The sequence below is a fragment of the Anaerococcus sp. Marseille-P9784 genome (assembly GCF_902500265.1).
GTDB lineage: Bacteria > Bacillota > Clostridia > Tissierellales > Peptoniphilaceae > Anaerococcus.
This window is the reverse complement of record NZ_CABVOZ010000001.1, coordinates 230,687-461,372: the sequence shown is the minus strand read 5'-3', so window position 1 is coordinate 461,372 and position 230,686 is coordinate 230,687. Positions and strand designations below refer to the sequence as shown.

General features: G+C 32.7%; 214 protein-coding genes, 21 tRNA genes, 3 rRNA genes and 2 other annotated features (2 of these 240 cut by a window edge). Of the genes, 192 read left to right on the top strand and 46 right to left on the bottom strand.

From position 1 onward, the window contains the following. The 7 genes from GAN53_RS02200 to GAN53_RS02170 form a co-directional block, all read left to right on the top strand. Nucleotides 1–936 carry the 3' portion of a Na+/H+ antiporter NhaC family protein gene (locus GAN53_RS02200; RefSeq protein WP_151409376.1) on the top strand. 435 nt of this gene lie to the left of the window's left edge, so only the last 936 of its 1,371 coding nucleotides appear in the window; its start codon lies off the left edge, out of view; the stop codon is at nucleotides 934–936. A gap of 19 nt (nucleotides 937–955) precedes the next feature. Next, nucleotides 956–2,017: a YedE family putative selenium transporter gene (gene yedE, locus GAN53_RS02195; RefSeq protein WP_151409375.1), complete on the top strand. Its 1,062-nt coding sequence runs from the start codon at nucleotides 956–958 to the stop codon at nucleotides 2,015–2,017. Next, nucleotides 2,014–2,220 (top strand): sulfurtransferase TusA family protein, encoded by a 207-nt coding sequence (locus GAN53_RS02190; RefSeq protein ID WP_151409374.1) that lies wholly within the window; start codon nucleotides 2,014–2,016, stop codon nucleotides 2,218–2,220. The genes yedE and GAN53_RS02190 overlap by 4 nt, the downstream gene beginning before the upstream one ends. A 104-nt stretch (nucleotides 2,221–2,324) precedes the next feature. Then, nucleotides 2,325–2,400: transfer RNA gene (locus GAN53_RS02185), tRNA-Gln, on the top strand. Nucleotides 2,401–2,487: 87 nt separating this feature from the next. After that, nucleotides 2,488–2,563 (top strand) — tRNA-Gln (locus tag GAN53_RS02180). 209 nt (nucleotides 2,564–2,772) lie between these two features. Continuing rightward, on the top strand, nucleotides 2,773–4,698 hold the full coding sequence (locus GAN53_RS02175; protein ID WP_151409373.1) for an acyl-CoA dehydrogenase family protein: 1,926 nt from the start codon (nucleotides 2,773–2,775) through the stop codon (nucleotides 4,696–4,698). A gap of 5 nt (nucleotides 4,699–4,703) precedes the next feature. Next, nucleotides 4,704–5,957 (top strand): FprA family A-type flavoprotein, encoded by a 1,254-nt coding sequence (locus GAN53_RS02170; protein ID WP_151409372.1) that lies wholly within the window; start codon nucleotides 4,704–4,706, stop codon nucleotides 5,955–5,957. Nucleotides 5,958–6,074: 117 nt separating this feature from the next. Here GAN53_RS02170 and GAN53_RS02165 read toward each other — a convergent pair whose 3' ends face one another. The 3 genes from GAN53_RS02165 to GAN53_RS02155 form a co-directional block, all read right to left on the bottom strand. Beyond that, nucleotides 6,075–7,673 carry a Na/Pi cotransporter family protein gene (locus tag GAN53_RS02165; protein WP_151409371.1) on the bottom strand — a complete coding sequence of 533 codons (1,599 nt, stop codon included), beginning with the start codon at nucleotides 7,671–7,673 and terminating at the stop codon, nucleotides 6,075–6,077. 223 nt (nucleotides 7,674–7,896) lie between these two features. After that, complete coding sequence (locus GAN53_RS02160; RefSeq protein WP_151409370.1) at nucleotides 7,897–8,613, bottom strand: hypothetical protein; 717 nt, start codon at nucleotides 8,611–8,613, stop codon at nucleotides 7,897–7,899. A 61-nt stretch (nucleotides 8,614–8,674) separates the two neighbouring features. Beyond that, complete coding sequence (locus tag GAN53_RS02155; RefSeq protein WP_151409369.1) at nucleotides 8,675–9,247, bottom strand: PepSY domain-containing protein; 573 nt, start codon at nucleotides 9,245–9,247, stop codon at nucleotides 8,675–8,677. 224 nt (nucleotides 9,248–9,471) lie between these two features. Between GAN53_RS02155 and GAN53_RS02150 the strand changes: the two genes are divergently transcribed. The 11 genes from GAN53_RS02150 (at nucleotide 9,472) to GAN53_RS02105 (ending at nucleotide 18,023) form a co-directional block, all read left to right on the top strand. Further along, a complete protein-coding gene (locus tag GAN53_RS02150; RefSeq protein WP_151409368.1) occupies nucleotides 9,472–10,143 on the top strand; it encodes a response regulator transcription factor in 672 nt (223 codons plus the stop codon). Next, a complete protein-coding gene (locus GAN53_RS02145; protein ID WP_151409367.1) occupies nucleotides 10,133–11,245 on the top strand; it encodes a sensor histidine kinase in 1,113 nt (370 codons plus the stop codon). Before GAN53_RS02150 ends, GAN53_RS02145 begins: the two co-directional genes overlap by 11 nt. Nucleotides 11,246–11,292: 47 nt before the next feature. Then, nucleotides 11,293–11,439 (top strand): CD1871A family CXXC motif-containing protein, encoded by a 147-nt coding sequence (locus GAN53_RS09700; RefSeq protein WP_192574071.1) that lies wholly within the window; start codon nucleotides 11,293–11,295, stop codon nucleotides 11,437–11,439. Continuing rightward, nucleotides 11,432–12,355 carry a 4Fe-4S binding protein gene (locus GAN53_RS02140; RefSeq protein ID WP_099320193.1) on the top strand — a complete coding sequence of 308 codons (924 nt, stop codon included), beginning with the start codon at nucleotides 11,432–11,434 and terminating at the stop codon, nucleotides 12,353–12,355. The genes GAN53_RS09700 and GAN53_RS02140 overlap by 8 nt, the downstream gene beginning before the upstream one ends. Beyond that, entirely contained in the window at nucleotides 12,279–12,974 is a 696-nt protein-coding gene (locus tag GAN53_RS02135; RefSeq protein ID WP_151409366.1) for a TlpA family protein disulfide reductase, read from the top strand. The genes GAN53_RS02140 and GAN53_RS02135 overlap by 77 nt, the downstream gene beginning before the upstream one ends. 65 nt (nucleotides 12,975–13,039) lie before the next feature. Beyond that, nucleotides 13,040–13,486 carry a MaoC/PaaZ C-terminal domain-containing protein gene (locus GAN53_RS02130; RefSeq protein ID WP_151409365.1) on the top strand — a complete coding sequence of 149 codons (447 nt, stop codon included), beginning with the start codon at nucleotides 13,040–13,042 and terminating at the stop codon, nucleotides 13,484–13,486. A gap of 148 nt (nucleotides 13,487–13,634) precedes the next feature. Then, nucleotides 13,635–14,867: a dicarboxylate/amino acid:cation symporter gene (locus GAN53_RS02125; protein ID WP_151409364.1), complete on the top strand. Its 1,233-nt coding sequence runs from the start codon at nucleotides 13,635–13,637 to the stop codon at nucleotides 14,865–14,867. Nucleotides 14,868–14,945: 78 nt separating this feature from the next. Next, the gene (gene sdaAB / locus GAN53_RS02120; RefSeq protein WP_151409363.1) at nucleotides 14,946–15,608 is read left to right on the top strand and encodes an L-serine ammonia-lyase, iron-sulfur-dependent subunit beta; all 663 of its coding nucleotides are present in this window, start codon (nucleotides 14,946–14,948) and stop codon (nucleotides 15,606–15,608) included. 7 nt (nucleotides 15,609–15,615) lie between these two features. Then, nucleotides 15,616–16,494 carry an L-serine ammonia-lyase, iron-sulfur-dependent, subunit alpha gene (sdaAA, locus tag GAN53_RS02115; protein WP_151409362.1) on the top strand — a complete coding sequence of 293 codons (879 nt, stop codon included), beginning with the start codon at nucleotides 15,616–15,618 and terminating at the stop codon, nucleotides 16,492–16,494. Nucleotides 16,495–16,572: 78 nt separating this feature from the next. Continuing rightward, complete coding sequence (locus GAN53_RS02110; RefSeq protein WP_151409095.1) at nucleotides 16,573–17,166, top strand: helix-turn-helix domain-containing protein; 594 nt, start codon at nucleotides 16,573–16,575, stop codon at nucleotides 17,164–17,166. Continuing rightward, the gene (locus tag GAN53_RS02105; RefSeq protein WP_151409096.1) at nucleotides 17,109–18,023 is read left to right on the top strand and encodes an IS3 family transposase; all 915 of its coding nucleotides are present in this window, start codon (nucleotides 17,109–17,111) and stop codon (nucleotides 18,021–18,023) included. Before GAN53_RS02110 ends, GAN53_RS02105 begins: the two co-directional genes overlap by 58 nt. Nucleotides 18,024–18,148: 125 nt before the next feature. Here the strand turns inward: GAN53_RS02105 and GAN53_RS02100 are convergent, their stop codons facing one another. The 12 genes from GAN53_RS02100 to GAN53_RS02045 all read right to left on the bottom strand — a co-directional run bounded on the left by GAN53_RS02100 (nucleotide 18,149) and on the right by GAN53_RS02045 (nucleotide 32,126). After that, entirely contained in the window at nucleotides 18,149–18,760 is a 612-nt protein-coding gene (locus GAN53_RS02100) for a GNAT family N-acetyltransferase (protein ID WP_151409361.1), read from the bottom strand. 77 nt (nucleotides 18,761–18,837) lie between these two features. After that, nucleotides 18,838–19,827 (bottom strand): sugar kinase, encoded by a 990-nt coding sequence (locus tag GAN53_RS02095; RefSeq protein WP_151409360.1) that lies wholly within the window; start codon nucleotides 19,825–19,827, stop codon nucleotides 18,838–18,840. Further along, complete coding sequence (locus GAN53_RS02090; protein ID WP_151409359.1) at nucleotides 19,828–20,454, bottom strand: bifunctional 2-keto-4-hydroxyglutarate aldolase/2-keto-3-deoxy-6-phosphogluconate aldolase; 627 nt, start codon at nucleotides 20,452–20,454, stop codon at nucleotides 19,828–19,830. It lies immediately after the preceding gene. 9 nt (nucleotides 20,455–20,463) lie between these two features. Next, nucleotides 20,464–21,870, bottom strand: a complete 1,407-nt coding sequence (gene uxaC, locus GAN53_RS02085; protein WP_151409358.1) for a glucuronate isomerase — start codon at nucleotides 21,868–21,870, stop codon at nucleotides 20,464–20,466. 12 nt (nucleotides 21,871–21,882) lie between these two features. Continuing rightward, on the bottom strand, nucleotides 21,883–23,184 hold the full coding sequence (locus tag GAN53_RS02080; protein ID WP_151409357.1) for a TRAP transporter large permease: 1,302 nt from the start codon (nucleotides 23,182–23,184) through the stop codon (nucleotides 21,883–21,885). A gap of 2 nt (nucleotides 23,185–23,186) precedes the next feature. Then, nucleotides 23,187–23,831, bottom strand: coding sequence for a TRAP transporter small permease (locus GAN53_RS02075; RefSeq protein WP_151409356.1), 645 nt, complete (start codon nucleotides 23,829–23,831; stop codon nucleotides 23,187–23,189). Then, nucleotides 23,828–24,868: a TRAP transporter substrate-binding protein gene (locus tag GAN53_RS02070; RefSeq protein WP_151409355.1), complete on the bottom strand. Its 1,041-nt coding sequence runs from the start codon at nucleotides 24,866–24,868 to the stop codon at nucleotides 23,828–23,830. The genes GAN53_RS02075 and GAN53_RS02070 overlap by 4 nt, the downstream gene beginning before the upstream one ends. A 56-nt stretch (nucleotides 24,869–24,924) precedes the next feature. Then, nucleotides 24,925–26,019 carry a mannonate dehydratase gene (locus tag GAN53_RS02065; protein ID WP_151409354.1) on the bottom strand — a complete coding sequence of 365 codons (1,095 nt, stop codon included), beginning with the start codon at nucleotides 26,017–26,019 and terminating at the stop codon, nucleotides 24,925–24,927. Nucleotides 26,020–26,046: 27 nt separating this feature from the next. Continuing rightward, a complete protein-coding gene (locus GAN53_RS02060; protein ID WP_151409353.1) occupies nucleotides 26,047–27,627 on the bottom strand; it encodes a mannitol dehydrogenase family protein in 1,581 nt (526 codons plus the stop codon). Nucleotides 27,628–27,674: 47 nt separating this feature from the next. Continuing rightward, a complete protein-coding gene (gene uidA, locus GAN53_RS02055; protein ID WP_151409352.1) occupies nucleotides 27,675–29,528 on the bottom strand; it encodes a beta-glucuronidase in 1,854 nt (617 codons plus the stop codon). Nucleotides 29,529–29,552: 24 nt separating this feature from the next. Further along, nucleotides 29,553–30,950: an MFS transporter gene (locus GAN53_RS02050; protein WP_151409351.1), complete on the bottom strand. Its 1,398-nt coding sequence runs from the start codon at nucleotides 30,948–30,950 to the stop codon at nucleotides 29,553–29,555. A gap of 171 nt (nucleotides 30,951–31,121) precedes the next feature. Next, entirely contained in the window at nucleotides 31,122–32,126 is a 1,005-nt protein-coding gene (locus GAN53_RS02045; protein ID WP_151409350.1) for a LacI family DNA-binding transcriptional regulator, read from the bottom strand. Between the two features lie 163 nt (nucleotides 32,127–32,289). Between GAN53_RS02045 and GAN53_RS02040 the strand changes: the two genes are divergently transcribed. The 3 genes from GAN53_RS02040 to GAN53_RS02030 all read left to right on the top strand — a co-directional run bounded on the left by GAN53_RS02040 (nucleotide 32,290) and on the right by GAN53_RS02030 (nucleotide 36,588). Continuing rightward, entirely contained in the window at nucleotides 32,290–33,630 is a 1,341-nt protein-coding gene (locus GAN53_RS02040) for an MATE family efflux transporter (RefSeq protein ID WP_151409349.1), read from the top strand. A 173-nt stretch (nucleotides 33,631–33,803) separates the two neighbouring features. Next, complete coding sequence (locus tag GAN53_RS02035; protein WP_151409348.1) at nucleotides 33,804–35,216, top strand: aspartate ammonia-lyase; 1,413 nt, start codon at nucleotides 33,804–33,806, stop codon at nucleotides 35,214–35,216. A gap of 10 nt (nucleotides 35,217–35,226) precedes the next feature. After that, the gene (locus GAN53_RS02030; RefSeq protein WP_151409347.1) at nucleotides 35,227–36,588 is read left to right on the top strand and encodes a class II fumarate hydratase; all 1,362 of its coding nucleotides are present in this window, start codon (nucleotides 35,227–35,229) and stop codon (nucleotides 36,586–36,588) included. Nucleotides 36,589–36,628: 40 nt separating this feature from the next. Here the strand turns inward: GAN53_RS02030 and GAN53_RS02025 are convergent, their stop codons facing one another. After that, nucleotides 36,629–37,282 (bottom strand): HAD family hydrolase, encoded by a 654-nt coding sequence (locus GAN53_RS02025; RefSeq protein ID WP_151409346.1) that lies wholly within the window; start codon nucleotides 37,280–37,282, stop codon nucleotides 36,629–36,631. Nucleotides 37,283–37,414: 132 nt separating this feature from the next. Here GAN53_RS02025 and GAN53_RS02020 point away from each other — a divergent pair, with 132 nt between their 5' ends. Next, entirely contained in the window at nucleotides 37,415–37,954 is a 540-nt protein-coding gene (locus GAN53_RS02020; protein WP_151409345.1) for a chromate transporter, read from the top strand. Beyond that, on the top strand, nucleotides 37,947–38,507 hold the full coding sequence (locus GAN53_RS02015; protein WP_151409643.1) for a chromate transporter: 561 nt from the start codon (nucleotides 37,947–37,949) through the stop codon (nucleotides 38,505–38,507). The genes GAN53_RS02020 and GAN53_RS02015 overlap by 8 nt, the downstream gene beginning before the upstream one ends. Nucleotides 38,508–38,546: 39 nt before the next feature. On the opposite strand, the gene GAN53_RS02010 is transcribed toward GAN53_RS02015, so the two are convergent. After that, complete coding sequence (locus GAN53_RS02010) at nucleotides 38,547–41,216, bottom strand: cation-translocating P-type ATPase (protein ID WP_151409344.1); 2,670 nt, start codon at nucleotides 41,214–41,216, stop codon at nucleotides 38,547–38,549. 359 nt (nucleotides 41,217–41,575) lie between these two features. On the opposite strand from GAN53_RS02010, the gene GAN53_RS02005 reads away from it, so the two are divergent. From GAN53_RS02005 to GAN53_RS01980, 6 genes are all read left to right on the top strand, one after another. Continuing rightward, nucleotides 41,576–42,727: a double-cubane-cluster-containing anaerobic reductase gene (locus GAN53_RS02005; protein ID WP_151409343.1), complete on the top strand. Its 1,152-nt coding sequence runs from the start codon at nucleotides 41,576–41,578 to the stop codon at nucleotides 42,725–42,727. A 9-nt stretch (nucleotides 42,728–42,736) separates the two neighbouring features. Further along, nucleotides 42,737–43,750, top strand: coding sequence for a selenide, water dikinase SelD (gene selD / locus GAN53_RS02000; RefSeq protein WP_151409342.1), 1,014 nt, complete (start codon nucleotides 42,737–42,739; stop codon nucleotides 43,748–43,750). 21 nt (nucleotides 43,751–43,771) lie between these two features. Beyond that, nucleotides 43,772–44,380, top strand: a complete 609-nt coding sequence (yedF, locus tag GAN53_RS01995; RefSeq protein ID WP_099320209.1) for a sulfurtransferase-like selenium metabolism protein YedF — start codon at nucleotides 43,772–43,774, stop codon at nucleotides 44,378–44,380. Further along, on the top strand, nucleotides 44,361–44,636 hold the full coding sequence (locus GAN53_RS01990) for a DUF3343 domain-containing protein (protein WP_151409341.1): 276 nt from the start codon (nucleotides 44,361–44,363) through the stop codon (nucleotides 44,634–44,636). Before yedF ends, GAN53_RS01990 begins: the two co-directional genes overlap by 20 nt. After that, nucleotides 44,626–45,759 carry an aminotransferase class V-fold PLP-dependent enzyme gene (locus tag GAN53_RS01985; protein ID WP_151409340.1) on the top strand — a complete coding sequence of 378 codons (1,134 nt, stop codon included), beginning with the start codon at nucleotides 44,626–44,628 and terminating at the stop codon, nucleotides 45,757–45,759. The genes GAN53_RS01990 and GAN53_RS01985 overlap by 11 nt, the downstream gene beginning before the upstream one ends. A 309-nt stretch (nucleotides 45,760–46,068) precedes the next feature. Beyond that, a complete protein-coding gene (locus tag GAN53_RS01980) occupies nucleotides 46,069–59,895 on the top strand; it encodes a SpaA isopeptide-forming pilin-related protein (protein ID WP_151409339.1) in 13,827 nt (4,608 codons plus the stop codon). Between the two features lie 361 nt (nucleotides 59,896–60,256). Here the strand turns inward: GAN53_RS01980 and GAN53_RS01975 are convergent, their stop codons facing one another. Together GAN53_RS01975 and GAN53_RS01970 are read right to left on the bottom strand one after the other, a co-directional pair. After that, nucleotides 60,257–61,009: a putative ABC transporter permease gene (locus GAN53_RS01975; RefSeq protein WP_151409338.1), complete on the bottom strand. Its 753-nt coding sequence runs from the start codon at nucleotides 61,007–61,009 to the stop codon at nucleotides 60,257–60,259. 91 nt (nucleotides 61,010–61,100) lie between these two features. Further along, nucleotides 61,101–61,664 (bottom strand): DUF4367 domain-containing protein, encoded by a 564-nt coding sequence (locus tag GAN53_RS01970; RefSeq protein ID WP_192574070.1) that lies wholly within the window; start codon nucleotides 61,662–61,664, stop codon nucleotides 61,101–61,103. Between the two features lie 256 nt (nucleotides 61,665–61,920). Here GAN53_RS01970 and GAN53_RS01965 point away from each other — a divergent pair, with 256 nt between their 5' ends. The 7 genes from GAN53_RS01965 (at nucleotide 61,921) to GAN53_RS01935 (ending at nucleotide 69,638) form a co-directional block, all read left to right on the top strand. After that, nucleotides 61,921–64,866 carry an FIVAR domain-containing protein gene (locus GAN53_RS01965; protein ID WP_151409336.1) on the top strand — a complete coding sequence of 982 codons (2,946 nt, stop codon included), beginning with the start codon at nucleotides 61,921–61,923 and terminating at the stop codon, nucleotides 64,864–64,866. A 16-nt stretch (nucleotides 64,867–64,882) separates the two neighbouring features. Continuing rightward, on the top strand, nucleotides 64,883–65,311 hold the full coding sequence (locus GAN53_RS01960; RefSeq protein ID WP_151409335.1) for a hypothetical protein: 429 nt from the start codon (nucleotides 64,883–64,885) through the stop codon (nucleotides 65,309–65,311). A gap of 132 nt (nucleotides 65,312–65,443) precedes the next feature. Next, nucleotides 65,444–65,950, top strand: coding sequence for a hypothetical protein (locus tag GAN53_RS01955; RefSeq protein WP_151409334.1), 507 nt, complete (start codon nucleotides 65,444–65,446; stop codon nucleotides 65,948–65,950). A gap of 43 nt (nucleotides 65,951–65,993) precedes the next feature. Further along, entirely contained in the window at nucleotides 65,994–67,052 is a 1,059-nt protein-coding gene (locus GAN53_RS01950) for a hypothetical protein (protein ID WP_151409333.1), read from the top strand. A 45-nt stretch (nucleotides 67,053–67,097) separates the two neighbouring features. Continuing rightward, nucleotides 67,098–67,646, top strand: a complete 549-nt coding sequence (locus GAN53_RS01945; RefSeq protein ID WP_151409332.1) for a hypothetical protein — start codon at nucleotides 67,098–67,100, stop codon at nucleotides 67,644–67,646. A gap of 9 nt (nucleotides 67,647–67,655) precedes the next feature. Beyond that, nucleotides 67,656–68,417, top strand: coding sequence for a hypothetical protein (locus GAN53_RS01940; protein WP_151409331.1), 762 nt, complete (start codon nucleotides 67,656–67,658; stop codon nucleotides 68,415–68,417). Nucleotides 68,418–68,525: 108 nt separating this feature from the next. Further along, nucleotides 68,526–69,638, top strand: coding sequence for a transglutaminase domain-containing protein (locus GAN53_RS01935; RefSeq protein WP_151409330.1), 1,113 nt, complete (start codon nucleotides 68,526–68,528; stop codon nucleotides 69,636–69,638). A 39-nt stretch (nucleotides 69,639–69,677) separates the two neighbouring features. Here GAN53_RS01935 and GAN53_RS01930 read toward each other — a convergent pair whose 3' ends face one another. The 4 genes from GAN53_RS01930 to GAN53_RS01915 all read right to left on the bottom strand — a co-directional run bounded on the left by GAN53_RS01930 (nucleotide 69,678) and on the right by GAN53_RS01915 (nucleotide 71,752). Next, entirely contained in the window at nucleotides 69,678–70,220 is a 543-nt protein-coding gene (locus GAN53_RS01930) for a tRNA (mnm(5)s(2)U34)-methyltransferase (RefSeq protein WP_151409329.1), read from the bottom strand. Then, the gene (locus GAN53_RS01925) at nucleotides 70,220–70,768 is read right to left on the bottom strand and encodes an ImmA/IrrE family metallo-endopeptidase (RefSeq protein ID WP_151409328.1); all 549 of its coding nucleotides are present in this window, start codon (nucleotides 70,766–70,768) and stop codon (nucleotides 70,220–70,222) included. Before GAN53_RS01925 ends, GAN53_RS01930 begins: the two co-directional genes overlap by 1 nt. Continuing rightward, nucleotides 70,769–71,170, bottom strand: a complete 402-nt coding sequence (locus GAN53_RS01920; RefSeq protein WP_151409327.1) for a helix-turn-helix domain-containing protein — start codon at nucleotides 71,168–71,170, stop codon at nucleotides 70,769–70,771. It lies immediately after the preceding gene. 105 nt (nucleotides 71,171–71,275) lie between these two features. After that, nucleotides 71,276–71,752 carry a PTS system mannose/fructose/N-acetylgalactosamine-transporter subunit IIB gene (locus GAN53_RS01915; protein ID WP_151409326.1) on the bottom strand — a complete coding sequence of 159 codons (477 nt, stop codon included), beginning with the start codon at nucleotides 71,750–71,752 and terminating at the stop codon, nucleotides 71,276–71,278. 213 nt (nucleotides 71,753–71,965) lie between these two features. On the opposite strand from GAN53_RS01915, the gene GAN53_RS01910 reads away from it, so the two are divergent. Together GAN53_RS01910 and thrS are read left to right on the top strand one after the other, a co-directional pair. Further along, nucleotides 71,966–74,290, top strand: a complete 2,325-nt coding sequence (locus GAN53_RS01910) for a hypothetical protein (RefSeq protein WP_151409325.1) — start codon at nucleotides 71,966–71,968, stop codon at nucleotides 74,288–74,290. A 331-nt stretch (nucleotides 74,291–74,621) separates the two neighbouring features. Next, nucleotides 74,622–76,544: a threonine--tRNA ligase gene (gene thrS, locus GAN53_RS01905; RefSeq protein WP_151409324.1), complete on the top strand. Its 1,923-nt coding sequence runs from the start codon at nucleotides 74,622–74,624 to the stop codon at nucleotides 76,542–76,544. 161 nt (nucleotides 76,545–76,705) lie between these two features. Here the strand turns inward: thrS and GAN53_RS01900 are convergent, their stop codons facing one another. Next, nucleotides 76,706–77,575 carry an IS3 family transposase gene (locus GAN53_RS01900; RefSeq protein ID WP_263969942.1) on the bottom strand — a complete coding sequence of 290 codons (870 nt, stop codon included), beginning with the start codon at nucleotides 77,573–77,575 and terminating at the stop codon, nucleotides 76,706–76,708. Further along, a complete protein-coding gene (locus GAN53_RS01895; protein WP_151409095.1) occupies nucleotides 77,563–78,156 on the bottom strand; it encodes a helix-turn-helix domain-containing protein in 594 nt (197 codons plus the stop codon). Before GAN53_RS01895 ends, GAN53_RS01900 begins: the two co-directional genes overlap by 13 nt. A gap of 140 nt (nucleotides 78,157–78,296) precedes the next feature. On the opposite strand from GAN53_RS01895, the gene GAN53_RS01890 reads away from it, so the two are divergent. Further along, nucleotides 78,297–79,661 carry an MATE family efflux transporter gene (locus GAN53_RS01890; protein WP_151409323.1) on the top strand — a complete coding sequence of 455 codons (1,365 nt, stop codon included), beginning with the start codon at nucleotides 78,297–78,299 and terminating at the stop codon, nucleotides 79,659–79,661. Nucleotides 79,662–80,115: 454 nt separating this feature from the next. Continuing rightward, on the top strand, nucleotides 80,116–80,757 hold the full coding sequence (locus GAN53_RS01885) for a YitT family protein (RefSeq protein ID WP_151409322.1): 642 nt from the start codon (nucleotides 80,116–80,118) through the stop codon (nucleotides 80,755–80,757). Between the two features lie 114 nt (nucleotides 80,758–80,871). Here GAN53_RS01885 and GAN53_RS01880 read toward each other — a convergent pair whose 3' ends face one another. The 4 genes from GAN53_RS01880 to GAN53_RS01865 all read right to left on the bottom strand — a co-directional run bounded on the left by GAN53_RS01880 (nucleotide 80,872) and on the right by GAN53_RS01865 (nucleotide 84,222). Next, nucleotides 80,872–81,396, bottom strand: coding sequence for an HNH endonuclease family protein (locus tag GAN53_RS01880; protein WP_263969944.1), 525 nt, complete (start codon nucleotides 81,394–81,396; stop codon nucleotides 80,872–80,874). A gap of 335 nt (nucleotides 81,397–81,731) precedes the next feature. Beyond that, nucleotides 81,732–82,601 carry an IS3 family transposase gene (locus GAN53_RS01875; protein ID WP_263969942.1) on the bottom strand — a complete coding sequence of 290 codons (870 nt, stop codon included), beginning with the start codon at nucleotides 82,599–82,601 and terminating at the stop codon, nucleotides 81,732–81,734. Beyond that, nucleotides 82,589–83,182, bottom strand: a complete 594-nt coding sequence (locus tag GAN53_RS01870; RefSeq protein WP_151409095.1) for a helix-turn-helix domain-containing protein — start codon at nucleotides 83,180–83,182, stop codon at nucleotides 82,589–82,591. Before GAN53_RS01870 ends, GAN53_RS01875 begins: the two co-directional genes overlap by 13 nt. A gap of 92 nt (nucleotides 83,183–83,274) precedes the next feature. After that, entirely contained in the window at nucleotides 83,275–84,222 is a 948-nt protein-coding gene (locus GAN53_RS01865; protein ID WP_151409320.1) for a hypothetical protein, read from the bottom strand. Nucleotides 84,223–84,444: 222 nt separating this feature from the next. Between GAN53_RS01865 and GAN53_RS01860 the strand changes: the two genes are divergently transcribed. Further along, complete coding sequence (locus tag GAN53_RS01860) at nucleotides 84,445–86,463, top strand: peptidoglycan amidohydrolase family protein (protein WP_151409319.1); 2,019 nt, start codon at nucleotides 84,445–84,447, stop codon at nucleotides 86,461–86,463. A gap of 121 nt (nucleotides 86,464–86,584) precedes the next feature. Here GAN53_RS01860 and GAN53_RS01855 read toward each other — a convergent pair whose 3' ends face one another. Both GAN53_RS01855 and GAN53_RS01850 read right to left on the bottom strand, forming a co-directional pair. Further along, entirely contained in the window at nucleotides 86,585–87,454 is an 870-nt protein-coding gene (locus GAN53_RS01855) for an IS3 family transposase (RefSeq protein WP_263969942.1), read from the bottom strand. After that, nucleotides 87,442–88,035 (bottom strand): helix-turn-helix domain-containing protein, encoded by a 594-nt coding sequence (locus tag GAN53_RS01850; protein WP_151409095.1) that lies wholly within the window; start codon nucleotides 88,033–88,035, stop codon nucleotides 87,442–87,444. Before GAN53_RS01850 ends, GAN53_RS01855 begins: the two co-directional genes overlap by 13 nt. A gap of 288 nt (nucleotides 88,036–88,323) precedes the next feature. Here GAN53_RS01850 and sppA point away from each other — a divergent pair, with 288 nt between their 5' ends. From sppA to pepT, 32 genes are all read left to right on the top strand, one after another. Continuing rightward, on the top strand, nucleotides 88,324–89,313 hold the full coding sequence (gene sppA, locus GAN53_RS01845; RefSeq protein ID WP_151409318.1) for a signal peptide peptidase SppA: 990 nt from the start codon (nucleotides 88,324–88,326) through the stop codon (nucleotides 89,311–89,313). Next, complete coding sequence (locus GAN53_RS01840; protein ID WP_225791799.1) at nucleotides 89,306–89,797, top strand: RDD family protein; 492 nt, start codon at nucleotides 89,306–89,308, stop codon at nucleotides 89,795–89,797. Before sppA ends, GAN53_RS01840 begins: the two co-directional genes overlap by 8 nt. 162 nt (nucleotides 89,798–89,959) lie before the next feature. Continuing rightward, nucleotides 89,960–92,488: a ribonucleoside-diphosphate reductase subunit alpha gene (locus GAN53_RS01835; RefSeq protein ID WP_151409317.1), complete on the top strand. Its 2,529-nt coding sequence runs from the start codon at nucleotides 89,960–89,962 to the stop codon at nucleotides 92,486–92,488. Nucleotides 92,489–92,621: 133 nt separating this feature from the next. Continuing rightward, nucleotides 92,622–92,948, top strand: coding sequence for a phage holin family protein (locus tag GAN53_RS01830; RefSeq protein WP_151409316.1), 327 nt, complete (start codon nucleotides 92,622–92,624; stop codon nucleotides 92,946–92,948). A gap of 10 nt (nucleotides 92,949–92,958) precedes the next feature. Next, a complete protein-coding gene (locus tag GAN53_RS01825; protein WP_151409315.1) occupies nucleotides 92,959–94,017 on the top strand; it encodes a ribonucleotide-diphosphate reductase subunit beta in 1,059 nt (352 codons plus the stop codon). 117 nt (nucleotides 94,018–94,134) lie between these two features. After that, nucleotides 94,135–94,656, top strand: a complete 522-nt coding sequence (locus GAN53_RS01820) for an FUSC family protein (protein ID WP_151409314.1) — start codon at nucleotides 94,135–94,137, stop codon at nucleotides 94,654–94,656. 31 nt (nucleotides 94,657–94,687) lie between these two features. Next, nucleotides 94,688–95,410, top strand: coding sequence for an ABC transporter ATP-binding protein (locus tag GAN53_RS01815; protein ID WP_151409313.1), 723 nt, complete (start codon nucleotides 94,688–94,690; stop codon nucleotides 95,408–95,410). Then, a complete protein-coding gene (locus GAN53_RS01810) occupies nucleotides 95,403–97,049 on the top strand; it encodes a hypothetical protein (RefSeq protein WP_151409312.1) in 1,647 nt (548 codons plus the stop codon). Before GAN53_RS01815 ends, GAN53_RS01810 begins: the two co-directional genes overlap by 8 nt. A gap of 77 nt (nucleotides 97,050–97,126) precedes the next feature. Continuing rightward, nucleotides 97,127–98,161, top strand: coding sequence for a CAP domain-containing protein (locus GAN53_RS01805; RefSeq protein ID WP_151409311.1), 1,035 nt, complete (start codon nucleotides 97,127–97,129; stop codon nucleotides 98,159–98,161). A 14-nt stretch (nucleotides 98,162–98,175) separates the two neighbouring features. Continuing rightward, nucleotides 98,176–98,853 carry a hypothetical protein gene (locus GAN53_RS01800; protein WP_151409310.1) on the top strand — a complete coding sequence of 226 codons (678 nt, stop codon included), beginning with the start codon at nucleotides 98,176–98,178 and terminating at the stop codon, nucleotides 98,851–98,853. 132 nt (nucleotides 98,854–98,985) lie between these two features. Next, a complete protein-coding gene (locus GAN53_RS01795) occupies nucleotides 98,986–99,525 on the top strand; it encodes an ECF transporter S component (protein WP_151409309.1) in 540 nt (179 codons plus the stop codon). Nucleotides 99,526–99,567: 42 nt separating this feature from the next. Next, nucleotides 99,568–99,987 (top strand): PPC domain-containing DNA-binding protein, encoded by a 420-nt coding sequence (locus GAN53_RS01790; protein ID WP_225791798.1) that lies wholly within the window; start codon nucleotides 99,568–99,570, stop codon nucleotides 99,985–99,987. Between the two features lie 8 nt (nucleotides 99,988–99,995). Continuing rightward, nucleotides 99,996–100,637 carry a CpXC domain-containing protein gene (locus tag GAN53_RS01785; RefSeq protein ID WP_151409307.1) on the top strand — a complete coding sequence of 214 codons (642 nt, stop codon included), beginning with the start codon at nucleotides 99,996–99,998 and terminating at the stop codon, nucleotides 100,635–100,637. A 143-nt stretch (nucleotides 100,638–100,780) separates the two neighbouring features. Then, the gene (locus tag GAN53_RS01780; RefSeq protein ID WP_151409306.1) at nucleotides 100,781–101,980 is read left to right on the top strand and encodes a S41 family peptidase; all 1,200 of its coding nucleotides are present in this window, start codon (nucleotides 100,781–100,783) and stop codon (nucleotides 101,978–101,980) included. Nucleotides 101,981–101,992: 12 nt separating this feature from the next. Beyond that, nucleotides 101,993–103,363, top strand: coding sequence for a magnesium transporter (gene mgtE / locus GAN53_RS01775; RefSeq protein ID WP_151409305.1), 1,371 nt, complete (start codon nucleotides 101,993–101,995; stop codon nucleotides 103,361–103,363). A gap of 21 nt (nucleotides 103,364–103,384) precedes the next feature. Next, nucleotides 103,385–104,749: a magnesium transporter gene (mgtE, locus tag GAN53_RS01770; RefSeq protein WP_151409304.1), complete on the top strand. Its 1,365-nt coding sequence runs from the start codon at nucleotides 103,385–103,387 to the stop codon at nucleotides 104,747–104,749. A 16-nt stretch (nucleotides 104,750–104,765) separates the two neighbouring features. After that, a complete protein-coding gene (locus GAN53_RS01765; RefSeq protein ID WP_151409303.1) occupies nucleotides 104,766–105,464 on the top strand; it encodes an acyl-[acyl-carrier-protein] thioesterase in 699 nt (232 codons plus the stop codon). Next, a complete protein-coding gene (locus GAN53_RS01760; RefSeq protein WP_151409302.1) occupies nucleotides 105,457–106,110 on the top strand; it encodes an HDIG domain-containing metalloprotein in 654 nt (217 codons plus the stop codon). Before GAN53_RS01765 ends, GAN53_RS01760 begins: the two co-directional genes overlap by 8 nt. A 167-nt stretch (nucleotides 106,111–106,277) precedes the next feature. Then, nucleotides 106,278–106,506: a binding site (T-box leader), on the top strand. A 52-nt stretch (nucleotides 106,507–106,558) separates the two neighbouring features. After that, nucleotides 106,559–107,767 (top strand): M20 metallopeptidase family protein, encoded by a 1,209-nt coding sequence (locus GAN53_RS01755; RefSeq protein ID WP_151409301.1) that lies wholly within the window; start codon nucleotides 106,559–106,561, stop codon nucleotides 107,765–107,767. Then, the gene (locus tag GAN53_RS01750; RefSeq protein WP_151409300.1) at nucleotides 107,760–108,788 is read left to right on the top strand and encodes a methionine ABC transporter ATP-binding protein; all 1,029 of its coding nucleotides are present in this window, start codon (nucleotides 107,760–107,762) and stop codon (nucleotides 108,786–108,788) included. The genes GAN53_RS01755 and GAN53_RS01750 overlap by 8 nt, the downstream gene beginning before the upstream one ends. Then, the gene (locus GAN53_RS01745; protein WP_151409299.1) at nucleotides 108,775–109,440 is read left to right on the top strand and encodes a methionine ABC transporter permease; all 666 of its coding nucleotides are present in this window, start codon (nucleotides 108,775–108,777) and stop codon (nucleotides 109,438–109,440) included. The genes GAN53_RS01750 and GAN53_RS01745 overlap by 14 nt, the downstream gene beginning before the upstream one ends. Before the next feature lie 10 nt (nucleotides 109,441–109,450). Next, the gene (locus tag GAN53_RS01740; RefSeq protein ID WP_151409298.1) at nucleotides 109,451–110,305 is read left to right on the top strand and encodes a MetQ/NlpA family ABC transporter substrate-binding protein; all 855 of its coding nucleotides are present in this window, start codon (nucleotides 109,451–109,453) and stop codon (nucleotides 110,303–110,305) included. An 11-nt stretch (nucleotides 110,306–110,316) separates the two neighbouring features. After that, complete coding sequence (locus GAN53_RS01735) at nucleotides 110,317–111,207, top strand: MetQ/NlpA family ABC transporter substrate-binding protein (protein WP_151409297.1); 891 nt, start codon at nucleotides 110,317–110,319, stop codon at nucleotides 111,205–111,207. A gap of 151 nt (nucleotides 111,208–111,358) precedes the next feature. Continuing rightward, a complete protein-coding gene (locus GAN53_RS01730) occupies nucleotides 111,359–111,841 on the top strand; it encodes a glutathione peroxidase (protein WP_151409296.1) in 483 nt (160 codons plus the stop codon). Between the two features lies 1 nt (nucleotide 111,842). After that, nucleotides 111,843–112,328, top strand: a complete 486-nt coding sequence (locus GAN53_RS01725; RefSeq protein ID WP_151409295.1) for a hypothetical protein — start codon at nucleotides 111,843–111,845, stop codon at nucleotides 112,326–112,328. Between the two features lie 262 nt (nucleotides 112,329–112,590). Then, entirely contained in the window at nucleotides 112,591–115,704 is a 3,114-nt protein-coding gene (ileS, locus tag GAN53_RS01720; RefSeq protein ID WP_151409294.1) for an isoleucine--tRNA ligase, read from the top strand. Between the two features lie 48 nt (nucleotides 115,705–115,752). Next, nucleotides 115,753–116,196 carry an 8-oxo-dGTP diphosphatase gene (locus GAN53_RS01715; protein ID WP_151409293.1) on the top strand — a complete coding sequence of 148 codons (444 nt, stop codon included), beginning with the start codon at nucleotides 115,753–115,755 and terminating at the stop codon, nucleotides 116,194–116,196. A gap of 165 nt (nucleotides 116,197–116,361) precedes the next feature. Further along, a complete protein-coding gene (locus GAN53_RS01710; RefSeq protein WP_151409292.1) occupies nucleotides 116,362–117,081 on the top strand; it encodes an ABC transporter ATP-binding protein in 720 nt (239 codons plus the stop codon). Then, nucleotides 117,065–118,090 carry a COG1361 S-layer family protein gene (locus tag GAN53_RS01705; RefSeq protein WP_151409291.1) on the top strand — a complete coding sequence of 342 codons (1,026 nt, stop codon included), beginning with the start codon at nucleotides 117,065–117,067 and terminating at the stop codon, nucleotides 118,088–118,090. Before GAN53_RS01710 ends, GAN53_RS01705 begins: the two co-directional genes overlap by 17 nt. Continuing rightward, nucleotides 118,077–119,447: an ABC transporter permease gene (locus GAN53_RS01700; RefSeq protein WP_151409290.1), complete on the top strand. Its 1,371-nt coding sequence runs from the start codon at nucleotides 118,077–118,079 to the stop codon at nucleotides 119,445–119,447. The genes GAN53_RS01705 and GAN53_RS01700 overlap by 14 nt, the downstream gene beginning before the upstream one ends. Nucleotides 119,448–119,456: 9 nt before the next feature. After that, on the top strand, nucleotides 119,457–120,752 hold the full coding sequence (locus GAN53_RS01695) for a hypothetical protein (RefSeq protein WP_151409289.1): 1,296 nt from the start codon (nucleotides 119,457–119,459) through the stop codon (nucleotides 120,750–120,752). A 66-nt stretch (nucleotides 120,753–120,818) separates the two neighbouring features. After that, nucleotides 120,819–122,054, top strand: a complete 1,236-nt coding sequence (pepT, locus tag GAN53_RS01690; RefSeq protein WP_151409288.1) for a peptidase T — start codon at nucleotides 120,819–120,821, stop codon at nucleotides 122,052–122,054. Between the two features lie 70 nt (nucleotides 122,055–122,124). Here pepT and murJ read toward each other — a convergent pair whose 3' ends face one another. The 4 genes from murJ to GAN53_RS01670 are packed head-to-tail and all read right to left on the bottom strand — an operon-like array spanning nucleotide 122,125 to nucleotide 126,464. After that, nucleotides 122,125–123,639: a murein biosynthesis integral membrane protein MurJ gene (gene murJ / locus GAN53_RS01685; RefSeq protein ID WP_151409287.1), complete on the bottom strand. Its 1,515-nt coding sequence runs from the start codon at nucleotides 123,637–123,639 to the stop codon at nucleotides 122,125–122,127. After that, on the bottom strand, nucleotides 123,636–124,148 hold the full coding sequence (locus GAN53_RS01680; RefSeq protein WP_151409286.1) for a hypothetical protein: 513 nt from the start codon (nucleotides 124,146–124,148) through the stop codon (nucleotides 123,636–123,638). Before GAN53_RS01680 ends, murJ begins: the two co-directional genes overlap by 4 nt. An 8-nt stretch (nucleotides 124,149–124,156) precedes the next feature. After that, complete coding sequence (locus GAN53_RS01675; RefSeq protein ID WP_151409285.1) at nucleotides 124,157–124,891, bottom strand: amino acid ABC transporter ATP-binding protein; 735 nt, start codon at nucleotides 124,889–124,891, stop codon at nucleotides 124,157–124,159. Beyond that, nucleotides 124,878–126,464, bottom strand: a complete 1,587-nt coding sequence (locus GAN53_RS01670) for an ABC transporter substrate-binding protein/permease (RefSeq protein WP_151409284.1) — start codon at nucleotides 126,462–126,464, stop codon at nucleotides 124,878–124,880. Before GAN53_RS01670 ends, GAN53_RS01675 begins: the two co-directional genes overlap by 14 nt. 64 nt (nucleotides 126,465–126,528) lie before the next feature. Then, nucleotides 126,529–126,763 (bottom strand) — a binding site (T-box leader). Between the two features lie 69 nt (nucleotides 126,764–126,832). Here GAN53_RS01670 and GAN53_RS01665 point away from each other — a divergent pair. From GAN53_RS01665 to GAN53_RS01650, 4 genes are all read left to right on the top strand, one after another. Beyond that, nucleotides 126,833–127,330, top strand: a complete 498-nt coding sequence (locus GAN53_RS01665) for a transcription repressor NadR (protein ID WP_151409283.1) — start codon at nucleotides 126,833–126,835, stop codon at nucleotides 127,328–127,330. 68 nt (nucleotides 127,331–127,398) lie between these two features. Then, nucleotides 127,399–128,418 carry a PTS transporter subunit IIC gene (locus GAN53_RS01660; RefSeq protein WP_151409282.1) on the top strand — a complete coding sequence of 340 codons (1,020 nt, stop codon included), beginning with the start codon at nucleotides 127,399–127,401 and terminating at the stop codon, nucleotides 128,416–128,418. 180 nt (nucleotides 128,419–128,598) lie between these two features. Further along, entirely contained in the window at nucleotides 128,599–129,387 is a 789-nt protein-coding gene (locus GAN53_RS01655) for an Mrp/NBP35 family ATP-binding protein (RefSeq protein WP_151409281.1), read from the top strand. A gap of 8 nt (nucleotides 129,388–129,395) precedes the next feature. Further along, nucleotides 129,396–130,355 carry a DUF1002 domain-containing protein gene (locus tag GAN53_RS01650; protein ID WP_151409280.1) on the top strand — a complete coding sequence of 320 codons (960 nt, stop codon included), beginning with the start codon at nucleotides 129,396–129,398 and terminating at the stop codon, nucleotides 130,353–130,355. Between the two features lie 47 nt (nucleotides 130,356–130,402). On the opposite strand, the gene GAN53_RS01645 is transcribed toward GAN53_RS01650, so the two are convergent. Both GAN53_RS01645 and GAN53_RS01640 read right to left on the bottom strand, forming a co-directional pair. Further along, nucleotides 130,403–131,611, bottom strand: a complete 1,209-nt coding sequence (locus tag GAN53_RS01645; RefSeq protein WP_151409279.1) for a C40 family peptidase — start codon at nucleotides 131,609–131,611, stop codon at nucleotides 130,403–130,405. A 61-nt stretch (nucleotides 131,612–131,672) separates the two neighbouring features. Then, the gene (locus GAN53_RS01640; RefSeq protein ID WP_151409278.1) at nucleotides 131,673–132,257 is read right to left on the bottom strand and encodes an HD domain-containing protein; all 585 of its coding nucleotides are present in this window, start codon (nucleotides 132,255–132,257) and stop codon (nucleotides 131,673–131,675) included. 81 nt (nucleotides 132,258–132,338) lie between these two features. On the opposite strand from GAN53_RS01640, the gene glsA reads away from it, so the two are divergent. The 12 genes from glsA to GAN53_RS01580 all read left to right on the top strand — a co-directional run bounded on the left by glsA (nucleotide 132,339) and on the right by GAN53_RS01580 (nucleotide 143,721). Next, the gene (gene glsA, locus GAN53_RS01635) at nucleotides 132,339–133,271 is read left to right on the top strand and encodes a glutaminase A (RefSeq protein WP_151409277.1); all 933 of its coding nucleotides are present in this window, start codon (nucleotides 132,339–132,341) and stop codon (nucleotides 133,269–133,271) included. Between the two features lie 303 nt (nucleotides 133,272–133,574). Then, the gene (locus GAN53_RS01630; protein WP_151409276.1) at nucleotides 133,575–134,504 is read left to right on the top strand and encodes an ABC transporter permease; all 930 of its coding nucleotides are present in this window, start codon (nucleotides 133,575–133,577) and stop codon (nucleotides 134,502–134,504) included. 1 nt (nucleotide 134,505) lies between these two features. Beyond that, a complete protein-coding gene (locus GAN53_RS01625) occupies nucleotides 134,506–135,528 on the top strand; it encodes an ABC transporter permease (RefSeq protein WP_151409275.1) in 1,023 nt (340 codons plus the stop codon). A 12-nt stretch (nucleotides 135,529–135,540) separates the two neighbouring features. Next, on the top strand, nucleotides 135,541–136,539 hold the full coding sequence (locus tag GAN53_RS01620; protein ID WP_151409274.1) for an ABC transporter ATP-binding protein: 999 nt from the start codon (nucleotides 135,541–135,543) through the stop codon (nucleotides 136,537–136,539). Continuing rightward, nucleotides 136,529–137,515 (top strand): ABC transporter ATP-binding protein, encoded by a 987-nt coding sequence (locus GAN53_RS01615; RefSeq protein WP_151409273.1) that lies wholly within the window; start codon nucleotides 136,529–136,531, stop codon nucleotides 137,513–137,515. The genes GAN53_RS01620 and GAN53_RS01615 overlap by 11 nt, the downstream gene beginning before the upstream one ends. Before the next feature lies 1 nt (nucleotide 137,516). Next, on the top strand, nucleotides 137,517–139,181 hold the full coding sequence (locus tag GAN53_RS01610; RefSeq protein WP_151409272.1) for a peptide ABC transporter substrate-binding protein: 1,665 nt from the start codon (nucleotides 137,517–137,519) through the stop codon (nucleotides 139,179–139,181). A 245-nt stretch (nucleotides 139,182–139,426) separates the two neighbouring features. Beyond that, nucleotides 139,427–139,873, top strand: coding sequence for a tRNA (adenosine(37)-N6)-threonylcarbamoyltransferase complex ATPase subunit type 1 TsaE (gene tsaE, locus GAN53_RS01605; RefSeq protein ID WP_151409271.1), 447 nt, complete (start codon nucleotides 139,427–139,429; stop codon nucleotides 139,871–139,873). Then, on the top strand, nucleotides 139,854–140,555 hold the full coding sequence (tsaB, locus tag GAN53_RS01600; RefSeq protein ID WP_151409270.1) for a tRNA (adenosine(37)-N6)-threonylcarbamoyltransferase complex dimerization subunit type 1 TsaB: 702 nt from the start codon (nucleotides 139,854–139,856) through the stop codon (nucleotides 140,553–140,555). Before tsaE ends, tsaB begins: the two co-directional genes overlap by 20 nt. Beyond that, the gene (gene rimI, locus GAN53_RS01595) at nucleotides 140,530–140,970 is read left to right on the top strand and encodes a ribosomal protein S18-alanine N-acetyltransferase (protein WP_151409269.1); all 441 of its coding nucleotides are present in this window, start codon (nucleotides 140,530–140,532) and stop codon (nucleotides 140,968–140,970) included. The genes tsaB and rimI overlap by 26 nt, the downstream gene beginning before the upstream one ends. Next, complete coding sequence (tsaD, locus tag GAN53_RS01590; protein WP_151409268.1) at nucleotides 140,963–141,973, top strand: tRNA (adenosine(37)-N6)-threonylcarbamoyltransferase complex transferase subunit TsaD; 1,011 nt, start codon at nucleotides 140,963–140,965, stop codon at nucleotides 141,971–141,973. The genes rimI and tsaD overlap by 8 nt, the downstream gene beginning before the upstream one ends. 1 nt (nucleotide 141,974) lies before the next feature. Continuing rightward, nucleotides 141,975–142,331, top strand: coding sequence for a hypothetical protein (locus GAN53_RS01585; protein WP_151409267.1), 357 nt, complete (start codon nucleotides 141,975–141,977; stop codon nucleotides 142,329–142,331). Next, entirely contained in the window at nucleotides 142,318–143,721 is a 1,404-nt protein-coding gene (locus tag GAN53_RS01580; protein ID WP_151409266.1) for a S41 family peptidase, read from the top strand. The genes GAN53_RS01585 and GAN53_RS01580 overlap by 14 nt, the downstream gene beginning before the upstream one ends. A 52-nt stretch (nucleotides 143,722–143,773) precedes the next feature. On the opposite strand, the gene GAN53_RS01575 is transcribed toward GAN53_RS01580, so the two are convergent. The 5 genes from GAN53_RS01575 to GAN53_RS01555 form a co-directional block, all read right to left on the bottom strand. Further along, complete coding sequence (locus GAN53_RS01575; RefSeq protein ID WP_151409265.1) at nucleotides 143,774–145,144, bottom strand: hypothetical protein; 1,371 nt, start codon at nucleotides 145,142–145,144, stop codon at nucleotides 143,774–143,776. A 98-nt stretch (nucleotides 145,145–145,242) separates the two neighbouring features. After that, nucleotides 145,243–145,503: a kinase to dihydroxyacetone kinase gene (locus GAN53_RS01570; protein ID WP_099320284.1), complete on the bottom strand. Its 261-nt coding sequence runs from the start codon at nucleotides 145,501–145,503 to the stop codon at nucleotides 145,243–145,245. 8 nt (nucleotides 145,504–145,511) lie between these two features. Further along, complete coding sequence (locus GAN53_RS01565; protein WP_099320285.1) at nucleotides 145,512–146,624, bottom strand: toxic anion resistance protein; 1,113 nt, start codon at nucleotides 146,622–146,624, stop codon at nucleotides 145,512–145,514. A 42-nt stretch (nucleotides 146,625–146,666) separates the two neighbouring features. Then, nucleotides 146,667–147,788, bottom strand: a complete 1,122-nt coding sequence (locus tag GAN53_RS01560) for a 5-bromo-4-chloroindolyl phosphate hydrolysis family protein (protein WP_151409264.1) — start codon at nucleotides 147,786–147,788, stop codon at nucleotides 146,667–146,669. 73 nt (nucleotides 147,789–147,861) lie between these two features. Continuing rightward, nucleotides 147,862–150,714: an insulinase family protein gene (locus GAN53_RS01555; protein WP_151409263.1), complete on the bottom strand. Its 2,853-nt coding sequence runs from the start codon at nucleotides 150,712–150,714 to the stop codon at nucleotides 147,862–147,864. 93 nt (nucleotides 150,715–150,807) lie between these two features. On the opposite strand from GAN53_RS01555, the gene GAN53_RS01550 reads away from it, so the two are divergent. From GAN53_RS01550 to GAN53_RS01180, 76 genes are all read left to right on the top strand, one after another. Then, nucleotides 150,808–151,800 (top strand): Gfo/Idh/MocA family protein, encoded by a 993-nt coding sequence (locus GAN53_RS01550; RefSeq protein WP_151409262.1) that lies wholly within the window; start codon nucleotides 150,808–150,810, stop codon nucleotides 151,798–151,800. Nucleotides 151,801–151,894: 94 nt separating this feature from the next. Then, nucleotides 151,895–152,893, top strand: coding sequence for a PTS sugar transporter subunit IIB (locus tag GAN53_RS01545; RefSeq protein ID WP_151409261.1), 999 nt, complete (start codon nucleotides 151,895–151,897; stop codon nucleotides 152,891–152,893). A gap of 9 nt (nucleotides 152,894–152,902) precedes the next feature. Next, the gene (locus GAN53_RS01540) at nucleotides 152,903–153,718 is read left to right on the top strand and encodes a PTS mannose/fructose/sorbose transporter subunit IIC (protein ID WP_151409260.1); all 816 of its coding nucleotides are present in this window, start codon (nucleotides 152,903–152,905) and stop codon (nucleotides 153,716–153,718) included. An 11-nt stretch (nucleotides 153,719–153,729) separates the two neighbouring features. After that, the gene (locus GAN53_RS01535) at nucleotides 153,730–154,698 is read left to right on the top strand and encodes a PTS system mannose/fructose/sorbose family transporter subunit IID (RefSeq protein WP_151409259.1); all 969 of its coding nucleotides are present in this window, start codon (nucleotides 153,730–153,732) and stop codon (nucleotides 154,696–154,698) included. Nucleotides 154,699–154,701: 3 nt separating this feature from the next. After that, nucleotides 154,702–155,070, top strand: coding sequence for a DUF956 family protein (locus tag GAN53_RS01530; RefSeq protein WP_151409258.1), 369 nt, complete (start codon nucleotides 154,702–154,704; stop codon nucleotides 155,068–155,070). Between the two features lie 139 nt (nucleotides 155,071–155,209). Further along, on the top strand, nucleotides 155,210–157,267 hold the full coding sequence (gene fusA, locus GAN53_RS01525; protein WP_151409257.1) for an elongation factor G: 2,058 nt from the start codon (nucleotides 155,210–155,212) through the stop codon (nucleotides 157,265–157,267). Between the two features lie 19 nt (nucleotides 157,268–157,286). Continuing rightward, complete coding sequence (locus tag GAN53_RS01520) at nucleotides 157,287–159,281, top strand: alpha-amylase family glycosyl hydrolase (protein WP_151409256.1); 1,995 nt, start codon at nucleotides 157,287–157,289, stop codon at nucleotides 159,279–159,281. After that, complete coding sequence (locus tag GAN53_RS01515; protein ID WP_151409255.1) at nucleotides 159,278–159,760, top strand: SGNH/GDSL hydrolase family protein; 483 nt, start codon at nucleotides 159,278–159,280, stop codon at nucleotides 159,758–159,760. Before GAN53_RS01520 ends, GAN53_RS01515 begins: the two co-directional genes overlap by 4 nt. Nucleotides 159,761–159,838: 78 nt before the next feature. After that, entirely contained in the window at nucleotides 159,839–160,672 is an 834-nt protein-coding gene (locus GAN53_RS01510; protein ID WP_151409254.1) for a mechanosensitive ion channel family protein, read from the top strand. 3 nt (nucleotides 160,673–160,675) lie between these two features. Then, nucleotides 160,676–160,903 carry a DUF951 domain-containing protein gene (locus GAN53_RS01505; RefSeq protein ID WP_151409253.1) on the top strand — a complete coding sequence of 76 codons (228 nt, stop codon included), beginning with the start codon at nucleotides 160,676–160,678 and terminating at the stop codon, nucleotides 160,901–160,903. 355 nt (nucleotides 160,904–161,258) lie between these two features. Next, nucleotides 161,259–162,785 (top strand): 16S ribosomal RNA (locus GAN53_RS01500). Nucleotides 162,786–162,876: 91 nt separating this feature from the next. Then, nucleotides 162,877–162,952: transfer RNA gene (locus tag GAN53_RS01495), tRNA-Ala, on the top strand. Nucleotides 162,953–163,033: 81 nt separating this feature from the next. Beyond that, a 23S ribosomal RNA gene (locus GAN53_RS01490) occupies nucleotides 163,034–166,114 on the top strand. Between the two features lie 145 nt (nucleotides 166,115–166,259). Further along, a 5S ribosomal RNA gene (gene rrf / locus GAN53_RS01485) occupies nucleotides 166,260–166,376 on the top strand. Together the 16S, 23S and 5S rRNA genes with 19 tRNA genes alongside form the textbook arrangement of a ribosomal RNA operon. Nucleotides 166,377–166,434: 58 nt before the next feature. Continuing rightward, nucleotides 166,435–166,509: transfer RNA gene (locus GAN53_RS01480), tRNA-Asn, on the top strand. A 19-nt stretch (nucleotides 166,510–166,528) separates the two neighbouring features. After that, nucleotides 166,529–166,617 (top strand) — tRNA-Leu (locus GAN53_RS01475). Nucleotides 166,618–166,635: 18 nt separating this feature from the next. Further along, nucleotides 166,636–166,712 (top strand) — tRNA-Met (locus tag GAN53_RS01470). Nucleotides 166,713–166,775: 63 nt separating this feature from the next. Beyond that, nucleotides 166,776–166,850 (top strand) — tRNA-Glu (locus GAN53_RS01465). A gap of 4 nt (nucleotides 166,851–166,854) precedes the next feature. Further along, nucleotides 166,855–166,930, top strand: a tRNA-Val gene (locus tag GAN53_RS01460). A 54-nt stretch (nucleotides 166,931–166,984) separates the two neighbouring features. Beyond that, nucleotides 166,985–167,061, top strand: a tRNA-Asp gene (locus GAN53_RS01455). A 26-nt stretch (nucleotides 167,062–167,087) separates the two neighbouring features. Beyond that, a tRNA-Thr gene (locus GAN53_RS01450) sits at nucleotides 167,088–167,163 on the top strand. A 14-nt stretch (nucleotides 167,164–167,177) separates the two neighbouring features. Continuing rightward, nucleotides 167,178–167,263 (top strand) — tRNA-Tyr (locus GAN53_RS01445). Between the two features lie 38 nt (nucleotides 167,264–167,301). Next, nucleotides 167,302–167,375: transfer RNA gene (locus GAN53_RS01440), tRNA-Gly, on the top strand. A gap of 8 nt (nucleotides 167,376–167,383) precedes the next feature. Next, nucleotides 167,384–167,460, top strand: a tRNA-Arg gene (locus tag GAN53_RS01435). A 67-nt stretch (nucleotides 167,461–167,527) separates the two neighbouring features. Then, a tRNA-Gln gene (locus GAN53_RS01430) sits at nucleotides 167,528–167,603 on the top strand. A gap of 3 nt (nucleotides 167,604–167,606) precedes the next feature. Beyond that, nucleotides 167,607–167,682, top strand: a tRNA-Lys gene (locus GAN53_RS01425). Nucleotides 167,683–167,772: 90 nt separating this feature from the next. After that, a tRNA-Ser gene (locus GAN53_RS01420) sits at nucleotides 167,773–167,862 on the top strand. A 50-nt stretch (nucleotides 167,863–167,912) separates the two neighbouring features. Beyond that, nucleotides 167,913–168,006, top strand: a tRNA-Ser gene (locus tag GAN53_RS01415). Nucleotides 168,007–168,013: 7 nt separating this feature from the next. Further along, a tRNA-Phe gene (locus GAN53_RS01410) sits at nucleotides 168,014–168,089 on the top strand. 58 nt (nucleotides 168,090–168,147) lie between these two features. Continuing rightward, nucleotides 168,148–168,223 (top strand) — tRNA-Trp (locus GAN53_RS01405). 16 nt (nucleotides 168,224–168,239) lie between these two features. Next, nucleotides 168,240–168,316: transfer RNA gene (locus GAN53_RS01400), tRNA-Ile, on the top strand. 39 nt (nucleotides 168,317–168,355) lie between these two features. Beyond that, a tRNA-Ile gene (locus GAN53_RS01395) sits at nucleotides 168,356–168,432 on the top strand. An 816-nt stretch (nucleotides 168,433–169,248) separates the two neighbouring features. Continuing rightward, the gene (locus GAN53_RS01390) at nucleotides 169,249–170,163 is read left to right on the top strand and encodes a DMT family transporter (RefSeq protein ID WP_151409252.1); all 915 of its coding nucleotides are present in this window, start codon (nucleotides 169,249–169,251) and stop codon (nucleotides 170,161–170,163) included. 63 nt (nucleotides 170,164–170,226) lie between these two features. Continuing rightward, on the top strand, nucleotides 170,227–170,634 hold the full coding sequence (locus tag GAN53_RS01385; RefSeq protein ID WP_151409251.1) for an ATP cone domain-containing protein: 408 nt from the start codon (nucleotides 170,227–170,229) through the stop codon (nucleotides 170,632–170,634). Between the two features lie 17 nt (nucleotides 170,635–170,651). Beyond that, nucleotides 170,652–171,134 (top strand): 23S rRNA (pseudouridine(1915)-N(3))-methyltransferase RlmH, encoded by a 483-nt coding sequence (rlmH, locus tag GAN53_RS01380; RefSeq protein ID WP_151409250.1) that lies wholly within the window; start codon nucleotides 170,652–170,654, stop codon nucleotides 171,132–171,134. A gap of 92 nt (nucleotides 171,135–171,226) precedes the next feature. Further along, the gene (locus tag GAN53_RS01375) at nucleotides 171,227–171,913 is read left to right on the top strand and encodes a response regulator transcription factor (RefSeq protein WP_151409249.1); all 687 of its coding nucleotides are present in this window, start codon (nucleotides 171,227–171,229) and stop codon (nucleotides 171,911–171,913) included. Continuing rightward, the gene (locus tag GAN53_RS01370; protein ID WP_151409248.1) at nucleotides 171,897–172,853 is read left to right on the top strand and encodes a sensor histidine kinase; all 957 of its coding nucleotides are present in this window, start codon (nucleotides 171,897–171,899) and stop codon (nucleotides 172,851–172,853) included. The genes GAN53_RS01375 and GAN53_RS01370 overlap by 17 nt, the downstream gene beginning before the upstream one ends. 97 nt (nucleotides 172,854–172,950) lie before the next feature. Further along, nucleotides 172,951–173,709 carry an ABC transporter ATP-binding protein gene (locus tag GAN53_RS01365; RefSeq protein ID WP_151409247.1) on the top strand — a complete coding sequence of 253 codons (759 nt, stop codon included), beginning with the start codon at nucleotides 172,951–172,953 and terminating at the stop codon, nucleotides 173,707–173,709. Continuing rightward, complete coding sequence (locus GAN53_RS01360) at nucleotides 173,706–175,673, top strand: FtsX-like permease family protein (protein WP_151409246.1); 1,968 nt, start codon at nucleotides 173,706–173,708, stop codon at nucleotides 175,671–175,673. The genes GAN53_RS01365 and GAN53_RS01360 overlap by 4 nt, the downstream gene beginning before the upstream one ends. A 111-nt stretch (nucleotides 175,674–175,784) precedes the next feature. Beyond that, nucleotides 175,785–176,861, top strand: a complete 1,077-nt coding sequence (locus tag GAN53_RS01355) for an NAD(P)-dependent alcohol dehydrogenase (RefSeq protein WP_151409245.1) — start codon at nucleotides 175,785–175,787, stop codon at nucleotides 176,859–176,861. Beyond that, nucleotides 176,862–177,746, top strand: a complete 885-nt coding sequence (locus GAN53_RS01350) for a GTP-binding protein (RefSeq protein WP_151409244.1) — start codon at nucleotides 176,862–176,864, stop codon at nucleotides 177,744–177,746. It begins immediately after the preceding gene. Nucleotides 177,747–178,006: 260 nt separating this feature from the next. Next, the gene (rpsJ, locus tag GAN53_RS01345) at nucleotides 178,007–178,318 is read left to right on the top strand and encodes a 30S ribosomal protein S10 (RefSeq protein ID WP_099321596.1); all 312 of its coding nucleotides are present in this window, start codon (nucleotides 178,007–178,009) and stop codon (nucleotides 178,316–178,318) included. Between the two features lie 56 nt (nucleotides 178,319–178,374). After that, the gene (gene rplC, locus GAN53_RS01340; protein WP_151409243.1) at nucleotides 178,375–179,010 is read left to right on the top strand and encodes a 50S ribosomal protein L3; all 636 of its coding nucleotides are present in this window, start codon (nucleotides 178,375–178,377) and stop codon (nucleotides 179,008–179,010) included. 10 nt (nucleotides 179,011–179,020) lie between these two features. Then, complete coding sequence (gene rplD, locus GAN53_RS01335; protein WP_151409242.1) at nucleotides 179,021–179,644, top strand: 50S ribosomal protein L4; 624 nt, start codon at nucleotides 179,021–179,023, stop codon at nucleotides 179,642–179,644. Continuing rightward, nucleotides 179,644–179,937 (top strand): 50S ribosomal protein L23, encoded by a 294-nt coding sequence (gene rplW, locus GAN53_RS01330; protein WP_099321599.1) that lies wholly within the window; start codon nucleotides 179,644–179,646, stop codon nucleotides 179,935–179,937. The genes rplD and rplW overlap by 1 nt, the downstream gene beginning before the upstream one ends. An 11-nt stretch (nucleotides 179,938–179,948) precedes the next feature. Next, complete coding sequence (gene rplB / locus GAN53_RS01325; protein ID WP_151409241.1) at nucleotides 179,949–180,782, top strand: 50S ribosomal protein L2; 834 nt, start codon at nucleotides 179,949–179,951, stop codon at nucleotides 180,780–180,782. Between the two features lie 9 nt (nucleotides 180,783–180,791). Beyond that, a complete protein-coding gene (gene rpsS, locus GAN53_RS01320) occupies nucleotides 180,792–181,079 on the top strand; it encodes a 30S ribosomal protein S19 (RefSeq protein ID WP_099321601.1) in 288 nt (95 codons plus the stop codon). Between the two features lie 9 nt (nucleotides 181,080–181,088). Continuing rightward, complete coding sequence (gene rplV, locus GAN53_RS01315) at nucleotides 181,089–181,427, top strand: 50S ribosomal protein L22 (RefSeq protein ID WP_151409240.1); 339 nt, start codon at nucleotides 181,089–181,091, stop codon at nucleotides 181,425–181,427. A 9-nt stretch (nucleotides 181,428–181,436) separates the two neighbouring features. Beyond that, nucleotides 181,437–182,183, top strand: coding sequence for a 30S ribosomal protein S3 (gene rpsC / locus GAN53_RS01310; RefSeq protein WP_151409239.1), 747 nt, complete (start codon nucleotides 181,437–181,439; stop codon nucleotides 182,181–182,183). Nucleotides 182,184–182,207: 24 nt separating this feature from the next. Further along, nucleotides 182,208–182,636, top strand: coding sequence for a 50S ribosomal protein L16 (rplP, locus tag GAN53_RS01305; protein WP_151409238.1), 429 nt, complete (start codon nucleotides 182,208–182,210; stop codon nucleotides 182,634–182,636). Nucleotides 182,637–182,638: 2 nt separating this feature from the next. Further along, nucleotides 182,639–182,845: a 50S ribosomal protein L29 gene (gene rpmC, locus GAN53_RS01300; protein ID WP_099321605.1), complete on the top strand. Its 207-nt coding sequence runs from the start codon at nucleotides 182,639–182,641 to the stop codon at nucleotides 182,843–182,845. Between the two features lie 5 nt (nucleotides 182,846–182,850). Then, nucleotides 182,851–183,111: a 30S ribosomal protein S17 gene (gene rpsQ / locus GAN53_RS01295; RefSeq protein ID WP_151409237.1), complete on the top strand. Its 261-nt coding sequence runs from the start codon at nucleotides 182,851–182,853 to the stop codon at nucleotides 183,109–183,111. Between the two features lie 17 nt (nucleotides 183,112–183,128). Then, on the top strand, nucleotides 183,129–183,497 hold the full coding sequence (gene rplN, locus GAN53_RS01290; RefSeq protein WP_099321607.1) for a 50S ribosomal protein L14: 369 nt from the start codon (nucleotides 183,129–183,131) through the stop codon (nucleotides 183,495–183,497). Between the two features lie 9 nt (nucleotides 183,498–183,506). Beyond that, nucleotides 183,507–183,815 carry a 50S ribosomal protein L24 gene (gene rplX / locus GAN53_RS01285; RefSeq protein WP_151409236.1) on the top strand — a complete coding sequence of 103 codons (309 nt, stop codon included), beginning with the start codon at nucleotides 183,507–183,509 and terminating at the stop codon, nucleotides 183,813–183,815. Between the two features lie 15 nt (nucleotides 183,816–183,830). Then, entirely contained in the window at nucleotides 183,831–184,373 is a 543-nt protein-coding gene (rplE, locus tag GAN53_RS01280) for a 50S ribosomal protein L5 (protein ID WP_151409235.1), read from the top strand. A gap of 12 nt (nucleotides 184,374–184,385) precedes the next feature. Continuing rightward, nucleotides 184,386–184,571, top strand: coding sequence for a type Z 30S ribosomal protein S14 (locus GAN53_RS01275; protein WP_099321610.1), 186 nt, complete (start codon nucleotides 184,386–184,388; stop codon nucleotides 184,569–184,571). 18 nt (nucleotides 184,572–184,589) lie between these two features. After that, nucleotides 184,590–184,985 carry a 30S ribosomal protein S8 gene (rpsH, locus tag GAN53_RS01270; protein WP_151409234.1) on the top strand — a complete coding sequence of 132 codons (396 nt, stop codon included), beginning with the start codon at nucleotides 184,590–184,592 and terminating at the stop codon, nucleotides 184,983–184,985. Between the two features lie 10 nt (nucleotides 184,986–184,995). Then, nucleotides 184,996–185,535 carry a 50S ribosomal protein L6 gene (gene rplF / locus GAN53_RS01265; RefSeq protein WP_151409233.1) on the top strand — a complete coding sequence of 180 codons (540 nt, stop codon included), beginning with the start codon at nucleotides 184,996–184,998 and terminating at the stop codon, nucleotides 185,533–185,535. 9 nt (nucleotides 185,536–185,544) lie between these two features. Beyond that, complete coding sequence (rplR, locus tag GAN53_RS01260) at nucleotides 185,545–185,910, top strand: 50S ribosomal protein L18 (protein WP_151409232.1); 366 nt, start codon at nucleotides 185,545–185,547, stop codon at nucleotides 185,908–185,910. 13 nt (nucleotides 185,911–185,923) lie between these two features. Beyond that, complete coding sequence (gene rpsE / locus GAN53_RS01255) at nucleotides 185,924–186,433, top strand: 30S ribosomal protein S5 (RefSeq protein ID WP_151409231.1); 510 nt, start codon at nucleotides 185,924–185,926, stop codon at nucleotides 186,431–186,433. 10 nt (nucleotides 186,434–186,443) lie between these two features. Beyond that, nucleotides 186,444–186,626: a 50S ribosomal protein L30 gene (gene rpmD / locus GAN53_RS01250; protein WP_099321615.1), complete on the top strand. Its 183-nt coding sequence runs from the start codon at nucleotides 186,444–186,446 to the stop codon at nucleotides 186,624–186,626. A 9-nt stretch (nucleotides 186,627–186,635) separates the two neighbouring features. Next, on the top strand, nucleotides 186,636–187,127 hold the full coding sequence (rplO, locus tag GAN53_RS01245; protein ID WP_151409230.1) for a 50S ribosomal protein L15: 492 nt from the start codon (nucleotides 186,636–186,638) through the stop codon (nucleotides 187,125–187,127). A gap of 15 nt (nucleotides 187,128–187,142) precedes the next feature. Further along, a complete protein-coding gene (gene secY / locus GAN53_RS01240) occupies nucleotides 187,143–188,417 on the top strand; it encodes a preprotein translocase subunit SecY (protein WP_151409229.1) in 1,275 nt (424 codons plus the stop codon). Nucleotides 188,418–188,420: 3 nt separating this feature from the next. Continuing rightward, on the top strand, nucleotides 188,421–189,083 hold the full coding sequence (locus GAN53_RS01235; RefSeq protein WP_151409228.1) for an adenylate kinase: 663 nt from the start codon (nucleotides 188,421–188,423) through the stop codon (nucleotides 189,081–189,083). A gap of 123 nt (nucleotides 189,084–189,206) precedes the next feature. Next, entirely contained in the window at nucleotides 189,207–189,425 is a 219-nt protein-coding gene (gene infA / locus GAN53_RS01230) for a translation initiation factor IF-1 (RefSeq protein WP_151409227.1), read from the top strand. A 10-nt stretch (nucleotides 189,426–189,435) separates the two neighbouring features. Beyond that, nucleotides 189,436–189,561 carry a hypothetical protein gene (locus tag GAN53_RS09895; protein WP_263969940.1) on the top strand — a complete coding sequence of 42 codons (126 nt, stop codon included), beginning with the start codon at nucleotides 189,436–189,438 and terminating at the stop codon, nucleotides 189,559–189,561. Between the two features lie 200 nt (nucleotides 189,562–189,761). Beyond that, the gene (gene rpmJ / locus GAN53_RS01225; RefSeq protein WP_099321620.1) at nucleotides 189,762–189,875 is read left to right on the top strand and encodes a 50S ribosomal protein L36; all 114 of its coding nucleotides are present in this window, start codon (nucleotides 189,762–189,764) and stop codon (nucleotides 189,873–189,875) included. Between the two features lie 9 nt (nucleotides 189,876–189,884). Continuing rightward, nucleotides 189,885–190,229: a 30S ribosomal protein S13 gene (rpsM, locus tag GAN53_RS01220; protein ID WP_099321621.1), complete on the top strand. Its 345-nt coding sequence runs from the start codon at nucleotides 189,885–189,887 to the stop codon at nucleotides 190,227–190,229. Between the two features lie 9 nt (nucleotides 190,230–190,238). Next, entirely contained in the window at nucleotides 190,239–190,631 is a 393-nt protein-coding gene (rpsK, locus tag GAN53_RS01215; protein ID WP_099321622.1) for a 30S ribosomal protein S11, read from the top strand. A 12-nt stretch (nucleotides 190,632–190,643) separates the two neighbouring features. Next, the gene (rpsD, locus tag GAN53_RS01210) at nucleotides 190,644–191,237 is read left to right on the top strand and encodes a 30S ribosomal protein S4 (RefSeq protein ID WP_151409226.1); all 594 of its coding nucleotides are present in this window, start codon (nucleotides 190,644–190,646) and stop codon (nucleotides 191,235–191,237) included. A gap of 32 nt (nucleotides 191,238–191,269) precedes the next feature. Then, nucleotides 191,270–192,229, top strand: coding sequence for a DNA-directed RNA polymerase subunit alpha (locus tag GAN53_RS01205; RefSeq protein ID WP_151409225.1), 960 nt, complete (start codon nucleotides 191,270–191,272; stop codon nucleotides 192,227–192,229). 9 nt (nucleotides 192,230–192,238) lie between these two features. Then, entirely contained in the window at nucleotides 192,239–192,580 is a 342-nt protein-coding gene (rplQ, locus tag GAN53_RS01200) for a 50S ribosomal protein L17 (protein WP_151409224.1), read from the top strand. 215 nt (nucleotides 192,581–192,795) lie between these two features. Further along, entirely contained in the window at nucleotides 192,796–193,887 is a 1,092-nt protein-coding gene (locus tag GAN53_RS01195) for a SpoIIE family protein phosphatase (protein WP_151409223.1), read from the top strand. A 2-nt stretch (nucleotides 193,888–193,889) separates the two neighbouring features. Further along, a complete protein-coding gene (gene deoC, locus GAN53_RS01190) occupies nucleotides 193,890–194,522 on the top strand; it encodes a deoxyribose-phosphate aldolase (protein ID WP_151409222.1) in 633 nt (210 codons plus the stop codon). A gap of 6 nt (nucleotides 194,523–194,528) precedes the next feature. Further along, nucleotides 194,529–195,980, top strand: coding sequence for an alpha-amylase (locus GAN53_RS01185; RefSeq protein ID WP_151409221.1), 1,452 nt, complete (start codon nucleotides 194,529–194,531; stop codon nucleotides 195,978–195,980). Further along, nucleotides 195,977–196,576, top strand: coding sequence for a viroplasmin family protein (locus tag GAN53_RS01180; protein ID WP_151409220.1), 600 nt, complete (start codon nucleotides 195,977–195,979; stop codon nucleotides 196,574–196,576). The genes GAN53_RS01185 and GAN53_RS01180 overlap by 4 nt, the downstream gene beginning before the upstream one ends. 123 nt (nucleotides 196,577–196,699) lie before the next feature. On the opposite strand, the gene GAN53_RS01175 is transcribed toward GAN53_RS01180, so the two are convergent. From GAN53_RS01175 to GAN53_RS01165, 3 genes are all read right to left on the bottom strand, one after another. Continuing rightward, nucleotides 196,700–197,005 (bottom strand): hypothetical protein, encoded by a 306-nt coding sequence (locus GAN53_RS01175; protein WP_151409219.1) that lies wholly within the window; start codon nucleotides 197,003–197,005, stop codon nucleotides 196,700–196,702. Between the two features lie 593 nt (nucleotides 197,006–197,598). Beyond that, nucleotides 197,599–198,741 carry a hypothetical protein gene (locus GAN53_RS01170; RefSeq protein WP_151409218.1) on the bottom strand — a complete coding sequence of 381 codons (1,143 nt, stop codon included), beginning with the start codon at nucleotides 198,739–198,741 and terminating at the stop codon, nucleotides 197,599–197,601. A 142-nt stretch (nucleotides 198,742–198,883) separates the two neighbouring features. Continuing rightward, nucleotides 198,884–199,450 carry a DUF3783 domain-containing protein gene (locus tag GAN53_RS01165; RefSeq protein ID WP_151409217.1) on the bottom strand — a complete coding sequence of 189 codons (567 nt, stop codon included), beginning with the start codon at nucleotides 199,448–199,450 and terminating at the stop codon, nucleotides 198,884–198,886. Between the two features lie 103 nt (nucleotides 199,451–199,553). Here GAN53_RS01165 and GAN53_RS01160 point away from each other — a divergent pair, with 103 nt between their 5' ends. Further along, a complete protein-coding gene (locus GAN53_RS01160) occupies nucleotides 199,554–200,075 on the top strand; it encodes a hypothetical protein (RefSeq protein WP_151409216.1) in 522 nt (173 codons plus the stop codon). Nucleotides 200,076–200,176: 101 nt separating this feature from the next. Here the strand turns inward: GAN53_RS01160 and GAN53_RS01155 are convergent, their stop codons facing one another. Then, entirely contained in the window at nucleotides 200,177–201,004 is an 828-nt protein-coding gene (locus tag GAN53_RS01155; RefSeq protein WP_151409215.1) for a Cof-type HAD-IIB family hydrolase, read from the bottom strand. 81 nt (nucleotides 201,005–201,085) lie between these two features. Between GAN53_RS01155 and ald the strand changes: the two genes are divergently transcribed. The 26 genes from ald to GAN53_RS01025 all read left to right on the top strand — a co-directional run. Next, nucleotides 201,086–202,195: an alanine dehydrogenase gene (gene ald / locus GAN53_RS01150; protein WP_151409214.1), complete on the top strand. Its 1,110-nt coding sequence runs from the start codon at nucleotides 201,086–201,088 to the stop codon at nucleotides 202,193–202,195. Nucleotides 202,196–202,244: 49 nt separating this feature from the next. Further along, nucleotides 202,245–202,694, top strand: a complete 450-nt coding sequence (locus GAN53_RS01145) for a hypothetical protein (RefSeq protein WP_151409213.1) — start codon at nucleotides 202,245–202,247, stop codon at nucleotides 202,692–202,694. A 36-nt stretch (nucleotides 202,695–202,730) separates the two neighbouring features. Further along, nucleotides 202,731–203,660, top strand: coding sequence for a TIGR01212 family radical SAM protein (locus tag GAN53_RS01140; protein WP_151409212.1), 930 nt, complete (start codon nucleotides 202,731–202,733; stop codon nucleotides 203,658–203,660). Then, the gene (locus GAN53_RS01135) at nucleotides 203,645–204,259 is read left to right on the top strand and encodes an isochorismatase family protein (protein WP_151409211.1); all 615 of its coding nucleotides are present in this window, start codon (nucleotides 203,645–203,647) and stop codon (nucleotides 204,257–204,259) included. Before GAN53_RS01140 ends, GAN53_RS01135 begins: the two co-directional genes overlap by 16 nt. A 167-nt stretch (nucleotides 204,260–204,426) precedes the next feature. Continuing rightward, complete coding sequence (locus GAN53_RS01130) at nucleotides 204,427–208,689, top strand: 2-hydroxyacyl-CoA dehydratase (protein WP_151409210.1); 4,263 nt, start codon at nucleotides 204,427–204,429, stop codon at nucleotides 208,687–208,689. Between the two features lie 120 nt (nucleotides 208,690–208,809). Next, nucleotides 208,810–210,060: an LCP family protein gene (locus GAN53_RS01125; protein ID WP_151409209.1), complete on the top strand. Its 1,251-nt coding sequence runs from the start codon at nucleotides 208,810–208,812 to the stop codon at nucleotides 210,058–210,060. Next, nucleotides 210,053–211,072 (top strand): type 2 isopentenyl-diphosphate Delta-isomerase, encoded by a 1,020-nt coding sequence (gene fni / locus GAN53_RS01120; protein ID WP_151409208.1) that lies wholly within the window; start codon nucleotides 210,053–210,055, stop codon nucleotides 211,070–211,072. Before GAN53_RS01125 ends, fni begins: the two co-directional genes overlap by 8 nt. A 419-nt stretch (nucleotides 211,073–211,491) precedes the next feature. Then, nucleotides 211,492–212,850, top strand: a complete 1,359-nt coding sequence (locus GAN53_RS01115) for a radical SAM protein (protein ID WP_151409207.1) — start codon at nucleotides 211,492–211,494, stop codon at nucleotides 212,848–212,850. Between the two features lie 198 nt (nucleotides 212,851–213,048). After that, nucleotides 213,049–213,675 carry an NfeD family protein gene (locus tag GAN53_RS01110; RefSeq protein WP_151409206.1) on the top strand — a complete coding sequence of 209 codons (627 nt, stop codon included), beginning with the start codon at nucleotides 213,049–213,051 and terminating at the stop codon, nucleotides 213,673–213,675. Then, on the top strand, nucleotides 213,675–214,625 hold the full coding sequence (floA, locus tag GAN53_RS01105) for a flotillin-like protein FloA (protein ID WP_151409205.1): 951 nt from the start codon (nucleotides 213,675–213,677) through the stop codon (nucleotides 214,623–214,625). The genes GAN53_RS01110 and floA overlap by 1 nt, the downstream gene beginning before the upstream one ends. Further along, nucleotides 214,618–215,145 (top strand): hypothetical protein, encoded by a 528-nt coding sequence (locus GAN53_RS01100; protein ID WP_151409204.1) that lies wholly within the window; start codon nucleotides 214,618–214,620, stop codon nucleotides 215,143–215,145. The genes floA and GAN53_RS01100 overlap by 8 nt, the downstream gene beginning before the upstream one ends. A 78-nt stretch (nucleotides 215,146–215,223) precedes the next feature. Next, nucleotides 215,224–216,186, top strand: coding sequence for a PhoH family protein (locus tag GAN53_RS01095; protein WP_412835126.1), 963 nt, complete (start codon nucleotides 215,224–215,226; stop codon nucleotides 216,184–216,186). Nucleotides 216,187–216,197: 11 nt separating this feature from the next. Beyond that, on the top strand, nucleotides 216,198–216,641 hold the full coding sequence (gene ybeY, locus GAN53_RS01090; protein ID WP_151409202.1) for an rRNA maturation RNase YbeY: 444 nt from the start codon (nucleotides 216,198–216,200) through the stop codon (nucleotides 216,639–216,641). Continuing rightward, nucleotides 216,638–217,483: a diacylglycerol kinase gene (locus GAN53_RS01085; protein ID WP_151409201.1), complete on the top strand. Its 846-nt coding sequence runs from the start codon at nucleotides 216,638–216,640 to the stop codon at nucleotides 217,481–217,483. Before ybeY ends, GAN53_RS01085 begins: the two co-directional genes overlap by 4 nt. Next, entirely contained in the window at nucleotides 217,480–217,878 is a 399-nt protein-coding gene (cdd, locus tag GAN53_RS01080) for a cytidine deaminase (RefSeq protein WP_151409200.1), read from the top strand. Before GAN53_RS01085 ends, cdd begins: the two co-directional genes overlap by 4 nt. Beyond that, nucleotides 217,878–218,759 carry a GTPase Era gene (gene era / locus GAN53_RS01075; protein ID WP_151409199.1) on the top strand — a complete coding sequence of 294 codons (882 nt, stop codon included), beginning with the start codon at nucleotides 217,878–217,880 and terminating at the stop codon, nucleotides 218,757–218,759. Before cdd ends, era begins: the two co-directional genes overlap by 1 nt. Further along, entirely contained in the window at nucleotides 218,746–219,513 is a 768-nt protein-coding gene (gene recO / locus GAN53_RS01070; protein ID WP_151409641.1) for a DNA repair protein RecO, read from the top strand. Before era ends, recO begins: the two co-directional genes overlap by 14 nt. 4 nt (nucleotides 219,514–219,517) lie before the next feature. Beyond that, a complete protein-coding gene (gene glyQ, locus GAN53_RS01065) occupies nucleotides 219,518–220,399 on the top strand; it encodes a glycine--tRNA ligase subunit alpha (protein ID WP_151409640.1) in 882 nt (293 codons plus the stop codon). Further along, a complete protein-coding gene (gene glyS / locus GAN53_RS01060; protein ID WP_151409198.1) occupies nucleotides 220,392–222,455 on the top strand; it encodes a glycine--tRNA ligase subunit beta in 2,064 nt (687 codons plus the stop codon). Before glyQ ends, glyS begins: the two co-directional genes overlap by 8 nt. Nucleotides 222,456–222,465: 10 nt before the next feature. Beyond that, nucleotides 222,466–223,281: a pyruvate, water dikinase regulatory protein gene (locus GAN53_RS01055; RefSeq protein WP_151409197.1), complete on the top strand. Its 816-nt coding sequence runs from the start codon at nucleotides 222,466–222,468 to the stop codon at nucleotides 223,279–223,281. A gap of 14 nt (nucleotides 223,282–223,295) precedes the next feature. After that, complete coding sequence (guaA, locus tag GAN53_RS01050; RefSeq protein WP_151409196.1) at nucleotides 223,296–224,828, top strand: glutamine-hydrolyzing GMP synthase; 1,533 nt, start codon at nucleotides 223,296–223,298, stop codon at nucleotides 224,826–224,828. Nucleotides 224,829–225,351: 523 nt separating this feature from the next. Beyond that, complete coding sequence (locus tag GAN53_RS01045; protein WP_151409195.1) at nucleotides 225,352–226,659, top strand: DUF2254 family protein; 1,308 nt, start codon at nucleotides 225,352–225,354, stop codon at nucleotides 226,657–226,659. A 136-nt stretch (nucleotides 226,660–226,795) separates the two neighbouring features. Then, on the top strand, nucleotides 226,796–227,434 hold the full coding sequence (locus GAN53_RS01040) for a flavodoxin family protein (RefSeq protein WP_318655657.1): 639 nt from the start codon (nucleotides 226,796–226,798) through the stop codon (nucleotides 227,432–227,434). 188 nt (nucleotides 227,435–227,622) lie between these two features. Beyond that, the gene (locus GAN53_RS01035) at nucleotides 227,623–228,933 is read left to right on the top strand and encodes an aspartate kinase (protein WP_151409193.1); all 1,311 of its coding nucleotides are present in this window, start codon (nucleotides 227,623–227,625) and stop codon (nucleotides 228,931–228,933) included. Between the two features lie 2 nt (nucleotides 228,934–228,935). Beyond that, nucleotides 228,936–229,913: an aspartate-semialdehyde dehydrogenase gene (locus GAN53_RS01030; protein ID WP_151409192.1), complete on the top strand. Its 978-nt coding sequence runs from the start codon at nucleotides 228,936–228,938 to the stop codon at nucleotides 229,911–229,913. A 1-nt stretch (nucleotide 229,914) separates the two neighbouring features. After that, nucleotides 229,915–230,686, top strand: partial view of a homoserine dehydrogenase gene (locus GAN53_RS01025; RefSeq protein WP_151409191.1) — the 5' portion only. 410 nt of this gene lie beyond the right edge of the window; 772 of the gene's 1,182 nt are visible here — the first part of the coding sequence; its start codon is at nucleotides 229,915–229,917; the stop codon falls past the right edge of the window.

Below are 230,686 nucleotides of genomic sequence, written 5' to 3'. Positions count from 1 at the left end.
ACAGTTACAATAGGCCTTGCCCAAGGAGCTGGTCTAAATCTTGCTATGAGCCTTGCAGCCTTAGTATCTGGTTCAATGTTTGGAGATAACTTATCCATTATTTCCGATACGACCATAGCTGCAACCAAGACTCAAAATGTAGATATGAAAGATAAATTTAACCTAAACCTAAAAATTGCACTGCCAGCAGCTATCATTACTTTGATTTTATTTATAGCTTTTGGTAGACCTGAAACTGTAGTGCCAATAGAAACTAGCCAAATAGAAATAGTAAAAGTTTTGCCATATCTATTAGTCTTAGTAACAGCTCTTATTGGAATCAACGTATTTGTAGTTTTAACCAGTGGAATAATTTTTGCAAGCGTAATTATGCTTTTCCAAAATTCCTTTGACTTTATAGGCTTATCAAAACTTATCTACGAAGGCTTTACATCAATGACAGAGATTTTTATCTTGTCAATGCTTATTGGTGGACTCTCCTACATGGTTAATAAAGAAGGTGGACTTGATTTTATCAACAAAAAAGTTTTGGGCTTTGTAAAAGGAAGAAAATCTGCGGAAATTGGAATTTGCCTAATAGTATTTTTGATGGATATAGCTGTAGCCAATAACACTGTAGCCATTGTAATAGCAGGACCTATAGCCAAGAAATTGTCAAAAGATTATAAGGTTGACCCTAGAAGATCAGCCTCACTTTTGGATATTTTCTCTTGCGTTGGTCAAGGACTTATCCCTTATGGAATTCAGCTTCTAATAGCAGCAAAAATCACCCAAGGACTCCTTGCACCAGTTGATATAATGCCATTTCTATTTTACCAGTACCTACTAGCAGTTTTTGCAATCTTATCAATATTTGTAGATTTTGCAAAAACTAAAGATAAGTGGAATTTTGAAAAAGACATGCCAGAAAGTGCAATTTTAAAAGAAAATTTATAAAAATTAATCGGAGGATTTTATGGAAATTAATAAAAATCGTAAAACAATAAACCTAATAGCAGGTTTGATAATCGGTGCCATAGCCGCATTTTTGGTAAAAAATGGCAACCCTGGTAACATGGGCTTTTGCCTTGCTTGTTTCTGGAGAGATATAGCAGGAGCAATCGGCCTACACTCAGCAGCAAAAGTTTCATACATTAGACCAGAAATTATAGGCTTTATCTTAGGAGCTTGTATAATGGCTAATATCAAAGGAGAATTCAAATCTAAGGGAGGATCTGCTCCAATTTTAAGATTTACTCTTGGATTTACCTCAATGATAGGTGCCTTGATGTTTTTAGGTTGCCCACTTAGACTAATACTTAGACTTGCAGGTGGAGATGCCAATGCAATTGTCGGCTTATTAGGTTTTATTTGTGGTATAGCAATCGGAGTATACTTCCTTAAAAAAGGATTTTCTCTAGGACGTGCTCATGATCAAAGCAAAATTGCCGGATATTTTATGCCAGCATTTATGGTTTTATTATTAGTATTTTTACTTGTTAAACCAGAATTTATAGTATTTGCAACAGAAGGACCAGGATCTAAACATGCTCCAATTATAATGTCTATAATAGCAGGATTAATCGTTGGATCCTTATTCCAAAGAACAAGACTTTGTACAGCAGGAGCATTTAGAGATATAATTTTAGTAAAAGATAATACCTTATTTATGGGAGCTCTTGGAATTTTTATCGGTGCTTTAGTAATGAACCTAGTATTTGGCCAATTTAAATTTGGCTTTGCTGAACAACCAGTAGCTCACAGCAATCACTTGTGGAATTTCCTAGGAACACTATTGATGGGATTCTCATCAGTATTAATGGGTGGTTGCCCAATTAGACAAACAGTATTATCAGGTCAAGGCGATAACGATGCAGCAATTACAGTAATAGGATTAATCATAGGAGCTGCATTTGCTCACAACTTTGGACTAGCATCAAGCCCAGAAGGTCCAACAGTTAATGGAATGATAGCAGTAGCAATTTGTTTTGTAATAAACTTACTAATAGCAAGTATGTCAAAAAGGAGTAATGCATGAAAGAAGTAGATACAAGAGGATTAAGCTGTCCAGAACCAATAATGTTAACCCAAGAAGCAACCCTAACAGGCGAAAATAATATCGAAGTTTTAGTAGATACAGAAGTAGCCAAAGAAAATGTAATAAGATTTCTAGAAAATGCTGGTTACAAAACTAGTGTAAATGAAGAAAAAGATTATTACAAAGTTCTTGGAAATAAATAATAAATAAGCTAAAAAGGTCTTTGTAAATTTTTGCAAGGACCTTTTTAAATAAAATTATCCAAAAAATAAAATTTGTGTTAATATATAAGGGTAAATAAAATTATTGGGATATAGCCAAGTTGGTAAGGCACCAGATTCTGACTCTGGAGATCGTAGGTTCGAGTCCTACTATCCCAGCCAAATATTCAAATTATAAGGAAATTTGTATACGACAAAGCTTATCAGACCTATAATTTAGCGTTAATATATAAGGGTAAATAAATTTATTGGGATATAGCCAAGTTGGTAAAGCACCAGATTCTGCGTCTTACGATCGTAGGTTTGCGTCCTACTATCCCAGCCATTTTACTAGATCGATTTCGTCGATCTTTTTTTATATTTATTTTTAGTTTTAATAAAAAAACAATGTAAGAAATCAATTGTCTGTATAAATTTATGTATATTAGCAAAATAAGTCAAATTACTTTGAAATAAATTTATTAGATAAAAATATATTTGACAAAACGTTTTCTTAGAAATAGAATTATATTAAGAACACATAAGGAGGTTTTGATGTTATTTAAGACTACAGATGAGCATGAAGCTCTACGTAAAAAAGTTAGAGCATTTGCAGAAGAAAAAGTAAAACCTATTGCTTTTGATCTAGATCAAAAAAATGAGTTCCCAGATGATATTGTAAAAGAAATGGGAGAACTTGGATTTTTGGGCATACCTTATCCTAAAGAATACGGTGGCCAAGGTCTAGATGTTTTAAGCTATGCTATTACAGTAGAAGAATTATCTAGAGTAGATGGTGGTGTTGGTGTAATTTGCTCAGCACATACATCTTTAGGAAGTTACCCAATTTTCGCCTTTGGTACAGAAGACCAAAAACAAAAATATCTTGTTCCACTAGCAAAAGGTGAAAAAATCGGTGCTTTTGGTTTGACAGAAGAAAACGCTGGTTCAGATGCAGGTGGTACAGAAACAACAGCAGAACTTGATGGAGATAGATATATCCTAAATGGTAAAAAAATATTTATCACCAACGCTCCAAAAGCTGATATTTATGTTGTATTCGCAGTTACAACTCCAGGTATAGGAACCCATGGTATTTCTGCATTTATCGTAGAAAAAGGTATGGAAGGATTTACATGCTCTGATCACTATGATAAATTAGGTATTAGATCATCATCTACAGCAGAATTACACTTTGACAATGTAAAAGTTCCAAAAGAAAACTTACTTGGCAAAGAAGGTCAAGGCTTTAAGATAGCTATGGCAACTCTTGACGGTGGTAGAATTGGTATTGCTTCACAAGCATTAGGTATTGGTCAAGGTGCTTACGAATCAGCTCTAGCTTATGCTAAAGAACGTGAACAATTTGGTATGCCAATAGCTCACTTACAAGCAAATACATTCAAACTTGCTGATATGGCAACTCAACTTGATGCTGCAAGACTTATGATTTACAGAGCTGCAGAACTAAAAGAAAATCATGAAAGATATTCTGCAGAAGCAGCTATGGCTAAACAATTTGCTTCAGATCTTGCTATGAAGATTACAACAGAAGCTATCCAACTTTACGGTGGTTCTGGATTTATCAAGGGTGTTGATGTTGAAAGATTCTTTAGAGATGCAAAAATTACCCAAATTTATGAAGGAACTAACGAAATCATGAGAGTTGTTGTCGGTGCAAACACAGTCGGACGTGCACCCAGAGTCCAAGCAGTTGGAAGAAAATCAAAACAAGGTCCAATTGCAGGGATCAGAAAAGGGGAGATCTTTGAAGGAGATCCTAAAGAAGCGGTTAAAAATTTAGTAGCAGCTTTAAAGAAAGATGGATACGACTTTACAGTTGGTATAGATCCATGGACACCAGTTACAGAAGCTGAAAGAATAGTAGTTGCAGGTCGTGGTATTGGTGAAAAGAAAAATATGAAATTAATAGAAGATCTTGCTTACCAAGCAGGAGCAGCTATTTCTTCATCAAGACCAGTAGCAGAAACATTAAAATATGTCCCACTTGATAGATACGTTGGTATGAGTGGTCAAAACTTCAAAAATAACCTATATATAGGCGTTGGAGTTTCAGGCGCTGGCCAACACTTAAAGGGAATCCGTGATGCATCTACAATAGTTGCAATTAACAACAGCAAAAATGCACCAATCTTTAACAACTGTGATTATGGTATAGTTGGGGACTTTGCAGAAGTTTTACCATTACTAATCAAAGAATTAGATAACGGCGAAGCTAAGAAACCTGCTCCACCAATGAAGAAAGTTAAGAGAAGCAAACCTCGTAAGATGGCACCAAAAGAAGATATTTATCTTGACTTAGGTTCAGGTTATGAATATAACCCAGAAATCGGTGATCCAACACAAGGAATCGAACCAGGTACACCATTTGACAAATTGCCAGATAGCTGGGTATCACCAGTATCAGGTGAAGCTAAAGAAGAATTCATCAAATTTGAATTCCCAGAAGATAGAAAGTAGGGATTATGTATACAGTTAGAAAAGTAACAGATGACTTATATTATGTAGGTGGGGATGATAGAAGACTAGCCCTATTTGAAAATATTTTTCCAATACCACAAGGCGTATCATATAACTCCTACCTATTAATGGATGAAAAAACAGTTTTAGTAGATGCAGTAGACTGGTCAATTACTCGTCAATATATAATCAACGTTAGCCGTGTACTTAACGGACGTGACCTAGATTATATGATAGTTAACCACATGGAACCAGACCACTGCTCATCAATCGAATTGATGCTTGAAAGATATCCAAATCTAAAAATCATTTCTTCTGAAAAGGGAGTAATGTTTATGAGACAATTTGGTTATCACGTAGATGATAGATATATAGAAGTAAAAGAAGGCGATACCATGAACTTTGGTAAGCATACACTTGCTTTCGTAGAAGCTCCAATGGTTCACTGGCCAGAAGTTCTAATGACATTTGATGTAACAAACGGAGTATTATTCTCAGCTGACGCTTTCGGTTCATTTATCGCTAACAACGGTAGATTATTTGCCGATGAAGTTGATTGGGATCGTGATTACCTAGATGAAGCTCGTCGTTATTATACAAATATCGTTGGTAAATATGGTACATTCGTACAAAAAGCTCTAGCAAAAGCCGGCGGACTTGATATAAAATACATCTGCCCACTTCATGGACTTGTATGGAGAGATAACTTTGGTTATATCTTAGACAAATATACACATTGGGCAACCTATGAACCAGAAGAAGATGGTGTACTAATTGTATATGCATCTATGTATGGTAACACAGAATTTGCAGCTCAAGCACTTGCATCAAAATTATGTGAAGCAGGAATTACAAATATCAGCCTAAGAGATGTATCAAGCACTCACGTATCTACACTAATAGCAGAAGCTTTCAAATACTCAAACATAGTTCTAGCATCAGTAACCTACAACCTAGGAATTTATCCACCAATGCTTAACTTCCTAGAAGATATGAAAGCACTTAATGTTCAAAACAGAGCAGTTACAATTATAGATAACGGAACATGGGCTCCACAAGCAGCAGAAAAAATGGAAGCTTTCATAGACAACGAAATGAAAGTAATGGATGTTCTTCCAGAAAGTCTAAACATAGTAAGTTCACTAAAAGCAATGAAAGAACCAGAAATGGATGCTATTGTTGAAGGTATCAAGGACTCTATGAAAAAACGTAAAGAAGAAAAGGCAAAAGTAGCTGCACAAAAAAAACAATCTAAATAATAGATAATAAAAATGCCAGTAAGGGAAAAGCCCTCAGCTGGCATTTTTTTGCTTAAAACAAAGTTTATTATATTAATCGATTTAGAAAGATCTATCATTTTCTAAATTATATAAAAATCAAATTGCAAATTTTGCTGCATTTGATATATAAGAAGAAATTCTTTCCATAGCAGTTAAGGTCTTTTCAAAGATCAAACCACTTTCTGGATCGCAAGTTTTATCTCTCATCCTTAACATATGGTTGTTTCTGTAGATATTAACATCTTTTTGGATTTCTTCGTTAGAATCACGCATCTGTTTTACAATACCTACACTATCAATATCGCCAATGATAGCATCAAACATTTTAAGAATAATATTATTTAGGCCATCAAGTTCCTTAACTGCATCATCGGTAAAAATCATTTTTTCCTCAGACTTTAATTTTGCAACATCGGCAATATTTTTGGAGTGATCGCCAATTCTTTCAAGGTCCCTAGATATTCTTAAATATGATGCAAAGTGAGCTGAAATTTCTTCGTTCATAGACAAACCCAAAGAATCTATAATAAAGGCTGAAATTTCCTTATTAAGATAATTTATAACTTGCTCTCTATGAAAAATCTCATCGTATATATCTTCATCAAATTTATACAAAAGAGCCATAGCTTCTTTGTAATTTTGGTTGATAAGCTCAAGCATTCTATTAATTTCTGCCCTAATATCTGTAAATGTTGCTGAAGCATCTTTTACAATATGCTTGTTGATAAATTGAAGACTCATCTCTTCTTGTTCCTTATCAACTCCAGGAATTAACTTGAATGAAAGATCTGCAAGTTTTCTTGAGAAAGGGAAGAGAAGTACGCTTGTAGCAATATTAAATAAGGTGTGAAGATTTGCTATTTGTGCTGCTGGAACATCCCTTGAAAAACTTTTAACAATTTCATCGATAGGTATAAAAAACGCTATTAGTACGAAAACAATTGTTCCAATAATATTAAATAAGACGTGGACAAGAGCGGTTCTTCTTGCGTTTTTTGATGATCCGATAGAGGATAATACTGAAGTTATACAAGTTCCAATGTTAAAACCAAATACAATGTACATGGATGATCTTAAAGGAATAACTCCCTGATTAGCAACAGCCTGCAAGATACCCAAAGATGCAGAAGATGACTGTATAATTGCAGTAATAGTTGTACCGGCCAAAACTCCAAGTATTGGATTTTCAAACTTAGTCATCAAAGTTATAAATCCAGGATATTCTCTTAAAGGCTCCATGGCCTTACTCATAAATTCCATACCCATAAACAAAAATCCAAGACCCATTACAGCTTGACCAACGTATTTGATTTTTTTCTTAGAAGAAAAAGTATTTTGCAAAAATCCTACAAAAGCAATTATAGGTGCAATTTGAGAAACATTCAAGGCAACAAGTTGACCAGTAACGGTAGTACCAATATTTGCCCCCATTATTATTCCAACTGCTTGATAAATAGTCATAAGACCTGCATTAACAAAACCCACTACCATAACTGTAGTAGCAGAAGAGGATTGAATAATAGCAGTTACAAAAGCACCAACAAGAATGGCCTTAAAAAAATTTGAGGTCATTTTTTCAATTACAACACGTAGCCTATCGCCTGCAACAAGCTCAAGACCACCACTCATCATTTCCATACCGTATAAGAACAGGGCAAGACCGCCCAAAAGTTCTATAAAATATTGAACCGACATAAGTCCTCCGAAAAATATTAGGCAAAAAAATATTTAAGAAATTATGATAAAATTTTTCTAATCATAAAATTTTAAAACCTACATCTATTTTACAAGATATAAGAAAAATATTCAAAAGATAATAACAATCAATTATATAAAAATTTCATTAAGAAAAAATTATGGATTTATGAAGAAAAAGTAAAATTTGCAAAAAAAAAAGAGCTCATTACAAGCTCTTTTCTTATGATGTTATTAATACGCTTTTTACTAGACCGTCTTTAACAGTGATTACAAGGCCAAGTCCTGAGTTTTTTACTTCCTTATAAAAATTGTTAAATTCTTCAAGAGTTTTATAGTAAGTAGGATTTGCCATGCCTCCACCTGATAAAAATTCAGTATTTTCATCGATTTTGAAAGTATAGCTATTATTTTCTAATTCTTCCAAATTTTCATAATCTTTAGGATCTACTTGATAATCTATGGAACCTTTAACTGTAAGCTTTCCTTCTTCTGCAAGGATGTCATATACACTTGCTGTTTGAAGTTCAGCTTCTCTTTCGCCATTTTTCTCACTCATCAATGAAGATGAGTAAACGCCGTCTTTTTCTTTTGAGTTTTTGTCTAAAGCTTTACTAGAATCTTTTTTATCGGTTGATTCTTTCTTATCGGCAGTATTTTTATCTTTATTTTCTTTACTATCTGATTTTTTTACTTCAATGGTAGTAGTTTTATCAGCTTCATCATCTGTTTTATTTTCTTTGCTATCTGTATTTTCCATATCGTTATCGTTATCAGCCTTAGATTCTTCTACTATTTCATTAGTATTGTCATCGCTATTTTCTACTTGATCTGTGTTTACTTCTGGGCTTGTTTGTTGGGAATTGTTGGAAGTACAAGCTACAAGTGATAAACTTAATAGAGCAAGAACCATAGCTTTATTTAGTGTTTTTATTTTCATAAATTCCTCCTTCTAATATTTTACCACCTTTAATTATTTAGTAAATTTAATTGGAAATGAATTAGTTTGTTTTTTCGGAAGCGTCAATTTCCATATCGTCAGCATTTTCTATATCAAGTTCATAAACTGCTTTACCATTTTCTATAGAAAGTTCCCATTCCTTGACATAAGCATTTTCTTTGCCTTCTAAGGCCTTGGTAATCACATCATTAGGATCTTTTAATAGAGTAAAATCTAAAACTTCTTTGTTTTCATTTTCTACTTCGCTTTTGGATTCTACAATATCTCCAGTATTTGCATCAATTTTTGCCTCATATTCCTTATTATCCAAAAATCCTTCTATCTCATAATAGTATTTGTCGTTATCCTTATCAAGTGAAAGGCTTGTGATTCCAATATCGCCAACTCCAAACTCTAGGTCAAAAGCTTTTTTGGCATCGTCAATACTAAGACTTACTTCAGGGTATAGGCTATTATTTGCTACTTTTTGGTCTTTGGAATTATCATTTTCCACTTCAATTACTTGTGTCGAATCTGTATTTTCATTTGTACTATTTGGACTTTCACTTACGCTACAGCTTGCCAAAAGAAAACTTGTAGCCAAAATTAGTGAAAATAATTTTTTGTTTTTCATAATATCTCCTTATATTTTTATTTATTTTCAGAGTGATTTTCTAAAGTTATTTAATATGATTATACTATAAATTTATAAAATCACAATTTTCGTTTTTTAATTAAAAAAATAGTAGACAGCTAGTGACTAATAATTATAATTTTAATTTAAAATAAAAGGAAATTATTAAGTTTTATACAAATTTAACAAATCTTGTAATATAATTAAGAAAAAAGGAGGTAAATATGCGTGTTTTAGTTGTTGAAGATGATTTAGATTTGATAGAACTATTAGCCGAAGGTCTTACAATGTATGGATATGCAGTTGACAAGGCTTACGATGGCGAAGAAGCAATTGATATGGCCTATGTGGAAACTTACGATGTCATAGTTTTAGATATTAATTTGCCAAAAAAAGATGGTTTCCAAGTCTTAGATGAGATTAGAAAATTTAACCAAGAAGTAAATATAATAATGCTTACGGCAAGAAGTGATATAGACGATAGGGTAAAGGGCTTAGATTATGGAGCAAATGATTATATGGTAAAGCCTTTTGATCTAAAAGAGCTAGATGCAAGAATGCGTGCGCTTTTAAGACGCAAATCTGTAACTGAAAACACAATCTTAAAAGCTGGTTCTTTAAGCTTTGATACAACTACGAGAGAAGCTTTTGTCGGCGAAACCAAGGTCAACTTAACTGCCAAAGAAACTGCGATTTTGGAATATTTATTTTTAAATCGTCAAAAATATGTTTCTAGTGAAGAGCTAATCGATCATGTTTGGGATTCAAATGCAGATAGCTTTTCAAATTCTGTAAGAGTTCATATGTCATCTCTTAGAAAAAAAATCAAGGAAATTGACGGAGAAAATAAGATAGAAAATGTAATTGGCAAGGGTTATAGAATTTATGAAGGATGAGAAATTTTATAAATCTATAGTTTTTAAACTCATCAGTTCAGTCGTTATTATTTTTATAGCCATGATTACAATCACAAATTACATGATAAATCAAAAGCAAAATCAAATGACTGATGAATTGCTTGATAATTTCAAACAATGGATGCCAAATTACCAAAACTCCATAGTTGTAACCGTAAATAACGCTCATTTGCAATCATCGGCAGATTTTAAAATTTATACATTTATTGTAACGGTAGTTGTAATTTTGATAGGATCTTTAATATTTTCACTAATAATTTCAAAAATTCTTGCTCCACTTAAAGAGCTTCAAAAAAATATAGGAAAAATTGACATCGATAAGCCAGAAACCTTCGCCGAAAAACTTTTGATAGAAGAAGGTTCAAGCGAAATAGTCGATTTGTCAGAATCTTTTAACAATCTTATGGCAAGAATTTATAGGGATTACAAAAGACAAAAAGATTTTTCTGCCAATGTTGCCCACGAGCTAAGAACGCCAGTTGCTGTTATGAAGGCTCAGGTGGATGTATTCTCTAGGAAAAACCAAGATCCAGAAACCAAAGATTTTTTGGAGAGGATGGATAAGAGTTTAGAAAAACTAAAAAATCTCATAGAAGCGGTACTTTTATTTTCCAAAAACCAAGAAATAAATATAAGCGATGTTTCTATAAATTCCCTAATAGAAGAAATAATTTTTGATCTTGAAGATAAAATATCAGCAAAAAATATAAGTCTAAACTTTCACAAAAATAAGGATATTTGCCTAAAAACTGACGATGCACTTTTGCAAAGATTACTTTTTAATATAATAGAAAATTCTATCAAATATAACGTTGAAGGCGGAAAAATTGATATTTTCATAAAAGATTTGGATGATAAATTACAAATAGATGTAATCGACACAGGAATTGGCATAAGTGATGAGCAAAAAGAAAAAATATTTGATCTTTTTTATCAAGTGGATAATTCTCGTCACAAAGAAGGTTTTGGAATTGGGTTATCCTTATGTAAACAAATTGCTGATTCTTTAAAGGCAAAAATAGAAGTTTCTGACAATTTGCCAAAGGGTAGCAAATTTTCTTTGATATTAAAAAAATCTTAACATCAATTTAACAATCGATTTGCTAGAATAATCTACGAGGTAAGGATATGATAAAAAAAGACAAAAGAATAATTAGCAAGCTTTTATTAATTATCTCTATAGCTTTTGTGGTATATGGAGCTTATAGAGGTGAAGTAAAAACAGTTTTTTCTAAAGCAATCAATCTGTGTTTGGAGTGTGTAGGAATTGGATAAAATAAAAAACATTTCAAGACTAAAAATTCAAGCACTGATGGCTTTGGCTCACAACTTACATATACCTAACTTTTTTAAGGGAAGAATTTATCAAGGCTCTGGTAAAAAAATATGTTTACCAGGTTTAAATTGCTATTCTTGTCCAGGAGCTTCAGGCTCTTGTCCAATAGGCTCAATGCAAGCTGTAATGGGAGCAAAGAAATATAGATTTTCATATTATGTTTTTGGCATAATGGCATTTTTTGGCGTCATGGTAGGTAGACTCATCTGCGGGTTTATTTGTCCAATGGGATTTTTTCAAGATCTCCTCCATAAAATCAAAACGAAAAAATTCTCAACAAAGAAATTATGGCCATTAAGATATGTCAAATACCTAATATTGATTTTTCTAGTATTAGCCCTAGGAATTTTCCTTAGAGATAAATACGAAGTTATTCCTCCATACTTCTGTAAATATATTTGTCCTCAAGGAATTTTGGAAGGAGCAATACCACTTAGCCTAAAAAACCCATCCCTAAGACTTGCCTTAGGCAATTTATTTAAGCTAAAGTCAGCTATTTTGATAGTAACAATAATATTATCAATCTTATTTTACAGACCTTTTTGCAAGTGGATTTGCCCACTTGGAGCATTTTATTCTCTCTTTAACAAATACTCTTTCTATCAAATGGAAGTGTCTGAGGATAAATGTATAAATTGTGGCAAATGTGCTAGAGTTTGCAAGATGGATGTAGATATTAGAAAAAATGACCACCATTTAGAATGTATCAGATGTAACGAATGTCTTAAAGCTTGTCCGACAAAAGCCATATCTACCTATTTTATCAAAAGGAGTAATAATGAAAAAGATAAACAAAATACTAGTATTAGCCCTAATGGGACTAACTCTTGCAAGTTGCAACAATCAAGCAAATAAAGATGCAGATGAAAAAGCAAAAGTAGAAACAAAAGAAGAAATGCCAGCAGAAAATGCTGACAAAAAAGAAGAAACACCAGCAGAAGATGCTAAAGAAGAAGACAAAACCATGGAAGAAACTGAAGGCGAAGTTGCACAACCAGAAAGCGCAAAAAGCTTGCCAGAATTTAAGTCAACAGACCAAGATGGCAATCCTTTTGGTCTAGAAGATATTGCAAAAAATGATGCAACAGTAATAAATCTATGGTTTACAGGATGCTCTGCTTGCATAGGCGAAATGGATGAATTAAACAATGTAGCAGATGATCTTAAAAAAGAAGACGGAGTAGACTTTATCTCTATGTGTACAGATGTAAACTACGACGAATCAACCAAAGAAGCTTATCAAAGAATAGTAAAAGAGAAAAAGCCAACTTACAAAGCACTAGCAGTAGAAAATGATGGAGATATGAAAACATACCTAGAAGGAATCTTCGTATATCCAACAACAATAGTAGTAGACAACAAAGGAAATATAATTGGCGATCCAGTAGAAGGAACCCTACTAGAAAAAGATCAAATAGCAAAATTAAAAGAAAATATAAAAATGGCTAAAGAATCTTCACAAAAGAACAAATAATAATTGCGTCCTACAGGACGCTTTTTTATTTGCCAATTTTGGGTAGAAATATTTAGAGGTGCTTTATGTATTTTGAAGATTATGAAGTAGGACAAATTTTTGATAGGGAAATTGAGTCTGCTATTTTGACAGAAGAAGAGATTATAGAAAATGCTAGTAAGTATGATCCAAGGGATATTCATTGTGACAAAAACTTGGCTGAAAAATCAAGATTTAAGGGGATAATTTCTTCTGGAATTTTTTCTATTATGACATTTTGGTCAAAGTGGGTTAAAACTGGCATTGATGCTGACGGAATGATTTGTGGGGTCAGTATTGAAGGGGCAAAGTGGTTAAAAGCTGTTTATCCCAATGTAAGATATGATATAAAAGTAAAAATAGTAGATAAAAAAATTAGAAAAGAAAATATTGATGGCTTTGTGACTTACCAAATGACAGTAGAAAATCCAGAAAAAGACTTAGTTTTAGATTTTCTAGTCACAGGCTTGGTGAAATGTAAAAGAAATTCCTAAGAAAAATCATAAATGATCGATGAATTTTGCTAAATTAATTTTATGAATGAATGTTCTTAAAAAATTTTGGCGAAAAATTTTATTTGTTGTAAATATGAGATATAATATAGGAGCAAAGGTTTACATATAAATTCAATAAGGAGAGCTTATGGGAGCTTTTAAAAAACTTGGACTTGTTCCAAAATTAATTATTGCAATTATTCTTGGTATCTTAATTGGTAGATATCTACCAGTTGGAGTTACTAGATTATTTGTAACATTTTCTAAGATCTTCGGATCATTTTTATCATTCATTATCCCACTAATGATTCTTGCTTTTGTAACTAAAGGTATTGCAGACCTAGGAGAGGGAGCTGGAAAATTATTGGGCATTACAGTACTAATTGCCTATATTTCAACTTTGGTAGCAGGAAGTTTATCTTACATTATGTCTAGTAATATTTTCCCGAAATTTATTACTACAGCACAAGTAGATGCCATTACGGCAGCAGAAGGTAAAACCTTGGATCCTTATTTTAAAGTTCCAATTACACCGTTTTTTGATGTAACAGGTGCATTGATTTTTGCCTTTATGATGGGTATAGCTATTTCATGGTTACGTAAAAACAACAATGGTGAAGTACTTTATAAGGCAGTTTCAGAATTTAATATTATTATTACTAGAGTTCTTGAAGTTGCAATAGTACCAGTTCTTCCATTTTTCATTTTAGGCAATTTCGCAGAAATGAGCTATAGCGGATCAGTTTTCGCAGTATTAAGTATATTCTGGAGAATCTTCCTATGCATAGTAATCCTACACCTATTATATGTAACAGTAATGTTCTTGGTATCTGGATCTTACACAGGAAAAAATCCTTTTGCTATGCTTAAAAATGAAGTTAGAGGTTATATGACAGCTATAGGTACTCAATCTTCAGCTGCTACAATTCCAGTTAACTTACAATGTGCAAGAAATAACGGTGTTAGCCGTGAAATTGCTGATTTCGTAGTTCCATTGGGAGCGACAGTTCATATGCCTGGATCTATGATTACAATTACAGGTTGTACTTTTACAATCCTTTATATGTATAATCTTCCACATTCATTTGGACTAATGTTATCATTAATAGCAACTTTAGGTGTTGCTATGGTAGCTGCTCCTGGAGCACCAGGTGGAGCTGTTATGAGTGCACTTCCATTTTTACCAATAGTTGGAATTGCACCAGAATCAGCAATGGCAAGTTTATTAATTTCACTTTATCTAACCCAAGATTCATTTGGTACAGCTGCCAACGTATCAGGCGATGTTGCCATAGCAGCTGCTGTAGATAAATTCTACAATAAAGTTATCTTAGGTAATAAAGATTGGAAAGCCGAACCAGTGGTAACTAACCCACAATAGTAACTAGAAACCTTTGCAAGAATAAATAAGAGGGGTTTAAAACCCCTTCTATTTTATGAACATAATAAAGGAGATAATATGCCAGTAAATGCATCTATTTTTGATATAATTGGTCCAGTAATGGTTGGACCGTCTAGCTCTCATACCGCAGGAGCTTGTAAAATTGCCAATATTGCTAAAAAAATAGCTGACCCAGGATTTAATGAAGTTGATTTTTACCTTCATGGATCATTTGCCAAAACCTACAAGGGTCATGGAACTAACAGAGCCTTAGTAGGTGGGATACTAGGATTTGGTCCAGAAGATGATAGGATAATAAATTCCTTTGAATATGCCAAAGAAGCAGGAATTTCTTGTAATTTCATACCGACAGATTTAGGAGACGTTCACCCTAATACTGTAAAAATGGTTTTTAAATACCCGGAAGATAAAAAAGATATAGAAATACAAGGCTCATCAATCGGTGGTGGAGCTATTGTAATAAATAAAATTTATGGAAATCCAATTGAATATTATGCCAAAAGACCAACCTTGTTTATGTCTTATGGCGAACAAAAAGGTATAATTGCCTTTGTGTCAAATGTGCTTTACAACAATGGATACAATATTTATGAGATGAAAACCATCAAAGATGGCGATAATGTAATGCTAGTTTGCCAATTAGATGAACCATTAACAGATGAAATTATTGAAACCATAACAAAGGGTAAGAATTTTACCTTTATTAAGTATTTAGGATAGGAAAATTATGTTAACAACACTCGAGTTATTAAAACAAAGATGTGAAAAAGAGAACTTATCACTTTGGGAATTATCTGTAAAAGATGAAATTGAAAGTACCAAAGTTAGCGAAGAAGATATATTTAATAGACTTCAAAGAACCCTAGATGTAATGAAAGAATCATCGCATCAAGCTCTAAAAGTCCCAGTTGTATCAGTAACAGGTATGACAGGTGGCAATGCCAAAAAAATGAACGATTATTTTCTAAGTGGTGATACAGTTCTTGGAGATACAGCTGCTAGAGCCATGGCTATGGCCTTATCAACAAGCGAGGTAAACGCAGCCATGGGTAGAATTGTAGCTGCGCCAACAGCAGGATCTGCTGGAATACTTCCAGCAACTTTGATGACTATGTATCATAAATACGGTTTTGATGATAGAAAATTAATGGAAGCTATGCTAGTTGCCACCCAATTTGGCCAAGTTATCTTTGACAATGCAACATTTGCAGGAGCAGAAGGTGGTTGCCAAGCAGAAACAGGAGCTGCAAGTGCTATGGCAGCAGCTGCAGTTTGTTATCTTAGAGGTTACGACATTCATATCCAAGAAAATGCGGCAGTTTGTGCCTTATTAAACATCTTAGGATTAGTATGCGACCCAATTGGAGGAATGGTAGAATTTCCTTGCAATATTAGAAATGCCAACGGAGTAATGAACGCCCTTGCAAGTGCAGATATGGCAATGGCAGGAGTTAAAGTTTTTGTAACATTTGATGAAGCTGTCGATACCCTAAAAAGAGTTGGAGATAGCCTTCCAGCAGGACTTAGAGAAACAGGCGAGGGTGGAGTTGCAGTTTGCCCATCAGCTTTAAGACTAAGAAAAAAATACATCGACGGAAATGTCTAAGATTAACAAACGCCTTGAGTTATGAACTGACCCCCAAAAGTTAGACCTAAAAACTAACTAACGGAGGTCAGTTTTTTAATGGCAAAATATAGCACAGAATTCAAAATGAAAGTAGTAAAAGAATATTTAGAATCAAACATCTCATATAAATCTTTATCAGACAAATATTGCATACCATCAGAAAGCGTAGTGAAAAGCTGGGTAAATGCATACAAATCACAAGGCTATGAAGGACTAAAAGTAAAAAGAAAAAATACACAATATACTTTGGAATTCAAGTTAAATGTAGTAAACTTGTACTTAACAGGAGAAATGTCCTATCAAAGCCTAGCAAACAATCTTAAAATCAATAATCCATCAATAATCACCCGATGGGTCAATGAATATAGAGAAAAAGGAATTGAAGGACTTAGATCTAAAAAGAGAGGAAGACCTTCAAAAATGCCAAAATCCCCAAAGAGATCAAAAGACACTAAAATAGAATCATCAGCAAACATAACTAATTTAGAAAATGAATCATTAACACAAGCACAACTAAAAGAAAAGATAAAGAAATTAGAAGAAGAAAACTATTGGCTTCAATTAGAAAATGATGCAATAAAAAAAAAGATAGAATTGTCTCAAATGACAGATACAGAAATAAGACAATTGCTGAAACAATCAAAGTCTTAAGAGATAAATACAAACTAAAAGACTTGTTAAAATACTTTAACATTGCCAAATCAACATACATGTATTGGCAAAAACGCTTAAATAAACCAAATAAAGATCTAGAATTAGAAAAGAAAATACTTAAAATAAGAAAAGACAATCCAAACTACGGCTACAGAAGAATAACAGCAATGTTAAAAAGATCAGGACTGATAATAAACAAAAAGAAAGTACAACGATTAGTTCAAAAGTTAAAACTTCAAGTAAAAAGCTATTCAAGAAAAACAAGAAAATACTCATCCTACAAAGGACAGGTAGGAAAAATATCAGACAACAAAATAAAAAGAAACTTTAAAGTGGAAACACCATACACACAAATAACAACAGACACAACAGAATTTAAGTATTTAGAAAAAGATAAAACAGGAACATATCAAATAAAGAAACTCTATCTAAACCCATACCTAGATATGTACAACAGTGAAATACTTAGCTATGAAATATCAAAACACCCAACAATAGAACCAATCTTAAAAGCCTTAGACAAAGCAATAGAGGTAACTAATAAAAATAAAGAAAAAAGAATATTCCACTCTGATCAAGGCTGGGCATACCAAGTAAAGCAATACACATCAAAACTAGAAGAAAATGACATCACTCAATCCATGTCAAGAAAAGGAAATTGCTTAGACAACTCACCAATGGAAAATTTCTTTGGGATATTAAAACAAGAAATATATTACGGAAATAAATTCTATTCATACGAGCACTTAAAACAAACAATTGAAGATTTCATAAAATATTACAACGAAGAAAGAATAAAAGAAAAATTAGGATACTTATCACCAATAGAATACAGAAAGAAGAATGCAGCATAAAAATTTCCTACCCCTAGGGGTAGGATAGGACAAAGAAATACCAGGGCTAGTTTAGTTCTAACTCTGGTATTAGGTCCAACTTTGTGGGGTCACCTTATTATTCAAGGCTTTTGTTTTATAAAAAATTATTTTTCTTGGTAAATTAAAGTTTCTTGATGGGAAAAATTTAGCACTATATCCTTATTTGGATTTACTAATAAAGATAAAACTCCAGGTTCTTTTGTCCCCATACTTGTATCAATTATTACTTTTCTATAAGGCTTAAAGCCAAGATTTTCTTGCATTTTTTTTGATCTTTTATTAAAATCAAAATATCCAGCTGTAAGAAAATCTAAGTTCAATTCATTAAATAAATAATCTATAAGAGCTTTGATGGCCTCGCTCATAAGACCCTTAGACCGATAATCTTTGCTTAAAACAGCTCCCAACTCTCTGCCATAATAATTAGAAAATTCTGTATATTTATCCTCAAATCCATATTTTTTAACAACTAAAGATCCAATCACCTTGTTATTTTCTTTGTAGACTAGGGCAAAAGTTTTATCTGATTTTATTAAAGATTTTAAAATATTCAAAGACTCTTCCTTATTTTCGTGATGTTTCCAACCAGCCATTTCGCCTACTCCATCTACACAAGTGTAAGCAAAAAAATCGTCCAAATCGCAATATTCAAAAGCTCTTAGAATAAGTCTATCACTTTCTATAACTTTGCCATTTATCCTAAAATCAGCGTTCATTCTTTTCTCCTCATACTTTTTGGTGATTGTACTATATAGGTAAGATTGATAAAAGATATTATTCTATGTTTATATGATTATCTTTGTACCAAGGTAGATCCGCCTTTTGCTAGGCTTTCTATCTCCTCTTTGGTCACTATATTTGCATCTCCAGGAATTGTGTGTTTCCATACGCTTGTTGCTGTTGCGAATTCTAGGACTTCTTGAAGAGGTTTTTCATCTAATATCCCACTCATAAGTCCTGTGGTAAAGGAATCGCCACCACCAACCCTGTCTACTATGTCAAATTCGTATTCTTTGCTAGTGTAGAGATTTTTGCCATCGTAGAGTTTGGCTTTTAGGCTGTTATGATTTGCTGACTGGCTTGTTCTAAAGGTAGATGCTGCAATTTTTAAATCATATTTCTCTACCATTCTCTTTAGTAGGTTGATATGTTCGTCTGGGTCTAAATTTTGGTCGATTTCTAATAATATATCTGGGGTAAATCCTATCACAATATCTGCATATGGCAATAGTTTTGACATTACTTGATCTGCTTTTTTCAAGCTCCACATTTTTGCTCTGTAATTTACATCTAATACAATTTCGATATTTTTATTTTTTGCTTTTTTGAGAGCTTCTTCTGTGATTTGGGCAAGGTTATCGCTTATAGCAGGTGTAATTCCTGTTACTAAGAACATATCCTTGCCTATAAAAATCTCATCCCAGTTAAATTCATCGGATTTGGCTGATGAGATAGCAGAATTTTTCCTATCATAGATTACCTTGCTTGCTCTGACAGAAGAACCAGTTTCTAGGAAATATAAGCCTAGTTTTTCTCCGCCATAGACTACATAGTTGGTGTTTACCCCAAATTGACGTATAGAATCTATTGCTGCATGACCTAGGGCATTATCTGGAACTTTTGTGACAAAATATGAGTCATATCCTAGGTTTGCTAGTGCCAGAGCAACATTTGCCTCTGCACCACCGTAGTTTATGTCAAAATTTCTTGCTTGTAAAAATCTTTGGTAATTAGGAGGGGATAGTCTCATTAGAGCTTCCCCAAATGTTACAATTTTTTTCATTTATTTCCTACATTCTGCGATTTTTGCTAGATATTTTTTGGATTGTTCCACTATTTCATCGTGGCTGCCTTTTACAAGATTGGATCCAGCACCTACTGCATATACTCCAGCGTCAAACCAATCTTCGATATTTTCAAGGCTAACTCCACCTGTTGGCATAATATTTGCTTGTGGGAGTGGTCCGTGTATAGCTTTTACATAGCTTGGTCCTGGAAGAGAGCCTGGGAATAGCTTGATTAGATCAACTCCGTATTCTAGGGCTTTTGTCATTTCTGTAAATGTCATGCATCCTGGCATATAAGGTACTTGGTAAAGATTGCACATTTTAGCAACTTCTTCGCTAAATCCTGGAGATACTATAAATTTTGCTCCATTTAATATTGCTAGTCTTGCTGTTGTAGCATCCATCACAGTTCCAGCTCCAAGAGTTGCTGTATCTGGGAGTTGGTCCTTAAGCTCCTTGAATACGTCTAGGGCATTTGGTATTGTAAATGTTACTTCTAGAATATCGATGCCACCATCAATAAGAGCCTTGCAATAACCTAAGGCTTCATCTTTAGAATTTCCCCTAATTACGGGTACGATTCCTAATTCGCGAACTCTGTTTAGTACTTGATATTTTAACAAAATAGCCTCCTATAATTTGATAATATTATTTGCGTTATTAAAGCATATATCTTCTATCATTTGGCCAAGGAATTGTTCATCCCATGGATATTCACCGTCAGCAACAATTTGACCTACAAACCTACATAATAATCTTCTGTAGTATTCATGTCTAGGATATGATAGGAAGGATCTGGAATCTGTAATCATACCGATTGATTTTGCAAAGGCACTGGTTGCTGACATTATCTTCATCTGTTCAAGCATTCCTTCTTTGTGGTCAAGATGCCACCAACTTGGTCCAAGTTGAGCGGTTAGGACGCCTTCAGCATTTCCTCCGTTAAATGAACCTGCTATTGTCGATACTGGGTAGAATTCAGCTTCATTTAGTGGGAAAATAATAGTTCTTGGCAGACCATTTATCTTTTCAATCTCATTTAGGAGATTTGCTAGATTTTCTGCGTAGTATTGGTCGTTTGTAGCATCTCCACCCACATCGTGGCCTAGCTTTTCTTCTAACTTAGTAGAATTATCACGAATAACTCCTATGTGAAGTTCCATAGCCCAGTCAAAGTCCTTATAAATTTTACCTATCCATATCATAAGACTAGTTTTGTAGGCATCTTCTTCTTCGATAGAAAGTATTTTGCCTGTAAGTTTTTTCTTTATAATCTTGTCAATTTCCTCATCACTTGCCTTTTCAAATGGCACGTATTTGAAGGCTTGATCGCTTGCAGCACATCCTTTTTCTTTGAAAAATTCCATTCTCTTATAAAGAGCATCTTTCAAAGTTTTAAAGCACTTGATATCTACCCCAGATACTTCTGAAAGCTTTTTGATGTAGGCACCATAGTCTTCTTTTTCTATGGCAATAGCCTTATCTGGTCTAAAGGCTGGTTTGACTAGAGTCTCAAAAGAATCGTCTTTTTCAAGCAAATCGTGGTAGTTAAGGTCATCAATTGGATCGTTAGTTGTACATACGGCAGCTACATTACTCATTTTGATAAGTCCACGTGGCCTAAAATCATCTGTGGCCAATTTTTCATTGGCAATCTTATAAATTTCCTCAGCTGTATCTTGATCTAGGCAATAGTCTATGCCAAAGTAGTTTTTAAGTTCCAAATGAGTCCAATGGTAGATAGGATTGCCTATTAAGTATGGCATAGTAGCAGCGTAAGCTTTGAATTTATCAAAGTCATCTGCATCTCCAGTTATAAGTTCTTCATCTACACCAACTGCTCTCATAACTCTCCACTTGTAGTGGTCACCGCCAAGCCAAGCCTTTGTAATTGATTCGATTTTTTCGTTTTTATAAATTTCTTCAGCTTCAAGATGGCAGTGCCAGTCAAAAATTGGCATATTTTTGGCGTAATTGTGATATAGAGTCTTGGCGTATTCAGTATTTAATAAAAAATCATCTGTTAAAAATTGTTTCATTATATAGCTCCTTTATAATAGTCCTGCGCTTTGTGGTAGATGTAAGGAAATGGCAGGGATATAGGTTACAAGAATCAAACCAATTAATATGAAAGCATAGAATCTTAGCATATATGGCATAACTTTTTGTAAGTTTGTATCTCCAACTTTAATAGCAACGAAAAGTGTGTTACCAACTGGTGGTGTGATATTACCAATGCATAGGTTGTAAACAATAATGATACCAAATTGTACAGGGCTCATACCAAATGATTCTACTATTGGCAAAAATAATGGTGTAAATATTAGGATAGCTGGTGTAACGTCCATAAAAGTTCCAGAAATTAATAAGATTATATTCATTATTAATAGTAGAACTATTGGTGAACTAGTTACTGATAATAGAGCATTTCCTATCATTTGTGGGATACCTGTAAAGGCCATTACCCAGGAAAGAATATTACTTACACCAATCAAAAATACTACAATAGCGCTCATTTTTGCAGATTCTATTAATATATCAATAATCTTAGTAAAGTTAAGGTTTTTGTAAATCAAACCTAGGATTAGAGCATAAATTACAGATATAGCAGAACCTTCTGTAGCTGTAAATACACCAGCGACGATACCGCCTATTACTACAAAGATAAGTCCAAGGGCTGGAAGAGCACGTAGGGTAGCTAGTCCGAGATTTGACCAAGAGAACTTACCCTCAACTCCAGTATAGCCTTTTTTGTGGGCTATAATAATTGCAGCTATCGTACAACCTAAGGCCCATAAAAATCCTGGTAAATATCCGGCTAGGAATAAGGCTGCTATTGAAGTACCACCTGAAACTAGGGAATATGTGATTAGGGCATTGCTTGGTGGGATTAGTAAACCAGCTGGAGCGCTTGCTCCATTGGCTGCAGCTGATAGGGCCTTGTCATAGCCCATTTCTTCTTCACCTTGTTTTACCATAGAACCAACAGCTGCTGCAGCAGCAGATGCTGATCCAGAAATTGCTCCAAATAGGGCATTGGCTCCAATATTTGTAACTAGTAGGGCACCTGGAAGCTTTCCAAGAATTGCCATTACGAAGTCTACTAACCTTTTTGCTATACCACCCTCATTCATGAGGTTACCAGCTAGGATAAAAAACGGAATAGCTGTAAGGGTAAAGGAGCTCATTCCTACAAAGGTTCTTTGAGCTGCTGTTAGCACTGCAACCTTTAGTGGAACAGTAGCTAGGATTGTTACTATACTTGCAAGCCCAATTGAAAAGGCAATTGGAACACCTAGGATCAAAAGAGCCGCTAAAACTATTAATATTACTGCTAATGCTTGTCCACCCATTTTTACTCTCCTTTATCGTTTTCAATAACCACTTTTTTATCATCTGTTTTGCTATTTGAAATAGAATAATTAGTGGTTTTTTCTGGACTATCTACATTGTCTGTAAGGCTTTCATATTTTGCAACTTCACTTGCCTTGTTTGCCTCACGAGTTGAGGATTCGCTAGCAGACTCGGCTTTGATAAATTCAATTTTCCCATTTATTATCATGCGGATATTGTATATTGAATATATCATATTTATTATTCCGGTAAGAGGAAGTGGAATATAAAATAGGCCTATTGGTAATCCTAGAGAGGATGTCATTTGATTTAGGGCAAGGCGTGTGATTCTGATTCCTCCATAGGTTAAAACTGCAAGAGAGAATAAAAAAATTATTAGTTCAGAAAATATTGCAGCTTTCTTTTGAACATTTGGACTCTTTGTGTCAATAAATACTGGAATATTCATATGACCACGCTCGCCAACTATAAGGCTTGCTCCAAATAGGGTGGACCAGGCAAATAGATAACTAACTAATTCTTCTGACCAAGTTGACGGATTTTTCAAAATGTATCTGGTAAATACTTGCCAAACAACAAAGATAAGCATGACAAATAGAGTTGCAGCTGATAAAAATTTCATTGTCTTATCTAAAACTTTTCTCATTGTTTTGCCTCCTTTTGTGCTGGGAATTCTTTGTTATATTCTTGGATTTTATCATAGTAAGGTTGAAGTTTAGTATTTCTTTGCAAAACTTCTTGGGTTAGTGGGGCAACTTTTTCTACAAACTCACTTTGATCTGGATAGATGAATTTCACTCCTTGTTCTTTAGCTGCCTTTTCTTTGGCGTTTTCAACTGCTGTGACCCATTCTTTTCTTTGCGTTTGGTTTAAGATTTTAAATCCTTCTTCAAATATAGCTCTTTCATCTTCTTGCAAATCATTTAGCCATTCGTAATTTGCAATTACTATATCTGGTACCATTTGGTGCATATCGTATGAATAGTATTTACAAATATCTCCGTGACCATTGTCAGTTAGAGACATTTCGTTATTCTCGGCTCCATCTATAATCCCTGCTTGAAGGGCTGTATAAACCTCGCCAAAACCCATAGGAGAAGCTGATCCGCCTAATAGGCTCATCATTTTTACATTTGTAGGGGATTGTTGGACTCTGATTTTTAGTCCTTTGAGGTCAGCAGCTGATTTTATTGGACGATTTTTTGTATAAAAAGATCTACTACCAGCATCTAACCAAGTTACAGCTTGGAAACCAGCATCCTTAGTTGATGTAAAAATAGGATTGGTAATTTCAGGATCGTCCATTACATGGTGGTAGGACTCTGCTGATGCAAATAGGTATGGCAAGTTAAATATTTCATAAACGTCATCAAATGTTTCAAGGATGGCATTACTTGCCACACAAATGTTGATTGCACCAGTTTGAGTTAGTTGAACCATGTCGGTTTGTGAGCCTAATAGTTCGGATGGGAAAACTTGTACATCGTATTTATCACCTAAGTTTTCTTCTATGTATTTTTCAAATGCTAATAGACCAATATGAGTAGGATGCTTTTGTGATTGGTTGTGACCTACTCTAATTATTGTTTTATTGATATCTGCTTGACTATTGTTTGATCCACATCCTGTAAGAATTAGGACCAAAAGCATGCATATGCCTAATAAATTTTTTTTAAATTTCATATTTTACCCTCTATTTTTTGGCAAGAAGCCTGGAAAACCAGGCCTTCTTTCGGTTATTAAATTTTTTCTTTTGCGCAGTATCTTTCTTTGTCCTTTTCTATAGCTTCCCATAGACCGTTTAGGTAAGTTACTCCTAGGGCTCTGTCGTATAAGCCATAGCCAGCCCTTCCTTCTTCGCCCCAAATCATACGTCCATGGTCAGGTCTGATGTATCCGTCAAAGCCTGCATCGGATAGAGACTTCATTATTTCATACATATCCAATGATCCACAGTCACTCTTGTGAGCTGATTCGTAGAATTTTTTATCTCCTGTAAATTTGATATTTCTAGCGTGAACGGCTCCGATTTTGCCTCTTTTAGCAAAATCATAGAGGATTGATGCTACATCATTTTCCTTGCAACTTCCTAGAGAACCTGTACATATACAAAGAGTGTTTGCTGGGCTGTCTACTAAGTTTACGATTTTTTCTAAATCTTCTACAGTTGATGTAATTCTTGGTATATCAAAGATTGGCCAAGCTGGATCATCTGGATGAACAGCCATTTTGATACCTACTTCTTCACAAGTTGGTAAGATTTTTTCTAGGAAATACTTATAGTTTTCGCGTAGTTTATCTTCATCGATTGACTCGTATTGTTTGAGAACTTCTTCTAATAGCTCTAATCTTTCTGGCTCCCATCCAGGTAGTTCAAAGTCTCCAGCTCCCTCAAGGATTCCATCTACCATATCACGCGGTGTAAGCCCTTCTACCATTTTTTGGTCAAAGGCAAGGGTGTTTGATCCATCAGGAAGTTGGTGTTTCAATTCTGTTTTGACCCAGTCAAATACTGGCATAAAGTTATAAATGACAACTTTAACTCCACATTCTGCCACATTTCTTAGGGATTGTTTGTAGTTTTCGATATATTTATCACGGCTATCTAGGCCCATTTTTATGTCTTCATGAACGTTGATTGATTCGATTACTTCGCACTTTAGCCCAGCCGCATGACAATCATCTACATATTTTTGGAAGATTTCCTTATCCCAAACTTCACCAGCTTCAAATTCATTCATCATAGCCATTACGCCATCAACGCCAGGGATTTGGCCGATGTATTCTAGGCTAATTGGATCGTCGTTACCATAATGTCTAAAGGTCATTTTCATAAGCATATTTCCTTTCTATATTTATTCTTATGCTAGGTATTTTTTTAAGGTTGCTCTTACAGCGCCTGGGCCAGCTGATAGCTCTCTAAAGAACTTGATAATTTTTTCGTCAAGGCCTGCTTCTAGGAGGTTTACACCAAAAATTTTTTCATTTGCTAAAAGTTCCTTAATAGCTGATATATCTTGGATTTCTCCAAGTTTCATTGAGGAAAATATCTCTTCTAGTTCACCCATTAATGGATCTGGAGATAGGTCAAATTTATTGCCCTTATCATCAATTGCCATGAGGTATCTGAGCCAACCAGCTATGGCAAGTGGTATATATGTTAAACTTGCAGCATTTTTGCTCTCATCGTTCATGTAGCCTTTGATAGTTTGGCCAAATCTTACAGACATTTTTTGGCTTGTATCTGTAGCTATTCTTTGTGGGGTATCTGGCATATATGGATTTGGAAGTCTTATATTTATTACCTCATCGATGAACTCTTGTGGGTTTATTATGCCTGGGTTAATTACAACAGGTAGTCCTTCTTCATAACCTATTTTCTTGATAAGATTTACCAGTTGTTCATCTTTCATTTCTTCGGCTATTGATTGGTAAGATAGGATGCATCCATAAGTTGCAAGGGTTGTATGAAGTGGGTTAAGGCAAGTTGTAACTTTCATTGTCTCAACATTGTTTACCGTGTCACGATCTGCCATATAAACTCCACCTTCTTCAAATGGAGGGCGGCCATTTTTGAAATTATCTTCAATTACCAAATACTCTGCCTCTTCAGAGTTCACAAATGGTGCGATGTAGGTGTTCTTATCTGTTATAACTGTATCCATATTAGTAAATCCAAGCTCTTCGACAAAATCTTTAACAACATCAGCTGGTCTCGGTGTGATTTTATCAATCATTGAAAGTGGGAATGAAATATCATTATTAAGATATTTTATAAATCCATCATCCACTTTTCCATTATCTTTCCAAGCTTGTCCTATCATCATGACAGATTTTTTAACCAAGTCTCCATTGTGGCTTGCATTATCAAGGCTTAGGAGGGTTAGTGGAGTCTTGCTATCCATGTATCTTTCATAAAGAAGATTTGTAACTATACTCATTAGATGTTTTGCATCTTTTGGATCGCCTTCAATATCGCTTTTTACTACATCCATTAGTTCGCCATTTGAGGCATAAAGATTGTAGCCTTTTTCAGTGATTGTAAAGCTCATTAATTCTAAATTTTTATTTAAGGCAATTTCCTTTATCCTGTCTTTATCAGAAAGAGTTAGAGCTTCAGCAAGGTTTGCTATTAAATTTGTATCGAAGTCTCCATTTTTGTGAAGAGTAACTGATAGGGCTAGATTATCATATGGTTTATAAATTTTTTCTATAATTTCTGTATCGAATGTTTCGACAACAGAAATTCCTCTGTCAAATTTGCCAGATTCAATCATATCTTGACCAACTCTTGCAATGAATCCACGGAATATATTTCCTGAACCAAAGGCTAACCATTTTGGGTCTTTGATTGAGTCTTCACGTAGCTTGTTGATATCATAGTTTGGTGCGTGGTTGATTTTTTTCTTGTATTGATCAAAATTTTGAAGTGTTAAGTCCATCTTTATTCCTTTCTTGTTTTAAAAGCCCAGCCTAGCCAGGCTTAAAATCATTTGTTCTCTTTCTTATTCCAATCAAAGTTAGGTATTGAGTTCCATCTTTCTTTGAAGTAGTGTGCTGCAAGTTTTGGTCTTCTATCTCTTGTAAAGATTCCTTTTTTGTTTCCTTGAACCCTAAGTAGGTTTTGATCGGTTGCAAAATCGGCAAAGTTCCGTGGATGTTCACCAACTACACAGTCGTATTCGTCGAGTACTTGGTTGTTTGCTTTGTAATATTCTACTTGGTATTCCTCTGTATACATTACCGGGTTTTCTGCCATATCATGCATGCCAGCTACCGTATCTGCACCGTATTCAGTGATTATGACTGGTTTGCCTATTTCTTCCCAAATATCAAGCTCTTTTCTGAAAGCTTGCATAGGTCCTACAAGGTCTGGGCCTCCAAAATACCATCCATAGTATCTGTTGATACAAATAACATCAGAAAGTTTTGAAGATACATCTGTTCTTGGGCCACCTCCCATTTGTACAGATACAAGAGTTACTGGTCTGTTTTGTGGGTCTAGTTCACGTGTTAGGTCAAATAGTGGTTTGAAATATTCATAAGCACCTTCGCTATAAGAATCAGGCTCGTTGGCTACTGACCACATTACAACTGAGGCATAGTTCTTGTCACGAGCAATCCATTCGTGGATTACATCCTTGTGGTGATCAAATACTAATGTTCCAATTGACTTTTCGTGACCAAATGTTGGAAGAGGTTGACCACCAAAGTTTGCACCACCGCCGAACATTCCATTTATTCCCACAGCAGGAGTCTCATCAATAACAACAAAACCAAGTCTATCGGAGAGCCTCATCATTTCTTCTGAATATGGGTAGTGGCTTGTTCTATATGAGTTGGCACCTTGCCAAGCCATAAGTGATAAATCCTTGTAATTCATTACTTCATTTATGCCACGACCGTTAGGGAAGGTATCTTCATGTTTGCCGTAGCCTTTGAAATAAAAAGGTTTTTCATTTATCAAGAACTTATTGCCATCAACTCTAACGCTTCTTATTCCATATGGTAGATGGTATTGGTCTTTGCCATATACTGCTACGATGTCGTATAGATAAGCATTTAGTGGCCACCAAAGTTTAACATCTTTTATTATTAGCTGTCCTTCTAAACCCTCACTTTCAGCTACACACTTACCTTCTTCGTCATAAACATATACCTTTGCGCTAGCATTGCCACAAACATCAAGCTTGTATCCTAATACTGCTTCATTTTCGCTAATTTCATCATTTGTCATTGTTATATCAGAGATGTATGCTTTTGGAGTTGTATATAGTCTAACGTGTCTAGTGATGCCCGCATAGTTAAAGAAGTCAAAGTTTGGTGAGTTTTTCGTTTGGACAAATTCTTCAGCTAAGTCTGCTTTCTCAGATCCCAGAGAAAGAGCATCGAGCATGCCGCCACCACCAAGTCCGCCTATAGGTAGGGTTTCATAATTTACGACATTACTAACAGCAACTGTAAGTAAGTTCTTGCAATCATTTACCTTATCGGTGATATCAACTTCAAAAGGAAGGAATCCACCCTTGTGTTCGCATATTTCCTCTTCGTTGATATATACCTTTGCAAAGTGTGTTACAGCATCAAATCTTAATACGAGTCTATCTTCTGTAAGTTTTGCTGGTAGGTCAAAGTGTCTTTGGTAGTAAACCCATCCGAAATGATCGCGGAGTTCTTTGTCTTCATAGATGTCATTATATGAAGAAGGAACTGGCATTGGACGAGATTTTTCTAGTTTTTTTCCTGCTAAACTTTCGTTAAGCTTACTATCACCGAGTACAAACTCCCACATGCCATCAAGGCTTGATACTATTCTAGATTTTGTTTGAATTGGATATAACATTTTTTCTCCTTTTTAAATTAATACTTAGTTACTATTTTCACGTCTACGTTTTAGCTCAAGAGCGTTTGCTTCAACTGTCTTTTTATCTAATGGATAGATAAATTTCAAAACAAGCACTAGAGCAATCATTGCTAGGCCTGGAAGTAATGTAGATATGCTATATATTCCACTTAACACATCTGGATCAAAGGCTGTAGCTTGTGTATATCCTATAGAATTCATCACAAAGCCGATGATACCAGCTGATAAAGCTTGACCTAACTTTCTTGCAAAAGAGTATGAACCGTAGATTGTTCCATCATCTCTTTTATTTGTTCTAACCTCTATATCATCAATAACATCTGTTATCATAGCCCAGATAGAAAGGTTAAATATACCAACACCAACATTTGCCAAAGCTATTATTATTAAAAATAATGTAAGATTAGTTGTTTTTAAGAAGTAGCCTACAATTAGGGATATGCCACCAACTAGACCACCAACCATTGACATCTCTTTCTTACCGTATTTTAATACGCCTTTTTTCACAAAAGGAGCCATAGCTAAAATCACGATTACCTGTAAAGCAGAAGCAATTGATTGTCCTTTGGCATCCCCAAAATAATTTGGGAAGATGTAGCCTGCCATTTGACTTAATGAAAGTTGACCTAGTAATAGCATTAGAGCTGCAAGTATTATTCCTATAAGGGACTTTGATGTGAACATACCTTTTAAGGTATCTCCTAGGCTAACACTTTCACTCTTAGCTTCTGTAACAACACGCTCCTCAACGTTTATATAGCAAATCATGTAGCAAATAACAGCGAGAACTGAGCAAATTAAGGCAAATAGGCTCATCTTTGAACCATCCATAACTGTTTGTCCCAGGTCATTTTTAACCATTACAATCATTGGACCAACTACACCAATAACTAGTCCGGCTAAAGTAGCGCCTATAGTTCTAAAAGTGGATAGTTCAGATCTATGGACAGGATCGTCAGATATTACTGAAGCCATAGATCCATAAGGGATATTAATCATAGTATAAAAGATCGAACCCCAAAGTATGTAAGTCATATACATCCAGAAAATCTTAAAGCCCATTGATTTATCAGCAAACCAGTTGGCATACATTAAGAAAGAAACAAAGGCAACGGGGATTGCTATTCTTTTTATCCAAGGCTTGTATTTTCCATTTGGACCTGCAAGCGACCTATCTAGTATTTGCCCCATACCAATATCGGTAAAAGCATCTAAGAATCTTGCCAACATCATCATAGTTCCTACTAAGGCTGGGTTTACACCCATAACATCAGTATAAAACTTTGTCAAAAACATTACTGAAAGGATAAAGGTAAAATCGTTACCAAAATCACCAAACATATATCCGATCTTATCTCGCATGCTAAAAGCACGCACATTTGAAACGTTTCTATTAGTCATATATCCTCCTTTAAGTTTTTCTTATATTATGTAAGGGCTTACATTTTGCTTAAAAAATATATAGCCATTATTATTTTACCCAGCCACAAGCTATTAATATCGTGGTTGGATAAAATATATAAGTTTTTCTATTTGCTATATTAAACTTGGTATTCTAGTCGATAATCTAAGCTAACTTGTTTCTTTTACAATTAATTTTGCCTTTATCATATTGTCATTTTTGTCTAATTTCTCTTTGTTTATCAATCTAAAAAGACTCTTAGTTGCTATATCAGCTTGCAAAGCTATGTTTTGATCTATTGACGTAATTTGTTTGCTTGGGTAGTTGGTTGCATCAATATTATCAAATCCAATAATTGCTATATCTTCTGGAATATTAACTCCACAACTTACTAGGTACTTAAAGGCTGGAATGGCCAAAAAATCAAGTTCAAAGCATATGGCATCGACCCTTGGATTGGATTTTAGAAAAGCATACAATTTTCCCATATCTTTAGCGATATCATTAATTTTAACTTCAATAAAGTCAGTACTTTTGTAAAACTCATCAAGAGCTTCTATAAATCCGGCTTTTTTTGCTATATAAGATCTGGTAATATAGTTATTTTCATGGTAGGAAACAAATATTGGTTGCTTGTAGCCTTTTTTATAAAGATGGGCCATAGCTTGTCTCATAGCGTCAATTTCATCAATATATACATAACTTATGTCTTTGCTTTTACTAAGCGGGTTGGCATTTAACATGGCAAAAGGAATATCTTTTGATAGTTTTAATATTTCCTTATAAAAATTTTCTTGCTCATAGGTAGAACCGACACAGACTATAGCATCGACCTTATTTTCCTTTAGTAGGTTAAGATAGGCTATTTTTTCATCAAAGTCATCTGTACTATCTCCAAGAAGAGTAAGATAGCCATTGGCATTGAATCTTTGCTCAAGCTGATAAGCTGATTGAGATTCAAAGTATTTTCTTATATCTGGAACCATAATTCCAACAAGAGACGTTTGTTTTTTAGCAAGAGACCTTGCTACTCTATTTGGCCTGTAGTCATTTTCTTCTATAACCTTGAGAATCTTAGCTTTAGCCTTACCACTTACCTTGCTAGAATCATTTATGACTCTAGAAACAGTAGCAATAGAATACCCAGATTCTTTTGCAATATCATAAATATCCATAGAATCACCTTCTCATAGATTTGTAAGCGCTTACATTATACTTATAGTATATATTCTCTTTTTTAATCTGTCAAGACTTTTTTTATGATGTTTTACCTATTTTTTTCTTTTATAAATGATAATTTTAAATATAAGTTGTAAAATATTATAGTTAGGAGGACTTATGAATCAAAATACAAATTTGACCAAGGGCGATATTACCAAATCCCTTTTTAAACTTTCAATTCCCTTAGCTTTAACTGCATTTATTCAAATTACCTACAACTTTGTAGATATATTTTTCCTTGGAAGACTTGGAAAAGATGCCATAGCTGGTGTTGGAATTGCTGGATTTTTGTTTTGGATTGCCAACGCCATAACTTTGATACCAAAAATTGGAACTGGAGTTTATGCCTCCCATGCTTTTGGTAGATCTGATGATAAAGAAACCATAAAAGTTTTAAACAATGGTTACATACTTACCATAGGCATAAGCATTTTTTATTCCTTGTTTTTATTTTTATTTAGCAATTATTATGTAAATTTTTATGGACTTACGGAAAGTGCAAGTGCTTATGCCAGAGATTATTTGCACATTATAAGTTTTGGGATGATATTTTTCTTTATAAATCCAGTTTTATCCCAATCCTTCCAATCTTTGGGCAATAGTCTTACTCCCTTTAAGATAAATACCATTGGACTTATAACAAATATTATCATAGATCCGATTTTGATTTTTGGTTATGGTCCAATTCCAAGGCTTGAGGCCAAAGGCGCTGCTCTTGCAACAGTTATGGCGCAAATAGTTGTGACCTTGATTTTTGTATTTAATATTTTTAGGAAAAATAAGATAATAAAATCTGCTATTTCAAGTTTTCATTATAGAAGATCCTGGGTTTTTTCAATATTTAAAATGGGTTTTCCAGCTGCTCTTATGAGCTCTTTTATGGCGACAATAAGTATTATTTTAAATAAATTTATGGCAGATTTTGGTGAAGCGGCAGTAGCAGCCTATACAGTTGGTAGTCAGCTTGAAGCGATAACTTGGAATACAACTGAGGGCTTGCAAGTTGGAATTGCAGCTATGGTTGGACAAAACTACGGAGCAGGACTTATGGAAAGGGTAAAAGAATCTATCAAAAAATCTTTTGTGATTTTATTAGTCATAGGAACAATTTCGATGTTAGTTTTATTTGCTTTTAGATATCAACTTTTCAAACTATTTGTCCCAAATGACAAAGAAACGATTGAGCTTGGAGCTATATATCTTGCAATCCTTTCCTTTTCACAGATTTTTATGGCAACTGAAATTGGTTTAACAGGAGCTTTTAATGGCCTAGGAGATACAAAAACACCAGCTATTATAGGTATGGTTTCTGATTTTTCTAGAATTCCTATATCAAAAATTCTCATGCCGATTTTTGGCGTGTCTGGAGTTTGGCTTGCAATGAGCTTAACTAGTGTTGCCAAGGGTTTGCTGGTTGTTTTTATGCTAGTTAAAAAGATGAAAAAATCCATTAAATAATTTAATAAAATTTATAAAAAATCATCAGGCAAAATGCTTTTACGCTGATGATTTTTTTATTTGTCAAGATAAGCTTTATAAGAGTTTATCAATTTAAAAACAAATCTTAAAAACCTTTTCATTTCACTTGTAAGAAAAGCAAATATTCAATATAATGAATATAGGAGGCTTATATGACAGAATATAGAAATGAACTTGATTCTTTAGGGGAAATTGAAGTACCAAAAGACGCCTATTATGGTGCAAATAGTTTAAGAGCAAATCAAAACTTTGCTATAACAGGTCTTCCTGTTGATGATAAATTTATAGATGCAATGCTTGAGGTAAAAAAAGCTTGTGCCATAGAAAATGGCAAAATAGGTTTGCTAAAAAAAGATCAAAAAGAAGCAATTGTTGCTGCTTGTGATGATCTTTTAAATGGCAAATATAGGGATAATTTCATAGTAGATCCTATCCAAGGTGGAGCTGGAACTAGCTTTAACATGAATGCCAACGAAGTTATTGCAAATATTGCAAACGAATCTTTAGGCGGGGGATTAGGAATTTATGATAAAGTTCATCCAAATGATCATGTTAACCGCGGACAATCAACCAATGACGTAATTCCGACATCAGGTAAAATCGCTTTAATTAGATATTTTATGGAATTAAAAGAAGAAACAGAAAAACTTATCGAATCTTTTGACAAAAAAGCAGAAGAATTCAAAGAAGTTTACAAGATGGGTAGAACTCAACTTCAAGATGCAATTCCTATAAGCCTTGGTCAAGAATTTGCAGCATATGCAAAGGTTATCAGACGTGACCACAAAAGATTTGACATAGCAATAGAAACTTTAAGCCAAGTTAATCTTGGTGGAACAGCTATAGGAACAGGCTTAAATGCTGATAAAACTTATGTAGAAGAAATAGTTGGAGTTTTGGCAGAAGTTACTGGTCTAAAACTTACACAAAATGAAGACTTGATAGATGGAACTCAAAACCTAGATGGTTTTTCTTATGCTTCAGCTATATTAAAAACCTACGCATCAAACTTATCAAAAATAGCCAACGACCTAAGACTAATGAGTTCAGGTCCACAAGCAGGAGTTGCTGATATCAAATTACCAGCTCGTCAAGCAGGTTCATCAATCATGCCAGGAAAAGTAAATCCAGTTATACCAGAAGTTGTAAACCAAGTTGCCTTTAATGTAATAGGAAATGATATGACTGTAACAATGGCAGTTGAAGCAGGCCAACTTGAATTAAATGCTTTTGAACCAATAATTTTCTACAACTTATTTGAATCACTAAGAACACTAAAAGGTGCAATAAATACACTAAGAATAAATTGTGTTGATCATATCACAGCAAATGAAAAAGCTCTTTCAGATAAAGTTCAAAGAAGCGTTGGTCTAGTAACAGCCCTTGCTCCACACATAGGATATCAAAAAGCAAGTGAAATTGCTCATAAGGCAATAGATACAGGCCACAGCATTAGAGAATTAGTTCTAAAAGAAGGCTTACTTGACGAAAAAGAATTAGATAAAATTCTCGACTTTAAAAAGATGATCAAACCAGGCATCTTGGATGAAGAAAAGATATTGTAGGTATAGGAATATGAAATTTAGACAAGAAGAAGATTCTATTGGCGTAATTGACGTTCCAGAAGAAGCTTTTTGGGGAGCTCAAACTCAAAGATCTCTTACAAACTTTCCTCAAGATGTAGAAACTATGCCAGAAAACTTAATTCGCGCAATAGTTTATATAAAAAAAGCTGCAGCGATTGTAAACGCCAATGAAGGCAAATTAGATGAAGAAAAAAGAGATCTAATAATCTACGCTGCAGATGAAATTCTAAAAGGAAAATATAAAGACCAATTCCCGCTAACAATTTGGCAAACAGGCTCTGGAACTCAGACAAATATGAACGTAAATGAAGTTATCTCCCACATAGCAAATGCAAAAAAAGGAGAAAAACTCATCCATCCAAACGATCATGTAAATATGAGCCAATCATCAAATGATGTATTTCCGACAGCCATGCATCTTTCAACATATTTAAATTTAAAAGATAATTTATTTCCAGCAATAGAAGAAATAATAAAATCCTTAGAAAAATTGGAAAAAGAAAATGACCTAATCAAAACTGGTCGCACCCACTTACAAGATGCAACTCCAGTAAAATTATCTCAAGAAATTTCTGGCTGGAAAGTAATGGTTGAAAGAGATTACGAAATCCTAAAAGAAGTAAGCAAATATCTAAGAAAACTAGCCATTGGCGGAACGGCAGTAGGAACTGGAATAAATGCCAAGAAAAATTTTGGAGATGAAATGGCAAGCGAATTATCAAAAGAATTAGCTAGCGAATTTGTAAGTGATACCAACAAATTTTATCAATTATCCAGCAAGAATGCCCTAGTAAATACTCATGGAGCCATCAAAACCCTAGCAAGCGATATGTATAAAATTGCAAGTGACATTAGATTTTCATCTTGCGGACCAAGATGTGGTATTGGCGAGTTAATAATTCCAGCCAACGAACCTGGTTCTTCAATAATGCCAGGTAAAGTTAACCCAACTCAAGTTGAATCAATAACAATGGTTGCAATACAAATTATGGCAAATGATCTTGCTATAACAATGGCAAATTCCCAAGGGCAAATGCAACTAAACACCTATATGCCACTAATTATATATAATATGGATCAATCAATAACTTTATTAAGCAAATCATTAACTTGCTTTAGAAAAAATTTATTAGAAGGTTTAAAAGCCAACCAAGAAAAAATAAAAGAAAATTTGGATAGATCTCTAATGCTTGTAACAAGCCTTTCTCCACACATAGGCTATGACAAGGCAAGCAAAATCGCCAAATATGCTTATCAAAAAGGTCTAACCCTAAGAGAGGCAAGCCATGAATTAGGCTATATAGACGAAGATGATTTCGACAAATATGTAAAGCCAGAAAATATGGTATAAAAAATAAAGGATGTCTAGTAAAAAACTAGCATCCTTATTTTTATAAATTATTTAGGTCAAAATCCCAAATCCCTTCAAGATATATATCGGAAAATTTTTTGATATCTTCCCATTCATTTTTGTTGTAAGGAAAATCTCTAACTCCACAAGTTTTAATTCCTGATTTCTTCGCGGCTTTTATGGCATAGAGAGCATCGTCAAAAAGCATTATTTCTTCTGGATCTATCTTAAAATTATCGATGGCACTTTGCCAGAATTTCTCGTCAGATTTTTTAGAATTTAGCAAATCCGGAGTGTTATAATAGGTAAAATAATGGTCAATTCCCAAACGTTTGAAGGCAAGTTTTAGGTATTTGGAATCAGTTGAAGAAGCTATACCCATTTCTATATCATGATCGTAAAATTCCCTTAATTTTTCCAAAACGCCATCTTTGGGCATCAGATGATTTTTGTAACCATCTTCTACGATTTCCAAAAAATAATTGTTAACTTCTTCTTCTGTCATATCTTTTGCTATGTTTTTTGCTATATAAGTGACCATTCCACTTAAAGGAAGTGCTTCAATTATGCCTTTTTCTTTTTTCTCCAAGCCTTCAAAACTATAACCATATTTATTAAATATTTTATTGATAGGCTCAACCCAAATGTGCATAGAATCAAGCAAAGTTCCATCACAATCAAAAAGTAACTTCATTAAAACTCCTTATTTTTTTCTTCTTTAGTATATAATATACCCCAATAGCTTTAAGAATAATTTATTGGTGATTTTCCCAAATTTAAAACTTTATAAAAGCTATGCTATACTATTAATAGAAAGGAATTTTTTATGAATATATTATTAGATTTATACTTAACTTTTGCAAAAATCGGAGCTTTTACCTTTGGCGGTGGCTATGCCATGCTACCACTTCTCGAGCGAGAAGTTTGTGATAAGAAAAATTGGGCAAGCCAAGAGGAAATCCTAGATTATTATGCTATTGGTCAATCGACACCAGGAATTATCGCCATTAACACCTCGACTTTTTTAGGTTATAAAATGGCTGGAAAAATCGGTGGAATTGTTGCATCTTTTGGCTTTATTACACCATCAATTATAATCATTGTCTTAATTGCAAATTTTCTTAAAATTTACAGCCATCTTGCCTTTATCCAACACGCTTTTGCGGGAATAAGAATTGGCGTTTGTGCTTTGGTTTTTTATACAGTTATGAAAATGACTAAGAAAAATGCCGACACAAGTCTTAAATTTATAATATTTTTTCTAACATTTCTAGCGGTTGCAGTTTTGTCAATTTCTCCAGTTATAATCGTTATAAGTATTGGAATTTTTGGCATACTTTTAGGAAGAGGTAATGAAAATGCTTAGACTAATGTGGGAATTTTTTAAGGCGGGACTTTTTGCAATTGGTGGAGGACTTGCGACCATTCCATTTTTGCAAGAAATAGCCAGAAATTATAATTATTTTACACAAAAAGATTTGCTAGATATGATAGCAGTTTCTGAATCAACCCCAGGAGCAATAGGCATAAATGTGGCAACTTTTGCAGGCTTTAAGGCTTACGGGATCCCTGGAGCAATTCTTGCCACAATTTCACTAGTGACAGGACCTATAATAATTATTTTTATTATAGCAAAAGCCATGGCAAAATTTAAAAACTCAAAAATTGTAAATGATATGTTTTTTACAATTCGTCCAGCAACTGGAGGCTTAATACTTGGAGCTATGAGTTCTGTTATGGCACTTACACTTTTAGATATTGATTTATTTAAGATTAGTGGAAATCTTATAGACTTATTTAGATTTTTGCCAATTTCAATTTTTGCAATTTTTTTATTTGTCCAAATAAAATTTAAAAAAATTAATCCACTTATAATAATTGGAATAAGTGGACTTTTGGGCATTGTTTTTTCTCTATAAAAAAAGGAGAGCTTACATTTTTGTAAGTTCTCCTTAATTTTATTTATTAGCTTTTTTTCTAATTTCACCAATAACTAGCGGTAGGAAGGATAATACAATTATTACCAACCATTGCCAAGTAATTAGCTCTAGTTCGAATAATTCTCTTAAAATCGGTACATACATAACCAAAAGCAACAAAGAGAAGGATAAAATATTTGCCTTTACCAAGGTCTTGTTTGAAAAGAATCCAAGTTCTTTTAGGGTATATTTTTCACTTCTAACTGAAAATGCTCTTAGCAATTCGCTTGTGATAAGTGTTGCAAATACCATGGTGTGAGCGCCAGCTATATTATTTGGGAAAATATAATTCAAGCCTATAATATATGCGGCAAGAACTGCAACTGTTATGGCAATTGATTGTAGAATTACGTGTTGGCCAGTTTCTCCAGATAAGATATTCTCATGAGGATCACGAGGTGGACGATTCATTATGTCAGCTTCTGCTGGTTCAACTCCAAGAGCAAGAGCTGGGAAAGCATCGGTTACAAGATTTAGCCACAAAAGTTGAATTGGTGTTAGTGGGCTAGGTAAGCCAAAAAGTATTGACAAAAATACTATGGCAACTTCTGCTATGTTACATGATAAAAGGAAAGATACAAATTTTTTGATGTTTGAAAAAATTACTCTTCCTTCTTCGACTGCATTTACAATAGTTGCAAAATTATCATCAACCAAAATCATATCGGCAGTATCTTTGGCAACATCAGTTCCAGTTATACCCATTGATATTCCAATATCGGCGTTTTTGATTGCAGGTGCGTCATTTACACCATCTCCAGTCATAGCTACGATATTGCCGTTTGCTTGAAGGGCGTTTACTAGTTGAACCTTATTTTGTGGTGATACTCTTGCAAAAATACGTTTTGTCTTTACAATTTCTCTTACTTCTTCATCGCTTTTGTTATTTAAGTCAGATCCTTGCATAGCTTGCTCGGCATTTTCAGCAATGCCAAGATCTTTGGCAATAGCAAGGGCAGTTTCAAAATAATCTCCAGTAATCATTATTACATCGATACCAGAGTTGTGACATTCTTCAACGGCTTTTTTGGCTTCTTCTCTAGGTGGATCGATCATTCCTGTAAGGCCTACAAAAATCATTTCATGTTCTATATTTTCTGTTGTAAGCTCTTCATTTTCCAAACTTTCATAAGGTTTAAAAGCGTAGGCCATAACACGAAGGGCAAGTCTTGCAAGTTTGGTATTTTCTTCTAAAACTTTTTTCTTTAAATCATCTGTAAAGTCTTCTAATTTGCCATCGATCATGATTTTTGAAGAATTTTTGATAATAATATCTGGCGCACCTTTGGTCATAGCATAGTAAGAATCTTCTATGTTGTGGAAAGTTGTCATCATTTTTCTATCAGAATCAAAAGGAATCTCGTCAATTCTTGGATGAGCTTCGTTTAATTTTTCTTGGTTTATGCCCCACTTTTCAGAAAGAGTTAGCATTGCTCCTTCTGTAGGATCACCTGTAATTTGGTACATTCCAGAATCTTCTGTTAAATTTGCATCGTTACTAAAAGATGCAATGGTCATCAATAATTTTATTTGCTCGTTCTCGTCGATTTTTTCTCCCTTATGAGAAATTTCGCCAATTGGAGCATAACCAGAACCGCTAACATCAAATTCTTTAAAATCTGTGTAGACTTTGGTGATGGTCATTTCATTTTGGGTTAAAGTGCCGGTCTTATCAGAACAAATGGCAGTTGTAGAACCTAAAGTTTCAACAGAAACAAGATTTTTTACAATGGCTTTTCTTTCAACCATTCTATTCATGCCGATTGATAAAACTATAGTTACAACTGCGGTTAGACCTTCTGGAATAGCTGCAACTGCAAGGGAAACTGCAACCATAAAGTTATCAAGTAAATCCATGCTCGTTCTAAAATATCCAACCACAAAAACTAAAGCGCAAACTACAACAACTAAAATTGCAAGTTTTTTTGACAAAACTTTAAGTTGTTTTTGCAAAGGAGTTTCCTTTTCTTCAACAGTATCAAGACTTTTGGCGATTTGTCCTATTTCTGTTTCATGACCTGTTTTTGTAATTACTCCTAAGCCATGGCCGTAAGTTACAATTGATGATGAAAAAGCTTGGTTTTTCCTATCGCCAATGCCAACTTCTTCGTTATATTCTTCCTCTGCATCTTTTTCCACTGCGACAGATTCTCCAGTTAAGGATGATTCATCGATTTTTAAATTCCTAGAATCGAGCAATCTCATATCAGCTGGAATAATATCTCCTGTTTCAAGAACTACGATATCTCCAGGCACAAGTTCTTCAGCTTTTACTTTTATACGTTTGCCATCTCTAATTATCGTCGCTTCAGGCGAGCTCATCTTTTGCAAAGCTGCCACAGAATCTTCGGCTTGTCCTTCTTGGTAAATACTCATAATAGCATTTAAAACAACAATTGCAATAATTATGATAGCTTCAATCTTATCTCCAGTAAAGGCAGAAATGATTGATGCTACTATAAGTAAAATTACCATGGGGTCAATTATCTGATCCAAAATTTTTTGAATCATTGATTTTTTGTTGGAAGATTCGATTTTATTTGGACCATATTTTTCAAGTCTTTTGCTTGCTTCGCTTGCGCTAAGACCAGACTTTTCGTTAGATCCAATTTTTTCTAAAATTTCTTCCTTAGAACCTTGGTAGTCCATAATTCCTCCTATTATAATTTTGCAAAATGGTAATAAAAAAGACTTTTGACGAATTCGCCAAAAGTCTTGCCACCGTATAAGGGTTTATTCAACCGGAAATAAATTCGTTCTGACGATTAAATAATTGGGCTACTCCCTTTCTGCTAGGATTATTATATGGTAAATTTTTCAAATCTCAATATCAAAAGGTATTTATTTATAATTCATTAATTTTTTATGTTAATTCATCGACAATAAATTGACAATTAAAGCCTTTATCGTTTAGTGGATATGTAAATTAAATTTTTCATTTTTCTTATAAAAGCTAGGGAAAATGTTTGTTTTATAAATGTAGCTTTAAATTTTGAAAGGAGAAATTATTGACAGAACTTGTAAAAGATTTGCCCGAGATATTTGATGATTTTGCCGAAGCAAGGCAAAATGCATTTTTGTCTGTAAAAGAATTAAAAGATAAGGGAATTCCACTAGTTGGAGCTTATTGCACTTATTTTCCAGCAGAAGTTGCTTGGGCGTCAGGAGCTTCTACCGTTGCACTTTGCTCAACAAGCGATGAAACCATAGAAGAAGCTGAAAGAGATTTGCCAACAAATCTTTGCCCACTTATAAAATCTTCATATGGTTTTGCCAAGACAAACAAGTGTCCTTTCTTTTATTTTTCTGATGTAGTTGTAGGCGAAACCACTTGCGATGGTAAGAAAAAAATGTATGAGTTAATGAATGACATTAAGCCAGTTTATATCATGCACTTGCCACAAACACAAAATGCCAGAGCCTTACAATATTGGAAAGATGAAGTTATAGACTTTAGAAAATATTTGGAAGATAAATTTAATACTGAAATAACTGATGAAAATCTTAGAAACTGGGCAAAAATTGGCAATGACATAAGAGATGCCCAAAAAAATCTTGCCGATACTATGGAACTTGACCCAGCTCCAATGAGTGGCTTAGACTTTTTCCATGTAACCTATGGATCAACTTTCAAAATGGACAAAAAAGCTATTGCCGATGAGATTAATGCCATAGCAAAAAAAGTTCGCGATGAGTACGATCCATCAACTAGAGAGAAAAAGCCAAGAATTATTGTAACTGGTTGCCCAATGGGCGGAGCTACAGAAAAAGTTATCAATGCTATCGAAAATAATGGTGGAGTTGTAGTTTCTTTTGAAAACTGCTCTGGAGAGAAAAATTTTGACAACAACATCGACCTTGAAGCAGAAGATATCAACGAAGCTATCGCAAGCAGATACCTTGACATTGGTTGCTCTGTTATGACACCTGATACTAATAGACTAAAACTTTTAAGCAAACTTATTGATAAATACAAGGCTGATGGAGTTTTGGAAATGGACTTGGTTTCTTGCCATCCATATATAGTGGAAAGAGAAACCATCAAAAGATTTGTTACAGAAGAAAAAGGCATACCTTATATGTTTGTTGAAACAGACTTTTCAAAATCTGATATAGGTCAACTAAACACGAGGATTGCTGCCTTTATAGAAATGCTATAAGGAAAATTTATGAGTCAATTAAATGTATGTGGCGGCTGCAATGCAAAAATTGCCGCAGGAAATTTGGACAAATTATTAGAAGATATCACTCCTTACAAACGTGATGATATAGTTGTAGGCTTTGACAAAAAAGATGACGCAGCAGTAATCGACATTGATGGCAAAACCGGAATAATCGAAACTTTAGACTTTTTCCCACCAATGGTAAATGATCCATATTTATTTGGTCAAATTGCAGCAGCAAATTCAATGAGCGATGTTTACGCTATGGGCGGTGAAGTAATTTGCGCCCTAAATATTACAACTTTCCCATTAGAAGATGATTTTGATATCCTAAGAGAAATTCTTAGAGGTGGAAATGATAAGGTAACAGAAGCTAAGGCAAGCCTTACAGGTGGTCATTCAATCCACGATCATGTAACCAAATACGGTTTGTCCGTTACTGGCAAGGTTGCTTTGGATAAAATTTGGAAAAACAACACTCCACACGACAAAGATGTGCTTTTACTAACCAAAAAACTTGGTACAGGTCTTATAACAGGATCCTACAACCAAGGTCTTGTAACAGAAGAAAATTTCAAAGCTTGCACAGATCAAATGAAAACTTTAAACAAATACGCTAGAGATATTTTTGTAAATTACGATATTCATGCAGCAACAGATGTAACTGGCTTTGGACTTTTAGGCCACTTATCAGAAATGGCTGGAGATGATTTTACAATTATCGTTGATAGCAAAAAAGTTCCAATCTTAGATCAAGCCCTAGAGCTTGCTGGAGAATTTTTATACACTTCTGGTGGTCAAAATAACAGAAATTATCTTGAAGGACGTGTAGAATTTTACGAAGATAATTTTGCCCTAAGCGAAGTTTTGTTTGACCCACAAACCTCAGGTGGATTATTGGTAGCTGTCGATAGAGAAACAGCCGATCAAATAAAAAATGATTTTAAAAGAGAAAAAATGGATATATATGAAATAGGGGAAGTAAAATCCAAAAGATTTTATCCAATTATTGTAAGGTAAAAAAATTTAAAGGAGAAAAAAATGAAAGAAATTGATGTATTAGGTAAAGCATGTCCAATCCCAGTTATTGAAACAAAAAAGGCTTTTAGAGAAAATCCAGATGAGAAAGAATTTGAAGTTTTAGTTGATAACGAAGTTGCAACTGAAAATTTATCAAAAATGGCAAAAGAATTAAAAATAGATGTTAAAGTAGAAAAACTTGAAGATAGAAAATACAAAGTATCTTTAGAAAAAACAAAAGATTCACTAGACCATAGCCAAATAGAAAGCTATAGCGTAAATGATGCTACAAGCAGCAACTACATTGTAATTGTAAGCTCTGATAAAATGGCTGATGGAGATCCAGAATTTTCCAAATCTTTACTAGAAGGCTTTATCTATGCCCTAACCGAACAAGATCATCTTCCAGTTGCTATGTACTTCTACAATAGAGGAGTATTTATGACAACAGAAAATGAAAAATCTATTGAAGATCTTAAAGGCCTTGAAGCTAGAGGAGTAAGAATTTATTCTTGCGGACTTTGCCTACAAAATTATGGCAAAAAAGAAGAGCTAAAAGTTGGCGAAATCACCAATATGTACAAAATTGTAGAAGCAATGAGATCTAATCATGCCATCTACCCTTGCTAATAATATAGAATATTTTCTATTTTCTTTTCACAACATTTCTGAAGCCTTGGCAGCTTTAAGCAAAGTTGAACATTTAAAAGGATCAAGACTTATTCCATTGCCAACAGAAATTGGCACAGGTTGTGGCTATTGCTTGCGAGTAGATAAAGATATTATCGATGAGGCTATGAAAATTTTAACAAAAGATGATTATGAGAATTCCTACAGCTTAGGTCATGATGGCAAAAAAAGGGAGATAAAAGAATATGTATTTTGATAATTCGGCGACAACTCTTCACAAACCAGATGCCTTAAAAGAAAAGTTTATAGAATTGTTAAATACCAACGATTTGGGCAACCCTTCGAGAAGCGGACACATCAAAAGCCAAAACTCCATGATGGGAATTTTCCAAACTAAGAAAGACTTGGCAAAACTTTTTCATATAGCAAATCCTAATGATATTGCCCTTACTGAAAATGCAAGTTTTGGCCTAAATTTTGTAATCAAATCTTTAGTAAAAGAAAATGGCCATGTAATAACTACAACAACAGAACACAACTCAGTTCTAAGACCTCTTTATCAAAGTGGGGCAGAACTTAGTTTTATAGATTTTGATGAAAAGTGCAATGTAGATTTTGATAAAATCCCAGAGCTTATTAGAGAAAACACTAAATTTATCATAACAAATCAAGCCTCAAATCTTTTGGGCAATGTAAATGATTTGGATAAAATTCACGCTTATGCAAAAAAATATAAGCTCATAATGATAATAGACATTGCTCAAACTGCAGGTTGTTTGGATCTTGATATTTCAAAATATCCTAATTCCATCTTTGTATTTACTGGCCATAAATCTCTTTATGGACCATCAGGAACAGGCGGCATTATAAAAAATGGCGATTTTGATTTTTCCAATGTATTTTCTGGTGGATCTGGAGTTAATTCCTTTGACAAAAATCATCCGCTAGATTTTCCGGCAGTTTTTGAAGTTGGAACGAGCAATTTCATATCACAAATTGCCATGGATGCCAGCATAAAATTTATTTTAGATGAGGGAATTGACAAAATTCACCAACATCTAAAAGAAATCACCAAAAGATTTTATGATGGCATAAAAGATATAGAAGGAATAAAAATTTATTCCAAAAAACCAGAGGGTGAATATTCTCCGATAGTTTCAATCAACTTAAAGGATATGGAATCATCAGAGCTTGCCCTAATCTTAGATGAAAAATACGACATTCAAACAAGACCTGGAGCTCATTGTGCGCCATTAATTCACGAACATTTTGCAACTGAGGCTCAAGGAATAGTAAGATTTTCCTTTTCATACTTTAATACTGATGAAGAAATTGACAATGCTATTGAAGTGCTTAGAGAAATAGCTAAAGAATATTAATAAAAAATAGATTAAATTAAGGACTATTGTAAGGTAAAGAAGCTTGAAATTACCTACAATAGTCCTTATTTTCTTTGAAAATAATAAAATTAAAAAAATTTAGTAATTTTTGTGTTTTGTTGAAAATAAAGCTAAAAAAACGTCAAATTTGCTATATTAAAAATATACTTTTCATAGTATAATATAAGTATAAGAATGGAAAAGTGTGTGCTATTTTAAAATAGAGCATTTTTCTTTATGAATTTACTTAATTTATGAAAATCTATAAAAAATCACCATATATAAGAATATGAATTTTAAGGGGAGTATATGAAAAGCAAATTAAAAAAAGTCTTAGTAAAAATACTGGCGTTGGTTCTAGTATTCACTCTGACATTTCCAAGTCAAATTTTAGCACAAAGTTTAACAAAAAATCCTAGAAAAATCTACGGCAAAGAAACAAGTTTAATGGGCCTAAAAGCTGTCGAGGACAATCAAGGGGATAAGTCTGCCCAAAATCAGAAAGAAAGCACATTTTTAAAAAGCGACATAAAAAAAGAAGAACTTGAAAAACTTCAAATAGAAAAATCCGTAAGCCTATCACAAACAACAGGTCAAATATCTTATAGAATTGCTATAAAAGCCAAAGAAAATGACTTAGAAAAAATCAAGGCTTTCTTTGCCATAAACAAAAATAGCAAAGAAGAAAAACTAAAGCTTGAAAAAACCACAACCATAGATGAAAATGGCAATGAAGTAGAAATTGAAAATCAAGTAAAAACTCCAAATATTTTAAATCAAGATAAATACATAGAAACCCTATCCGCTACAACAGAAAATAAAAGCCAAGAAGTAGTTTATTACCTAAGCACACAAATAGAAGAAAAAACTTTTGAAAAAATCAAAGAAAATAAAGATCAAATATACTCTTTAGACTTTGTAATCAAAGATCAAAATGAAGAAATACTCCACCAAGAAAGATTAAGCTTTAAAGAAAAAGAAGACAAAAAAGAAAACGAAGAAAACCCAGAAGAAATTATATTAGAAGAAAACCCAGAAGATAAATATCAACTAGAAATAATAGAAGAAGAAAACCAAATTGAAGCAAGCTTCAAAGAAACAAATCTTCTAGGAGATAAAAAAGCAGAAATTTCTTGGACAGATTATCTAATAAATACACAAACAGAAGCTAAGGAAAGCATAAATTATCAAATAAATTTAGACGAAAACCAAGATACAAAAGAAAGTCAAATCAAAGTAGACTTTTACCAAGCAGACGAAGAAGGCTTTATCCTAAAAAAAGAATTTAGCCAAGAAATTCCTTTTGCCAAAGAAAGTGAATTACAAATTCCACAAGGATTTATTGCAAAAATCGCCCTAACAACAACAGTCAAAAAGGACGTAAACCCAAAAGAATTTACCTACAATAATAAAGTAATAAAAAACCCATCCTACAAAGAAGAAACAACAGATAAAAAATCTGAAGAAGAAAATAAGGATTCAAACGAAGATCCTTTGCCTGATGAAAATAAAGAAATTAAAGAAAATTCTTTGCCAGATCAAAGCAAAGAACAAACACCAGCTTCTCCTATCGACCTAAACAAGGATGCTCTGATAAATAAATTCCAAAGTGAAAACAAACTTAATGAAGACTTAAAGGCAAAAGTTGAAGAAATAACTAAAAATATCAAATCTTACAACGATGAAAAAATAAACGAAGAAGAATTTAAAAATAATCTAAAAGATCAAGCAAAAGATTTAGACAAAGAAAATTTAAAAGAAATCTTAGCAACACTAACTTCAGGATTAAACGAGGAAAAATTCAAAGTAGCAAAAATAGATGCAGAAAAGCTATTAGATGAAATTTATCCAAAAGAAGAAATAAAAGTAAATACCGAAGAAAATCAAACTCCTCAAACAAAGGAACTTATAAAAGAAAATACTGAAGATAAAGAAAAATCAGAAGAAAATAGCAAAAAAACAAATACTGCCAGCAAAAATCAAACAAATCAAGTGGCAGAAGTTGACGAGCCGGCAAAAGAAGATTCAAACAAAGAAGGCTTATTAGGCAAATTAGAAACTTTGCTTTTCGGCAAAGAAAATGTACCTACCCCTGTAGGCCAAAGTCAGTTAAACCTAGAAGGCAAGAAATTTACCGTAAGAACAGTTTTCAAAACTTCAAATATTGGTGGGCCAATTCAAGACTACCAATATTTCAAAATACATTTAGATGACGAACTTACAGTAAAAAATCCATCTGAATTAAAGGATATAGTTTACAATGGCAGAGTAATAGCAAAACCAACTTACAACAAAGATGACAATACTATTACCTATAATATAGAAGGAACTATCCCTGAAAACATCGAAGTACCATTGAATATCCCTGTCGATTACAATACAGAGAAAATTACACTAGAAGAAGATGGAACATTTACAGTTACTAATAAAGTTTCAGGTCTAGGAATAAAAGCTCCTAAAGACCTAGTTCCACAAAAAATCGACAAAAATGGCAATCCAGCAGGATCAATCATAGAGCCAGATAGAGATGACGTCGAACAAATTATAGACCAAGCAGATTATAAGTTAAACTTAGATCCAATAGGAACACCAGTTGTAGAAGATGGAGAAATGACTGGCATGAGCTGGACTATAAAAGTAAATGCTGATGAAGACCTAAAAGATGGCCTAGGCTTTAACTTAAACCTTACAACAGTCAAAGGATCAGGACTTGGAGAAATTCAAAAATTCAAGGTAAATGGTCAAGAATTAAAAATAACAAGTGATGGGGCTTTGAAAAAAAACCCAATAGATGGAAATCTTGGAATCACAAGTTCAGTTCACTACAAACCAGATATAACTGGCAACGAAGCAATATATACTTTCTATACACCTGTTGTAAATAGGCAAGGCTCTTATATGGTTGATATATCTATTTACAACGCCAAAAAAACTTTGAAAAAAGGTGCAGTTAGATCAATAAACGACAATGGTTTTAGCCAAGAAGCCATAAGAGATTTCACACCAACTCGTTCAGGAATTAATAACAGAACAACAATTCTTGGAGAATTCAAATCTAATAATAAAGCTACTTGGACAATCACAGATGCTGTATCAAGTAAGGATGAAAATAATGGCCTACCTCTTGAAAAAAGAACTCTAGAAGGTAATCAAACTATCACAAGTGGACAAAGTGCAGTCTACGGTCTAAACGATCAAGGTAAAATGGTTCAAATTGGAACAACAAAAAATATCAATTCTCTTCCAACAAAAGAATCTTACCCTCAAGGCAAACAAGAAGTTGGAACTATTGCGGTTTATCAATTAGATACAAGTTTAACAAATGCAGATCAACCAAATAACTACAGTATTTCTGGTGTAAGAATTTCTAAATTCAGAGACCTATACATTGACCAAGTTTGGAATTTGCCAGAGCAAAGCATGACTATGCCAGGACAAGACTTTATCGCAAAAGATAATAAAGGAAATGAACTTGGTAAAGTACATGTAGATAAAGGCACTGCTGGAGAGACCACAAGATTTGTCACAATTCCTAACGCAAGATATTGGGATATTGACGAAAATTCTCACGAAGCTTCTAAAAGAGAAAATAAAATCGAACAAAAATTCGACCAAGATACAGTTGGAGTAAATGGAAAAACTTACAAATACAACGAAAATGCCAACTACTATCAAAGAGATACAAAAAGTCAATACATTCACAACTCTGCTATCGATACAACAAAACCAAACCCTGTTACATTTACAGTAGTAAAAGTTGATAGCAAGGATCCAAGCAAAAAACTAGCAGGAGCAAGATTTAAATTACTAGGCGATAATCAACCATCTATAGTTACTGATGACCAAGGTAAAGCTGCCTTTAATAATGTACTACCTGGAACTTATACTTTAACAGAAGAAAAAGCTCCAGCAGGTTACAAGCTTGACCAATCACAAAAAACAATCACCATAGCAAAAGATGGTACAATCAGTGTAGATGGTGGCAATATCCAGCTATCAGGTGGCAAAAACGTGACAAAACTCGTTCAACACGACAGTGCACCTAACTGGCCAGACTATATGAACGCTATGCACTATGGTAAGATAACAACCAATGGAACAACTAATCAAAATGAAGTTGAGTTCTACCTTTACCTAAAACCAGAAAGCAATAATGGTGCGGATGGTACAAATAGAAATACAAGACTTAATATTTCTATACCAGGCGTAAATATTACAGATGTAAAAGCTTACGATGTATCTCCAGGATATAGAAATAACGTTAAGTACAGCATGGAACAACAAAATGCTGAAGGATACATTCCTTTACTTGGGGAAAATGTAATAAATGCTGCAAATAATAACAAAATTACAGGCACAGCAAATACTACAGATCCATACACAGGAAAAACTGGTTACCAAATTTACTTCCCACAACAAAGATTTGAAAATGACTGGGGATTTTTAGTAAAAGTAAAAGCTAATATAGGGAATAAACAATCAGTAAGCTTAGACTATGATTGGTTGACAGATAAAGATACAGCTATACAAACAAATCTTACTCAAAGCGTTATTTTAAATAAAACAAATGGACAAGGAGATGGCGAAGATAATCAAATTTTAGTAACAAATGAAGAATTTACAAAAAGTCCAATAACAGCTACAAAATTTGGCGATACCTTTAATGCTGAAGGAAAAAGAAATAGGCTAGGCGGGGCTGAATTTGTCCTAAAAGATAGCAATGGAAAGACAATTTCTAATAAATTCACAAACAATAATGGTGAGGTGAGCTTTGGTCAATATCCTCCAGGAACCTATAGACTAGAGGAAGTACAAGCGCCAGATGGATATCAAAAATCTGACGTCTACTTTGAAGTTCTTGTTGATGAACAAGGTCAAGTAACATACAAGGCTAGATTTGAAGATGGCATTGGTACACCAGAAGCTGGACGAGATTTCTATATAGAACAAGGTGAAGAGACAGATACTTCAAATAAAGCACCAGTAACAAATGTTAACCAAAGACTTGAATATCTAGAAAATGAACCAGGAGATATTGGTGTAATTACAGGAGTATGGGAAGCCTACAAATATGAATCATTAAAATATCACGCTGATATTACCCTATCTAATTCAGCACCAGGTACAAGATTTGAAATTCAATTTGATAGAAACCTTGACTTTACCCAATATTTCTCTGATTTCCCTAAAATAGTAATTGGGGGCGAGGAAGTTGCAGATCCGTACTTTGATTACAATACTAACCTATTAACATACGTATTTAATGATAAGTCAAAGGGAGGACCAGCGACTGCTTCAATAAACCTTAGAGGTATAATTCCTGATAAATATTATGCCAAAGAATCAAAAACATATCCATTTACTATAAAAGTAGCACCTGGAGTAGCTGGTGTTGGAGGAAATCCTATATTACGCAAAGATATAAACGCAGATTATGGACCATACGACTCAGGAACAAATAACTCTAACCAATTCTACTACTTTAGAGATGTATACCAAAAAGAAGATGGAAACTGGTATGTAACAGTCATGGCTTATCTAAACCCTATGGGATTTGCTTATGGTTCTAAGACATCACAATTCAATTGGATAACAACTGACTTCCAAGGCAATCAACAAATTGCTAGATGGAGCGGTAAGGGTTACAAACCTTTATATACTTTGCAAGATGTAAAGGTATATGGAACTGATTTTGCATCATATAAAGAAGATGGAGTTTGGAAGAACCCTTATATGCCAAAATCCTTTGGTGTAAGACCAGAACAAGACCCTAATATTTATCACTTACTGGCACATCAAAGAATAAATCCTGATAAAAAACTTTATATAAGAGAAAATGACGTAACAATAAACTATGATCCTAATCAAATTAAAACAAATGCCAGAATTGATTTAAATCATCCTTTAAAGGTAACGACACCAGGTGCAAAAGATAAAGGTGGTTATATAATAGAACAAACCTATAAGATTACTGATATAGATCAGTTTAACAAAAAATGGAGAGCCTTCCATATGACTGATGGTAATCTCGAATCTGCCTTTGCATCTAAGGCCAATGTCAACACAGCCGTAGGTGACCAAGCTGGCGGAGAAATACCAAAGTATTACAAAGAAGTAATTGGTTTAATTAACAATAAATATAAACCAGGTAGCTTCAAACTTACAAAATATGATGAAACAAATCAAGAAAATAAACTTCCAAAGGCAACATTTGCACTAAAAGATGAAAATGGAAAAGTAATCTACAGGTCATCAGATGCAAACGGAGTAGTAAACTTTGAAAGTATCGCCCCAGGTAGATACTCACTAGAAGAAACTAAAGCGCCGGATGGTTATAGGCTTACTAACAAAAAATGGCAAGTCACAGTTTTAAATGACGGTAGCGTAAGAATAAGAGAAACATCTATTACAGGCGAAAGTAATTTTTACACTAATGCGACTGTTCCTATTAATATCCCAGTTCCAAATAAACCAGTTGGACAAAAGTTTAGAGTCTATAAAAAAGACGGAAAAGGCCAACCACTTCCTGGAGCAAAATTCAAGATAACAGATCCAGATGATCCAAATTTCTCAGCTGAAGCTACATCAGGACCAAAAGGTATTGTAGAATTTGAAGCTACTCTAAAAGAAGGCAAGAATTATATACTTCAAGAAGTTACCCCACCAACTGGATACAATCCACTTAATAAAAAATGGGTTCTAAGAGTAGAAGCTGGCAAGACAAAAGTCTACAACTATTCAGAATCCACAGAAATCGGAGATGTAGAAAAGTCACTTCTTGGAGAAAAGGGCACAGAATGGGTTGATGTTAAAAATAGAAACACATCAGGCTGGTCTGACTATGACAATAGATGGACAGGTTGGGCAGATAAGAATCTAAATGCACAGCACCTTGGTACTAGGATTATTGCTATAAATAAGAAAGAAAAATATGTAGTTCAAAGATATATAATAAACCCAGAAGCAAAACAGACTGTAGGAGTAGATGGTATAACAGCAGCCACAATCCACAGAGAAAAACCAGAATATCCAAATATGGATTGGTACAAGGGTGATGAAGAAATAAAAATATTCACCCTAGAAGCCAAAGAAGGTGGCAATACTGACGGTAAGGTTACTGGTCTAATATCTGACTTAAGACTTGCATCTTATAAAGTAACCGAAATTACTAATCAAGTAAAGAAAACTCCCGACAATTCTCACTATGGAGAACCAACTAGATTAAAACTAGGAATACCAGTTACAAATAAGCCAATAGTAGTTGACGTCAAAGTACCTTACAAAGACGAAAACGGTGGAGTTGGTACAGGCATGGACTGGAGAGAAGCTAACACAACCTACTGGAAGAGTGACTATTACGAAAGAGTATCTGACATCAAAACCGCTGGTCTTGTAAGTGGAACAGGGGGAACAATAGTTGGTTCATATGTATCAGAAGATTCACTAGATGTAACAAACGATCTAAAAACATATGGATTTAAGATCAAGAAAGTAAAAGAAGATAAAACTACTGCAATTCCAGGAGCAGTATTTAAACTAACAGGCCTAGGAGATAGTACAGAAGAAAGAGAAATGACCACCGGCAAAGACGGTATGATTTCTTTCAACGACCTAAAACCAGGCACCTACAAACTAGAAGAAAGTAAACCAGCTCCAGGCTATGAAAAGAAAACTACTACTTGGACAATAAGAGTAGCAAGTGATGGAAAAGTATATATTAAGGACAATAGCCTAAATCCTGATCCTAATAATCCAAGTTTTACAGTCTCCACAAAAGAAAAATCAGCCACAAATAATCTAATGAGAAGATTAAAAATGGCAGGAGCGAATACAGAGCTTGAAATTGGTGGAAATTTAGTAGATACATTTAATCCACTAAGAGCTGGAAATGGTTGGGAACAAGTTGACAATGCAAGCTCAACTCAACCTACAAAAAGAGAAGATGCATCTGATTCTGACCATGGTCAATTAATAGATACTAAGATTATTGAAATAGACAAGACTAATAATAGATACAAACAGGTATTTATCTACAAAGAAGGTTACGCTAAGAAAAACCGTAATATCAAATTCCACAGAGCTTATGATAATTACAATATAAGACCAATTGATGTTACTACAAGAGTTTTCCAAGTGCCTGCGAATACAAGTGTCACAAATATCAATAAAAGTTCAGATATAGATTCTATATCTGGTAAAACTGATATAAGTTTAAAAGTTAAATTTACCCAAGATGGTAACAAAAAAATTCAAACTACTGATATTAACACAAGATATCCAGGAACAATTCTTATTGAAGTTGAAACAAATTATATTGAAAACCTACCAATTGGTTTAGGTTCAAACTATGATTTTAATACAGGTTCTCAATCAACCCGTGGTCATAAATGTTGGTTAGAAAAATCTTATGCTAATGAAGCTGGAGTACCAGTTGTAAAAACCACTGTTAACCACACAATAACATTTGATGGAAATGGTGGAACATGGCACATGGATCCAGTAACAGTTGAAGATGGTACTTTATATGAATTACCAGGATCATCATTTATAGCTCCAGATGGAAAAGAATTCGATGGATGGCTAGTAAATGGACAAAAGAAAAATGTTGGGGATAAAATTACTGTAACAAGCGATTTAACAATTCAAGCGCAATGGAGAAACAAAGCTCCAGAACAAGCAACTGTTTCATTTAGCCCTGGAGATGGTTCTGGCACAATGCCAGATGTGAAAGTAAATGTTGGTTCAAATTATCAATTACCAGCAAATGGATTTACCGCACCAAGTGGAAAAGAATTTAAAGCTTGGTTAGTAAATGGAGTTGAATATCAACCGGGAGTATCAATAACAGTTAATGCTGACACAACAATTACAGCTCTTTGGAAAGTAAAAGAACCAGAAACTTATAATGTAATAGTTCAAAATCCACAAGAAGGTGGAACTATTACAGCAGATCTAACGTCTGCAGCAGCAGGTACAGAAATTAAGTTAACTGTTTCACCAAGTGAAAATTATGAAATTGAAAGCGTAACTATGAATGGACAAGCTTTGACAGCTGGTACAGATGGTAAGTACAGCTTTACAATGCCAGAAGGTGGCGCTACAGTTTCTGCAACATTTAAGAAAAAAGAAGAAGGACCTAGCGAGGACGAAAAAGAAATCCCGGAAAATGGTTTTGCTCAAATTACCAACAAGCAAACAGGTCTTGATCTTAAGATTTATAAGAAAGACAGATACGACAGAAAACTTGAGGGTGCTATATTTACTATCAAAAAGACTGATCATAACTTTGAAACTTTTGACCAAACCTTTGGAGTAAAAAAAGGAACATCAAATGCTCAAGGACTTGTAGAGTTCAAGGATGAAAATGGCACCATTATTAAACTACCAGAGGGATATTATGTAATTGAAGAAACAGCAGCCCCACTAGGCTATAGAAAAGCAAATGCTCCTTGGAAAGTACAAGTTGTGGAAGAAAATGGTCAACTTGTTGCAAAATACAAGGGACCGGAAGAAACACCACAAAGCTTTATTGAAAAAAATGAGAATCTTGATATAAAAACAGCAAATGGCGTAAAATACGCAACAAAAATTACTCATATTGATACAGAGTCAAGAACATTTATCCAAAGAGTATATATTGATACAAGAGGAAAAAATGGAACCGTCAACGTTCAAATTAAACCAAAACACAAGAGAGAAGAAATCGACAGACCTGGACTTCCACCAGTTACTATCAAAGAAGGTGTAAAGACTGCTTATAGGTCAACTTATAAGATTACTGGATTAAATGGAGATCCTGATCAGGCTAAGATGATTAAAATCTTAAATGACTATGACGTTTCTTATCCAGATGTGACGGTTGTCAACACAGCTAGATGGAGACCATTTGATTGGGGCTTTGACGAAGACCAACTAAACCTTAAACCAGGAGTTTACTATATCGATATTGAAGGATTCTATGATACTTCTATTATTGATAGAAATGTTACTAATGAAGTAGCAATAGATTCTAACTACAACTTTACAAATAAGGAAGGAACTGCGTCAAGTGCTGAACCAGTACTAAAAAATCCTTACAAATTAACAGAAGCTGATATACCAGATGAAGATTTAGGTAAGATTGATATTGACATTCAATTCTTTGATGGTGCAAGAGAATTCCAACAATTAAAAAATTCAAATGGAAAAATAGTTTACGGTGTTGTTAAAGATGAAAATGGTAAAGATGAAGCATCTTACCAAGATGGTGTAGTAACATTAAGACAATGGTTAGAAGATAACTATGGTAAAGAATATGCTGATAATTGGTTTGCAACTAAGCTACCTGGTCAAAAATATGTAAATCAACTAAGTAAAATAGTTAAGATTGGAAAAAAAGACGTTTATCAATCAGGTAGAATAATACCACCTGTTACACCAGGACAACAAGGTTACAAAGCACCATTTAGTACAATAAGTACAAGTATGGACATTAGCTCTTTATACTCATCAAATTCAACAAATATAGTTCCTCAAGAAGGACTAGATATAGAAAATGATGCAGAAAGATACAATATCACCTTTTCTAAACACGGTAAACTTACTGACACTGATTCTGTAGAAGAAATTACTAAGAGGAGACTTGAAGGTGCAGTATTTAAACTTGAAAAGAAAGTAAGAGAAGGAATCTATGAAGAATTAGAAGGATCTTATGTATCATCAGCCTTCAACGGATACTTTGGTTTCAGAGGACTTGAACCAGGTCGTTACAGACTAGTAGAAGTTCAAGCACCTAAGAATTACAAACCAATTAATGGACCACTTCTATACTTCTCAGTTGAAACAGTAAGTATAGTGTCACAAAGGATAACCGACCCAAGAACTGGTGAAAACATTAATGTAAATACAGTTGGATTCTATTTCCCAGGAAATGATAAAGCTTACAAGTTTGAAGACCTAGAAATGCACGATCCAGTAACTAATGAAGTTATCAAGTTCATGAATGCAAAGAATGCTGATTTGGAAACAACTAAGATAATAGATCCTACAGATTCTACCAAGAAAACAGAAGTTTCTTTAAGAGAACTGAGCATCAAGTTCCCAGGAGAAATAAAAGATAAACAAGGAAAAGTTATTAAGGACACATATAAATTAAGTGAAATCCAAATCACACCAACTTCTAACGGATATATTTCTCTGGAATACGATAAGGCAAATGGTGTATACCAATATATTCCTGAAAAATCAACTAAAGAAGAAGATGGATTGTTAGTAGACTATGTTACAAGTGCTACCGCCAAAAATATGGGTAAAATCGTAAACGAAAAACCAGGTAAAGGTGAAATCACAATTAAAAAAATTGACCAAAAAGGTACTGAAATAAAGGGCACAAATCAATTACCTGGCGCAAAGTTTAGAATAACCAACAAGGAAACAGGAAAAACTGAAGATGGAACAGTTGGTGCAGATGGTACACTTAAATTCACAGGCTTAAATATAGGTCATTATAGACTTGAAGAAATAGAATCACCTAGTGGCTATATCAACAACAAGCAAGTTTGGAACTTCACAGTAGGTGGAGAAGACTTAGACCCATATGCAAAAGATGCGCCAATTAAAAGAAAAGATGTATCAAGTAGCATAACATTATCTGAATCGAAATTAAGTGTATTAAACCCAAGTAGTAAAAATAAAGGATTACTATCTGATAATCAAGAAGAAATGCACCCACACCTTGGAGAAGTGTTTGAATTTACTAACAAATACACTATTGATTCCAACCTAAAGATTAATCCTGGAGATTATTTTGTACTAAAATTAAGTGAAAATATGGACCTCCATGGAATAATGGAAACGAATATTTCTAACCTTGATATAATTGCAGATGGAGTAGGTACAATTGCTAAGGCTGATTATAATAGAAAAGAAGGTACAATAACTTATACTTTCACAGACTATGCTAACACTTATAGCCTAGTAGAATTTTCTAATAAGCTAAAAGCCTATATCAACCTAAATAAAGTACCAAAAGCAGGGCAACAAAACATTGAACGAGGCGTTGTCGGTCATAAAATGATAACAAACAGTATTAATGTTGTATATGACTCAATGACTGCAAGAGAATTATATAAGGGTACTGACGGGAAAACGCATGAAATGACCCAAAATCACCTAAATCTTGGATCAAAGATTATTAAATTTAATCCTGATACAGGTGAGTTTGTTCATTACTACTATGTAAATAGGGATAGAAGTAATACTCCAAGGTCAACATTCTATTACTCATCTGACCAAAATATTGAAAACTTGAATATTGATTACTACTATCTTGATAGTAATGCAAATCTTGATGAGTTAATGCCTTTATCATTTGGTGTAAACGAAGATGACTCTAGACTTCCTAAACCTGTTAGAATAAGATCAAGGTCATATCTAGGTGCAGGTCAGGAAGAAAGCATTGGATTTACTAATGGTCTAAATTCCAATTCATCCTATATCTTCAAAGTTACAGGTAGAGTAGTTGGAGAGGATAAAGACGGTTATGTTGGTCATGGTATGCTTCAAATGGTAGATTATCCAACTCGATATGTAACAAGATGGGATAAACAATACTTCTTTAGAAATGAAGCTACTGCAAAAGCAAACCTAGAAATTCAAGCAGTAAACCCTGAAAATAAGATTAAATTCAAAAAAATAGACCAAGATGGGAATCCACTAGAAGGTGCAATATTCCAACTTTTCAAAAAGAATAATGATGGAAAATGGGATGGTCATGGTCAACCAATTACAACTGGAAAAGATGGAATAGTCGAATATTCTAAGCTTCCAAAAGGTGAATATCAATTAAAAGAAACACAGGAACCAAAAGGTTATGAAAAACTAGAAGAAGCAATCTTAGAATTTGAGGTAGATGCCTCTGGTAATATCCACCGAAGTAAAGAAACTAATGCTACAACCGATCCAAATAAAGAATCAGTAAATGTTGACGAATCAGGTAGTATTCCAATGCCAATAGTCAATAAAAAACTACAAAAAATTCAATTTGTAAAGGTTGATGCAAGTGAAAAAACGACTAAGCTTAAAGGTGCAGAATTTGAAGTTTGGTATAAGAAAAATCTTGAGGATAATTATTCAAAAGATCTTCTTAAACTTTACGAAAAAACAAGTGGTGGAAAGACAGAAAGACTTGTCCTTAAAGATGGAGAGACTGCTCCAAAAGAATATAATCCAGTAGATAAGTTCACTACAGGTGAAGATGGTAAGATTGAGTTTACTTTCTATGAAAATGGCTACTATGCACTAAAAGAAATTAAGGCTCCACATGGACATATCAAGCCTAGAGATTATGTCAAAGAGTTTGCGGTTGCTGATGGAAAAGTAAAAGAAAAGACCTTTACTGATATTAATATCAAGAAAGATGAATCTCCAACAAATACTAAGGATCTAAAGATGACTTTCATTGTTAATGGAGATAATAAGGAACTTACCTATTATCCAGGTGATGAGAGTGCTTCTTCTATAATCCCAATCCCAAAATCACACTTTGAACTAGAAGCTTATAATATTGGACTTAATTGGAGAGGTACTGCTACTAATAAAAGAACTCCAGAAGTAAAGATTTATTTTAAAAAACCAAATGATAAAAATTGGACTGAAGTCGATGATGAAGAAGTTAATAAAATAAAGAGTGGCAAAGATAAAATTTTATTTAGCTTCCATGATTTATTAAAGATAATAAAAGATACAAAATCAACAAATCCTATAAAATCAAATTATAGCTTTAAGATAGAGCTAAGAGCTATACTAGATTATACAAATACTGATGATAATGGTAAGCTAAGTACAACAACTTCTATCACACAGACATTAAAACTTCCTAATGGAGATGATGGAGCAGATATTAACCAAGTTCGAACAATAAATATTGAAACTATAGAAAAACCTATAGAAGCGGGAGTTTATGAGAATATCAAAATTAATGAAACAAATAAACAACCGGAACCAATAGTAATTGTAAACAAAAAAGCAGTTTATCCACTTACCGGAGGAAATGGAACATTGTTCTATGCTCTTTGTGGATTTGTAGTGATGCTTGTGGGAGTTTTGATTTATGCTTTTTATCAAAGAAACAAAAAAACTCTTAGATTAAAGGCTTAGAAAATAAAATTTGCCAAAATTTTATAAAGCAAAAACCAGCTTAGGGAAACCTAGGCTGGTTTTTTGTTGGGAAATTTTAGGCTGTAGAGCTTTTTGGTTTTTAGAAGATAAAAAGAGATCCCTCGACTACGCTCGGGATGCCAGGGGGTTATTTGTAGGCTCAATGTGACAGTTATTTTGTCAATGAGAATACTATTATAAGGAATACATTAAATACGATAAATGCTGTGCTAAGCTCTGGCATCTTGAGCGTAAAACATCTTTAGATGTTTGAAGTCGAAAGATCTCAAAAAAATCTCAAGAAATTTGTTGTAATATAATAACCAAGAGATGTTTCGACTCACTTTGTTAGGAAATTTTCCTAATTTTCTCTCCCTTTTCTCTTATCTTCCAAGTCTTTTATAAGGTTTGGGAAGGCTTTTAGGAGTCTTCTTTCTCCGTATTTGTCGAAGATTTCTCTAATTTCAAGTTTTTTCTCATCTATTTCTTTTTTGCCTTCTGTTAGTTTTTCTGCTTTTTCTATGCTCTTTTCGGCGATTTTTTCTCCAAGTTCATCTGTAAGTTCGCCTATTTTCTCGGAAGATTTTTCTATTTGGGCAAATTTCTTGTTGATTCCAAGGATTGAATTTACTGTGGCGGATGTATCGATTACAAAGGCAATTCCAATTATTACATTTGTTATTATTAAGAAATTCTCCGGGATTTTTCCTACTAATTGGCTGATGCTTGGATGGATGGCTTCGTAGAAGATAAAGCCAACTGCCGCAAACATCAAGGAATATTCTAGGCAAATATAGCCTAAGAGATTAAAGTTTCTGTCAGAATAATCCCACCATTTTTTGCCAAATAATTTTTCTAGGATAAAACCTGTGATAAATTCAACTATGCTTGCCACAAACATACTTATGAAAAATAGGGCGATCTTGTTATTTATCTTGAAAAAATCAAGGCTTATGATTATAAGAATTGCTGCAAGTCCATACATGGGACACCAAGGTCCGTTTAAAACTCCGCAGTTGATGTATTTTTTATTTTTTATACCGTTAAAGGCAACTTCTAAGAGCCAGCCTGCCATGGCGTAGATTAGAAAATAAACTGGATAAATTTTTAGCATATTTTCTCCTTTTCTAAGACTTATTAGTATTATTGTCTATTTGCTAAAAATTTTCAAAATAAAAAACACTCTTTTTAGAGTGCTTATCATTTTATTTGATTGCTTCTACAATTTTGATGGTTTCTTCCTTATCCAAGGTGCTTCTTGCGTATATTTTGTAAGTACCTTTGTTCAATACTATATATCTAAAGGCTCCATCATCCCAAAATTGAGCTTTTTGGTCAGCTATGTCTATTTCTTCAGTTTCATCAGCAACTTTTATAAATTCTTTGAAAGTATCGTCGTTATCGCAAAGTTGTAGGGTTATTTTCTTTGCTGGATTTTTCTCATCAACATATTCAACTGTTCTTAGGTCTTTTTTGTTGTCAGAAAAGTTTTCTATAAAGCTTTCTGGCAAGTAAGAAAATTCTTTTTGGTAGATCTCAGATTTTTCTTCTTGGTTTGCAATTGCTCCACCACAGCAATCTCCAGCTGGCATAGGATCTTTCTCCACATCTTTCTCTTCTGTATTATTTTCATCTTTATTTTCTTCTTTTTTGCTTTCTTCACTTACAGTTGCTTGTTTTTCTTCGTTTGTATTTTTGCTAGAACAAGCTGCTTGTGGCAAAAGTAAAGCAAAAACAAGTGCTATTAATAAAATTTTTTTGTTTTTCATAATTTCCTCCATTTGTGTAATACAAACTAATTATACTATCTTTAGAAAATATGCAAAGTAAATATTAAAATAATTTTATCTTTAATTTTCTTAAAGCATATTTTTAAGAACTGTAACTTTTATTTGTTGGAATTTTAAGCTTTTCATAAGTTTTTGCAAAGATTTCTATTTTGACACAATTTGATTAATATTGTATAATTATTGTAACTATTAATAGGTATTTTGCCTAGATTTACGAAATACCGGGAGAGAGTATATGAACAAGAAAAAAGTTTACACAAGTGTTTTAGCTATTGCTTTATCTTTTGGTACTTTTGCACCAGCAAGCAGGAATTTTACCAGAATTTCTTATGCTAGCGAAATTACACAAAAAGAAGATAAAACTAGCGAAGATTTACAAAAATTAGTTGATGAGTTTGAAAATATTAAAAATGGTCAAGCTTATAAAAATTCAACTACAACAGAAAAAGAAGCTTATGAAAAAGCTATAAATGAAGCTAAGGAAAATACAAAAAACGACAAAGATTCCTTAAATGCTTTATTTGAAAAAATCCAAACTGCTAAGCTAAGTCTTGGAAATAGCTTTAATGAGAGTTTGGAATCCAGAGAAGCTCTTTCAATAAGCCTTGCTATGGCTGACAAATTAGCCAAAGAAACTCTAGATGAAACTAGCAAAAATGCTTTGGCAGAAAATATAAATTCTGCAAAAAGTATTTTGGAAGATGTTGAAAAAACAACAGAAGAAATTGATGCGGCAAATAGCGATCTTAATAAAACTATGAGCTTAATTATCGAAGAAAAAGCATTAGATACTGATAAATTAGCTCTTAAAGAAGATGAGTTAGAAAATATCAACAAATCTGAAGCTCAAACTTATGCAAGCGCCCACAACAAATTAATGAACTTGCAAAAAGAAGCTTACAATTTCTACAAAGAAAACAAGCTTCAAAGCCCAGAAAATGCAAGCATCAAAGATATAAATATAGTTAAACCTTTATCAGATGCTATAAATAAAGTGGCAAATGTTTTAGGCTCTGCAAATGTTTCTAGCAAAGATTTGACAGATAATTACGATGAGCTTTTGACTGCCTATAATAAGGCGCTTGAAAGTTTGGATAGCAAAAATACCGAGCTTAGTAGACTTACAAAGGAATTGGAAAATCTAGTAAATGAAAATCCAAGTGATATAGCAAATGCTAACAAACTTGCCCAAAATACTTATAAGAGTGCTCTTACTAATGGTAAAAATATTCTAAGTGATACAAACAAAGATTTAGAAAAAATTCAAAAAGCTATAAATTCCATAAAAGTTGCAAGACTTTCCGTTAAACCACCTCAGGTAAAAACTGCAGGATCTGAAAAACCTACAACTGAAGAAGAAAAACTTAATAAAGCAAAAGATGAGCTTAAAGCTCTTATAGACGAAAATAATAAAGTAAAAGAATCTGATGCATACAAGAATGCTAAAAAAGATGCACAAGAACTTTATGATAAGACCATTAGCGATGCTAAGCAAATACTTATAAAAAAAGATGTAAAATCATCAGAAATTGACCAAGCAAAGGCTTTGATAAATGATGCATTAAAGAATATCGGCTACAATCAATCAGTTGAAGTAAAGACAGACGTTGAAAAATTAATCAAAGACTTAAATGAACTTGTAAATGAAAATAAGGAACTTACAGAGAAAGTTTCTTACAAAAACGCAAGTGAAGATAAGAAAAAAGCCTATGATGATGCAATTTCCAAAGCTAAGGAAATCCTAGCAACTTATGCAAATGATAAGAGCAAGGTTAGCAAAGAAGACCTTGAAAAGGCGATTGCTGATGTAAATAAAGCCAAAAAAGAAATTTTCGTAGTGGAAGAATCATCTTATAAAGATAAGCTAAATGATTTAATCAATAAAGATGGCGAACTTAGAAATTCTGAAAAATATAAGGCAAAAAGTGCAGACCAAAATTCAAAAGAAATTATTGGTAAATACGAAGAGTTAATTGAAAAAGCCAAAAAAGATTTGAAAGAAAATAAAGAAGAATTTTATAAGGAAGATTTTGATAAGTTAAGCGAATATATAAAATTCATCAATGATGAGATGAACGATAAAGAACTTGCCCTTAGAGGAAGTGTAATATCATTTAAAGCACTAAAAGCAAGAAAAGAATACGAAAACTTCAAAAATTCTACTGAAAAAGATAAGCAAGAATTAATCAAATATTTTGACGAACTTTTAGCAAAAGCTGAAGAAATGCTAAAAAGCAAATCAAAAGATTATGCTGCTATGAAACTTCTAAGCCAAAAGCTCGACAATGCAATAATAACTATCAACAATCCTAATGAAGAAAATATACTTACCTTTAAGATTACAATGAAAATGGAAAATGTGGAAAAATTATACCAAAGCAAAGCTTTCCAAAATACTCCACAAATTGCAAGAGATAGACTTAAAAAAGCTGTAGATCGTGTAAGAAATATAAACACTGAAACTAAAAAAGATGAGTTAGAATCAATTTTAAGCGATCTTGAAGCAGCTCTTAATGTTAAAGAATTCCAAGAAATCATAAATAACAAAAATCCAGAAGTAGAAAAGCCAAGTGCTACTATTTCCGAAAAAGAAATAATCGAAAAGTTGATAGCTGAAGATTTGGATCTAAAAGCTAGCAAAAAATATCAAAAAGCTCAAAAGAGCCTAAGAGAAGCTTATAATAAGGCTTTGGCAGATGCAAAAAAACTTATAGAACAAAAAGATAGCAAAGACGAAGATCTCAAAAAAGCTAAAGATGGATTACTAGAAGCCAAAGAAAAATTAGATGGCGACAAATTCGATAAACGCTTAGAAGCTTTAGTTAATAATTACAATGACAATGCATCAAAGATTACAGATTTAAAACTTAAAGCTAGTATAAAAGAAAAAATCGAAAGCTTAATCAAATCTGACAAAACAATGGATGATTTAATTGAAGCTGAAAAAGAATTGACTAATGCAATTCCAAAAGCTGGAGCAAATGCGATAGTAAGAACAACTACACCAATTACAACGACAACTCCAATTACCACAACAAGAAAAGTGCCAAATACAGTAAACCCTGGTTCAATAGTAAGAACTGGTATAGAATCATTGGCACCAATATTAGGAATTCTAGTAGTAGCTTTGGGCGGATATTTCATATTAGGAAAAAAAGACAAAAACAAGAAAAATAAATAAAAATAAGGAGAAAATTATGAAAACAAAGAAAATTTTACTAGCAGCTCTTATTGCTTGCTTTACTCTTACAGGCTGTGACAAGCTTATGAGCAATGGAAAAGACAATGAAGTGCCAAAAGAAGAAGCACCTGTAACAGAAAATGCAACAGATGATAAAGATGCAGAAAACAAAGATGAAAATCCTGGCAATGAAGAATCAACAGATCAAGACTCTGAAAATACAGACGAAGAAATGGCTGAAAATTCAAACGCTGATGTAGATGCAAAAGCTAGTCTTGAACAAGCAATTTTTGACAATAGAACTAAGGCTCGTGCAATAGAATTATTGTTAGATATGGCTCCAGAACAAGTGGCAAATATCAAACCTGAACTTGAAGAAATGCTTGAAAATTCAAACAATTTACTAGAAGAAGCTCAAGCAGTTCTTGATAGCTTAGGACAATAAAAACAAAATTAAGGTCCTATTTTGGGACCTTAATTAAAATTAATATTAAAAAAACAAGAAAAAAAGATTGGTGCGAAAATATTTGGGTACATATTTAATACAAGATTGTAACAATATTGTAAGGAGTTTAATATGAAAACTAAAAACATTATTAAAATTGGAGCTATGGCTCTTTGCCTAACAAGTCTAGGAGCAAGTGTATCCTACGCAACAGAAGCTGATGCCAGAAATATTTTAAACAAAATCTATGACAATATGGATCAGATGGATATATTGACAGGAAATACTCCAACTCCAAGAGAAAGACTAGATGTTCCAAATGGTGGAGAAACTACTACAACAACTACAGAATCTGTAGTTCATGGCAAAAACGAAGAAAAATCTGAAGAAAAGGATTATGTAAAAAATCTAAGAGAATCACTAAGAAAAAATGATATTATTGTGAAAGCCTTAGAAGAAATTTTAAACAAATATCCAAAAACTATAAAAGGGAAAGAAGAAAAGTTAGTAAAATTACTTGTTAATTCTGACGAATTAAGAAAAGATGCAGCTGAATTATTGAAAATATTAACAGGTGAAGAAGTTACAATTTCAAAAGTAAGTATTCCAGAAAAATACCAAGATTTATTAAAAAAATAAAGAAGTAAAATAAAAATATTCTAAAAATAAAAAGGAGAAATTTATGAAAAATAAAAAATATTTAAAAGCAGGACTAGTTTTAGCACTTGGAGTATCTTTTTTACTACCAGCAAACAACATATCTCACGCAAGCTCAACAACTGGTACAACTATAGTAGTTTCAGAATTAGATGCTGCAAAAGCAAAATATAAAAAAGCTTATGATACTGCAAATAGTAAATACAAAGAGCTAAAAAAAGTTACAGATTCAGTTCTTTATAAAAACGCTACAAAAGAAAGTGCAAAATATGAATTTTCACTACATTTAAACAATTTAATTAAAACACTAAGTGATTATAGTGATGACAAAGTAAAAGATTATACAAAAGAAAGCCAATACGAGGAAGCTATTAGTAAATTAAATGAAGCATTAAAATATGCTGAAGAAAAAAAGGCAGCTCTAGATGGTAAAGCAGTAGATAATTCTGAATTATTTGACCTATATTACAAGGATAAAGAATTCAAAGATACTTACTACAAAAAAGCAACAAAAGCTCAAAAAGAAGCTTATGATAAGGCAAAGACAGATGCTTATAAAGTCCTATTAGAAGGTGACAATGTTAGTGCAAAAGTATACAACGATGCCCTAAAAGCTTTAAAAGATGCTAGAAATGACATTATAAACTCTTCCGATAAGGAAAAAGTATTTGAAGATCTTAAAAAAGAAATCGCTGAAGCAGAAAAATTAGATAAATCTTTGTATACTGAAAAATCTTACAATGTATTTAAGAAAGCTTTACTTGCAGCAAAAACAACAGCTGAATCTGCAAATTCAACTCTAAACCAATACAAAACAAGCCTTGAAGCTTTACAAGAAGCTAAAAAATCATTAGTAAAAGTTGATACTAAAGAAGAAAAAGAACTAGCAAAACTAATAGAAGAATTAAAAGCTGCTAAAAAATCTAACGAAACAAAAGTTTCTGCTGCACAATGGTTACTAGAAAACACACCAGATACAGTTAAAAAAGTTAAAGGCAAATTAGAAAAGCTAATTAAAGATTCAAAAGCTATAATCAAAGAAGTAGATGCTTACTTAGCTAAATATGAGAAAACTAGAGGATAAGAAGTAGCTAAACTTTTTATTTCCTATTAGAGGGAGTTTTTAACAATGAAAATTAAAAATAAGTTGTTAGTTTCAATTTTTGCACTAAGCTTTTTGCTAATGAGCTTTAACATGGAAAATAACAAAGCCCTTGCAACAAGCATCGATGAAAATGTAAATACCCCAGAAAATCAAAGAGTTCAATTGCAAAAAGCAGTTGATGATACAATAAAAGTTGTAAATTCAGAAGTTTACTATACTTACACAAGCCAAGAGCTAAAAAGTGAGTATGAAAAAGCCATAGCAAATGCAAAACTTGTTTTGGCAAAAAAAGATGCGAGTTATGATGAACTTAGAGATGCAACAGCTATGGTAAATAAGGCTAAAAAAGATATCAAAGATGCCATGATAAAAATTGCTGAAAAAATAAATACCAAAAATCAGTTGGAAAAAGCTTTGAATGATAACAAAATAAAGGCTAATATGGCAAGAGATTTACTAACAAATTATCCAAAAACAGTTGCAAAAGTAAAAGGCAAACTTCAAAATATACTAAAAAGTTCAGAAACTCTTGTAAAAGAAGCTGAAAGCCTATTAAAGCAATTAAATATTTAAGGAGCAACAATGATTAAAACTAAAAAAATCGCAGCTATTGGATTAGCATTAGTATTTTCCTTGACAGGACTTGCTGGTGAAAAATCCTATTCAAATGTAAGTTTTGCACAAGGCGAAGAAACATCTTACAAAGATCTTTTGTTAGGATATATCAAAGAAGATGCTAATTATAAAGAAAGCGAAGATTACAAAGATTCAAACGATGCCCTAAAGTTAGTTTATGTTTTGGCAATGGATACTGCTAAATCTTTAGTAGAAGATCAAAATTCAACAGAAGAACAATTTAAGGAAATTTATGAGCAAATACGCAAGGCAAAAAGCGAGATTGCTGATAAAACAAATCCAATTATGGAAAAAGCAAAATATAGGGTAGGACTAGAAATTCAAATATATGAAGCTAAAAATGCCCTAGAAACAATTGGTAGATATGACTATAACAAAAAATATTACGATGATCTAAAACTTGAATATAATTATGCCAAAAAACTTGTAGAAGATGACAAAACAAGCAACTACGAATTTTTGAAACAAGCTAAAGATCTTAAAAATGCAAAAGATACATTCATAAAAGAAAACAATAGAAAAGCTTATATCATAAGACTCGAAGATGCTATAGCTCTAAATCAAAAACAAGCTGCAGCAGCCAAAGATTTGCTAACAAACTACCCTAAAACTGTAAGCAAAGTTAAAGATAAACTAGAAAAAATCTTAGAAGATTCTCAACATCTAGTAGAAGAATCACAAAAAATATTAAAAGAGCTAAAAAAATAATTAGATTATTAAGATTAAACACCCTCTGGGGTGTTTTTTCTTATCCTATCTTTATAAAAATCTTAAAAATCGTATAATTTTAGTAAATACAAATTTAAAGAGGTAAAAGTGAAAAGAAAAATTCTTGCAATAATTTTTGCTCTGGCTTTAATAATGCCAGCAAATTTAGGCGAAAAAAATATGGCTTATGCCATTACAAATAAAGAATTAGCAGATAATTTAGATCCGAGCAAACTTGAAGCAAAAGTTGCTGCAGCCAGGTACTTACTTGAAAATTATCCTAATACAGTTAAGGGAAGTGTTAAAAAAAAGCTTAAAGTTCTTCTGAAAAAATCTCAAGAAACTTTAGATGAAGTTTATGCTTTCAAAAGAAAATACGGCAGCGAAGATACTTTAGCTATAAGAGCAAAAAATCAAATAAGAGAAAATTTAAGGCAAAGAAAGACAGATTTTACAGTAAATATCAATTCTTATGCAGATAACGACCAAATTTCCCAATATTTTCTAGAAACTTGCAAGGAAGATCCGTATTTTTTCTATAGCATTTACGAAAAAGCCAATGTTTCTAGCAAATATAATTCAGAAATGTCAAATGGAAGTAAAATTTATATAGACTCTGCAAGATTAATAGTTACTTACAGAGAAAATCAAGAAGTTGAGAAAAATATTGAGGATTTTGCCAATAATTGGGTGCAAAATAATATCAGTCCCTTTGATTCTGACTTTGATAAAGCTTTAAAAATCCACGATTTTGTAGTAACTCAAAATCAATACAATCTTGGAGATAGCAAAAGTAGAAGTGGTGGATATTCTATTTATAATCCAGCAAGTATTCTCTTTGGAAATGGCGGAGTTTGCAATGCCTATGCTACCTTGTTTGACAAGCTAGCAAATCTTTCAGGCCTTGAAGTAAGATATGCAACTGGAATATCTAAAAAAAATTCAGAGCCACATATATGGAATATGGTAAAAATTGACGGAAATTGGATGAATGTCGATGCAACTTGGGATGATCCAACTATAAGATTTGACGATGGTTATGTGACTAACCTTGATGATTTTGTTATTTATGATTATTTTCTAAAAAGCGATGAACAAATGAGATACAGTAGAATCATAGATGAAGATAAAAATAGACCTTTAGGACTTACAACAATGGATACAGGTCTAAAAAATTCAACGATCAAGAAAATTGGCGATACTTATATGGTTGTAAAATAGAATTTTCTATAATTAAAAAATAGTGGCGAAAGATTGCCACTATTTTTTGCTTATAATATAAAGATATGGTGGGGTGTTTTTTTGATTTGGATACGATAGCTTTAGGACTGTGAAAAGTTTTTGATCCAAATTTTTAAGATATGTGTCAAGGGTATCTGCTTCTAATTTTCCTTCTTCATGACCTGGATAAACACTGATAAAAATTTTTCCGTCCTTGTTTAAGATAGCTAAAAGTTTTTTTAGACTATTTATGGTGGAAGTTTTATTGGTGGTAATATTTTTGTCGGCTTTTGGCAAATAACCTAGATTATAAATAGCCAAATCAATTTTTTCCTTAATATATTTGTCGATATTTTCATGACTATCTAAAATAAAGGTAAAATTTTCTCTATTTCCTATAAGTTTTTGTGTATTTTCCTTAGCTTTAGCTTGGATATCAAAGGCATAAAGCATAGTAGGTTTTAGCTTATCGAGGATAAATTTGCTATCATAACCATTGCCAGCAGTCATATCCACTGCTATATTTACACTTTTTTCATTTTTTAAAATTTCTTTGGCAAGTTCTGTAATTTTTTCTATCATTAGTAATTGTAATAATCTTCCTCGATGCTGCCGTCAATTTCTGCAAAAAACTTTGGGTCAGCTTCATTTTGTTTTATTGGCATACCCATCCTATGCATTTCGTTTAATTTAAAAATCATAAGATTTACATTTACCTCATATAAACTTGCCAACTGATTGTAGGAATAACCTAATTTTATATCCTCTAGCAAAGTTTTTTCGTTTATCAATAGGTGGGCAGCAAAAATATTGGCCTCAATTTCCATATCCGTTCTTATATCAAAGAGTTCATATTCTGCCATTTGATAAGAAAGTTCGTCTTTGTGGTAAATATCATGACCAAGTTCGTGGGCTAATACCATATTTAATAATGGATCAGATAAATGAGGGTTATAAAATACAAAACGATTTTTTTTGATAATTTTATACATACCCAAAACCTTTGTTGGACTTTTAAAGGGAATAAGAAACACACCTTTTGCTTCTAAAATTTCCCTGGGGTCTCTGGTCTTGTATTTTTTTATGATCTTTTTTGTATCGAGGAAAATTTGATCGTATAAAACTGACATCTATTTCCTCTTTTTTGATCCATATTTTTTATTTTCATTTTTGGCTATATAATAAGCCTCGCTTATTGCATCAAGGATTGCTTTTTTGTCTTCTTCTGGCAATTCGCCACCAGCCATTAGTCCAATTACACCGTCTACAAGCTCTTTAGCATCTCTTGCACCCTTTGCTCCATAACGTTCATAGGCTCTTAAGATAAAATCATCCTCATCTGTTACCAAATAATCGTGACTTGTATCCAAAGCTTTGGCCAAAGCATCGTAAGTTTTTCTGTACCTAGGCTTACTTTGACCTGATTCATATCTTGAGATTGTCTTTAAAGAAACATCGCAATATTTTGCAAGCTCTTCTTGGGTCATATTTTTAGCTTCTCTTAAATCTCTAAGTTTTTCTGCAAATGCCATCATATCTCCTTGTAATTAAAATTATAGTCTTCTATTGTCTATATTATACATTAAAAGTCAAATTCTAACAAGAAAATCGGACAAAAAATAAAATTATTAATAAAATTAGTTAAAAATTTTATCGTCGTTGTCGGCCTTATCGGTAGAAAGAGCTCTAATGTCTAGGGTTTTCCCTAAATCTTTTAATTCTTTAAAGCAAGCTATATCGTCATCGTCTACGTATACTGTTTCATTTACTTTTTTCTTGTAGTATTTTCTACTCATATTACCAACATTTACCATATCAATATCAAGTCCATTTTCTACTAGGGAAAGGGCATCTTTTGGATTTTCTACAAGAACTAAAGCTTCAGTATCATCTTCTAAATTGCCTAATTCCTTAATTGCTTTTTCAACTGTTAAAAAATAAATTTTAGTATTAAGTGGTGTTACAATTTCCATAAGCTTTTGAGAATTTTCATCCATAAAAGTTTTATCGTTAACTACAACGATAATGTCAGCTCCAACTTCTTTAAGCCAACTTTTTCCTATTTGACCATGCATTAGTCTATCATCAATTCTTAGTAAAACTGTCTTTGCCATAATATATCCTTTCTTATATATAGTTATTTTGAAATGACTTTACCAGATATTTATCTTACTGCCATATTTTAGATAAAAAAATTCATCTTTAAGCAAATTTAATAGAAAAATTCTTATAATATAAAAAATATGATTTATTTTATTGCTTACTCTACAAATTTTCTTAGGCAATAAGAAAAATATAAATCATATACTTATAAAGGAGAAATATATATGAAAAATAAAAACAAAAAATTAGCAAGCGTACTATTAATGGCAATGGGATTTAATATGATTATGCCAAGCCTAAACTCAAAAGCTGATACAAAACTCGAAAGTCCGATAGAAGAAAAACAAAGCATTAAAGTAAAAAATTCAACAATAGAAACATTGGAAAAAGAATTAGATAAAGCAAAAATAGATCTAATAAAAGCTAAAAATGATTTGAAAAATAAAGAAACAAAGAAAAATCTCATAGATAAACAATACAATAAAGCAGCAGAAGAATATGAAAAAGCAAAACTCCAAAGCGAAAATGCTAGAAAAAAACTAGAAGAAGCAAGCAAAAATGAAAAAGAAGCTAAAACTAATTTAGATGAATTTATCAAAGAAAAAGAAAATCAAGAAGAAAGTTCAAAAAAGCTAGAACAAGCTATTAAAGACCTAGAAATAGCTAAAAAAGATAAAGAAAAAATAGATAAGGAATTAGAAAATGCTCAAAATGATAAAAATGCTCAAGAAGAAAAATTTAACAAAGCCAAAAATGCTCTAAATGAAGCCAAAGAAATTGAGCAAAAAGAAAAAGATCTTTTAGATAAAATAAATAATGATCCAAAAATCCAAGAAAATAAAGATAAAAAAGATAAAACTAACAAGGATTTACAAGAAGCTAAAGATTTAGATAAAAACTACTTAGAAGCTAGCAAAGAAGATTTAACAGACGTTCGCCAAAAGATAAAAGAATCTCAAGAAATTCTTAGTAATTCAAGAAATAATCTCGACCAAAGCAAGGATCAAATAAATGATCTATATGGAAATATAAAAGATTTTGAAGCAAATAACAAAAACTTAGCAGAACTTAACAAAGAAAAAGCTAAAGCGGAAGAAGAATTAGCAAATCTTCAAAAAGACACAGAAGAATACAAAGAAAAAGAAAATCAAATTGAACAAATAAAACAAAAAATTGCAAATATAGATGAAATAAAAGGCCAAGTAGATGAAAAGTACAAAGCTTTATACGAAAAAGCTGAAACTGATTTTGAGAAAGTTAAAGATTATAGCAATGGATTTGACAAAGTAATTAATTCTATAATAGAGCAAAGTGAAAAACAAGCAAAAAATAATCTAATAGATAATATCAAAAAAGGCGAGATAAAATCTTCAAATATTGATGAGAAAATTAATGAAGCTAAAGCAAAAGCAGATGCTGTAAAAACGCAAAAAAGCGCAGCTGAAAATAATTATATGAAAGCTAAGGAAAAACTTGCCAAAGCTTGGGATGATTTGACAATAGCAAGCCAAGGACTAAAAAATAGCAAAGCAAAATTATATGACAAAAATTTTATTGACTCAGAAGAAGAAATCAACAAAGAGATTAAAGAAAATGAAGAAAAATTCAACCAAGCAATAAAAACTTTAAAAGAATTATCAACTGACTTGGTAAACAAAGAAGAAACACTAAAATTAGTTTTAGGGGAAGAAGAAAAACTTAGCGCATATGCCAAGGCCATAGAAGGCTCAAAGGCCATGATAGAAACTCTTGAAAAAAATAGAAACAAAATTGAAGAATTAAGTAAAATTTTAGAGCAAATTGACCAAGAAAATAAAAAAATACAAGAGCAAATTGATGCTGCTAAGGCAAAACTTTTGGAAAAACAAAAAGAAGTAGAAAAACAAATAGAAACATCAAAAAAAGCAGAAAAAGAACTAGAAGAAGCTAAAGAAAACTTGAAAAAGGCAGAAAGTAAAAAGAATGAAACTGATAAAAAGATTAAAGATTTAGAAGAAACAATAAAAAAACTAAAAAAATCACCAGAAGATAAAAATATCGACCAAAAAATAAAAACAGCCAAAGAAAAGTTAGAGAAGATACAAAAAGAAAAAGAAATTTTGAATAAAGATTATGAAAAAGCTAAAAACAGAGAAAAAGAATTAAAGAAAAAGCTAGATGACGAAAATCAGAAAAAATTAGAAGCTCAAAAAGAATTAGATAATGCCAAAAAGGAAGTAGAAAAAGCTCAAAATTACCTAAATTATAAAGAAAGTCAATTGGCAAATGCTAAAAATTCAACAGATAAAATTTTTGTAAAAAAAGGCTATAAATTCATCAAAGAAGGTAATTACCAAAGAAAGAGCCTTGTCAATAATCTCAATTCTATCAAAAATTCATTAAGATTAAACCAAATAAAAGTTGAAGCTTGTAAATTCTTATTAGAAAATACACCAAATACTGTAAAAAATGTTTTAGGCAAGTTAGAAAAACTATTAAAAGAAGCAAATAATTTACAAAAACAAGCTTACGAAGCAATTAAGGAATATGAAGAAGTTCTTTCTAAATAATTAATAAATTCTGTTAATGCTAGTAAAATTTTATTCATATAAATAGTAAGCAAATAATATTTGCAAAAATTATCCGATGTGGTAAATTAAAAATATATTATAACTGTGATGGGGCAGTAAGTATTAGGGAAATTTACAGAGAAAAGATGTTAGCTGAGAATTCTTGATCAAACTTTTACCCAAAACCACCCCGGAGTTTTTTAAGAAATTAAAACGAGTTTGTCGCGTTAAGACGTAAATGAGTAAAAAATTAGGTGGAACCACGGATAATCCCGTCCTTATATCGGAAACGATAGAGGGCGGTTTTTTATTTGTAAAAAAAGGAGAGCATATGATAAAAATAAAATTACCAGACGAATCAATAAGAGAATATGAAGAAGGCATAAGCGTAGGAGAAGTTACAAAAGATATTTCTGAGGGTCTTTATAGATCAGCACTTGGAGCTGTTGTCAATGGAGAAACCAAGGGATATTTAGAACCTATCAATGAAGATAGTGATTTTAGAGTTGTAAAATTTGACGATATTGAAGGAAAGAAAATTTTCTGGCATACAACAAGCCATTTAATGGCAGCAGCTATCAAAGAATTGTGGAATGATACAAAATTTGCTATAGGACCAGCAATTGACGATGGTTTCTACTATGATATGGAAACTGAACATAGATTTGTTCCAGAAGATTTTGAAAAAATAGAAGCAAAAATGCTTGAGATTGCAAAAAAAGATATAAAACTTGAAAGAGTTGAAATATCAAGAGCTGAGGCTTTAAAATATTTTAAAGAAAATGGACAAGATTATAAAATTGAGCTTATAGAAGATTTGCCAGAAGATGAAATGATAACTCTATACAAAATGGGAGATGCATTTACAGATCTTTGCCGTGGACCACATCTTGAATATACAAAAAAAATCAAGGCAGTAAAACTTAAAACAATAGCTGGCGCTTATTGGAGAGGCGATTCTGACCGCCAAATGCTACAAAGAATTTATGGAATTTCTTTTGAAAAAGCTAAAGAATTAGAAGAATGGAAAGAATTACAAAAAGAAATTGAACGTAGAGATCATAGAAAAATTGGTCGTGAGATGGACTTATTCTCCTTCCACGAAGAAGGACCGGGATTCCCATTTTTCCATCCAAATGGAATGATTCTAAGAAACGAACTTTTGGGTTGGTGGACAAGTGTTCTAGAAGCAAATGGCTATGGAGAAATCAAAACCCCACTAATATTAAATGAAGCTTTGTGGCATAGATCAGGTCACTGGGATCATTACAAAGAAAATATGTACTTTACAAAAATTGATGGCGAAGACTATGCAATAAAACCAATGAATTGCCCAGGTTCAGTTTTAACTTATGCCTACAACCAACATTCTTATAGAGATCTTCCAATAAGACTTGCAGAATATGGCCAAGTTCACAGACACGAACTTTCTGGAACCTTACATGGACTTTTCAGAGTTAGAACTTTTACTCAAGATGATGCTCACGTTTATTGTTTGCCAAGTCAAATCAAAGATGAAGTTTATAAAATGATAGATCTTGCTGATTTATTGTATTCTACATTTGGCTTTAAATATACTTTGGAACTATCAACAAGACCTGACGATTATATGGGCGAACTAAAGGATTGGGATTTTGCAGAAGAACAACTTAAAGCAGCCCTTGAAGAACGTGGAATTGATTACGAACTAAATCCTGGCGATGGAGCCTTCTACGGACCAAAAATAGACTTCCATCTACTAGACGCAGCCAAAAGAGAATGGCAATGTGGAACAATCCAACTAGACTTCCAATTACCACAAAACTTTGACCTAACATACATTGACGAAGATGGCGAAAAGAAAAGACCAGTAATGCTTCACAGAGCTTTGCTTGGATCAATCGAAAGATTTATAGGAGTTTTGACAGAACATTTTGCTGGAAGATTCCCACTATGGCTAAATCCAGAACAAGTAGTAATAATTCCAGTAAGCGATAAATTCCTAGAAACGGCAGAAAATTTGGCAAAGAAAATCAAAGAGAATAACTTTAGAGTAAAGGTGGATAAGAGAAGCGAGGGAGTAGGATACAAAATCCGTCAAGCACAACTAATGCGTGCAAACTACATGCTAGTAGTTGGAGAAAAAGAAGAAAGCTCAAAACTATTAACAGTTAGAAATAGAGATGGAGAAGAAACAAAAGATGTTTCATTAGAAGAATTCCTAGAAAAAATCAAAGAAGAAAAAGATAGCAAATCAGTAAAATCTATATTCTAAGGAAAAATAAAAGACTAGTTATATGAATTATTACGAGAAAAAATTTCGAGAAAAAGCCCTATAATAAGGTGACCCCACAAAGTTGGACCTAATACCAGAGTTAGAACTAAACTAGCCCTGGTATTTCTTTGTCCTATCCTACCCCTAGGGGTAGGAAATTTTTATGCTGCATTCTTCTTTCTGTATTCTATTGGTGATAAGTATCCTAATTTTTCTTTTATTCTTTCTTCGTTGTAATATTTTATGAAATCTTCAATTGTTTGTTTTAAGTGCTCGTATGAATAGAATTTATTTCCGTAATATATTTCTTGTTTTAATATCCCAAAGAAATTTTCCATTGGTGAGTTGTCTAAGCAATTTCCTTTTCTTGACATGGATTGAGTGATGTCATTTTCTTCTAGTTTTGATGTGTATTGCTTTACTTGGTATGCCCAGCCTTGATCAGAGTGGAATATTCTTTTTTCTTTATTTTTATTAGTTACCTCTATTGCTTTGTCTAAGGCTTTTAAGATTGGTTCTATTGTTGGGTGTTTTGATATTTCATAGCTAAGTATTTCACTGTTGTACATATCTAGGTATGGGTTTAGATAGAGTTTCTTTATTTGATATGTTCCTGTTTTATCTTTTTCTAAATACTTAAATTCTGTTGTGTCTGTTGTTATTTGTGTGTATGGTGTTTCCACTTTAAAGTTTCTTTTTATTTTGTTGTCTGATATTTTTCCTACCTGTCCTTTGTAGGATGAGTATTTTCTTGTTTTTCTTGAATAGCTTTTTACTTGAAGTTTTAACTTTTGAACTAATCGTTGTACTTTCTTTTTGTTTATTATCAGTCCTGATCTTTTTAACATTGCTGTTATTCTTCTGTAGCCGTAGTTTGGATTGTCTTTTCTTATTTTAAGTATTTTCTTTTCTAATTCTAGATCTTTATTTGGTTTATTTAAGCGTTTTTGCCAATACATGTATGTTGATTTGGCAATGTTAAAGTATTTTAACAAGTCTTTTAGTTTGTATTTATCTCTTAAGACTTTGATTGTTTCAGCAATTGTCTTATTTCTGTATCTGTCATTTGAGACAATTCTATCTTTTTTTTTATTGCATCATTTTCTAATTGAAGCCAATAGTTTTCTTCTTCTAATTTCTTTATCTTTTCTTTTAGTTGTGCTTGTGTTAATGATTCATTTTCTAAATTAGTTATGTTTGCTGATGATTCTATTTTAGTGTCTTTTGATCTCTTTGGGGATTTTGGCATTTTTGAAGGTCTTCCTCTCTTTTTAGATCTAAGTCCTTCAATTCCTTTTTCTCTATATTCATTGACCCATCGGGTGATTATTGATGGATTATTGATTTTAAGATTGTTTGCTAGGCTTTGATAGGACATTTCTCCTGTTAAGTACAAGTTTACTACATTTAACTTGAATTCCAAAGTATATTGTGTATTTTTTCTTTTTACTTTTAGTCCTTCATAGCCTTGTGATTTGTATGCATTTACCCAGCTTTTCACTACGCTTTCTGATGGTATGCAATATTTGTCTGATAAAGATTTATATGAGATGTTTGATTCTAAATATTCTTTTACTACTTTCATTTTGAATTCTGTGCTATATTTTGCCATTAAAAAACTGACCTCCGTTAGTTAGTTTTTAGGTCTAACTTTTGGGGGTCAGTTCATAACTGGTCTTTTTTCTTGACAAAATCTCCTGATTTGGATATCATTAACCTTTGTAAATAAGATTAACTACAAAAGGAGTATCTATGGCAGAAATTAATATAAAAGAAAATAAAATGGGGATTATGCCAGTTGGTAAACTATTATTTGAAATGTCCATACCAATGGTAATATCAATGCTTGTCCAATCCATATATAACATCGTAGATTCAATATTTGTAGCAAGAATCTCAGAAGAAGCCTTGACAGCCGTATCTTTGGCTTTTCCAGTCCAAAGTATCATAATCGCCTTTGGAGTAGGAATTGGAGTTGGTTCATCAGCGCTTCTAAGTAGGTTTTTGGGTGAAAAATCTTTTGAAAAAGTAAGGTCGGTTGCCCTTCACGGGATACTTCTTTGCATATTAACATATATTGGCTTTGCACTTTTTGGCATATTTTTTACCGATACTTATGCAAACGCTCAAGGACAAAAAGCCATTGTAACAGCCTACACCAAGGATTATTTATCTATTGTAACCATATTTAGTGCAGGATTATTTTTCCAAATCTTAGCAGAAAAACTCTTACAAGCAACATCCCTAACCAACTTTACCATGATTACACAAATCTCAGGGGCTGTCATAAATCTAATCCTAGATCCGATTTTTATCTTTGGACTATTTGGATTTCCAAGACTTGAAGTAAAGGGAGCAGCAATAGCAACTGTACTTGGTCAAGTAGGTGGAGCTTTGATAGGACTTTATTTTAACAAAACAAAAAATAAGGAAATAAACTTTAACTCAGACAAATTCAAATTCCATTCAGACATAATGAAACAAATTTTTTGGATAGGACTACCATCAATTGTAATGAGTACCATGGGATCAATAATAGTCTTTATCCTAAATATAATCCTAAAAACATTTGGCCAATCAGCCATAGCTGCCTATGGAGTAATGTTTAAATTCCAATCCTTTGCCTTTTTGCCAGTAATAGGAATCACAAATGCGCTAACAACAATTGTTTCCTACAATTATGGAGCAAGGAAAAAAGAAAGAATCAAAGAAGCCATAAAACTTTCCATGATAAGCTCCTTTGGTCTAGTATTAGTATCCATAATAATAATGTGGATATTTCCAAGAGAACTTTTGGGATTTTTTAACGCTACTGATAAAATGGTTGAAATAGGAATTCCAATGATGCGCATAGTTTCACTATCATATTTTGCAGCAATTCCATCAGTAATAGCAGTAGGAGGAGTATTTCAATCTTTGGGCAATTGGCAAATAGCCATACTCCAATCATTTTTAAGACAATTTTTTATTCTCCTACCAATATTTTATTTCTTCACATTATCAGGCAATCTAGAACTATCCTGGTGGGCATTTTTCATAGCAGAAACCCTAAACTCAATCCTATGTTATTTGCTATTAAAAAGAGAAATAAACAATAAAATAGAAATTTTAGATTGAAAAAAGACTGCAGAGTTAATTAGCAAATAAACATTATCTTTATAGCTAATCAAAAAATCTGCGGTCTTTTTTTGTGAGAAATTTTTCAAGATTAATTTGTGAAAGTTTTAAGAAATGATATATTTTTTAAAAAAAGACCTTGCAATTTTAAAAAGAAAAAGCTATAATATTAACGTTGATTTAAGTATTTTACGGTGGTTACCGAAATTTTCAGGTAGTTTTTATCTGATGCTAAAGTTTACGAAAAGAGAGTCTTCTATATGCCTGATGTGGCAGATAAAAAGCTAAAAAGTAACTATTACGCTCAGAGTTTTTACAAGAAAAAATCAGCAAATAAAAAGCATCAACACCACGAGATTGCAAAAGTACGAAGGTTATCCTTACGGCCGACAGCAGTCTTTTTTTGTTGGTTGGATACCCTTCTAGTATTGCGAAATATTAAGGAGGTGTTAAAATGCTAAATCAAAAGCTGACTTGGTTTAAATTAACAAGAGCAGGACTAATTAATATTATCTTAGGATCTATGATTGAGGCTTTTACAGTTGTAAATATCCATATCCCATCTCAAATCACAGAAGGTGGAATCCTAGGACTGGCCTTATTGTCTTATAAGACTATTGGTATAAATCCATCAATTCTAAGTCCAATAATGGACGTTATTTGTGTTATTATTGGAATAAATATTTTTGGAAAGGCATTTTTAAGAAAGACTTTATTAGCTTCTTTATTATTTGCTGTTTTTTATAAAATATTTTCCCTTATGGGACCAATTCTTCCTAATCTTTATAACTATCCACTCTTGGCAGCTATAGTTGGAGGTATTGGAATTGGACTAGGTTGTGGACTTGTAGTATCTCATGGAGGAGCCACAGGTGGAGATGACGCCTTGGCCCTTGTAGTAGCAAACAAGGCTAAGATAAATATTTCTTATGCCTACTTACTAATGGACGTAATTGTCTTAGTAATGTCCTTAACATATATTCCATTTGGCAGATTAATATTCTCTCTAATTACTACAACAGTATCATCTGTTTTAGTAGGTCAATTTGAGATTAATGTTAGTCCGTCTATGGGAAAAACAAATCTTTCGATTTAAAATTTTGTTTTAAATTGCAAGATTTCCAAGTTTATATATGAAAAAAAGTAGCTTCGGCTACTTTTTTTATGTGGAAGTTAATTATTTTAAAAGAAATTTATGCTTATGAATTTTTTAATCTAATGTGTAAATTTCAACAACTTTATTTATCAAATCTTCATTTCTTCTATTAATATCATCAATTGTCCAAGAATCTTTTTCGTTTATGCTTTGATTTAATTTAATATTTGCGATGCTTTCATTTAGGAATAATGGTGTCCTTAGACCTTCGAAAGTTCCGGTTTTAGGATCTTTATAATCTCTTTTATCGACAAATTCATTGTTGCTAAGTTCAGTATTATAACCTGTAAGTGTTAGATTTCCTAATTTATGAACGTTATCCAAAAACAATTGGTCTTTTTCTTTAACTCCATATTTTTCAATTAGATTCTTTTCCCAAATTGAGCCTTGCTTAATAGTTTGTGGCATTATGTGCTCTAAAGTCCAATAATATAAACCTTTTGAATTTTTGTCGTTTAAATTATCTGGTCTTTGTTTATTAAAGTAGTTTCCATATTCTCTTTCCAAATCCACGAGTATCATTCTTGTAGTATCTTTATTGACATCATAAATATTATTATTAAGTGCAGATATAAAGATATCATCTTCTGCAGCTAGTGGATTAATATTAGACGTTATGGTACTTAAATAGTCATTTTCAAAGGCATTATTTATATTTTCTATAATAATTAGATCACAAAAAGATCAATCGGGCAAGCTTTATAAATATTTATTTTTTAAAAAAATTGATTAGAAAAATTATTTACAATGGATTGATTTTTACTTTAAAAATTGCTTAGAGTATTTATAATGTAAAAAAACCGACCCAAAAGTTTGTTAAGATGACCCCATAAAGTTGGACCTAATACCAGAGTTAGAATTAAACTAGCCCTGGTATTTCTTTGTCCTATCCTACCCCTAGGGGTAGGAAATTTTTATGCTGCATTCTTCTTTCTGTATTCTATTGGTGATAAGTATCCTAATTTTTCTTTTATTCTTTCTTCGTTGTAATATTTTATGAAATCTTCAATTGTTTGTTTTAAGTGCTCGTATGAATAGAATTTATTTCCGTAATATATTTCTTGTTTTAATATCCCAAAGAAATTTTCCATTGGTGAGTTGTCTAAGCAATTTCCTTTTCTTGACATGGATTGAGTGATGTCATTTTCTTCTAGTTTTGATGTGTATTGCTTTACTTGGTATGCCCAGCCTTGATCAGAGTGGAATATTCTTTTTTCTTTATTTTTATTAGTTACCTCTATTGCTTTGTCTAAGGCTTTTAAGATTGGTTCTATTGTTGGGTGTTTTGATATTTCATAGCTAAGTATTTCACTGTTGTACATATCTAGGTATGGGTTTAGATAGAGTTTCTTTATTTGATATGTTCCTGTTTTATCTTTTTCTAAATACTTAAATTCTGTTGTGTCTGTTGTTATTTGTGTGTATGGTGTTTCCACTTTAAAGTTTCTTTTTATTTTGTTGTCTGATATTTTTCCTACCTGTCCTTTGTAGGATGAGTATTTTCTTGTTTTTCTTGAATAGCTTTTTACTTGAAGTTTTAACTTTTGAACTAATCGTTGTACTTTCTTTTTGTTTATTATCAGTCCTGATCTTTTTAACATTGCTGTTATTCTTCTGTAGCCGTAGTTTGGATTGTCTTTTCTTATTTTAAGTATTTTCTTTTCTAATTCTAGATCTTTATTTGGTTTATTTAAGCGTTTTTGCCAATACATGTATGTTGATTTGGCAATGTTAAAGTATTTTAACAAGTCTTTTAGTTTGTATTTATCTCTTAAGACTTTGATTGTTTCAGCAATTGTCTTATTTCTGTATCTGTCATTTGAGACAATTCTATCTTTTTTTTTATTGCATCATTTTCTAATTGAAGCCAATAGTTTTCTTCTTCTAATTTCTTTATCTTTTCTTTTAGTTGTGCTTGTGTTAATGATTCATTTTCTAAATTAGTTATGTTTGCTGATGATTCTATTTTAGTGTCTTTTGATCTCTTTGGGGATTTTGGCATTTTTGAAGGTCTTCCTCTCTTTTTAGATCTAAGTCCTTCAATTCCTTTTTCTCTATATTCATTGACCCATCGGGTGATTATTGATGGATTATTGATTTTAAGATTGTTTGCTAGGCTTTGATAGGACATTTCTCCTGTTAAGTACAAGTTTACTACATTTAACTTGAATTCCAAAGTATATTGTGTATTTTTTCTTTTTACTTTTAGTCCTTCATAGCCTTGTGATTTGTATGCATTTACCCAGCTTTTCACTACGCTTTCTGATGGTATGCAATATTTGTCTGATAAAGATTTATATGAGATGTTTGATTCTAAATATTCTTTTACTACTTTCATTTTGAATTCTGTGCTATATTTTGCCATTAAAAAACTGACCTCCGTTAGTTAGTTTTTAGGTCTAACTTTTGGGGGTCAGTTCATGTTGACTTTTGGGTCGATTTTTTTTGTCATTAATTTTATTCTTTATTACCTGGATACATGGTTGATGCTCCTGGGAACATTTTTCCTAGTTCTTCAAATATCAAGCCTATATCGCCGATACCAGTTTCTTCTAGTCTATCCATGGCCTTGGTGTAGGCAAGGTCTATATCTTCGTTGGTCATTTGATTTACTGTTGATGGAGCAAATTCATAATAGGAAACAAGAGCTGATTTTAGGGCGTCGTAGTCTACTTGACTTGAGCCAAATCTTCTTATAGCTTGTTTTTTTGTTTTCTTTGTTGTATTGTCATTTTCTTCGCTCGTTTCTTCATCACTTTCTTCCTTATCTTCTTGGAAGAGGATTTGGGCGGCTCTTTTTACATAGTCTTCGTAATATAATTGGTCATCTTCCAAATAAGCTATGTTTAGGGCATCTTCTATGAATTTATCTTGGAAAGTCCAAACTTTGCCAGCATCATAGCCCCAATCAGCCATTAGTCTTCTTTCGTGTTCGTATTTATTTGTTAGCTCGCCTTCTTTGCTAGCTTCTTGGTAATATTTTTTTTCTACAGAATCTAATGGAAATTTGTTGGATAATTCAGGGTACATTTTTGATAATTGTTGAAACACAAAGTCTTTTACATCCCAATATCCAGTTGTTTTGGAAGCTTTTTTGGCTTTTGTGATAAGATCATCTAGTTGATCATCGCTTAAATTATCGGCTAAGGTTTCAGAGAAATCTCCTATTTCAACTATCATCTTTCTCCATCTATCATAATCAATTTCTTTTTCGTCTGTATTTTTATTTAAAGAATCGTCTTTTTTAATATCAATATCAGAAGATTCATCTTCTGTTTTTCCATCGTCTAAAGCAGCTGCTATTGTTTCTTCACTTACAGGATTTTTTGTAGTTTTTGCTTTATTGCTGCAAGAGCTTAGTATTAAAATTAAAGCTAGGCTTGTTATAATTTTTTTCTTATTCATAACTCCTCCTTGGATTTATTTTATTTTATCATTTTTTCACTAGAATTAATAGCTTTTGGCGAAACTGTAATGTTTTTGCAAGAATCATCCCAAAAAATACTAAAAATTTACAAAAGTTGTAACCTTTTTGTTGCAATTTTTTTTAAATTGGTTTATAATAGTTTTTGAACTAATAAATAATTTTATCTTGTAATATTATTGTAATAAAAAATGAGGTAGTAAATGAAGAAAATTAATAAGACACTATTGCTTGCCTCAACATTATTTGTATCTCAAGCTGTAACCTTAGTTGATAATTCATATGCGGATGAAGGATACGATCTAAATGTTGAATCAAACTCGGTAAGTAATACCCAAGAGAATAATACAGAAAATAGTATCTCAAATAATACAGATGAATTAGAGATAAATACTAAAGCTAATAAAGAAAGCTTACAATCTTTTGACAAAGAAGAGGCAAATTCTCTTAATATTGAAACAGAAGCAAACTTTATAAATGAAAATGCCAACTTAACTTTAGATAATGAAGATAAGAAAATAAGCGCAGATTCTTTAAATCAAAATATACTTGAGGAATATTATAATAACTCAGATTCAGATAATAATACAATAGATGAAAATACTGAAGAAAATAGTGAAAATATTGACGAACTTTTAAAATCTATAAATAACAATCAAGATAAAGAGCAAGAAGAGAAAAATGCTGATCTTATTTATTATGATGATAGCAATCTTGATGATATTTTAAAATCTACAAATGAAAATTTTGCAAATAGCGAAAAAGCTACAGCAACAAAAGAAAGCCAAATAGAAGAAAAAACTTATTATGCCCCAAAAGGCACAGGCGTTATAGTAGAAGAAAATAATACAACAAAATATTACGAAAACAATAAATTAGTTAAAAACGCACAAGTTATAGTTAATAACAAATTTTACAATATAGATAAAAAAGGTAATGCCACAAATCCAAAATCATATTGGTCAAGCATTGGCAAAAATGTTTATTATTCCGATGAAAATGGCAATTTGGCCAAAGGCGTAAAGGAAATCAAAAATAAGAAATATTATTTTGATACAGAAGGAATTCTTCAAAGAAATAAGATTATAGTAACAAACAATGCTCACTATGATATAGCAAGTAATGGTGTGATGACTGCACCTAAAAATAAATGGGAAGCCATAGGAGCAAATGTTTATTATAATGACAATAATGGTAATCTAGCAAAGGGAATTACTAAAATTGGAGGAAAATACTATTATTTTAACTCTGATGGAGCTCTTGTTACAAACAAAAAAATCCTTACTGACAAAAGATATTTTACAGTAAATGATCGTGGTGTTGTAACTAATAAAAAAGATACTTGGTTTGCAATGAATGGCAAAACCTACAGAACAGGTAGCGATGGAACTATCCTAAAGGGAGTTCAAACAATAAATAATAATACATATGTATTTGATGATAATGGTGTGATGTTCCAAGATACATCAGTAATTTCTGCTGGCAAATTTTTCAATGTCGACAAGAAGGGTATAGTTAGCATTCCTAAGAATTCTTGGGTAAATTATAATGGCAAAAAATACCACACAAACGAAGCTGGCTATGTAAAAGTTGGTCTTTGGAAAATTGATGGCAAAAATTATTACTTTACAGCAAATGGTCTAACAGGCAACCAAACAATTACAAAAAATGGTCAAACATACAAAGTTGATGCAAACGGAGTTGCAGTGGTAGAAGGACCAAAAATAAACTTAGAAAATAATTTCTATGGTGAAAGATCAATAGATAAGGCTATGGAATGGATGTTTAATGCCAGATTAAAAAAGATGACTTATAATATGGGTCCTCAACGCACATCAGACATGCAAGCAGACTGTTCATCAGCTGTATACAGATCTTTAATCTATGGAGGATTCTTATCAGAAAAAGCTTGGGTAGGTAATACCGAAAGTCTATTCAAAATGGGCGCTCAAGGTAAGGTAATGTACGAAGTTAAAGAATCTGAACTTAGATATGGGGACATATTTGTAGCAGGTACTCCAGGAGAATCTCTAGGAGCAGGTGGTCATACAGGATTTATACTAAATCCAACAAAAGATACAATAATTCACATGTCTTATGGAAAAAACGGCGTTTCAATAACACCTAGAAAAGGTTGCATGGGAGATGCTGCAGGCTTGCCTGTAAAATACTTCCGTCTAGTTAACGCTAGTTCAAAAAATGTTTATTTAAACAAGAATTAAAATAGTAAAACCACTTAGGAAAAATAAGGTGACCCCACAAAGTTGGACCTAATACCAGAGTTAGAACTAAACTAGCCCTGGTATTTCTTTGTCCTATCCTACCCCTAGGGGTAGGAAATTTTTATGCTGCATTCTTCTTTCTGTATTCTATTGGTGATAAGTATCCTAATTTTTCTTTTATTCTTTCTTCGTTGTAATATTTTATGAAATCTTCAATTGTTTGTTTTAAGTGCTCGTATGAATAGAATTTATTTCCGTAATATATTTCTTGTTTTAATATCCCAAAGAAATTTTCCATTGGTGAGTTGTCTAAGCAATTTCCTTTTCTTGACATGGATTGAGTGATGTCATTTTCTTCTAGTTTTGATGTGTATTGCTTTACTTGGTATGCCCAGCCTTGATCAGAGTGGAATATTCTTTTTTCTTTATTTTTATTAGTTACCTCTATTGCTTTGTCTAAGGCTTTTAAGATTGGTTCTATTGTTGGGTGTTTTGATATTTCATAGCTAAGTATTTCACTGTTGTACATATCTAGGTATGGGTTTAGATAGAGTTTCTTTATTTGATATGTTCCTGTTTTATCTTTTTCTAAATACTTAAATTCTGTTGTGTCTGTTGTTATTTGTGTGTATGGTGTTTCCACTTTAAAGTTTCTTTTTATTTTGTTGTCTGATATTTTTCCTACCTGTCCTTTGTAGGATGAGTATTTTCTTGTTTTTCTTGAATAGCTTTTTACTTGAAGTTTTAACTTTTGAACTAATCGTTGTACTTTCTTTTTGTTTATTATCAGTCCTGATCTTTTTAACATTGCTGTTATTCTTCTGTAGCCGTAGTTTGGATTGTCTTTTCTTATTTTAAGTATTTTCTTTTCTAATTCTAGATCTTTATTTGGTTTATTTAAGCGTTTTTGCCAATACATGTATGTTGATTTGGCAATGTTAAAGTATTTTAACAAGTCTTTTAGTTTGTATTTATCTCTTAAGACTTTGATTGTTTCAGCAATTGTCTTATTTCTGTATCTGTCATTTGAGACAATTCTATCTTTTTTTTTATTGCATCATTTTCTAATTGAAGCCAATAGTTTTCTTCTTCTAATTTCTTTATCTTTTCTTTTAGTTGTGCTTGTGTTAATGATTCATTTTCTAAATTAGTTATGTTTGCTGATGATTCTATTTTAGTGTCTTTTGATCTCTTTGGGGATTTTGGCATTTTTGAAGGTCTTCCTCTCTTTTTAGATCTAAGTCCTTCAATTCCTTTTTCTCTATATTCATTGACCCATCGGGTGATTATTGATGGATTATTGATTTTAAGATTGTTTGCTAGGCTTTGATAGGACATTTCTCCTGTTAAGTACAAGTTTACTACATTTAACTTGAATTCCAAAGTATATTGTGTATTTTTTCTTTTTACTTTTAGTCCTTCATAGCCTTGTGATTTGTATGCATTTACCCAGCTTTTCACTACGCTTTCTGATGGTATGCAATATTTGTCTGATAAAGATTTATATGAGATGTTTGATTCTAAATATTCTTTTACTACTTTCATTTTGAATTCTGTGCTATATTTTGCCATTAAAAAACTGACCTCCGTTAGTTAGTTTTTAGGTCTAACTTTTGGGGGTCAGTTCAAAATCCTAGGTGGTTTTTTGATTTAGTCTTATTTTTGTATTTGCGCTAAAAGTTAAAAATAATAGCAAAATATATATGTAAATAGGCCAAAGGCCTATACATTACAATTATTTCTAGTGTTAACGATAACTGTCATGCACTTATATTATACTTTTTTTGCTAGTCTTATCCAAGCAATTTATCTTTTTTCTTAACTTATGTTATACTATAAATATCTTTTAAAGGAGGTTGTATGAAAGAAAATAATAAGAAAAGATGGCTTGCTTTTGGGCTTTTTATATTGGTAATTTTTCTATCAATTTATTCAGATATTAATAAAGGATCTAATAAGGAAAATCTCAATATTACTAAAGATGCTTTTGATAAAATCACAAATACTTACCAAGAAGAAGTTATTTCAGGAACTAATAGACTTAGAAAAATAAAAGTTATTAATGTTGATGGAGTAATAGCGAGCGATCCTTCAAATGATCAAATTGTAAATTCACTAAAAAATGCGGCAGATGACGACACTGTGGCAGGAGTTATTTTAAATATTAACTCACCAGGTGGTTCTGTCTATGCAAGCGAGAGAATTTATAAAGAGATTAAAAAGCTACAAGAGATCGACAAACCAGTTTATGCAGTAATGAGAGAGCTTGCCGCAAGTGGTGGTTATTATATTTCTGCTCCATGCGATAAAATTTTTGCCTCAAATGAAACGTGGACAGGTTCAATTGGAGTAATAATTCAATCCTATTCTTTGGAAGGATTATTTAATAAATATGGAATAAAAGAGCAAAATATAACAACTGGCAAGATGAAAGATGCAGGATCTTATGGTTCTGATATGGACACAGAAGAAAAAGAATATTTTCAAGGCTTAGTTGATTCTGCCTTTGGACGTTTTGTAAAAGTTGTTGCAAAAGGAAGAGATCTAAGCGAAAAAGACGTTAGAAAACTTGCCGATGGTAGAGTTTATGATGGCAGTCAAGCGGTAAAAAATGGTTTGGTTGATAAAATCGGAGATTTAGATGATGCCATAAAAGATATGGACACTTCCTATAAACTAAACGATCCAATGGTTATCCAAGAAGTCGACTACTTAAATAATTTTTCAAAATTATTTCCAGGATTTATGTTAAAGAAAGATCCAGCAAAATCTGACCTACAAATCATCAAAGATATGATGGAAAAAGATGGAATCAAGCCAATGTATTTATATGGAGGATACTGTGAGTGAAAAAATTATTACAAATAAAAATCTTCCGAATTTTGCCTATGCAGGATTTTTCCTAAGACTTTTAGCCTTTGGAATTGACATGATAATAATCAGTGGACTTGTAAATATCATAAAAAGTTTTATAGGAGATGATTTTGAAATTTTTTATTCCATTAGTCTTTATCTTTTGATTTATTATTTAGTAAGTCTGGGATATTTTTCACTAATGACTTATTTTAACAAGGGTCAAACTCTAGGAAAGATGATTACAAATATCAGAGTAATAAATTTATATGGGGAGAAATTAACTTTTTCTCAAGTTCTTACAAGAGAAGTTTTTGGAAGATTTATCCAAAATGAGTTTATGTTTTTATATATAATCGTAGCTTTTGCGCCAATGCATCAGTCATTGATGGATATTTTGGCAGATACGGTTGTTATAAAAAATGACGTAAAAACTTTTATTGATCAAAGAGAAGAAAATTTAGTGATTGCTATTAATTAATAGAAAAAATTTTGATAAAAATTTCAAAACAGCTATAAATAGCCTTTGTATATTATTTATTTAATTTCCATATTGCTACTATATATGGTATAATTTAATCAAGCGATGAAAAATAAACACTATATCTAGTGTTTATTTCTTTTGTAAAATTTAGGAGAAATGATGGAAATTATTAAAAGAGATGGGACTTTTGTGCCATTTGAAAAAGAAAAAATTGAGATAGCTATTAAAAAATCTTTCGCCTCTGTTGATAGTCTTATTACAGATGAAAAACTTAGGCAAATGTCAGATAAAATCGTATCAACCATAAAGGAAAAATATCCAAAAGACCACACCGTAACAGTAGAAGAAGTGCAGGATTTGGTTGAATTAACTCTAATCGATGAAAATTATTATAGGGAAGTAAAATCCTACATCCTTTATAGAGCCAAACACAACATGGATCGTAAGGTAATTACAGATTTTGAAAAATATATACCTAACAAAGAAATAATTGAGATAATTGCAAGCATTCAAGATGAATTTGACTCTCAAAGATATCCAATAGAATCTTTGTATTTCAAATTTGAATCATTCCTAAAGGAAAATATGACAGAAGCTGGACTTTTGAAAGCCCTAACTCGTGCAGCAAGCGAATTAACCTCCAAAGAAGCTCCTGATTGGGAAATAATTGCAGCAAGATTTTTGATGTATGAAATAGATTTGGAAATACAAAAAAACGAAGAAAGATACGACATAGTAGATTTTAAAAGCAAAATTCATTTTTTGACAGAAAATGGACTTTATGGACCATACATTAGAGAAAATTATTCAAGCGAAGACATAGATGAACTTGAAAAATATATGAAAATTGAAAGAGATAAGATTTTCACCTTTTCTGGCCTTGACCTTGTCAAAAAAAGATATCTAATAAAAACCTTTCAAGGGGATATAATTGAATCTGTCCAAGAGATGTTTATGGGCATTGCTATGCACTTGGCAATTCCAGAAAAAAATAGGGTGGCTTTTGCCAAAAGACTTTACGATATCCTTTCAACTCTAAAGGCAACTATGGCAACACCGACTATGACCAATGCTAGAAAGCCTTTTAACCAACTTTCATCATGCTTTATCGACACAGTTCCAGATACTTTAAAGGGAATTTATAGGTCAATTACAAATTTTGCAGAAGTTTCCAAGCATGGTGGTGGCATGGGACTATATTTTGGCAAAGTTCGTGCCAATGGTTCTGATATTCGTGGTTTTGAGGGAGTTGCAGGCGGAGTTATTCGCTGGATAAAACTTGCAAATGATACTGCAGTTGCTGTTGACCAATTAGGAGTTCGCCAAGGAGCTGTTGCTTGTTATTTGGATATTTGGCATAAGGATATGCCAGAATTTTTGGCACTAAGAACTAACAATGGCGATGATAGGATGAAAGCCCACGATATTTTCCCTGGAGTTTGTGTGCCAGATTATTTTTGGAAACTTTGTAGAGATGACATAAATGCAACATGGTATATGTTTGATCCACACGAAGTTTCAAAAAAATACGGCATCTGCTTAGAAGATACCTATGGAGAAAAATGGGAAGAATTTTACAAAAAATTAGTTGACGATAAGGAAATTTCCAAAAGAACCATTTCAGTTAAAGAAATGGTTAGACTACTAATCAAATCTTGGAGTGAAACTGGAACGCCTTTTGTCTTTAATAGAGATATAGTAAATAAATATAATCCAAATAAACATCAAGGAATGATATATTCTTCAAACCTTTGTACAGAAATTGCCCAAAACATGAGTCCATCAGAAACTGTTTCTATAGAAATAGTAGACGAAAATGGAGATACAATAATTGTAAATAAAACAAGACCTGGAGATTTTGTTGAATGTAATCTTGCAAGCTTAACTCTTGGGAGATTTGATGTAAATGACCAAAATGAACTAGAAGAAACTGTAAGAACCATAGTTCGTGCTTTGGATAATGTTATTGACTTAAATTATTATCCAACACCTTATGCGGAAGTAACTAACAAAAAATACAGAGCCATAGGTCTTGGTACAAGTGGCTATCACCATATGCTAGTAAAAAATAACATCAAATTCTCAGATAGGGAAAAACATGGAAAATTTGTAGACAAAGTCTATGAAGATATAAATTACTATGCCATCAAAGAATCCCTAGAAATAGCCAAAGAAAAAGGTGCTTACAAAGTTTTTGAGGGAAGCGATTGGCAAAGCGGAGAATATTTCAACCTAAGAGATTACAATTCTAAAAGATGGGAAGAACTAAGAAAAGAAGTTGCTAAATATGGCCTAAGAAATGGATATTTGATGGCCATAGCTCCAACAGGCTCAACATCAATAATTTCTGGCACATCAGCTGGAGTAGATCCAATAATGAGCAGATATTTCCTAGAAGAAAAAAAGGGAGTAATAGTTCCAAGAGTTGCGCCAGGACTAACAACCAAGACCTTCTGGTTATACGAAAATGCCCACGATATAGATCAAAATATATCCATGGAAATGGCAGGAATCAGACAAAGACACATAGATCAAGCCCAATCAATAAATATTTATATAACAACAGAATACACCATGCGCCAGATATTAAATATCTACATCAAAGCCTATGAATCTGGAGTAAAATCCATTTACTATGTTAGAGGAAAAAGTCTTGAAGTAGAGGAATGCGATTCTTGCGCTAGCTAAAAAATTAAAAATCTCACAAACCTAAAAACTTGTGGGATTTTTTTGTTTTTCAAAAAAATTTATTTTCTCAAATCGTTGCCCTAATTTTTTAATCCAATATAATGAATATAAGAAATTTAATTTAGGAGTTTTTATGATATTATTTATAACAAATGCCATAGCCCTTTGGCTTATGAGTCAATTCATTTCACATATTTCTTTTGATAAGCCAAGTGCGCTTATATTAACTGCAGCTATTTTAACGCTTTTACAAAAAATAGTTAAACCAATTTTAACTTTTATTTCTTTTCCAATAACATTTTTGACTTTGGGTTTATTTAATTTGGTAATAAATGCTTTTGTCCTTTATCTTGCTTTTAAATATGTAGAAGGGGCAAATATAGACAGCCACCTATCAAGTACGGTTATAGCAGGAATTATTTTATCAATACTAACATCTATCATAGAATATATTTTGTAAGGGGGAAATTATGGAAGATAGCAAGAAAAAAGAAGTCAACAAACGTGGAATTTTTAACGAAAATGGAGATATAGATCTTTCTAAAAGAAAAATCATCCAAGGAAATACCACAAATCTTAACGATTTTAACAATCTAAAATACACTTGGACAAGCGATTGGTACAGACAAGCAATGAACAACTTCTGGATTCCAGAAGAAATCAACCTAAATCAAGATATCAAAGATTATAGAAATCTCGACAAAGATGAAAAATTCGCCTTTGATAGAATAATTTCATTTTTAACCTACTTAGATTCTATACAAACAGCAAATTTGCCAAATCTACAAACTTATATAACAGCAAATGAGATCAATCTTTGCCTATCAATTCAAACCTACCAGGAATCAATCCATTCCCAATCCTATTCATACATCCTAGATACAATTTGCTCTCCAGAAGAGAGAACTAAAATTTTGTATATGTGGAAAGATGACGAACATCTACTTCACAGAAACGAATATATAGGAAATCAATACAATGATTTTTTGGAAAAAGACGATGAATTTAACTTTATGAAGGCCTTGATCGCAAATTATATACTTGAGGGAATTTATTTTTATTCAGGATTTTCTTTCTTCTATAATTTAGGAAGAAATGGCAAGATGCCTGGAACAGTTCAAGAAATTAGATATATAAATCGTGATGAAAACACTCACTTGTGGCTTTTTAGATCTCTAATAAATGACCTTAGAAAAGAAAGAGCCGATCTTTTTACAGAAGATCATATCAAATATTATAGAGAGATGCTAAAAGAAGGAGTTGAGCAAGAAATTGCTTGGGGCAAATACGCCATAGGCGATAATATAGTTGGCTTAAATGGCAATATGATTGAAGATTATATTAAATATCTAGGAAATCTTCGTGCCAAAGGCCTAGGATTTGAAGCCTTATACCAAGGATATGAAGAAATTCCATCATCTATGAAATGGGTTGATGAATACTCAGATCCAAACGCTGTAAAGACCGACTTTTTTGAAGCAAAAGTTTCAGCTTACTCTAAATCTTCAATAATAGAAGATGATTTATAAAATATAAAAACCAAGGCTATTTGGATAAGAATTCCTATCCAGATAGCTTTTTACTTTTATGGGAAATTTTATCTTGTATAATAAGTTAGATGTATATTTTACTAAAGGAGTATAAAATTGAAATTTAAAAAACCTGGTTTAAGGATAGTAAAAACTTTTTTTGCCGTAAGCCTTGCTTGCCTTATTTCGTATTTAAGAGCTGTGGAAAGTTTGCCTTTTTATAGTGCCATAGCTGCAATTATTTGCCTAAAAGAAGGAGTAGAAGAAACCAAGCAGATTGGAATAAATAGGATTTTTGGAACAATCCTTGGCGGAATTTGTGGCTTAATATACCTACTTATAATTCCCAAAAATGCCCTTCCATATGCTCTTGAGCTAATAATAATAAGCTTTTTGGCAGCTTTTAATATTTGGTTAATGTCTATGTTAAATAAACCAAAAGCAATAACGATTATGGCTATTGTTTTTTTATCCATAACTATAAATCATGGCAAAGAAACGACTTTACCCTTTATCTTTGCCTTTAGCAGAATGTTGGATACTATGATTGGAGTTATAATCGCTATATTTATCAACATGTTGGATTTTAAAAAAATCAACAAGTATAATCTTAAATGTCAAAAAAATAAAAACGATTAATTATAATATATAATAAATCAAAGGAGGAAAAATGATCGAAGTAAAAAACTTTTCAAAAGTTTATGGCAATGGCAAAAAAGCCGTAGATGACATAAGCTTTGAGGTTAGAGATGGTGAAATTTTTGGATTTTTAGGGCCAAATGGAGCCGGCAAATCTACAACCATAAAAGCAATTGTCGGCATTAACAAAGCTACAAGTGGAGAAATTCTGATAAATAATATTAAATTAGCTGACGATCCTATAAAATATAAAAAACAATTTTCTTTTGTACCTGATAATCCGGAATTATTTGAAAGCTATTCGGGCAATGAATATATAAATTTTTTGGCTGATATTTACGGTTTGGATGAAAATACCAGAAAAGAAAGACTTGATTATTATTTAGGTTTTTTTGACATAAAAGATGCTATGAATGAGCAAATAGAAACTTATTCTCATGGTATGGCACAAAGGCTTGCTCTAATTGGAGCTTTGATCAACGATCCAGAAGTAATTATCTTAGATGAACCTATGGTAGGTCTTGATGCAAAATCTGCCTATAATCTAAAGGAAATTTTAAGAGCCAGAGCAAAAAGTGGAAAATCTGTATTTTTCTCAACCCACGTTATGAGCGTTGCCCAAGAACTTTGCGATAGAATTGCAATTATCAACAAAGGAAAAATTATAGCAGATGGAACTTTTGATGAAATTAAAAATTCTACCAACCACAAGGAAAATCTTGAAGCAGTATTTTTGGAGCTAACAGATGAATAATCTAAAAACTATAACAAAATACACCTTCAAAGAGCAATTTTTCCCATATTATCCCAACAAAAAAGCAATGAATATGCCAAATAGTTATGTTCTAAGAATTTTGTATTTTATTGGACTTTATGGATTATTGTCATACGTGGTTTATTCATTTATGAGAGCTATTGGGACTTTATATTTGTCTTTGCCTAATGGCGAAACCATGTATTTTGCCTTTTTTGGAATTTTGCTTACTATTTCTATAATAGTCTTTTACATTCCAAGAATCTTATCGGATTTTTTCTCCGATACAAAAATAAATATTTATAAGACCTTGCCAATAACAGAATCTGAACTTTTTATGGGCAAATTATTGGGAGCAGTCCTATCTTTTGTGGACTTTTTGCTATTTTTCATAATAGGAATTTATATTTATTTTTCCATAAAAGGATTCGACATTAGTGTATTAATTTTTGGCATATTAAACTTTTTTACTATAATTTTAATACCATATAGTTTGCTTACTGGGCTTATACTTATAATTATGAGATTTACTTCAGTTGGTAATCACAGAAAGGCCCTAAAAAATATAGGCTATATAATACTTTTTGCAATAATTGGAGCGTATTATTACTTCGCCTTTAATTTTAAGGGAGATAGCGGAAAAGAATCACAGATTTTTACTACAGCTACATCTGCTTTAGCAAATTTTTCTAATGCATTTTTCAATGCTAAATTCTACGGCCTAAGCCTAAGCGGATCTCTTGGCCAAAAAATTACTTACAGTCTAATTTTGTGGGCAATTACTATTGCAATAACTTTTATAATGTACAAACTTTCTGGTAAATTTTACTACAAAAGTCTTGGTGAAAAAGACGAGGAAACAAAAGTAAAGAAAAAAGAAAATACCAACAAAAGTACAAGTTTCGTCCCAAAATCTCAAGTTTATGCCATAGCAAAAAGAGATATCAAAAATCTTACATCAAATATAGTGTTTTTCTCTCAGGCTGTAATGATGGTTATAATATTTGTGGTTATGGGATTAAGTGTTGGAAAAAGTCTTGGTTCAGAAATAAGTAAGAATGACCTTTACTCTTTGACGGGAAGATTTTGGAGTTTCTTTGCTGGTATAATTTTTGGAATTTTGATGTGGATGAATGGCGGTTTCGCAAATTCATCACTTTCACGTGAACACAAGAGCTTCTACCTTTTCCAAAGCCTGCCAATAGATCCCAAAAAACATTTTTTGGCAAGACTTTGCTCAAGCTTTATCCTTTGCTTGCCATTTAACTTAGTTATGTCTATATTAATAGCAGTATTTGTAGGACTAGGAATAGCTAATGGAATTTTACTATTTTTGGGCTTATCAATTGCAAGTTTGCTTGCTGCTATAGTTGGTCTTTACACTGGAAGCAAAAAAATCATTATAAATTGGACAAAGCCAGAAGAATTGAGCAAGGGAGGACTTAGAAATTTCGTCTATTACATTTTATCTCTAATTTATGTTGGGCTTTTGATTGGTCTTTATATCTTGCTTATGAATATTTCATCAATGGGAGAGATCCTTGGACCGATTTTAATAATTTCTCTTATCATCGTAACCAGCTTAGTTTTTTATAAATTAGCTTTAAATTCTTATAAAAATGGTTTTTACGATTTGTAAAAATTTAATAGGCTAATGAACTTTTTCTTCTTATTTGCTATAATATTATTAGATAATAATTATTGGAGGATATTATTATGAAAAATAAGAAAAAGTTCATGATGTCACTTGCCATATCTTTTGCAATCGTGTTATCAGCTTTTATTGGAGCGACTACAAGCTTTGCAAGTGAAGGCTTAGATTTGGGAGTTAATATAGGCAATATGAAATTGCCTGAAAGATCTCTAAGATTAAATCAAAGCCAGACAAGCAGAGAAGCTGTAATAAATGAGATCAAAAAAATCAGATCGAGAGCTTGGGATGAGAATATCTATTATTGTTATGAGGATAACAATAGCACAGGCTATAGAATAAGAGACATAGCTAAAACGTATAAATGCACAAGTAAAGAAGAGTATGTAGAAGATATTCATTGGTCAACAGAATTGGAAAGAATAGCCATTCAAAGAGCAATAGAGCAAACAATAACAGGTTTAAGTCACACCAGAGCAGACGGAAGTAACTGGCATGATGCTAGCTATAAGGGAATAACAGCTGGTGCAGAAGTGCTTGCAATGAATTCTGCTAGCATGGGAGCTTCTTTAGCCTTTGATCAATGGTCATTTAGAAGATCTAATGGAAATAAATCTGAATACGATTATTTGATAGCTTCTAAAGGAGTAATGACAGCTGATAATGGACACCTTCACGCAATCTTGGATCCAGGATATTTCTTTGTAGGATATGCCGATGTAAATAACACTGGAAGCAAGTGGAATTACGCTGTAGGAGAATTTTCAAATAATGGCACAGTAAGTGAAACAAGTACAGACTTGGTCGGCGACTATGTATTTTCCAGATCAAACTCATCTACAACTGTACTAGAAAGAGCTGGTCAATCAAAATCTGAAAATCCAACCACAGAACAACCATCAAGTAATAAGCTTTCAAAAGAAACTAGACAAAACCTAGAAAAAGCTATCGAAGATTCTAAAAAACAAATAGATGCTGCGAAATATTTGATGGAGAATTTTCCAAAAACAATAGAAAAAGTTTACGATAAGTTGGTTAATTTGATAAAAATTGCCAATGATACAATTTCTCAAGCAGAAAATTTACTAAATAACAATTAAGATGATGGATAAATATGAAAAATAAATTAAAATATGGATTACTAGTAATTGCCCTATCACTAAGCTTTACACTTATTAGTATACAAAATGAATCTGTTACAAAAATTTCTTATGCGGAAGAAATCAACAAAAATTCAGCTTTTTACAGATCAAAGAAAACCAGAGATGCATATCTTGCCTTGACAAGTGAGCAAAGAAAAGAGCTAGATATGATGAATACTGATAACAAGATGCCTCTTACAATTGAAGAAGTTCTTGCTACCGGCAAATATAAACTTCCTATAAGAAAAGGCGTGGATTGGCTTTATCCTTTTATGCTTGATAAAAACAAAAATGGAGAAGTTGGCGAAAATTATATAGGGCCAAATAATGGATCCCAAAGCAAAGATTCACCTACAACGATAGTTCAAGAAACAACAGTTGAAGAAAATACCAATATAGTGGTACCAATTAATCCTTTGATAGTTGAAAAAACTAACGATAATTTAGAAATTGCCGAGGGGATTACTGAAGAAACTAGACTACAACTTATTGAAGCTATAACAAATGCAAACAAGCAGATAGATGCTGCAGAATATTTAATGGAAAATTTCCCTAAGACTATAGCTAAAGTAGTGGATAAATTAGAATTTTTAATAAAAGATTCTAAAGAAACTATAAAAATGGCAGAAGAACTGCTTGCGAAAAACTAAATACAAAATCAAGACTTCTAATTTTTGGAAGTCTTTTTTTTTATAAAAATTTGATAAATATATAAAAATAATCCATAAAAATTTAAAAGCTAAGCCTATTTGTGTTATACTTATAGCTATGAGGAGGGGAAAATGAAAAATTTAACAACCAAAAAATTAACTTTTATAGCATTATTTACAGCTTTGGTTTATATATTTACCAGATTTTTTCAAGTTCAAATACCAACACCATTTGGCAATACCATGTTTCATTTAGGAAATGTATTTTGCGTCTTGGCAGGTATTTTATTAGGACCAGTTTACGGAGGACTTGCTGGCGGCTTGGGTTCTGCCTTATATGATCTTTTTGATCCAATATATTTTGTGTCAGCTCCAACTACCTTTATTTTTAAATTTTTGATGGGCTTTGTAGCTGGTAAAGTTTTTGAAAAAAATAAAGTAATAGAAAATAAACACATTATCAAAGCTGCAATTTGTGGGCAATTAACCTACACAATTTTGTATCTATTAAAAAATTTTATAAGAAATTTATTTATATTAAACCTTACAATGGAAGCAACTTTAAGCGAGATGGCTATTAAGGGTGGAGTTTCTTTGACCAATGCAGTTATATCTATAATAGTTTCATCAGTTTTAGCTCTTTCTTTGCTAAAAAGATTTGATTTTGAATAAGCAATTCTAAAAATGGGTAAAATTATCTACAAAGGAGTTTTTATGGATTACAAAAAATTTGATAATAAAATTGTTTTAAGACTTAAAGCTTATGATAAGATAATTGAATCATTAGAAACTGTAGCTAAAAAAGAAAATATAAGAGCTTGTCATTTTCAAGGGATTGGAGCTTGTAACGAATTAAAAATTGGATTATTTCACAAAGGTGCAAGTGACTATGATTGGAAAACTTATAATGAAGATTTTGAGATAACTTCACTAATGGGAAATATCACGATTTTTGAAGATAAGCCTCTCGTTCATGCCCATATCACTTGTGCAAGAGAAAATCTAGAAATTATCGGTGGACATCTAAACGAAGCCACTTGTTCACTAACAGCAGAAATTTTTATCGATGTAATCGATGGTGAGATTATCAAAAAACACGACGATGAAGCTTCCATAAATATAATGGAATTTTAGGAGATAATATGCAAACAAGAGAAAAAACTTTTGGAATAACTTGCCCATCTTGTGGAAATACTTTTGAAGAAAGTCTAAATACTGCGATATTTTCATCGACCTTGGATAGGCAAATGATTCTTAAAAATGAATTTGGAAAAATAATTTGCCCTAAGTGTGGCCATGAATTTATTCTAAATTATAAATTTGTCTACACTGATGAAGATATCAAGTTTATGCTAGTAAATGATCCTAAATTTACGGATTTAAAATTTAGACTTGTTTTTTTAACAAGCCTAGAATTATTGGATAAATCAAGAAAAGAAGAGCAGGAAAAATTCCTTACTCGTATGTGTACGGACATTGAAGAAGTTCGTGAAAAGATTATAATCTTTGAAAATTATTTGTCTGATAAGGCTATAGAATTATTAAAATATATTTTGTTAGAAAGCGAAGAATTGGAATTTAACCATGACGATGTAAGCTCTTTTAGATTGGTGGATAAAGATAAATTTTTAATAAAAACGGCAAGTGGAGAAGAATATACCCTAGCATTTGTAAGAGAAGTTTATGAGAAAATTCTTCAACAATACAAGGGAATGTTTGATGCAAATAAAGTAGAAAAAATCGATAAAACTTGGGCTTATGAATTTTTGAAAAAACATAAGTAATTTTAATATCGCATTTGAAAAAAGTTGTCTGTGACTTTTACAATTGCGATTTTTTTGTTTAAAAAGATTTGCGTAAAATGTATAATAATATTATTATTAAGCTATTTATGGTATGATATTAATAATAGCTTATCGGAGGTATTATGAAAAAATTAGGAAAAATTATTCTTGCTCTACTTATAGTAGCTGGTGTTGGATTTACTGGCTATACTTTAGGTTCTAGCATGAATACAAATAATAGCACAAGCAGTCGTGATAGCCAACATATCAAAGATATGAAAGGGCTAGAGGCTTTATTAAAACAAAATTTTTTGTTTGATTTTACAGAGGATCAATTATACGAGGGATCTTTGAAAGGAATGTTTGCAAATTTAGGAGATCCCTACACTTCTTATTATACAGCTGATGAATATAAGAAACTTATGGAAACTCTTGATGGTCGCTATCAAGGAATTGGTGTAACCGTTCAAGCGAGCAAGGAAGGTTATATAAAAGTTGTACAAGTTTTTGACAATTCGCCAGCGAAAAAAGCAGGAATGTTGCCAGGAGATTATATTAGCAAAGTAAATGGAAAGATTTTTTCTTCTGAAGAAATGGACGATGCTGTTGCTGAAATAAAAGGCGAGCCAGGAACTAAGGTAAAACTTACAATTCTTAGAGAAAATGAAGATGGCACAAATCCCAAAGAATTTGACATAGATGTAGATAGAGCTGATGTTACAGTCGATACAATAGATGAGGATATTTTAGAAGTTGACGGCAAAAAAATTGGCTACATTCATATTTTGGCCTTTGACGATGTAACTTGGGATGATTTTTCTCTTGCCTATAACAGATTAAAAGGCGAAAATATCGACGGTCTAGTACTTGATGTTAGAGATAATCCAGGTGGATCCTTAGATGTAGTATTAGACATTGCTGATAATTTCTTAGATGAAGGAACTATTGTTACTACTAAAGATAAAAACGACAATGAAATAGTAGAAAAGAGCGATGCAGATTACGATAATATCCCAATGGTTCTTATACAAAACGAAAATTCCGCATCAGCAAGTGAAATCTTAGCTGGAGCTTTGAAAGATAGAAAACGTGCAAAAATTGTCGGCACCCAATCTTTTGGTAAGGGCATTGTACAAAAAATCTTTGATCTAGAAAATGGAACTGGAGCAAAAATCACCATCAGTGAATATTTCACACCTAGTGGAAATAAGATTCACAAAATAGGAGTTACCCCAGATATCAAGGTTGAAGCTGATGAAGATTTTGATATAAGCAAAAAAGATTTGAAAAACGACAAACAATTTATTTACGCATTGACAGAACTTTTAGATGAATTGAAGTAAAGGATCTTAGCCATGAATACCTACTCAACTATTGAAGAAAAATTAAAAGAGCTTAGGTATCTTTTAGATAAGAAAAGCCTAATCGAGCTTAAAGAATTATTAAATAGAACAAACTCCATGGATATAGTGGAGTTTATAGAAGATTTACCAGCAGAAGAAGCGCTTCTTGTCTTTAGGTTATTAAGAAAAGACGATGCTAGGGAAGTTTTTGCTGAACTTGATAGTGATGATAAGGAAAAACTTCAAGAGGGCCTTAATGATAAAGAATTTAAGGACTTATTAGATGACCTTAACTTCGATGATATGATCGATACCCTAGAAGAAATGCCAGCGGCTCTTGTTAAAGATATCTTACAATCAACTGATAGCAAAACTAGGAAATTGGTAAATGAATATTTGCAATTTCCAGAAGATTCCGCTGCAAGCTTGATGACCACAGAATTTGTGGAACTAAGTCCAGATATGACAGTTGGGGAAAGCTTAAAACTAATTGAGGAAGTTGGCAAAGATAAGGTTATTGTCTACACATCTTATGTAACTAACAAAGCTAAGGAGCTTTTAGGTTATGTTTCTTTAAGATCTATGGTAACAAGCGATGAAGATGTGAAAATCAAAGACCTTATGTTTGAAGATGTAATATCAGTAAGAACTACAGAAGATCAAGAAGATGTAGCCCACGTCTTTCAAAAATATGGTTTTACAGCTTTGCCTGTAGTAGATAAAACTGGGAAACTTGTTGGAATTATCACAGTAGATGATATCATGTGGATAATCGAACAAGAGGCAACAGAAGACTTTCAACGTATAGCAGCTACAAGCCCCGAAGAAGAAGATTATTCTAAAATGAGTCCTTGGGAATTGGCAAAAAATAGAATCCCATGGCTTATGTTTTTGATGATATCTGGAGCTTTTACATCGACAATTTTAAAAAACTATGAAGATGTTATACAAACAGTAATAGCCTTAAATATGTTTATACCAATGCTTACCGGTTCAGGAGGAAATGCTGGAAGCCAAGCATCAACCCTTGTAATTCGTGCTATGGCAACTAATGATATCAAATCAAAAGATTGGTTAAAAGTTTTATCAAAGGAAATGCTTGTTGGATTAATCTGTGGGTTAGTCTTAGGCTTTGTAGCTTTTTTAAAATGCTATTTCTTTGATAAGGTTTCAATGGATATAGCGCTAGTTGTTGCCTTTGCAATATTGTCTATAATAATAATGGCAAAATCTATTGGCTCAATACTTCCAATAGTTGCAAAAAGACTTGGAGCAGATCCAGCCATAATGGCAAGCCCACTTATTACTACAATTGTGGATTCTTTAGGCCTAATAGTATATTTTAAGATTGCCCAATTAATCCTTCCAGGCCTTTTAATCTAAGATAAACAAGGAGAGAATTTTATGTATGCATATAGATCTAGCGAAGAAAGATTAATAGAATTAAAATATCTTCTTGATAAAAAAAGAACTGCAGAATTATCCGAACTTTTAAGAAGAACAAATCCTGTGGATATAGTGGAATTTATCGAAGATCTATCTTCTGAAGAAGCTCTTGTTGTCTTTAGACTTCTAAAAAAAGACGATGCAGTTGAAGTTTTTGCGGCACTTGACAGTGACGATAAGGAAAGACTCCAACAAGGTCTAAAAGAAGATGAGTTTAGAAGCTTATTAAGAGAGCTTAATTTCGATGATATGATCGATACCCTAGAGGAAATGCCAGCTGCCATGGTTCAAAGAATTTTGCGCACGGCAGATAAAGCTAGGCGTGATTTGGTAAATAAATACTTACAATTTCCAGAAGATTCTGCTGGAACTTTGATGACAACAGAATTTGTAGAATTAAAGCCTTATATGACAGTTAGGCAAGCTTTAGACCATATAAAAAAGGTAGGCCATGACAAGGTAACTATCTATACTTGCTATGTAACAAGTCCTACAAAAAAACTTTTGGGCTATGTTTCCCTAAGGTCAATTGTAACAAACAAAAAAGATACATTAATAGGCGATTTGATGTATGAAGATGTAATTTCAGTTATAACTACAGAAGATCAAGAAGATGTTGCTCATACTTTCCAAAAATACGGTTTTACAGCTCTTCCTGTTGTAGATAATACTTATAGATTAGTAGGGATAATCACAGTAGATGATATCATGTGGATAATCGAGCAAGAGGCTACTGAAGACTTCCAACGTATAGCAGCTACAACTCCAGATGAGCTTGATTATTCTAAAGCAAGTCCCTTTTCTTTGGCAAAAAATAGGATTCCTTGGTTGATGTTTCTGATGATATCAGCAACCTTTACATCCACCATCCTAAAATCTTACCAATCTGTAATACAAGCTGTAATTGCTTTAAATATGTTTATACCAATTTTAACAGACTCTGGTGGTAATGCTGGAAGCCAAGCATCAACCCTTGTAATCCGTGCCATGGCGACCAATGATATTAACACCAAAGACTGGCTAAAAGTTTTATTAAAAGAAATAAGCGTTGGTTTAATTTGTGGGCTAGCTTTAGGATTTGTGGCGTTTTTAAAATGCTATTTCTTTGATAAGGTTGGCCTTAGTGTTTCACTTATAGTTGCTCTTACGATTATAGGAATAGTTATTATGGCAAAAGCCGTTGGCTCTCTTTTACCAATGATAGCAGAAAAACTAGGCTTTGACCCAGCTATAATGGCAAGCCCATTAATTTCGACAATACTTGACTCCTTGTCATTAATTGTTTATTTTACAATAGCAAAAACTATAATTCCTGGAATATAAGTGCGAAAGTTGATTTATGATAACTAGCGTAAATTTTAAAATTCCTCACAGTATGTGTGATAGATTTGGAAATCTAAGCCTTAGAAATCTTGTTGGACTTATGGTTGAAACATCGATTATTCAAGCACAAGAAGCCGAAAAAAATATAGACACTAAAAATCTTAGACGGATACTCTACTGTCGGGATATAAAAATAAAAGAGACCATAAAAGCAGAAGAAGAGATAAAAATTACAACGATGCCACTAGAAATGGACAAATTTTATTGCCATAGAAATTTCTGTGTGGAAAAAGATGGCAAGATTTTAGTAAAAGCCTATGCGAGATTTTTTATTCTTGATATCAATAGGCGTAGACCAATAAAAGCAAGTGATGAATTTAAAAAAGCTTATAGCAAAGAAAAGGCAATTTATAGGCCTGAAAAAATTACTTACAGAGATGATTTTACTAATGAAAAAAGAATTTTTGTTAGAAATAGCGATATTGATACGAATTTTCATGTAAATAATGCCGTATATTTTGACTATATCCTAGATTATTTAGATATTTATAGCAAAGATATTTCTTATGTGAATATGGTCTATAAAAATGAAATTAGAGATAAAAAATCCATCTTGGCAGAGTCAATTCTCTATGATAATCAAATTGATTTTAGGTTAAAATCAGAAGATTCTAAGCGTATCTACACCTATGGGAAAATAATAAAAAATGTATAAAAAAGATTTTGGAAATATACCCAACAAAGACAAAATAATATCCTATCTAGAAGAAGGCTATGAAAAAAATCCAGGCAAGTGGGTTTTACATTCACGGATAATAGGAAAAACCGCTTATAATATAGCAAAAGAAATTGGCTTAGATCCTGATGTGGCCTTTGCTTGCGGAGCCTTGCATGATATAGGGAAAATGAGTGGGGCAAAAGATGCTAAGCATTTTTTAAATGGTTATAAGATTCTTAGAGCTGATTCATATTTCTTTCCAGCAAGAATTGCCCTAAGCCATAGTTTTCAAATACAAAATATCGATTCCTATGTTGGTAAACTTAATATTTCTGATACGGATAAAGAATTTGTTGAAAATTTTTTAACTTACACAACTTATAACGACTATGATTTATTGATTCAACTTCTAGATGCTATCATCAAGGCAGAATATCTAGGAGTAGAAAAAAGATCTCAAGGAGTCCTTGAAAAACATGGTTCAAATCCTTATTTTCTCCAAAGAAAAGAAAGAATTTACCAACTAGAAGAATATTTTCAAAATAAATTAAAAAAGCCAATAAAATCTTACATGCCAAGGCAAAGATGGTACAAATTTCCTTATTCTTTGTATAGGAATGATCATAAGAATTTGCAAAAATAAGTTTTTGCTGTATATTATTAATGAATTTATTTTACCATATCGAGGGGGCTTCAAGCCTTCTCTTTTATTTGGGAAATTGTATAGAAATAAAAAAGAATTTATATTTTTCAAATAAAAATTTGACAAAGAAATTTTATAGTGGTAAACTCTATCTATCAAACAGATTAATAAACCAAAAGAAAAGAAGAGTAATCTAGATGGACATTTTACAGAGAGCCCAGTTTGCTGAGATGGGTAAATAGAAGTTTAGATGAACATGGCCTTTGATGGGGTGAGTCGATATGAGATTCACACGGGTCTTCCCGTTATAGAAGTAGAGTATGTTTGTACTTGATGAGTGTATGTATGCGTGAGTATACATAAAATAAGGTGGTAACGCGAATTTTCGTCCTTAGATTCTTTAGTTAGAATTTAAGGGCGTTTTTTTATTGGGATTTTAGGAGAGAATATGATAAATAATGAAATTATAAAAGAAAAAGTCGATCAATGTTACAAGGACACAATTTGTTGGAGAAATTATCTTCACGAAAATCCAGAAGTAAGTAGCAAGGAAATAGAAACTGCTAAATATCTAAAAAATATATGCACAAATTTGGGATTAATTGTAGAAGATGTTAAAAATTCAACGGGTTTTACAGCCTTGCTTGATACAAAAAATCCGGGCAAAACCATAGGGATAAGAACAGATATAGATGCTCTACCAATTTTGGAAAGCCAATATAATCTAAAAAAGAAAAAAGAGATTGTTTCAAAAAATAAAGGCGTAAGTCATGCTTGTGGACACGATAGCCACATGGCATCCTTACTAACAACAGCAAAAATACTTACTGATTTAAAAGATCAGTTAGGGGGAAAAGTTTATTTTATCTTTGAAGAAGCTGAAGAAACTGGGGCAGGAATCCAAGCTATGGTAGAACATCTAAAAGATAAAAATTTAGATTTTTGCTATGGCAACCACCAAAGTCCATATTTAAAAGTTGGAGAAATTTCCTTGGTAAAGGGCCCTGCTTACGCAGGTTGTGCTGGTTTTGATTTTGATGTTATAGGCAAGGGCGGTCATGGATCAAGACCTGATAGATGTATAAATCCACTAATTGCAACTACAAATATTATCACAGCCCTAAATCTTGCTTGGACAAATCAGCTAGATCAAAGCAAAATTGTAACTTTTGGTCTAGGTGCTATAAATGGAGGTTCTGCTTCAAATGTTATACCAAATACGACAAATGTAAAAGGAACCTTGAGATTTTTTGATGATAAGGCTGGAGAAGATGCCCTAAAAGTTTTGAAAGAAGTTACAAGAGCAACAGCTAAGGCTCACAAATGCGAAGTTAAATTTAATGATTATACAAAAATCGTAGCCTATCCAACTATAAATGATCCAAAACTTAGAGATAAGGTAAAAGAATCGCTAGATGAAATTTTCCCTAAGGCTTTCGTCGATTTAGAAGCGACTTACGGTTCAGAATCATTTTTTGGATATCAAAGACTTTGCCCTTCAGTTTATGCAGGATTTGGAATTGGAAATGAAGAAGAAGGAATGGCAGCTGGCGCTCATACACCAGAATTTGATATTGATCCAAGAGGAATGAAATATGCGGTTGGCTTACAAGTAAAAGTTGCCATAGATTTCTTAGAAGGAGTTTACGATGATTGATTTAAAAAATATAAGCGTTGATTTTGATGGCTTTAGAGCGGTTGATGATGTAAGCCTTAAAGTTTGCAAAAATGACGTTTATGGGATAGTAGGATTTTCTGGAGCTGGTAAATCTACCCTAGTTAGGACAATTAATTTACTACAAAAGCCAAGCTCTGGAGAAGTCATAGTAAATGGCAAAAATCTTTTAAGTCTTAGCGATAAAGAACTTAGAGAGGAGAGAAAAAACATTGGAATGATTTTCCAACATTTTAATCTCCTAAACAATCTTACGGTTTTGGATAATGTAATATATCCCATTAGAAAATTAAAAATATCTAAGGCTGAAAAAGAAAAAAAGGCTAGAGAATTGCTTGAAGTTGTGGGAATTGCCGATAAGGCAAAAAATTATCCCAGAGAATTATCTGGTGGCCAACAACAAAGATGCGCAATAGCTAGAGCCTTGGCAAGCGATCCTGAAATTTTGCTTTGTGATGAGGCAACAAGCGCCCTAGATCCAAAAACAACCAAGCAAATATTAAAATTATTGAAAGAACTAAACAAGAAATTTAACCTAACCATAGTTATAATAACCCATCAAATGGAAGTGGTAAAAGAATTATGCAACAAATGCGCAGTCATGGATAAGGGAAAAATTGTTGAAAGTGGGTCAACACTTGATATTTTTGCAAATCCAAAAGAAGCTTTGACAAAAGAATTTGTAGAAACTTCAACAAATGTAATTCAAACCATAGAAGAAGTTAAAGCAAATATTGGAATTTTAAAAGAAAACGAACTATTGGTTAAGCTTAATTATTTGGGAGAATCCACAACAGAGCCTTTAATAAATGATCTATTTGAGAAATTTGGAGTAAAAACAAATGTTCTTGCTGGAAATATCGAATTTATCACAGGCACACCAGTTGGAAATCTTATAGTAAGCTTATCTGGTGATAAGGAAAATTTAGGAAAAATTGGAGATTATTTGACTAAGAAAAAAGTTGGAGTCGAAATTTTAGGAGGTAAAGATGGGATTTTTTGATTATTCTTATTCTATTAGAGATAGAATATTTCAAGATTTTAAGACGACCCTCTATATGCTTATAGTTTCAGCCATATTTACAGGAATATTTGGACTAATAATTGGCGTAATGATGGTTGTTACTGATAGAGGAAGAATCTTAGAAAATAAAGCCATTTATAATTTTTTGGACAAGACAACTAACATATTTAGGTCAATTCCTTTTATAATATTAGTTGCACTTATAGCTCCAATAACAAGGGCGATTGTAAAGACAAGAATAGGGCCAACTGCCGCAATAGTACCTTTGGTATTTTCAGCTGTACCATTTTTTGCAAGGCAAGTTGAACAAGCTCTAGCCAGTGTAGAAAATGGAAAAATCGAAGCGGCTCTTGCAATGGGCAATTCACCATTTGAAATTATAACAAGTGTTTATTTAAGAGAGGGCGTAGGATCTTTGATAAGAGTTTCTTCTATAACGCTAATTTCCCTATTGGGCTTAACTGCTATGGCAGGCCTTGTAGGAGGCGGTGGAATCGGGGACTTAGCCATATCGATGGGATACCAAAGATACAAAGACGATGTAGTTGTAGTAAGTGTAGTCTTAATACTTATCATAGTATTTATTATTCAAGAAGTTGCAAATTATTTAATTAAAAAAACAGATCATTAAGGAGAAAAAAATGAACAATTTTAAGAAAGTTAGCCTAGCACTAGCATTAATTTTAGGACTTAGCTCTTGTGCTAACGATAAGGCTAGCAAAGATCAAAGCAAAGAAGAAACAGCAAAAACTCAAGCAAGCGAAACCATAAAAATTGGTGTAGTTGGAGAAAAAAATGAAATTTGGGAAGAGGTAATCAAAAGATACGAAAAGGCTACAGGAAAAAAAGCTGAACTTGTAAAGTTTTCTGATTATATTCAACCAAACGAAGCTCTAGTAAGTGGAGATATTGATCTAAACAGCTATCAACACTACAAATTTTTAGATGAATTTAACCAAAGTCAAGGCGAAGAAAAAATCGTAGCAATAGCAGATACAATGCTTGCTCCTTTAGGATTTTATTCAAAAAAAATAAAAAGCCTAGATGAACTTAAAGAAAAAGACAAAATAGCAATATCCAATGATCCATCCAACGGTTCAAGAGCATTATTCTTACTACAAAGTGCAGGGATAATCAAAGTAAAAGGCAATCCTGGAGAAATAATTAGTCTTGAAAATATAACAGAAAACCCTAAAAATCTTGAGTTTATTGAAATGGATGCAGCACAAACTCCAAGAAGCTTAGATGATGTAGTAGCAGCTGCTGTAAATGACAATTTTGCTTTAGATTCAGGTTTAAGTCCAAAAAAAGATGCGATTTATTTGGAAAACCCAGAAAATCCTGACTCAAAAATATATATAAATGTAATAGCTGCAAGAAAAGAAGACAAAGATAATGAAGCCTACAAAGAACTTGTGAAATATTATCAAACAGATGAAACAAAAAAAGACTACGATAAATATACAAACGGTGCATGGATAGCATCTTGGAAATAAGGAGATAAAAAATGACAAATATTAGAAAAATTACTTTAGGATTAGCGTTAATTTTAGGACTTAGCTCATGTGGAGCAAACAAGGCAAATGAAGAAAGCTCAAACAATCAAGAAAATGATGTAAAAACAAGTGAAAGTACAAGTGAAGATCCTTTCAAAGATAAGGATGTAATAAAACTTGGTGTAGTTGGTGAAAATAATGAAATTTGGGAAGATGTTGCCAAAAGATTTGAAGAAGGCGAAGGCAAAAAAATTGAAATAGTAACCTTTAGCGAATATAGAGAGCCAAATGAAGCACTTTTGTCTGGAGATATAGATATAAATGCTTTCCAACATAAGAAATTTTTGGAAGACTTTAACACAGCTTCATCTTCAGACCTAGTATCTATTGGAGATACACTAATAGCACCACTTGGAATATATTCAAGCAAAATCAAAAGCCTAGACGAATTAAAAGATAATAGCAAAATAGCCATACCAGATGACCCAACCAATGGAGCTAGAAGCTTATTCTTATTACAAAGTGCTGGATTAATAAAAGTAAATGGCAAAGAAGGCGATGCAATCACAATCAACGACATTACAGAAAATCCTCACAACTATGAAATAGTAGAACTATCAGCAGCACAAACTGCAAGAAGCCTTGATGATGTAGATATAGCTGTTGTAAACTCAGGAATGGCAGTAGATGCTGGTTTCATACCAACAGAAGATTCAATATACTTAGAAGACTACAAAGATGAAAACAAGCAAATATATGTAAATATCATAGCTTGCAAAAAAGAAAATGCCAACAGCCAAACTCTAAAAGATTTGGTAGAAAAATACTATCAAACCAAAGAAACAGCAAAAGTAATTGACGAATCTTCCAAAGGTTCATACGTACCAGCATTTGAATATTAAATAAAATTAGGCTTTCGCAAAATGCGAGAGCCTTTTTTGGGAGATTTATTATAAAAAATTCTTAGATAGGGCAAATATAAGCTATTTTAAGCAAAAGGGGTATATTTTTTATATAGCTTATTATCCAAAAAATCAAATAGAAAGGATTTTTATGACTACGATTTATGATTATAAAGTTAAAAATATAAATGGAGAAGATGTTTCTTTAGAAAAATACAAGGGAAAAGTTCTTTTGATAGTAAATACAGCAACTAAATGTGGCTTTACTCCCCAATATGAAGGTCTTGAAGAGCTTTATAAAACTTACAAAGATAAAGGCTTTGAAATCTTGGATTTTCCTTGCAATCAATTTGCAAACCAAGCTCCAGAAAGTAACCAGGAGATAAAAAACTTCTGTACGGCAAGATTTGGTGTAACTTTTGAAACTTTTGCAAAAATCGATGTAAATGGTGAAAATGAAGAACCACTATATAATTTCCTAAAAAATTCCAAAGGCGGAATTTTTGGAGATGATATCAAGTGGAATTTTACCAAATTTTTGATAGACAAAGATGGAAATGTAGTAAATAGATACGCTTCACAAAAAAAGCCAAAAAATATCGCCAAAGATATAGAAAAATTATTGGAAGCCTAAGATGGATAAATTTGTAAAACTAGCCAAAGACTCAATAAAATATTATATAGAAAATAAAAAATACCTAAAAGAATATGATCAAAGCTTTAAGGACAACCACAATGGAGTGTTGATTATTATTAGGCAAAATGGCAAAAATGAAATAAGTGGTTCAATTTACCCGACAAGAGCGAACATCGGCCTTGATATAATTTACGAATCAGTAAATGCAACGATTTTTAATAACGCCATAGATATGACTGATAATGACATAAGCGATTTATATATTAGCGTTTATGAAGCTACAAAAATAGAGCAGATCAAAGACATGGATGAATTTGGTGTATATCATGGTTTGCTTTTGAAATTTAACAATTTTGATTATTTGGCTTTTAGAAATGATTATGAATCAGACTATCAAATGTATGAGGACATAAAAGATAGGGCGAATGTTGATGAGGATGATGTTTATAGCCTTTACAAATTTAAGGGAACTAGGCACATATAGGAAAAATAAGCATTTGACAATTAGACCTATAATTAGTACACTAAATTAAGAATAATAATAGAGTAAAAAAAGAAGAGTAGCCTTTATAGGAGATTACAGAGAGGCAGGATTGGTGGAAACTGCTATTAAATATTTTGGTGAAGATCATCTTTTAGCTTAATAAGTGAAATAAGTAGCTTGTTACGAAAGCCAATCGTTAAGAGCAACAATTGAAATAAGTGGACCGTCTGTATGGACGGTTCTTTTTTATTAAGGAGAATAAATGAGCGAATTCAAATCTTTAAAAACTAACGAAAGCAAAAAAAGAGAAGAAGAATTAAAGAATTATTGGAACGAAATTGATCTTTTAGAAGAAACTTTCAAAACTCGTGAAGATGCCAAACAATATGTAATTTACGATGGCCCTCCAACAGCTAATGGCAAGCCTGGTATCCACCACGTTATAGCAAGAACCCTAAAGGATATGACTAGTCGTTATAAAAATATGAGAGGCTATAAGGTTCTAAAAAAAGCTGGCTGGGATACTCATGGTCTTCCAGTAGAAATTGAAGTTGAAAAGAAATTAAATTTTCACGACAAAAACGATATAGAAGATTATGGTATAGAAAAGTTCAACAAACTTTGCAAGGAATCCGTATGGGAATATTCTGATTTATGGCGTGATATGAGCGATAGAATGGCCTTTTTGTACGATATGGATCATCCTTATGTAACTTTGGATAATGATTACATCGAAACTGAATGGTATCTATTAGATAAAGCCTTTAAAGAAGGATTAATCTACGAAGGGGCTAAGGTAATGCCATATTGTCCAAGATGTGGTACAGGTCTTGCTTCCCACGAAGTTGCTCAAGGCTATCAAATGGATAAGACCATCACCCTTACCGTAAAATTCAAGAAAAAAGATACAGATAACGAATATTTCCTAGCATGGACGACAACTCCGTGGACTTTGCCATCTAACGTTGCACTTTCAGTAAACCCAGATTTAACTTATGTTAAAGTTTTTGACAAAACTGATGATTGTTATTATTATATGGCAGAATCTTTGGCAGAAACTTTGATGGAAGGCCACGATTACCAAGTTGTTGAGAAATTAAAAGGATCTGACATGGAATATATGGAATATGAACAATTACTTCCTTATGTTAATGTTGGAGACAAGAGAGCTTTTATAGTAACATTGGCAGATTATGTTTCAGCAGAAGATGGTACTGGTATTGTTCACTCAGCTCCTGCTTTTGGTGAAGACGACTATCAAGTTGGTAGAAAATACGACCTTGCTTTTGTTCAACCAGTTGATCTTGAAGGAAATTTCACAGAAACCCCTTGGAAGGGAAGATTTATTTTTGATACCAACGAAGATATTTGGCATCATTTAGTAAATGAAGGCAAAGTCTTTAAAAAACAAACTGTTGAACATAATTATCCACACTGCTGGAGATGCCATACACCGCTTGTTTATTATGCTAAACCATCTTGGTATATAGAAATGAGCAAGTTTTCTGAAAAAATGGTTGAAAATAACAAAACAGTTAATTGGTTCCCTCAAACTATTGGCGAAAAAAGATTTGGCAATTGGTTAGAAAATGTAAAAGACTGGGCAATTTCCAGAAGTCGTTATTGGGGAACTCCACTAAATATTTGGAAATGTGAAGAGTGTGGTCATACAAGAACTGTTGGTTCAAGAGCTGAGCTAGCAGAGCTTGCCATAGAAGATATAGATGAAAATATAGAACTTCACAGACCGTATGTAGATAATGTGACAATGAAATGTCCTCATTGTGGCAAGATTATGAAAAGAGTTCCAGATGTAATCGATGTTTGGTTTGACTCAGGAGCTATGCCATTTGCACAACTTCACTATCCTTTTGAAAACAAAGAATTATTTGAAAATTATTATCCAGCAGATTTTATCTGCGAGGGAATCGACCAAACTCGTGGCTGGTTTTATTCACTAATGGCAATTTCAACCATAACCATGGGCAAGGCACCATACAAAAATGTCTTGGTAAATGATTTGGTAGTTGACAAAAATGGTCAAAAAATGAGTAAATCTCGTGGCAACACCCTAGATCCTTTTGCACTATTTGACAAATACGGGGCAGATGCTGTAAGATTTTATTCTCTTTATGTATCTCCTGCTTGGATGCAAACCAAATTTGACGAAAATGGTTTGGTAGAAGTTCGCAATAATTTCTTTAGAACTTATGAAAATGTCTACAATTTCTTTACTCTTTATGCTAATACAGATAATTTGGGCATGGAAGAGATGAAAAATATTGGCGAAGTTAAACTTGAAAAAATCGACAGATGGTTATATTCAAGATTAAATTCTTTGCTAAAAGAATACTACCAACAAATGGAAATTTTTGAATACAACAAGGTCGTTCATTTGATATCTGATTTTGTAGTAGAAGATCTTTCAAATTGGTATATAAGACGTAATAGAAAGAGATTTTGGACAAGTAATATCAGCGATTCCAAAAAAGCAGTTTACAAAACAACTTACGATGTTTTACTCACTTTATCAAAGATAATAGCACCAATTACACCATTTATAGCTGAAGAAGTTTATAGAAACCTAACTGGAGATAAAACTGTTCACACACAACTTTTGCCAGAAGTTTGCGAAAATTTAATCGACAAAGAACTTGAAAATGATATGGAATTAATTAGAAAAGTTGTAAATCTAGGACGTGCTTCAAGAGAAAAAGAAGCAATCAAGGTTCGTCAACCACTTTCTAAAATCATTGTCGATGGCAGATATAAGAAAAATATTGAAGATCTAGTTCCTCTAATCAAAGAAGAGCTAAATGTTAAAGAAGTTGAATTTGCAGAAGATCTATCAGAATTTATGGAATTTTCACTAAAACCTGATTTTAAGGTTGTAGGTCCAATATTCCAAGCAAAGGTAAATGAATTTGGCAAATACTTACAAAAGATCAATGCCAAGGAATTTATAGACCAAGTGGAAAATGAAGATGTAGAAATAGAATTGTCAGGCGAAAAATATCAAGTTAAAAAAGATTATCTAGATGTTAGAATTTCCGCAAAAGAAGGCTTTGATGTTGAAATTGATGGCAATGTCTTTGTAGTTTTGGATACAGAAATAACAAAAGATCTAAAAGATGAAGGCTATGCCCGTGAATTTATTTCAAAAATTCAAAATCTAAGAAAAGATTCAGGATTTTTAGTAACAGATAGGATTGATATAATCTATTCTTGTGATGATGAATTAAGCAAATCTTTGGAAAAATTCCAAGATGAGATAAAAAGCGAAACTCTTTGTGATAACTTAAAAAGAGAAGAAATAGACAAAGAGGAAACAGCTCTAAATGATAAATCAATCAAAATTGAAGTAAAAAGAAATTAAAAACAAAAGAGGGTTGTTTATTACAATCCTTTTTTTATAGGAGAAAATATGAAAATTCGACTAATGAATATGGTAAAAATTGTAAATGAAAAAACTAATGAAGTTGTAGTTTTAGACAAAATCAAAAAAGAAGGCTGGGAAGGTCTGACTTTTCCTGGAGGAAAGCGCAAAGAAAACGAAAGTTTAATAGAATCAGCCGTAAGAGAGGCCAAAGAAGAAACAGGACTTGATGTTAGTAATTTGAAATATTGTGGACTAATTAGCCGGGAAAGCCAAGACTTTACAGATGTTGGATTTTTGTATGAAACTACTGACTTTAGCGGAGAATTAATAAGAGATAATAGAGAAGGCAAACTTTCTTGGATTAACTACGAGGATTTTAAAAAAATGCAAGGAATGAGCCTATCGATGGATAAAATTTTAGCAATCTATGAGGGCAAATATCAAGAAATTTATTGGGATTTACTAAATGATAAGATAAAATATTTCTAAAGCTAAGATAGCAATCCTAATAGAATATCAAAAAAATAATAGAGAAATATTGAAATTTATTCTTACTAATGATATAATTTGATAAAACAGTGTACCATATCTTATGTAACACTAATTTGTAATCAAATTTACAATAAATAAACGAAATAAGGCTTGGAGAAAAATATGTCACTAATACAGGTGCGTAACCTAAAAAAATATTATAAAGTAGGAAATAACATTATCAAGGCCTTAGATGGGATAGACTTAGATATAGAGAAGGGAGAATTTATTGCCCTTTTGGGAACATCCGGTTCTGGAAAATCGACCCTTTTAAATATGTTAGCAGGTCTTGAAAGACCCACTAAAGGCTCTATAAAGTATGGGAAAATTACCCTAAATGAGCTAAAAGAAACGGAAATAACCAAATTTAGAAATCTTAATATTGGTTTTGTTTTTCAATCCTATAATCTTTTGCCCTATCTTTCAGCTTGGGAAAATGTATCATTGCCCCTAACTTTTAAAGGCTTGGGCAAAGAAGAAAGAAAAAAAGAAGCCTATAAAATTTTAAATCAAGTAGGACTTGGCAACAGAATGGACAACAAGCCAAATGAATTATCCGGTGGTCAACAGCAAAGAGTTTCAATAGCAAGAGCCTTTGTAGGCACACCAAAGATAGTCTTTGCAGATGAGCCAACGGGAAATTTGGATACAAAAACCAGCTTTGAGGTTATGAAACTGATAAAGGATATGACAAAGAAAAACAATCAGACTTTTATCATGGTAACTCATGATGAAGAGATGACTGAATTTGCCGATAGAACTCTTTTTATGAGAGATGGAAAGATAGAAAAAATACACAAAAATTTAACAATTGATGAGGTTTTAGATGTCAACAAACAATAATCAAACAAACGAAATTCAAGATACAAGCGATCAAACTCCAACAGTACAAATGAAAAATCAACCTAAATTGATTATTTCAAATTATTCAATTGCACCACAAACTGTAGAAGCAGGTAATGATTTTACCTTATCCTTCACTCTTTATAACACAAATGCAAAAAATACAATCTATAACTTAAAAGTAAGCATAGATCAACAATTGCAATCTCAACCACAAGCAAGTGGGGATAATACTGCATTAGTAAGTGATGGATCTGTATTTACACCTATGAATAGGTCAAATTCATTTTATGTCGCAGCTTTGTATCCATGGAACACTGCCACAAGAACAATAAATATGGGAGTTAATCCAAATTCTGCAGCTGGAAATTATGTAATTGGACTTACATTAGAATATGAAGATTATTGGGGCAACCAATATCAAACCAAAGAAGCAATTGGAATTCCAGTTGTCCAAAGAGCAAATGTCACAATTGGAAATGTAAAACACGATGAACTTATGGTAGGCCAACAAACAGCAGTTTCTGTAAAGATTTACAACACTGGAAAAGACAATCTAAACACATTTATGTGCGATGTAATTGGCAAGGGTTTTACAATTGATAATGATAGAAGATTTATAGGCAATTTCAAAACAGGATCTACAGAAGAATTTAGCTTTAACATTACTCCAGATAGAGAAGGAGAAGTTGAAGGAAAAATTCTAATAACCTATGAAGATTCAGCAGGAAATGTCCACACCCAAACACAAGATTTCACAGCAGAAGCTATGAATATGGATATGGGAGGATCTGAAGATGGCATGATTCAAGATCCAAATACAGGAGAGATGATTCCAGCTGATCAAGCAAATCCACCAGAGGGAGCTGATAATGGCGGATCAATATTTACATCTCCATTTTTCTGGGTTGGAATAATAGCAATCATTGCACTAGTTGGAGCTTTAATTTATAAAAAAAGAAAAAATAAGAAAAACGAGGAGTTGATTATAGAAGATGAAGATATCTGATAGATTTATAATGGCCCTAAGAAACCTATGGCGTCGTAAATCTAGAACCATATTAACAATTTTATCCGTTGTCATAGGTTCAACATCTATCATCTTGATGCTAGCCTTTGCAGAAGGTATATCAGCTAGCCAAAAGCAAATGATCGAATCTTTTCAAGGACTTACAACTATACAAATTTATAACGATTCACCAGATGGCTTAAAAGTTGATGCTAAACTTATAAATGACCTAAAAAAAATAGACCATGTAAGCTCTGTTATTCCATCAAAAAATATATATTTGGAAATGAAAGTTGAAGATAATGACGACTATCAACTAGACGGTTCCTTTCAAGTAATTCCTGATGATGTCTTTAAACTTTTAAAAAAGGAAGATTTGGAATGGGGAAATATTCCAAAGGCAAGCGATGATTCTACCATACTTTTAGGTACTAATGCATCAGCCATGACAAAAACAAAACACGGGGCTGATACTTGGTTTGAACCTGATGAAAATTTCGACTTTAATGCTCATAAATATATATTTTCTTTAGGTTATAAAGACGAAAGTCAAGATGATGGGGTAAATTTTGGAGAAGAAGATAATCCCGATGATCCAAACAAGGGCAAGCCACAAGTAGTGGAAATTCCAGCAAAAATTTCCGGTAAACTTGCCCAAGGTTCAATTCTTACTGGTTATAACTCATATATGAATGAAGCAACTTATAATAAGTTGAAAAAAGAAGATGAAAAGCTCGCCTATCCAACGATGAACCAAAATTATGACATGGATGGTAATCCTATAAAAGAAACTGCGGGCAAAATCACCTATGATAGTGTTTCGGTTGTTATAGATAGTACAAAAAATGTGAAAGATGCAGAAATAGAGATCAAAAAGCTAGGATATTCAACAAATTCTATGGCTAAAGCAAGTGAAGAAGTTGAAAATCAAACAAGAACCATTATGTTAATTCTAGGAGGCATAGGTTCTATTGCCTTTATAGTTTCTGCCATAGGAATTATCAACACCATGATAATGAGTATTTATGAACGTCAAAAAGAAATAGGCGTTATGAAAGTTATCGGTGCAAGCGTATCTGATGTTCAGACCATGTTTTTGATAGAATCTGGTTTTATAGGATTTTTTGGTGGAATTTTGGGACTAATAATTTCTCTAGTTGCAGCTTATTTTCTAAATAAAGTTCTCTCAGGCGGTGAATCCATTTTTTCTGCAGGAGGCGGCCCAGCTGTAATAATCCCATTTTGGCTTGGCTTAGTTGGAGTTTTGTTTTCAGCCTTGGTAGGAGTTCTTGCAGGATATTTGCCAGCAAGACGAGCAACGAAGCTATCGGCTATAGATGCTTTGCGCGCAGAATAAGGAGAAAAAATGAAAAAATATATATCTATTTTAGTTTTAAGTCTAATAATGGTAGGATGCACAAATTCTTCTAATCAGAAAGATTATTCTAACAAAGAAATTAGTTCAAATACAACAAATGAAGAAATTGATCTTTCAAAAAAAGAAGAACATGCTGAAAATATCAAAGAAAATGAGGAAAATGACGAAAATAAAATAAAATCCTTAGAAAATGAGAACAAGGATAAAGATACAAAAGAAGATTCTTCAGATGATAAAAAAGTTGAAATAGATGTAAAAAAATCTGACGATGGCGATAAAGAAGATAAAGATAAGAAAGTAAAAGACGAAGATAAAAAAGATAAAAAAGATATCAAAGACAAAAAATCCAAAGAAGAAAAAAACGAAGAGGAATCAAGCAAAGTTAGCAAAAATGACTACTTCTATTTGCCAGCCTCAGCTTTAGTTAGAGTAAATGAAGATGGAGAAATGGTTGACGATCAGGGTAATACAAAGCCAGAAGAAAGAAATAAATTCTATGAATATGTAAAATACACTAACAATATTTTGGTAGAATCAAATATTTCCTCTCCTCAAGCCAAGATTATTAAAGTTACTGGCAAAGAAAAAACTACTCTCTTCGAATTTCAAAAAGGCGAAGATTTTAGGCCTTTAGGTATGATAGGGGATAAAATTTACGGTTTCCACACCTATACAAATTACAATGACGAACTAGGAATTGATGAGATGGATTCTGACAAATCCGCAATTGGGGTAGTTGATTTAGCTAAGGGCAAAGTTTTTGACTACCAAGCAACTGTTGGAATAGCAACTGGAACTGTCGCCCTAATCCAAGGAGAAATTCAATATACATCAAATGCAAACAAAGATAGCGAAGATATTTACAATTATGATTTGTATAAGCTAGACCTAAACAAAGATTATGATCAAAAAGTAGAATTAATAGAAAAAGATTTTGGCTTGCAATATCTTTTTGGTCAAAAAAACTTTGAAAATGGCAAGGCAAACTGGAATATTAGACGTGCGGATAATGAGAGTATTTATGTAGATGGCAAAAAATTCCCGTTTTTGTGGGCAGAAATGGGATCTCAAGAATTTATTGGCAACAATATTTTCTATTTTACAGGTGTTGATTCCAAGGCAGATGGCCCACTTGATCCTTTCCTAAGTCATCTAAAAATTATTGATATTGATAGTCAAAAAGAAATATTTAATCAAGATATTAGAGGCTTAAAACTTTTTGATGGCAAACTTTATTATCTAAATAAAGACAAAGAAGTTAAATCTTTAGATCTTGACTTATAAGAAAGAAAAATCACAGCAAAGTCTGTGATTTTTTCGCATAAAATCCTAAAAATAAGGAAAGTTAAAATGAATGAAAAAATAATAAAAGAAAAATTACAAGAAAATTTTTTAAGATACTTGACAATTTCAAGCCAATCTGACGAAAAAAATGAAAATATTCCATCAAGTGTGGGACAAATTGAATTAGCAAGACTTTTACAAAAAGAATTGGAAGACTTAGACCTTTGCCAAATAGAAATCAACCAATACGGAGTTCTTCAAGCTAGACTTCCAAAAAGAGGATCAGAAAAAGCTCCAATAGGCTGGGTTGCCCATCTTGATACTGTCGATGTCGGTTTATCAGATGAAATCAACCCTCAAATAATAAAAAACTACGATGGCAAAGATATTATCTTAAATAAAGAAGAAAAAATAATTTTTTCCACAAAAGAAAATCCTGAAATTCTCTCTTATATGGGAGATGATATAATACTTACAGATGGCAAATCAGTTTTGGGAGCAGACAATAAGGCTGCAATAGCAAATATTATGACTGCCTTGTGGTATCTAAAAGAAAATCCTCAAATAAACCATGGAGAAATTTATCTAGCCTTTGTCCCAGATGAGGAAATTGGCCTAAGAGGCTCAAGAAAAATAGATTTTGACAAATTTAAAGTTTCTTACGCCTACACAATTGATTGCTGCAAACTTGGAGAATTAATTTATGAAACATTTAATGCAGCAAGCGGTATCTTAAAAATAAAGGGAGTTTCTGCTCATCCAATGTCTGCCAAGGGAAAGCTCGTAAATCCAATAATGATAGCCCATGATTTTATCAATATGCTCGATAGAAATAAGATGCCAGAAAATACCGAAAATAGAGAAGGTTATGTGTGGATAACAGACATTAATTCAGATGTCCTAAATTGCAAAGTAGATTTTAATATTAGAAATCACGATAAGGAAAAATTCGAAGAAAGCAAAAAATACCTTATCCAAGCAGTAGACCTTTTAAAAGAAAGATACAAGAAAGCAGAAATTTCAATCGAGATTACAGATGTTTATTCAAATATAGCCGATTCAATTGATGAAACAAACAAAGTCGCCATAGAAAATCTAAAAGAAATTTACAAAAAATTACAGATAGATCCAATAATTATTCCTATGCGAGGGGGAACTGACGGATCCTACCTATCAACAAGAGGAATCTTTACACCAAACTATTTCACAGGAGCCCACAACTTCCACTCAAACAAAGAATTTTTACCAATGGATAGCTTTTACAAATCATTTTTGGTGACTTTGGAATTGATGAGAGGATAGAAAGTAGATTTTAAGAACTTTATAAAAGTAGAAATCAGATAAAATTTTAATAAATAAAAAACAAGGAACGCTATTTTGCGCTCCTTTTCTTTGCTATTTTGTTTTTAAATGCTTGAATAATTTCTTCTATTCCATCAACTTTTAGTAGATATATAAGACTTAGATAAATTACAGCGGAAAGTGCTATTGTTAGTAAAAGCCAGAAGTTTGATGGTTTTAGCGAAAAGAAAAATTTTGCAAATATTCCAAGAAATGCTCCTCCTATTAATAATTTGCTTATATTTTTTCCTATATAGGCAAAATCAAGATTGCCATAAGTTTTCTTATACATTACAAAGGCTATGATTACGGCTGAAAATTGGCTGATTGTCGTAGCAAGGGCAAGGCCTACTAGTCCGTAAATTCTTGATAAAGTAAAGTCCAAAATTATATTTATTCCTAGTTGGATAAAGGAAATAATCGTTGGTATTCTCGTATTTTGATTGGAGAAAAATGATAGATAAAGCAAATCAGCCAAAGCTGGGCCGATTAGATAGAGGCTATAGTAAAATAGAACCTTACTTGTCATTATCATATCTTGGTAGGTAAATTCTCCTCTAAAATATACAAAAGTTATAATTGGCTTTGATAAGATCATAAGCCCGATTATTGATGGAATAAACAAGGTCATTATTTTTACCAAAGTCTTGCTTATCAAATCTTTCATTTCGTTCATTTTGCCATTTGCAACTAATTTTCCTATTATCGGATAGGCGGTTATTTGAAAGGGGATTATAAAAGTAGAACTTACAATCCTAAGAATTTTTAGGGCGTAATTTATTATAGAAACCCCACCTTCAGGAGCGACCAAGGAAGCAAATGATTGGTCAACTATGGTTGAAATATAAACTGCTGCCATGGTAAAGGTTGTTGGTAGAGATAGGATTAAGATTTTTTTGATACTTTCATCCATCTGGTAAAATTTTCTTTTTCTCGTGAAATTTGATTTTTTTAAAGCTATCGGAAACATAAAATATTGCAACAAATAAGCTAAAAATATTCCAAAAGCCATTATTTTGACATTGCCCTTAGATATTAAGATCGTTATGCCAAGGATTATATTTAAAATAACCAAAGGCAAGGCTGGGGTTAAAAAATCTCCTTTTACTTGCAAATAAGCGGACATAATTGCTGCATAGACATTAGGATAGATGCTTAAAATTACAGCTCTCATAAAGGTAGATGCAATTTGTAATTTTTCCCCACTATAACCTGCTGCAAATAATTTTACTACAAAAGGTGCAAAGCTTAGGCCCAAAATCATAATTACAGAGGTTAGAAAAAGCATGAAATTTAAAAGTTTGTTAGTAAAAATATCAGCTTCTTTTTCTCCCTTATTTTTGTAGATTTCATTGTATGAGGGAATGTAAGTTTTGCTTAAGGCGTAGGTTATTACAGAAAATATCAGCGTTGCTGCTGTTGTAGAAGTGTTAAAGGCATCTGTAATTGGTCCTGTTCCATAGGTAAAAGAAAAAATCATCTCACGAACAAATGAGAAGATTTTTCCAATTAAATTTAATATCATTAAAAGTAAAGTGTCATTCATAATTTTTTGCTAGCATATCCTAAAAGAAAATTATCTATAGATTCTATTTCTAAGGTTATTATCTGATCTATTGAAATTTCAAATTGGTCAAAAACCTTGGCGTTTGATTGATTTATAGCATCGATTTTTACTAAATTTTCTGTAAAAGAATTTACATAGCCACAAATGCTATCATAATAGTCAAAACTTGTGGCAAGGGTTATAATTTTATGGTTTTCTTTGGCATATTTTATCAAATCTATAAAATCAGGCTTTGATTTATAGATTGGGTTGTCGGAATTGCCTATGGAAATATTGCCCCAAAAATCCATGTATTTGCTCAATTTTTTGAGATATTCGGTATCTTTTTCGATTTTTCTTATTGCTCTTTTATCAAATAGCAAATATCCATCGATTTTGCCTTGGTCATCTACCAAATGAGCAAAAAGCCTATTGGAATTTTCATAAATTATTGATCCTACGGCAAAAGAATCTTCATCTGATGAATATATTTCAACTAAATCTTGCATTTAATCTCCTAATTGTTTAAAAATCTTGACAAGAATTCACGAGTTCTTTCGTTTTTTGGATTGTTAAAGATCTCTTCAGGCTTGCCATCTTCTAAGATTATACCTTTATCCATAAATAAAACTCTAGTTGAAACATCTCTAGCAAAATCCATTTCGTGAGTTACAACTATCATTGTAATTCCAGATTTTGCTAACTTTGTCATAACTTCCAATACTTCTCCAACCATTTCTGGGTCAAGAGCGCTTGTAGGCTCATCGAATAATAAAACTTTTGGATTCATAGACAAAGCACGAGCTATGGCAACTCTTTGCTTTTGGCCACCGGAAAGTTGTGAAGGCTTATGGTTTACAAATTTTTCCATGCCAACTGTCGTTAATAATTCCATGGCAGTTTTTTTGGATTCTTCTTTTGATTTTTTTAAAACTATTTCTTGACCCAAAGTACAATTGTCTAGGACATTTTTATTTTCAAAAAGGTTAAAGTTTTGAAAAACCATGCCAACTTGTGACCTATATAATCTTTCGTCAAAATTGTGGGAAAGGATATCTTTGCCCTCGTACAAAATCTGTCCACTGGTTGGATTTTCTAATAAGTTTAGACACCTTAATAGGGTTGATTTTCCAGACCCTGATGAACCTATTATTGAAACTACTTCGTTTTTTTCTATGGCAAAATTTATGTCTTTTAAAACTAAATTGTCGCCAAATCTTTTTTCTAAATTATTTACCTTAATTATTGACATTTTTTGCTCCTGTTGATGATTCATAGACAAATTCTCTTCCATACATTCTCTTTTCAACTAATAAAATAATTCTTGTTACTGCAAATGTTAAGATAAAGTAAATTATTGCAGTTATCAAATAAGTTGGGAAGTATTGGTAGGTAGATCCTGCAACAGATTTACTCATGAAGAATAATTCTGTTACTGAAATTACGTTTAATACTGAAGTATCTTTTATATTTATTACAAATTCGTTGCCCAAAGATGGGAGAATATTTCTTACGGCTTGTGGAATTACAACTTTATTCATTGTTTGAAAATGTGTCATTCCCAAGGCTTTACAAGCTTCAAATTGTCCCTTATCAATTGAGTTTATACCACCACGAACAACTTCTGATAGATAAGCTCCGGTATTTATAGAAACTATCAAAATTGCCGCAAACATAGTGGATAAATCAATATCAAAATATTGTTTTAGACCATAAAATATTATTACTGATTGAACCATCATTGGCGTTCCACGGAAAATTTCCACATAGGCTGCTAAAATGAAATTTACAATTTTGTGTAAAGTATAGGCAAGTTTGTTTTTAACTTTGCTAACTTCAATTTTTCTGATAATTGCAACAAGTAGGCCAATCAAAAATCCCAATAGGGTAGAAAGTATAGCTATAAATAGTGTATTTACAATACCACTTAGGAAAAGTGAAGAATATTTTTCCCAAATACTAGACATTTCATCTAAGAAAGTTGGATTTTCATTAGCATTTCCATCTTCTGTAGTTAATAAAACCATTTCTTTCATGGTTTCTTCTCTTTCTTCTGGGGAAATATCTTTTAAGGCCTCATTTATTTTTGGAGTGAGTTCTGAATTTTTCTTAACTCCAACTGAAATAGAAGTTAAAGATTCGTCAACTTCAAAGCCATTTCCTTCTTCAAAAGATACGAATATCAAGTCAGGATTTGAGGTCATTGCACTTTCAGCTCCTGGCTTATCTGATACATAACCATCGATTGTGCCAGCTTTGGTTGCGGCGATCATTGTTGGGAAAGAATCAAGAGCTTGTTCTTTTTTTATTCCTTGCATTTGGTCAAGTAGATCATAGTGATAAGTTCCCAATTGGCCGGTAATTTTTGCATCAACAAAATCATTTATGGATTTTGCATCCTTGTATTTTGAGTTGTTTTTTAAAATTACTCCAACTTGGGCGTCATAGTAAGAATCGGTAAAATCAATTTGTTCTTTTCTTTCTGCTGTTGGACTCATACCTGCAACAATTATATCGATTTTCCCGCTGGTTAGAGCTGGAATTAGGCCATCCCAATCGATCTTATAAATTTCTAAATCCATGCCTAATTTTTTGGCTACTTTTTTTGCTATTGCAATATCATAGCCGTTGGCATATTCGCCCGGGGAATTTTTGACAGGAACCCCTCCCTTACTATCATCCACCTCTGAGAAGTTATATGGAGCATAATTTACTTCCATTCCTACTCTTAGGACATTTTTTTCATTTGAGCTTGCAAAACTTATGTTTGCAAAAGTCATAATCATAACTAATAAACTTAACAAAAATCTCTTTAACTTTTTCATTTTTTCTCTCCTCTTCTTTTTTGGGTTAAAAAAGTATAAAAAAAATACACGCCCTATAATCATCCCATGGGACGAAAGGCCGTGTTACCACCCAAATTCATGCACACTTTGCAATATGCACCTTACTAAGTACATTCATACTCTTTTGCTATAACGGGCAAATCCCGTCTTTGAATCATAAAAAATCCTCAAAGCAACTCCAAGTCTTTTTTCACCAAGTAATTCATTTTCCTAATTTCACCAGTAAGGAATCTCTGTAAATTTATTATCCTAGTTACTCTTCTTTTCAATGTTGTTTTTCTAATGATACGATTAATAAAAACTTTTGTCAAGTAAAATGTAGTATATTAATAAAAAAGGAGGAAAAAATGAAAATCAGTCAAAGACAAAAACAAATCATAGATATCCTTCAAAAAGCTGAAAATCCAATAAACGGAGATACTCTTGCCAAAGAATTTTCTGTTTCAAGACAAATTATAGTAAAAGATATTTCTCTATTAAAAGCTTTTGGCCTTGATATAATTTCCACCAATAAGGGTTATAAAATCGAAAATAAGACAGAATTTAAGAAAATAATCGAGACAAAACATGAAGATAAAGATATAAAAGATGAGCTAAATACCATAGTTGATAATGGTGGGGTAGTCATTGATGTTTTTATTAATCATCCAGTTTATGGAGTAATAAAGAAAAATTTGGATATCCATTCTAGAAATGGGGTTAATAATTTTGTAAAAAATATGACAAAAACAAAACCTCTCAAGGAACTAACAGAAGACGTTCATTTTCACACAATAAGTGCAAAAAGTCTTGATGATTTAGAAAAAATCGAAGAAGCTCTAAGAGAAAAAGGTTATCTAAATTAATTTCCCGGTGTATATACAACAATCTTTTTTTGTGGTATACTTTTACCATCACAAAAAAAGGGGATATTATGAAAAAATATTTACAAGAACAAAATATAAGCTTATCAGCTCATACATATTTTATAGATGCCCTAGGAGCCATGGCCTTTGGACTTTTTGCATCTTTACTTGTCGGAACAATTTTAAATTCAATCGGTAATAGTTTTAATATAAGTTTTTTGACAGAAAGAATTTGGCCTTTGATAGGCAAATCCACAGGAGCAGCCATAGCAGTTTCCATTGCCTATGCTCTTAAAGCTCCAAATTTGGTTTTATTTGCCATAACGATTGTAGGAATTGGCGCATACGATTTGGGAGGACCAGTTGGAGTTTATGTTGCCAGTGTTTTTGGAACAGAATTTGGAAAACTTGTATCAAAAAGAACGAAATTAGATATAATTATTACTCCAGCAATTACAATTTTGGTTGGAATTTTTGTTGGAGATTTGATAGGACCAGGAGTTGCTGGTTTTATGAATGCTCTTGGAAATCTTATAATGAAAGCTACAGAGCTTAGACCGTTTTTGATGGGTATAATTGTTTCGGTTCTTGTTGGAGTTGCCCTAACTCTTCCAATTTCTTCAGCTGCAATTTGTATGATGTTATCTCTATCAGGACTAGCTGGAGGAGCAGCAACAGCAGGATGCTCTGCTCAAATGATTGGCTTTGCAGTTATTAGTTATGCTGATAATGGTTTTGAAGGACTTCTTGCCCAAGGCTTGGGAACAAGTATGTTTCAAGTTCCAAATACCATAAAAAATCCCAAAATTTGGCTACCTCCAACCATAGCAGCGGCAATTTTAGGACCAATATCGACTTTGATTTTCAAAATGGAAAATTCTCCTTTAGGTTCTGGTATGGGTACAAGCGGTCTTGTTGGTCAAATTTCAATGATAAATACCATGGCAGGATCAAGAGATTTGCCAATACTTTTAGCAGAAATATTGCTTATGCACTTTATATTACCAGCTCTTATAAGCTTTGGCATTTATAAAATAATGCATAAAAAAGGTCTGATAAAAGATGGGGATATGAAGATAGATTTTTAATTAATTAGCTATTAATATTATCTTTAGAAATTAAGATATATTAATAGCTTTTTTCTTTATCTAATCTTAACACAAATTAATTTATAATTAAGCTAATCTATTTTTAAATATCTTAAAATTATTGTAATTAATCAAAACAACAATATAATATAATTACAAATTTTAAAAAAAGGAGTCATAATGACAGAAAAAAATAGAAATTTCGACCAATTTAAAATACAACTAAATGAAGGATCTTCTATTGGTCATACAATAGCTATAATGAGTGGAAAAGGTGGAGTTGGCAAATCATCTGTTACAAGCATGATAGCAAATAAATTAAACAAGAAGGGCTATAAGGTTGGCATCTTTGATGCTGATGTAACAGGACCTTCAATTCCTCAAGCTTTTGGCATAAATGAAAATGTAAAAGCAACAGAAAGTGGCTTAATAGGTCCAGGTCTAAGTCGCGATGGGATAAAAATTATTTCCATAAATATGGTTTTACCTAACAAGACAGATCCAGTTGTTTGGAGAGCTTCAATTGTAAATGGAGTTATCAAGCAATTTTATTCTGACGTTGATTGGGGTAAACTCGATTATTTATTAATCGATATGCCACCTGGAACAAGCGATATTCCACTTACAGTTTTTCAATCAATTCCAATAGATGGAGTAATTGCAGTTGCAACTCCTCAAGATTTGGTAGGAATGGTTGTGGAAAAATCCTTAAAAATGGCAAAAATGATGGGCAAAAATATAATTGGAATAGTAGAAAATATGAGCTATTTCCTATGCCCAGACTGTGGTAGCAAACACAAAATTTTTGGCGATAGCAAAATTGATCAAGTAAGCGAGAAGTTTTCAATCGATACGCTTATAAAATTACCAATTAATCCTTTAATATCCCAAAAAATTGACCAAGGTCTAATCGAAGATATGGATATAAATGAGCTAGACCCAATTATAGAAAAAATTGAAAAATTATAGGAGCATATATGAAAAATAAAATATTAGCATTTTTGCTAGCCATATTTATCCTAACACCATCAATCTCACAAGCTAGTACAAATAGTGGGAAAATTAATGATGTGATTTATGGTATAGCTTTAAATGAAGATGAAAAAAATCAAGTTAACCAAGCTTTTGGTATAAAAGCAAATGACAATGTAAACTATTCAAGCGTAAATGGCAAAGAAGCCAGTGGATATTTGGGAATTAATGCCCTAGATGGCAACATGATTTCTTCAGTTTATATCAAGTACCTAGATGAAAATTCAGGCATAAGAGTAAATATAGTTACTCCAAATAACATCACAAAAATAACCAATGGCCAATATACCAACGCTGCAATTACAGCAGGAATAACCAATGCAGATATTTTTGTTGCAAGTCCAAAGCCTGTAACAGGTGAATCTGCCTTGGCAGGAGTTTATAAAGCTTTAAATGCTAAAGGAGAAAAAATCGACCCAAAGAGAGCGCAAGCTGCTCAAGATGAGCTAAAAACTGTAATAGAAATATCAGATCAAAACAAAGGCAAAGATGGCTTTGACCCAAAAGAGCTAGACAAAGTTATAATCGAAGTTAAACAAAAATTAGCAGAATACAAGGAAAAAACTGGCAAAACTGCTAGCAGCGAACAAATTGGAATTTTCATTAACGATGCCCTAAAAAATGTAAATCTAGAAAATATCTTATCAGATAACAACATAAATATTTTGATAGACTTTTTTAGCAAATATCAGGATACTTCAGCCATAGATAGTAAAGAAGTAAAGGAAAATCTAATCAAATTTGGCAACGAATTAGCAAATAACGCCAGCGAATTTTATAAAAATAACAAGGATTCCATAGATGAAGTAGTAAATAAGGCTCAAGAAAGCGGTTTGCTTGATTCATTCTTAAACTTTTTAAGATCAATTGTAGATTCAATAGGAAAAATATTTTCTGGAAAATAAATTTATAATTAAAAAAATAAGGCGGTGATTATACACTGCCTTATTATTTATTGAATAATTCTTTTTATTGAAATTGGATTTCTGATTGGACTTATTATAATTCCAACTCTTGGGCTTGATGCGTGGATCATATTTCCGTTGCCATCTGCCATTCCAACGTGGGTTATATTATTAAGACTTGTTCCAAAAAATACCAAATCTCCAGCCATTTCATAACCAAATGGAATTTCTACTCCATATCTTTGTTGACTTTGGGCAAAATGTGGAAGTCCAATTCCTGCTTGCTCATAAATTCTCATGGTAAAGCCTGAGCAATCTATGCCGTTGTAAAGATTTGTTCCTCCCCAAACATAAGGTCTGCCTAGAAATTGGCACGCCCAATTGTAAAGCTCTACTCCAATAGGGTTTCCACTTACAGGAATATCATAAGTTTGGACATTGTTAAAAGTTTCAGTATTAAAATACTGGGTTGTTTCTAGCATGTAGGATTGGTTATTAATTTCTTCTTCTAATTTTGCCTTTATATGGTCATTTATTTCTTTATAATAATTTTTAAATTCTTCTAAATCTTCTTTGCTTTTTTTAGAAATTGCAAGATCTGATAATTTTATATATCCAGTAGCCTTATTTATTGAATCAGAAATTTCAACGGTTTCTGGTTGATTATTAAGGGTTACAACTTTTGGTATATCCATATTATCATTAGAATCGTCTAAAGTAATGGTATTAATTTCTTTGATTTGGTTTTCAGATGGAAGATCATCAAATAAATCAGTGTTGATTAATTCGTTGATATTTACAAAATTTACCTTCTTGTTTTCCAAAAAGTCTTCATCATAGGAAACTTTGACATAATCACTACTTTCATCAAATTCTAATATGTTTACTTTGGAATTAGCTTGAAGTTTGTAATTTACAATATTTTTTGAATCATCTTTTGGTTCTTCTTTTAAATCTGAATCGTTAATCAAACTTGTATGATTTAGCTTAAAAAACCAATTTTTGCCAACATAAGCGGTTTTTCCCTTAAAATCAATCTCATACCAATCATCTGATTCATTTTTTATTTCATAAGCAGTAAAATCTTCAATGCCACCTAATATTTTGCTATCATCATCCTTTTTTTCTCTGACATTAACCCCTTGGCTTGTATCTTTATTTAGGATTATCATGTCGGCATAAGAATTAGAATTTCCAACTAACAAAAGTTGAGCAAAAACTAGAAAAGCCAAGATTTTTTTTGAGTGTTTTGGCATTTATCTCTCCTAGAATATTACAATATTATTTTATAAGATAAAAACTTTTATGTCAATAAAATCAGTAATTTTCAAAAAGTTCGTAGGCAAAACCAACTGAATTTTTTGAAAAATCATTTCTAAGATATTTATCATCTAACCGATTGATTCTAACCCTATCTAAGCCATCGGCATCTTTAAAAAGTTTCGCCAAAAATAAAGCCCTATCAAAATCCTTTATTTCATAGCTTTTTATTACCTCTTCCATCAAACTGTCATCTGTTGAGTGGCTGGTAATTATGGCTTTTAATAAAGGAATATCGGATTGCTTTATATTTGCATATTTTTGGCAAATATCCGCAGCTCGTCTTCCGTGTTCTGTATCATAGCCATCATTTTCACGGCATATATCATGAAGGCTTGCTGCATAGCGCATTAAATCTGTATCGTCATTATCTAGTTCATAATACCAAGCTAAGAGCATTGAAAATAAAATTACTCTTTCAATATGACCTTGACCGTGAACTTTGCTTTGAAATAAGATTTCTGTATTCAAATTTTCATAAGTATCCAATAGTATGGAAAAATATTTAGACTTCTTAAATTCTCTAAAAAAATCATAGTCATTTATCCAAGCATCTTTTCTTATAATTTCAACTATCCTCATAATAGCTCCTTTATAATATTTTATCATCTAATTATTTATTTTGAAAGCCAGAAAGGGTATATATTCCAGAAGAGGTAATTTATGTTCGAAAAAAGAGATTATGTTGATAAAATTATTAAAAAAGCTATAAAGAAAACAGAAAAATACAAAGACATGGGAGAACTTGCTTCATACATACCAGAACTTGCAAATGTCGATCCTAATAGCTTTGCTTTTTGTCTAATGACAGTTGAAGGAGAAGTTTTTTCCTATGGTGAAATCGAAAAGATTTTTTCCATCCAATCAATTAGCAAAGTCTTATCCTTGATAATGGCTTTACGTGATAATGATCCGATTTCAGTTTTTGAAAAAGTAGGAAGTGAGCCGACAAGTTATGAGTTTAATTCTCTAGTGCCAATAACCGACAAGGCCACAAATCCCTTTATCAATGCTGGCGCCATGACGACAGCTTCTATGGTAAAGGGGGCAAATGTCGATGAAAAATTCGATAGAATTTTATCCTATTACAAAAAACTTTCATCATTTTTAGATGCATATATGATAAAAGAGGTCTATGAATCTGAGATGGAAACTACAGATAGAAATAGGGCCATAGCTTATTATCTAAAAAGCAAAAACATTTTTTCTGATAATCCAAATGAAGTCTTAGATCTTTACATAAGAAATTGCTCAATAGCTACAAATGTTTGTGCCTTGGCAAAAATGGGAGCAGTTCTTGCCAACAAAGGTAATAAGCCTAACTCTAAAGAAAAGCTTCTAAGTAAAAAAGAGATTCAAATCATCGTAAGTCAAATGGCAACTTGTGGTATGTATGAAAATTCTGGTAGATATTTGATGGAAGTTGGAATACCATCAAAATCTGGAGTTTCTGGTGGAATTTTGGGAGTTGTACCAGGAGTTTGTGGATTAGGAGTTTATTCGCCTAAAATCGATAAAAGTGGAAATAGCATAAGAGGCATAGAATTATTTAAAATATTGGCAAAAGAATTAGGCTTTACAATATTTATCAATTAAAAATTAAAATCATATGGACAAAGCTTTATAGGCTTTGTCTTTTTTTATCAAATTAAATTAATAATGACATTAAATTTTAGAAAAATAGCAAAAAGATACAAATAAATCTATAAATTTAAGAAAAAAATAACATAAAACAATTAAAATTTTTAAAAAAATTTAAAAAAATTTTAACAATTTTATGACGAAATGTAACGCAAATGTTGAATATATAACATTGGTAACCATTTCACTTGATTACTTTATAACGCTTGCAATTTAAATTAATAGAGTATATAATTATACAAAATAAAGGAGGACTTTATGTTAAAGTACATAATAAAAAGAATATTACAAGCTATTGCAGTTTTGCTTTTAGTAACTTGTATAACTTTTTTCCTAATGAAATTAGTACCTGGCTCTCCATTTGCAAGTGAGAAAAGTCAATCGCCAGAAGTACTAGAAGCTTTAAATAAAAAATACGGATTAGATCAACCCTATTCTGTTCAACTTAAAAAATTTATATTTAATGCTATGAAGGGAGAATTTGGAGTTTCTTTAAAAATGCAAAAGGATAGGCCAGTAATGGATATCATAAAAGAGATGCTTCCAACTAGTGTAAAACTTGGACTTTTGGCTTTGCTTTGGGCATGTCTTGTAGGAATACCCCTAGGCTGTCTTGCAGCTTACAACAGAGGCAAGGGATTGGATTCTTTTTTAAGAGTTCTTACAACTATAGGAATTTCAGCACCAGGCTTTGTAGTGGCGACATTATTACTACTTTTATTTGGAGTAAAATTAAAAGTTTTGCCGACAATGGGTCTTGATAGCTGGAAATCTTATTTAATGCCAGTTTTCTCTTTGGGATTTTATCCTATGTGTTATATAGCGAGATTGTCAAGATCGTCAATGCTTGATGCAATCGGCCAAGATTATATAAGAACAGCTAGGGCTAAGGGCGTTTCTGAAAAAAAGATTTTATTTAAGCACGCACTTAAAAATGCTTTTATTCCAGTTCTTACATATATAGGACCATTAACAGCTGGAATTATCACAGGTTCCATGGTAGTTGAATCTGTATTTTCAGTTCAAGGTTTGGGCAGATATTTTATAAACTCAGTTCTTAATAGAGATTATCCAATTATAATGGCAACGACTCTTTTCTTTGCCTTTATGGTAATACTAATGAATCTTGTAGTAGATATTTTATACAGGTTCATAGATCCAAGAATTGATTTAGCTAAGGGAGATTAAGATGGATAAGATTTTAAGTTTAAATGAAAAATTAAAATTAGAAGAATTTGACTTTAGTGAAGAGGACTTTGAGCTTGCAAGCGAAAGTCAAAAAGAAAATTTCATGACTAAAGCCCCATCAACATCTTATTTCCAAGATGCTTTAAGGCGACTAAAAGCAAATAAGGTGGCTATGGTTTCCTTAGGATTTTTGATACTTGTTTGTATCTTTGCTTTTATAGGTCCTATGTTTGTAGAAGGAGATTATACAACACAATACAGAGGAGATGAAAATTTATTTCCTTGCCTAAAATATCCTTTTGGTACAGACAAACTTGGGAGAAACATCATGGTTCGTACCATGTATGGAACTCGTGTTTCACTTATTGTAGGAATATTTGCATCCTTGATAGTTTTAATAATAGGAACAATTTATGGATCAATTTCAGGATATTGCGGTGGCAAAGTTGATGCGGTAATGATGAGAATTTTAGACTTGATTTACTCAATACCTGATGTATTAGTAGTAATTTTACTATCAATTGGTATATCTCAGCCACTTAAATCTTATGTAAATTCCTCGACGTCGGATTTTGCAAAAAAAATTGGAGTTCTTGGCCCTGCTTTAATATCAATATTTATTGCCTTTGGTCTACTTTATTGGGTGGGAATGGCAAGAATTATTAGAGGTCAGGTTTTGATGTTAAAAAAACAAGAATTTGTTACAGCAGTTGAAGCCCTTGGTGGATCAAGAAAAAGAATAATAAGAAGGCACTTATTTCCAAACTGTATAGGTCAAATAATAGTTATGACAGCTATGCAAATACCTTCAGCTATATTTCTTGAATCATTTTTGTCGTTTTTAGGAATAGGAGTTTCAGCTCCGATGACTTCTCTTGGTGCTTTAGCAGCAGATGCTCTAGGAGGAATTTATTCATATCCTTATAGGCTAATAATTCCTTCCTTGCTTTTGAGTTTGATGATTTTATCCTTAAACTTATTTGCAGATGGTCTAAGAGATGCCCTAGATCCAAGACTTAAATAGTAGGTGATTATTATGGAAAATACAAAAAATGAAGTATTAAAAATTGAAGATTTGAGTATATCTTTTTATACACCGGTTGGAGAAGTAAAGGCAGTTGATTCGATAAATTACACTCTACATGAAAATGAAATAATGGGAATTGTAGGAGAATCTGGATCTGGCAAATCAGTAGAAAGTTATGGAATAATGGGACTATTGCAAGAACCTGGCAAAGTAAAAAATGGAAAAATTTTATACAAGGGTGAAAATGTCCTTGAATACGACAAAAATCAAATGAGTTCTTTTAGAGGAGCAAAATGCTCTATGATCTTCCAAAATCCTATGACTTGCCTAAATCCAGTTTATACAATTGGCAACCAATTAATGGAAGCAATCTTAGTTCACCAAAAAGGAAATAAAAGCGAAGCTTACAATAAAGCTGTCGAAATGCTCGATTTAGTAGGAATATCTAATCCTGAAAGGCGTATGAAACAATACCCTCACGAATTATCTGGAGGTATGCGCCAAAGAGTTATGATAGGTATGGGGCTTATTTGCGAACCAGATATACTAATAGCAGATGAGCCTACTACCGCACTTGATGTTACCATCCAAGCTCAAATTCTAGAATTAATAAAAGAAATTCAAGAAAGAAACAAGATGAGTGTAATATTTATCACCCACAACTTGGCTGTAGTAGCACAAATATGCGACACAGTAAGCGTAATGTATGCTGGAAGAATTGTAGAACAAGGTTGTGTTGATGATATATTTTATAATCCAAATCATCCTTATACAAAGGGACTTCTAAAATCAATGCCAAGAATAGATGTTGAAGATAACGGAAGGCTTGAAAGTATCAAGGGTACACCAGTTGATATGCTAAATCCACCTGTTGGATGCGGATTTTCTACAAGATGTGATTATTGCATGAATATATGTCTAAAAAAAGAGCCACCAATGATTGAATTAGGAAATGGCCACAGAACAAAATGTTTCATACACATAAAGGAGCTTTACAATGCCAGATGATAATAAATTATTAATATGCCAAAACCTAGTCAAACATTTTACGGTTTCATCATCTTTTAATAAAACTAGCGAAGTTCATGCTATCGATGATGTTTCCTTTTACATAAACAAGGGAGAAACTTTAGGAATTGTAGGAGAATCTGGATGTGGAAAAACTACTCTGGGAAGAACAATATTAAGATTACATGAGCCAACTAGTGGAAAAATAATCTATGATGGTGATGTAATTTTTGATAGCGAAAACAACATAAAACCTGACATGTACAAGTATAGGCGTAAGATGCAAATTATTTTCCAAGATCCATCAGCTTCACTAGATCCTAGAATGACAGTATCTGAAATTGTAGGAGAGGCTTTGGACATACATGGACTATACAAAAAGAATAGGAGGGATAGAATCAATGAGCTATTAAGAAAAGTTGGACTAAATGAAGAACATTCCAATAGATATCCACACGAATTTTCAGGTGGTCAACAACAAAGAATTGGAATAGCAAGAGCTTTAGCGGTAGAGCCAGAATTTATAGTTTGTGATGAGCCGATATCGGCACTGGATGTTTCTATCCAAGCACAAATTGTAAATATGCTACAAGATATGCAAAAAGATTCATCTTTGACATATTTATTCATTGCTCACGACCTATCAGTTGTTAAACATATCTCCAACAGAATCGGAGTAATGTATTTAGGCAAAATGGTTGAGCTTGTAGATGCAAAGAGATTATACGAAAATCCACTTCATCCTTACACTCAATCTTTATTGACAGCAATACCAATCCCTGACCCTAAACTTACTAGATCCTTAAAAAGAATCAAGTTACAAGGAGAAGTACCATCGGCGATTAATCCGCCAAAAGGTTGTAGGTTTCATGAAAGATGTCTTTATGCAACAGACATCTGCAAAGAAAAAGAACCAGAATTTAGAGAAATAGAAAGTGGTCACTTTGCAAGTTGCCACAATATAGGAGAATTTTAATATGAAGATAAAAAATAAATTTTTACTAGCTATCCTTAGTTTTTCAATGATTTTATCTGCCTGTGGTGGAGGAAATAACGGAGGAAATAAAGAAGAAAGCAATAATGAACAAAGCGTAGCCCAAGAAGAAGAAGGAAAGAAAGATGGCGTGCTAGATATCAATATAGCATCTGAACCAGAAACAATAGATCCTCAACTTAATACAGCAGCAGATGGTGCTATAATGTTAAACCACCTATTTGAATCTTTAATCAGATGGGATGATGATGGCAACGGCAATGCAGTATTAAAACCAGGTATGGCTGAAAGTTGGGAAGTATCAGAAGATGGTCTAACATGGACCTTTAAGCTTAGAGATGCTAAATGGTCTGACGGAAAACCAGTAACAGCAGATGATTTCGTATATGCATGGAACAGACTAGTAGATCCAGCTACAGGAGCTGACTACGAATATATGTTAGATATGGTAAAAGGTTATGAAGAGAAAAAACTTGACATTTCTGCACCAGATGAAAAAACTTTCGTAGTAAATTTAAATGTAAAATGCCCATATTTTGAAGAAATTTGTGCATTCCCAGCAGTAATGCCAGTTAGAAAAGATATAATCGAAGCTCATAAAACATGGACACAAGATCCATCTACACTAATTTCTAACGGTCCTTTCAAATTAGAAAAATGGGATCATAACTCAGTGTTATCAATGGTTAAAAATGAAGAATATTACGATTCTGAATCAGTTAAGGCAGAAAAATTAGCCTTCCACCTACAAGATGACCAAAACGCAATTTACGCATCTTATAGATCTGGAGATTTGGACTTTGTAAACTCCGTTCCACAAGAAGAAGTTAAAAAACTTCTAGATAGCAAGGAACTTAAAGTTAAACCATACGTAGGAACATATTTTGTATGCTTTAACACAGAAAAAGAACCATTTAACGATCCAAAAGTTAGAAAAGCATTCTCACTAGCAATAGATAGAAACTTCATCGTAAACCAAGTTACAGGTCAAGGTCAACAAGCTGCAACAGGTTATGTACCAGCAGGTGTTTATGATGCAAAAGGTGCTGATGGTGATGACTTTAGAACTACTGGTGGAGATTACTACTCAATTAAAGATGAAGATTATGATAAGAATGTAGAAGAAGCTAAAAAATTAATGGAAGAAGCAGGCTTCAAAGATGGAGAAGGCTTCCCACAAATAGAATACCTATACAACACAGATGAAAACCACAAGGCTATAGCTGAAGCTTTACAAAATATGTGGCAAGAAAAACTTGGTGTACAAGTAAGCTTACAAAACCAAGACTGGAATGTATTCTTGAAAGAAAGAAAAGAAGGTAACTACAATATAGCAAGACACGGTTGGATAGCTGACTACAACGATCCAATGAGCTTTATCGATATGTGGTTAACAGGTGGCGGTAATAACGATGCCCAATATTCAAATCCAGAATTTGATAAATTTGTAAAAACTGCAAAAGCTACATCTGATCAAGATGAGAGAATGGAAAATATGCACAAGGCAGAAGATATCCTAATCGGTGAAGATAATGTTGTTGCACCATTATACTTCTACACCAATTCTTATATGATAAAACCAAATATCAATGGAGTGTATTATACACCACTTGGATACTTCTTCTTTAAATCAGCAGAAGGATTCTAAATTATTAATAGTAAGTAAGGGTAAGATTTTATAATATGTAAATGAAATTGGCAAGTTTGATAGATTAAATCTATTGAACCTGCCATTTTCTTTGGGGGAAAATGCAAAAAAATTTCAAAAGATCAATAAATTTTTTATAAACTCAGCTTTTTGTTTAATATTTCTGTAATTGATAGTATAATTAATAGATAAAGAAGTTTTAATTTTATAAAGAAAATAAATAATAATATTAGAAAAGATTGACAATGATTATAAATAATTTAGATGAAATGAAGAAGTTTGCTAATATATTGGCATCTCTTCTTAAAGAAACTGATGTTATAAATTTAATAGGAGAAATGGGAGCGGGGAAAACTACCTTAACTGCTTTTATAGGAGAATATTTTTCTATAAAAGATTCTTCATCTCCAACTTTTGCAATTGTAAATATCTACGATGGTGAAATTAGGATTTATCATTTGGACTTGTATAGGTTAGAAGATCCTGACGAGATTTTAGATATAGACTACGAAAAATATTTTTATCCAGACGATGGAATAACTATCATAGAATGGGCAGAAAATGCAAGTTATTATTTGCCTGATCAAATGATTAACATTGAGATAAGAAAAATCGATGAAAATAAAAGAGAGATCTTAATTAGAGAAGATTCTAAGAGAGGATGTGAGCTTAATGAACATTTTAGCAATTGACACTTCTACAATGATTTCAACTGTAACTATTGCAAGCGATGATGAAATTATTGGTGATTTTAATGTCAACCAACAAAAAACTCACAGTGAATCTTTAGTACCAATGATAGATTATCTTCTAAATCTCTTGGGAATGGAAATAAAAGATATTGATTTATATGCCATAGCCAAAGGACCGGGTTCTTTTACAGGTCTTAGAATTGGCATGACCATAGCAAAAACCTTAGCTCAAGTTAATGACAAAAAATTAATTCCTATTAGCACACTTTTGGCATTGGCAAATAATTCTTCAAGCGATAAGCTAAAAGTCCCGATGCTTGATGCCAGAGGAAATAGAGTTTATGGGGGAGTTTTTGATAAGGATTTTAAGGAAATTATAAAAGAAGATTTATATACTATTGAAGATTTCTCAGCTCTTGTTAATGAACTTGACCAAGAAGTTGAACTTATAGGAGAAATTGGCAATAAATATCAAGATAAATTTCTTAAAGGAAAAACTTTGCCCTTAAATTTTAACAACTGTATTGGCAAATCCTTGATAAAACTAGCAATAGCAGATAAAGATAAAAACTTTAATCTTTATGAAATGATTCCAAATTATCTAAGGAAATCTCAAGCAGAAAGAGAAATGCCCAAAGAATTAAAGGATAGATTAAATGATAAGAAAAATGGTCAAATCTGATGCGGATTTTGTCTATGAAATTGAAAATCAAGCGTTTTTCGAACCTTGGTCTAAAAAACATCTAATAAAAGAACTTGAAGGTAATAGTTTTTTGAGTCATTATGTAATGGAAATTGACGGCAAAATCGTAGGATTTTATATAGCTAGTCACGTTTTGGATGAAGTTGAAATTTTTACCATTGCTGTTGACAAAGATTATCAAAAAAGGAAGATTGCCAGTCAATTGCTAACTCATTTGATAAATTCTTGTAAAGATTTAGGAGTTAAGAAAATTTACCTTGAAGTTTCTACAAAAAATATAGCTGCAATTAATCTTTATACTAAATTTGATTTTAAAATTATGGGAATTAGAAAAAATTACTACCAAAAATTAGGCGAAGATGCCTATAATATGTTAAGGGAAATAAATGACTGATTTTTACACAATGGGAATTGAAACAAGCTGCGATGATAGCTGTGTTGCAATTCTTAAAAATGAAAGAGAATTATTAGTAAATTTAATATCATCTCAAATAGATATACACACTATCTTTGGGGGAGTAGTGCCAGAAATTGCAAGCAGGAAACACCTTGAGGCCATAAATCCTTTGATTGAGAAAGCTTTAGCTGATGCAAATTTAACTTACGAGGATTTGGATTTGATTTCTGTAACCAAAGGTCCAGGTCTTATGGGATCTCTTTTGGTAGGAATTTCTGCAGCCAAAGCTCTATCACTTGCAACAAATACTCCTATGATAGGAGCAAATCACATGAAAGGCCATATTTGTGCAAATTATTTGGCCAACAAAGATTTAGAGCCACCCTTTGTAACCTTAGTTGTTAGTGGCGGCCACACGTATTTGATAAAAGTAAAATCCTACAATGAATACGAAGTTGTAGGCAAGACTCGCGATGATGCAGCTGGTGAATCTTTTGATAAAGTTGCAAGGAAAATGGGTCTAGGATATCCAGGAGGACCAAAAATTGACAAGCTTGCCAAAGAAGGTAATCCTTATGCAATTGATTTTCCAAGAGTTATGCTTGAAAAAGATTCCTATGATTTTTCATTTTCTGGATTAAAAACAGCAGTTTTAAATTATATGAATCAAAAAGCTCAAAAAGGCGAAGAGATAATAAAAGCAGATGTAGCAGCAAGTTTTCAACAAGCGGTAGTTGATGTTTTAGTAAAAAAATCTTTAAGACTAATAGATGAAACTGGCTATGATAAATTTGCCCTAAGTGGAGGAGTGGCTGCAAATTCAAAGCTAAAAGAAGAATTTGCCAAAGCTCTAAAGGATAGAAATGTGAAACTTTATTATCCAGATATCAAACTTTGCACAGATAATGCTGCAATGATTGCAATGGCAGGATATTTGGACTACAAAAATGGCGAAATTAGCGATAATTTTATGAAAGTATACCCAAATTTGGAAATATAATATGAAAAAAAATCGTAGAGGAAACTCAAATCCAATAAAAAAATATAATAAAATGAAATTTGTAAGCACCATTATTTGGATCTTAACAGGTCTTGCTGTGCTTATTTTTGGGATTTATTATAGAGAAATATTTGAAATAATTTTTGGATCAGTTTCTATTATTTACGCTCTTTTAAGCTTTAGAATAAGATTTAGCAGTCTAAAGGTAATTTATAATAAAGAAAATAACAAATTATTATTTCTAACCATAGCCCTAATAATTTTTTCTTTAGTAAATCCTATAGGCAATATCGCTGTTATTTTCGATTTGTATAAGAGAGATTATGTTCTAACAGGAGGATTTGATGAAAAAGATTAGCAAAATTTTTTGTCTGATCCTTGTTTTTATGTTTATAAATACTTCTTGTGTAAAAAGAAGGATTGATTATTTGGAAGCTAGAAAGAATAATGGGAATACAGACTTTTTTGATTTTAATCAAGATAAGGAAGAATTTGACCCTGATAATATAGACAAATTTGATGCTAACACATATTTGATTTGGTACAAAAACTTAGATCAGCCAGCAAAATTAAGGCTAAGAGAGCCGACCAGAGCAAAAACTCTAACAAATAAAGAAATGGTTGAGGACTTTAATTATGTTTTCAACCAATTAAAAGAAAATTATCCATTCTTCGATGTCCTAAAAAGAACACAAAATGTGGATTTTCTAGGAAATTACGACCAATACTTACAAAGAATAAAGAAAGCAAAAAACGAAAAAGAATTTTTAGACCAAATGACAGATATAATAGGAGATTTGGATAATTCCCACGCAAGAATTGCAGATAAAAACTATGTGGATTATATTTTAAGATATTACGCAAACAATTGGAATTCTCCTTCAATCTACTATGAATTTTTAAACTTAAACAAGACAGTTGTTAGAAATAGATATAATTTAGAGGGAGTGCAAAGTTCTCAAAAACCAAAAGGCAACAAGAAAAAATCCCTGTCTATATTAGAAAATAATTCATCGTCAAATATGACTTTGGATACAAGCGTTAAGGATATAGCAATCATTAGGATAAAACAAATGCTTGATCCTGAATTTATAAAAGAAGATGAAGAAATTCTAAATGAATTTTTGAAAAATAAGCACCTTTACAAGGCTTTAGTAATAGATATTAGAGGAAATAGTGGTGGAAATATGGAATATTGGCAAAAGTTTTTATTGCCAAAACTACTAAAAAGCCAAAAAGAAGTTAGCAATCATTTGTTTTTTAAGCAATCACAAAGAGCAAAATTAATATTAGCCGATGAAAGCTTAAATATAGAAAAAGTTTCAAACGTAGATCTATCAGCAATAAAACTTGAACACGCAGAAGATTTGAAAAAATTTGATTACTATATAAGAAACACCATAGTAGTAAATCCAGATGAATCTGACAGAAACAATGCTTATGAAGGAAAAATTTTTCTACTAGTGGACAAAAATGTATTTTCTGCAGCTGAGGGTTTTGCAAGCTTTATGAAAAACTCTAAATCCGCAACTTTAGTTGGTCAAGATACTGGGGGAGATGGAATTACCCTTGGAGTTATAAATGATGTAATGCCAAATTCTGGCTTTGTTTTCACCTACACCAATACTCTTGGTTACAGCCCTGATGGAAAGATTAATGCAGAAGAAAAGACAGAGCCGGATATAAAATCTTCTTCATACAGAAATTCCATAGATACAATTAAAGAATTAACTGATAAAGATTCATAAAAAAAATACTGTTGCATAGGGGATAAGCCCAGCATTATGCAACAGTATTTTTTTATTTATTTTTATTTTTATCAAGTATATAATAGATTCCAACAGCAACAAGCAAAACTATGGCAAAGATCCAAACGCTTGATATTCCTGTTTTAACAATTTTTGCAGCGGCGATATTTTTGCCTGAATTTTCATTTTTAGATTTTTCATCATCTTTTTCGTTGGTTTTTTCTTTGTCTTTTTCAAGGACTGGTGATTTAGACTTATCAATTGTTACTGTTTGTGGTGGATTATTTACGGTAGGATTACTTTCTGTTTTTTGCTCATTTAGATTATCAGTTGTTGGAGGATCTTCTTTTAATTGTAAGTTTTCTTCGCCAACTTTAGCTAATGCTTTTTCTGTGAAAGGATAGATCCAAGAATTTTCATCTAAGTTTGAGGAATAATTAGTTGAATTATCAAGTTCGCTATCAGAAATCACTCCATTTTTATCTGCATCTAAGAGGTTTAATTCATTTTTTTGTCCATCACTTAGCTTGTTATAAAGATCTTTAGTTTTTTCATTATTGAGGAAAGCAGAATTTTCTGTCTGTATTTCGTTTGATGAAAGTAGCTTATGAGCGCTAATATCAGTGCTTTTATTATCCTTATCATCTTGCAATTCTAAAATTTTAACCCTTTGAGAATTATTAGCTAGAGGTGTTTTCATTTCTTTTTTTAGATTATTAAGAAATCCTTTTTTATCTTCATCTTTGACAAAATCAGCTAAAATCTTGTAATTTTCCTCATTTTCTTTTTCGTCAGTAGATTTATTTAAGCTTAGTTCTTGTATAATTTCCTCATATAAGGCTTTCTCTTTGTCATCTGCCATAAAATATGTTTTTGAATTTAATATAGCTTTGGTAAATAAATCAAAATCATTTTTCTTGACAAAGTCAAATAATAAGCCAAAATTTAGGTAATTTTTGGTTTTTTCTTCAAGATCTTTTATTTCTTCTTCGGATAGATCTTCTAAAATCAACCCTTTTTTATTAGCATAATCTTTGCATAAGCCATGAAGTTTAGAGCTTTGCTCTTTTATTTTATCCAAATCATCGAAGTTTAATATTGATGTTGATTCTTCTAGTACTTTTAGAGAATCATCAGGATCTATTTTTCTTAAAATTTCAATTTCTTTGGCTAACTCTAATCTTTGTAAATATTCTTTTCCAAAGATAAATTCTTCTGCATTACTTTGACTGCTTATCAAGTATTCGAAAATTTCTTTTCCTGATGCTATATCATAATTTTTAAGATTTTCTATAGCATTTTCAGGCGCAAAATCTTCAGTGATTTGCTGTTCAAGCTCATTTGCATAGGCAAAATTATTTGGATTAATAATATTTACAATAAAAGCTAACAATAGAACTTTTATATATTTTTTGCTTTTCATAATTTACTCTTTCTTTTAAATTTAAGTACTATCTACTATTATTATATTAAGAATTAGTATATTTGCAAAGAAATCATAAAAAAACTAGAACTTTCGTTCTAGCCCTTAAGTCCGTGAGCTTGTCTTAGCATATTTTCTACAACTATATCGTGGATTTCTCCAAGTCCTGCAGCATATTCTAAGATTTCCCAAGGTCTATTGGTATGAAAATGTATCTTTATTAACTCCTCATCACCTACAGCAAGAAGAGAGTCGCCCTCGAAATTTTCTGTTATATAATCAAATATTTCATCTTCGTCCAAATCTTCTCCTGCTATTAGCAATTGAGTATCAAATTTAAAATCTCCTATATCTATCATAATTTCTCCTAATTACTTTTTGTTAGATTTCTCTTTAGTTCTTCTTCAAGCCTTGCAATCTCAGCTTGAGCCATAGTTCTATTTTTCTTACCTTCGATTTGAATATTTCTAACTTCTTCTATGGTTGAAATTAGTTGATCGTTGGTGTGTTTGATTGTATCAAGATCAATTATACCACGCTCTGTTGCTTTGGCTGTTTCTATTGTATTTTGTTTTAGAGTATCGGCGTTTTTTCTTAATAATTCGTTGGTAAGATCTGTCACTCTTTGTTGGGTTGCTATGGCTTGATTGGTATGATTCATGCCAAGAGCTAGAACCATCTGATTTTTCCAAAGTGGAATTGTATTTACAATTGTAGTTTGGATTTTTTCTGCCATAATAGAATTTGATGATTGAACCATTCTAATTTGTGGAGCCATTTGAATAGAAACCATACGAGTTAAGTCCAAATCGTGAAGTTTTTTCTCAAATCTATTGGCTTGAGCTTTCAAATCATTTACTTTTTGAGCATCAAGAGGCAAATTAGATTCTCTTGCCTTAGCTTCGAGTGCTGGAATTTCACTTTCGTAAGTGGATTTTAATTTCCTATTTCCAGCTTCTATATACATAGTAATTTCTTTGTAGTATTCTTCATTTAGATCATACATTTGATCGAGCATAGAAATATCTTTCATCAAGGTTATTTGGTGATTTTCCAAAGTTTTTGCAACATGGTCTATGTTTTTTTCTGCTGATTGATAGCGGACTTTCATATCTTCAATCTTATTAAATTGCTTCTTGATAAATCCTAGTGGGCCAGAAGTTTCTTCTCTTTCCATGGATTTGATATCCATAACAACAGAATCCAAAAGCCCGCCAATTTCTCCTAAATCTTTATTTCTAACGGTGTCCAAGGTTTTTTCAGAGAAATTAGAAATCTTTTTTTGAGCTCCAGAACCGTATTGTAGGATGATATTTGTGTTATCAAGGTCGATTTTTTTGGAAAAATCATCAATCATTTTTTCTTCTTCTGGAGAAAATTTTATATTGTTTTCTACTAAATTTGGCTCTTCTCCAGTTATTTCAGCAAGTTTATTATCTTCTTGGTCTTCGCCATCTAGGGTTAATTTAATATCACTCATTTTTGCTCCAATCTTTCTTATAAATAAATTATTACTATTATTTTACTCTTCATATTTCCAATCATCTTCTGCCAAGCCTTCTTGATTTAGCAAAAGATTTATTGTGTCGATATCGGTTTTTATATCCATGGCCCTGTCTGAAAGTAACTCTACCTTTATTTTGTCAAAAGCTTCTGTGATTGTTACTATTGAGCTATCTATTTGGCTCATGGAAGTTTTGATTTTTTTATCATCAGTTGCCATTAGTTCAAAATCATAGTAAGTGTTGATTAATTTTGCTGTTGTAGGCAAATAATAATCAGAAAATTTGTTTAGGGCATAGGATTTGTCGGGATATTTTTCTACTATATTTAAAATATCGCTAGAGTTCTTGATAAGTTTATCAACATTTACCTTAAAATCTTGATTTGTAATTTTATCTTTGGTATTTTTAATTTCTTCTAGGACAATCTTTCCTGAATTTAAAATTTCACTTGCTCGTTGGAAACTTAAATCTTCAACTAAAGCCTCATCTTCTTGGTCGTTTTTTTCAACTTGTGGGATATCTTTCCTTTTTTCTTTATAAAGTCTAAAGGTTGGAATATCAAGGATAAACATGGTATCATTTTCTACAATTCGCGCTTGGTAAAAATATCCGCGTTTCATCATTTTTGTTAAATCACTTACAGTTTTTTCTTCGCTTTGTGCTACAGAACTTGCCAAATCTCTAATAGAAATTACCGTATTATTTCCAAGTTCTCTTAAAAATCTTACGTAATTATTAGTAAGTCTTAGGTATTCTTTGCCTGCTTTCCGTGATAAAACTGGAATAGCAATAGTTAAAAGTCCTGAACATAAGCACATTAGAAAAAGAAAAAAACCTCTTTCTGTGATAAATCGATCAAATAAAACTATATCTAAAGTAACAAGCATAAAAGCTGCAAAGACAGATAAGAATTTCCAACCCCTAGCTTTTGAAAGTTCTGGCGGTTTTTGGGCGCAAACTTCTTCATTTCTCGTTTGAGGCAAATTTTTCTTAGATTTTTTAGTACTGTTAATTTTTTCCAAGGTCGAATTGATAGAGTTTTTTATTGAATTTCCTATTTTATTTATATCTATTTCATTTAGATTTAGATCGTCAAAATCAAAATCGTTAAATTTAAAACCATTTTTTTTGTTAGTCATAAAATCTCCTTAAATCCACTAATATCATACCATAAATATCAATATATTTAAATACAATATTAATAATTTAAACTTAATCATTTAAATCGATTATTTTATCAAAATCGGATTTTACTTTTAATATGCTTTCTCTATTGCCAAAAACACAAATATTATTTTCTTTTATCGATTGGTCAAATAATTTTGCAAAAGATTTTATCTTTTCTATATTAGAAGCTTTTATTTCTTTAAGAATTTCTCTATCTTCTTTTGGATTTTCTTTTTTGTATTTGATGAAATCATCATCGCCCAAATTTTGTGGAGATTTTGGTCTTAAAATCTGCCCCATTGTGGCAATTTGCTGATTTTCAAAATCTCTTTGGCTTAGATTGATATTTTCTGTAAGATTTCCAATGCCTAAAAAAGTTTCCAAAGTTTTTTTGATATTTGGATCTCTATAAGAATAAGCCTGAAGAAGACTTGCTTTGTTAACAATCATTCCTCCGCCATAAGCTCCACCTTTGGCACGTATAAGCTCGTGAAGATATGGATTTGACAAAATAGAACTAGAAAGCATTAAAGATCCATTAAATTTTTGGTCAAAATTTTTGATATCATAAGTATTTGCTAAATAATTTACATTAGCATCTGAAAGAATGGCTTCTTTGATACTTTTCGCCTTAAATTCTATTTCTAGGTCTTTTTCTTTATCTTTAAGCTCGGTAAAAAGTGTATTTATTATATTTTTACTTTTTTCAAAGTCTTCTTTTGATGAAACAATACTTATTTCAAGAGCGTTTGTGAATATCTTAGAATAAATTTTATTTATTTTTGCCAAAAATCCTTGGAAATCATCCTTTGTTTCTTTTATAACTTCTTTTAGAAAAAGATATGAACCAATTCCACTTATCTGATCTTTTAACATAGAAGTTTTATCGATGTGGGAGTTTGCCCTATTCATTGCTATGATATGGCCTTGATCGTACATGGTCAATTCAAAATATGATTTTTTCATTCTCAAAATTTCTAGAATTCTCTTTTGGTTTTCAAATTTTGAATTGAAGATAAATTCATTCATAACTTCAAAGGCTTTATCTATTGTTTCTTTTGTGGAAGTAAAGGAAACTTTTTCTAGCCTTTGGCATTTGCTATCGTTTATATTAATGAAAGTATTTGAGAAATCTGGAGCCGCCAAATTTTGGAAGAGCAAATCGTCAATTTCTGTGTAGGCTAAGTTTTTGGTATCAACTGAGCCTAAAAAGTCATTTATCAAGGATAGATATTTTAATTCTTCTAAACTTAGATGATTCACATCAAAATATAAAGAAACATAAATCAAACCTGCTGTGTCAAGATTGTTGTAGATGTAGGTAAATTTATCTCTTATGACTTCTCTTGGCGTTTTGGAAAGATCTGTTGGCACATCTTCTATATTTAAAACTGGTATGCTTGCCTTTTCTTCTTCGCTATCTTTTTTATTTTGGTAAATATTTAATTTTTCCAAATCATTTTTAATTGTGGCAAGTTTTTCGCTAGTCATATTTTTGTTAAGACTATCGATATATTCGTCTAATTCTTTTTGTTTATCTTCGTTATAAGTACTACTTGGCTTTGCAAGGTAAAGTAATTTTGTTTTATTATCCAAAAAGTTTTCTTTTATGAAATTCTCATAATAATCAGTGTCGATCAAATCCCTTAGTTCTTTTAGATAATCCAAAATCTTGAAATTTTCCATAATTGGTTTATAGAAAGATTGCATTAGGAAATAAAATAGGCCACGATTAACTGAGATTAGCTGATCTCTTTGACCATATTCAAAAATTGAAAAAGCAGCCTTTAAACTTTCCTTGTTAATTTTCTTAGAAGCTTCTTTTAGGCCATTTTCTATGATTTCTACAAATCTATCAAATTTTTTGCCATCGGCTTTTGAAGCTTGGAGAATTACAGAGTTTCTAACTCCATAGCCAGTTCTTGCGTAAAAGTTTTCTGGATTAATCTCATCATTTATTTGTTTTTTGATTAAAGAAGAATCCATATTAAACAAAGCACTTAATAAGACTAATAGAGTTAAGTCGTATTTTAAGTCAGTATTTTCCTTAGTCAAAAATCCGTAGAGCAGATAATCTGAATTTTCTTCAACTTGGCTTGATGGATAAGTTCCACAAATAAGATCTGTATAATAATTTTCTACAACTTCTATAGATGAGTCGATTTTTTTATAATCGTATTTTGATAAATATTCCTTATCAAGATGATCTAAGTAAAAATCAATATCCAAATCTCCATAAAAATAAATGCGAGCATTAGATGGATGATAGTGGTCTTTGTAAAAATTTTTAAATTCCTCATAGGAAATTTTATAAATTTCACTAGGCTTGCCACCTGCTTCAAATTGGTAAGGGCTATTTTTATATAAATTTGCAATAAAATCTGAATAAACAATTTGGTCAGGATCTGTCAAAGCTCCTTGCATCTCGTTATAAACAACGCCAGAAATACCAGTTATTTGATCATTTTCATCAAGTTTGTAATGCCAACCCTCTTGATCTATGACTTCTTTTTTTTCTAAAACTCTTGGATTAAAAACTGCATCCAAATATACGTCTGTTAGATTAAAAAAGTCCTTGTCGTTTTCGCTAGAAAGTGGATAAATAGTTTTATCTGGGAAAGTCATGGCATTTAGGAAAGTTTGCAAAGAGCTACTTGCCATATCCATAAAAGGCTCACGAGTTTTGTATTTTTTTGAGCCATTTAAAACTGAATGTTCCATGATATGAGCCATACCCTTGGAATTTGTCGGTGGAGTTTTAAATCCTATTCCAAAAGTTTTGTTTGTATCATCATTTTTTACAAATTCAACTATAGCTTTGGTCTTATCGTGTTCATAAACAAAGACTTCAAGGTTCATTTTTTCAAAATATTGTTTTTCTATTAATGTGTAAGACATATTTCCTCCGTTTGTTTAACTATACTCTAAGTTAAAATTTACAATAAGATTTTGGGTAAAATTATATTAATAAAAAATACAAAGGAGCAAGATATGAGATTAGGTATTTTAGGGGCAGGTAAAATTGTAAATGAAATCTTGCCTGTTATAAAAGAAATTGACGGTATAAAAGTCCGTGCAATTGCTGCAAGAAATGAAGAAAAACTAAAAAAATTAACCGAAGAATACCAAATAGAAAAATATTATTTATCTATTGACGATTTGATAAATGACGATGAGATTGAGGTTATTTACATAGGCTTGCCAAATAATTTGCACTATGATGCCATGAAAAAAGCCATAGAAAAGGGCAAAGATATAATTTGCGAAAAGCCTTTTACATCAAATTTCAAACAAACAGAAAAAATTATTAATTTGGCAAAAGAAAAAGAAGTTATAATTCTTGAGGCCATAAGCCACAGATTCATAGCAAATGCCATAAAAGCCAAAGAAATGATCAAAGATTTGGGGGATATAAAAATTGTTTCTCTCAACTATTCTCAATATTCATCAAGATATGACGATTTTAAAAAAGATATCATAGCTCCAGCTTTTTCTAAAGAATTTTCTGGTGGAGCTCTAATGGATATAAACTTATACAATATTTCCTTTGTTGTTGATATCTTCGGCCCAGCAAAAGATGTCAAATATTTTGCCAATGTAGAAAAAGGCATAGACACTTCAGGGATTCTTATACTAGATTATGGAAATTTTAAGGCCACTTTGATTGGATCTAAAGATTCTATTGCAAAAACATCCAATACTATTCAAGGAAATAAAAAGACCATGCAAATTCCTGGCTCAGTTAGCACTTTTGAAAAATTTGAGATTATAAACACAGATGGCAGCAAAGAAAGTTTTGATTTTAATTTAAAAAATAAACACAGATTATATTATGAATTTGTAAAATTTAAGGAAATAATAGACAAAAGAGATATAAAAGAAGCCAACCAATTGCTAGAACTAACTAGAAATTATATGGAAGTTTTAACCAAAGCAAGATATTTTGCTAAAATATATTATCTTGATGATAAAATATTAGAATAGTGTATTAAATGATGAAAAAATTTGTTATAATAAAAGCATAAAGAATTTCTATTTGGAATTATTTATAAGTATTTATTAAAAGAAGGGAGAAATTATGGTTGGAATAATACTAGCAAGTCATGGTCACTTTGCAGAAGGTATTAAAGAATCTGCTCAAATGATTTTTGGAGAGCAAGAAAATTTTGAGTCAGCTATTCTTTTACCATCAATGGGACCTGATGACTTAAAAAAAGAGTTAGAAGCTTGTATTAACAAGATGGATACCGATCAAATTTTATTTCTAGTTGATTTATGGGGCGGTACACCTTTTAATCAAACTTCAAACTTGCTAGAAGGTCACGAAGATAAGTGGGCTATAGTAGCTGGAATGAACCTACCTATGGTGATTGAAGCTTTATCAGAACGCTTTAGCAATGAATCTTCTCACGAAATAGCAAAAGCCATTATTGGATCTGCCAAAGAAGGAATAAAAATCAAACCTGAAGATTTAAACCCTAAGGAAGATGAGAAAATTAGCAATAATGAAATCTCTACAAGCCCACAAGCTGTTGGAGCAATTCCTGAGGGAACCGTAATAGGAAATGGCAAAATAGACATAGTTCTAGCAAGGGTTGATACACGTCTTTTACATGGTCAAGTAGCTACAACCTGGACAAAAACAACAAAACCAGATAGGATTATCGTTGTATCAGATGCAGTTAGCAAAGACGAACTTAGAAAGAGCATGGTAATGGAGGCAGAACCACCAGGAGTAAAGGCTCACGTAGTACCAGTTTGGAAGATGAAAGAAATCCTCGAAGACCCAAGATTTGGAAATACACGTGCTATGCTTTTGTTTGAAAAACCACAAGATGTTTTGCAATTATTAGATTTAGGTGGACAACTTGAAAAAGTAAATATCGGTTCTATGGCTTACTCAGAAGGAAAAGTAAATCTTACAAGCGCTGTTTCAGCAAATGAAGATGATGTAAAAACTTTAGAAGAATTGATAAGTCGTGGAATAAAATTTGACGTTAGAAAAGTTCCATCTGATAAATCAGAAAATATAGATAATATGCTTAGCAAAGCAAAAACACAATTGAAAATGAATTAGGGGGAATTTATGAATATTTTAAATATTATTTTGATATTTGTAGTAGCCTTTCTAGCAGGTTGTGAAGGAATACTAGATCAATTCCAATTTCACCAACCACTAGTTGCTTGCACTCTTATCGGTCTTGTAACAGGCCATCTTAAAGAAGGTGTAATGCTTGGTGGATCACTACAATTATTAGCTTTAGGTTGGGCAAACATAGGAGCTGCGGTTGCTCCAGATGCTGCTTTAGCATCAGTTGCCAGTGCTATTATAATGGCTTTAGCACTAAGTGGTGGAAGTACAAATGTAACAGAAGCAATCTCAACAGCTATAGCCTTAGCTATACCACTTTCTGTAGCAGGTTTATTCTTAACAATGCTTGCAAGAACTTTTGCTATTCCAATGGTACATGCAATGGATGTAGCTGCAGAAGATGCAGATTTTGCAAAAATAGAAAGAATACACTGGGCAGGAGTTGCTATGCAAGGACTTAGAATTGCAATACCAGCACTTATCCTTTGCTTTATTCCTGCAGAAGTTGTAACAAATACCCTAAAAGCTATGCCTGAATGGCTAAAAGGCGGAATGCAAGTAGGTGGTGGAATGGTTGCTGCTGTTGGTTATGCCATGGTATTAAATATGATGAGTACCAAAGAAACATGGCCATTCTTTGCTTTAGGTTTTGTAATTGCAGCAATACCACAAATTACTTTAATCGGTCTTGGAATTATAGGAGTTGCCTTTGCCTTAATTTATATGAAGCTTAAAGGTCTTGCTCTAAATTCTGGAAGTCAAAATGCCGCTTCAGGAGATCCTCTAGGGGATATTATAAATGACTATTAAGGAGGATTGGAATGACTGATAAATTAGAAAATAAAAAAATTGATGATACTGAACTTGTAAACAATGGAACAAAATTAGAATTATCAGAAAAAGTTAGAAAAAATATCTGCAATAGACATCAATTCTTGCAAGGTACATGGAACTTTGAAAGAATGCAAAACGGTGGTTGGGCATTTGCTATGATTCCAGCTATTAAGGCTTTATATCCTAACAAAGACGATCAAGTAAAAGCTTTAAAGCGTCACTTGGAATTTTACAACACCCACCCTTATGTATCAGCTCCAGTATTAGGCGTAACCCTTGCTATGGAAGAAGAAAGAGCAAACGGAGTTGAAATCGATGATGCTGCAATAAACGGCGTAAAAGTAGGAATGATGGGACCGCTTGCTGGTGTCGGAGATCCAGTTTTCTGGTTTACAATTAGACCTATTTTAGGAGCTTTGGGTGCATCTTTAGCTCTTTCCGGAAATATTTTAGGACCAATTATTTTCTTTGTATTTTGGAATTTAATTAGATATATCTTCCTTTGGAAAACACAAGAATTTGGCTATAAAGCAGGAAAAGAGATAACAAAAGACTTATCTGGTGGAGTTTTAGGAAAAGTTACCTTGATGGCCTCAATTTTAGGTATGTTTATTATCGGAGCCCTTGTTCAAAGATGGGTAAATGTAAACTTTAGCGTAGTAATTACAAGAGTTCTTCAACAAAAAGAAACATTTATCGATTGGGCAAATCTACCAGCTGGAGCCGATGGAGTAAAACATGCTATGGAAATGTACTCAACTTATGGTGCTAATGCCCTAAGCCCAGAGAAGGTTACAACCCTACAAGATAACTTAAATATTCTTGTACCAGGCTTAGTTCCATTGCTACTAACACTTGGAATTTCTAAGCTTCTTAAAAAAGATGTATCTCCAATTGTAATTATTTTAGCTTTATTTGCAATAGGAATAATCGCTAGATTACTTCACTTAATGTAATTTATGGCACAATCTCAAAATTCAAATATAGATTTGACAATTGAAGCTAAGCATTTACAAGGTCTTACAAGTTCTGGAAATATTATAATAGGCGATAGGGCTTTTGAGTATTATAATCAAAGAAATCCCAATGATTTTATACAAATTCCTTGGAAAGAGATAGATCTTGTAACAGCAGAAGTTATCTTTAAAAACAAAATCCCACGATTTGCAATACACACAAAAAAAAATGGAGATTTTATATTTTCAAGCAAAGATAACAAACTCACACTTAGAAGTATAAATAAGTATATAAGTGATGACAAACTTAGGAAATCTCTTGGCTTTTTAGATTTTATAAAAGCCAAAATAAAAAAGCAAAAGCTCTCTTAGGAGAGCTTTTTAAAATTTAAGGATGAAAACATTTTCTAAATACTAGTCAAATATATGTTTTTGCTATATAATTTATCTATAGAGATTTAGAAGGCATTTTTGAAGTTATTAATATAAATGTTTTCATAAAGGAGGAAAGATGAAAGTTTACAATACATCAAAGATTAGAAATTTAGCCTTGGTAGGCCATTCTGGTAGCGGAAAGACAACTCTTGCAGAAGCTTTGCTATACAGAACTGGCGCAATTGATAAAAAAGGTAGAGTTGAAGATGGAAATACAGTATCAGATTATGACAAACAAGAAAAAAAGAGACATATTTCAATTCAATCTTCTATAATACCAGTAGAGTACGAAGGTTATAAAATTAATTTTATAGATTCTCCAGGATTCTTCGATTTTGAAGGAGAAGTGCTTCAAGCTTTAAGAGCAAGCGAGGCGGCTTTATTTGTAATAGATGGAGAAAATGGCATAGAAGTTGCAACAGAAAAATATTGGAACTATACTCAAGAAATTAATTTGCCATCAATTATTTTTGTAAATAAATTAGATAAAGAAAACGCTAATTTTAACAAATTAGTTTCAGATTTGCATATAGAATTTGGCAACAAAATTATTCCTTTAACACTTATGCTTGGTGAAGGTGATAAGTTTGAAGGTGTTATAGATGTTTTGGACAAAAAAGCTTACACATATCAAAATGGCGAGAAAAAAGAAGTAGAAATCCCGGAAATTAGACTTGCAGAAGTCGAAACTGTTTATGATGAAATTGTTGAAGCTGTTGCTGAAACAGATGACACACTAATGGAAAAATTCTTTGAAGGAGAAAAATTCTCAGAAGAGGAATTTAGAAAAGGTCTTAGCGAAGCAATCTTAAACGGTAGCGTTGTTCCTTTAATTGCGGGATCTAGCGAAAAAGAAATAGGTCTAAGTCAATTATTAGAAGTAATTTGCAAATATATGCCATCAATTGATGATGAATCTGCAAATATTGGATTTAGAGTTAAGGAAGGATATGAAGCTTTCCAAACAAAAGAAGACGCACCATTTTCAGCTGTAGTATTTAAAACTATTGCAGATCCTTTTGTAGGAAAAATTTCTGTTTTCAAAGTTTTATCTGGAGCTGTTAATAAGGACGATAAAATTTTTGATGTTAGCAAAAACGAAGAAGTTAAGGCAAGTAACATATTTTTCCTAAGAGGAAAAGAACAAATCAAAACTGATAAGGTAATTGCTGGAGATATTGGAGCTTTCACAAAATTAGATGTTCTTTCAACAGGAGATAGCCTTGCAAGCAAGGATAAGCCAATAGAATATAAACCAATAAAATATCCAAAACCAGTTTTATTCTATGCAATAAAAGCAGTAAGCAAGAATGATGAGGATAAGATATCAGAAGCTTTACAAAAACTTATAGAAGAAGATCCGACATTTAAAGATGAAAGAAATATGGAAACAAGCCAACAAATTTTATCTGGACTTGGAAATGTTCAACTAGAAGTTATAATGGATAAATTACGCGACAATTATGGCGTAAATACAGAAGTTGTAGAATACAAAATTCCTTACAGAGAAACCATCAAAGGCAAATCAGATGTTCAAGGAAAGCATAAGAAACAATCTGGTGGAGCTGGACAATATGGAGATGTATTTATAAGATTTGCACCAACAGATGAAGAATTTATCTTTGATGAAGAAGTCTTCGGTGGCGCAGTTCCTAAAAACTACTTCCCAGCCGTAGAAAAAGGTCTTGAAGAATCCTTAGCAGAAGGACCACTAGCTGGATACAAGGTAACAGGAATACACGCAACCTTATACGATGGATCTTACCATCCAGTAGATAGTAATGAGCAAGCCTTTAAAACAGCTGCAAGAATTGCCTTCAAAAAAGGAATTGAAGCAGCAAATCCTATCTTACTAGAACCAGTTATGAAACTTGAAATAAGAGTTCCAGAAGCTTACATGGGCGATGTAATGGGAGATATGAACAAAAGACGTGGAAGAATCCTTGGAATGGATCCACAAGCTGACGGTAGTCAAATAATTGTAGCAGAAGCACCACTTGCAGAAGTTTTAAATTATGCAATTGACCTAAGAAGCCAAACATCAGCTAGAGGATCATTCTCAATGGAATTTGTAAGATACGACGAAGTTCCAAAAGAAATTACCGAAAAAGTTATAAAAGATAGAGCTGAATAATTACAAAAAGGAGCGAGCAATGGCAAAGTGGAAAATACTAGAGATTGACCCTTGGTTAAAAGATTATGAAAATGACATTAATCTTAGGATGGATGAATTTAATAAAGAAAAAAATAGAATTTTAAATAACGGGCAGACTCTCAAAGACTTTGCCAATGCTCATCAATATTATGGCTTTCATAAGGTGAAAAATGGCTGGATATACAGAGAGTGGGCGCCAAATGCCCAAAGTCTATACTTAATTGGAGATTTCAACAATTGGAATAGACATTCCCATCCCTTAAAAAAAATAAATGATGGTGATTGGGAAATTTTCATAAAAGGAATAAGAACACTTGCTCATAAATCCAGAATCAAAGTACTAGTTGAAGCAAATGGAAAAATAAAAGATAGGATTCCTTTGTATGCAAAAAGAGTTGAAAGAGATGAAAATCTTGACTTTGCAGCGATAATAGAAAATCCGAGAAAGAATTTTTCCTGGACCGATGAAAAATTCAAAATCAAAAAAGAAAATATCCTCATTTACGAAGCTCACATTGGAATGGCCTCTGAAGAAGGGAAAGTTGCAACTTATAAAGAATTTGAAAAGCAAATGCTACCTAGGATAAAAAAAGATGGTTATAACACAATCCAACTAATGGCAATAGCTGAGCATCCATATTATGGTTCATTTGGTTATCAAGTTAGCAATTTCTATGCACCAAGCTCTTGGTATGGTGAAAATAACGACTTAAAATCTTTAATCAACAAGGCTCACGAAATGGGCCTAAATGTAATAATGGATTTGGTTCATTCCCATTCAGTAAAAAATACAGCTGAAGGAATAAACGAATTTGATGGCACAGACTATCAATTTTTCCATAGCGGAGATGAGGGAAATCACCCGGATTGGGACAGCAAACTTTTTGATTATGGAAAGCCAGAAGTAATTCACTATCTTTTATCAAATATAAAATATTGGCTAGAAGAATATCATTTTGATGGTTTTAGGTTTGATGGTGTCACCTCAATGATTTATAAAAATCATGGACGTGGTGAAAATTTTGATAATTACAGCAAATATTTTTCCATGAATACAGATATTGAGGCCATTAATTATTTGCAGCTAGCCAATGAATTAATTAGAGAAATTAAGCCAAAGGCTATTACAATTGCAGAAGATATGTCCGCAATGCCAGGAATGTGCTTGCCAGTAAAATTTGGCGGAGTAGGTTTTGATTATAGACTTGCTATGGGTATGCCAGATTTTTGGGAAAAAACACTTAAAAAACGCGACGAAGATTGGGATTTGGGTAATATGTGGTATGAATTATCAACACATAGACCAGAAGAAAAACGCATTGCTTACGTAGAAAGCCACGATCAAGCTTTGGTAGGTTCAAAAACAACTATATTTCAATTAGCAGATAAAGAAATGTATTGGCATATGGACAAAAATAGCGAAAATATAATCATCGATAGAGCCATAGCTCTACACAAAATGATCAGATGGATAACAATATCAATGGGTTCTGATGGATATTTAAACTTCATGGGAAATGAAGCGGGTCATCCAGAATGGATAGATTTTCCGAGAGAAGGTAATGGCTATTCTTACGATTATGCTAAGAGAAAATGGTCCATCCTTGATGCTGCCTACCTAAAATATTCTTATTTGGGAGAATTTGATAAAGCTATGCTGAAATTTGCCCAAAAACATAAGCAATTAGGCTCAACGATATTTAGACTTTGGTTAGATAACGATAGAAAAGTTATTGCTTTTAGAAATAAGGAAATAATTTATATATTTAATTTCCATCCAACAAATTCTTACGAATCATTTGCCATACCAATTCACGATACAGGGAAATTTAGAACAGTTCTAGACACAGATGAAAGTAGATTTGGCGGACTTGATAGAATAAGTAAAGACTATATTTACACAGCAGAAAAACTAGAATGTACAGACTATGACGGAATCAAAATTTATATACCATCTAGAACTGCGATAGCCTTGGAAAAGTGTGACCAATGAAAATAGTGTGCTTGGGAGATTCTTTTACTGAAGGTTTTTTGGTAAAAAAAACCTATGTGGACTATTTGAAAGATCGGGGCTATGAAATAGTAAACTTAGGCGTAAATGGAGATACCACATCTTTAATCAAGCAAAGATTTAGAGGCGAAAAATCAGATGTTCTTATAATTTTTGCAGGAACTAATGATTTTTATCAAAATATTCCAGCAGAAGAAGCTTTTGAAAATATAAAAGAAATTTTAAATAAATCGAAGGCTAAGATAAACATTTTAGTAATCCCTCCCTTAATCGAAGAAGAAGACGCCTATCCAGTATACAAACTTATAAACAATTCCATAAATTATTATGGACAAATCTTAAAAACTTTAAACATGCCAGTTGTTGATGGGAGAGAAATCGAACCATTTTACATAGACGGCATTCACATGAGAGAAGAATTTCATCAAAAATTGGCAGAAAAAATAAGAGAACTTTTATAAAATAGCAGCTAAGGCTGCTTTTTTATTTGGCAAAATAGTATACAATGAAATAAGAATGAATTTAAAAAGGAGAAGTTTGTGGGCGAAATAAATATAGAACAAATATTAAAATCTGAAATACTTAAACATATAATTACAATTATTATAGTAATGATTTTGGGGAAAATTGTACTAAGATTATTAAATCGTTTAATAGATAAGATATTTTCTGGGAAAATGGATGCTGATGGTTATAGGAAAGTAAGAATAGAAACTCTTAGCAAAAGTTTTTACACCGTTATTAAATTTTTGGTTGGCTTTGTAATTGCAATAATAATCTTAGATATGCTTGGAATAAACACAAGATCTTTAATTGCAACAGCTGGGATTGGTGGTATAGCCATAGCATTTGGAACACAAACCCTAATAAAAGATTTGATAACTGGAATAATTATAATAGTAGATGACACCTTTAGAGTTGGAGATTGGGTAAAAGCTGGAGGAGTCGAAGGCACAGTAGAAACCTTAGGAATGCGCCATACTAAAATTAGAGATTATAAGGGATCGCTTTACACAATCCCAAACTCACAAATAACAGTAGTAGAAAATATGAACAGTGGTCCTATGAAATTTGAATGCGATATCCAGTTCTCTTATGAAGTCTCAATAGATAAAGCAAAAGAAATAATAAAAGAAGTATCTAAGAAATTAAAAGCAGAAGAAGACCTAAACAAATATATAATAGAAGATGTGGATTTATTTGGAATAGTAGAAATAAAAGAAAATTCCTATTGCATAAGAACAACAGCAACAGCAGTTCCAGGCTATCAATGGGCTCTTGCAAGAAGAGAAAAAAAATTAATAGTTGAAGAAATAATAAAAAATAATTTAAAAACCAGTGTAAACAAAATAGAAATAATTGAAAAGGAATAATAAATGAAAAAATACAAAGTGGGAGATATCATAAGCTTAAAAAAAGGCCACCCATGTGGAGAAAATAAATGGCAAATAGAAAGGCTAGGCGCAGACATAAAGATAAAATGTTTAGGCTGCCAGAAAAATATTTGGCTTAAAAGAATAGAATTTGACAAAAAAATAAGGAAGATACAGGATAAAAACGGGAAAATGGTCTCAATAGTAAACTATAATCCCGAAGAAGAATAAAAAAACCCCGAAGAAAAATAAAAAATTAAAAAACTATTGACAAGATTAAAAAAAGATGGTAGACTAAACTAGTCAACACATTAAAATTTTGTAAGCTAAGTAAAACTTTTGTAAAAAAATGCAAAAAAGATTTGACAAGCGAACAAAATAGTAGTAGACTATAAAAGTCGGTTCCCAAAGAACCGCAAAGAACCGGATATTAGAATATATCCAAAAACATAATATCAATGATTATAAAAAAATATAATCAACCTTAAATAAACAAATTTAAACCAAGTTGATTTCTAAAACAAAATCACGCATTGATTAAATCAGTGTAAATGAAAGAGCTTGAATCAAAAGCTCTCATATAAATTTTCATGAGAGTTTGATCCTGGCTCAGGATAAACGCTGGCGGCGTGCATAACACATGCAAGTCGAACGATGAAACTCATTTGAATTCTTCGGAATGAAAATAAGTGGATTAGTGGCGAACGGGTGAGTAACACGTGAGTAACCTGCCTTAGAGATGGGGATAGCCTTAGGAAACTGAGAATAATACCCAATAACATAAAGCGATCGCATGATAGCCTTATCAAAGAATCTCGCTCTAAGATGGACTTGCGTCTGATTAGCTAGTTGGTAAGATAAAAGCCTACCAAGGCAACGATCAGTAGCCGGCTTGAGAGAGTGTACGGCCACATTGGGACTGAGACACGGCCCAGACTCCTACGGGAGGCAGCAGTGGGGAATTTTGCACAATGGGGGAAACCCTGATGCAGCGACGCCGCGTGATTTAGAAGGCCTTCGGGTTGTAAAAATCTTTTGTATAGGAAGAAAATGACAGTACTATACGAATAAGGTCCGGCTAAATACGTGCCAGCAGCCGCGGTAATACGTATGGACCAAGCGTTGTCCGGAATCATTGGGCGTAAAGGGTACGTAGGCGGTTAAATAAGTTAGAAGTGAAATCCCATAGCTCAACTATAGTAAGCTTCTAAAACTGTATAACTTGAGAAATGAAAGGGAAAGTGGAATTCCTAGTGTAGCGGTGAAATGCGCAGATATTAGGAGGAATACCGGTGGCGAAGGCGACTTTCTGGTCATATTCTGACGCTGAGGTACGAAAGCGTGGGTAGCAAACAGGATTAGATACCCTGGTAGTCCACGCCGTAAACGATGAGTGTTAGGTGTCTGGAGTAAATCTGGGTGCCGCAGCTAACGCAATAAACACTCCGCCTGGGGAGTACGCACGCAAGTGTGAAACTCAAAGGAATTGACGGGGACCCGCACAAGCAGCGGAGCATGTGGTTTAATTCGAAGCAACGCGAAAAACCTTACCAAGTCTTGACATAATACGGAGGGTAATAGAGATATTATCTTATGGCTTCGGCCAACTGTATTACAGGTGGTGCATGGTTGTCGTCAGCTCGTGTCGTGAGATGTTGGGTTAAGTCCCATAACGAGCGCAACCCTTATGGCTAGTTACCATCATTAAGTTGGGGACTCTAGCAATACTGCCGGTGACAAACCGGAGGAAGGTGGGGATGACGTCAAATCATCATGCCCTATATGACTTGGGCTACACACGTGCTACAATGGCAGGAACAGAGAGCAGCGAAATTGCAAAATCAAGCGAACCTCAAAAAGCCTGTCCCAGTTCGGATTGATCTCTGCAACTCGAGATCATGAAGTTGGAGTTGCTAGTAATCGCGAATCAGCATGTCGCGGTGAATGCGTTCCCGGGTCTTGTACACACCGCCCGTCACACCATGGGAGTTGGCAATACCCGAAGCCTGTGAGCAAACCGTTAAGGATGCAGCAGTCGAAGGTAGGGTCAGTAACTGGGGTGAAGTCGTAACAAGGTAGCCGTATCGGAAGGTGCGGCTGGATCACCTCCTTTCTAAGGAAGAGCTAGCGGCAAGCCGCTAGCTTTCGAGAATGACAGGTTATTCTCAAAAATTAGAAAAGAAAAATAATCATTGATATTACATGGGGGTATAGCTCAGCTGGGAGAGCACCTGCCTTGCACGCAGGGGGTCAAGAGTTCGAATCTCTTTACCTCCACCAACTAGTTAAAAAGGAAACTAATTAACTAGAAAACCGAACCACTCAGAAATGAGAAAAAACTAAATAGCAAACAATATTTCCAGTCAAGAAACAAAGGGCTCAAGGTGGATGCCTTGGCACATGAAGGCGAAGAAGGACGTAAGTGAACGAAAACTAGGGAAAGCTCACAAAAAGCCATAACCCCTAGGTCTCCGAATGGGGAAACCCGTCTAATGAAGAATTAGACATCATAAGATAAACACATAGTCTTATGAAGCAAGACCCTGCGAACTGAAACATCTAAGTAGCAGGAGGAAAAGAAAGAAAACTCGATTTTCCAAGTAGCGGCGAGCGAAAAGAAAACAGCCCAACCCAATAAGAAATAAGTTTTTTAGTCAAATCATTTGGGAAAATGAACCAAAGAAAGTGAAAGTCTTGTAGACGAAAGAAAGCATATTTTTGGGAGCAAGTAGCAGTGAACACGAGGAATTTGCTGTGAAGATAGGGGGCCCATCCCCTAAGGCTAAATACTAACATGTGACCGATAGCGAACAAGTACCGTGAGGGAAAGGTGAAAAGAACCCCGCAAGGGGAGTGAAATAGAACCTGAAACCTTAAGCCTACAATCAGACAGAGATCAAAAGATTGATGTCGTACCTTTTGTAGAATGGGCCAGCGAGTTATCATATCAAGCAAGATTAAGCATTTAAGATGTGAAGTCAAAGCGAAAGCGAGTCTTAACAGGGCGAAAGTTTAATATGATAGACCCGAAACCGGGTGATCTAGCCATGGTCAGAGTGAAGGTGAAGTAAAATTCACTGGAGGCTCGAACCGGGTGCGGTTTAAAACGCATCGGATGAACTGTGGCTAGGGGCGAAAAACCAAACGAACCCGGAGATAGCTGGTTCTCCTCGAAATAGCTTTAGGGCTAGCCTATGATCAAAGATTTAAGGAGGTAGAGCACTGAATGGCCTAGGGCGGTTACCGTACCAAAGCCTATCAAACTCCGAATGCCAAAAAATCAAATCATGGAGTCAGACTTAGAGGGATAAGCTCCTAAGTCGAAAGGGAAACAGCCCAGACCGACAGCTAAGGTCCCAAAATCTGGATTAAGTGGAAAAGGATGTGAACCTACTAAGACAACCAGGACGTTGGCTTAGAAGCAGCCATACATTTAAAGAATGCGTAATAGCTCACTGGTCAAGTGGGTTTGCGCCGAAAATAAACGGGGCTAAAATCCAGTACCGAAGCTTCGGATTGATAGAGAATTTAAATCTATCTCATAAAAAGGAAACCATAAAAAAAGGCAAAAGAAAACTTAACTAGGAAATATAAAAAAACAATCAAGATAAACGAGTTATAAAAAAATACGCAAATATCAAACACAAAGATAAAGGTAAGTTGTAAACTCAATTATCACCGAAAAACAGACATACAAAAGTATGAACCTGGTAAAAGAATTCCAAAACCGAAAACATGGTTACTTATGAATAGATTTAAACTCTCTATCAGTGGTAGAGGAGCATTGTATAAGCGAAGAAGCCAAAGTGAAAACAAAAGTGGAGCCTATACAAGAGAGAATGCTGGCATGAGTAGCGAGAAGGAGAGTGAGAATCTCTCCCGTCGAAACCCTAAGGACTCCTGAGCAAGGCTCGTCCCCTCAGGGAAAGTCGGGACCTAAGGCAAGGCCGAAAGGCGTAGCCGATGGACAACAGGTTTAAAATCCTGTACCGCTTAAAGTCGTAAAAGAGATGTGATGACGCAAGAGGACACACTAGCTGCCTGATGGATGGCAGTCTAAACACAAAGGCTTTTCAGTAGGCAAATCCGCTGATCAGCAGCCAATGTGCGATAGGCATCGAAAACACAAGTAGAGAAATAGTTAAATTCAAATTGCCAAGAAAAGTCACTATCAAGACCAAAGCGCCCGTACCAAAACCGACACAGGTAGGGAGGTAGAGAATACCAAGACGCGCGGAAGAACCTTTGTTAAGGAACTCGGCAAAATATCCCCGTAAGTTCGCAAGAAGGGGAGCCAGAGCGATCTGGCCACAGAAACCAGGCCCAAGCGACTGTTTACCAAAAACACAAGTTTCTGCAAAATCGCAAGATGAAGTATAGGAGCTGACACCTGCCCGGTGCTGGAAGGTTAAGGGGAAGAGTTAGTCGTAAGACGAAGCTTAGAACTTAAGCCCCAGTAAACGGCGGCCGTAACTATAACGGTCCTAAGGTAGCGAAATTCCTTGTCGGGTAAGTTCCGACCCGCACGAAAGGTGTAACGATTTGGGCACTGTCTCAACAAAGGATCCGGTGAAATTGTAGTAGTCGTGAAGATGCGACTTACCCACGCTAGGACGGAAAGACCCCGTGGAGCTTTACTGTAGGCTGATATTGGATTTTGAGATTAGACGTACAGGATAGTTGGGAGACAATGAAACCTGCACGCCAGTGTAGGCGAAGTCACCCTTGGGATACCAACCCTCTAATATCAAAATTCTAACAATAACCCATGAAGCTGGGCATTGGACATTGTCAGTTGGGCAGTTTGACTGGGGCGGTCGCCTCCCAAAAAGTAACGGAGGCGTTCAAAGGTTCGCTCAGAATGGACGGAAACCATTCGCAGAGTACAAAGGCACAAGCGAGCTTAACTGCGAGATAAACAAATCAAGCAGAGTAGAAATACGGACTTAGTGATCCGGTGGTTCCGAATGGAAGGGCCATCGCTCAACGGATAAAAGCTACCCCGGGGATAACAGGCTTATCTCCCCCAAGAGTCCACATCGACGGGGAGGTTTGGCACCTCGATGTCGGCTCGTCTCATCCTGGGGCTGAAGTAGGTCCCAAGGGTTGGGCTGTTCGCCCATTAAAGAGGCACGCGAGCTGGGTTCAGAACGTCGTGAGACAGTTCGGTCCCTATCCAGCGTGGGCGTAAGAAATTTGCGAGGAGCTGTCCCTAGTACGAGAGGACCGGGATGGACATACCACTGGTGCACCAGTTGTTTCGCCAGAAGCATAGCTGGGTAGCTAAGTATGGAATTGATAAGTACTGAAAGCATCTAAGTACGAAGCAACCCTCAAGATAAGATTTCTCAAAGAAGGTAAAGAAAATACCTTAGATAGGTCCAAGGTGTAAGTACAGTAATGTATTAAGCTAAAGGATACTAACCATTAAAACTTGACTGGAAATATTGCTTGCTATCTAGAAGGTTCAAAAAACAAACCGAAACTAAAAGTTGACAGGTCGGAGCTTTGACAAATCAAAGATTTGAAACAGCTCGACATCTGACCTACCAGCAATTTACTTCGTAAATTGGGTTAGGGTCATGAATATAGTGGCGATAGCGCTGGGGATACACCTGTAACCATACCGAACACAGAAGTTAAGCCCAACAACGCCGATGGTACTCGGAGGGAAGCCTCCCGGTAGAGTAGGAAGCTGCTAAACATTTAAAAACTACTAGCCAATAGGCTAGTAGAAAATTAAATGAACACAAAAAAAATATGCTTAGGTAGCTCAATGGTGGAGCACCCGGCTGTTAACCGGTAGGTTGTGGGTTCGAGTCCCACCCTGAGCGCCAATTATTTAATGTTATACGTGCCGGGGTGGCGGAACTGGCAGACGCACAGGACTTAAAATCCTGCGATGGTCAAACATCGTACCGGTTCGATTCCGGTCCTCGGCACCAAATTTTCTGTTAAATTATCGCGGGATAGAGCAGTTTGGTAGCTCGTCGGGCTCATAACCCGGAGGTCGTTGGTTCAAATCCAGCTCCCGCAACCATTATTTAAAAAAAACTTGCAATATGATTTTAAATATGTTATAATTATTTTTGTCATTTGACACGGCCCTATGGTCAAGCGGTTAAGACACCACCCTTTCACGGTGGTATCCCGGGTTCAAATCCCGGTAGGGTCACCATTATGGAAGTATAGCTCAGTTGGGAGAGCATCTGCCTTACAAGCAGGGGGTCACAGGTTCGAGCCCTGTTACTTCCACCAATTAAACATTTAATGTCTATTTAATAAGCATTTTCTAGTTTAAAACAGTTTTATGGCTCGGTAGTTCAGCTGGTTAGAATGCCGCCCTGTCACGGCGGAGGTCGTGGGTTCGATCCCCATCCGAGTCGCCATTTGGATTGCAATAGTGATCCAATATGCTGATGTAGCTCAATTGGCAGAGCAATTGATTTGTAATCAATAGGTTGTAGGTTCAAGTCCTATCATCAGCTCCAATAATTTAATATTTGGGGATGTTCCAGAGTTGGCCAAATGGGACGGACTGTAAATCCGTTAGCTTTGCTTTCAGTGGTTCGAATCCGCTCATCCCCACCAAATAAAGTTATTTATTGCATGTTTTCTATTTTGAGTATGCGGGTGTAGCTCAGTGGTAGAGCCCCAGCCTTCCAAGCTGGTTGCGAGGGTTCGATTCCCTTCACCCGCTCCATAAAATATGCGCCTGTAGCTCAGCTGGATAGAGCAACGGACTTCTAATCCGTGTGCCGGGGGTTCGATTCCTCCCAGGCGCGCCAATAATAATTGTTAATAGGATTTGCAAGATGACCTATATCTTGTATAATATCTTTGTATGTTTTATATTGGGATATAGCCAAGTCGGTAAGGCACCAGACTTTGACTCTGGTATGCGTAGGTTCGAGTCCTGCTATCCCAGCCATATGATCCATTAGCTCAGTCGGTAGAGCACCTGACTTTTAATCAGGGTGTCCGGAGTTCGAATCTCCGATGGGTCACCATTTAAGATAAGCCTATTTCATATGAGATAGGCTCATCTATTATCAAAAAGCATTTATCTTTTTGCCATTTGAATACTTTTATAAATATTTGGAGAGGTACCGAAGCGGTCATAACGGGGCGGTCTTGAAAACCGTTAGAGTCATTGGCTCACAAGGGTTCGAATCCCTTCCTCTCCGCCAGATAGAACTTATTATTTTTAATGCTTAATAATAAATTGTTAATTGATTTTGGAGAAGTACTCAAGTGGCTGAAGAGGCTCCCCTGCTAAGGGAGTAGATCCTTTCAAAAGGGATGCGAGGGTTCAAATCCCTCCTTCTCCGCCATAATTTTGCCCAGATAGCTCAGTCGGTAGAGCAGAGGACTGAAAATCCTCGTGTCGGTGGTTCGATTCCGCCTCTGGGCACCAGTAAAAAAGATTGGGTTAATTATAATCCGTGGAGTTAGGTTATTATGTTGATAATCTTAGGGGAGTAGTTCAGCTGGCAGAACGTCGGTCTCCAAAACCGGATGTCGCGGGTTCAAATCCTGTCTCCCCTGCCAATTTTATATTTTTTATGGACCTGTAGCTCAGGTGGTTAGAGCGCACGCCTGATAAGCGTGAGGTCGGTAGTTCGAGTCTACTCAGGTCCACCATATTTTTTTAAAGTTTTTATAGCATCCATTTCAATTTGTGGGCCTCTAGCTCAGTCGGTTAGAGCGCCCGGCTCATAACCGGTAGGTCCAGGGTTCGAGTCCCTGGAGGCCCACCAGATTCGCACCATCTTTGATGGTGCTTTTCTTTTTATATAATGAACGGTACATATTTACGAACCGGTTATGAGCCTTTCGGCTCTTAACAGTTCTCTGGGTTCACTTCGTTCACCTCAGAGATTTCAGATGCAAGCATCTTAAACCGCACAGCGGACTAGGTCCAGGGTTCGGGTTTCTAAAGGCCCACCAGATTCGCACCATCTTTGATGGTGCTTTTTTATATAATGAACGGTACATATTTACGAACCGGTTATGAGCCTTTCGGCTCTTAACAGTTCTCTGGGTTCACTTCGTTCACCTCAGAGATTTCAGATGCAAGCATCTGAAACCGCACAGCGGACTAGGTCCAGGGTTCGAGTCCCTGGAGGTCACAATGAATTTTGCGGGAGTGTTGATATTTCAATATTTCTATTTTTGTCTGTGGGCAACGTGTGGGTAATTTTGAATTATAATTCTATTTTTAGTAATTCTTTATAGATGTAGTCGTCTAGGTCTTAGATCTATGAATTTATGGATTTCGAGAAGTTCATGTTTATATAAATTTTTAATATATTGTTCTTCTCAGAAATTTTAAATGCAATATTTCAAAGTTCTAAGGGTTCTTGCAGAGTTTAAGTTAATAAACTTCTGCCACATTTGTGCCATTTTTATTGGGATTTTTCTTTGTCCTATTTTTATTCAAATTTTCAATATTATGATTTCCTTATTTCAATAGTCTATTATCATATTTTTTCTAAAGATTTATTTTTTAGCATTACCTTTTATTTACATATTGTGTTATTATATTAAGGTAATTATTTTTTGTGGAGGATATTTTGAAAAATCATGATCAAAGATCTATAAGGCTTGGAATCTTAGCTGCTATTTCTTGTGAAGCTATTTTTGGTTTATCTTATATTTTTACTAAGCAAGCCACCCAATCTACTAGCGAGTTTTCTCTTTTAGCTTTTAGGTTTTTTGTTGCCTTTGTTGTTATGAGTATCTTAGTGGTTATTAAAGTTGTGAAAATAAATTTTAAGGGCAAGAGCATTTTACCACTTATAATTTTGGGAATTATTGATCCTTGTTGTTATTTTATTGGTGAAACTATCGGAATAGCTAATTCTACTGCTTCTGAAAGTGGTATTTTTCTAGCTTGTATTCCTGTTGCTTCTTTGACTGCCTCTACTATCTTTTTAAAGGAAAAACCAAGTAAAACTCAAATTTCTGGCATTCTTGTAACCTTAGTTGGTGTTATGATAACAGTTTTTGCAGTAAGCACTGATTCTAGTTTTTCATTAAAAGGTTATTTATTTTTGCTTATTGCAGTAGCTGCTTATTCTATGTATAGCGTTACTGTTTCTAAGCTTAGTGATTTTACAAGTGTTGAAATCACATATGCAATGATAACTTGCGGTTGCATTTTCTTTATTATACTTGCCCTAGCTGAGGCAATTCATAATGGAAATCTTTCTTCTACTTTAGCTTTGGCTGTAAGTGATAAAAATTTGATAAAAGCTATTTTGTTTCAAGGAATAGGCTGCTCAGTTTTTGCGTTTTTCTTATCAAATTTTGCGATAGCAAATATCGGTGTAAATAAGACTTCTTCTTTTATTGGGATATCTACCGTTGTTTCAGTTCTAGCAGGAGTATCCTTGTTAGGGGAAAAGCTTACAATTTCTCAACTTATAGGTGGAATAATTATTGTAGCTGGTGTTTACTTAGCAAATGCTAGCTTTAAAGAATCTTAAAAAAATCAATCTTAACAATAAATTGGGTATATTTATAGAAAGCTATAGAAAAGAGGCAAAAAAATGCGTGAACTTACTCAATTAATTATAGATTATTTCAATGATAAAAATTACGATATTACAGACGTACTAAAGGAAACTGAAAATTTGCAAATGGATGTGGTTTCAGAATTTTTATCTAGTATTTACGATAAAAATATGTATGTAATAAAAAGATCTGGAAATTTGGAAGAATTTTCTGAAGATAAGATCCTTAGATCTATTAAAGATGCAGCAAAGTCTAAAGACCAATACTTAAACACTTCCGACTTAAACAATATTATGGAAGATGTAAGAAAAAGTATGAAATCTTACCAAAGAAAGGTTTTTAAAACTTCTGAAATAAAAGAAATGGTAAAAAAAGCCTTGATCAATGAAGGCTTTAGCAAGATTTACGATTCTTATGTTTCATATATTCAGTTAATTGGATAACATTAGTTAAGTTAAAAATGAAAATAAAAATTATTGGAGTAGGCAAAATAAAGGAAAAATTTTTTAGAGCATCCATAGATGAATATCTAAAAAGAATGAGTCCTTATAATGATATTGAAATTATAGAAGTAGCTGATGAGCCTGCAGCTGAAAATTTAAGCCAAAAAGAAATTGAAAAAGTTAAAGAAATAGAAGGGGATAGGATTTTAGCAAAAATAAGCGATGATGATTATCTTGTAAGTCTAGAAATTTTGGGCAAACAAATGGCAAGCGAAGAATTTGCCAAATTTATACAAAATGAAATGCTTGAAGGCTTTGGCAGAAATTTAGTTTTTGTCATAGGCGGCTCAAATGGCCTAAGCAAAGATGTTAGTCAAAGAGCAAATTACAAATTGTCATTTTCAAAAATGACTTTTCCTCACCAGCTGATGAGAGTTATTTTGCTTGAGCAAATTTATAGAGCCTTTAGGATAATCAACAATCACCCCTACCATAAATAAAATTTAAAATTAGTAAAATATCTTTCTAATTATATAATAATTAGGAGGATTTTTTAATTTTACGATTAACTTTTTAATAAGAAGAGGTGAATATGAAAGAATTTCGTATTTTTATTATAGAAGATGATGAAGTTATTTTTAAGGCTATAAAAAAATATTTAGAAAGTTGGAATTTTATTGTATCGGGAGTCAAAGATTTTGAAAATGTTTTTGACGAATTTATAAATTTCAAGGCGGACTTACTTTTGATAGATATTTCATTGCCGTTTTTTAATGGTTATCATTGGTGTGAGAAAATAAGGTCGATTTCTAAAATTCCCATTATATTTATTTCCTCAGCAAGCATAAATCTTAACAAGATTATGGCGATGAATATGGGAGCTGACGATTATATAACCAAACCTTTTGATTTGGATTTGCTAGTTGCAAAAATAAAGGCACTATTACGAAGAACTTACGAGTATGTTGAAGTTTATGATAATTTGATATATCAAGATTTATCCCTTGATAGGGAAAAAATGACCTTAAAATATAATGAATATGAAATAGCACTTAGCAAAAATGAGTTTATGATATTGGAAATGATGTTTAAAAGTCCTAGAAAAGTTTTTAAGAGGGAAGAATTTATGGATAAGATATGGCAAACTGACGAATTTATAGATGATAATACTCTAACGGTTAACATTATGAGGCTAAGAAAAAAACTTGAAGAAATTGGCTTAAGAAACTTAATCAAAACAAAAAAGAAAGTGGGCTATTATCTTGAAAGATCTGAGTAGATTTATAAGACTAAAAAAGCTAGAACTAATTGTCTTTGGGATTTTTGTTCTTTTGCTTATATTTTCCAAAAATTTGGGTATAGATTACAAATATCTTTTATATATTTGTCTAATTTCTTGTTTTATTTTTTTAACCTATATGGTTTTATCTTACAATAATTATAAAAATACCAAAGAAAAGCTACTTGATTGGATAAATGACCCTAGCAAAAATCCACCAGAGTTTATTAAAAATTCTGAAGTATATGATTTATTAAACAAGGAGTTTTCTGAAAAAGTGGAACTTTCCAATGATTATTCAAAAAAAATTGAAGATTTCAAAGATTATATGACAATGTGGACCCATCAGATAAAAACCCCCTTGTTTTCTTTAAATCTGATATTAGATGATTATCCAATCGATATTCATCAAGCTAAGGCTGAAATTTTTGAAATTGAGGAGTATATGCAAACACTTTTATCATATTTTAGGTTGGAATCTAAAACAACTGATTATGTCTTTGAAAATCTGAGCTTAGATGAAATAATTAGAACATCTATCAAGAAATATTCCAAAGTTTTTATTTTAAGAAAGAACAAAATAAATTTCAAAGAAACTAATGTGAAAATAACTACAGATAAAAAATGGTTTGGTTTTCTTCTTGATCAAATATTTTCAAATGCCAATAAATATACAAAAAATGGAGAAATTTCTATTTTTCTTAAAGAAAGTGAACTTGTTATAAAAGATACTGGCATAGGTATTAGAAAAGAAGATCTAAATAGAGTTTTTGAAAAATCATATACAGGTTATAATGGCAGGATTTACCAGAAATCCACAGGATTGGGTCTTAATATGGTAAAGACTATCTGTGAAAAATTAACTATTGATGTTTATATAAAATCAGAAGTCAATATTGGAACTGAAGTAATATTGGATCTAAAAAGAGCACTAAACTAACAAATTGTCACATTAATTGTGAAATTGTTATTTTAATGCAAGGATTTTTATTTCTTTCTTTTTTATAATAAAGGAGAGAATAAGAAAGGAAGATTTTATGTTACTAGAAGTTTCAAATTTAGAAAAAATTTACAAAAGTAGGTTTTCGGCTAATAATGTCCACGCCTTAAATGGAATAAGCTTTAAAGTTGAAGAGGGCGAATTTATTGCAATTATGGGAGAGTCGGGTTCTGGGAAAACTACACTTTTAAACCTTTTAGCCTTACTTGACAAGCCTACAAATGGAACTATAAAACTTGAAGGCAAAGAATTATCAACAATTAAAGATTCTGAGATCTCAAAATTTAGACGAGAACACTTGGGCTTTGTTTTTCAAGATTTTAACCTCTTAGATACTCTTACATTAAAAGAAAATATTCTTTTACCGCTGATACTTGCAGAAGATGATCCAAAAAGTTTTGATGAGAAGCTTCTGTCCGTAGCCAAGCCCCTAAGGATAGATGAGCTTTTAAACAAATATCCTTATGAAGTTTCTGGTGGTCAAAAGCAAAGATGTGCCGTTGCAAGAGCCCTTATAATCAACCCAAAATTGCTACTTACTGATGAACCAACAGGTGCTCTGGACTCTAATTCTTCTAGAGAATTGATGGAAGTTTTCAAAGAGCTTAACCAAAATGGACAAACTGTAATAATGGTAACCCATTCCATCCAAGCAGCTTCAGGAGCAAGGAGGGTTCTATTCATAAAAGACGGCAAGATCTTCCACGAACTTTATAACTCTGGTTTTTCTGACTATGAGATGAGCCAGAAGATAGCCGACACCATGCAAATGCTCCAAAGAGGTGATATAAGATGAATTCCCTCTACCATAGACTAGCCATTGATGGGATAAGAAGACACAAGAGACTTTACTATCCCTTTGTTGGAACTACAGTGTTTTTTATAGTTCTAATAAATATATGTATATCCATAAGTGGCGATCCATTGATGACAAACTTTTTTGGATCAACTACAATTACAATGCTTATGAATTTGGGATCCATCATTTTACTGATCTTTGCCCTTATTACTTTGCTTACTAATTACAAATTTATCCAAAAAAACAAGGCTGAAGAATCTGCCCTTTATTTAACCTTGGGTATGGAAAAAAAGCATTTAATTAAGATTTACATTTATGAACTAGTAAATTTATACTTAAGATCAATCCTTATAGGAACGCTTATTTCAGCTGTCATATACAAATTGGTATTTGCTGGATTTATAAGATTAATGAATTTGAAATTGAATGTTTTGGATAGTGGAATCCTACCTGTATTAGAACCACTAATTCTCACAGCATTAATTTTTCTGGGGATTTTCATCCTATTACTAGCAGATCAAACTCTTAAAATGAGAAACTTTACCCCTATGTCTTTTAGATATGAATCAAAGGCTGGACAAAAGGCTCCAAAATATCCCCTAGCTATGGGAATATTTGGTATTTTGTGTATAGGTGCAGGATATTATATAAGCCTAACAACCGAAAATCCTCTCCAGGCCTTAAAGACATTTTTCTTAGCAGTTCTTCTTGTAATAATAGGAACTTATGCGGCCTTTACGGTAATTGTTTCTGGGATTTTGAAACTTTTACAAAAGAGAAAAAGCTTCTATTACAAAAAGGAAAACTTTACAGCAGTTTCTGGCCTCATCTATAGAGTTAGAAACAGTGCCAAGACTCTAGCAAGCATAGCAATCCTATCAACCATGGTAATTATTGTCCTTACTTCTGGATTTTCCCTATATTTTGGCATAAGTGAAGTCCAAGATAATCTATTCCCAACAGACTACAGCATTGCCTTTCCGGCAAGAGATAATGATGTTTCCCACTTTGAAAAATTGATAGATGATACATTAAAAGAAAACAATAAATATGGGAAGATGTACGCTTATATGAGCAATTTCTTACCTGTAAGTAGAGATGGAAGCAAGATTAATCATCTAGACAATGACCCTAGCTTTGCTTGGGATGAAGAAGTTGATGGGATCCATACATTTTTGGATGAAAAATCTACTTACGACTTTGGGGACTATGATGCAATATTATTTGCCAAAGATGACCATACCGATATCAGCAAAATTGGCGATATGGACCTAAAGGTAAAGAAGGAAAAAAGAGAAAATTATCCAATTACTTTTGCCGTAGCTGATATTACAATGACCAATAAAGATATGCTAGTATTCAAGGATTCAGACAAATTTGACAAGGTTAAAGAGACTCTTGCCTTGGATGATAATGGGGGCTTTGAACCTAATTGGCATATTAACTTTGATGTAGATGGTCCATACGATCCCGAATTAGTCGATACCCTCCGTGAAAAACTGATGAATGAATTTAGTGACCAATGGTTTAATATAAGTGATGATGTAAGAAGCAGAAATGATTTTATGGCAGTCTATGCAGGAATATTTTTTGTAGGGATTATCCTTGGCTTAGGATTTATTGTATCGACGGTACTTGCCATTTACTACAAGCAGCTTTCAGAAGGCATAGAAGATAAAAATAGATTTAAGACCATGCGCCAACTTGGCATGACTGACAAGGAAGCCAAAAAATCTATATCAAAGCAAATGGGCCTGGTATTTTTCCTACCACTAATATTTGCCTTTGTCCACTCCATATTTGCAATACCAATAATTACCAAATTCTTGGCATTATTAAGTCTGTCAAACACAAGTCTATACATGATATGCCTAGTTTCAGTATGTGCCTTTTATATAATATTTTATTTAATTACTTTTAAGCTAACAGAAAAAACTTACAATAAGTTAGTTTTAGAATAATATTTAGTTATATTGAGGAAAGAAAATAAAAAAAATAATAAGTTAAATAATTGACAAACAATATATTTTTGCGTACAATAGTATTAGCAAAATAAAAATAAGGAGGCTTATATGAAAGGTTTTGCAATGTTAGGAATTGGTAAGACAGGTTGGATTGAAAAGCCGGAACCAGAAATGGGACCATTAGATGCTCTTGTTAAACCAATAGCTTTAGCTCCATGTAGCTCTGACATCCATACAGTTTGGGAAGGAGCGATAGGAGATAGACACGACATGATTTTAGGTCATGAAGCTGCCGGAGAAATTGTAAAAGTAGGAGAATTAGTTAAAGATTTTAAGCCAGGAGATAGAGTTTTAGTTCCAGCAATAACTCCAGATTGGTCCTCTCTTGAAAGCCAAGCAGGATTTCCTATGCACTCAGGTGGAATGCTTGCAGGTTGGAAATTTTCAAATTTCAAAGACGGTGTATTTGCTGAATTATTCCATGTAAATGATGCTGATGCTAACCTTGCCTTAATTCCTGAAGGAGTCGATCCAGTTTTAGCTCCAATGTTATCAGATATGGTTACAACAGGTTTTCACGGAGTTGAACAAGCTGATGTTCAATTCGGTGATGAAGTATTGGTAATTGGAATAGGCCCTGTTGGATTAATGTCAGTTGCAGGAGCTAACCTTAGAGGAGCAAGTAGAATTTATGCAGTAGGAACTCGCCCAAATTGCGTAGAAGCCGCTAAATTTTATGGAGCAACAGATATAATCTCTTACAAAGACGGATCAATTTCTGAACAAGTTTTAAAACTTACAAATGGTAAGGGTGTTGATAGAGTTATAATTGCAGGTGGAACAGTAGATACATTTGAAGAAGCAATCAAAGCTATGAAACCAGGTGCAAAAATTGGTAACGTAAACTATCTTGACGGTGGTGATTATATTAAAATTCCAAGAGTTGAGTGGGGAGTTGGAATGGGTCATAAGGCAATAAACGGAGGCCTAACTCCTGGTGGAAGACTAAGAATGGAAAAACTTGCTAAACTTGTTTCTTGTGGCAAATTAGATCTTTCAAAACTTGTTACTCATAAACTTTATGGATTTGAAAAAGTTGAAGAAGCTTTATATCTAATGAAGGATAAGCCAGCTGATTTAATAAAACCAGTCGTAATCGTAGCAGAAGATTTGATGGAAAATTAGATGAAAATAATAATAGTATCAGGATTTTTGGGAAGTGGAAAAACAACCTTTATAAAGAAATTATCAAAAAAATTGGACAATCTAGTAATTCTAGAAAATGACTATGCTAAGGCAAATGTGGATAAAGAATTATTAAAAAATACTGGCAAAGAGATTGTATCTTTAGAAGAAGGTTGCATTTGTTGTTCAAAACAAAAAGACTTTGCAACAACGGTTATGAGCATAGAAAATACAATAAATCCAGAATACTTGATAATAGAACCGACAGGCTTAGGTTATCTTTCAAAAATAATTGATAATATCAGCCCAATTGAATATGAAAAAATTGAACTTTTAAAGCCTATATCTATAGTTGACTATTATAGCATTGACAAGATAATGGAAGAATATAGAGAACTTTTCCTTGATCAAATCCAAAATTCATCCTATATACTATTATCAAAAACTGAAAATATAAGTACAGAAAAAATAGAAAAAGAAGCAAAAAAACTTGAAGAGTTAACAAAAGCAAAAGTTTTTACCATCCACTACAATGATTTTGATAAAAAAGAATGGGACTCTCTTATTGGAGAATATGATAAAGAATCTCTAATAAGAGGGGACTATAAACATTTACACCTTGATAATTTGGCGTATGAAAATGTAGTTTTCAAAGATTTTAATGAACTTGGAACAAACCTAAACGCAGTTTGTCAAAATAGGTTTGGAAAATTAATCAGAGCTAAGGGTCTTGTAAATGTAGGTGAGAAAATGATCAAAGTTGATGTAGTAAATGGGAAATTCAATGTAGAAAAATATGAAGGGAAATTATCAGAACCTACATTAGTGTTTATAGGAAAAGATTTGGACGAAAGCGCCTATAACATATTGTTTAAAAAAGATTAAAAAATTTAATTAAAAGAGCCTTTAATGGCTCTTTTTTTATATATCTTCATTTTTTTAAAAAAATATATATAAAATAAAAAAAAGCACTTGAAAAGCAAGCTCCTTTGTTGTATTATATATAGGTGCTTTGAAGCAAAATGTTGCTTGAATCCTAGGCCGAGGGTCAAGGGAACTTTTGCCTAGCAAGCTTAGAGATCATTCTAAGTGATTTCCAAATTATATCAAACGCCCGGATGGGTGGTAAAGAAAGAGAGAGGAAAATGGCTAACAAACAAAAAATCAGAATTAGACTAAGAGCTTACGATCACGAAGTTATCGATAGCTCAGCAGAGAAAATCGTAGAAGCGGTTAAAAGAAGCGGAGCAGAAGTATCTGGACCAATTCCACTTCCAACAGAAGTAGAAAAGATTACAATCTTAAGAGCAGTCCACAAATACAAAGACTCTAGAGAACAGTTTGAACAAAGAACTCATAAAAGATTAATCGATATCATTAGCCCAAATGCAAAAACACTTGATGCACTTAAGAAATTAAACTTACCTGCAGGTGTTGATATCGAAATTAAGTTATAATAACTGTAATTAGAATGATTGATAGTTCAATCCGCTGTAATTAAGGAGGTACTCAAGTGAAGAGTATATTTACAACAAAAGTAGGCATGACTCAAGTCATCGATGAAGACGGAGTTATAACTCCTGTCACTGTTCTAAAAGCTGATGAAAATGTGGTTGTACAAGTAAAAACTGATGAAGTTGATGGTTACAACGCAGCTCAAATTGGCTATATGGACAAGAAAGAAAAGAATGTTAAAAAACCTCAAAGAGGACATTTTGACAAAGCAGGCGCACCTTATAAGAGATATTTAAGAGAAGTAAACTTTGGAAATGACCAAGTTGACCTAGCAGTTGGCGATAAAGTTAACGTTGATATCTTTGAAGAAGGCGAAATCGTAGATGTTGTTGCAATAAGCAAGGGCAAGGGAACTCAAGGCGCTATCAAAAGATGGAACTATGGTAGAGGTCCACAAGCTCACGGTTCAAAATCTCACAGAGTAGCCGGTGCTCGTGCAGCAGGATCAGATCCAGCTAGAGTATTCAAAGGTAGAAAAGGCTCAGGAAAAATGGGAAATGAAAGAGTAACTATTCAAAACTTAAAAGTAGTTAAAGTAAATAGTGAAGATTCTTACATCCTAGTTAAAGGTGCGGTTCCAGGACCTAAAGGTGGCCTTGTTGAAGTAAAACAAGCCGTAAAGGGTCAAAACTAAGGAGGAAGCAATGCCTAAAGTTAACGTATTAAATATAAAAGGAGAAAATGTTGGTGAATTAGAGCTAAATGAAACTCTATTTGCTACTAAAATAAGTGAACACACAGTTTACGAAGTTGTAAAAAACCAACTAGCTAATAAAAGACAAGGTACACAATCTGCTAAAACACGTGCTGAAGTTCGTGGTGGTGGACGTAAACCATTTAGACAAAAAGGAACAGGTAGAGCTCGTCAAGGTTCTATAAGAGCTCCTCACTACACAGGTGGTGGTGTTGTATTTGCACCAAAACCACGTGATTATAGCTACAGTGTTCCAAAGAAACTTAGACGTAAGGCACTTTATTCAGTTCTTACATCAAAAGTTAATGATAATGAATTAGTAGTTTTAGACGAATTAAAATTAGATACATTTAAAACAAAAGCTGCAGCAGAAATCTTAAACAACATTGATGCTGGTAAAAAAGCTTACATCGTTACAGCTGAAAATGATCAAGTAATTTATAGATCATTTAGAAACATTGAAGGCGTTGATGTAAGTGCTGCAAACCTTATAAATGTATATGATCTATTAAGACATAACAAGTTAGTAATTACAAAAGATGCAATTGCTAAGCTTGAGGAGGTATTTATCTAATGAAATCACCTTATGAAATAATAAAAAGACCAATAATAACAGAAAAATCCATGGGATTGCTAGATGAAAATAAATACACTTTTGAAGTAGACAAAAATGCCAACAAACCAGAAATCAAAGCAGCAATCGAAGCTATTTTTGACGGAGTTAAAGTTAAAAAAGTTAGAACAATGAACTACAGAGGCAAAAAAGTAAGAACACGTTTTGGTTATGGTAAAAGAGCAGATTGGAAAAAGGCTATCGTAACATTAACAAGTGATAGTGCTGAAATCGAATACTTCGAAGGTCTATAAGGAGGATTTAAATGCCTATAAGAAAATTAAAACCAACCTCAAACGGCCATAGAAATATGTCTGTTTCAACATTCGAAGAAATAACAACAAACAAACCAGAAAAATCTCTTACAGTTGATCTAAAAAGCAAAGGTGGACGTAACAACACTGGAAGAACCACTGTAAGATTTAGAGGTGGCGGAGTAAAAAGAAAATATAGAATAATTGACTTCAAAAGAGATAAAGATGGTATCCCTGCAAGAGTTAAAACTATAGAATACGATCCAAACAGATCTGCAAACATTGCTCTACTTGCTTACAAAGATGGAGAAAAAAGATATATCTTAGCTCCAAAAGGACTAAATGTTGGAGATGAGATTTTATCAGGAGAACATGCTGATATCAAACCAGGAAATGCTCTAGAACTAAAAGACATACCAGTTGGTACAACAGTTCACAACATTGAGCTTAGAGCAGGCCAAGGCGCACTACTAGTAAGAAGTGCAGGAGTTGGAGCTCAACTAATGGCTAAAGAAGGTAAGTTTGCAACACTTAGACTTCCATCTGGTGAAACAAGATTAATCCACCTAAATTGCAAAGCAACAATAGGAACAGTTGGAAATCAAGAACACGAACTTATAAGATTAGGAAAAGCTGGAAAATCTAGATATCTAGGCAAAAGACCTCATGTAAGAGGATCAGCAATGAACCCAGTAGACCATCCACATGGTGGTGGTGAAGGTAGAACACCAGTAGGTCGTCCTGCACCAATGACACCTTGGGGTCAAAAAGCAATCGGTCTTAAAACACGTAATAACAAAAAAGCTTCTACTCAATATATAGTAAGAAGAAGAAACGAGAAATAGGGGGATATAATGGCTAGATCAATTAAAAAAGGACCATTTGTCGATGATCATTTAATGAAAAAAATTGAAGAATTAAATGAAAAAAATGAGAAAAAAGTTATAAGAACATGGTCAAGACGTTCTACAATATTCCCTGAATTTGTAGAACACACAATAGCAGTTCATGATGGTAGAAAACACGTTCCAATATATATCACAGAAGATATGGTAGGACATAAACTTGGTGAATTCGTACCAACAAGAACCTTCAGGGGCCACGCTAAAAAGGCAACTGAAATGAAAAGCAAAATGCGTTAGGAGATAAAAATGGAAGTAAAAGCAGAAGCTAAATATCAAAGAATATCTCCTCTAAAAGTTAACTATATAGCAAAAGAAATCAGAGGTAAGCAAGTAGATGAAGCACTAAACATCCTAAAGTTTACAAACAAAAAAGGTGCAAAACTACTATTTGATGTATTACAAAGCGCTATTGCAAATGCTGAAAACAATAACAATCTAAACAGAGAAAGCTTATATGTAAAAAAAGCATATGCAAATGATGCTCCAACAATGAAAAGATGGAGACCAAAAGCTAAAGGCGCAGCTTATCCAATACTTAAGAGAAGTAGCCACATCGGTGTACTAATCGAAAATATAGAAGACTAGGAGGAAATAATGGGCCAAAAGGTAAACCCAAAAGGATATAGAGTTGGAGTTATCAAAGACTGGGATAGCAAGTGGTTTGCTGACAAAAAAGACTTCTCAGATCTTTTGGTAGAGGATTACAATATCAGAAAATTAATAAAAAAAGAACTTTATGATGCGGGTATTGCTGATGTAGAAATCGAAAGAGCAGTAAACAATCTAAAGATCACAATCTTTGCTGGAAAACCAGGAATGGTAATAGGCAAAGGTGGAGCAGGAATCGAAGAATTAAAGAAAAAAATCGAAAAAGTTGCTCCAGGTAAAAGAACAATCATAAATGTTGAAGAAATAAAATACCAAGACCTCAACGCTCAACTAGTTGCAGAAAATATTGCATCTGCGTTAGAAAACAGGGTAGCATTTAGACGTGCTATGAAACAACCTATTCAACGTACAATGAGAGCAGGAGCAAAAGGTATAAAAACAATGGTAAGTGGCCGTCTAGGTGGAGCTGATATGGCAAGAAGCGAAGGATATTCCGAAGGAACAATTCCACTTCAAACACTAAGAGCTGACATCGATTATGGATTTGCAGAAGCTGATACAGAATATGGAAAAATCGGCTGCAAAGTATGGATTTACAAAGGTGAAATTCTTCCAGGAGAAAAAGCTGTACGTGAACCAAAAATGAAAACACCTGCAAATAACAAAAATAGAAAAAGAAGAAATAATAATAGACGTCCTAGCAGAAAATCAAACGAAAATACTAGCAAATAGTATTTATATAAGGAGAGATAACTTATGTTAATGCCTAAAAGAGTTAAATATCGTAGACAACATAGAGGCAGAATGAAAGGTAAAGCTCAAAAGGGAAACCAATTAGCTTATGGCGAATACGGTTTACAAGCCCTTGAAGCTTGCTGGATGACAGCAAACCAAATAGAAGCTGCCCGTCGTGCGATGACAAGATATATAAAAAGAGGTGGTAACATCTGGATTAAAGTATTCCCAGATAAACCAGTATCTAAAAAACCTGCAGAAGTTAGAATGGGTTCTGGTAAAGGTGCCCCAGAATATTGGGTAGCAGTAGTAAAACCAGGCCGTGTACTATTTGAGATGAGTGGAGTAAGCGAAGAAATAGCAAGAGAAGCAATGAGACTTGCAGCACAAAAACTTCCAGTAAAAACAAAATTCATCAAAAGACTTGAAGTGACAGGTACGGAGGAATAAAAATGAAAGCAAAAGAAATCAGAAGTTTATCAGATCAAGATTTAGATAAAAAATTATTTGATTTACAAGGTGAGCTTTTCAATCTTCGTTTCAGACTTGCAACTGGCCAATTAGAAAATCCATCTGAAATTGGAAATGTCAAAAAAGACATCGCAAGAGTTAAGACAATTCAAACTGAAAGAAAGCTTAATATAAATAGGGAGGCTTAAATTTCATGGAAAGAAACAGTAGAAGAGTAGAACGTGGTGTCGTAGTAAGTGATGCGATGGATAAAACTATAACAGTTTTAGTAGAAGAAAAAATTTCACACCCAGTTTACAAAAAAAGAATCAATAGAAGTAAGAAATACAAGGCTCATGATGAAAATAATGAGGCTAAAGTTGGCGATACAGTAGTAATAATGGAAACTCGTCCTCTATCAAAAACAAAAAGATGGAGACTAGTAAGAATTGCCGAAACTGCTGAAATTGTTTAATATTTAAGGAGATTATAATGATACAACAAGAAACTCGCATGAGAGTAGCAGATAACTCCGGAGCACGTGAATTATTAGTAATCAAAGTTCTTGGCGGAACAGGCATAAGATACGCAAACATTGGTGATGTAGTTGTTTGCTCTGTAAAAAGTGCAACACCCGGCGGAGCGGTAAAAAAAGGCGATATAGTAAAAGCTGTAATAGTAAGAAGCAAAAGAGGCTTAAAAAGAGTTGATGGATCAAAAATCAACTTTGACGAAAATGCAGCAGTAATCGTAAAAGATGACAAAACTCCTGTAGGAACACGTATATTTGGACCAGTTACAAGAGAACTAAGAAGAGAAGGATTTATGAGAATAATATCCCTTGCTCCAGAAGTTTTATAGGAGGAATCCATGCACGTAAAAAAAGGCGACAAAGTTCAAATAATATCAGGCAAAGATAAAGGCCACGTTGGAGAAGTATTACAAGCTTTTCCAAAAGAAAATAGAGTAATAGTTGAAGGAGCTAACATAAATATCAAACACCAAAAACCAACACAAATGGGTGGTGAATCTGGAAGATTAGAAAAAGAAGGAGCTATAAATGCTTCAAAAGTTCTATTATATTCAGAAGAACTAAAAAAAGGTGTAAGAGTTAGCAAAGTTTTTGAAGATGGCAAAAAAATTAGAGTCTGCCATAAAACAAACGAGAAATTCGACTAGTTTTAAGGAGATATTATGGCAAACAGACTAAAAGAAAAATATGAAAATGAAGTAGTTAAAGAATTGATGGAAAAATTTGGTTATAAAAACGTAATGCAAGTACCAAAACTTGAAAAAATCGTAATAAACGTTGGACTTGGCGAAGCTAAAGATAACCAAAACCTTCTAAATTCAGTAAAAAAAGAACTTGCTTTAATCACAGGCCAACAACCAATCGAATCTAAAGCAAAAAAATCAGTAGCTAACTTCAAACTAAGAGAAGGACAAGCTATTGGAACAAAAGTTACAATTAGACGTGAAAAAATGTATGATTTCTTAGATAAATTAATCAGCATTTCACTACCACGTGTAAGAGACTTTAGAGGAATCAATCCAAATTCATTTGACGGACGTGGAAATTATTCTTTGGGAATCAAAGAACAATTAATTTTCCCTGAAATCAAATATGATGATGTAGACTTCCTACACGGAATGGACATCACAATAGTAACTACAGCTAAAACAGATGAAGAAGCTAAAGCATTCTTAGAATTAATGGGAATGCCATTTACAAAGTAAAAGGAGCGCTTAATGGCTAAAAAGTCAATGATAGCTAAGCAAAAAAGACCACAAAAATTCTCAACTCAAGAATACAATAGATGTAAAATTTGTGGTAGACCACATGCTTATTTAAGAAAATATGGAATATGCCGTATTTGCTTTAGAGAATTAGCAAATGAGGGCAAAATTCCAGGAGTAAGAAAATCAAGCTGGTAATTAGGGAGGATAAATATTATGATGACAGATCCAATTGCGGATATGCTAACTAGAATAAGAAATGGTATAAAAGCTGATCACAAAAAAGTTAGCTTACCATCTTCTAACGAGAAAAAAGCTATTGCTCAAATTCTTCTTGATGAAGGCTTCATAAACGGTTTTGACGTAGAAGAAGACAACAAACAAGGAATTCTTACAATAGACTTAAAATACACAGAAAACGGTGAAAAAGTAATATCAGGACTAAGAAGAATCAGTAAACCAGGTCTTCGTGTTTATGTAAAAGCAAATGAAGTACCAAAGGTACTAAACGGTCTTGGAACAGCAATTATTTCAACATCAAAAGGACTTTTAACTGACAAAGCTGCTAGAAGTGAAAACGTAGGTGGCGAAGTTATTTGTTACGTATGGTAAGGAGAAATATATGTCAAGAATAGGTAAACAACCAATCGATATACCTTCTGGAGTAACAGTTGCTATCGAAGGAAACACTATAAAAGTTGAAGGACCAAAAGGAAAATTAACTCAAGATTTCCCAAAAACAATAGAAGTAACTGAAGAAGAAAATCAAATTCTTATAAAAATTCCAGAAGATTACACAAAACAACAAAATATAGACCACGGTTTATTTAGATCACTAATTGCAAATATGGTAGTTGGCGTAACTGAAGGATTTACTAAAACTCTTCAAATCGAAGGAACAGGATATAGAGCACAAAAACAAGCAAACAACCTAGTAATGAACCTAGGATTTTCACACCAAGTAACAATGCCAGATCCTGAAGGAATAGAAACAGAAGTGCCAAACGATAGAACAATAATTGTAAAAGGTATAGATAAACAATTAGTTGGTTCACACGCTGCAAATATCAGAAAATGGAGAAAACCAGAGCCATACAAAGGCAAAGGAATCAGATATGAAGGCGAGTATGTAAGACGTAAAGTTGGTAAGACAGGTAAGTAGGAGATAAAAATGGCTAAAGATAACAAAAAACAAAGACTACTAACTCGTAAAAGAAGAGTTAGAGCTAAAGTAAGCGGTACTCCTGAAAGACCAAGACTATCAGTATATAAATCAAATACAAATATCTATGCACAAATTATAGACGATGTAAATGGTATAACACTAGTAAGTGCTAACACTTTACAAAAAGACGTAGCAGAAGGACTAGCATCAAAATCTAATCTTGAAGCTGCAAGTAAAGTTGGAGAAGCTATTGGCAAAAAAGCTATAGACGCTGGAATAACAGAAGTTGCTTTTGACAGAAATGGTAACCTATACCATGGAAAAATCAAAGCTATAGCAGAAGGCGCTCGTAGTGCTGGTCTTAAATTTTAGTAGGAGGTATTAGATGAATTATTTATTAAGAAGTGAAGTAGAAAAGCTAAACCTCGAAGATAGAGTAGTAGCAATCAATAGAGTTGCAAAAACCGTAAAAGGTGGACGTAACATGAGATTTGCAGCACTAGTAGTAGTTGGAAATTCCAATGGAGTAGTTGGAATCGGAACTGGAAAAGCTACAGAAGTACCAGAAGCAATAAGAAAAGCTGGAGAAGATGCAAAAAAACATATGATTAGAGTACCTTTAGTAGGCACAACAATTCCTCACAGAATCGAAGGTCACAAAGGTAGTGGTCATGTACTATTAATGCCAGCAAGCGAAGGTACTGGAGTTATAGCAGGCGGTCCAGTTCGTGCTATTTGCGAATTAGCAGGTTATAAAGATATTCGTGCAAAAAATCTAGGTTCGAACAACCCTAGAAATATCATAAATGCCTGTGTTGAAGCATTCTCAAACATGAAAACAGTTGAAGATGTTGCTAAACTTCGTGGAAAATCGGTAGAAGAATTCGATTATTAAGGAGAAAACTATGGCACAATTAGAAATCAAACTTAAAAGATCTTTTATCGGTAGAAAAGATGATCAAATTGCAACAGCAAAAGCTTTAGGTCTTAGAAAGATCGGCCAAAGCGTTGTAAAAGACGATAATCCAGCAATAAGAGGAATGATAAACAAAATTCCATTTATGCTTGAAGTAAAAGAAATAAACTAGGAGTGTAAGATGAAATTACATGAATTACAACCTAATGAAAAATTACAAAAGAAAAAAAGAAAAGGTAGAGGTCCAGGATCTGGCAACGGTACACGTGCTGGTCGTGGACAAGACGGACAAAAATCAAGAAGTGGTGGCGGAGTAAGACCAGGATTTGAAGGTGGTCAAATGCCACTATATAGACTTCTACCAAAAAGAGGTTTCAAGAATTTCAACAAAAAAATCTATGAAACAATAAATGTAGAAACACTAAACGTTTTTGAAGATGGAACAGAAATAACACCTGAACTATTATTTGAAAACAAACTTCTAAAGAAAAACAAAGCTAAAGATGGAGTTAAAATCCTAGGCGATGGAGAGCTTAATGTAAAACTAAATGTAAAAGCTCACAAATTCACACAAAGTGCAAAAGAAAAAATTGAAAAAGCAGGCGGATCATACGAGGAAATTGAAGTAAAAAAATGGGTAAAACCATCAAAAAGTAAAGAAATTACTGAATAATCTAAGAGGTAAGCAATGCTAGAAACAATAAAAAAGGCATCAAAAGAAGTAGAAATTAGAAAAAAATTCTATTTTACTCTACTAATGTTGCTAATCTATAGATTAGGAAATAATATTCCAATACCTTTTATAGATCCAGAAGCACTCAAAAATGCTTATTCAAATGTCCAAGGCACATTAGTAGATTATCTTAATATGCTAACAGGTGGAGGCCTATCAACACTTTCAGTTTTCGCCCTAGGAGTACAACCTTACATCACAGCTTCAATCGTAATGCAACTACTAACTGTAGTAATTCCACGACTTGAAGAATTAACTCGTGAAGGTGAACAAGGACGAAAACAAATTCAAAAATATACTAGATATGTAACAATATTTTTAGCAATATTTCAATCTATAGCAGTTACAAATGGTTTATATGGAGCTGCTTTATCAAGCGCAACGACATTCCAAAAATTAGTAATGAATGTAGTTCTAATCGGCGGAACAATGTTTGTAACATGGATGGGTGAAACCATAACAGAAAAAGGACTTGGAAATGGTACAAGTTTAATAATCTTTATGGGTATCATAGCATCCTTCCCAAAAACATTAGGTCGTTGGAAATCACAACTTCACTATGGACTAGTAAATTATCTTCCGATAATAATAATGGCAATATTAGTAGTACTAATAGTAATCGCAGTCGTATTAATATCTGAAGGAGAGAGAAGAATCCCTATTCAATATGCAAAAAGAATAGTTGGACGTAAAATGTATGGTGGTCAATCAACTCATATACCAGTAAAAGTAAATATGGGTGGAGTAATGCCAATAATCTTTGCATCAGCAGTATTAGCTATACCATCAACAGTATCACTATTTTTTGGCAAAGGTGGACAATCTGGAATAACAAACTTTTTCCAAAACACTACAATTGGATTTGTTGTTTACTTGATAATTCAATCAGCCTTAATTTTAATATTTGCTTATTTTTATAATCAAATACAATTTAATACTGTAGAATACGCTAAGCAACTACAACAAAATGGTGGATTTATTCCTGGAATAAGACCTGGAAAACCAACCAGTGATTATTTAGCAAAAGTTGCTACAAGAATAACATTTATAGGATCAATTGCACTTGCCCTACTAACAATAATTCCAGCAATATCTTCAAAGCTTTTGGGATTAACAATATCATTTGGTGGTTCATCAGTAATCATCGTAGTAGGAGTAATAATTGAAACCGTAAAACAAATAGAAGCAATGATGACAATGAAGCAATACAAAGGGTTTTTAAATAGGTAAGAGATGAATATTATATTGTTAGGCCCTCCAGGAGCTGGCAAGGGCACACTTTCAAACAAAATTTTAGAAAACAAAAATGCAGTTCAAATATCAACAGGAGATTTATTTAGATACAACCTATCTAATAAAACTCCACTAGGATTAAAAGCAAAAGAATACATGGACAAAGGTGAATTAGTTCCAGATCAAGTAACAATTGACTTGTTGTGGGATAAATTCGATTCACTTAAAACAAAAGCAAATGACGATAAAATCATCCTATTTGATGGATTTCCAAGAACATTAAGCCAAGGAGAAGCCTTAGATAATGGAATGAAAGAAAGAAATCAAAAAATAGACATGGTAATTTACTTTGACGTAAGTGATGATATTCTAATCCAAAGACTAACAGGAAGAAGAACTTGTCCAGAATGTGGAGCAACCTACCACCTAGAAAACAATCCTCCAAAAAAAGAAGGAATTTGTGATAAATGTGGAAGTAAGCTTATCCAAAGAGTAGATGACAGCATAGAAACCGTAAAAAATAGAATTGAAGTATATAACAATCAAACATCTGTACTCATTGATTATTACAGCAAAAAAGGTATATTAAAGAGTATTGACGGCACCAAAAAACCAGATGAAGTTTATAAAGAATTTGAAAATAAATTAGAGGAACTAAACTAATTTATGAAAGAAAACGAACACAGAAATGAATCTCTAAGTAGTTTCTAAAATATGTCTTATTAATAAAATAAGGCAAAAGTAAATTTTATAAGACATGTTTCAGAACCAAAGGAGGTTTAATATATGTCAAAAAAAGATGCTATAGAAGTCACAGGAGTTGTAAAAGAAGCTCTACCAAATGCAATATTTAAAGTAGAGCTAGACAACGGTCACGAAATACAAGCCCATATCTCAGGCAAACTTCGTATGAATAGTATAAGAATTTTAGAAGGAGATACCGTAACAGTAGAACTATCTCCATATGACCTAACACAAGGAAGAATAACTTGGAGAAGGAAGTAGTCCCAGCATCTTGGGTGAAAAACACGAAGTGTTTTTCATCTCTGAGATGAGCGAAGTTGCGAAAGCAACAAGCGAATCCAGAGAACTAAGCGAGCTAGGCACAAAAGTGCCAAGCGAGAGGAAGAAACGCTTATAAGAAGAGAAAAAACTTCAAAAAGAAGAATTTTTCATCTTTGAGATGAGCGAAGTTGCGAAAGCAACAAGCGAATCCAGAGAACTAAGCGAGCTAGGCACGAAGTGGCTAGCGAGAGGAAGAAACGCTTATAAGTAGAGAAAAAAACTTCAAAAAGAAATTCAATAATTGAGTAAGTCAACTAGAAAATCAAGGAGAAATAAATGAAAGTTAGAGCATCAGTAAAAAAAATGTGTGACAAATGCAAAATTATCAAAAGAAATGGCAAAGTCATGGTAATTTGCAGCAATCCAAAACACAAACAAAGACAAGGTTAGGAGGGTTAAATGCCAAGAATAGCTGGTATAGATTTACCTAGAGAAAAAAGAGCAGAAATTGGCCTTACCTATATTTACGGTATAGGTCGTGCAACTGCAAACGAAATACTTAAAAACACAGGAATCAACCCTGACACAAAAATGAAAGACCTTACTGAAGAAGAATTAGGAAAAATTCGTGAACAACTAAACAAATACACCATAGAAGGTGATTTACGTCGTGAAACTTCTATGAATATTAGAGCACTTCGCGAAATCAACTGCTACAGAGGTCTAAGACACAAAGCAGGTCTTCCAGTAAGAGGACAAAATACAAAAAACAACGCTAGAACAAGAAAAGGAAGAAAGGGTTAAGGAGAATAAATGGCTCAAAAAAGCAAAACTTCTAGAAAAAGAAGAGTTAAGAAAAATGTTGAACGTGGCCAAGCTCACATTAACTCAACATTCAACAATACAATGGTTACCCTTACAGATATGCAAGGTAATGCCTTATCTTGGGCATCTGCTGGACAATTAGGATTCAGAGGAAGTAGAAAATCTACACCATTTGCTGCACAAGAAGCTGCAGAAGTAGCTGCAAAAAAAGCAATGGACTTTGGACTTAAAACAGTAGAAGTATATGTAAAAGGACCAGGTTCAGGACGTGAGTCTGCAATCAGAAGCTTACAAGCAGCAGGACTTGAAGTTACAATGATCAAAGATGTAACACCAATTCCACACAATGGATGTAGACCACCAAAAAGAAGAAGAGTGTAGTAAGGAGAAATCATGGCAGTATCAAAAGATCCAGTATATAAAAGAGCAAGAGCTTTAGGAATTTCTCCAGCATACCTAGGATATACAGGTGAAAGCAAAAGAACATTACCACAAAGACGTGGCAAAATGAGTGACTATGGTATGCAACAAAGAGAAAAACAAAAAGCTAAATTTATCTATGGAGTATCTGAAAAGCAATTTAGAGGATACTATGAAAAAGCTACAAAGATCAAAGGACAAACAGGTGAACAACTTATAATCCTTTGTGAAAGAAGACTTGATAATATAGCATATAGATCAGGCCTTGCAAGAACACGTCGTGAAGCAAGACAAATAGTAACACATGGTCATTTACTAGTAAATGGCAAAAGAGTGGACATTCCTTCATACTTAGTAAAAGAAGGAGATGTAATCGAAGTTCGCGAAAAATCAAGAAGCAAAAGCTTATTTAAAACAATCAGAGAAGTAAACGCTACATTTGGAGTTGTTGATTGGATGAGTTCTGATTTAGAAAACTTAAAAGTTACAATCAATAGATATCCTACAAGAGAAGAAATAGATATTCCAGTAGAAGAACGTATGATCGTAGAGTTCTACTCTAAATAATAATAATTAAAGTTGAGACTTTAGGAGTTACCATGATCGGAAAATTAGATACTAAAATAGAAATATTGGATATAGACGAAAAAGACAATTATGGTAAATTTGCCTTATATCCACTTGAGCGAGGCTATGGTACAACCATCGGAAACAGCATGAGAAGGGTTTTATTATCATCTTTACCTGGTTCTAGCGTCTCTAAAATTCTAATAGAAGGCGTACTTCATGAATTTTCAGTTATTGATGGAGTAGTAGAAGACGTTCCTGAAATCATACTAAATCTAAAAGGCCTAGATATAAAAAACCATAGTGATGAAGATGTTACTTTGTTTTTAGAAATCGAAGGACCTAAGATTGTAACTGCAAAAGATATTAGCAAAGATTCATCAATTGAAATTGCAAATCCAGAGCATTACATTGCAACAGTAAATGATAAAGCTAAGTTATTTATTTCTATGGAAGTTACAAATGGTAAGGGATATAGAGTAGCAGAATTTAACAAATCTGAATCTGATCCTATAGGAACAATCGCAATAGATTCATCATTTACTCCAGTAGAAAAAGTAAACTACTTAGTTGAAAATACTAGAGTAGGGGAGATTACTGATTATGACAAACTTATAATAGAAGTTTGGACTAATGGAACAATAACTCCTCAAGAAGCTCTTAGCCAAGGAGCTGAGATATTAATAGATGACTTCAATTATTTCAGAGATTTACCAAATGTTTCATTTGAGGAAGAAGAAGAAACAGTTGAAGAAATCGAAGAAGAAGTTATTGAGCAAGTAAATGATTCAGCATTGAACAAAACTATAGAAGAGTTGGACTTATCTCTACGTTCATTTAACTGTCTAAAAAGAGCAGGATTTGACACAGTTAGCGATATAGTTGACAAATCAGAAGCTGAACTAAAAACTATCAAAAACTTTGGCAAAAAATCATTAGAAGAAGTAAAAGATAAAGTCCATGAAATGGGACTAAAACTAAGAGATGAATAGGAGGTAAGAATGGCTAATAAAAGAAAACTTGGCAGAAGAACTGACCATAGACAAGCATTAATTCGCAACCAAGTGACATCTTTATTCGATAATGGTAGAATACAAACTACTTTTACTCGTGCTAAAGAGACACAAAAAGTAGCTGAAAAAATGATTACTCTTGGTAAAGCTAACACACTTCATACAAGAAGACAAGCAGCAGCCTATATTTACAAACCATCTACACTAAAAAAACTATTTGAAGAAATAGCACCTGAATACGAAACAAGAAATGGTGGATACACCAGAGTACTTAAGTTAGGGCCAAGAAGAGGCGATGGTTCAGAAATGGCAATTATAGAGCTAGTATAATAAGCTATAAAAATTTTAATAATATCTGATATGGCATCTTTGAAAATCAAAGGTGCTTTTTTGATTGTAAATTTTTATTAATAAGATTTATTATTTTCATAGTTAAATAAAAAACGTTGATATTACAATGTTTTACACCTATTAAAGTATTTGCAATAAATAAAATAAAATGATATAGTATTAGCAAGAATATATAGAAATATGGGGTAAATATTATGGATAAAGCACTGATAGAAAATCTTAATAGTACTAATTTTGCAGTGCTTAATTCTATGGAAGATTGGGTTAGAATAATTGATCCATTTGGCAATACAATTTTTAAAAACGATTCTTTAGAAAAATCCATAGAGAAATCTACAAATTTACAAATTTATTTAAAGGAAAATATTCCTTTGAATTTAGCTAGAGAAAATGAATCCATAAGAAATACAACTGTTATAGAAGAGAAGCTGATTGATAATAGATATTATTCTATCAAAGCTTCTCCTATATTTTACCAAGATAAATATGAGGGGACGGTTGAAGTTTTTAGGGATATTACTAGCGAAACTAGTATGAAAATTGAACTTTTCGAAGCCAATAGAAGTATGCTTGACGATGTTAGATTTGTAAGGAAAATTCAATCCTCAATCTTACCAAAAGATAAAAAATACGCAAATCTCAATCTAAAAAGCATATATCTACCGACTACAAATGTATCTGGAGATCTTTACGATATTATAAAAATTGACGATGATAAATATGCTTTTTATATAGCAGATGTTATGGGTCATGGGGTAAAAGCTTCAATACTTACTATGTTTGTAAAAGTTTCCGTAAGTTCAATTTTTGAAAAAAATCCTAATTATTCTCCATCTGAAGCCCTACTAAAACTTAGAAAAAAATTTACCGATTTAGATATATACACATCTCAATATTTTACTGCTTGGTTGGGCATTTTTGATCTAAAAAATCATTATCTTACATTTTCCAATGCAGGTCACAATTGTCCACCAATGATGGTTGATAAATTTGGCAAATTTCAATATCTTCATGCCAATGGTAGGATGATTTCAAATATTATAGAACCAGACAAATATAACGAGATAAGCATACCATTAACTAAGGATGCTAAAATTTTGTTTTTTACTGATGGAGCTGTTGAAACTGAAAATGTAGAAAAAAAAGAATTTGGTCTTGAAAGACTAAAAAATTCATTTTGTAAGCATAAAGATTTGGACAAAATTTATGGAGAAATAAAAGAATTCTCCTACGGCGAACAAAAAGATGATATAACCTTAGCAATTATTAGCTATGACAAGGAGTAAAAATGAAATTAAATAAATTAATAGATCACACAAATCTAAAGCCAGAAGCTACAAAAGAGGATATAAAAAATCTTGTAGATGAGGCTATAGCCAATGATTTTTACAGCGTTTGTGTAAATTCGTCTTTTGTAAAATTTATAAAAGATTATAACAAAAATATTAAAATTGCAGCCGTTGTAGGCTTCCCACTTGGAGCTGTGTCAACCAAAGCCAAAGCCTTCGAGGCAAAAACAGCCATAGAAGATGGAGCAAGCGAAATTGATATGGTAATAGAAATAGGTCGCCTAAAAGAAAAAGATTACGATTATGTTCTTAACGATATAAAAGCTTGTAAGGAAGCTTGTGGGGAGAATGTTTTAAAAGTAATAATTGAAACTTGTCTTTTGACAGATGAAGAAAAAATCAAGGCTTGCGAGCTTGCAGTCAAAGCTGGTGCAGATTTTGTAAAAACTTCAACTGGATTTTCAACGGGAGGAGCAAAAGCAAGTGATATTTCATTGATGAGAAAAACTGTTGGTGAAAATATCGGCGTTAAGGCAAGTGGAGGTATCCACAACAAAAAGGAAGCCATGGAAATGGTTGAAGCTGGCGCAAATAGAATTGGCGCTAGCAAATCTATAGAAATATGTAAGTAGGAAAATATGGCAAATGAAATAATGATGCAGTCCTTTGAGTGGGACACAGATGGCTCTGGTAATTTTTATAACAAATTAGCAAAAGATGCCAAAAAACTAAAAGAAAATGGAATTGATGGTCTTTGGTTACCACCTATGACCAAGGGCGGATCCGATATGGACGTAGGTTATGGAATCTACGACCTATGGGATCTGGGAGAATTTGATCAAAAAGGCACTATAAGAACTAAATATGGAACAAAAGAAGAACTATTAAAAGCTTTAAAAGTCCTACAAGAAGCAGGAATAAAATGCTATGCAGATGTTGTTCTAAACCACAAGGGCAACGCCGATTTCAAAGAAGAATTTAAAGCTATCATGGTTGATCAAAATAACAGAGAAAAAGATGTTTCTGAGCCAATGGATATAGAAGCTTGGACGGGTTTTGATTTTAAGGGAAGAAATAAAAAATATTCCGATATGATTTGGCATTATTACCATTTCACAGGAGTGGATTATGATGTAAAAACTGACACTTCTGCAATATTTAGGATACTTGGCGATGGCAAATATTGGGATGAAGATGTTTCAAATGAAAAGGGAAATTTTGACTATTTAATGAATTGCGATATAGACCACGAACATCCAGAAGTAAGAGAAGAAATTTTCAAATGGGTAGATTGGTTTATAGATGAAACTAATGTCGATGGTTTTCGCTACGATGCCCTAAAACACATTTCAGCAAATTTTATTTCTGACCTATCAAATCATATAATCAAGGAAAATGGTAGAGAAAATTTCTATTTGTTTGGAGAATTTTGGCAATATGACAAAGAAGAAATAGGCAAATATCTTGAAACTACCGATTACAATGTAGATTTATTTGACGTGCCTTTACATTTTCACATGCAAGAAGCCAGCAAATCCATGGGCAATTACGATATGAGAAAAATTTTCGACAACACAATTGTTGCTGATTTTCCTGCCTGTGCTGTAACTTTTGTCGACAATCACGACAGCCAACCAGGTCAATCGCTTGATTCTTGGGTTGAAGACTGGTTTAAAGAAATCGCCTACGCTATGATTTTATTTAGAAAAGATGGTTATCCATGTATTTTTGCTGGAGATTACTACGGACTAATTGGCGAAGTAAAAACCGAGCCAAAATATGATCTACTAAATAATATGATGAAAGTTAGAAAAAAATATAATTACGGAGAAGAAGACAATTACTTTGACGATCCAGCAGTAATTGGTTGGGTAAGACGAGGCGATGAGGACCATAAGCCTTTGGCAGTTTTAATTTCCATCAAAGACATGGCAGAAAAGCAAATGCACGTTGGAGAAAGCGAAAAAGGTGCAACTTATGTCGATCTTTCTGGCAAGAACGAAGATGTAATAATAGATGATGAGGGCAACGGCGTATTTACAGTCGGCCCTGGTCAAGTAACCTATTGGGCAAATAAAGCTAGCCTATGAAATATTATGCAGTAAAAAAAGGCAGAAATCCTGGGATCTACGAGTCCTGGGATTTGTGTTTAAAAGAAGTAAAAGGATATAGTGGTGCAATTTACAAATCATTTAAGACTTTAGATGAAGCAAAAAATTTCATGGATGATTTAGAAAAAGAATTAGAAATAAGCGAAAATTCTGCCGTAGCCTATGTTGACGGATCTTACAATCCAAAGAGCAAAGTTTATGGAGCCGGAGTTGTATACCTTGTAGAAGGTAAGGAGATTGAACTAAACAAAGTTTTTGATGACTCCTTTAGCATTCATAGAAATGTGGCTGGAGAAGTAAAGGCAAGTGAGCTTGCAATTTCAAAGGCAATTGAGGATAAAAAAGAGCAAATCATTATCTACCACGACTACCAAGGCATAGCAAGCTGGGCAGATGGATCGTGGAAAACAAACAACGACCTTACCAAATCTTACAAAAAATTTATAGACCAAGCAAGAGGAAAAATTAAAATAAATTTCATAAAAGTCAAAGGCCATTCCAACGATAAATACAACGACCAAGCCGATAAATTAGCCAAGCTTGCTTGTGGGATAGAAAATTTTAAAAAACCCTAGATTCTTTTTAGAAATCTAGGGCTTAGAGTAAGAAGAAAATTATATCATTTATAAATCATTTTATATTTTAGATTAGTATATTTTCATTAATTACTATCAAATATTTTAGAGATTTAATTTTGCCTATTTTACAACGTCGTAGTTATAATCCCAATTTTGGAAAACTTTAACGTAGGAAGTTTTAGTAGCGTTAGTTTTTATCGTTTTTCCATCCAACATGGTATAAGCTCTCTCAACAACCTTGTATTTTTTGTAAAATGGTCTATATTTGAGTCTATATACTTTTCCCTTTGGAACACTTATTTCATAACTGACATTTCTCGTCTGAGAAACTCCAATTGTAATACCTAAAGATATACTTATATTTGCTATACTTGAGTATTCTCCAGATATTGTGTTAGTATATGTATCTGTTCTACTTGAACCCATGCTAAGTTTACAAGGACCTCGTCCAGAAGGACCATACTTATAAGAGCCATAAACAATTCCTACATTTGATTTAGATTCTACTTTCCAATAAATATAACCATCTGTTACTGCATTTATTGTTTCTGAATTGTTGTTATTATTACCAGCAGCATATTAAGTATTAGATAGGCTGATAATGATTATTGTAGTTAAGGCAATAATCTTATTTAATATTTTTTTCATTTTTTCTTCTTTTAATATTAATTCGTATACTTGAATTATCTAATCGCCATCAATTATCATCCAAATGCTCAAGCATAAAGTTACTAAACATAGGATGTGGACAATTAAAGGGACTGAAACTATTATACTAGCTGTCAAATTGCCTGTGAAAATACTACTTTCAGGGAAATTTATACTTTCAGCCATAAAAATAATAGCGTAAGTCAATAAAGTCAAACATAAGATTTTATAACCTGTATCCTTTTTCATAAATTCCTCGTTCTCATTAATTGAAAAATATTCTAATCAAATGATTATACAATAAAAAATATTTGTCTTTCTAAATAGATTATAGCACCAAATATTTTCAAAGTAAATATAAAATTTAATATTTATATCAAAATCATAAAAAATATGTGAGCTGAGATTCCTGCAATTAGTCCTCCTATTGTGTGGGAGAATATTGCTTGGGCGGTTAGTTCTTTTGCTCCAATGGCATCCATCATTGCCACATGAGTTGACAAATATCCTGACCAGCACATACAAATTGATGTAAAAACTGCCAAATCATTTGCAGTTAAAAGATTATTTGTTGCAAGATTTCTAACAAGTCCCATAGCAGCGCCAGCAGATCCTAGGGCAGTTATTGGAACTGCGATGGATTCGTTATTGGTAAAACCAAATAGAGGTTTGAGGATAAAGGATAATTTGTCTCCAATCCATGGCAAAATAGGCACGCCTTCATTATAAGCCCCAGTATAAAGACCCTTTGGACCGGGAGTATTTGTTATGAGCATTATCACCGTACAAATTCCTATTACACCCGGGATAATAGATGCTCCCATATTTAGACCAGATTTTCCACCATCAAGTAGGGCTTCAATAAATCTTTCTCCGATAGAACCATTTCTAATTATTCTACAATCTTTTGGTAAATCTTTTATTGAATCAATCATTACCATTTCAGAAGTTCCGTAGTATTTTTTGGTAAAAGTTTGCATAATCCTTACGCTAAAAATAGATCCAACGCAAGCTCCTAAATTGCCAATAAGAGCTGCCTTGCCTGAATTTTCAATAGGTAAAGCTCCTAAAGTTGTAGTTACAATTAATCCCATGCCAAAAGATGTACCAAGATTTGTAAGTGAAGGTAACTGGTATTTTTTAAATAATACTTTAAAATTATCCTCATGAGCAAGGGTTAAGATTGAAGGATTATCAGATAAATAGCAATTTAAAATTCCAAGAGAGGCAGCTCCTGGCAAATTGTAAAGTGGTTTCATAATTTTTGACAAAATCAAGTCAATTAGAGCTATAAAGCCAAATTCAGAAAAAATTGCAGCTAAAGATCCAGTTAATACAGAAATTGCCATTATATATAAACAAGTATTTATTAACAAATCATAAGAACTATTCATCAAAGTTTGTAGCATATTGGCAAAGCCCATGACTTTTCCAATTGGTATAAAAAATCCGAAAAATAAAATAACAAAGATAAAATTTTCCAGACCTATTGATTTTTTGTATTTTTTATTCATAAATTTCTCCTAGTATAGAATAAATTATAAAGCATTGTTATAAACTTGTCTAGAAAATTGTGGATTTTTTCTCTCTAATTTTGCCATTATAAAAATTATTTTATAAAAATTTTTTATTAAAAAAAGCTAGAATATCTAGCTCTTACTTTGTTTCTTCTTCTATTCTTAAAATCTCATCGAGTAATTTCAAATAATACTTTTTTGCCACTTCAAAGTCAAATAAGGATTGGTCGTTAAAATAAGCATTTATCTCATTAACCAAATTTTTAAGCTTAGGATCTTCTCCGTGAATTTCTTTTAGACTTTTTGCTCTTTCCAAAAGCTTGTTGATGTTATTGATAAGTCCCATCATCTTGCCTTCCTTATCATTTTCTATAAGAAGCTCTCTTAAAGTCCAATGCACATTGTTGGCAGTTTCGCTTGCCTTATGTTGGATAGCAAGATTATTTTCACGCATAGTATCTAAGAGATCAAAAAGTCCGTTTTTATCAAAGTCTGCAAACAAAATAAAAGGAAAATCCAAATTTTCATCAAAAGCAAGACAATTATCTTTTTTTTCGAAATTTTCCATTGCAAGAAGAAAGCCTACAAGCTGGTCAATATCGGATTTTCCAACCCTAATTATCTCAATATCTCTATCATATGCAATTTTTTCAAATTTATTTATATCATAATCATCTTTAATATTATAAAGTAAAACTTTTGCCATAATTCCTCCTCGTACTAGAAAGACTATACTTTACAATTAATTTATAAACAAACTAAAATTTGGGTATATATACAAATGTAAAGTTAGATTTAGGAGATGGACTATGGCAAATTTAGACGATAAAAACAATTACAAATTAAGACTTAAGGAAATAGAATCTCTAATTTTAAAGGCAAAAAATGTTTTTAGAGATCTTGAAGTTTCAGAGAAAAAAATAGGAAAAAAATATAATTTCACTACAAATTCAATGCTAAGAGGCAATTTTTTTGGAAATTTAATTAGATCAAACAAGGTTAATTTAGTAAATTCTAATATTGATCGTTGCCAACAAGCCTTGTTGGATTTTCATAGTGACTTATTATTGTTTGACGAATTTTTGGCAGACAAATTGATTTTGCCAAGCAAAATGAGCGAATTTTCTCAAGCAAATGACAAATTTAGCGATATAGCAATTAGGACAAATATGAGATTGAAAGAATTTGACCTAAGAAAAGCAAAGAGATCTTTAGAAATAATAATTAGAAGACTTGAAGGCGAAAAGAAAAAAGTTCTTTACGAAATTTCAAAATTAGAAGAGCTTAATTCTTACGAAAAAAACAAAGAAAAAGGGAAAATTACCAAATAAAAAATTTTTATGCAAATAAAAATCGTCCATAATAATCAAAGAGAAAAATTCTCGGAAAATCCTTTGATTTGTGGACGATTTTTTAAATTATTAAAGTATTTTTATTGAAATTTCTCCAAATTATTGTCAATGAGCCTATTGATGGCATATCCTACGCCAGATCTCAAATTTGATTTTGTAATAAAATCCGCATGTTTTTTTAGTTCATCAACAGAATTCTCCATAGCAACGGCAAAGCCTGCTTGCTCTAGCATGGGAATATCATTTTTTTCATTACCTATACTCATTATTTCATCTTGAGAAATATTTAATTTTTTTGCCATGGCACTAACTGCAAAACCCTTGTTGGTCTTAGGATTCATCACCTCAATTAACCATGGGGCAGTGCGAACAGAATAATAATCTGTCAATAATTTTTCTGGCATATTGGCATTTAATTTATCAATGGCAGATTTACTGCCCATAATTAAAATTCTACCAAAAGTTTTATCTTCTGGAAAATCATCATAAGATTTAACTTCTAGAGCTAGTTGAGCTATTATTGCATCGACTTTTGTGTAGATGTTTGCTCTTTTGTGTCTGGTATAAAAACTATCGTGATTCATAGCAGAAATTTGCACATCAAAATCTTTGACCAAATCATCTACAATCTTTAAATCTTTTGGATTTTGATAAGTTCCAGCTATAACTTCGTGAGTTTTATTATCAAAAACATAAGATCCATTTTGACAAACTGAAAAATTTCCTTCTTCAACAAGGCCCAATTTTTTTACTAATGATTTTACACCAGAATAAGGTCTGCCTGAAGCAATTGCAATGTGGACTCCCAAGTCACGAGCAGCATCGATTGCTCTAATATTTTCTTTTGTTAATCTTTTAAGTGGAGTTACCAAAGTACCATCCACATCAATACTTATAAGTTTGATCATATAATATATTATAACCCTTCTGGAAAATTTTTAAACTTTGGAATATAATACAAAAAAGATTATATTTATAAGGAGAAAAACATGATAATTGGAATACCAAAAGAAATAAAAGATAACGAGTACAGAGTTGCTGTTGTGCCTGGTTCTGTAAAAGAATTGGCAAAACATAATACTATTTATATAGAAAAAGGTGCAGGTTTAGGTTCTGGAATAACAGATCAAGAATATATCGATGCTGGAGCAAAAGTTTTAGATTCTGCCAAGGAAGTTTGGGAAAAATCAGAATTTATCTACAAGGTAAAAGAGCCACTAGAAGAAGAATATCAATATCTTAGAGAAGGTCTTATAGTTTATACATATTTTCATTTAGCTGGCAACAAAGCTTTAGCAGAAGAATTAGTAAAAAGAAAAGTAATAAGCGTTGCTTATGAAACTTTGCAACTAGACAACAAATTGCCATTATTACGCCCTATGAGTGAAATTGCAGGACGTATGGCAGTTCAAGAAGGAGCAAGATTTTTAACAATTCCAGAAGGTGGAAGAGGAATCTTACTTCAAGGAGTACCTGGAGTTAGACCTGCAAATGTTGTAATAGTAGGAGCAGGAACAGTAGGAACGGCTGCAACAAGAATAGCAATAGGTATGGGAGCAAGAGTAACAGTTCTTGATGTAAACATAGACGCACTTACAGCTATAACAAACATATTCCCAGACAAAGTAGAAACACTTTACTCAAATCCACTAAACATAGAAGAAGCAGTAGAACATGCTGATTTAGTAATATCAACAGTATTAATCCCAGGACGTAGAACTCCACAATTAATAAAAGAAGATTACGTCAAAAAAATGAAAAAAGGTTCAGTAATAGTCGATGTTGCAATAGACCAAGGTGGATCAACAGATCTAACTAAAGATCATCCAACAACTCACAGCGATCCAACTTTTGTTGCTCACGATGTAATCCATTATGCAGTAGCAAACATCCCAGGAGCAGTAGCAACAACAAGTACCTACGCCCTAAGCAATGCTACAACCAAATACGCAAGAGCAATTGGAGATATGGGACTAAAACAAGCTTGCGAAAAATTCCCAGAAATTATATCAGCAATCAATACCTACGATGGTTATATAAGCTTTGAACCAGTATCAGAAGATTTGGATATGGAATATAAGGAAGCAAATATAAAGTAGTTTTTTAGCATAAGAAAAGTCTAATGAACTTTGCAAATGGGAGTATTCATTGAAAAAATCAATTTCTAAAATATGCTTATTGCTAGTTTTTGTATTTATTATCCTAATCTTAGCCAACAAAATAAACTTTTTGTTTAGTGAATTAAGAGCACTTGAAATTCGATGGCAAGTAGATTTACCAAAGGAAACAAAATTGGAGCAAATTCAAAGCTCTGAACCAAGTTTTCATGGAGATGGACACAGAGCCATGGTAATTACTTGTAAGAATAAATTTGTAGCTGATACTATATTAGATACAAAAAAATACAATGTTTTCCAACCATCAGAATGCCTGGATGTAATAACAAATACCTATAAGTCGATTACCGATAAAAGAATAAGAAAATTAAATTTAAAACATAATTTAAAATCATTATTAATAAAAAAGGGATTAAATACATTATTAATTATTTATGATATCCAAATTAATAAGTATTTTGTATTTGAAGAAATTATATAAGAAAAATTTTAATGAATAAAATCAATGTGAACAATTATGCAAATAAATAACAAACGCTACAATGACCTTGATAGCTATTATAAAAGAAAATTTAATAAAAAAATTATAAAGCTTCCAATTGATGGAGGCTTTACTTGTCCTAATCGTGATGGAACTTTGTCTAGTTTGGGTTGTATTTATTGTTCTGATTCGGGTTCTGGTGAATGGACCAAGGGGGATTTGGTGGATATAAAGGCTCAAATTGCCTATCAGAAGAAAAAATTATCCAAAAAATCAAGAGATGAGGCTTATATTGCCTATTTTCAAAATTTTACCAATACTTATGGCGATGTTAGGAAAATGCGAGAAATTTTCTTTAAAGCAATTAATGATGAAGATATTGTGGGCCTATCCATAGCAACTCGCGCTGATTGTTTAGATGATGATGTGATTTCCTTGCTTGTAGAATTAAATGAGCTGACAGATCTTACAATTGAGCTTGGTATGCAAAGTGTAAATGATAAAACTTTGAAATTCATAAACAGGGGATATGACCATCAAAGTTTCGATAATGGTGTTCAAAAGTTAAATCAATGGGGTATAGATATTATAGCCCATGTTATTGTCGGCTTGCCAAATGAAAATATCAAAGATTACCTAAATGATATTGAATACATCAACTATAGGGGATTTTGGGGAATAAAAATCCACAATCTTTATATAGAAAAAAACACCTATCTTAAAAAATATTACGAAGATAATAATATTTCTTATGACATGACCAAAGATGAATATGCCAATATAGTTGTAAAAATGCTTAGAAATCTTAATCCAGAAATTGTAATTAATAGACTTACTGGAGATGGGATAAGGGAAAATATTGCCTATCCTACTTGGTCAAAAAATAAGGGGGCTGTTTTGTCAACCATTGATAAGATTATGAAAGAAGGAAATTTTAGCCAGGGGGATTTATGGAAAGAAAATTAAAAAGCAAATATTATATAAATTCATTTGATAAAGAAGGTAAAATTTACGATAAAAAAAATAGGACACTTTTATTGGTAATAGATGAGCAACCAAAGCTTATGAATGTTATGGAAAATGGAGAGCTTACAGTATTAAACACCTTAGTCTTGATAGAAGCTTTCAAAGCATACCAAATGCCAATTCTTGCAACAGAGCAATATCCAAAAGGTCTTGGTAGATCTGATCAAAGATTGGTAGATGTCTTAGATGATGATAAAATTTATCCAAAAACTCTTTTTGATGCAGCAACTTGTGAAGTATTGGAATTTATTGAAAAAAATAAAATCAAAAGTGTAGTAATTGCAGGAGCTGAGGGTCATGTTTGTGTTTACCAAAGCGTAAGAACTTTGCTTGATTTGGGTCTAAATGTATTTTTAGTAGAAGATGCGGTAGCTTCATTTAAAGAAGAGCAAAAAAATCTAGCAATAAAAACTTTAAGTAAAATGGGAGCTGTGATTTATAATACAGAAATGGCACTATTTGACCTAGCAAGAGATTCTAAAGATCCTCATTTTAAGGTAATTTCAAATTTGATCAAGGAAATGAGAGCTAGAGAATAAAAAATAACTATAATTAAAAAAATACTTGAGTCTGAGCAAAGAAAACTCGGACTCTTTTTGATTTTAGTAATTCCTAGTATTTTACTTGTGATTAAATTTTAAAAAGTGGTAAAATGTTAATATTAGTTAAAAATTAAGAAATTATTTTATAGTTAGAAAGGCTTACTATGAATTTACATATGGGACTTGATGTAGGGTCTACAACTGTTAAAATTGTAATAACCGATGAGAATTTCAATACCCTCTATCAAGTATATAGAAGACATAAATCAGATGTTAAAGAAACTGTGAAAGTTGTTCTTACAGAAGCTTACGAGAAATTTAAAGATGATTTTATAACGATAAATGTAACAGGTTCTGGAGGAATGTTTCTTGAAAAATATATGGGCATAAATTTTGTCCAAGAAGTTATAGCAGAAACTGCAGCCATTAGGAAGTTTATCCCTCAAACTGACGTGGTTATAGAGCTAGGTGGAGAAGATTCCAAAATAACCTATTTATCTGGCTCAGTTGAGCAAAGGATGAACTCTATTTGTGCTGGTGGAACTGGTGCTTTTATCGATCAAATGGCAGCTTTATTAGATACTGATGCATCTGGATTAAATCAATTATCACAAAACTACAAAAAAATATATCCAATAGCTTCCCGTTGCGGAGTTTTTGCCAAAACTGATATTCAAGCTCTAATGAACCAGGGAGCAAGTCGTGAAGATATAGCAATTTCAGTTTTCCAATCAGTTGTAAACCAAACTATATCAAATCTTGCTTGCGGTAGACCAATTCGTGGCAATGTGACATTTTTGGGTGGACCTTTGCACTTTTTGCCGGCTCTACGTGAGCGTTTTATTGAAACTTTAGGCACTGATGGCAACACTTTTACAACACCGGAAGATGCACAATTGTATGTTGCAAAAGGTGCAGCAATCCTTTCGGCAGAAAATGATGATTACGTTTTATATGCTGATTTGATAAAAGAATTGGAAAAAGATCCTCCAGAAGATTTGGAGATGACCAAAAAACTTGAGCCTTTATTTGAAAAGGAAGAAGATTACAAAAAATTTGTAGAAGATCACAAAACCAAACAAGTTATTCGTGAAGATATCCACAATTACCAAGGACCGATTTATATAGGAATTGATGCAGGATCAACAACTTCAAAAATGGTATGGCTAACAGAAGATAAGCATATTATCTATGAAGATTACAGGATGAATCTTGGTAGGCCGCTTGAAGTAGTTATAAATATGCTAAAAGATGCCTATATAAAGAAAAACCCTAAGGCTTATATAGCATCATCTGGAATTTGTGGTTATGGGGAAGATTTTATAAAAAACGCCCTACATGTTGATAATGGAGAAGTTGAAACCATAGCCCATTACACTGCTGCCAAATTTTTCAATCCTCAAGTTGATTTTATCCTTGATATTGGTGGTCAAGATATGAAAGCCATGCACATTAGAGATGGAATTATTGACTCAATCCAGCTAAATGAAGCTTGTTCTTCTGGCTGTGGGTCATTTCTTTCAACCTTTGCAGCAAGTGTTGGCATGAGCGCTAAAGAATTTCAAGAAAAAGCTTTATTTTCCAAAGAACCAGCAGATCTTGGCAGTCGCTGTACAGTTTTTATGAACTCAAAAGTTAAACAAGCTCAAAAAGAAGGCTCAGAAGTTTCAGATATAGCTGCAGGTCTTTGCTATTCGGTAATAAAAAATGCCATCCAAAAGGTAATAAAAGTTCGCGATCCAAAATCTTTGGGCGAAAATATAGTAGTTCAAGGTGGAACTTTCTACGGAGATGCAATATTAAGAGCCTTTGAAAAAATAACAGGCAGATCTACAACAAGGCCAGAAATTGCAGGTCTTATGGGTGCTATGGGCATGGCACTTATAGCCTTTGAAAAATCTTCTGGTCAATCAAGCCTTGCAGATATTAATGAACTTGAGAAATTCACCTACCAACAAAAAAATGCACGTTGCGGACTTTGTACCAACAACTGCTCTTTGATAATAAATATTTTCCCAGATGGAAGTCGCTACATCACTGGTAACCGTTGTGAAAGAGGAGCAGGTGTCAAAAAAGAAGAGACCATGGCAGATCTAAATATGTACAAGTACAAATACGATTTGCTCTTTAATAGGAAAAGCCTGGGAGATGCTGCTCGCATGGGTAAAGTTGGAATGCCGAGAGTTTTAAACATATATGAAGATTATCCTTTCTGGCATAAATTCTTCACATCTTTGGGTTTTGACCTTGTTTTATCAGGTAAATCCGATAGGAAAATGTATGAAAAAGGAATCTCATCAATTTCATCAGAAACAGCTTGCTATCCAGCAAAACTTGCCCACGGCCACATAGAAGATTTGGCAAGTCGTGATGATTTGGATTTGATATTTTATCCAGCAATTTTCTACGAATATAAACAATTTGACAAGGCACAAAACCACATGAATTGCCCAGTTGTTTCAGGTTATCCGGATGTAATAAATAATAACGTGGAAAGTTTACACGGAAAAAAATATATGAATCCCTACCTATCTCTTGAAAGCGAAAAAATCATAAGAGATAGGTTGATAGAAGAATTTGATGGCTTTTCAAACAATGGCTTTGTTTTAAGTAAAAAAGAAATAAAAAATGCAGTAGCTGCTGCTTGGCAAGAATTGCAAGATTACCACGACAAAATTAGAATTCGTGGCAAGGCTATAATAGATTATGTAAACAAAAACAAGCTCAATGCCATAGTTTTAGCAGGTAGACCATATCATATTGATCCAGAAATCCACCACGGCATACCAGATCTAATAGAATCTATGAAAATTCCAGTAATTTCAGAAGATGCCATAGCCTATAACATATCAGATATAGATGCAAATGTGAGAGTGTTAGACCAGTGGTCTTACCATGCAAGATTATATCGTGCGGCAGAATATGTTGCTAATAATGAAAATTTACAGCTTATACAATTAAATTCCTTTGGTTGCGGCCTAGATGCAGTTACAACTGATCAAGTCCAAGACATATTAGAGGCCCACGGCAAAATTTATACCTTGCTAAAAATAGACGAGGTTTCAAATCTTGGAGCGATAAAAATCAGGATAAGATCCTTACTTCAAGCCCTAAATCAAAAGAAAATAGAAAAAATTGAATTTAAAGAAGACTTATCAAGATTAGATTACAAAACTCCAGAATTTACCAAAGAAATGGCAGAATCAGGCTACACAATACTTGCTCCACAAATGGCAAGAGAACACTTTAGAATTTTGGAAAAAGTTTTTCACCAATATGGAATAAACGTTGAATTTTTAACTGAAGTTAATGAAAAAGTTTTAGACCAAGGTTTAAAATATGTAAATAACGACTCTTGTTATCCTTCAATAACTGTAGTTGGACAATTTATGGAAGCTGTAAATTCTGGCAGATACGACACAGACAAACTCGCCCTAGTAATGACCCAAACAGGAGGAGCTTGCAGGGCAAGTAACTATGTTGGTTATATTAGAAAAGGCTTAAGAGATGCAGGCTATCCAAACATTCCAGTAATAGCTTTATCAGCTCAAGGAATTGAAACCAATGCAGGATTTGACATAAGAAAGCCATCAACCCTACCGATGCTAAGTAAGGCTTTACGTGCAATTTTATTGGGAGATTTGATAAATAGAGTAACCAATGCCACAAGACCTTACGAAGAGGTAAAGGGCATGACCAATGAAATAAAAGAAAAATGGTTATGTAAGCTTGAAAAAGAAGTTCCGACTATGTCAGATAAGGCTTACAAAAATGTAGTAAAAGAAATTGTCGATGAATTTGACAATATTCCTGTAAAAGATATAAGTCTTCCAAAAGCAGGAATAGTCGGAGAAATTTTGGTAAAATTCTTGCCAGAAGCCAACAACAACCTACAAGATGTTCTCGAAGCTGAGGGAGCAGAGGTAATCTTGCCAGATTTGACAGATTTCTTTATGTATTGCATGAAAAACTCTGAGCTAAAGGCAAAATTATATGGCAAAAGTAAGATTTCAGCTTCTATAGGAAAGATTGGAATTTCAATAATAGAAAAATATAGAAAACCAATTAGAGCTGCTCTTAGAGATTCAAAAAGATTTGACGAGCCAGTTTATATCGATCAGATTACTAAATATGCAGATGAGATTACAAGTCTCGGCAACCAAGCTGGTGAAGGCTGGCTACTTGCTGGAGAGATGATTGAGTTAATCCACGCAGATGCAGCAAATATTGTTTGTATTCAGCCTTTTGGTTGTTTGCCAAATCACATAACGGGCAAGGGTGTTATGAAAAAAATCAGAGAAAAATACCCGCAAGCAAATATAGTTGCAATCGACTACGATCCAGGAGCAAGTGAAGTGAACCAAATAAATAGAGTCAAACTTATGATGAGTCAAGCTAGAGAAAATATGAAAGAAATTGCAAAATAAAAGGAAAAAAGCTAATGATTTGAAATTCGAAATCTAAGAATTTTAAAAGTCATTAGCTTTTATTTTATTTTAAAAATACATATTGATGGTATAATCTTTCTATATAAGAAAGAGAGAATTATGGGAAAGAAAAGATTTTTAGTGAGTCTATTGGTAATATTTCTATCATTTTTTGGATCGAAATTTGTACTTGATAGACTTTATGCATCTCAAAGAGATTTAAACTTTGGAAATGACAAAAATTATAATGATAACGCAATCAGCAAGGAAGAAGGAGAATATTTAATCCTTCTAGTTGGAGTTGACAAAAACTCCGATGATCAGGTAAATACAGATTTTACTAGAACTGATACGATAATGTTAATTTCTGCTAACAGCAAAACCGGCGATATGCACCTACTTTCTATCCCTCGTGATAGCAGGGTAAAAATAAGAGAGAAGTTTGATAAGGTAAATCATGCTCACGCCTTTGGAGGTATTGAGCTAACTATGCAAACACTAAGGACATTTTTGGGTCTAGATATAGATTATTATGTACAAATTAACTACCAAGCACTGATTAATATAGTAGATGCCCTAGGTGGTGTGGATTATGAAGTTCCAGAAGGAATTGAAATTAACAAGGGAAAAGTTAAGATTAAACCAGGTTTAAACCATTTAGACGGCAACGAAGTTATGTGGTATCTAAGAACTAGAAATATCTATAACAATGGCGATATAGGTAGGGTTAATACCCAACAAGCCTTTGTAAAAGCCATGGTGGATGAAATGGTTAAAAAATCTAAAGATATAAATATAATGACTTTTATTAGTAATTACCTAAAATATGTGAAAACAAATTTACCAATGAATGCAATGATGGATTTGGCTGGACATATTAATAAATTTTCATCAGATAAAATGCAAACTCATACAGTTACTGGCATGGAAAAAAATATCGGTGGAGTTAGCTATTGGATACCAGATTATGAGAAAACTTGGTCAATAGTCGATGAAAATTATAAAAATTTCAAACTTAAAAATTGGCAAAAAGAAGATTCTGGTTTTTATGAAGAATATGGTAGTTTTGGCGAAATAAAAGATCAGTCAAAAAGCGGTGGAATAATCAACAATCCAAATCCAGCAAACACAAATTACGTCCTACCAAAAACTCAAAGTCTACCAACTTATCAATATGAGTACAACAATAACGAAAGCAATAATAACTACTATTACGAAGAAAATACTCAAACTGAAGAAGTTCCAACGGAAAATAGCTCAACTAGTGAAAGCACTGGTCAAGAAGAAAACAATGACAATACTGGAAGCGAAAACACTATAGATCCCAACGAAAATGTAGACACTGGTCAAGAGGAAGGAAGCGATGAATAGCATAAATAGTCAAAGAAAAGATGAACATATAGAAAATTACCTAAGAACAAGTTCTTTCACCAGCACTTTGCTAGAAGATGTTTATATAGAACACAATGCAATTTCTGATATTTGCCTAGATGAGGTAGATACTTCTATAAACTTTCTTGGCAGAAAAATTTCTATGCCATTAATGATTGATGCCATAACTGGTGGTGGATCATCATCTGCTGCAATAAATGAAGACCTTTCTTCAATTTGCCAAGAACTATCGATACCAATGGCTTGTGGCAGTGAATCAATCGCTCTTACAGAAAAAGAGTCAAGAGAATCATTTGAGTTAATCAAAGATAAAAAAGATTTACTAAGGATTGGAAATTTAGGCTTTGAAAGAAACTATAAAGATTTTGTATTTGCCAAAGAACTTATAGATGCTCATGCTATGCAAATACACCTAAACTTAGCTCAAGAAATGGTAATGAAAGAAGGGGACAATAGTTACCATGATCCTCTTTCCATAATCGAAGAATTAGTAGAAAAATTTGACTGCCCAATAATTGTCAAAGAAACAGGTTGTGGAATTTCAAAAAATGTAGCAAAAAAATTAATTGAGAAAAATGTAAAATATATTGATATAGCAGGAAAGGGCGGAACAAATTTCATAGAAATTGAAGATTTGAGAAATTTTGATATGGATTTTTCAGACTTTTACACTTGGGGAATTCCCACTGCAAAATCAATAATAGATATAAGAAAACTTTCAGATGATATTTTCATCATAGCATCAGGTGGCATAAAAACAGCAATGGACATTGTAAAATCAATAATTATTGGAGCTGATATGACTGCGATGACAGGAGAAGTTTTAAATTATTTGCTTCGTGGTGGCTATGATGCTTGCGAGAATTTCCTTAAAGAAATCAATCATAAAATGAAAATTATAATGGTTTTACTTGGAGTAAAAAATATCGAACAACTAAAAAAAGTTGATTATAAATTGACTGGTCAATTAAAAGAATTGACAGAAAACTAATAAAGAATTTCTTATATGATATAAGATGACTGATAATATTGCATTTTGAAAACTAAATATTATAAATTGAAAACGAGACAAAAGCTTATAAATCATAATAAGTATATAATTGACATATTGTTTTGATTGATTTATGATAAGCATATAGGAAATCATAATAGAAGACTTTATTTAAATAAAAATAGTTTTCTGTATGATCAATGTATCTATATTAAAATAGGATTAGATAATATTTTAAATAGGCTGGTATAAGATTAAAAAACAAATTAAAATTTATTTTATATTGACTTAAAGATTTTACCATTTCTTATTTTTGAAATTTTAAGCTAAAAAGCTATTGTTTAGTTGCAAGATAGAAATATGAATGTTTACTTATGAATATTTCGTCAGTCTAATATAATCATTATAGGAGGTAATTTATGAATTTAAGCGAAAGACTTAAAACTTATGGTTTCGAACAAACTTTAAAATATATACATAAAGATCCAGAGGAAAACCTACAAAAAATCTTAAATTTAAGTAGAAAAATTTCACCGGATGCTTTTGAAAGTCAAATGGATTTTATTGAAAATATTATCAAAGATAAAGACAATGTATACCACAAGTATATGATGGATATGCTTAACAGATTAAATCCAGATGTATTCGATAAGTTTATAACTAACTTTTTCCTAAATGCAGGTGTTTTTAGTGAAAATTTAAAGCAAGAATGTAGAGAAAAATATGGCTGTAATATACCATGGGCAATTTTGCTAGATCCAACTACAGCTTGCAATCTTAGATGCAAGGGTTGCTGGGCGGCAGAATATGGTAACAGTCTAAATCTATCTTTTGATGAAATAGATGATATTATCACACAAGGAAAAGAAATAGGTGTGTATTTCTATATTTTCACTGGTGGAGAACCATTATGCAGAAAAGAAGATGTCTTAAAAATTTGTGAAAAACATAATGACTGTGCTTTTCTAATATTTACTAATTCAACTTTAATCGATGATAAATTCATAGAAGATATGCTAAGAGTTAAAAACATTATACCAGCTATCTCAGTTGAAGGGCCAGAGTTTACAACAGATGCTAGAAGAGGCGATGGAGTCTATAACAAAGTTATAGAAGCTATGGGAAAACTTAAGGAAAATGGCTTGCCATTTGGTATTTCTTGTTGCTATACATCAATGAACTATAAATCAATAATAAGCGAAGAATTTGTCGATGATATGATTGATAGAGGAGCACTATTTGCTTGGTATTTCCACTTTATGCCAGTTGGTAAAGCTACTGGCAAAGAACTTCTTCCGAAACCAGATCAAAGAGCTTATGTATATGAAAATCTAAGAGATATGAGATCGAGAAAACCACTATTTTTCCTAGATTTCCAAAATGATGCTGAATATATAGGAGGCTGTATAGCTGGAGGTAAAAACTATCTTCATATCAATGCTAATGGAGACTTAGAACCTTGTGTATTTATTCACTATTCAGACTCCAATATTAGAGAAAAAACCTTAATTGAAAGCTTACAATCACCACTTTTTATGGCATACCATGATGGACAACCATTCAATGAAAATATGCTAAGACCATGTCCTATGCTTGAAAATCCAAATATGTTAAGAGATATGGTAAAAGAATCAAAGGCAAAATCAACAGATATCTTAGATAAAGAACAAGTTGATGAATTGTGCGATAAATGCGAAGATTACGCCAAAGCTTGGGAACCTGTTGCAGAAGATTTGTGGGAGAATAGCCCTAGAAGTACACACAATAAAAATAAATAATTTCATATAGGATTTAAAATATAATCATATATATAAAGAGTCGGCGAAAGCCGGCTTTTTTATTTAGAAAGATCTTTTATTTAATGGGTTTAAAGCAATTAAATTCTTGTAGTCACATTTATCCATTATTTATACATTTAATTGCAAATTTAGACTTTTTATAAGATAATTAAAGTAAAATAAAGAAAGGTGGTAAAGATGCTTACAAATGATATAACAATTGCAGTAAGTTTTATACTTGCAGTTATTTCCTTGATTTCAGTTTTGTTTACTAACAAAAAAATTCTTTTTGGAATCTTGACAGTAATCCTATTTGGATTTTTCTACTATCAAAATTCAAAGGTAAATATGGCTGATAATATGACTATCTTAACCTTTATTATGGGAATAAGTTTGCTTTCACTTGAGATTTTCATACCAAGTTTTGGAGTTATAGGAATAATTGGAACAATTCTTACGATTTATTCAGTTTTAGATTCTTATGAAAATTCTGAAACTGGAATTGTAGTTTTGATACTAGCTGCTCTTGCCATAGTTTTAACTGTTACCATTTATGTAAAATTAGGATTTTCTAATAATCTTTTTGATAATTTCATTTTGAAAAACGAAAATTCTAGCAAGCGTGGATATAATAGCAAGAAAGATCATACTGACCTTATTGGCAAATTTGGTCTAAGCAAATCCATACTTAGACCAACAGGTCGAGTTTTGATAGATGATGTCACTTATGATGCAAAAAGTGATAGCGATTTTATAGAAAAAGAAAAAGAAGTAGAAGTTGTAGCCGTAAAAGACGGACATATTATAGTAAAGGAGAAGATATAATGTTTGATCATTTTATAACACCAGCAGTAGTTGTAATTGTACTAATTGTTTTTTTTACCATGGTTCCAGTAGGACTTTGGATTACAGCAAGATTTTCTGGAGTAAATATTTCCATGGCAAGTCTTGTTGCTATGCGTTTTAGAAGACTTAATCCAAATCTAATAGTAAATGCACTTATCAAAAGTCACCAAGCAGGCATTCCAATTAGAACAGAAGATTTGGAAAGTCACTATCTAGCAGGTGGTAATATTAACCAAGTTGTAGATGCACTTATTGCAGCAGAAAGAGCCAATATTGAGCTTTCTTTTGAGCAAGCAGCGGCAATAGATCTTGCTGGACGTAATGTATTTGAGGCAGTTCAAGTTTCAGTAACACCAAAAGTAATCAATACTCCTGTGATAGCAGCAGTTGCAAAAAATGGTATTGAAGTAAAGGTAATCGCCAAAGTTACAGTTAGAGCTAATATCGATAGACTTGTCGGTGGAGCTGGAGAAGAAACAATAATAGCTCGTGTTGGTGAAGGAATCGTAACAACTGTCGGTTCATCAGCAAGCCATGCCGAAGTTTTAGAAAATCCAGACAATATTTCTCAAACAGTTTTATTAAAAGGATTGGATTCTGGAACAGCTTTTGAAATTTTATCAATCGATATAGCAGATGTGGACGTTGGAAGAAACGTCGGAGCAGAATTACAAAGAGATCAAGCAGAAGCTGACAAAAACATAGCTCAAGCTAAGGCAGAAGAGCGTCGTGCTCAAGCTATAGCCCTTGAACAAGAAAACAGAGCCAAAGTAGTAGAAGCTGAAGCAAAAATCCCTGAAGCTATTGCCAAAGCTTTTCAAGATGGCAACCTTGGTATCATGGATTATTACAACATGAAAAACATAAATGCAGATACAAAAATGCGCCAATCCCTATCTAATTTAGATACTGGTGATTTAGATGTTTAATAGTGGCAACGGTTTTGAAAAGTGGTTAGAGGATGTTAGCAAGTATTTAGAAGATGAGCTTAATGGCCTTGATGATGATAAAAAAACTTATAAGAAACCATCAAAAAATAAAGTTTATAGGAAATTTGGTCCAAATACAAAATTAAAGGAAATTTTTCCTAGAAACAAAAATTTTGCCCTAAAAGATTTTGCAAACAAAAATCAAAAGCCAAGCAATAATTATAGTCAAATTGATATCTCAAGAGAAAGTCACGAGGGAAAGCAAAGCAGCAGGGGAAGTATTCATGGCAAAACGCTAATAGATAGCGAAGACCATGTTAATCCTGATCTAAGAAGAAGACTTAAAGAGAAAAAAGCTAGGGAGAAACTTCAAAAAGAAGAAGAAAGAAAACAAAGAGAAAAAGAAGAAAGAATTAAAAATAAGAAAGAAAAAATAATTGAAAATAAAAAAGAATTAAAAAAAGCAATCATTTTTTCTGAAATTTTACAAGCTCCCTTGGCAAAAAGAAAAAATCGCTAAAAAAGGTATAATAAAGGCACAAAGACAATCGGAGGGATAGTTATTAATAAAATTATAGAAATAAATAATCCAAATGATATTGTGACCTTGTTTGGAAATTTTGATAAAAATAAAAAATATATAGAAGAAAGATTTAACACGAAAATCAAACTAGAAGACAACCAGCTAAAAATCATCGGTGAAGGACTTAATATAGAATTTACCAAAGAATTAATTATTGAACTAATTAATGAGATTAAAGCTAATAAGGATCTCGATTTTCAAAAGATAAAATACTTCGCAGATATGCTAGAACGTGATAATAAAGAACTCATAAAAGAATCTTTAAACAATTCTATAATCACAACTGCTTCTGGCAAGCCAATAAAAGCAAAAACATTGGGTCAGCAAAACTATATAGAAAAAATTAAAAACAATGACGTAGTTTTTGCAATTGGTCCTGCGGGAACTGGAAAAACTTATTTGGCAGTTGCAATGGCTGTAAGAAGTTTTAAGCAAGGAGAAGTTAATAGGATAATTTTAACTCGACCTGCAGTTGAAGCTGGAGAAAGTCTGGGATTTCTGCCGGGAGATTTGCAAGATAAGGTAGATCCATATCTAAGGCCACTTTACGATGGACTTTTTGAGATATTGGGCTTTGAAGCCTATCAAAATTTGGTAGAAAAAGGGCTAATTGAAATAGCTCCCCTTGCCTATATGAGAGGAAGAACCTTAGATAATGCTTTTGTAATTTTGGATGAAGCGCAAAACACTACCAACGAGCAAATGAAAATGTTCCTAACTCGTCTAGGTTATGGGTCAAAGGCAATTATCACTGGAGATAAAACTCAAATAGACTTGCCAAAAGGAAGAATCAGTGGCTTAAAAATAGCCGAAAAAATTCTAAAGAATATTAAGGGCATAGAATTTCAAAATTTCACGTCCATAGATGTGGTAAGACATCCTTTAGTCCAAAAAATTATCGATGCTTATGACAGTGAAGATGAAAGAAAGGCAAAAGAGAGAAAGGCAAAAGAAGATCTTAAAGATTTAGAAAAATAAAGGGAAAAGCAATGAATCTTTTAATTACCAATAATACAAATGAAAATATAGATATGAATGACAAACTTTATGATGTAGTAAAGGCAGTTCTTGATAACGAGGGACTTTCTATGGATTATGAAGTATCTATTACTTTTGTGGATAAGGATGAGATTCATAAATTAAATAGAGAATATAGGAAAGTAGATAGGCCGACTGATGTCCTATCTTTTCCTATGAACGAAGAATTTTTGATAGAAGGCGTGGATTCTATGCTTGGTGATATTGTAATTTGCATGGATATAGCAAAAGATCAAGCCAAAGAATACGGCCACAGTCTTGATAGAGAAATTATGTATTTAACTTGCCATTCTATGTTACACCTTCTTGGCTATGACCATATAGAAGAAGATGATAAGAAAATAATGCGTGGCAAGGAAAAAGAAGTTATGAAAAAATTAGGAGTCTTTAAATGAATGATAAATCTGACAGAGATATCCTAAAAGAAGAAATAAAAGATGAAGTTTTAGAAGAAATAAGAAAAGAAAATCTAGATAAAGAAAAGAAAGACGAAATTTTAAGCAAGAGAAATTTTGAAAAAGAAGAACTAAGCCATGGACAAAAATTCCTCAAGGGTTTTGATTATGCCTATGAGGGCTTGGTTTGGGCAATAAATCACGAAAAGAATATGAAATTTCATCTTTTGGCTTTGGCAATTCTTCTTGTTGCATCTTTATTTTTCAACCTATCAAGAATAGAAATGATAAGCTTAGTATTTGCAGTTTGTTTTGTTTTAGCTTTTGAGCTACTTAATACATCAATAGAGCAGGCTGTAAATTTAGCCAGTGGCGGGAAATATTCATCCTTTGCCAAAGCTTCCAAAGATTTGGCGGCAGCAGCAACTTTTATAGCAGCCTTAAATGCACTTTTCGTAGCTTATTTGATATTTTTTGATAAATTTATAGACTTTTACAATTCGGTTTTACTTAGAATTACAAGAAGACCATCGCATTTGGCTTTGATTACCCTTTCACTTGTAATAGTTGTAACAATTTTCCTCAAAGGAGTTTTTTACAAAGGTCATGGAACAGCCTTTAAGGGAGGATTTGTAAGTGGCCACACTTCTCTTGCTTTTGGCATTGGGACAATTGGAATTTTCCTTACAGATAATCCTTTGCTTAGACTTTTATTTACCTTTCTTGCTTTAATAGTTGCAGAAAGTAGATATGAAGCAAACATTCATTCAATGCCAGAAATACTTAGAGGAGCCATCCTTGGTACGTCAATGGCAATGGCCATATTTGGGATATTTTCATGAAAGAAATAGAAAAATTGATAGAAGAAACTATCAAAAATAAAAAAAATTCATATTCACCTTATTCAAATTTTAGAGTATCTGCTCTTGTAAAAACTAAAAGTGGGAAAATTTTTAAGGGCGTAAATATCGAAAATGCAGCCTATTCGCCTACAATTTGTGCGGAAAGATCTGCTTTAGCTTCGGCAATTAGCAACGGCGAAAGAGAATTTTCTTACATAATAATTAATGGAGATAGCAAAGATACTTTTCCTTGTGGAGTTTGTAGGCAATTTATTAGAGAATTTGCCGATTCCGACACAAAAATTGTAATAGCAAATTCCGCAGATGATTATAAAATTTACACAATAGAAGATTTGTTGCCACATAGTTTTTCAAAAAAGGATTTAGAAAATTAATGAAGTCAGGATTTATAGCAGTAGTTGGCAGAGCAAATGTCGGGAAATCAACTTTGATGGAGAAAATTCTAAGGGAAAAAATTTCGATAATTTCCAATAAAGCTCAAACAACAAGAGATAAAATACAAATAATATATAACGACAGTGAAAGTCAGATTATATTTATAGATACACCAGGGATTCAAAATCCCAAAAATAAGCTACAAGAAAGACTGTTTCAATTTAGCGAAGAAAGCATCAAAGAAGCTGATATCATAACTTTTGTAATCGATAATTCTTTAGAAATTGGAAAATTAGATAGTCAAATTATTGAAATGCTAGAAAAAATCAATCTTCCAAAAATTTTGCTAATTAATAAAATTGATCTATTGAAAGATGAAGAAATTGAGCAAATCAAAAACAATTATGAAAATCTTGCTATCTTTGATAAAATTATAGGAATTTCTGCCCTAAACGATTCTAATGTGGATTTTTATATAGAAACGATAAAAGAAATGCTTGATGAAGGGCCAGCTTATTATGACACAGATATGATAACCGACAAATCCGAACGCTTTATAGTTTCTGAGATAATAAGAGAAAAAGCCTTAAACAATTTATCCGAAGAAGTTCCTCATGGAATTGCAGTTCGCATAGATGATTTCAAAAAAAGAGAAAATAAAAATCTAATCGACATTAATGCAACCATTATAGTAGAAAGAAATTCTCACAAAGAAATAGTAATTGGAAAAGCAGGATCCATGGTCAAAAAAATTGGTACTGAGGCGAGAAAAGAAATTGAAACTTTTTTATCCTCTAAAGTAAATCTCAAACTATGGGTGAAAGTTGAAAAAGATTGGCGAAAAAAAGAAAAATTGGTGGATAGATTTGGCTACAAATGATTTGTCAGATCTAACTGGCTTTATTCTAAGAGAATTTGATTATAAGGAAACTAGTAAAATCTTAGAAGTTTTCACCAAAGAAGAAGGCAGAATTTCTGTAATAGTAAAAGGAGCTTTTAAGAAAAAAACCAAGTCAACAACCATAAGCCAAAGATTTGCCAAAGTAAATCTTAATCTTTACAAATCGGGCAAAGAGTTTTATGGAGCTAAGGAGATTTCTTTAGTAAAAGCTTATAGCAAATCAAACAAAAATTTTGACCTAATACTTTACAAATCAGCCATATGTGACTTGTTACTTAGAACAATTGACCATAGTCAAGTAGATCTTGTCTATAAACTTTTGGATAATACATTTCAAGCCTTTGAAGAAGCTAATGAAAATCAAATCAATATATTTTTAGCGTTTTTACTAAAATATATATCTTTTTCAGGTTTCAAACCTAATTTATCAACTTGTGGACTTTGTGGCAAAAGAATCAAGGATGCTGACATTTATTTTTCACAAAGTCAATCATCACTAATATGTACTGATGACAAATACGACATATATGATATAATTTTTCTTAGTAAGGAAGAATTTATCTACCTAAAAAAACTTTTATATACGGCTTCATCCGACCTATATAAAATTAATAAACCAACAAACTATAATAAAATTGCTATCATAATTATAGATTATATACTCGATAAGCTTGAAATTTCTCGATTTCCATCAATAGATTGGGTGTATAAAAATTCTAGCGAAAGGAATTAATATGATGTACTTAGAAGATCTAATACAAAAACTCGAACAATTCTGGAAAGAGGCAGGTTGTTCAATAATGTACCCTTATGATGTTGAAAAGGGTGCAGGAACTATGAATCCTCGAACATTTCTTAGAGCTCTTGGTCCTGAGCCTTGGAAAGTTGTTTATGTAGAACCTTCAAGACGACCTGCAGATGGTCGTTATGGAGAAAACCCAAACAGACTTTACCAACATCACCAACTACAAGTTTTGCTAAAGCCATCTCCAGATAATATCCAAGATTTATACCTGGATTGTTTGGAAACCATTGGAATCAACCCAAAAGAACACGATATTCGTTTTGTCGAAGACAACTGGGAATCTCCAACTTTAGGTGCTTGGGGACTTGGCTGGGAAGTTTGGCTTGATGGTATGGAAATTACACAATTTACATATTTCCAACAAGTTGGTGGTATAAATTGTGATATTGAAAGTGGAGAAATAACCATTGGTCTTGAAAGAATTTGTATGTATCTTCAAGATGTAGATAATGTTTACGATATCAAATGGTCCAAAGATCTAACCTACGGCGATGTATTTAAGTTAGCAGAATATGAAAATTCTAAATATTCTTTTGAAGATGCAGATAATGATGTTTTGATGCATTTATTTGAAATTTACGAAAAAGAAGCTAATAGGCTTATAGATTTGGATTTGATCTATCCAGCCTACGACAACGTCTTAAAAACAAGCCACACCTTTAACACACTTGATGCTAAAGGAGCAATTTCAGTTTCTGAAAGAAGCCACTATATCAAAAGAGTTAGAGATGTTTCAAGCAGAGTGGCTCAAAAATATATAGAAAAAAGAGAAGAGTTGGGATTTCCACTTCTAAGAAAGGATAAAAATGAGTAGATATTTATTAGAAATAGGCGTAGAAGAAATTCCTTCATCCTATGTTTATAATACAAAAGTCCAGTTAAAAGAAAAATTTGAGAAACTTTTGAATGACAATAAACTTACTTATGATAGTGTTAATGTAGAATCAACACCTCGTAGATTTGCTATATTTATCGAAAATATCAATTCATCAACAAATGATGAAATTATTAGCGTTAAAGGTCCAAGCAAGGCCATAGCTTTTGATGAAGATGGAAATCCAAGTAGAGCCTTGCAAGGATTTTTAAAGGGTCAAAATAAAACAGTATCAGATGTAATCATAAAAGATTTCAACGGCTCAGACTATGTTTTCGTAGAAAGCAAAGAAGAAAGCAAATCAGTTGCTGATGTTTTAAGAAACAATGTTTACGAACTTGTAAAATCCATATCCTTCCCAAGATCCATGCGTTGGGGTGGAAAATCCATCAGATGGGCAAGACCAATAAGATATTTCCTATCCTTATTAGACGATGAAATTCTAAAATTTGATGCCGAAGGCATTAGAGTTTCAAACATCACAAAAGGTCACAGGTCTTTAGGAAGCGATCATATAGTAGTCGATAAAATTGAAAATTATGAAAAACTTTTAAGAGAAAATTATGTAATTTTATCTTACAAAGAAAGACGAGACATAATTCTCCGTGGCCTAAACAAACACGATATGGAAAAAGGCGGAGAATATATGAAAGATGAAGAGCTTTTGGATGAGATTATTAATATAGTTGAATATCCAACAGTTCTAATTGGTGACATCGACCAAAAATACTTATCTTTGCCAAAAGAAGTAATAACAACTCCTATGAAAGATCACCAAAGATATTTTCCGATTTTGGATGAAAATGGCAAACTTATGCCATATTTCATAGTGGTTAGAAATGGCGATGACAACCATAGCGAAAATGTAGTTGACGGCAACAAAAAAGTTTTGGTAGCAAGATTAGAAGATGCAAAATTTTTCTATGAACAAGATAACAAGAAACCTTTAGAAGCTTATGTAGAAGATCTTAAAACTCTAACATTCTTTGAAGGTCTTGGAACCATGTATCAAAAAACTCAAAGATTAGTCGATCTTTGCGATAAATTTATATCAGAACTTAATCTTGGTGAAGATATAAAAGATTCCCTAAAAAGAGCAGCTTATCTATCAAAGACAGATTTAGTTTCCAAAATGGTAATAGAATTTACAGAACTTCAAGGAACAATGGGCAAAATCTATGCTAAAAATTCCAAAGAAGAAGATAGGGTAGCAACTGCAATAAAAGAGCAATATATGCCAACATCATCAAATGGAGCTTTGCCAAAATCTATTATTGGAATAGTTTTATCAATGGCTGATAAGATTGATACAATAGTTGGTCTTTATATAATAGAAAAATACGTAACAGGTAGCCAAGATCCATTTGGCCTAAGACGTCAAGCCTTGGGACTTATAAATATAATTTTAGCAAATAATATAGATGTCGATCTAAAAGATTTGATAAATGATTCTTTAATTGTCTACACCGAAGAAAATGCTTTGCCATTTGATTATGATGCTACAATGAACAAAATCATAGACTTTATCAAAGAAAGACTTAAAAATATGCTAATTGATAATGGATATAGATATGATATTGTAAATTCTGTTATAAATGGCGATGAAACAAACATTTTGAACATTTATCAAAAAGTTACCGCTCTTGATCAATTCATAAAAGAAGATGAAGAAAGCTTGTCATACTTTACTAGAATAATTAATTTGACTAAAGATTCTTCAGATGAACAAATAAATGAAGATTTATTAGAAACCGATCTAGAAAGAGAATTTTACCAAGAAGTGATAAATTTACCAGAAAATCCTCTAAATTATATGGAAGATTACAAAAATGAACTAAAACTTATTGACAAGACTTCTGAAATTGGCAACAAATATTTGGACAATACAATGATAAATGTTGAAAATCAAGAACTAAAATCAACAAGACTCGCTCTATTAAATACTTTGGCAAAGAGAATAAAAAGAGTATTTGATATTAAAGAAATAGTTAGATAGGAGAGATGGCATGCAAGATTGTCTTTCAATAGTAATAATTAGCGATTCAACAGGGGAAACTGCAAATACTTACTTAAAGTCAATTACAACACAATTTCCAAAACTTTTATATAAGGTCATTAGAAGACCTGATATCATTAACAAGGAAGAAATTGACGAAATTTTCAAGCAAATCCCCAAATATTCAATAATAGTCCAAACAATTGCAGATTTAAATCTTGCAAACTATCTAATAGAAAAGGCGAAGAAAGCTAGCATAGAAGTTATTGACATCTTAGAATATGGAATAGATACTTTTGAAAAAGTCACAGGTCAAAAAGCCATTAGACAAGTAGGACTTACAAGAGCCTTGTCAAAAGACTATTTCAATATGATAGAAGCCATAGAATTTGCCATCCAATACGATGACGGCAAAGATCCTAGGGGATTTTTAAAAAGTGATATAGTCTTACTTGGAGTAAGCAGAACTAGCAAAACTCCAACAACAATGATCTTAGCAACCAAAAATTTCAAAGTAAGTAATCTTCCCCTAGTCCCAGAATCCAGACTTCCTCAAGAACTATTTGAAGTAGATCCAAGAAGGATTATCGGATTAATAATAGATCCAGAAAAACTTGCAGGAATTAGGGAAGTTAGAACCAAAGAGCTTGGTTTGATTGGAAATTCAGTATATTATAAAGATTCCAGAATCAAAGCTGAACTTTCCTATGCTAGAGAAGTCTACAGAGATTTAGATTGTATGGTAATAGATGTAAGTAACAATACAATTGAGCAAACGGCAACAGAAATAGAAGCCTACTACAAATCCCAATTTGGGGAAGAATAAAAAATGGAGAACAAATGAGCTTAAATAAAATTATCGTTCTAAACTTTGGTGGCCAATATGACCAGCTTATAGTAAGAAGAGTTCGCGAGCTTGGAGTATATGCAGAGCTTCACCCTTGCGATGTAGAAATTAATAGTCTAAATTTAGAAGGGCTAGCAGGAATAATTTTAACAGGTGGACCTCAATCAGTAAATGATAAAAATAGCCTAAAAGCAGATAAGAAATTATTTGATCTAAATGTGCCAATACTTGGAATTTGCTATGGTCTACAATATATAAACCATGAATTTAAGGGTCAAATAGAAACTCCAACAAATGCAGAATATGGCAAAACTCCTTTGTTAGTTGACAACAAATCTGCCCTATTTAAAGATGTGCCACAAGAATCAACAATCTGGATGAACCACAAAGATAGAATCAGTAAAATTGCAGACGGATTTAAAAAAACCGCCTGGACATTAAATTGTCCAGTTGCAGGCATGGAAAATACAGAAAAATCCATATATGCGGTGCAATTTCACCCAGAAGTAGTCCATTCAGAATACGGCAAAACCATGCTAAAAAATTTCGTAATAGACATTTGTAAAGCAGAGCAAAGCTGGAAAATGGAAGACTTTGCAACACAAATCATAGAAGAAATAAAAGAAAAATACAAAAATGAAAAAATGATATGTGGTTTATCTGGTGGAGTAGATTCAACAGTTGCAGCAACCATAGTATCAAAAGCCATAGGGGACAATCTCCAATGCATATTTGTAGACCATGGACTTTTACGCAAAAACGAAGCAGACGAAGTAATGGAAACCTACAAAAACCTTGGCCTAAACGTCAAAAAAGTCGACGCAAGTAAAGAATTTTTGGACCTACTAAAAGGTGTAGAAGATCCAGAAACAAAAAGAAAAATCATAGGCAATCACTTTGTAGAAGTCTTTGAAAGAGAAGCCAAAGAATTTGGCAAGGCAAAATATCTTGTCCAAGGAACAATTTACCCAGACGTAATAGAATCTGGTAAAGATAAGGCAAGCGTAATAAAAAGCCACCACAATGTTGGGGGACTTCCAGAAAATATGCTATTTGAAGGACTAGTAGAACCACTAAGAAGTCTTTTCAAAGATGAAGTAAGAGCCCTAGGCGAAGCAATCGGAGTGCCACATGATATGGTATGGCGCCAACCATTCCCAGGACCAGGCTTAGCCATAAGAGTAATGGGCGACATCACAGAAGAAAAACTAAAAATTGTAAGAGAAACAGATAAAATATTAAGAGATGAAATCAAAAACGCAGGCCTAAACGAAGACATCTGGCAATATTTCACAGTATGGACCCCAATCAAAACAGTTGGAGTAAAAGGAGATGCAAGAAGCTACGACAACGTCATAGCCATAAGAGCAGTAGAATCCACAGACGCAATGACAGTAGAAGCAGCAAACCTCCCATACGAACTCCTACAAACCCTATCAAGCAGAATGATAAACGAAGTAGCGGGAGTAGGCAGAGTAGTTTACGACATAACAAGCAAACCACCTGGAACTATTGAATGGGAGTAAAACTCCCCTGTGTGGGAGTTTTACCCGAAAAATAGCGCAGAGCGCGGAGAGCAGTGAAACTGCGATTTTCGTTAGTCCCATCATATTGTGTGACCGATGCTTTCGCATCGGTAATTTTCGAGACCACTCCGTGGAGGGGCTTACCAAAACCAGACGGGCTAGCACAAAACTAAGCGAAGAAACTGAAAGTTTCTGAGAGGATTATCCCCTGTGTGGGAGTTTTACTCGGAAAATAGCACAAAGAAACGAAAAAAATTCCTTAACACAATACACAATAAATAAAAAAATCGTAAGCTAAAAACTTGCGATTTTTTTATGCAAAATTCATATGTTAATTAAATTTCAAATATTCTTAAGGTTACATGAAGATGTTAATACGTGATATAATGTAATAAATGATTTACAATTAAAATTTTATGAAAAACTTAGGTAAGATTATTTTAAAATAAACCAAGTTATAGAAACAAAAGGAATTGCTGATTTTATATTTCCTGTAAGAAAATAATTATAAGAAGGAGAAAATATGTTTTCTAAAATTAAATTATGGTTTTTCAATCAAAAGAATCTTTTAAAGATGTCAAAATTTTTATTACTAACCATATCATTACTTTTAATTACATGGATTTTTGATCTAAAATACCCTACTATGAAATCCTATATACCCAAACAATTTTTGTTGTCTGTTGAAGTTTCTGTTAATTTTCTTTCGAATATATCTGGAATATATCTAACAATAAGTATTTTTTGTTTTACAACAATTGTCACTGTGCTTAATAAATACAGTAGCAGTATATCACCAAGGATGCTTCAAAATTTTATAGATAGAACTGGGGTTCTTGGTTTGTATGGTATATTTGTAAGTGGATTCTTTTATTCAGTAATTAGTATTTTGCTTTTACAAGATCTAAGTCCAGATCAACATGTGGCTGCTGGAAGTATCGGAATTGCTTATTCAATTATTGCTATGCTTAGTTTTATAGCTTTTTCTAGAGAGGTTATTGATAACATCAAAGTTTCAAATATTATAGAGTCTGTGTATGATGACTGTGAGAAATTAATTGATAAAGAAGTAGAGCTTAGAAAAAAAGCTAATCAATACAAAGAGAATAAAAAATCTATAGAAATACCTATAATAGCTGAAAGTTCGGGTTATCTATTTGAAATAAAAGCTGATGAAATTTTAAATGTCCTTAAAGGTATAAAAGCAGAATTAATCATAAATAAGAAAATTGGTGAATATATTACCAAGGGAGAAGCTTTGGGGAATCTAAAAATATTTCAGCATGATATAAAAGATGATGAAAACAAAGAACTAGGAGAAAAGATAAGTCCATTATTTTTAATAAATATTTATAATGATAGGCAAGAAGATTATCATGGTGGAATTGTAAATCTAACAGAAATTGCTAATATGGCTCTAAGCCCTGGAACAAATGACCCAAATACTGCAATTGTGTGTATAAATAAAATGTCATCTCTTCTTGGCAAACTTTTGTCTGAAGGCAATCATTTTATAATCTTAAAAGAAAATGAAGATGTAAAAGTGATATACCAAAGCTATTCTGTGGAGGATGAATTATATCTTGGCTTCAGCCAAATTATTTCATATTCGGCTGGAGATCCTTTGGTTACTAAAGCAATTTTGCAGGGGATTTATATAATATATACGATGGCTGACATTAGTGCCAAAAAAAGTGTAAAAAATTTTTTTGATGCCTCCTATGACATTTTAATTAAAAATTTTAACCATGAAATCCATTTGAATATTTACAGAAAGATAAAAAATAATATGGAGGAAGGCGTAAGATTAGAAGATAATACTTCACAATAGATTAATAACATATGCTAATATAGCCTATCTTTAATAAGAGTTCAATTAATGCCAAAAGTTTCTAAATTTTTACTTGTAATTAGTATATTGCAAATAAGGAATTAATATTATAATGAATAATTAAGAAAAGGGGAAAATATTTATTAAGACAATTATATTAAACGCAAGTCCAAGAAAAAACTGGAATACTGCTAAACTTTTAAAATCAGCAAAAGAAGGTGCACAAGCAACTGGTGCTAAAGTAGAATATATTGATTTATACGACTTAAATTTTACAGGTTGCAGAAGCTGTATGCAATGCAAAAGAAAAGATGTTGAAAGATGTCGTTGCTATTGGAAAGATGATCTTTCTGAGATTATCGATAAGGTTTTTTCCGCTAATGCCTTGCTTATAGGTACGCCTATTTACTTAGCTAGACCAACAAGCAAATATTTTGCATTTATGGAAAGATTGCATTTTTCTGCATTGTCATATGACGACTATAGTAATTACTTTAAGGGCAGAGTAAATGTTGGGTTATTTGTTACTATGAACTCCACAAAAGAATTCTATGACAAGATGTATAGGGAAAAGTTTGAAAATTATGCTAGGGAATTTAAGATTCTAAATGGAGAAATATCTATTTATTCATCTTATAATACATTGCAGGTGAAAGACTACTCAAAATTTGATATGAAAAGTTTTGATGAGTCAAAAAAGATAGCCTTTCATGATAAATACTTTTCTAAAGATTTAGAAAATGCTTATAATTTAGGAGAAAGTTTGAGTAAGTGAATTTATAATTAATTATTCTTGAATAAATCGTCACTTTTTTTGGCACTTTTCCTCACTAATTGACAATCTAGATAAATTGTTATATAATCGTAAAAATATTTTTATTGGATTATTTTAAATTTATAAGATATTTTAGTTTTTTGATCAAGATAAATTTGATGATTGTTTATTTTATAAAGGAGAAAAAAATGAAAGTTGCAAAATTTGGTGGTAGTTCACTTGCCGATTCTATTCAACTTAAGAAAGTTAAGGATATTATACTAAAAGATGAGGCTAGAAAGTACATCGTAGTTTCTGCGCCCGGAAAAGGCGCTCAAAACAAGCACAAGGTTACTGACCTTTTGGCTATGTGTCACGAACTAAGTGACCATGATTTAAATTTTAACGAAGTTTACAAGATCATCGAGAATGTTTATAAAAATATTGTTGATGATCTTGTTTTGGATATTGATATTGATAGTATTCTTGCTGGGATTAAAAAAGAGATTGAAAATGGTGCAAGCTATGATTTTGTTATAAGTCGTGGCGAGTTTATGAGCGCAAAAGTCCTTGCTTGTTTTTTGGGATATGATTTTGTTGACGCAAAGGATTTGATAGTTTTTGCTGATGGATCTTTAGATATTGCCAAATCGCAGGAAAATATTAGAAATATTTTATCCAAACACGAAAGAGCAGTTGTACCTGGTTTTTATGGGGCTTGTGAAGACGGAAAGATAAAAACTTTTTCACGTGGCGGTTCTGATATTACAGGTTCTGTTATTGCTTCTGCTGTCGATGCTGAAATGTATGAGAACTTTACCGATGTGTCTGGCTTTTTGGTTGCAGATCCAAAGATAGTAAAAAATCCTGCTCCAATGGGAACTATTACCTACAACGAACTGCGTGAGCTTTCTTATATGGGAGCTAAGGTTCTTCACGAGGAGGCGATATTTCCTTTAAGGGAGAAAAATATTCCAATTAATATTAAAAACACCAATGCACCTAATGAAGAAGGAACTTTGATTTTATCTAAGTGTGATAGTAAAAATAAAAATATTCTTACTGGAATTTCTGGCAAAAAAGGTTTTACAGTTATAAATATTGAAAAAATAAATATGAATGCCGAAAAGGACTTTTTTAGAAAACTAACCACAGTTTTTGAGTCTAACGATATTTCAATCGAACATATGCCATCAAGCATTGATTCTGTTTCTGTTATCGTTTCTGATTCGTATATCACGCCAAAGTTAAACAAGGTGCTTGAAGAGCTTAAAATTTACTTAAATGTTGACAATATTTCTTGGCAAAGAGATATTTCCCTCATCGCTGTTGTTGGTCGTGGCATGATAAATGAAAAGGGTGTTTCTTCAAGAACTTTTACCGCTCTTGCGAGAGAAGGTGTAAATATCAAGATGATAAGCCAAGGATCTAGCGAGATTAATATTATTATCGGTGTTGAAACTAAAGATTTTGAAAAGGCAATACGTTCTATTTACCAAGAATTTTACAAGGAGGATTAAGGATGAAAGTTAATGTTGCAGTAGTTGGTGCTACTGGTCTTGTTGGTAGTATGATGTTAAAGGTTTTAAGTGAAGAAAATTTCCCGGTTGATAATTTATTTTTATTTAGCTCAAAAAAATCTGACGGACAAAAAATAAATTATTGCGGTAAAGAATACATTGTTGAAGAATTAAAAGAAGATTCTTTTTTTGGGAAAAATATAAAAATCGCCCTATTTGCTGCAGGTGGTTCTGTAAGTGAGAAATTTGCGCCTCTTGCTGTAAAGGCTGGGGCAACAGTTATCGACAACAGCTCTTTTTTTAGGATGGATAAAGACGTTCCCTTAGTTGTACCTGAAATAAATCCGGAAGATATAAAAAATAACAAGGGAATAATCGCAAATCCAAATTGTTCAACAATCCAATCTGTCTTACCACTTAAAGCAATTCACGACAAATACAAAATAAAAAGAGTAATTTTTTCAACCTATCAATCTGTGTCAGGATCTGGCCTAAAGGGAATTTCCGACTTGGAAAATGGAACTTTACTTGCCTATAAATATCCAATTATCAACAATTGCATCCCACAAATAGATGTATTTTTGGAAAATGGCTACACAAAAGAAGAAATGAAGATGATCAACGAAACAAAGAAAATTCTTCATGACGATTCAATTCTAGTAACAGCAACAACAGTTCGTGTTCCAGTAAAATATTCTCACTCAATCTCAATTAATGTTGAAGTAGAAAAGCCTTTTGAAATTTCAGATGTAAAAAAAGCCATTTCAGAATATCCTGGCATGGTTCTTCAAGATGATATAGAAAATGAAATCTATCCAATGGCCATTAATGCAGCTGGCAAAAATGAAGTTTTCGTTGGAAGAATTAGACGTGATTTTACAGTTGAAAATGGCATAAATCTTTGGTGCTGTGCCGATAATATAAGAAAGGGAGCTGCAACTAACGCAGTGCAGATTGCTAAGAAAGTCTTGGAGGATTAATTTGAAAATTGCAATAATGGGCTTTGGCACTGTAGGAAGCGGTGTAGAAGAAATCCTTTATAAAAAAAGAAAATCCCTCTTAAAAAACAATTTTGACATAGAAATCGATAGAATTTTAATAAAAGATAAATCCAAAAAGAGATCTCCACTTAATAAAAATTTGATTTTTACAGATAATTTCAAGGAAATTTTAAATTCAGAAGTGGACACAGTAATTGATGTTACATCAAGCCTTGAAGAAACTTATGAGAGAATCCTTTCTCTGATGAAAGCTGGCAAAAATATAATTAGTGCAAATAAGGCTGTTGTTTCAAAATATTTTGAAGAATTAAACGAACTTGCTAGAGCAAACAATGTTTATTTTTCTTATGAAGCTTCAGTTGCAGCTGCAATTCCAATAATTCACCCAATGATGGAAGAAGTTTTCTTTAATGATATAAATAAAATTTGTGGCATATTAAATGGAACTAGCAATTATATTCTATCAATGATGGAAAAAGAAGGCTTATCCTACGATGTGGTTTTAAAAAAAGCCCAAGATCTGGGCTATGCAGAAGCAGATCCTACAGCTGATGTTGGTGGATTTGATGCCATGAGAAAGATTAGAATTCTATCTTCTTTATTATATAATGCAAAAATCAAGGAAGAAGACATTTTGACATTTGGAATTTCAACTATACAAAAATCTGATTTGGATTATGCAAAGAAAATGGGTTATTCAATTAGACTACTTGCAAAGTCAAAGTTGGATGGTGGAAAGATAGATATTTCAG

Excerpts from the sequence above, each read along its gene's own strand:
- GAN53_RS01980 (WP_151409339.1), top strand. The coding sequence starts at position 46,069 with ATGAAAAGCAAATTAAAAAAAGTCTTAGTAAAAATACTGGCGTTGGTT.
- GAN53_RS01725 (WP_151409295.1), top strand. The coding sequence starts at position 111,843 with ATGGATAAATTTGTAAAACTAGCCAAAGACTCAATAAAATATTATATA.
- GAN53_RS01960 (WP_151409335.1), top strand. The coding sequence starts at position 64,883 with ATGAAAACAAAGAAAATTTTACTAGCAGCTCTTATTGCTTGCTTTACT.
- GAN53_RS01550 (WP_151409262.1), top strand. The coding sequence starts at position 150,808 with ATGAGATTAGGTATTTTAGGGGCAGGTAAAATTGTAAATGAAATCTTG.
- glyQ (WP_151409640.1), top strand. The coding sequence starts at position 219,518 with ATGTACTTAGAAGATCTAATACAAAAACTCGAACAATTCTGGAAAGAG.
- GAN53_RS01695 (WP_151409289.1), top strand. The coding sequence starts at position 119,457 with ATGAAAAAATATATATCTATTTTAGTTTTAAGTCTAATAATGGTAGGA.
- GAN53_RS01540 (WP_151409260.1), top strand. The coding sequence starts at position 152,903 with ATGAATATTTTAAATATTATTTTGATATTTGTAGTAGCCTTTCTAGCA.
- GAN53_RS01140 (WP_151409212.1), top strand. The coding sequence starts at position 202,731 with ATGCAAATAAATAACAAACGCTACAATGACCTTGATAGCTATTATAAA.
- GAN53_RS01560 (WP_151409264.1), bottom strand. The coding sequence starts at position 147,788 with ATGACTAACAAAAAAAATGGTTTTAAATTTAACGATTTTGATTTTGAC.
- yedE (WP_151409375.1), top strand. The coding sequence starts at position 956 with ATGGAAATTAATAAAAATCGTAAAACAATAAACCTAATAGCAGGTTTG.
- GAN53_RS01870 (WP_151409095.1), bottom strand. The coding sequence starts at position 83,182 with ATGGCAAAATATAGCACAGAATTCAAAATGAAAGTAGTAAAAGAATAT.
- GAN53_RS01670 (WP_151409284.1), bottom strand. The coding sequence starts at position 126,464 with ATGAAAAAGTTAAAGAGATTTTTGTTAAGTTTATTAGTTATGATTATG.
- GAN53_RS01650 (WP_151409280.1), top strand. The coding sequence starts at position 129,396 with ATGAAAAATAAAATATTAGCATTTTTGCTAGCCATATTTATCCTAACA.
- GAN53_RS01160 (WP_151409216.1), top strand. The coding sequence starts at position 199,554 with ATGGCAAATTTAGACGATAAAAACAATTACAAATTAAGACTTAAGGAA.
- GAN53_RS01640 (WP_151409278.1), bottom strand. The coding sequence starts at position 132,257 with ATGAGGATAGTTGAAATTATAAGAAAAGATGCTTGGATAAATGACTAT.
- rlmH (WP_151409250.1), top strand. The coding sequence starts at position 170,652 with ATGAAAATAAAAATTATTGGAGTAGGCAAAATAAAGGAAAAATTTTTT.
- GAN53_RS01945 (WP_151409332.1), top strand. The coding sequence starts at position 67,098 with ATGAAAATTAAAAATAAGTTGTTAGTTTCAATTTTTGCACTAAGCTTT.
- GAN53_RS01620 (WP_151409274.1), top strand. The coding sequence starts at position 135,541 with ATGGAAAATACAAAAAATGAAGTATTAAAAATTGAAGATTTGAGTATA.
- GAN53_RS01785 (WP_151409307.1), top strand. The coding sequence starts at position 99,996 with ATGCAAACAAGAGAAAAAACTTTTGGAATAACTTGCCCATCTTGTGGA.
- GAN53_RS01795 (WP_151409309.1), top strand. The coding sequence starts at position 98,986 with ATGAAAAATTTAACAACCAAAAAATTAACTTTTATAGCATTATTTACA.
- rplW (WP_099321599.1), top strand. The coding sequence starts at position 179,644 with ATGAAATCACCTTATGAAATAATAAAAAGACCAATAATAACAGAAAAA.
- GAN53_RS02170 (WP_151409372.1), top strand. The coding sequence starts at position 4,704 with ATGTATACAGTTAGAAAAGTAACAGATGACTTATATTATGTAGGTGGG.
- GAN53_RS01730 (WP_151409296.1), top strand. The coding sequence starts at position 111,359 with ATGACTACGATTTATGATTATAAAGTTAAAAATATAAATGGAGAAGAT.
- GAN53_RS02110 (WP_151409095.1), top strand. The coding sequence starts at position 16,573 with ATGGCAAAATATAGCACAGAATTCAAAATGAAAGTAGTAAAAGAATAT.
- GAN53_RS01125 (WP_151409209.1), top strand. The coding sequence starts at position 208,810 with ATGGGAAAGAAAAGATTTTTAGTGAGTCTATTGGTAATATTTCTATCA.
- GAN53_RS01535 (WP_151409259.1), top strand. The coding sequence starts at position 153,730 with ATGACTGATAAATTAGAAAATAAAAAAATTGATGATACTGAACTTGTA.
- mgtE (WP_151409305.1), top strand. The coding sequence starts at position 101,993 with ATGAATACCTACTCAACTATTGAAGAAAAATTAAAAGAGCTTAGGTAT.
- GAN53_RS01045 (WP_151409195.1), top strand. The coding sequence starts at position 225,352 with ATGTTTTCTAAAATTAAATTATGGTTTTTCAATCAAAAGAATCTTTTA.
- GAN53_RS01805 (WP_151409311.1), top strand. The coding sequence starts at position 97,127 with ATGAAAAATAAGAAAAAGTTCATGATGTCACTTGCCATATCTTTTGCA.
- GAN53_RS02130 (WP_151409365.1), top strand. The coding sequence starts at position 13,040 with ATGTATTTTGAAGATTATGAAGTAGGACAAATTTTTGATAGGGAAATT.
- GAN53_RS01655 (WP_151409281.1), top strand. The coding sequence starts at position 128,599 with ATGACAGAAAAAAATAGAAATTTCGACCAATTTAAAATACAACTAAAT.
- GAN53_RS02165 (WP_151409371.1), bottom strand. The coding sequence starts at position 7,673 with ATGTCGGTTCAATATTTTATAGAACTTTTGGGCGGTCTTGCCCTGTTC.
- GAN53_RS02160 (WP_151409370.1), bottom strand. The coding sequence starts at position 8,613 with ATGAAAATAAAAACACTAAATAAAGCTATGGTTCTTGCTCTATTAAGT.
- rpsD (WP_151409226.1), top strand. The coding sequence starts at position 190,644 with ATGGCAGTATCAAAAGATCCAGTATATAAAAGAGCAAGAGCTTTAGGA.
- GAN53_RS02050 (WP_151409351.1), bottom strand. The coding sequence starts at position 30,950 with ATGACTAATAGAAACGTTTCAAATGTGCGTGCTTTTAGCATGCGAGAT.
- GAN53_RS01815 (WP_151409313.1), top strand. The coding sequence starts at position 94,688 with ATGATCGAAGTAAAAAACTTTTCAAAAGTTTATGGCAATGGCAAAAAA.
- GAN53_RS01740 (WP_151409298.1), top strand. The coding sequence starts at position 109,451 with ATGAACAATTTTAAGAAAGTTAGCCTAGCACTAGCATTAATTTTAGGA.
- sdaAB (WP_151409363.1), top strand. The coding sequence starts at position 14,946 with ATGCCAGTAAATGCATCTATTTTTGATATAATTGGTCCAGTAATGGTT.
- ileS (WP_151409294.1), top strand. The coding sequence starts at position 112,591 with ATGAGCGAATTCAAATCTTTAAAAACTAACGAAAGCAAAAAAAGAGAA.
- GAN53_RS02065 (WP_151409354.1), bottom strand. The coding sequence starts at position 26,019 with ATGAAAATGACCTTTAGACATTATGGTAACGACGATCCAATTAGCCTA.
- GAN53_RS01800 (WP_151409310.1), top strand. The coding sequence starts at position 98,176 with ATGAAAAATAAATTAAAATATGGATTACTAGTAATTGCCCTATCACTA.
- GAN53_RS02095 (WP_151409360.1), bottom strand. The coding sequence starts at position 19,827 with ATGAAAAAAATTGTAACATTTGGGGAAGCTCTAATGAGACTATCCCCT.
- rpsK (WP_099321622.1), top strand. The coding sequence starts at position 190,239 with ATGGCTCAAAAAAGCAAAACTTCTAGAAAAAGAAGAGTTAAGAAAAAT.
- GAN53_RS01860 (WP_151409319.1), top strand. The coding sequence starts at position 84,445 with ATGAAGAAAATTAATAAGACACTATTGCTTGCCTCAACATTATTTGTA.
- GAN53_RS01950 (WP_151409333.1), top strand. The coding sequence starts at position 65,994 with ATGAAAAATAAAAAATATTTAAAAGCAGGACTAGTTTTAGCACTTGGA.
- GAN53_RS02145 (WP_151409367.1), top strand. The coding sequence starts at position 10,133 with ATGAAGGATGAGAAATTTTATAAATCTATAGTTTTTAAACTCATCAGT.
- GAN53_RS02080 (WP_151409357.1), bottom strand. The coding sequence starts at position 23,184 with ATGGGTGGACAAGCATTAGCAGTAATATTAATAGTTTTAGCGGCTCTT.
- GAN53_RS02100 (WP_151409361.1), bottom strand. The coding sequence starts at position 18,760 with ATGAACGCTGATTTTAGGATAAATGGCAAAGTTATAGAAAGTGATAGA.
- GAN53_RS01035 (WP_151409193.1), top strand. The coding sequence starts at position 227,623 with ATGAAAGTTGCAAAATTTGGTGGTAGTTCACTTGCCGATTCTATTCAA.
- tsaE (WP_151409271.1), top strand. The coding sequence starts at position 139,427 with ATGATTATAAATAATTTAGATGAAATGAAGAAGTTTGCTAATATATTG.
- GAN53_RS01155 (WP_151409215.1), bottom strand. The coding sequence starts at position 201,004 with ATGATCAAACTTATAAGTATTGATGTGGATGGTACTTTGGTAACTCCA.
- GAN53_RS01735 (WP_151409297.1), top strand. The coding sequence starts at position 110,317 with ATGACAAATATTAGAAAAATTACTTTAGGATTAGCGTTAATTTTAGGA.
- sppA (WP_151409318.1), top strand. The coding sequence starts at position 88,324 with ATGAAAGAAAATAATAAGAAAAGATGGCTTGCTTTTGGGCTTTTTATA.
- GAN53_RS01570 (WP_099320284.1), bottom strand. The coding sequence starts at position 145,503 with ATGATAGATATAGGAGATTTTAAATTTGATACTCAATTGCTAATAGCA.
- GAN53_RS02135 (WP_151409366.1), top strand. The coding sequence starts at position 12,279 with ATGAAAAAGATAAACAAAATACTAGTATTAGCCCTAATGGGACTAACT.
- GAN53_RS01780 (WP_151409306.1), top strand. The coding sequence starts at position 100,781 with ATGAAAAAATTAGGAAAAATTATTCTTGCTCTACTTATAGTAGCTGGT.
- GAN53_RS01965 (WP_151409336.1), top strand. The coding sequence starts at position 61,921 with ATGAACAAGAAAAAAGTTTACACAAGTGTTTTAGCTATTGCTTTATCT.
- GAN53_RS01660 (WP_151409282.1), top strand. The coding sequence starts at position 127,399 with ATGAAAAAATATTTACAAGAACAAAATATAAGCTTATCAGCTCATACA.
- GAN53_RS01915 (WP_151409326.1), bottom strand. The coding sequence starts at position 71,752 with ATGGCAAAGACAGTTTTACTAAGAATTGATGATAGACTAATGCATGGT.
- GAN53_RS01355 (WP_151409245.1), top strand. The coding sequence starts at position 175,785 with ATGAAAGGTTTTGCAATGTTAGGAATTGGTAAGACAGGTTGGATTGAA.
- mgtE (WP_151409304.1), top strand. The coding sequence starts at position 103,385 with ATGTATGCATATAGATCTAGCGAAGAAAGATTAATAGAATTAAAATAT.
- GAN53_RS01625 (WP_151409275.1), top strand. The coding sequence starts at position 134,506 with ATGGATAAGATTTTAAGTTTAAATGAAAAATTAAAATTAGAAGAATTT.
- rplQ (WP_151409224.1), top strand. The coding sequence starts at position 192,239 with ATGGCTAATAAAAGAAAACTTGGCAGAAGAACTGACCATAGACAAGCA.
- GAN53_RS01135 (WP_151409211.1), top strand. The coding sequence starts at position 203,645 with ATGGAAAGAAAATTAAAAAGCAAATATTATATAAATTCATTTGATAAA.
- GAN53_RS01100 (WP_151409204.1), top strand. The coding sequence starts at position 214,618 with ATGTTTAATAGTGGCAACGGTTTTGAAAAGTGGTTAGAGGATGTTAGC.
- GAN53_RS01825 (WP_151409315.1), top strand. The coding sequence starts at position 92,959 with ATGGAAGATAGCAAGAAAAAAGAAGTCAACAAACGTGGAATTTTTAAC.
- rpmJ (WP_099321620.1), top strand. The coding sequence starts at position 189,762 with ATGAAAGTTAGAGCATCAGTAAAAAAAATGTGTGACAAATGCAAAATT.
- GAN53_RS01790 (WP_225791798.1), top strand. The coding sequence starts at position 99,568 with ATGGATTACAAAAAATTTGATAATAAAATTGTTTTAAGACTTAAAGCT.
- GAN53_RS02040 (WP_151409349.1), top strand. The coding sequence starts at position 32,290 with ATGAATCAAAATACAAATTTGACCAAGGGCGATATTACCAAATCCCTT.
- GAN53_RS01955 (WP_151409334.1), top strand. The coding sequence starts at position 65,444 with ATGAAAACTAAAAACATTATTAAAATTGGAGCTATGGCTCTTTGCCTA.
- GAN53_RS02035 (WP_151409348.1), top strand. The coding sequence starts at position 33,804 with ATGACAGAATATAGAAATGAACTTGATTCTTTAGGGGAAATTGAAGTA.
- GAN53_RS02075 (WP_151409356.1), bottom strand. The coding sequence starts at position 23,831 with ATGAGAAAAGTTTTAGATAAGACAATGAAATTTTTATCAGCTGCAACT.
- GAN53_RS01130 (WP_151409210.1), top strand. The coding sequence starts at position 204,427 with ATGAATTTACATATGGGACTTGATGTAGGGTCTACAACTGTTAAAATT.
- GAN53_RS01520 (WP_151409256.1), top strand. The coding sequence starts at position 157,287 with ATGGCAAAGTGGAAAATACTAGAGATTGACCCTTGGTTAAAAGATTAT.
- rpsM (WP_099321621.1), top strand. The coding sequence starts at position 189,885 with ATGCCAAGAATAGCTGGTATAGATTTACCTAGAGAAAAAAGAGCAGAA.
- GAN53_RS01750 (WP_151409300.1), top strand. The coding sequence starts at position 107,760 with ATGATTGATTTAAAAAATATAAGCGTTGATTTTGATGGCTTTAGAGCG.
- GAN53_RS02060 (WP_151409353.1), bottom strand. The coding sequence starts at position 27,627 with ATGGACTTAACACTTCAAAATTTTGATCAATACAAGAAAAAAATCAAC.
- GAN53_RS02155 (WP_151409369.1), bottom strand. The coding sequence starts at position 9,247 with ATGAAAAACAAAAAATTATTTTCACTAATTTTGGCTACAAGTTTTCTT.
- GAN53_RS01830 (WP_151409316.1), top strand. The coding sequence starts at position 92,622 with ATGATATTATTTATAACAAATGCCATAGCCCTTTGGCTTATGAGTCAA.
- GAN53_RS01545 (WP_151409261.1), top strand. The coding sequence starts at position 151,895 with ATGGTTGGAATAATACTAGCAAGTCATGGTCACTTTGCAGAAGGTATT.
- rpmC (WP_099321605.1), top strand. The coding sequence starts at position 182,639 with ATGAAAGCAAAAGAAATCAGAAGTTTATCAGATCAAGATTTAGATAAA.
- GAN53_RS01565 (WP_099320285.1), bottom strand. The coding sequence starts at position 146,624 with ATGAGTGATATTAAATTAACCCTAGATGGCGAAGACCAAGAAGATAAT.
- uxaC (WP_151409358.1), bottom strand. The coding sequence starts at position 21,870 with ATGAAACAATTTTTAACAGATGATTTTTTATTAAATACTGAATACGCC.
- rpsE (WP_151409231.1), top strand. The coding sequence starts at position 185,924 with ATGAATTATTTATTAAGAAGTGAAGTAGAAAAGCTAAACCTCGAAGAT.
- pepT (WP_151409288.1), top strand. The coding sequence starts at position 120,819 with ATGAATGAAAAAATAATAAAAGAAAAATTACAAGAAAATTTTTTAAGA.
- GAN53_RS02175 (WP_151409373.1), top strand. The coding sequence starts at position 2,773 with ATGTTATTTAAGACTACAGATGAGCATGAAGCTCTACGTAAAAAAGTT.
- fni (WP_151409208.1), top strand. The coding sequence starts at position 210,053 with ATGAATAGCATAAATAGTCAAAGAAAAGATGAACATATAGAAAATTAC.
- GAN53_RS02150 (WP_151409368.1), top strand. The coding sequence starts at position 9,472 with ATGCGTGTTTTAGTTGTTGAAGATGATTTAGATTTGATAGAACTATTA.
- GAN53_RS02010 (WP_151409344.1), bottom strand. The coding sequence starts at position 41,216 with ATGGACTACCAAGGTTCTAAGGAAGAAATTTTAGAAAAAATTGGATCT.
- GAN53_RS01185 (WP_151409221.1), top strand. The coding sequence starts at position 194,529 with ATGGCAAATGAAATAATGATGCAGTCCTTTGAGTGGGACACAGATGGC.
- GAN53_RS01930 (WP_151409329.1), bottom strand. The coding sequence starts at position 70,220 with ATGATAGAAAAAATTACAGAACTTGCCAAAGAAATTTTAAAAAATGAA.
- cdd (WP_151409200.1), top strand. The coding sequence starts at position 217,480 with ATGAAAGAAATAGAAAAATTGATAGAAGAAACTATCAAAAATAAAAAA.
- GAN53_RS01925 (WP_151409328.1), bottom strand. The coding sequence starts at position 70,768 with ATGTCAGTTTTATACGATCAAATTTTCCTCGATACAAAAAAGATCATA.
- GAN53_RS01195 (WP_151409223.1), top strand. The coding sequence starts at position 192,796 with ATGGATAAAGCACTGATAGAAAATCTTAATAGTACTAATTTTGCAGTG.
- GAN53_RS01575 (WP_151409265.1), bottom strand. The coding sequence starts at position 145,144 with ATGAAAAGCAAAAAATATATAAAAGTTCTATTGTTAGCTTTTATTGTA.
- GAN53_RS02020 (WP_151409345.1), top strand. The coding sequence starts at position 37,415 with ATGAATATATTATTAGATTTATACTTAACTTTTGCAAAAATCGGAGCT.
- GAN53_RS01765 (WP_151409303.1), top strand. The coding sequence starts at position 104,766 with ATGATAACTAGCGTAAATTTTAAAATTCCTCACAGTATGTGTGATAGA.
- GAN53_RS02125 (WP_151409364.1), top strand. The coding sequence starts at position 13,635 with ATGGGAGCTTTTAAAAAACTTGGACTTGTTCCAAAATTAATTATTGCA.
- GAN53_RS09700 (WP_192574071.1), top strand. The coding sequence starts at position 11,293 with ATGATAAAAAAAGACAAAAGAATAATTAGCAAGCTTTTATTAATTATC.
- GAN53_RS01555 (WP_151409263.1), bottom strand. The coding sequence starts at position 150,714 with ATGTCTTACACATTAATAGAAAAACAATATTTTGAAAAAATGAACCTT.
- GAN53_RS01115 (WP_151409207.1), top strand. The coding sequence starts at position 211,492 with ATGAATTTAAGCGAAAGACTTAAAACTTATGGTTTCGAACAAACTTTA.
- rpmD (WP_099321615.1), top strand. The coding sequence starts at position 186,444 with ATGGCACAATTAGAAATCAAACTTAAAAGATCTTTTATCGGTAGAAAA.
- GAN53_RS02190 (WP_151409374.1), top strand. The coding sequence starts at position 2,014 with ATGAAAGAAGTAGATACAAGAGGATTAAGCTGTCCAGAACCAATAATG.
- GAN53_RS01085 (WP_151409201.1), top strand. The coding sequence starts at position 216,638 with ATGAATGATAAATCTGACAGAGATATCCTAAAAGAAGAAATAAAAGAT.
- GAN53_RS01680 (WP_151409286.1), bottom strand. The coding sequence starts at position 124,148 with ATGCAAGATTTAGTTGAAATATATTCATCAGATGAAGATTCTTTTGCC.
- GAN53_RS01530 (WP_151409258.1), top strand. The coding sequence starts at position 154,702 with ATGGCACAATCTCAAAATTCAAATATAGATTTGACAATTGAAGCTAAG.
- ybeY (WP_151409202.1), top strand. The coding sequence starts at position 216,198 with ATGAATCTTTTAATTACCAATAATACAAATGAAAATATAGATATGAAT.
- GAN53_RS01745 (WP_151409299.1), top strand. The coding sequence starts at position 108,775 with ATGGGATTTTTTGATTATTCTTATTCTATTAGAGATAGAATATTTCAA.
- fusA (WP_151409257.1), top strand. The coding sequence starts at position 155,210 with ATGAAAGTTTACAATACATCAAAGATTAGAAATTTAGCCTTGGTAGGC.
- rpsC (WP_151409239.1), top strand. The coding sequence starts at position 181,437 with ATGGGCCAAAAGGTAAACCCAAAAGGATATAGAGTTGGAGTTATCAAA.
- GAN53_RS01810 (WP_151409312.1), top strand. The coding sequence starts at position 95,403 with ATGAATAATCTAAAAACTATAACAAAATACACCTTCAAAGAGCAATTT.
- tsaD (WP_151409268.1), top strand. The coding sequence starts at position 140,963 with ATGACTGATTTTTACACAATGGGAATTGAAACAAGCTGCGATGATAGC.
- GAN53_RS01110 (WP_151409206.1), top strand. The coding sequence starts at position 213,049 with ATGCTTACAAATGATATAACAATTGCAGTAAGTTTTATACTTGCAGTT.
- GAN53_RS01205 (WP_151409225.1), top strand. The coding sequence starts at position 191,270 with ATGATCGGAAAATTAGATACTAAAATAGAAATATTGGATATAGACGAA.
- rpsS (WP_099321601.1), top strand. The coding sequence starts at position 180,792 with ATGGCTAGATCAATTAAAAAAGGACCATTTGTCGATGATCATTTAATG.
- GAN53_RS01175 (WP_151409219.1), bottom strand. The coding sequence starts at position 197,005 with ATGGGTTCAAGTAGAACAGATACATATACTAACACAATATCTGGAGAA.
- GAN53_RS01030 (WP_151409192.1), top strand. The coding sequence starts at position 228,936 with ATGAAAGTTAATGTTGCAGTAGTTGGTGCTACTGGTCTTGTTGGTAGT.
- rplD (WP_151409242.1), top strand. The coding sequence starts at position 179,021 with ATGCCTAAAGTTAACGTATTAAATATAAAAGGAGAAAATGTTGGTGAA.
- tsaB (WP_151409270.1), top strand. The coding sequence starts at position 139,854 with ATGAACATTTTAGCAATTGACACTTCTACAATGATTTCAACTGTAACT.
- rplP (WP_151409238.1), top strand. The coding sequence starts at position 182,208 with ATGTTAATGCCTAAAAGAGTTAAATATCGTAGACAACATAGAGGCAGA.
- GAN53_RS01235 (WP_151409228.1), top strand. The coding sequence starts at position 188,421 with ATGAATATTATATTGTTAGGCCCTCCAGGAGCTGGCAAGGGCACACTT.
- era (WP_151409199.1), top strand. The coding sequence starts at position 217,878 with ATGAAGTCAGGATTTATAGCAGTAGTTGGCAGAGCAAATGTCGGGAAA.
- ald (WP_151409214.1), top strand. The coding sequence starts at position 201,086 with ATGATAATTGGAATACCAAAAGAAATAAAAGATAACGAGTACAGAGTT.
- rplB (WP_151409241.1), top strand. The coding sequence starts at position 179,949 with ATGCCTATAAGAAAATTAAAACCAACCTCAAACGGCCATAGAAATATG.
- GAN53_RS01715 (WP_151409293.1), top strand. The coding sequence starts at position 115,753 with ATGAAAATTCGACTAATGAATATGGTAAAAATTGTAAATGAAAAAACT.
- GAN53_RS01515 (WP_151409255.1), top strand. The coding sequence starts at position 159,278 with ATGAAAATAGTGTGCTTGGGAGATTCTTTTACTGAAGGTTTTTTGGTA.
- GAN53_RS02070 (WP_151409355.1), bottom strand. The coding sequence starts at position 24,868 with ATGAAATTTAAAAAAAATTTATTAGGCATATGCATGCTTTTGGTCCTA.
- sdaAA (WP_151409362.1), top strand. The coding sequence starts at position 15,616 with ATGTTAACAACACTCGAGTTATTAAAACAAAGATGTGAAAAAGAGAAC.
- GAN53_RS01990 (WP_151409341.1), top strand. The coding sequence starts at position 44,361 with ATGCCATCTACCCTTGCTAATAATATAGAATATTTTCTATTTTCTTTT.
- GAN53_RS02030 (WP_151409347.1), top strand. The coding sequence starts at position 35,227 with ATGAAATTTAGACAAGAAGAAGATTCTATTGGCGTAATTGACGTTCCA.
- selD (WP_151409342.1), top strand. The coding sequence starts at position 42,737 with ATGAGTCAATTAAATGTATGTGGCGGCTGCAATGCAAAAATTGCCGCA.
- GAN53_RS01365 (WP_151409247.1), top strand. The coding sequence starts at position 172,951 with ATGTTACTAGAAGTTTCAAATTTAGAAAAAATTTACAAAAGTAGGTTT.
- GAN53_RS01585 (WP_151409267.1), top strand. The coding sequence starts at position 141,975 with ATGAAAAAAAATCGTAGAGGAAACTCAAATCCAATAAAAAAATATAAT.
- GAN53_RS01580 (WP_151409266.1), top strand. The coding sequence starts at position 142,318 with ATGAAAAAGATTAGCAAAATTTTTTGTCTGATCCTTGTTTTTATGTTT.
- GAN53_RS01180 (WP_151409220.1), top strand. The coding sequence starts at position 195,977 with ATGAAATATTATGCAGTAAAAAAAGGCAGAAATCCTGGGATCTACGAG.
- GAN53_RS01170 (WP_151409218.1), bottom strand. The coding sequence starts at position 198,741 with ATGAATAAAAAATACAAAAAATCAATAGGTCTGGAAAATTTTATCTTT.
- GAN53_RS01505 (WP_151409253.1), top strand. The coding sequence starts at position 160,676 with ATGAAAAAATACAAAGTGGGAGATATCATAAGCTTAAAAAAAGGCCAC.
- GAN53_RS02025 (WP_151409346.1), bottom strand. The coding sequence starts at position 37,282 with ATGAAGTTACTTTTTGATTGTGATGGAACTTTGCTTGATTCTATGCAC.
- GAN53_RS01920 (WP_151409327.1), bottom strand. The coding sequence starts at position 71,170 with ATGGCATTTGCAGAAAAACTTAGAGATTTAAGAGAAGCTAAAAATATG.
- GAN53_RS01890 (WP_151409323.1), top strand. The coding sequence starts at position 78,297 with ATGGCAGAAATTAATATAAAAGAAAATAAAATGGGGATTATGCCAGTT.
- GAN53_RS01350 (WP_151409244.1), top strand. The coding sequence starts at position 176,862 with ATGAAAATAATAATAGTATCAGGATTTTTGGGAAGTGGAAAAACAACC.
- GAN53_RS01360 (WP_151409246.1), top strand. The coding sequence starts at position 173,706 with ATGAATTCCCTCTACCATAGACTAGCCATTGATGGGATAAGAAGACAC.
- rplN (WP_099321607.1), top strand. The coding sequence starts at position 183,129 with ATGATACAACAAGAAACTCGCATGAGAGTAGCAGATAACTCCGGAGCA.
- GAN53_RS02045 (WP_151409350.1), bottom strand. The coding sequence starts at position 32,126 with ATGGATATTTATGATATTGCAAAAGAATCTGGGTATTCTATTGCTACT.
- GAN53_RS01675 (WP_151409285.1), bottom strand. The coding sequence starts at position 124,891 with ATGTCAATAATTAAGGTAAATAATTTAGAAAAAAGATTTGGCGACAAT.
- GAN53_RS01610 (WP_151409272.1), top strand. The coding sequence starts at position 137,517 with ATGAAGATAAAAAATAAATTTTTACTAGCTATCCTTAGTTTTTCAATG.
- rimI (WP_151409269.1), top strand. The coding sequence starts at position 140,530 with ATGATAAGAAAAATGGTCAAATCTGATGCGGATTTTGTCTATGAAATT.
- GAN53_RS01165 (WP_151409217.1), bottom strand. The coding sequence starts at position 199,450 with ATGGCAAAAGTTTTACTTTATAATATTAAAGATGATTATGATATAAAT.
- GAN53_RS02015 (WP_151409643.1), top strand. The coding sequence starts at position 37,947 with ATGCTTAGACTAATGTGGGAATTTTTTAAGGCGGGACTTTTTGCAATT.
- rplV (WP_151409240.1), top strand. The coding sequence starts at position 181,089 with ATGGAAGTAAAAGCAGAAGCTAAATATCAAAGAATATCTCCTCTAAAA.
- infA (WP_151409227.1), top strand. The coding sequence starts at position 189,207 with ATGTCAAAAAAAGATGCTATAGAAGTCACAGGAGTTGTAAAAGAAGCT.
- guaA (WP_151409196.1), top strand. The coding sequence starts at position 223,296 with ATGAGCTTAAATAAAATTATCGTTCTAAACTTTGGTGGCCAATATGAC.
- GAN53_RS01705 (WP_151409291.1), top strand. The coding sequence starts at position 117,065 with ATGTCAACAAACAATAATCAAACAAACGAAATTCAAGATACAAGCGAT.
- rplX (WP_151409236.1), top strand. The coding sequence starts at position 183,507 with ATGCACGTAAAAAAAGGCGACAAAGTTCAAATAATATCAGGCAAAGAT.
- secY (WP_151409229.1), top strand. The coding sequence starts at position 187,143 with ATGCTAGAAACAATAAAAAAGGCATCAAAAGAAGTAGAAATTAGAAAA.
- GAN53_RS01895 (WP_151409095.1), bottom strand. The coding sequence starts at position 78,156 with ATGGCAAAATATAGCACAGAATTCAAAATGAAAGTAGTAAAAGAATAT.
- GAN53_RS01055 (WP_151409197.1), top strand. The coding sequence starts at position 222,466 with ATGCAAGATTGTCTTTCAATAGTAATAATTAGCGATTCAACAGGGGAA.
- GAN53_RS01970 (WP_192574070.1), bottom strand. The coding sequence starts at position 61,664 with ATGAAAAACAAAAAAATTTTATTAATAGCACTTGTTTTTGCTTTACTT.
- floA (WP_151409205.1), top strand. The coding sequence starts at position 213,675 with ATGTTTGATCATTTTATAACACCAGCAGTAGTTGTAATTGTACTAATT.
- GAN53_RS01375 (WP_151409249.1), top strand. The coding sequence starts at position 171,227 with ATGAAAGAATTTCGTATTTTTATTATAGAAGATGATGAAGTTATTTTT.
- GAN53_RS01700 (WP_151409290.1), top strand. The coding sequence starts at position 118,077 with ATGAAGATATCTGATAGATTTATAATGGCCCTAAGAAACCTATGGCGT.
- GAN53_RS01985 (WP_151409340.1), top strand. The coding sequence starts at position 44,626 with ATGTATTTTGATAATTCGGCGACAACTCTTCACAAACCAGATGCCTTA.
- GAN53_RS01755 (WP_151409301.1), top strand. The coding sequence starts at position 106,559 with ATGATAAATAATGAAATTATAAAAGAAAAAGTCGATCAATGTTACAAG.
- glsA (WP_151409277.1), top strand. The coding sequence starts at position 132,339 with ATGTTCGAAAAAAGAGATTATGTTGATAAAATTATTAAAAAAGCTATA.
- rpsJ (WP_099321596.1), top strand. The coding sequence starts at position 178,007 with ATGGCTAACAAACAAAAAATCAGAATTAGACTAAGAGCTTACGATCAC.
- rplO (WP_151409230.1), top strand. The coding sequence starts at position 186,636 with ATGAAATTACATGAATTACAACCTAATGAAAAATTACAAAAGAAAAAA.
- GAN53_RS01630 (WP_151409276.1), top strand. The coding sequence starts at position 133,575 with ATGTTAAAGTACATAATAAAAAGAATATTACAAGCTATTGCAGTTTTG.
- GAN53_RS01665 (WP_151409283.1), top strand. The coding sequence starts at position 126,833 with ATGAAAATCAGTCAAAGACAAAAACAAATCATAGATATCCTTCAAAAA.
- GAN53_RS01385 (WP_151409251.1), top strand. The coding sequence starts at position 170,227 with ATGCGTGAACTTACTCAATTAATTATAGATTATTTCAATGATAAAAAT.
- GAN53_RS01760 (WP_151409302.1), top strand. The coding sequence starts at position 105,457 with ATGTATAAAAAAGATTTTGGAAATATACCCAACAAAGACAAAATAATA.
- uidA (WP_151409352.1), bottom strand. The coding sequence starts at position 29,528 with ATGTTATATCCAATTCAAACAAAATCTAGAATAGTATCAAGCCTTGAT.
- thrS (WP_151409324.1), top strand. The coding sequence starts at position 74,622 with ATGATAAAAATAAAATTACCAGACGAATCAATAAGAGAATATGAAGAA.
- GAN53_RS01835 (WP_151409317.1), top strand. The coding sequence starts at position 89,960 with ATGGAAATTATTAAAAGAGATGGGACTTTTGTGCCATTTGAAAAAGAA.
- GAN53_RS01615 (WP_151409273.1), top strand. The coding sequence starts at position 136,529 with ATGCCAGATGATAATAAATTATTAATATGCCAAAACCTAGTCAAACAT.
- GAN53_RS01910 (WP_151409325.1), top strand. The coding sequence starts at position 71,966 with ATGAAAAATAAAAACAAAAAATTAGCAAGCGTACTATTAATGGCAATG.
- rplE (WP_151409235.1), top strand. The coding sequence starts at position 183,831 with ATGGCAAACAGACTAAAAGAAAAATATGAAAATGAAGTAGTTAAAGAA.
- murJ (WP_151409287.1), bottom strand. The coding sequence starts at position 123,639 with ATGAATGACACTTTACTTTTAATGATATTAAATTTAATTGGAAAAATC.
- rpsH (WP_151409234.1), top strand. The coding sequence starts at position 184,590 with ATGATGACAGATCCAATTGCGGATATGCTAACTAGAATAAGAAATGGT.
- GAN53_RS01645 (WP_151409279.1), bottom strand. The coding sequence starts at position 131,611 with ATGCCAAAACACTCAAAAAAAATCTTGGCTTTTCTAGTTTTTGCTCAA.
- deoC (WP_151409222.1), top strand. The coding sequence starts at position 193,890 with ATGAAATTAAATAAATTAATAGATCACACAAATCTAAAGCCAGAAGCT.
- GAN53_RS01885 (WP_151409322.1), top strand. The coding sequence starts at position 80,116 with ATGCTAAATCAAAAGCTGACTTGGTTTAAATTAACAAGAGCAGGACTA.
- GAN53_RS01865 (WP_151409320.1), bottom strand. The coding sequence starts at position 84,222 with ATGAATAAGAAAAAAATTATAACAAGCCTAGCTTTAATTTTAATACTA.
- rplR (WP_151409232.1), top strand. The coding sequence starts at position 185,545 with ATGGCTAAAGATAACAAAAAACAAAGACTACTAACTCGTAAAAGAAGA.
- yedF (WP_099320209.1), top strand. The coding sequence starts at position 43,772 with ATGAAAGAAATTGATGTATTAGGTAAAGCATGTCCAATCCCAGTTATT.
- glyS (WP_151409198.1), top strand. The coding sequence starts at position 220,392 with ATGAGTAGATATTTATTAGAAATAGGCGTAGAAGAAATTCCTTCATCC.
- GAN53_RS01975 (WP_151409338.1), bottom strand. The coding sequence starts at position 61,009 with ATGCTAAAAATTTATCCAGTTTATTTTCTAATCTACGCCATGGCAGGC.
- rplF (WP_151409233.1), top strand. The coding sequence starts at position 184,996 with ATGTCAAGAATAGGTAAACAACCAATCGATATACCTTCTGGAGTAACA.
- GAN53_RS01850 (WP_151409095.1), bottom strand. The coding sequence starts at position 88,035 with ATGGCAAAATATAGCACAGAATTCAAAATGAAAGTAGTAAAAGAATAT.
- GAN53_RS01940 (WP_151409331.1), top strand. The coding sequence starts at position 67,656 with ATGATTAAAACTAAAAAAATCGCAGCTATTGGATTAGCATTAGTATTT.
- GAN53_RS01275 (WP_099321610.1), top strand. The coding sequence starts at position 184,386 with ATGGCTAAAAAGTCAATGATAGCTAAGCAAAAAAGACCACAAAAATTC.
- GAN53_RS01710 (WP_151409292.1), top strand. The coding sequence starts at position 116,362 with ATGTCACTAATACAGGTGCGTAACCTAAAAAAATATTATAAAGTAGGA.
- rpsQ (WP_151409237.1), top strand. The coding sequence starts at position 182,851 with ATGGAAAGAAACAGTAGAAGAGTAGAACGTGGTGTCGTAGTAAGTGAT.